Here is a 230686-nt window from a genome sequence, read left to right on the forward strand (position 1 = left end):
TCGTCGGCATCGGATTCATCGTGCTGCTGGTCGCGGTCAACGCCTGACCGCACGGCCGAGAACCGGGCCCGGGGCGCCGCCCCGGGCCCGCGCGCCGGTCAGGCCGGCTGCGCCGCGAGCCGCCGCCGCGCCTCCATGAGCGCGAACCCCAGCAGGTTCGGCCCGCGCCAGGTGCGCGGATCCTGCGCCGCCGCGTCGTCCGCGGCCAGCCCGATGCCCCAGATCCGGTCCACCGGACTCGCCTCCACCAGCACGCGCTCGCCCGTGCCCAGCAGAAAGTCCCGCAGGGCCGGGTCCGCGGCGAACTTGTGGACGCTGCCCGCCACGACGATCCGGAACCGCTCCCGCTGCCACACCGCGTCGTCGAAGCCCCGCACCAGGCGGCCCGCCTTCTTCGCCTCGGACGGATGCCCCGCGGCCACCGCGCGCCGCTCGGCGTCCCGGTCACCGAACAGCCGGGCCTTCGCCGCCATCATCCAGTGCTCCGCCGTCGCGTACTCCACGCCGTCCACGGTGAACGGCGAAGGCCACCACTGACTCAGGCAACTCGCCCCCAGCTCACCGTCCTTGCGCGGTGCGTGCCCCCAGAAGTGCAGATACTTCACCCGTGCTCCCGCGGCCAGGGCCGCCACCAGCGATTCCCTGCTGTCGATCTCCATCTCGTCCCCCATGATCTCCATGCACGCGAGTCTGGCACGCACCACGGACACTCCGTCCTGGGTTTTCCAGGGGGACTCGACACCTGGTCGACAGATTCCGTCGCGTAACCAAAAGGCAACAACGGAATCACTTGTTGACGTACTACAGCTCTGTCAGGATCGGCACTCAAATCGAGCTGGAGCCACGCCGGCCCCTGCGGGACGGGCCGCCGGCGCAGGAGAGCGAGAGCGAGCACTCATGCACAACCCCACCCCGGCCGACCCCATCCGGGCCGAAGCCGTCGCCGCCGCCGCGCAGGAGCGCTTCGCCGACGGGGCGAACTTCATCGCAGGACGTCTGGTCAAGGGCACCTCGGGCCGGACCCACTCCGTCGTCGACCCGGCCACCGGCAAGGACGTGTACACGTACGAGCTCGCGGGCACGCAGGACGTGGACGCCGCCGTCGCCGCCGCCCGCGACGCCTTCCCCGGCTGGGCCGGGGCGACCCCCGGCGAGCGGTCCGACGCGATGCACCGGTTCGCGGGCGTGCTGGACGAGCGGGCCGAGGAGTTCGCGCGGCTCGAGTCGCTGCAGTGCGGCAAGCCCATCAAGCTGAGCCGCGAGTTCGACGTCCCGGGCACCGTCGACAACACCGCCTTCTTCGCGGGCGCCGCCCGGCATCTGCAGGGCCAGTCTGCGGGCGAGTACAGCGGGGACCACACCTCGTACGTACGCCGTGAGCCCATCGGCGTCGTCGGCTCCATCGCCCCCTGGAACTACCCGCTCCAGATGGCCGCCTGGAAGGTGCTGCCGGCCATCGCCGCCGGGAACACCATCGTCCTCAAGCCCGCCGAACTGACCCCGTTCACCTCGCTGCTCTTCGCGCAGTGCGCCACCGAGGCCGGACTCCCCGACGGCGTGGTCAACGTCGTCTCCGGGGCGGGCCGGGACGCGGGCGAGCACCTCGTCGGACACCCGGACGTCGCCATGACCTCCTTCACCGGCTCCACCGGCGTCGGCAAGCGCGTCGCCGAGGTCGCCACCGCCACCGTGAAGCGGCTGCACCTGGAGCTCGGCGGCAAGGCCCCGTTCGTCGTGTTCGACGACGCCGACCTGGAGGCCGCGGTGCACGGCGCCGTCGCGGGCGCCCTCATCAACACCGGGCAGGACTGCACCGCCGCCACGCGCGCGTACGTGCAGCGCCCCCTCTACGACGCCTTCGTGTCGGGCGTCGCGGACCTGATGGGGACGATCCGCCTCGGTGACCCGTTCGCCGAGGACACCGACCTCGGCCCGCTCATCTCGCACGCCCAGCGCGACCGCGTCGCCGGCTTCGTGGACCGCGCCCGCGGCTACGCGCGCGTGGTCACCGGCGGCGAGGCCCCCGGCGGCGCCCTCGCCGACGGCGCCTACTACCGGCCCACCCTCATCGCCGACGCCGCGCAGGACAGCGAGATCGTGCAGTCCGAGATCTTCGGGCCCGTCCTGGTGGTGCTGCCCTTCGACAGCGACGACGAGGGCATCCGGCTCGCCAACGACACCCCCTACGGCCTCGCCGCCTCGGCCTGGTCGACCAACGTGTTCCGGGCGAACCGCGCCACCCGCGAGATCAAGGCGGGCTGCGTCTGGATCAACGACCACATCCCGATCCTCAGCGAGATGCCGCACGGCGGCTACAAGGCGTCCGGCTTCGGCAAGGACATGTCCGCCTACTCCTTCGAGGAGTACACGCAGATCAAGCACGTCATGTTCGACAACACCGCGGTCGCCAGGAAGGACTGGCACCGCACGATCTTCGGGGACCGATAGAAACCAGGCCGCCCGACCAGCGGCCGCCCCACCTCCCGTAAGGGCCTCCCGAAAGGGCACCACGCGCATGGAGCAGTACGAGCCCGACCGCCTGTCCCCGGCCCAAGTGGCGGCTGTGCGGCGGAGTTTCCGGAATGGCAGGGCCGCCCTGTCCCGCCGTTCGCTGCTGCGCGCCTCGGCGGGCGGCGCGCTCGCCGTCGGCGGCCTCGGGGCGCTGAGCGGCTGCGGCATCCCGGCCGCGAGCACGTCGCAGGGCGGCATCTCGTCCGAGGACCACTCGGCCAAGGAGAAGACGATCAACTTCTCCAACTGGACCGAGTACATCGACATGAGCGACGACGAGAAGCACCGGCCCACCCTGGACGCGTTCACCAAGCGCACCGGGATCCGGGTCAAGTACACCGAGGACATCAACGACAACGTCGAGTTCTTCGGCAAGGTCAAGCCGCAGCTCGCCGCGGGCCAGGACACCGGCCGCGACATCATGGTCCTCACCGACTGGCTGGCCGCCCGCCTCATCCGCTACGGCTGGGTGCAGAAGCTCGACCCGGCCAACCTGCCGCACGCGTACACCAACCTGTCCGCCCAGTTCCGCAACCCCGACTGGGACCCGGGCCGCGCCTACTCCTACCCCTGGACGGGCATCTCGACGGTCATCGCGTACAACACGAAGGCCACCGGCGGCAAAGAGATCACCTCGGTCTCGCAGCTCCTCGACGACCCCCAGCTCAAGGGCCGGGTCGGCCTGCTCTCGGAGATGCGCGACACCATCGGCATGACGCTGATCGACATGGGCAAGGACCCGCGCGACTTCAAGGCCGACGACTTCGACGCGGCGATCGCCCGCGTCCAGAAGGCCGTCGACAAGAAGCAGGTGCGCCGCTTCACCGGCAACGACTACATAGCCGACCTCAGCAAGGGCGACCTGGCGGCCTGTCTCGCCTGGGCCGGTGACGTGGTCCAGCTCCAGGCGGACAACCCGCACGTCAAGTTCGCGATCCCGGACGCCGGTTACATCTCGTCGACCGACAACCTGCTGGTCCCGAACAAGGCGCGGCACAAGACGAACGCCGAGAAGCTCATCGACTACTACTACGAGCCCGCCGTCGGCGCCGAACTCGCCGCCTGGATCAACTACGTCACCCCGCTCGACACCGGCGTCGTCAAGCCGGAACTCGCGAAGATCGACAAGGACGTCGCGAACGACCCCCTCATCGTCCCCGACAAGGCGATGGCGGCCAAGGCGCACGGCTTCCGCTCGCTGACCGCCAAGGAAGAGACCTCGTTCGAGGAGAAGTTCGCCCAGCTCACCGGCGGCTGAGCCGGTCCCGGCCCGCGCCCCCAACTGCCCCTGCCCTCAGACTCCTTGGACTCACCATGACGACCGACCACGGCGGCGACGTCCGTCTCACCGGGATCAGCAAGACGTACGACAACGGGTTCACGGCCGTACAGCCGCTGGACCTCACCGTGCCCCAGGGCTCGTTCTTCGCACTGCTCGGCGCCTCCGGCTGCGGCAAGACGACCACGCTGCGCATGATCGCGGGCCTGGAGGAACCGACGACAGGAACGGTTCACCTGGGGGAGCAGGACGTCACCGCGCTGCCGCCCTACAAGCGGCCGGTGAACACCGTCTTCCAGTCCTACGCGCTCTTCCCGCACCTCGACATCTTCGAGAACGTCGCCTTCGGCCTGCGCCGCCGCGGCATCAAGTCGGTGAAGAAGCAGGTCGAGGAGATGCTCGACCTGGTGCAGCTCGGCGAGCACAAGCGCAAGAAGCCGCACCAGCTCTCCGGCGGCCAGCAGCAGCGCGTCGCCGTGGCCCGCGCCCTGATCAACCACCCCAAGGTGCTCCTGCTCGACGAGCCGCTCGGCGCCCTCGACCTCAAGCTGCGCCGCCAGATGCAGCTGGAGCTCAAGCGCATCCAGACCGAGGTCGGCATCACCTTCATCCACGTCACGCACGACCAGGAGGAGGCCATGACCATGGCCGACACCGTCGCCGTGATGAACCAGGGCCGCGTCGAACAGCTCGGCGCCCCCACCGACCTGTACGAGAACCCGGGCTCCACCTTCGTCGCCAACTTCCTCGGCACCTCGAACTTCATCGAGGCCGAGATCGCGGGCCGCGCCGGGGAGGACCTGACGCTGAAGGCCGGCGACGGCAAGCTCGTGCTGCCCACCGCGCGATGTTCCGCCGCCACCGCCACGGGCGGCAAGGTCCTGCTCGGCGTACGCCCCGAGAAGATCTCGCTCACCCACGCCGACGACGCGGGCACCATCCCCGACGGCCGCAACCGGATCACCGGCCGCATCGCCGACAGCAGCTTCATCGGCGTCTCCACGCAGTACGTCATCGACAGCCCGCTCTGCGACGAGTTCGAGGTCTACGCCCAGAACATCGAGCGCGACAGCCGCCTCGCGCCCGGCGCCGAGGTCGTCCTGCACTGGAACCCGGCGCACACCTTCGGCCTCGACGCCGCGCAGGACGCCGAGGCGGGCGTGGAGAAGGTCTCGGAGAACGCAGAGGGCGCCGCCGCATGAGCACTGTCACCGACGCGCCCCCGGCGGCGCCCGCTCCGGCACAGCAGCCCCGCAAGGTCCGCAGCCGCGGCCGCCTCGTCCCGTACTGGCTGCTGCTGCCCGGCATCCTGTGGCTGGTCGTCTTCTTCGCCCTGCCGATGATCTACCAGGCGTCGACCTCGGTGCAGCAGGGATCGCTGGAGGACGGCTTCAAGGTCACCTGGCACTTCGCGACGTACTGGGACGCGCTGTCGGACTACTACCCGCAGTTCCTGCGCTCCGTCCTGTACGCGGGCTGCGCCACGATCCTGTGCCTGCTGCTCGGCTATCCGCTCGCCTACCTGATCGCGTTCCGCGCGGGCCGCTGGCGCAATGTCGTGCTGATCCTGGTCATCGCGCCGTTCTTCACCAGCTTCCTGATCCGCACGCTCGCCTGGAAGACGATCCTCGCGGACGGCGGGCCCGTCGTCGGCGCCCTCAACACCCTGCACGTCCTCGACGTCACGACCTGGCTCGGCATGACCGAGGGCGACCGCGTCCTCGCCACACCCCTCGCGGTGGTGTGCGGCCTCACGTACAACTTCCTGCCGTTCATGATCCTGCCGCTCTACACGTCACTGGAGCGCATCGACAGCCGGCTGCACGAGGCGGCCGGCGACCTGTACGCGTCCCCGGCGACCACCTTCCGCAAGGTGACCTTCCCGCTGTCGATGCCCGGCGTCGTCTCCGGCACCCTGCTCACCTTCATCCCGGCGGCCGGCGACTACGTGAACGCGGACCTGCTCGGCTCCACCGACACCCGCATGGTCGGCAACGTCATCCAGACGCAGTTCCTGCGCATTCTCGACTATCCGACGGCGGCGGCCCTCTCCTTCATCCTCATGGCGGCCATTCTCGTCATGGTCACCGTCTACATTCGCCGTGCCGGAACGGAGGACCTCGTCTGATGCGCTGGCTGCGGAAGAATTTCGTGGTGATAGCGGGCCTGCTCACGCTCGCCTATCTGCTCCTCCCGAACGTCATTGTCACGGTCTTCTCCTTCAACAAGCCCAAGGGCCGCTTCAATTACGAGTGGCAGCAGTTCTCGCTGGACGCCTGGAAGAATCCGTGCGGCGTCGCCGACATGTGCGGCTCGCTGTCGCTGAGCCTGCAGATCGCGCTGTGGGCGACGATCGGCGCGACCGTCCTCGGCACGATGATCGCCTTCGCGCTGGTGCGCTACCGGTTCCGGGCGCGCGGCGCGGTCAACTCGCTGATCTTCCTGCCGATGGCGATGCCGGAGGTCGTGATGGCGGCCTCGCTGCTCACGCTCTTCCTCAACATGGGCGCTCAGCTGGGCTTCTGGACGATCCTCATCGCCCACATCATGTTCTGCCTGAGCTTCGTGGTGACGGCCGTGAAGGCGCGCGTGATGTCGATGGACCCGCGCCTCGAGCAGGCCGCCCAGGACCTGTACGCAGGCCCCGCGCAGACCTTCCTGCGGGTCACGCTGCCGATCGCGGCGCCCGGCATCGCGGCGGGCGCGCTGCTCGCCTTCGCGCTCTCCTTCGACGACTTCATCATCACGAATTTCAACGCGGGTTCGACCGTGACGTTCCCCATGTTCGTGTGGGGATCGGCGCAGCGCGGTACGCCCGTTCAGATCAATGTCATCGGTACGGCCATGTTCCTGGTCGCCGTACTGTGCGTGCTTGCCGGAATGATGGTCGGCAAGCGCAAGAACAAGACGGCCGCGTAGAGCACACGGCCGTCCCTGAAAAGCAGTTCCTGAGGGAGTTGAAATCATGGCCGCTGGAGCCATGAACCGCTGGACCGCGTCGCTGGCCGACGCCAAGCCCGTCTCGTACTGGCTGGACGACCCCGGCAGGCCCGAGCCCCGCCCCGCCCTCACCGGCGACGAGCACTGCGATCTGCTCGTCGTCGGCGGCGGCTACAGCGGGCTGTGGACGGCGCTCATCGCCAAGGAGCGCGACCCCGGCCGGGACGTCGTCCTCGTCGAGGGCCGCGAGATCGGCTGGGCCGCCTCCGGGCGCAACGGCGGGTTCTGCGCCGCCTCCCTCACGCACGGCACGGCCAACGGGCTCTCCCGCTGGCCGGGGGAGATCAAGAAGCTGGAGGAGCTGGGCGCCGCCAACCTCGACGCCATCGAGGACGCGGTGGCCCGCTACTCCATCGACTGCGACTTCGAGCGCACCGGCGAGCTGGACGTGGCGACGCAGCCGCACCAGGTCGCCGAACTCCGCGAGTTCTACGCGGAGCTGAGCGAGGCCGGCCTTGCCGACGGCCTGGAGATGCTGGACGCGGACGAGGTCCGCGAGCAGGTCGACTCGCCCACCTTCCTCGGCGCCCTGTACGACCGGCGAGGCGTCGCCATGCTGCACCCGGCGAAGCTGGCCTGGAGCCTCAAGCAGGCCTGCCTCGACCTCGGCGTACGCATCTACGAGCACACGCCGGCCACCGAACTCGCCTCCCGCAGCACCGCAGTGGCGGTCCGCACCCCGTACGGACGGGTCTTCGCGCAGCACGCCGCGCTCGGGACGAACGTGTTCCCGTCCCTGGTCAAGCGGGTCCGCTCGTACACGGTCCCGGTGTACGACTACGCGCTGATGACGGAGCCGCTGAGCGAGGGGCAGCTGGCCTCGATCGGCTGGAAGAACCGGCAGGGCCTCGGCGACTCGGCCAACCAGTTCCACTACTTCCGGCTCTCCGCCGACAACCGCATCCTGTGGGGCGGCTACGACGCGATCTACCCGTACGGCGGCCGCGTCCGCGAGGAGCTCGACCACCGCCCGGAGACGTACGCGAAGCTCGCGGGCCACTTCTTCACCTGCTTCCCTCAGCTGGAGGGCCTGCGCTTCACCCACGCGTGGGGCGGCGCCATCGACACCTGCTCCCGCTTCTCGGCGTTCTTCGGCACCGCCCACGGCGGCCGGGTCGCCTACGCCGCCGGGTACACCGGCCTGGGCGTCGGCGCGACCCGCTTCGGCGCGGACGTGATGCTCGACCTGCTGTCGGGCGAGCGCACGGAACGCACCGAGCTGGAGATGGTCCGCACGAAGCCGCTGCCGTTCCCGCCGGAGCCCTTCGCGTCCACCGGCATCGCGCTCACCAAGTGGTCGCTGGCCCGCGCCGACGACAACGGCGGCCGGCGCAACCTGTGGCTGAAGGCGATGGACGGCCTGGGCCTCGGCTTCGACAGCTGACCCGGGTCGCTCGTCCGTCGGCGTCCCCTGAGGGAAGTACAGCCGCCACCCGGCCTCCGGGCGGCGGCGCCACAGGGAGCTGGACCGACTCCCGGTGCCGGCGCCGCCCCGCACCCCGCCCTCGATCCACCGGCGTACGCCCTGGTGGGGCGGTGTGACCCGGTTCACCACCAAGAAGTCGCCCGAACTCGCGTAATGCCCGCGCCGCGGCCCGCTCTCGCTCGTGACCAACTGTGTCGGAGCGAAGAGGGAGGTCCCGCCATGACTGGTTCGGGGGACAGGTCGGCGGTCGAGTGGCTGGTGGCGGTGGCGCCGGATCCGGAGGCCTGCCGCTGGGAATGGGAGCGCAATCCGCTCGGGGTGGCGCTGCTGCCCGCGGGCAAGCAGTGGGACGTGCTGATCCTGCCGGGCGAGCTGGGCTACCCCACGCTGGACGTCCTCACCCGCGTCATCGACCGCCCGGGACCGGTCCTCGCGGACTTCGGGGACGCCCGTATGGGCTTCTTCGTGCCCGCGGGCACCGTGGCCCGCTGGCTCGGCACGGGCGTGCGCGGCGCGGGGCCCGGCACGTGGATCGTGGTGCCGTATCCGGGCCGCGCCACCGGTGGTGTCCGCTGGCTGGTGCCGCCGGACGGCTCCGGCACCCTCACGGATCCCGGCCTGCTGGAGCTCGCGATGCACGAGGCGGCGGCCCAACTGGCGCGGGACGCGGGGGAATAGAGGCGACGGAACCCTTGACAACCGAATTGGTCTGGACCAAGTTTGGCGCACTCCACCGTGCTCGTCCCCCCGCCCTGCCCGGAGGCACCCATGGCCCGTCCCAGACCCGCTGTCCGCTCACGGAGCAGACTCCTCACGAGTCTCACGGCCGCCGCGCTCGCCGCGACCGGCCTCACCGCCCTGTCCACCACCGCCCACGCGGCCGACACCGATCTGGCCCGCAACGGCGGCTTCGAGTCGTCCCTCGACGGCTGGACCTGTACGGCGAACACCGGCAGGACGGTGAACTCGCCCGTCCACAGCGGCACTTCCGCCCTGCAGGCCACCCCGACCGCGGCCGACAACGCCCAGTGCACGCAGACCGTGACGGTCAAACCCGACTCGGCCTACACCCTGTCCGGCTATGTCCGCGGCAGCTACGTCTACCTCGGCGCGAGCGGCACCGGCACCACCGACGTGTCGACCTGGACCCAGTCGGCGCCCGACTGGCAGAAGCTGACGACGACGTTCCGCACGGGCCCGTCCACGACCAAGGTCACGCTCTACACCCATGGCTGGTACGGCACCCCGGCCTACAACGCCGACGACATCACCCTGCTCGGCCCCGGCGCGCAGGCGCCCGTCCCGCCCGCGGCCCCGACGGGCCTGACGGCCGGCTCGGTCACCTCGTCCAGCGTGGCCCTGTCCTGGGGCGCGGTCTCCGGCGCGACGAGCTACGCGATCTACACGAACGGCACCAAGTCCCGCACGGTGACCGGCACGTCGGCCACCCTCTCCGGTCTCACCCCGGCCACGGCGTACAGCTTCCAGGTCGCGGCCGTGAACGACGCGGGCGAGTCCGCCAAGTCCGCGGTGGTCACGGCGACGACGGCCCAGGGGTCGAGCGGCGGAGGCGGCTCGACGGGCCTCCCGACCCGCGCCCTGGTCGGCTATCTGCACGCGAGCTTCGCCAACGGCGCGGGCTACACCCGCCTCGCCGACGTCCCCGACAGCTGGGACGTCATCGACCTCGCCTTCGGCGAACCCACCTCCACCACCTCGGGCGACATCCGCTTCAACCGCTGCCCGGCGACCGAGTGCCCGACGGTCGAGTCGGACGCCGACTTCAAGGCGGCCATCAAGGCCAAGCAGGCGGCCGGCAAGAAGGTCCTGATCTCCATCGGCGGCCAGAACGGCCAGGTCCAGCTCACGACGACGGCGGCCCGCGACACCTTCGTCTCGTCCGTCTCGAAGATCATCGACGAGTACGGACTGGACGGCCTCGACATCGACTTCGAGGGTCACAGCCTGTCCCTGAACGCGAACGACACGGACTTCAAGAACCCCACGACCCCCGTGATCGTCAACCTGATCTCGGCGCTGAAGACCCTCAAGGCCAAGTACGGCGACAAGTTCGTCCTGTCGATGGCCCCCGAGACCTTCTTCGTCCAGAACGGCTACCAGTTCTACGGCACCGGCAAGTGGGGCGGCCAGGACCCGCGCTGCGGCGCCTACCTCCCGGTCATCCACGCGATGCGCGACGACCTGACCCTGCTGCATGTCCAGGACTACAACTCGGGGCCGATCATGGGCCTCGACAACCAGTACCACTCCATGGGCGGCGCCGACTTCCACATCGCCATGACCGACATGCTCCTGACGGGCTTCCCGGTCGCGGGCGACGCGAACAACGTCTTCCCGCCGCTGCGCCCCGACCAGATCGCCATCGGCATGCCGGCCTCCACGAACGCGGGCAACGGCTACGTCTCCCCGGCCGAGACGAACAAGGCCCTGAACTGCCTCACCAAGAAGACCGACTGCGGCTCGTACACCACCCACGGCACCTGGCCGGGCCTGCGGGGCCTGATGACGTGGTCGGTGAACTGGGACCGCTTCAACAACTGGGAGTTCCAGAAGAACTTCGACGCGTACTTCGGCTGAGCACCCGGGCCGCCGCGTAGAACTGTAGGTGCACATTCCCCCTGTCCTTGTCTCGTCAGCGAGGGCCCCTGTCCGGCCTGTGAGTCGGGAGCGTCGGTGCATCTCGTAGATGTCAGCAACGGTCGGAAGGCTTGTGATCCATCCCAAATGACTGTGGGAACCCCAAGCCTGTGACCTGCAGCGCCCTCAGTCCTTGGAGACGTCAGGCAAAGCGACGTCTCCAAGGACTGAGGGCACGTCGCTGAGCGGACGGGACTGTGCGCACACGGCCTGGGGCCTGTCCTCGAAGTGGCCGTGACCGGAGGGGTGAGTCTGCACGCCTCGGCGCTGGTCAAGTGGGAGCAAAAACTTACTGGGCGGCAGCAGGGTGCAGCAGGGCATGTGTCTCGTGCGGGAGTGTCCTGCGGTCGTTCATGCGGCGTTGATCGTCACGTTGTGTACGCCTGCTGAACGCGTGGAGCTGAGGGAGCTGTGGAGCGACCGCGCAGGATGGAGTCATTGGTCGGTTTCGTGCTTGCAATCGCTCGTGATGACGCTGGGTGCAGCTTGACTGCGCGTCACGAACGCCTGGTAGAAGCGGTTGTGGGCGCCGCGTTCCGCAAGACGCTCTACGGATCTGCCGTGATATAGGTCACTCTTGACCATTGGATTAGACCACCACATCATCCTCACAGTTTCTTCGGTTTCTTACCAAGTTCTTAGGGATGGGGTGGGGGCGTGCCCGCACGCAGAGGGTTGGGCTGGCGCCGAACGGTGTGGCGAGGCGCCATCACGGTTGCGCTGTTGGGCGGCGCGGTGCCGGGCATCGGCGCAGGTCTGGCCTCGGCCGTACCAGGCGGCAGTGCGGGGGACGCTGTCGCGAGGAGTGCCGCCACGGAGTCGGCGGCGAGTGCGCTGGCGGCTCGGAGCGGTGAACGCGTCGCTGTGGAGAGCGCGACGACGGAGTCGTCCCAGGCGTTCGCCAACCCCGACGGCACGTTCACGCAAGAGATGAATGCGGCTCCGGTGCGCGCGCGTGGCGACGATGGTGCGTGGGCGCCTCTCGACACGACCTTGGCGCGCGGTGCCGACGGCGCGGTCCGGGCGAAGAACACCACTGCCGGCGTCGAGTTCTCGGGCGGAGGCAGCGGTGCGGGTCTGGTCATCCTGAACGACGGTGGCCGTGAGCTGAAGCTCGGCTGGCCTACCGCCCTGCCCGAGCCCAAGCTGGACGGCGCAACCGCCACCTACCCGTCCGTTCTCCCGGACGTGGATCTGAAGTTGACGGCGCTGAGTACCGGCTACACCTCGGTTCTGGTGGTCAAGACGGCCGAGGCGGCGCAGAACCCGGCGCTCGAGTCCATCCGGTTGTCCGTCGCGGGCAAGGGCCTGGACGTTGCCGCGACCGCCGACGGCGGCTTCGTCGCACGGGACGGCGACGGTTCGCCGGTGTTCGAGAGCCCGGCGGGGCGCATGTGGGACTCGGCCGGCGACACCCCGGCCCCCAGCGCACAAAAGGTGACGCGCTCGACGTCGTCCGTGGATGCGGCCGATGAGCCGACGGACGAGACGCCGGTTCCCGCTGCCAAGGGCGAGCCGGCTCCGGCCGAGGGGCCCAGTAGTGGTGATGCCGCGGCCGAGGTCCCGCTGAAGGTCACGGACACGACGCTGCAGATCCAGCCCGATCTCGACCTGCTGCACGGCAAGGACACCGTCTTCCCCCTGTACATCGATCCGCCCACCAAGGGCATCGCGCTGGGTGACTGGACGGCCCTGTCCTCGGACGGCGACAAGTTCTGGGAGTTCGACGGGGACAAGGGCGTGGGGCGCTGCTCGAACTACGGCGGCTACCTCTGTTCGAACAGCCCCTACACCCAGCGCCTGTACTTCGAGTACCCGCTCTCCTCGATCCATGGAAAGAAGATTCTCGACGCCACGATGGAGGTGTACCAGGAGTGGACCTTCACATGTGATCCGCAGTGGTACGACCTGAGCCGCGTGGACAAGGGCATCTCTTCCAGCACCACCTGGTCCTCCCGCCCCACCGCGGTGGACCTGATGGGCGACAGGAAGGTCGCCTACGGACGGGGCAGCCTGTGCAGCCCCTCGCAGCCTGCGAACTGGGTCCGCTTCAGCGACAACGTGGACGAGGAGACCAACGAGAACCTGACGACGACCCTCGCCTCCTATGCGGCGAACAAGACCTCGCAGATCACCTTCTCGCTGACCGCGCACGACGAGTCGAACGCCGCCGCCTGGGCCCGCTTCCGTGACGACGCGAAGCTGTCGGTCACCTATGTCTCCTACCCCGACAAGCCGACCTCCTACGGCGTCCAGGACGGCACCACGGGCCGGGCCTGCAACGCATCCACGATCCCGTACGCCACCAGCGACACCACACCCAAGTCGCTCGCCACGGTCCAGTCCGCGGACGGCTCCAACGCACAGTTGCGCGCCGCGTTCGAGGTGTGGAAGGCCGACGGATCGAGCCGGACCTGGTCCGGGTACTCGCCCGACGGCACCTGGGTCGCCGACAACGCTCCCCGCACAGGGACAACCTCCACGGCCCTGACCCCGCAGACGGACTACCGCATGCGCGTCAAGACCCAGGCGTACTACAAGACGGACCGGGGGGCCACAGGTGTCTTGGACTCGGCCTGGTCGTCGTGGTGTTACTTCCGCGTCGACACCGACTCACCGCCCAAACCCGTGGTGACGAGCGCGGACGGCGTTTACAAGCCGTCCGAGACCGCCCCGGCGGCCGGCGGCGTGGGTACACCCGGCAAGTTCACCTTCACGCCCGGCGACACCAACCCCACCACTGCCGGCATCCAATCGGACGTCACCAGCTTCAAGTGGAAGCTCAACAGCGGAGCGATCTCCAGCCCCATCCCGGTCGCCAAGGGCACCGCCACCACGCAGACCATCACCCCCAACCAGGCTGGTGAGAACACCATCCAGGTCTGGGGCTATGACGCGGCCCAGCACAGTTCGCTCACGGCCACCTACAGCTTCCTGGTCAAGGGAGCTGAACAGCCGTCGGGGATCTGGCATCTCGACAACACGCTCACCGACTCCACCACGGCCACGCAGCACCCGCTGACCTCGTCTGGCGCGGCATGGGACGTGCTGTCCCGCAGCGGGACGGGAGCGGCGAAGTTGAACGGCACGACCTCGTACCTGTCCACGTCAGGAGCCGTGCTCGACACCACCAAGTCGTTCACCGTGTCGGCCTGGGCACGACTCACGAAGAACGATGTCAACTACAGCGTTGTGTCGCAGGCGGGGACGAACGCCTCCGGGTTCCAGCTGTACTACTCCAGCAGCTACAACGCCTGGATCTTCAACCGTCACCAGAGCGACGTGACGGATCCGGTCATCGTCCGTTCCCTGAGCGCCAGGCCGCCGGTGCTGAACGTTTGGACCCACCTGGCCGGCGTGTACGACGCTGCTTCCCAGACCGTCCAGCTCTACGTCAACGGCGTCCCTCAGGGCAGCCCGGTCGCCTTCAGCACCCCGTGGAAGGCATCGGGGGGTCTGCAGGTCGGACGGCTCTGGTACACCGGCGCGGGCAAAGAGAATTTCTCCGGAACGATCGATGAGGTGAAGGTCTGGTCTCGCGCCCTAGCGGACACCGAAGTCGCTCACGATGCCTGGCTGGAGGACGAGGACCTCAGCGACGGCACCGCCGGAGATCCGGTCCCCGCCCTGGTGTCCAAGTGGGACGCCACTGACACGGCCAACGCGACCGGTACCACGGTCAAGGACACCAGCGGCTTCGCCCGAAACCTGACCCTCAACGGCGCGGCACTGGCCACGATCACCCACGGTGACCCGGACATCGGTGAGGAGGTCACCACCACCCAGACCATGAACCTCAACGGCACCAGCGCCTACGCCACTGCCACCGGCCCGGTCGTTGACGACACCGGCTCGTTCACCGCCACCGCCTGGGTGACCCTGGACCCGGCCAAGCTCGCCGACACCAGCAAGGCGTACGCGGTGCAGGTCATGGGCCAGTCCGGCACCAGCCAGTCCGCGTGGGGAGTCTGGTACGAACAACCCACAGGCAGCACCCAGGGACGCTGGACCTTCGGCCGTCCCAACAAGGACGGCACCGGCGCCACCTGGACCACCAGCACCGCGACGGCGGCCACCACGGCACAGCTCGGCGTTCCCACGATGCTGACGATCGTGTACGACGCCCAGGCTCCTGCCGACCCCGACGACACGTCCAAGCTCGGCGCGCTCAAGCTCTACGTCGACAACGCCCTGATGGGCGATGGGGACGGCATCCCCTACACCGCGCCGTGGCAGGGCAGCGGAGCCTTCGAGATCGGCCGAGCGAAGATCAACGGCGCCGCCGCGCGCTACTTCCCCGGCTCTCTCGACAGCGTCCGTGTGTGGGCCGGAACCACCTCCACCGACACGATCGCCAATCGCTTCAACACCGAACAGCAGCAGTAAACACCCAGGTTGTGCGGGGCGAGAACCTCAGCTCGCCCCGCACAACCCTTGGTTGCCACATGCGCGCGATCCGCGCCCACAAGCCGGCGCCGCGGCATCAGTTGCCGTGCGCTTCCCACCCAATTCCAGAACCAGGACACCAGCATGTCTAGAGCACCCGTCCCCAGACGTGTGCCAAGGGCGGTCCTCCGCCATTGGCTCACTCGCGGAGCACTTGTCGCCTCCCTGGCCCTCCTCCCACAGGTCACGGTCCCGTCGGGCTACGACTTTGTAGCCCAGGCCCAGTCCACGACAGCGAGCAAGAATCTGGAGGACCGGCCCGACGCGAAGATCGACAAGGTGGGCGGATTCAAGGCGGGCACGTCCAAGGCCCCGAAGGACAAGGCCGCTCCCGCCTCGCGGGAGACCCGTGAGCGGCTGAAGCAGGCCACGTGGCCCGAGCCGGGCAAGGTCACCACCGAGGTGGCGACGACCGGTGAGGCCAAGACCACCGTCGGCGGGCTCGGGGTGAAGCTCGCCCAGGAGCCGCCTGCGGTGTCCCGGTCCCAGAAGACGAAGGTGCCGAAGAGCAGGGCCAAGGCAACCGGCCCTGCCGAGAAGTTCACCCTCGACGTGCGGGCCCAGGTAGCGGCGAAGAGGGCGGGCGTCAACGGTGTCCTGATGACCGTCGCTCCGGCCGGCGAGGGAGAAGACGCCACCGACACCGACGGCCTCCGCGTCTCTCTGGACTACTCTTCGTTCGGCGATGCCTACGGTGGCAACTTCGGCCCTCGCCTTCGCCTCGTCACCCTGCCCGCGTGTGCGCTGACCACGCCGGACAAGAGGTCCTGCCGTACACAAACACCGGTGACGGGCGCGGACAATGACGCGAAGACCCAGACTCTGACCGGCGCCCTCTCCGCCCGAACGCTGTCCGCGGGTACCGCGGTCGTGCTCGCCGCGGCGGCCGACTCCTCCGGCGGCGGGGACTACAGCGCCACCTCGCTGTCGCCGAGCGCGACGTGGGAGGCCGGTGGCAGCACCGGTGACTTCAACTGGAGTTACCCGCTGCGCGTGCCACCGGCGACCGCCGGCCCGGCGCCGAACCTGTCGATCTCCTACAGCTCCGGTTCAGTGGACGGCCGTACCGCGGGAGAAAACAACCAGACCTCGGTCGTCGGTGAAGGGTTCTCCATGACGGAGTCCTACATCGAGCGCAAATACGCCTCCTGCAAGAGCGACGGGCAGGCCGGCAAGGGTGACCTGTGCTGGAAGTACGCGAACGCCACCCTCGTGCTCAACGGCAAAGCGGTCGAGCTCGTCAACGCCTGTGCGGACAAAGCGGCATGCGACACCGCCGCCAACTCCGAGGCCGCCGGCGGCGCCTGGAAACTGAAGAACGAGGACGGCACGCGAGTCGAGCACCTGACCGGTGCCACCGACAACGGCGACAACAACACCGAGTACTGGAAGGTCACGGACGCCTCCGGCATCCAGTACTTCTTCGGTAAGAGCCGCATGCCCGGGTGGAGCGACAAGGGCACGACCGACACCGCCGACGACGACCCGGTCACCAACTCCGTGTGGACAGTCCCGGTCGCCGGCGACGACGCCGGAGAGCCCTGCTACAAGTCCGGCGGCTTCGCCGACACTCTGTGCACTCAGGCATGGCGCTGGAACCTGGATTACGTCGTCGACCCGCACGGCAACGCCTCCACCTACTGGTACGGCAAGGAGACGAACTACTACTCCAAGAATGCCGACACCAGCGTCAACGGCACCGCCTACACCCGCGGCGGCTACCTCAACCATATCGACTACGGCCTGCGCAGCGGCATGATCTACGCCAAGCCCGCCGCCCAGCAGGTCTCGTTCACGTACGCCGAGCGCTGCGTCACCTCCGGCGGCTGCGACAGCCTCACCAAGGACACCAAGGCCAACTGGCCCGACGTGCCCTTCGACATGATCTGCGCCTCCGGAACCAAGTGCACCACCCAGATCGGCCCGGCCTTCTTCACCCGTAAGCGCCTCACCGACATCACCACCTCCGTGTGGACCGGCACCGGCACCACACGGCGCAGTGTGGACACGTGGCACCTGGAGCAGGATTTCCCCAACACCGGCGATGCCTCCTCACCGAGCCTGTGGCTGAAGTCCATCCAGAACACCGGCAAGGCCAACACGAGCACAGCCGCCATGCCACCCGTCATCTTCGGCGGGGTCCAGATGGCCAACCACGTGGAAGGCAGCGGCCCTGACACCCTGCGCTACATCAAGTGGCGCGTACGCACCATCAAGTCGGAGACCGGCTCGACCCTCACCGTCAACTACTCCGATCCTGACTGCATCTGGGGCTCCAGCATGCCCTCGGCAGTCGACAAGAACACCCGACGCTGCTTCCCCGTCAAATGGTCGCAGTCCGGGGCGGAGCCGGTCCTCGACTGGTTCCACAAGTACGTCGTCTCCTCCGTCCTCCAGGACGACCTCTACGGCCACAACGACGCCCTTGAGACGTACTACACCTACGAGGACGCCGGTTGGGGCTACGCCGACGACGACGGCCTGACCAAACCCGCCAACCGCACCTGGTCCCAGTGGCGCGGCTACGCCAAGGTGACGCAGAGCGCGGGGAGTTCTGAGGACACCCGCAGCAAGCAGACGACGCTCTACATGCGCGGTCTCGACGGCGAGAAGGAACTCGACGGCAGCCCGCGCGTTGCGAAGGTCACCGACTCCACCGGCACCTCCATCGACGACTCCCGCCAGTACGCCGGCTTCGTCCGCGAGACGATCGCATACAACGGCGCCGAGGAGAACAAGGGCACGATCAACACTCCTTGGTCCCACAAGACCGGAAGCCATACCTACAGTTGGGGCACCACCGACTCCTGGATCGTCCAGCCGGGTGAGACCGCCACCCGCACCAAGACCTCTACCGGCACGCGCACGGTCAAGCAGAAGAACACGTACGACACCACGTACGGGCTGCCGATGACCGTGGAGGACGGCGGTGATGCAGCCAAGAACGGCGACGAGACCTGCACGCGCACGTCGTACGCCCGCAGTGCCGCGTCCTCGATCGTGAACGCGGTCTCACGGGCGGAGACCTACGCAACCACGTGCGACGCCACCCCGAAGGTCCCGGACGACACCATCTCCGACACGACCACGGCCTACGACAATCAGGCGGTCGGGACGGCACCCACCAAGGGCGAGATCACCGCCTCCTCCCGCGTTTCCAGCTACGGCACCGACGGCAAGCCCGTCTACCAGCAGGTATCGGGCGCCACCTATGACGATCTGGGGCGGCCGGAGAGCGAAACCGACGCACTGGGCCGTACGACCCGGACTGCCTACGTGCCGGACGACAGCGGATACGGTCCGCTCACATCCGAGACGACCACCGACCCCAAGCTCTTCACCTCCACCACCGAGGTCGACCCGGCCTGGGGTACAGCCACCAAGGTCACCGACGCCAACAGCAACGTCACCGAGGAGTCCTTCGACGCACTCGGCCGGTTGCTATCCGTCTGGAAACCCGACCGCTCCCGCTCACTCGGCGACGCGGCCAGCATCGTCTACGGCTACAGCATCAACAACGACAAGGAGACCTGGGTCCGCACCGGCGCCCTCAAGGCCGACGGCAAGACCTACAACAGCTCCTACGAGATCTTCGACAGCCTCCTGCGTTCCCGCCAGAAGCAGGTCCCGGCGCCCGGCGGGGGCCGCGTGATCTCGGAGACCCTCTACGACAGCCGTGGCCTCGCCTACCTCACCAACGACCAGATTCACGACAACAGCGCGCCCTCGGGAGGCCTGGCCAACACCTACCCCGGCTCCGTGCCCGCCTCCACCGAGACGGTCTTCGACGCCGTCGGTCGCGCCACCGACTCGATCTTCCGGGGCTACGGACAGGAGAAGTGGCGTACCAAGACGGACGAGCAGGGAGACCGTACCGCCGTCACCGCGGCCGCCGGAGGCACCGGCACCCTCACGATCCTCGACGCCCGCGGCCGTCTCACCGAGCGCCGCGAGTACGCAGGACCGGCACCGACGGGCAGCGACTACACCCGCACCCTGTACGAGTACACGCCCGGCGGACAGGTCAAGAAGATGACCGGCCCGGACGGATCTGTCTGGGCCTACGGGTACGACCTGCGGGGTCGTAAGACCCATTCCGCGGATCCCGACAAGGCGAGCGTGGACACCACGTACAACGACGTGGACCAGCCACTGACGGCGACCACCACTCTCAACGGTGCCTCCCGCACGCTGATCACGGCCTATGACGAGTTGGGCCGCAAGTCGGGTACCTGGGACGGCATCCAGGACAGCGCCCACCAGCTGACCAAGTTCACCTACGACACACTGGCCAAGGGAGAGCCGACCGCGGCGATCCGCTATGTCGGCGGCACGACGGGCAAGATCTATTCCCAGGTCGTCACCGGCTACGACGCACTCGGACGTTCCAAGGGCACCAAGGTTGTCATCGCTGCGACCGACCCCCTGGTCACCGCCGGCGCGCCGCAGACCTACACCACGTCCACTACCTACAACCTGGACGGGACCGTCCAGTCCACCTCGGTTCCAGCTGTGGCCGGGCTGGCCGCTGAGACGGTCACCAACAGCTACAACGACCTCGGCCTACTCACCGGCACCGACGGTATGACCGACTACGTCCAGAACATCGGCTACTCCCCCTACGGAGAGGTCGAGGAGACCCGCCTGGGCACGTCCACCGATGCCAAGCAGTTCCAGATCCTCAACCAGTACGAGGACGGCACCCGCCGTCTGGTCAACACGCACACGGTCGACCAGACGAACACCGGACACACCAGCGACGTCGACTACGCCTACGACGTCACCGGCAACGTCAAGTCGGTCACGGACAAGGCCAACGGCAAGGACACCCAGTGCTTCGCCTACGACGGCCACCGCCGTCTGACCGAGGCCTGGACCCCCTCATCCAACGACTGCGCCACCACCCGCTCGGCGAGTGCTCTCGGCGGCCCGGCACCGTACTGGACCAGCTGGACCTACAAGACGGGAGGCCTGCGCGACACCCAGACCGAGCACAAGTCCGCTGGTGTCACCACGACCGCCTATGGCTATCCGGCAGTCAACTCCACTGGCACCGGGCAGCCCCACACGATGACCTCGGTCACGGTCAACGGCGGCACCGCCAAGACGTATTCCTACGACGAGCAGGGCAACACCACCAAGCGCTACGGCCCCACCGGCACCGCGCAGAGCCTTGTCTGGGACATTGAAGGAGCACTCGCCCAGCTCACCGAGGGCGGCAAGACCACCGACTACCTGTACGACGCCGACGGCGATCTCCTGATCCGTCGCGGTCCGGTCGAGTCCGTCCTCTACCTGGACGGCCAGGAACTCCACTACGACAAGAACTCCAAGAAGTTCACCGCCCAGCGCTACTACGCGGCTGGGGACGCCACGGCACTCCGCACCGAGCAGGGCCTTTACTGGATGGTCGACGACCACCACGGCACCGCGTCCATGACGGTGAACGCCAGCACTCAGGCTGTCACCCGCCGCTACACCAAGCCCTTCGGTGAATCACGCGGCACGGCACCGTCCGCCTGGCCCGACGACAAGGGCTTCCTCGGCAAGACCGCGGATACTGAGACCGGGCTCACCCACGTCGGGGCCCGGGAGTACGACCCGGTCACGGGACGCTTCCTTTCGGTCGACCAGGTGCTCGCGCCTGACGATCACGAGTCGCTCAACGGGTACGCCTACGCCAACAACACACCCGTTACCGAGTCCGACCCGAGCGGCCTGCGCCCGATCACGGACTGCGAGAGGGGATGCTCCGACGGGCACGGCGGCTCCTATGTGAGTTGGATGTCACCGAGCCGCAACGGCTGGGTCTACAACTCGACCCAGACGTACAGCACGACCATCACGGCGGACGACGGAAGTACCGGCGTTCTGACGATCACGGTACGCACCAAGGGGAATTCCTCCGCGGGGCACATCACGTTCAAGAAGGGTCCCAACCCGGCACCGAAACGTAAGGAAGGACGTCCGCAGAAGTACGTCCATGAGGTGAACGGCGTGTGCGTTTACGCCGTGGCAAGTAGTTGTGAGGAGGTTTCTGCCCCCGCCGACACAGAAATTCCTGACCTGCCCTGCTACGACGGAGAATCTGAGACGCATTGCTCGATTCGCAATTCGTACAACAAGACGGCCCAGACGCTCGGTCCCCTCGTCGGCATGGTGGCGGGCGCACGCTCATGGGCCAAGCGTGGAGAGGTGACTGTCTACCGTGTGGAAGGGGCGAAGAATCAGAGGGTCAAGATCCTCGGCGGCGGTTTCGTCACACTCAAGAACGCGAAGAAGCCGGTATTCCTGAATTTCGGCGTAAAGGCTCGCGCCGATAATTTCTTGGAGAAGCGGATATCGCAGGGATTCTCGGACAGCAAGGTGAAGGCTTTCGAGGTCGACGCCCAGTTCCTTGAATGGCTCCGCGCCAACGCGGTACCGGAGTCGATGGCCAAGGATAATCCGGGAATGCCTCTCAAGGTTGACACGACGAAGGCTGCGGATCAGTACATGCTGCGCCCCGAGCACATGAGCGCTTTCTTCGATAGTATGATCCAGGGTTCCGGCCGAGAATACGGGCCGAAGTAGTAGAGAAGTCGATACAAAGAATGCGCGGCGGGGCATCTCCATACATGGGGTGCCCCGCCGCAAAATATGTAACTCCAGAAAGGCAAGCAGCTTGCTCACCGAATTGCGCGTCGAGGGTGCCGCACGCGGCATCGAGAAATTCTCCGAGGCGTTGCTCCCTGCTCTTCGCTGCGAGGACGGCGCGGAGTGCGAAGCGCCCGCATGGCTGTCGGAGCAGTTCTCCTCGCCACTCACGAAGGAGCAGCGCGACCGCTGGCTCGACGAATGGCGGCGCGCGTCGGACGCGGGGAAGGCGCAGATGGAGAAGAGTGCGGGTTGGGAGAAGGGGGACTGGTTCCACTGGGTGACTGGAGAGAGCGGGTTCTGGACGATTCAGCGCATCGTCCCACGTGACGCAATCTCCCTGACGGTCGTGCTGGATGCCGTCGACTGGCCGGTGCCCATCGCCGCGCTCGAATGGCTCGCCGAAAAATCAGGCGTGCGGATCCGTCACGAATGATGTGGATCCGCCGCTGCCGATGCGGACCAGAGGGAGATGCCCGCGACGTGGAGTCCGGCCAGGCAGATGGCCGAGGCACCGCTCGATGATGTTGCGGTGCTTGTACGCCTTACGGTCGGAGGCCGCCGGTCTGCCACCGGTCCGTCCGCGCCGTATGCGGGTGGCCCGCCGGTCGGCACGTCCCTGTCATCGTCCACGTACGGGACGGAGCAGAAGCGGAAACGACAAGAGCAGCATCGCCGAGAGGCACCAGCTGCCGATCACGTCCACCGGCCAGTGGTACCCCTGCCGCACCAGCCCCAGGCCTACGGCCGCGTTCAGTACGACGCAGCCGTAGGCCGCTTCACGTCTGCGGAACACCTGGTGCAGCAGCAGTGCGCACAGCCCGTACCCCACCGCCGCCGTCGTCGCGTGCCCCGACGGGTAGAAGCCCGTCTCCGGGGACATGGGCGGCGGACCCGGGCGGGACAGCGCCGATTGGAGGGGGCCGACCAGGGCCGGGACCAGGGCCATGGTGAGGATCGCGGTGAGTGCGGGGAGCCAGTGGCGGGTGCGCCAGGTGACGTACGCGAGGGCCGCCGCGAGGACGGGCAGGGCCACCTGGAGGTTGCCGAGGTCCGCGAAGAATTCGGCCGGGGCCGCGGGGATCGCGCTGGTGCGGATCGCGTTCCCGAGGCGTTCGTCGGGGGCGAGGAGCGGGCCGTCGGACGCCACCTGCCAGGTGAGCGCCGTGAAGACGAGCGTCGCGAGAAGGGTGAGAAAAGTGGTCGGCCGGCCCGGAACAGGGGGGGTGGTTCCGAGCCGGCCGAACTGACCGGCGTGCCGCACGCCCCGGGGGGTTTGGGGCGGGCGACCGTCCGATCGGTGAGGAGTTCCGGAGCCGGAAGCTCCGGGTGTGTGCGCGAGGGCACGACCAGGGCGGGGCTGGGGAGGCTCCGACCCGGTGTCGCCCACAGTCCCCTGTGGGCGGGGTGTTTCTCTCATCTGCAGAAACCGTACGTCAGGGGGTGGGGGTGCGACAGTCGCTTCGGCAACATGCCATCGGCCCCCCACACCTTCTTCACACGGCCCGACCGTCACCGCAGGTCACGGAATGATTACCGGTCCCACGGGTGTCGATCGGCGGTCCGTGGTCAGAGTGCCGCGAAGGCGTTCTCGATGATGTCGAGACCCTCGTTCAGCAGGTCCTGGCCGATCACCAGCGGGGGCAGGAAGCGCAGGACGTTGCCGTAGGTGCCGCAGGTCAGGACGAGGAGGCCCTCGGCGTGGCAGGCCTTGGCGAGGGCGGCGGTGGCCTCCGGGTTCGGCTCCTTGGTGGCCGGGTCCTTGACCAGCTCGACGGCGATCATCGCGCCGCGGCCGCGCACGTCGCCGATGACGGAGAACTTCTCCTGCATCGCCGTCAGGCGGGCCTTCATCGTCGACTCGATCTCCTTCGCCTTCGCGTTGAGGTCGAGCTCCTTCATCGTCTCGATGGCACCGAGCGCACCGGCGCAGGCCACCGGGTTGCCGCCGTAGGTGCCGCCGAGGCCGCCCGCGTGCGCGGCGTCCATGATCTCGGCGCGGCCGGTCACGGCGGCGAGCGGCAGACCGCCCGCGATGCCCTTGGCGGTGGTGATCAGGTCGGGGATGATGCCCTCGTCCTCGCAGGCGAACCACTGGCCGGTGCGGCAGAAGCCGGACTGGATCTCGTCCGCGACGAAGACGATGCCGTTGTCGTTGGCGAACTTCACGATCTCCGGCAGGAAGCCCTTGGCCGGCTCGATGAAGCCGCCCTCGCCGAGCACCGGCTCGATGATGATCGCGGCGACGTTGTCCGCGCCGACCTGCTTGGTGATCTGGTCGATGGCCTGGGCGGCGGCCTCCGGGCCGGCGTTCTCGGCGCCGGTCGGCCAGCGGTAGCCGTACGCCACCGGGACGCGGTAGACCTCGGGCGCGAACGGGCCGAAGCCGTGCTTGTACGGCATGTTCTTGGCCGTCAGCGCCATCGTCAGGTTCGTGCGGCCGTGGTAGCCGTGGTCGAAGACGACGACCGCCTGGCGCTTGGTGTAGGCGCGGGCGATCTTGACGGCGTTCTCGACGGCCTCGGCGCCCGAGTTGAACAGGGCCGACTTCTTGGCGTGGTCACCCGGCGTCAGCTCGGCCAGCGCCTCGGCGACGGCGACGTAGCCCTCGTACGGCGTGACCATGAAACAGGTGTGGGTGAAGTCCTGGAGCTGGGCGCTCGCACGGCGCACCACGGCCTCGGCGGAGGCGCCGACCGAGGTGACGGCGATGCCGGAGCCGAAGTCGATCAGGCGGTTGCCGTCGACGTCCTCGATGATGCCGCGGTCCACCCGGGCGGTGAACACGGGCAGCGTGGAGCCCACGCCGGCCGCGACCGCGGCGAGGCGGCGTTCCTGCAGCTCCTGCGACTTCGGGCCGGGGATGGCGGTGACGACGCGGCGCTCCTGCGGGATGTCGCTCATGCGGGGCTCCTGGTTCTTCGGTCCCGGTTTCGCCGGGTTGGTTCGGGGGGTTTCCTCGCAGGTTAGGGCCGGGATCCGCGGGCGGTCATGCTCCATCCGGGTGGGGTCGCCCGGCCGTGTTGTCCGTCGTGGACACATGGGTACGACGCCACGGAGAGGGCGACGAGGCGCGTAAGCGGTGAACTCCCTTGGTCCGGGCACTAGATTGAGCCCGGATCGACGCGCTGAGAACGACGGACCGGCAGGTCAGGGGGCAAGGCCATGAGCAGCGAGGGCATGCAGGGCACGGGCGGTTCCGCCGGGGAGCGCAGCATTCCCTCCGGCGGGGCGGTGCCGCCACCGCGTCCCGCCCACGCACCGGGCGAGCAGAGCGTCTCCGCGGGCACCACGTTCCTGACCTGGCTGCGCACACCGCGGCCCGCCGCCGCGCCCGGCGTATGGCGGTTCGGGCACCGGCCGCGGGCCGAGCAGGAACCCGAGCGCACCCCGACCCGGCAGCTGCTCAGCGGCGCGGTCATCGCGTTCCTGGTGGGCTGGCTCGTCTGGTCGCTGCTGTGGAACGGCTACCTGGGCGGCTGGTGGCTGCTGCCGCTGTACGCGATGGTCCCGGAGTCCTGGGCGTCCCCGCACTCGTTCGCCTCGGTCGTCGTCTCCTACCTCTACTACGGGATCTTCGCCGTCGGAATCATGATCGCCGTCGGCCGGCTCGGCCGGTGGGGCGAGGTCTGGCGCCGCTTCGGCTACCCCGCCTGGCGCACGGCCGTCCCCACGCAGCCCGAGCGCCCGCCCGCGCCCGAGCGGGACCCCGCCCAGTGGCCCCAGCTGCGCGAGGCCGGGGCCGTCGACGCCGCCGAGCGGCTCGGGGCCGACGCCCGCGCCGGGCTGATGCGCGACGTCGACCACGCCCGCATCGTCCGCGCCTGGCAGGGCGTCAAGCGCGGCCGGCACACCCTCGCCGCGTTCACCGCCGCCGTCGTCCGGGACGGCGCCGCCGCCTGCCCACACCCCTCCGGCGCCCGCGACCTGCCCGCCCGCGCCGCCCGCCACGACCTCGCCACCGCGCAGGTCAGGATCGGCACGGCCGCCGACGACACCCGCAACCCGTACGCGTACCGGGGCGTCGGCCTCGCCCTCGGCCCCGACCTGCTCGGCACGTCCCTGCTCGCCGTCGGCCCGCCCGGCGCGGGCAAGACCGGCAGCCTCGTGTGGCCGCTCGCGGAGTCGCTGTGCCTGGGCGCGCTCGCCGGACGGGCCGCTGTGGTCGTCGTCGGCGCGGCCGGCGCCGGGCTCGGCGCGCAGGACGCCTACGACGTCGTCGTCCGCGTCGGACAGCCCGACTCCGTCTACGACCTCGATCTGTACGGCGGCAGCAAGGACCCGGACGAGGCCGCCGCGGTGCTCGCCGAGGCGCTCGTCGGAGACCTCGCCGACCCGCACCCGGGCGGCGACAGCCGGCGCTCCACCACCGTCCTCGCCCAGCTCCTCGGCCCCTACTTCACCGTCCACCGGCGCTTCCCCTCCGTGCCCGAGCTGCGGCAGCTGCTCGACGGGGTGCCCGCGGCGCTCGACGCGCTGCGCAAGGCGCTCACCGAGGCGGGGCACGACGCGATGCTGCGCGAACTCGACGCCCGCGAACGGCAGCTGGGCCATCCGGGCGATGTCGGAGCGGTGCTCGCCGACCGGATCGCGCTGCTCGACCGGCCCGCGTTCGCCTCGTTCTTCGACACCTCGGGCGCCACCCGGCCGTTCTCGCTGCGCGCCCTCGACCATCCCGTGCGGGTACGGATCGACCTCCCCGAGCGGGGACACGCGGACGCCTCCCGGATCCTGGCGCGGCTCGTGCTCGCGCAGTTCATGACGAGCGTGGCCGTGCGCGAGGACCGCTCGCTGTTCGCGTGCCTGGTGTTCGACGACGCCACCGGGGTCGTCACGCCGCATGCCGTCCGCGGCATCCAGCGACTGCGCTCCGCGAACGCCGGAACCGTACTGACCCTGCGCACCCTCGACGACCTGCCGCGCCCGCTGCGCGGACCGCTGCTCGGCTCCGTCGGCTGCCGGATGGCCCTGTCCGGGCTCACCCCGTGGGACGGGCAGGACTTCGCCGAGGTGTGGGGCAAGGAGTGGACCGAGGCCCGTGACGTCACCGACCGGCAGATCATCGCCGAGACCCCGGCCGGCAAGGCGCTGCACGCCGTACGCCGGGTGATCACCGGGCGGGCGCCGACCGCCCGCGCGGTCACCGTCCGCCAGGTCGAACGCGAACGCTGGTCCGCCTCCGACCTCGCCCACGCCGTCCCGCCCGGCCACGCCGTCCTCTCCCTCACCACCGTGCGCGGGGAGCACGCGCCCCCGCTGCTGGTGCAGCTGCGGGGCTGACGGCGCACCGGGAATCGTGGGGGCGGCCTTCCGGGGTACGTACGGTGAGGCAGAATCGGCACTGGTCGTTCATACGGACCGGCCAAAAGCTTCACATCTCCTGTGCCCGCCCCACGCGTACCTCCAGCTCACCTGAAGGCCCCATGCCGCCCACGCTCGCCTCCCTCGTCCACCACTCGGCACTCAAACTCGCCGTGCGCGCGGGCGAGGACCATCTGGACACCCCGGTCCGCTGGGCCCACGTGAGCGAGCTCGCCGACCCCGTCCCCTACATGGAGGGCGGCGAGCTCCTGCTGATCACCGCCCTCAAGCTGGACGCCGACGACCCCGAGGCGATGCGGCGGTACGTGAAGCGGCTGGCCGGCGCGGGCGTGGTCGGGCTCGGCTTCGCCGTCGGCGTCAACTACGACGACGTACCCGAAGCGCTCGTGAAGGCCGCCAGGGACGAGGGACTCCCGCTCCTCGCGGTGCCTCCCCGCACGCCCTTCATCGCCATCAGCAAGGCGGTCTCCGCGGCCATCGCCGCCGACCAGTACCGCGCCGTCACCTCAGGATTCGCCGCGCAGCGCGAGCTGACCAAGCAGGCCCTGAACGAAGGGCCCGAGGGGCTGCTCGCGGTGCTCGCCGCGCAGGTCGACGGATGGGCCGCGCTCTACGACGCGTCCGGCGCCGTCGTCGCCACCGCCCCGGACTGGGCCGGCCGCCGGGCCGCCCGGCTGACCCCCGATGTCGAGCGGCTGCGGGAGCGGCCCGCGCCCGCCAGCGCCGTGGTGGCGGGCGGCGCCGACGACCGGGTCGAACTGCACTCCATCGGCACCGGGCGACGGGCCCGCGCCGCGCTCGCCGTGGGGACGGCGACGGCGCTCGGCACGGCCGAGCGGTACGCGCTGCACTCCGCGATCGCCCTCCTGACGCTGACCACCGAGCGGTCGCGCGCGCTGTACGCCGCCGAGCAGCGGATCGGCGCGGCCGTGCTGCGGATGCTGCTCGCGGGGGAGCCCGACCATGCGCGGGCCGTCGCCGGCGACCTGTACGGGGCGCTCCTGGACGCGCCGTTCCGGATGGTCGTCGCGGAGGCCGTGGCGCCGCCGCCGACCGGCGTCGTGGCCGCGGCGGGCGTCGCGGCCGGGCCCGGCACGGCCTCGCTCCTCGCGGAGGCGGTGACCGGCGGCGGCCCGGACGCCGACCCGATGTCCGTCCTCGCGGACGTCGTCGAGTCCGCCGCCGCCCGGGCCGGCGAGGCCGTCCTGGTCGTCCCGGACGGGGAGCGGCTGGTGCTGCTCACGGTCGACGGGGGCGCGGCCGCGGAGGCCTGCGTGCAGTACGCCGAGGCGCTGGAGGCGACCCGGGCGAGCGGGTCCGCCGGGGACGAGCTCGTCGTCGGGTTCTCGGCACCGGCCGGGCCGATCGCCGCCGCGACCGCCTTCAAGCAGGCCGAGCAGGCCCTGTCCGTCGCACGCCGGCGCGGACGGATCCTCGTCGAGCACGAGGACGTCGTGGCCGGGTCGGTGCTGCCGCTGCTCGGCGACGACGCGGTGCGGGCGTTCGCGGACGGGTTGCTGCGGGCGCTGCGCGATCACGACGCGACGGGGCGGGGGGACCTGGTCGCCTCGCTGCGGGCGTGGCTGTCGCGGCACGGGCAGTGGGACGCCGCCGCCGCGGATCTGGGGGTGCATCGGCATACGTTGCGGTACCGGATGCGCCGGGTCGAGGAGATCCTGGGCCGGTCGCTGGACGATCCGGATGTGCGGATGGAGTTGTGGCTGGCGCTGAAGGCGACCGGGACGTGATCCAGGGCTGCGCGCCGTCGGGGCTTGCTGGTGCGTTGCCGGGTACGGGGTTCGTCGTGGCTTCTCGCGCGGTTCCCCGCGCCCCTGAGATGCGCACTTCGTGCGGCATCTCCCGATGGAGGCGCGGGGAACCGCGCGACGCCTAGGCCAAACCGGCGCACCGGTCGGCCCCGATCACTCCACCCCGGCCAAAACGTCCGCGCCCCCGCCCCGCCTAACGTGGGGCAAGGAACAAGCCCACGTACACGGAGAGGCCGGTAGACACACATGACCGCCACCCACGCCTTCTGGCTCGCCGGCCGCCAGGCCACCGGGGACGCGACCTTCGACGTCCACAACTCCTACGACGGCCGTCTCGTCGGCACCGTCGCCGTGCCGACCGAGGCCCAGGTCGAGGAGGCCGTCGCCGCCGCGCACGCCGTGCGCGAGGAGTTCGCCGCGACCCCGGCGCACGTACGGGCCAAGGCCCTGAACCACGTCGCCGACCGCCTCACCGAGCGCACCGAGGAGATCGCCCTGCTGATCTCCGCCGAGAACGGCAAGCCGATCAAGTGGGCCCGCGGCGAGGTGGGCCGCGCGGTCTCCGTGTTCCGGTTCGCCGCCGAGGAGGCCCGCCGCTGGAACAGCGGTGACGCCCAGCGCCTCGACACCGACGCGGGCGGCACCGGCCGTCTCGCCCTGACCCGCCGCATCCCCAAGGGCGTCGTCCTCGGTATCGCGCCGTTCAACTTCCCGCTGAACCTGAGCGCCCACAAGGTCGCCCCGGCCATCGCGGTCGGCGCCCCGATCATCCTCAAGCCGGCGCCCGCGACCCCGATCTCCTCCCTGATCCTGGGCGAGCTGCTCGCGGAGACGGACCTCCCGGCCGGTTCGTGGTCGGTCCTCACCGTCCCGAACGACCGGATGCCCGCCCTCGTCCAGGACGAGCGCCTCCCGGTCATCTCCTTCACCGGGTCCGGCCCGGTCGGCTACGCGATCATGGACAGCGTCCCGCGCAAGCACTGCACGCTGGAGCTCGGCGGCAACGGCGCGGCCGTGGTCCTCGCCGACTACGCCTCCGAGGCCGACCTGGACTGGGCCGCGGGCCGCATCGCCACCTTCTCCAACTACCAGGGCGGCCAGTCCTGCATCTCGGTGCAGCGCGTCATCGCCGACGCCGCCGTGTACGACCGGCTGCTCCCCAAGATCGTCGCCGCCGTCGAGGCGCAGGTCACCGGCGACCCGGCCGACGACGCCACCGACGTGGGCCCGCTGGTCAGCGAGGACGCGGCCAAGCGCGTCGAGGCGTGGGTGACCGAGGCCGTAGACGCCGGCGCCTCGCTCCTCGCGGGCGGCAAGCGCGACGGCGCCACGTACGCGCCGACCGTCCTCGCCGACGTGCCGGCCGACGTCACGATCTCCTGCGAGGAGGTCTTCGGCCCGGTCCTCACGGTCAAGAAGGTCGACGGGGAGACCGAGGCCTTCGCGGCGGTCAACGACTCCAAGTACGGCCTCCAGGCAGGCGTGTTCACGCACGACCTGCAGACCGCCTTCCGCGCCCACCGCGCCCTGGAGGTCGGCGGCGTCGTGGTCGGCGACGTGCCGTCCTACCGCGCCGACCAGATGCCGTACGGCGGCGCGAAGCAGTCCGGCGTCGGCCGCGAGGGCGTGCGCTACGCGATGGACGACTACACGTACGAGCGCGTCCTCGTCCTGACCGGCCTCGCCCTGTAAGCGACCCGGCAAACCCCGGCGCGCGCCTGTCCCGCGCGCCGGCGACGGCGGCCCGAACCCACTGTGCGGGGGTTCGGGCCGTCGGCTTTTGCATGCCCGCCGACCTGCCCGAACGGCATGCTCCTGGCTGAATCGGATCAAGTCCGAGGGGCGGGTTCAGGGGAATGTCGTCGCCGCATTCTCCAGCTTCGAGCAGTCCACATAGTTCTGCGGAATGTGGTCGTCCAGCGAGACGGGCAGGGAGAGCTTGCGTCCCGCCGGCAGCTGTCGGAGCACGAAGGCGAGGATGCCGATGGGGAACGCCACGGTCGCTGCGAGCACTTGCCGGGCCGTGAATTTCCGCTCTTCCCAGGCGCTGTTCCGGGTGCCGAACATTTCCCTGCCGAAGTGCCTGAAGGAGCCCGCCGTGCGGGGCGGGAAGCGCGGCACGAGATCGTACTGATACACGTGCCGGAACGTCATCGCGCCGAAAATTTCCTGGAAGTGATCCGCGAAGGCCTGGTCCCCGACCATGGGCTGGCCGAAGGTGTAGAGACCGCGGAAAGCGTGCTGCAGTTCTTCCCTCAGATCCTTGGTGAGCTGCTTCAGTCCGTTGTCGAAGAGTTCGCACGCCGCGAATACGGCCAGCGCGCCACCCAGGCTGTGCCCGGTGATGTACAGCTCACCGATCTCGTTCTTGGATTTGCCGCGTCCCCCGAGATGGCCGACGATTTCCGGCCATGCGTACTTGAAGCCGCGGAGGAAGCCGGCGTGGACCATGGAGCCGACCGTGTCCGGGTACGGGACGGTCTCGGTGACGATATCTGTGTAGATATCGGTGAGCGATACGCCCCCGAACTCCGTCCCGCGGAAGATGAGGATGCTGAGCGGCCTCCCGGCACTCCCACCCTCCCGATCGGGCAGCGTGCCCTGCACGAGGAACGCCTGTGTATCGACGAGGAGCGCCCCGTTCTTCACGTCGAATGCGGTGCATTCGGCGTCGCTGATGCCGAAACTCGTCTTCAGCATCTGGCACAGCGTTTGCTCGGTCTCCGAGTAGGCCCACGCGGACGCTGCCGAGAGGAGGAGCGCCATTCCGCGGTCGTAGCCTGTGTAGCTCACTCCGCCGCCGCTTCCGCCTCGCGTTGTGATCGACGCGTTGCGGGCGGACGTCCTCAACACCAGGCTGGTCAGCCCGTCAGGGCCCACCGGCACCGGCGGCGGGACATCCGGTTGAAGGCTGGTCGATGATCCCTGCCCCGATTTCCTGCCTGCCGACTCGCTGTCCACCATGTCATCTCCGAGTGGCTCTGCGGCGGGCCGGTCGGAGCGGTCTTTCGCCGCCCCTGTAAGACGTCGGCCCGCCGCTGTTCAGGCTTGCAGGCATACGGCGACACGGGCGGCGCTTCGTGGTGGAATGTCCGATTCCGTCAGGCTTGGGGGCCGAGAACCGTGATCCGCTCCGGGCCGAGGGGCCGCAGGCGGGTCCGGTCCCGTTGTCAGTGCCGTGCTCTACGTTTCCCGCATGGCCACCTTCACCGACCTGAACCTCAAGCTCGTCGTCATCGAGCGGCTCATGTACACCGACGGGACGCTGGCGCCGCCCTTCCGGCTCGCCGACGTACTGAAGGAGCGGGGGCTGGGCGACGACCCCTGGGACTACGCCTACGCGCACGACCTGGCGTACAAGGTGGTGCCCGAGGCCCGCGCCTACTTCGAGGCGCTGGAGATAAGTGACGAACTCCTGGCCTCGGTCGAGGAGTTGGTGATGGACGGCGGCCTCGCGGTCTACCAGGAGTGCGCGCCCGTGTGGGACGGGGAGGACGACCTGTTCGACATCGCCACGCTCGACGACCTCGCGCTGCTGCCGAACCTGCGGCGCGTCATCGGCTCGGAGTTCCTCGGCCCCGAGCTGCAGGCCGCCCTCGGAGCCCGGGGCGTCACGGCGGACTAGCAGCTGCCGCGAGGGCTGGCCGACATGCCCGTTATCGGGTACATACGATCGAGTAGCACCGGTCGGTAGTGAGCCGGGCCGGTGGACCCGACGCGCGGCGAGGTGAACCTCATGTCCGCAACACCCCAACATCAGGCGAAGGTCTCCGAGCGGGAGGCCAGGCAGGTCGCCGAGGCCGCCCGTGAGCAGGACTGGCGCAAGCCCAGCTTCGCCAAGGAGCTGTTCCTCGGCCGGTTCCGGCTCGATCTCATCCATCCGCACCCGCTGCCCGCCGACGCGGACGCGCAGCGCGGCGAGGAGTTCCTCGCCAAGCTGCGCGACTTCTGCGAGACGGAGATCGACGCGGCCCGCATCGAGCGCGAGGCGCGGATCCCCGACGAGACGGTCAACGGGCTCAAGGAGCTCGGCGCGCTCGGCATGAAGATCGACACGAAGTACGGCGGCCTCGGCCTGACGCAGGTGTACTACAACAAGTCCCTCGCGCTGATCGGTTCGGCCAGCCCCGCCCTCGGCGCGCTGCTCTCCGCCCATCAATCCATCGGCGTACCGCAGCCGTTGAAGCTGTTCGGTACCCAGGAGCAGAAGGAAGCCTTCCTGCCGCGGTGCGCGCGCACCGACATCAGCGCGTTCCTGCTGACCGAGCCCGACGTGGGCTCCGACCCCGCGCGCCTGGCCACGACGGCCGTCCCGGACGGCGACGACTACGTCCTCGACGGGGTGAAGCTGTGGACGACGAACGGGGTCGTCGCGGACCTCCTCGTCGTCATGGCGCGCGTACCGAGGTCCGAGGGGCACAAGGGCGGCATCACCGCGTTCGTCGTGGAGGCCGCCGCGGACGGCATCACCGTCGAGAACCGCAACGGCTTCATGGGCCTGCGCGGCCTGGAGAACGGGGTCACGCGCTTCCACCAGGTCCGGGTGCCCGCGGCGAACCGGATCGGGCCGGAGGGCGCCGGCCTCAAGATCGCCCTCACCACGCTCAACACCGGCCGCCTCTCCCTGCCCGCGATGTGCGTGGGCGCGGGCAAGTGGTGCCTGAAGATCGCCCGCGAGTGGTCGGCGGCGCGCGAGCAGTGGGGCAAGCCGGTCGCGTTCCACGAGGCGGTCGGCGCGAAGATCAGCTTCATCGCGGCCACCACGTTCGCCCTGGAGGCCGTCGTCGACCTGTCCTCGCAGATGGCCGACGAGGACCGCAACGACATCCGCATCGAGGCCGCCCTCGCCAAGCTGTACGGCTCCGAGATGGGCTGCCTGATGGCCGACGAACTCGTCCAGATCCGCGGCGGCCGCGGCTTCGAGACCGCCGAGTCCCTGGCCGCGCGCGGCGAGCGCGCCGTGCCCGCCGAGCAGATCCTGCGCGACCTGCGGATCAACCGCATCTTCGAGGGCTCGACCGAGATCATGCACCTGCTGATCGCCCGGGAGGCCGTGGACGCCCACCTGTCGGTCGCGGGAGACCTGATCGACCCGGACAAGTCCCTGTCGGACAAGGCGAAGGCGGGCGCCAAGGCAGGCGGCTTCTACGCCAAGTGGCTGCCGAAGCTGGTCGCCGGCCCCGGTCAGCTCCCGCGCTCGTACGCCGAGTTCCACCCGGCCGGACACCCGGACCTGTCGGGTCACCTGAGGTACGTCGAGCGGTCCGCGCGCAAGCTCGCCCGCTCCACCTTCTACGCCATGTCCCGCTGGCAGGGCCGCATGGAGACCAAACAGGGCTTCCTCGGCCGCATCGTCGACATCGGCGCCGAACTGTTCGCCATGAGCGCGGCGTGCGTCCGCGCCGAACTCCTGCGCACCACCGAAGGGTACGGCCGCGAGGCCTATCAACTCGCCGACGTGTTCTGCCGCCAGGCCCGGATCCGCGCCGACGAGCTCTTCGACCGGCTCTGGACCAACACCGACGACCTGGACCACAAGGTCGTCAAGGGCGTCCTCGGCGGTACGTACACCTGGCTGGAGCAGGGCGTCGTCGACCCGAGCGGCGAAGGCCCCTGGATCGCCGACGCGTCGCCGGGCCCGTCCAAGAGGGAGAACGTGCACCGGCCGATCCGCTGAGCCGCCGACCGGACCCGGCCGTCGCTGGCCTGACGGAGGGCGCCGACGGATCCGCCGGTAGAGTCCGGCGGATCCGTCACGACGTCAGGGGGCTCGGATGCGCGATGAGACGAAGTACCGCAACGACCTGGAACGCCACTTCCTCGCCGAGACCCAGCGCATGCGCGGCCGCGGCCTGGCCCTGCTGTGGACCGGCGGCCTGCTCTGGCTGTACGTCGCCCTGCGGCTCGTCCTGCCGTGGTCGGTCCTCGGCGCCGACCCGGACTGCGGCGCCCCGCTCTTCGAACGCCTCGACTTCGACTACGAAGGCGCCGTCGTCAACGCCTGCTCGGTCAGCCCCTGGCCCACCCTGCTCGCCGTCCTCGCGGTCTCCGTCCCGGTGCTGGTCACGGGCGCGGCCCTGTACGTACGCGGCGTGGTGAGCGCCAACCTCAGCCACTACGTGCGGTCGATGACCCGCTGAGGCCAGATCTTCCGGACCCGTACGGGGGCACCCTGTCGGCCTCACAGCAAGGCCACGCAACAATAGGGGAATGACCGACAGCCCAGCGCCGCTCGCCGACCCGCATCTCGTCTTCGACCCCGCCCCCGGTGACGCCCCCAGGGACATCGCCGTCCTGGGCGCGACGGGCTCGATCGGCACCCAGGCCATCGACCTCGTGCTGCGCAACCCCGACCGGTTCCGGGTCACCGCCCTGAGCGCGGCCGGCGGCCGGGTCGAGCTCCTCGCGGAGCAGGCGCACCGCCTGCGCGTCCGCACGGTCGCCGTCGCCCGCGAGGACGCCGTACCGGCGCTGCGCGAGGCACTCACGGCCCAGTACGGCGCGGGGGAGCAGCTCCCCGAGATCCTCGCCGGGCCCGACGCCGCCACCGAGATCGCCGGACGCGGCGACTGCCACACCGTGCTCAACGGCATCACCGGCTCCATCGGCCTGGCCCCCACGCTGGCCGCCCTCGAAGCGGGCCGCACCCTCGCCCTCGCCAACAAGGAGTCGCTGATCGTCGGCGGCCCGCTGGTGAAGGCCCTCGCCAAGCCCGGCCAGATCATCCCGGTCGACTCCGAGCACGCCGCCCTCTTCCAGGCCCTGGCCGCCGGCACCCGCGCCGACGTGCGCAAGCTGGTCGTCACCGCGTCCGGCGGCCCGTTCCGCGGACGCACCAAGGCGGACCTCGCGAACGTCACGGTCGAGGACGCGCTCGCGCACCCGACCTGGGCGATGGGCCCGGTCATCACCGTCAACTCGGCGACCCTGGTCAACAAGGGACTGGAGGTCATCGAGGCGCACCTGCTCTACGACATCCCCTTCGACCGCATCGAAGTGGTCGTGCACCCGCAGTCCTACGTGCACTCCATGGTCGAGTACGTCGACGGGTCCTCGATCCTCCAGGCGACCCCGCCCGACATGCGCGGCCCGATCGCGATCGGCCTCGGCTGGCCCGAGCGGATCCCGGACGCGGCGCCCGCGTTCGACTGGACGAAGGCGTCGAGCTGGGAGTTCTTCCCGCTCGACAACGACGCGTTCCCGTCGGTGGGCCTCGCCCGGCACGTGGGGGAGCTCGCGGGCACGGCCCCGGCGGTGTTCAATGCCGCCAACGAGGAGTGCGTGGACGCCTTCCTGAAGGGCGCCCTGCCGTTCAACGGGATCATGGAGACCGTCACCCGGGTCGTCGAGGAACACGGCACACCGGGAACGGGAACTTCCCTGACGGTCGCGGACGTCCTCGAAGCGGAGACCTGGGCACGCGCCCGGGCCCGTGAACTGACAGCACAGGACAAGGCAGCCGCGGAGGCTCGTGCATGACGACCTTGATGATGATCCTCGGCGTAGTCATCTTCGTGGTGGGCCTGCTCATCTCCATCGCCTGGCACGAACTGGGCCACCTGTCGACGGCGAAGCTCTTCGGCATCCGCGTCCCGCAGTACATGGTCGGCTTCGGGCCCACCATCTTCTCGCGGAAGAAGGGCGAGACCGAGTACGGCATCAAGGCGATCCCGCTCGGCGGCTACATCCGCATGATCGGCATGTTCCCGCCCGGCGCCGACGGCCGGATCGAGGCCCGCTCGACCTCGCCGTTCCGCTCCATGGTGGAGGACGCCCGCGCGGCCGCCTTCGAGGAGCTCAAGCCCGGCGACGAGACCCGCCTCTTCTACACACGCAAGCCGTGGAAGCGCGTCATCGTGATGTTCGCGGGCCCCTTCATGAACCTGGTCCTGGCGATCGGGCTGTTCTTCGTGGTCCTGATGGGCTTCGGCGTCACCCAGCAGACCAACGTCGTCTCGTCCGTCTCGCCCTGCGTCATCGAGGCCAGTGCCCAGCGCGACAGCTGCAAGGCGTCCGACCCCGAGTCCCCGGCGAAGGCGGCCGGCCTCCAGCCGAAGGACAAGATCGTGTCCTTCAACGGGGTCACGACGGACAAGTGGAACACCCTGTCCGACGAGATCCGGGAGAGCGCCGGCAAGACGGTCCCGATCGTCGTCGAGCGCGACGGGCAGCAGAAGACGCTGAACGCGAAGATCGCCACGAACCTGGTCGCGAAGAAGGACTCCAGCGGCCAGATCGTCGACGGGTACGTCCGGGCCGGCTTCCTCGGCTTCACCGCCGCCACCGGCGTCGTCCACCAGGACTTCGGCGACTCCGTGTCCTGGATGACCGACCGGGTGGGCGACGCCGTCGACTCGATCGTCGCGCTCCCGGGGAAGATCCCCGCGCTGTGGGACGCCGCCTTCGGCGACGGCCCGCGCGAGCAGGACTCCCCGATGGGCGTGGTCGGCGCGGCCCGGGTCGGCGGCGAGATCTTCACCATGGACATCCCGGCGACCCAGCAGCTCGCGATGGCCCTGATGCTGGTCGCGGGCTTCAACCTCTCCCTGTTCCTGTTCAACATGCTGCCGCTGCTCCCGCTCGACGGCGGCCACATCGCGGGCGCCCTGTGGGAGTCGCTGCGGCGCAATCTGGCGCGGGTGTTCCGGCGCCCCGACCCGGGCCCGTTCGACGTGGCGAAGCTCATGCCGGTGGCGTACGTCGTGGCGGGAATCTTCGTCTGCTTCACCATCCTGGTGCTCATCGCGGACGTGGTGAACCCAGTGAAGATTTCCTGATCGCAGGGCATTTACGGCGGCCGGGCACACTGTGTGTCCGGCCGCCCACCTTTGAGTGGAGTTGCGGGGCGCGGTGTGCTGGGGCGTGCGCCGGTGACGTAATCTCGGAAGCCTTGGGACTCGATCCATACCTTGGGGTTGCACAGCAGATGACTGCGATTTCACTCGGCATGCCGGACGTACCGATCAAGCTCGCCGAGCGGCGCAAGAGCCGGCAGATCCAGGTCGGCACGGTGGCCGTCGGCGGCGACGCTCCGGTCTCGGTGCAGTCCATGACGACGACGCGCACGTCCGACATCGGCGCCACGCTCCAGCAGATCGCCGAGCTGACCGCGTCCGGCTGCCAGATCGTGCGGGTGGCCTGCCCCACGCAGGACGACGCCGACGCGCTGCCCGTCATCGCCAAGAAGTCGCAGATCCCGGTGATCGCGGACATCCACTTCCAGCCGAAGTACGTCTTCGCGGCCATCGAGGCGGGCTGCGCCGCGGTCCGCGTGAACCCGGGCAACATCAAGCAGTTCGACGACAAGGTCAAGGAGATCGCCAAGGCGGCCCGTGACCACGGCACCCCGATCCGTATCGGCGTGAACGCGGGCTCGCTCGACCGGCGCCTGCTCCAGAAGTACGGCAAGGCGACCCCCGAGGCCCTCGCCGAGTCCGCGCTGTGGGAGGCGTCCCTCTTCGAGGAGCACGACTTCCGCGACATCAAGATCTCGGTCAAGCACAACGACCCGGTCGTGATGGTCAACGCGTACCGGCTGCTCGCCGAGAAGTGCGACTACCCGCTGCACCTCGGCGTGACCGAGGCGGGTCCCGCCTTCCAGGGCACCATCAAGTCCGCGGTCGCCTTCGGCGCGCTGCTCTCCGAGGGCATCGGCGACACCATCCGCGTCTCCCTCTCGGCCCCGCCGGTCGAGGAGATCAAGGTCGGCAACCAGATCCTGGAGTCGCTGGGCCTCAAGCCCCGCCGCCTGGAGATCGTGTCCTGCCCGTCCTGCGGCCGCGCCCAGGTCGACGTCTACAAGCTCGCCGAGGAGGTCACCGCCGGCCTCGACGGCATGGAGGTGCCGCTCCGCGTCGCCGTCATGGGCTGCGTCGTGAACGGCCCGGGCGAGGCCCGCGAGGCCGACCTCGGTGTCGCGTCCGGCAACGGCAAGGGCCAGATCTTCGTCAAGGGCGAGGTCATCAAGACCGTCCCCGAGTCGAAGATCGTGGAGACCCTCATCGAGGAAGCGATGAAGATCGCCGAGCAGATGGAGAAGGACGGGGTGGCCTCCGGCGAGCCCTCCGTGGCCGTCGCGGGCTGACACCGGCTCGGGCCTCCTCGGCCTTTTTGCGCGCGCTCGTCTGCCGGGTCCTTCCGGTGGGCGGGCGCGCCTCTCGTGGTGGCTGGTCGCGCCGTTCCCCGCGCCCCTGAGATGCGCGCTTCGTGCGGCATCTCATCGATGAGGCAGCGGCGGAGCCGCATGCCTCAGGGGCGCGGGGAACGGCGCGAGAAGCCCCACCGGGCCGCACCCGCCCGACAGCGACAACCCGGCAGACGAGTCCGCGCGCAAAGGGACCCCGCCCACGACAGAGGCGGCCCACACCACCGGCAGGTACAGTGCGGAGATCAGCAGCCCAGCCAAAAAGGCCCCGCACGTGTTGACTCAGACCACCACCCGGGTCCTCGAACCGAGTGACCTCGACGCCGCACTCGCCGTGCTCGACCGCGAGCCGGTCGCCAATGCCTTCGTGACGGCCCGCGTCCGCATCGCAGGCCTGGATCCGTGGCGGCTCGGCGGCGAGATGTGGGGCTGGTACGAGGACGGCATGCTGCAGTCGCTCTGCTACGCGGGCGCCAACCTCGTGCCGATCTGCGCGACCGACCGCGCCGTCCGCGGCTTCGCCGACCGGGCGCGACGGGCCGGCCGCCGCTGCTCCTCGATCGTGGGGCCCGCCGAGCCGACGGCCCAGCTGTGGCGGCTGCTCGAGGCGAGCTGGGGCCCGGCCCGCGAGGTCCGTCCCCACCAGCCGCTGATGGTGACCGACCGGATGTCCGCCGACGTCACCCCGGACCCGTACGTGCGCCGCATCCGCAAGGACGAGATGGACGCGATCATGCCGGCGTGCGTGGCGATGTTCACCGAGGAGGTCGGCGTCTCCCCGCTGGCCGGCGACGGCGGCCTGCTCTACCAGGCGCGGGTGGCCGAGCTGGTCGGCTCCGGACGCTCCTTCGCCCGGCTCGACGAGCACGGCAAGGTGGTCTTCAAGGCGGAGATCGGCGCCGCCACCGAACAGGCCTGCCAGATCCAGGGCGTCTGGGTCGCGCCCGAGTACCGCGGCCGCGGCCTCGCCGCCCCCGGCATGGCCGCCGTACTGCGCTACGCCCTCGCCGACGTCGCCCCCGTCGTCAGCCTCTACGTCAACGACTTCAACACCCCGGCCCGCGCCGCGTACCGCCGCGTGGGCTTCGAAGAGGTCGGGGCGTTCATGAGCGTCCTGTTCTAGGACGCTCACCCCGACGCTCGCGCGTTTCCTGTGGCTCCCGTCTCATCTCTTTGACGCCGTTTGACATTAGTGAGTCTTATGAACCATAAAGGGAGAGCTTTGGTTTAAGTTTCACTGACTGTAGGTGCCACGCGATGTCTGTTTCCGGTCCGGCCGCTCCGTCCGACGACCCCCAGGGGGACTGGGAGGCATGGCGTGCCGAGCGGCACCGCTCCCTCACCGGCCCCACCGGGAACCTCTCCCTCGTCGAGACGCGCTGGCTCCCCGCGGGCGAGCTGCCCGACCTCGATGCCGCCCGCGCCGGACAGCCGGACACCGTGACCGTCACCGCCCTCGAGCGCACGGACCTGGTCACCGGAGAGCCCGAGCACGGACTGCGCTTCTGGGACGCGAACTCCCCGGCCGTACAGGACTTCGAGCGCGTCGACGCCTTCCCGTACGACCCGGACTGGGTCCTCGACGCCACGTACACGCCCGTCGAGGGCGCCCGCCGCGTCGCCTTCGAGCACCTCCGTGACAACGGCGGCACCCGCGAGAAGGTCGTCCCCGGCGACATCGCCCTCACCGTCGACGGCACCGCCTACACGCTCTCCGCCTTCGACGACGACGGCACCCTGCTGCTCGTCTTCGGCGACCCGACGAACGGCGACTCCACGTACGGCGCCGGCCGCTTCCTCTTCGTCGAGCACCTCGGCGCAGAGGAAGCAGCCGGCGAGGGCCGCGTCCGCCTCGACTTCAACCGCGCCTTCGTGCCCCCGTGCGGCTTCTCCGATCAGTACAACTGTCCGATGCCGCCGCGGCAGAACCGCTTCCACCTGCCCGTCGAGGCGGGCGAGAAGCTCCCCCTCTTCCGCGACGGCGCCGCCGGCACCGCCCACTGATCGACCTCCCGCAGCACTTCGCACGAAAGCACCCTCATGAACCTGCACCTGCGCAAGAAGCCCCTCTCCGCCGGCGTGCTCACCGTCGCCCTCGCCGTCACGCTCGCCGCCTGCGGCGGTGGTGGCGCCAACTCCGCCTCGGGCAGCGGAAGTTACGACAAGAACGCCACCGTGAACATAGGCTCGCTCTACGAGCCCCAGAACCTCGACAACACCGGAGGCGGTGGCCAGGGCGTCACCGAGGCCCTCAACGGCAACGTCTACGAGGGACTGTTCCGGCTCACCGACGCCGGCAAGGTCGAGAAGCTCCTCGCCCAGGACTACAAGGTCAGCGGCGACGGTCTCACCTACACCTTCACCCTGCGCGACGGCGTCAAGTTCCATAGCGGCAAGGCCCTGACCAGCAAGGACGTCAAGTACAGCCTCGAGAAGGTGATCGCGAAGGACTCGCAGTCCGCGCGCAAGTCCAACCTGGAGGTCATGAAGGACATCACCACCCCCGACGCGAAGACCGTCAAGGTCACGCTGTCGCAGAAGTCGATCTCCTTCGTCTACAACCTCTCCTACGTCTGGATCATCAACTCCGACGCGAAGAACCTGAAGACGACGGAGGACGGCACCGGCCCGTACACGCTGGACAAGTGGACGCGCGGCTCGGCACTGAGTCTCGACCGCTTCGCCGGGTACTGGGGCCCCGCCGCCAAGAACAAGCAGGTCGTCCTCCACTACTACAAGGACGCGACCGCCCTCAACAACGCGCTGCGGACCAACGCCGTCGACGTCGTCACCAGCGAGCAGTCGCCGGACGCCCTCGACCAGTTCAAGTCCGACCAGAACTACAAGGTCAACGACGGCGACTCCACCACCAAGCTGCTGCTCGCCTTCAACGACAAGGCCAAGCCGTTCACCGACGTCAAGGTGCGCCAGGCCGTCTCCGCCGCCATCGACGACAAGAAGCTCCTCGCATCCGTCTGGGGCGGTTACGGCAAGGAGATCGGGTCGATGGTGCCGCCCACCGACCCCTGGTACGAGGACCTGACCAAGGTCAACGCGTACGACGTGACGAAGGCGAAGAAGCTGCTCAAGGAGGCCGGGTACGCCAAGGGCTTCAGCTTCACGCTGGACACCCCGAACTACGACCCGCACCCCACCGCCGCCACCTTCATCAAGTCGCAGCTCGCCAAGGTCGGCGTCACCGTCAAGATCAACACGATCACGCCCGACGAGTGGTACACGAAGGTCTACAAGAACCACGACTTCTCGGCCACGCTCCAGGAGCACGTCAACGACCGCGACCTCGTCTGGTACGGCAACCCCGACTTCTACTGGGGCTATGACGACAAGCAGGTCCAGGACTGGGTGAAGCAGGCCGAGGAGGCCTCCAGCACCGCAGCGCAGACCGAGCTGCTGAAGAAGGTCAACCGCAAGACCGCCGAGGACGCGGCCAGCGACTGGCTGTACCTGTACCCGCAGATCGTCGTCGCCAGCACGAAGCTGTCGGGCTACCCGCTCAACGTCCTCAACTCGCAGTTCTTCGCGTACGACATCAAGAAGAGCAGCTGACACCCCGGCCATGCTGAGATACCTCCTGCGGAGGCTGGTGTTCCTGCTGGTCTCCCTCGTCCTCGCGAGCATCGTGCTGTTCGTGCTGCTGCGGATGCTGCCCGGCGACCCGGCGAACGCGCTCACCTCGGTGGGCGCCTCGCCCGAGCAGATCGCCGCGGCCCGGCACTCCATCGGCTCCGACCAGCCGCTGCCCGAGCAGTTCGTCCACTGGATCGGCCAGCTGGCGAGCGGTGACCTCGGCACGTCGTTCGTCAGCTCGCTGCCGGTCGGACCCGAGGTGAGCCAGCGCCTGAACGTGACGGTGCCGCTCACCCTCGCCGCGTTCGTGCTCGCCGTGCTCGTCGCGATACCGGCCGGCTTCGTGGCCGCGTACAAGAAGAACACCTGGTACGGGGCGCTGCTCAGCGGCGTCTCCCAACTGGGCATCGCCGTCCCGGTGTTCTGGCTCGGCATGATCCTCATCGCGGTCTTCGCGCTGAACGCGGGCTGGCTGCCGTCCGGCGGCTTCCCGCAGGACGGCTGGGACACCCCGGCCGACGCCGTCCGCTCGCTCGTCCTGCCGGTGGTGACGGTGGCGCTGGTGATGTCGGCGTCCCTGATCCGGTACGTGCGCTCGGCCACCCTCGACGTCCTCGACAGCGAATACCTGCGCACGGCACGCGCGCTGGGCTCGTCGTTCGGCCGCGCCATGTGGCGGCACGGACTGCGCAACGCCTCCGTGCCGGTCATCTCCGTGCTCGGCATCGAGCTGGCGTCGACGCTGCTCGGCGCCGTCGTCGTCGAGTCCGTGTACGCGCTGCCGGGCCTCGGCTCGATGCTCGCGACCGGCATCGCACAGCACGACTACCCGGTGATCCAGGGCGTGCTGTTCCTCTCGACGTTCGGCGTGCTGATCATCGGGTTCGTCGCGGACCTCGTGCAGCGGATCGTCGACCCGCGGCTGCGCGGACGGCTGTCGGGAGGCGGGGTGCGATGAAGCGCCGGTCCTCCCTCACCCTGTGGACGGGCGGGGTGCTCGCGGGCCTCGTGGTCCTGCTCGCCCTCGTCTCCCTTTTCTGGCTGCCCTACGACAGCGACGACACCTCCGGCGGACGGCTCGCCGGGCCCGGCGGCGGGCATCTGCTCGGCACCGACAAGCTCGGACGCGACCTGTTCACCCAGCTCATGACCGGATCGCGGATCGCCCTGGAATCCGGGCTCGGGGCCGTGGCCGTCGCCACGCTGCTCGGCGTCACGCTGGGCGTCCTCGCGGCGTTCGCGCAGGGCTGGTTCGACGACACGGTCTCCGCGCTGCTCGACATCCTCATCGCGTTCCCGACACTGCTGCTCGCCATGCTGATCGTCGCCGCGCGCTCGGCGACGCTCGGCTCCGCGATCCTCGCCATCGGCCTCGCGCAGAGCGCCGTGGTGGCCCGGCTGACCCGGATCCTGGTCAAGCGCGTCCTGGCGCAGGACTACATCACCGCGTCCCGCACCTCGGGCACCTCCTGGGCGCGGGTCGTCGCCGGGCACGTGCTGCCCAACATCTGGCCGACGCTCGTGGTCAACCTCGCGCTGCAGTTCGGCCTGGCCGTGCTGGCCGAGGCCGGCCTGTCCTACCTGGGCCTGGGCGCACCGCCGCCGAACGCCTCGTGGGGCCGGATGCTCCAGGAGGCACAGGCGACGTTCACCACCGCTCCCGCGGGCGCGCTCGCCCCGGGCATCCTGCTCGTCGTCCTGGTCATCGGCGTGAACCTCATCGCGGACGGACTGCGCGACGTCCTCGACCCGACCGCGCGGAAGGGAAGGGCGGCGCTGTGACCGACGCACTGCTCGCGGTGAACGACCTGACGATCCGTACCGCCGAGGGGCGGGCCCTCGTCTCGGAGCTGAGCTTCGAGATCGGCCGTGGTGAACGGCTCGGCCTCATCGGCGAGTCCGGCTCGGGCAAGTCCCTGACCACACTGGCCGTGCTCGGCCTGCTGCCCGCGGGCATGACGGTCACCGGCGGCATCGAGCTGGACGGCACGCCGATCGTCGGGGCGAGCGAGCGCACCCTCGTCGGCGTACGCGGCCGCAGCGCGGCCGTCGTCTTCCAGGAGCCGCTCACCGCCCTGGACCCGTTGATGCGGGTGGGCCGGCAGATCGCCGAACCCCTGCGCAGACGCCAGGGGCTCAAGGGCGCCGCGCTGCGGGCCGCCGTGGCCGCACTCCTCGACCAGGTGCGGCTGCCCGAACCGGACCGCATCGCCCGCGCCTTCCCGCACGAGATCTCCGGCGGCCAGCGCCAGCGCGTCGCCCTCGCCATGGCACTGGCCTGCGACCCGGCGCTGCTCATCGCCGACGAACCCACGACCGCCCTCGACGTGACCGTGCAGGCCGACATGCTCGACCTGATCGACGGACTCGTGCGCGAGCGCGGCACCGCCGTGCTGTTCGTCAGCCACGACCTGGCCGTCGTCGCGCGGGTCACGGACCGGGTCCTGGTCATGAAGGACGGCCGCGCGGTCGAGACGGGCGCCGTCGCCGACGTCGTACGGGCTCCCCGCGAGGCCTACACCAAGACGCTGGTGGACAGCGCACGCCAGCTGGAATCGGCCCTTGACCTGGGAGGTGCGCGATGACCTCGCCCGTGCTGGAACTCGACGCGGTGTCCTACGCGTACCGGGGGAGCGCGGCACCCGTCGTCACCGACGTGTCCGTGGCCGTCGAGGCCGGGCAGAGCCTGGCCCTCGTCGGCGAATCGGGGGCGGGCAAGACGACCCTGCTGCGGATGCTGCTCGGCCTCGCCCGGCCCACCGCGGGGACGGTGCGCTTCGACGGCGACGAGCTGCGGCTGCGCGACCGGACACAGATGAAGGCGTTCCGGCGCAGCGTGCAGTGCGTCTTCCAGGACCCCTACGCGTCGTTGGACCCGCGCCGGCGCGTGCGCCGCATCGTCGCCGAGCCGCTCAGGTCCCTCGGCGTCGCCTCCGGGGACGATGCCGGGCGGCGCGTCGCCGAGGCGCTCGAACGGGTGGGACTCCCGGCCGACGCCGCGGAGCGCTACCCGCACGAGTTCTCCGGCGGCCAGCGCCAGCGCATCGCCATCGCGCGGGCCACCGTCTGCGACCCGCGCGTCCTCCTCGCCGACGAACCGGTCTCGGCGCTCGACGTCACGACCCGCGTGAAGGTCGTCGACCTGCTCGCGGAGCTGAAGGAGACGGCCGGACTGACGGTCGTCATGGTCTCCCACGACCTGTCGGCGGTGGCCGCCCTGTGCGAGCGCACCGCCGTGCTGGAGCGGGGCCGGGTGGTCGAGTCGGGCGCCACGTCCGCGGTCCTCGGCGCGCCCGAACACGCCTACACCCGCCGCCTGCTGGCGAGCGTGCCGCGGCTGCCGGCGCGGGCCTGACCCGGGCCGAGGCGGGCCACCCGTACGGCATGCCCGGCCCCCCGGGGTACCCTCCGGGCATGCCGCACCGGAACCGCACGGACGACACCGCCGTCGCCATCGGCCCCCTCGATCTGCGCGCCCGGGTCGACGAGGCCCTCGCCGTCCAGGCGTACGCCTTCGGGCTGAGCGACGACGAGATCGCCGTGCGCCGGCAGATCGTGCTGCGGCACATGACGTACCCGGGAGCCCGCGCCCTCGGCGCCACCACCGACACCGGCCGCCTCGTCGGCTTCGTCTACGGCATGCCGAACGACCGCACCCACTGGTGGTCCACGGTCGTCGAGCCGTACCTGCGCGCCCGCGGCCACGACCACTGGCTCGACGACTCCTTCGTCATCACCGAGCTGCACGTCCACCCCGGCTACCAGAACCGCGGCATCGGCCGCACCCTCATCACCACGATCACCGACGCCGCGTCGCAGCCCCGCTCGATCCTCTCCGCGATCGACTTCGACAGCCCGGCCCGTGGCCTGTACCACTCCCTCGGCTACGACGACCTGGCCCGACAGGTCCTCTTCCCCAGCGCCCCGAAGCCGTACGCGGTGATGGGCGCGCCCCTGCCGCTGCTGCGCTGACCCGGAACCGATTTCCGGCCGCGCCCACCGCCCGGCTAACCTCCTGCCCATAACCCTTTCGTCGCAGGAGTCGAGAATCATGGCCAAGGTCCAGGTCCAGCGCATGTCCCGCTTGATGGTGAAGACGCTGCGCGACGACCCGGCGGACGCCGAGGTGCTCAGCCACAAGCTGCTGGTCCGCGCCGGTTTCGTGCGCCGCACCGCCGCCGGCATCTGGTCCTGGCTGCCGCTCGGCAAGAAGGTCCTCGCCAACGTCGAGCGCGTGGTGCGCGAGGAGATGGACGCCATCGGCGCCCAGGAGGTCACCCTCCCCGCCCTGCTGCCCAAGGAGCCCTACGAGGCGACCGGCCGCTGGACGGAGTACGGCGCCGAGCTGTTCCGCCTGAACGACCGCAAGGGCGGCGACTACCTCCTCGGCCCGACCCACGAGGAGATCTTCACGCTCCTCGTCAAGGACCAGTGCACGTCCTACAAGGACCTGCCGGTGATCCTCTACCAGATCCAGTCGAAGTACCGCGACGAGGCCCGCCCCCGCGCCGGCATCCTGCGCGGCCGCGAGTTCCTGATGAAGGACTCCTACTCCTTCGACACGGCCGACGAGGGCCTCGCCGAGTCCTACGCCCTGCACCGCGCCGCCTACCAGCGGATCTTCGAGCGCCTCGGCCTCGACCACCGCATCTGCGCCGCCACCGCCGGCGCCATGGGCGGCTCGAAGTCGGAGGAGTTCCTGGCCCCGGCCGCCGCCGGCGAGGACACCTTCGCCGACTGCCCGAACTGCGACTACGCGGCGAACACCGAGGCGGTCTCGTACACCCTCAAGCCGGTCGACGCCGCGGGCGTCGCCGCTCTGGAGGAGATCCCCACCCCCGACACCCCGACCATCGAGACGCTCGCCGCCTACCTCGACGTCCCGGCGTCGGCCACGCTCAAGAACCTCCTGGTGAAGGTCGACGGCGAGATCGTCGCCCTCGGCGTCCCCGGCGACCGCGAGGTCGACATGGACAAGGTCGAGGCCCACTTCGCCCCGGCCGCCGTCGAGCTCGTCACGGCCGAGGACTTCGAGGGCCGCGACGACCTCGTCCGCGGCTACGTCGGACCGCAGGGCCTGGAGAAGGTCACCTACCTCGCCGACCCCCGCATCGCCCCCGGCACCGCCTGGATCACCGGCGCCAACAAGGACGGCGTGCACGCCAGGAACGTCGTCGCGGGCCGCGACTTCGAGGTCGACACCCACGTCGACATCGTCGTCGTCCAGGAAGGCGACCCGTGCCCGAACTGCGGCACCGGCCTCAAGCTGGACCGCGCCATCGAGATCGGCCACATCTTCCAGCTCGGCCGCAAGTACGCCGACGCCTTCCAGCTCGACGTGCTCGGCCAGAACGGCAAGCCGGTCCGCGTGACCATGGGCTCCTACGGCATCGGCGTCTCCCGCGCCGTCGCCGCGCTCGCCGAGCAGCACGCCGACGACAAGGGCCTCGTCTGGCCCGAGGAGATCGCCCCGGCCGACGTGCACGTCGTCGCCGCCGGCAAGGCCCTCCAGACGGAGCTGGCCCTGGAGGTCTCCGACAAGCTGGCCGCGGCCGGTGTCCGCGTCCTGGTCGACGACCGTCCGGGCATCTCGCCCGGCGTGAAGTTCACCGACTCCGAGCTGATCGGCGTGCCGAAGATCCTGGTCGCCGGCCGCCGCAGCGGCGACGGCATCGTCGAGCTGAAGGACCGCCGCACCGGCGAGCGCGAGGAGCTCACGGTCGAGGAGGCCGTGGCCCGCCTCACCGCCTGAGCACCGCCCAAGACGCCGATGGCGCCGGAACCTCGGTTCCGGCGCCATCGGCGTCTTGGTGTCTCAGCGTGCTCTCAGAGCCAGCCCGCGAACTCCAGCAGGTTCTCCGCGTCCCGCTCCCGCCCCACGCGCAGCGCCCGCACCCCGGACTCCACCGCGCGGAACAGCGTCCAGCCGCGCAGCCGCGCCTGGTCCACCTCCAGGGACTCGGCCAGACGCTTCACCCGGCGGCGCGTGATGGCCGGCCCCGACGGCGAGCCGATCAGGTCCTCGACCCGGTCGCGCACGAGCCGCGCCAGATCGAAGGCGCACTCGCCGACGACCGGGTCGGGCCCGACCGCCAGCCACGGCGTCCGCTCCCCGGACAGCACCTTGGACTGCCGGAACGTGCCGTGCAGCAGCCGCAGTTCGGGCGGCGCGGCGACCAGCTCCTCGCGGGCCTCCAGCGCCGCGTCGACCAGCGGGGCCACCTCGGGGAAGGCGTCCACGCTGGCCCGCATCGCCGTCGCCTGCCGGCCCGTGCGCTCGGGCACCGTCTCGCAGTTGCGCCCGGCGGGCGGCTCCGTCCACAGCCGGCGCAGTGTCCCCGCCGCCTCCAGGAGAGCCTTCGCCTCCGGCAGCGTCCGCACGGAGACCTCGGGGTGCAGCCGCTCCAGGAGCAGCGCCCCGTCGTTGGTCCCGGGATCCAGCAGGCGCACGGCCCCGAACCCGTCCCAGTGCGTCAGCGCGGCCCGCTCCGCCTCCGGACGGAACCGCTCCGGCGCCAGCTTCAGGACGGCGGGCGCACCGTCCGCCGTCCGGACATGGGCGACCAGGCTGCTGCGCCCGCCGGGCACGTGCACCCGCTCCACGGTCACCCCGCGCCGGGCCGCGGCCTCGGCGAGCAGGACATCGATCTGGCCGAGCCACGCCGACGCCCCGTCGTCGCGCACCTCGCCGAGCGCGTTCACCAGCCGCTGCGGCGGTTCAAAAGCCATGCGCGAGAGATTCCCTTCAGAACTACAGGACTGCTTGTGTACGCGTCACTCACGTACGCGGGGTCGCCGACGGCGACGCGGACGGCACCGCGGCCCGTTCGGCGAGCCCAGGGAAGGCTACGCTCCCGCCGCGCCAGCGCACCGCACGGACCGCCGCCTCCCGCAGCGCGTCCGCCGCGGCCCGGCGCCGCTCGCCGCTCGCCGCCCGGACGAGGTCCGAGTACACCCCGGCGACCTTGTCCTCGATGTCGGCCGCGAGCCGGGCCGCGGCGGCCGAGTCCGGCACCGGGAACGGCAGCGCGTACGCCCCCGCCGACTCCTCGGGGCTGCCGCCCAGGTCCCGCACGGTGCGCCGCAGTTCGTCCCGGCGGGCGCGGTGCGCGTCGTACGCGGCCTTCGCCTCGTCGCGGCGGCCCGCGCGGACCCGGCCGCCGACCACCCCGTACCCGTACACCGCCGCGTGCTCGGCGCGCAGCGCCGCCTGCACCGTCGCGAGCAGGTCGCTCTCGCTCATCCCCGTCAGCCCTCCGTCAGCAGATACGCGTGCCCGGCCCCGGCCGCCGCCACTGAGGCGAGCAGCCGCGCCTGTTCGGCGGGAGCGTCCACGAGCGCCGCCAGCCGCCGGTCCGACAGGGCCCGCTCGGCCGCCGCCAGCGCCTTCAGTACGTCCTTCTCGGCCACCGGCGACGTCGTCGGCGACGGGGCGAGCGCCGACGGCCGGGCCGCCCCGCCGAACGCCTTCACATGCCGCTCGACCTCCGAGCGCAGCGGTCCGAGCCGGGACGCGAGCGAGGGGTGGGCGGCGAGCGCCTGGTCGTACTGCCCCAGCAGATCGGCGCTCTCCCGGGCCGCCTGCGCCCGCAGCCGCTTCTCCTGCGAGACGGCGGGCGCCCCCCGGCCGCCCTCGGTCCCTTCGTCGCCGCTGCCCGAACATCCGGTCAGCAGCGCGGCCCCGGCCAGCGAGGCGAGCAGACTCCTACGGCGTGGCCCCGGTCGGGCCTGAGTGGTGAGCGGCACGGCGGTCGTCCTCGGCATGAAGGTGCGGCGGAAAGCAGCGGGACACAGAAGGCTCAGAAAGGTTTCGGCACGACCGAAGACGGAGCGGCCGGTGATCACCGTACCGTCGCCCCCTCCCCGGTGGACGGCAACACCCCCCTGGACCGGATACCCTTTGACCTGACGCGCATGGAATGCCGGCAAACCACAACAGCACACGCGGCCGAGGAGTCACCCGGATGAGCACCACCCAGAACGAGAGGCTGCGGGAACTACTGGAACCGCTCGTCAGCTCACAGGGGCTCGATCTCGAAGAGATCGAAGTGGCCTCGGTAGGACGCAAGCGGGTGCTGCGCGTCGTCGTCGACTCCGACGAAGGAGCCGATCTCGACCGGGTCGCCGATGTGAGCCGCGCGCTCTCGGCGACGCTCGACGAGCCCGGTAACAGCACCGTCATGGGCGACGGGGAGTACGAGCTCGAGGTCGGGACCCCGGGCGCCGAGCGCCCGCTCACCGAGCACCGTCACTACGTCCGCGCGACGGACCGCCTCGTGAAGTTCCAGCTGACGGACGACACCGAGCTGGTCGCGCGCATCCTCGAGGTCGACGACGAGGGCCTCGACCTCGAAGTACCGGGCGTGAAGGGCCGCAAGGCGACCGCCCGACGGCTCGACTTCACGGACATCGCCAAGGCGCGTGTCCAGGTCGAGTTCAACCGCAAGAACAAGAACGAAGAGGAGGCGTAGCCGTGGACATCGACATGAGTGCCCTGCGGGGTCTGGTCCGGGAGAAGGAGATCTCCTTCGATCTGCTGGTCGAGGCGATCGAGTCGGCCCTCCTCATCGCCTACCACCGCACCGACGGGAGCTTCCGTCGCGCCCGCGTGAAGCTCGACCGCGAGAGCGGCCACGTGACGGTGTGGGCGACTGAGGACCCGGCGGACCTCGAAGAGGGCCAGGAGCCCAAGGAGTTCGACGACACCCCCTCCGACTTCGGCCGCATCGCCGCGACCACCGCGAAGCAGGTCATCCTGCAGCGGCTGCGCGACGCCGAGGACGACGCGACGCTCGGCGAGTACGCGGGCCGCGAGGGCGACATCGTCATGGGCGTGGTCCAGCAGGGCCGCGACCCGAAGAACGTGCTGGTCGACATCGGCAAGCTCGAGGCGATCCTGCCGGTGCAGGAGCAGGTGCCGGGCGAGGAGTACCCGCACGGCCAGCGGCTGCGCTCGTACGTCGTCCGCGTCGCGAAGGGTGTGCGCGGCCCGTCCGTGACCCTGTCGCGCACCCACCCGAGCCTGGTGAAGAAGCTCTTCGCGCTCGAGGTGCCGGAGATCGCCGACGGGTCCGTCGAGATCTCGGCCATCGCCCGTGAGGCCGGCCACCGTACGAAGATCGCCGTGCGCTCCACGCGCAGCGGGCTCAACGCCAAGGGCGCCTGCATCGGCCCGATGGGCGGCCGGGTGCGCAACGTGATGGGCGAGCTGAACGGCGAGAAGATCGACATCGTCGACTGGTCGGACGACCCGGCGGAGATGGTGGCCAACGCGCTGTCCCCGGCCCGTGTCTCCAAGGTCGAGATCGTCGACCTCGCGGCCCGTTCGGCCCGGGTGACCGTCCCGGACTACCAGCTCTCCCTCGCCATCGGCAAGGAGGGGCAGAACGCCCGGCTCGCGGCCCGGCTCACCGGCTGGCGCATCGACATCCGCCCGGACACCGAGCAGACCGGTCCCGAGGGCGGCGCCCGGGACACCCGGGGCGGGGAATAAATCCAGGCGCTGTGCGTTTGGACCACGACAGTATGTGACGAGAAACAGCCGTTCGATTTTTACCCCGAATGGGTGAGGTCGGTACGGGGAGGTAGACTTAAGCGTGTCTGGCCGGACGCATGCCCGCGCATGCCCAGAGCGAACCTGTGTGGGATGCCGGGAGCGAGCGGCCAAGAGCGAACTGCTGCGGATCGTGGTGACCGAGGGCCGATGCGTCCCCGATGATCGCGGTACGCTGCCCGGCCGGGGTGCCTACGTGCACCCCGCCCTGGTCTGTCTCGACCTGGCGGTCCGCCGCCGGGCGTTCCAGCGGGCGTTCAAAGCCCCTGGACCGTTCGACACGGAGGCGCTGCGCCACCGAGTCGAGCAGGCAACACCGTAAGACGTGCCGTACGGGGCCCCCGTGCGGTCCTGGTACCCCGCGAGTTGGAAGTAGGTCGAGATTGCGATGAGCACTCGATGAGCACGCGATGAGTACGCCCATGAAGTAGCGACGGTCCGGCGTAACCCGGACCTAAAAGGAGCGAAGTGGCTAAGGTCCGGGTATACGAACTCGCCAAGGAGTTCGGCGTAGAGAGCAAGGTCGTCATGGCCAAGCTCCAAGAACTCGGTGAATTCGTACGTTCGGCGTCCTCGACGATCGAGGCGCCCGTTGTACGCAAATTGACTGACGCCCTCCAGCAGGGCAACGGGTCCGGCAAGCCTGCCGCGGCCCGCAAGGCCGCGCCCGCGAAGCCCGCGGCGCCGCGTCCCACCCCTTCCCCCGCGCAGGCCGCGAAGCCTGCCGCGCCGCGCCCGCCGGCCCCGAAGCCGGCCGCCGCGGAGAAGCCCGCCGCCCCGGCCGCGACGCCGGGTCCGCGTCCCACCCCCGCCCCGAAGCCGGCTCCCAAGCCCGCTTCGCCGGCTCCGGCCGCGCCCGAGTTCACGGCGCCGCCCGCTGCCCCGGCCGCCCCGTCGGCCCCGGCCGCGAGCGGCCAGAGCGGTCAGAGCGGTCCGAGGCCCGGCGCCCGTCCCGGTGCCCCGAAGCCCGGTGCCCGTCCGGCTCCCGGCCAGGACCGGGGCCAGGGCCAGCGTGGCGACCGCGGTGACCGTCAGGGCGCCCCGCGTCCCGGCGGCCAGGGCGCCCGTCCCGGTGGTGCCCGTCCCGCGGGTCCCCGTCCGGGCAACAACCCCTTCACCTCTGGTGGCTCCACCGGCATGGCGCGCCCGCAGGCGCCCCGTCCGGGCGGCGCCCCGCGTCCCGGCGGCCAGGGTGCCCCGGGCGGTCCCCGCCCGCAGGGCGGCGGCCAGGGTGGTCCCCGTCCGCAGGGTCAGGGCGGCGCCCGTCCGACCCCGGGCGGCATGCCTCGTCCGCAGGGCGGCGCGGCCGGTCCGCGTCCCGGCGGCGGCCCCGGTGGCAACCGTCCGAACCCGGGCATGATGCCGCAGCGTCCCGCCGCGGGCCCGCGTCCCGGTGGTGGCCCCGGCGGTGGCCGTGGTCCCGGCGGCGGCGGTCGCCCGGGTGGCGGCGGCGGTCGTCCCGGTGGCGGCGGCTTCGCCGGTCGTCCCGGTGGCGGCGGCGGTGGCGGTTTCGCCGGCCGTCCCGGTGGTCCCGGTGGCGGTGGCGGCGGCTTCGCCGGCCGTCCCGGCGGTGGCGGCGGTGGCCGTCCCGGCTTCGGCGGTCGTCCCGGTGGTCCGGGTGGCCGTGGTGGCACGCAGGGTGCGTTCGGCCGTCCCGGCGGGCCCGCCCGTCGTGGTCGCAAGTCGAAGCGTCAGAGGCGCCAGGAGTACGAGGCCATGCAGGCCCCGTCGGTCGGCGGCGTCATGCTGCCTCGCGGCAACGGACAGTCCGTCCGCCTGTCGCGCGGTGCTTCCCTGACCGACTTCGCGGAGAAGATCAACGCCAACCCGGCGTCGCTCGTCGCCGTGATGATGAACCTCGGCGAGATGGTCACCGCCACGCAGTCCGTCTCCGACGAGACGCTGAAGCTTCTCGCGGACGAGATGAACTACCTCCTCGAGATCGTCAGCCCCGAGGAGGAGGACCGCGAGCTGCTCGAGTCCTTCGACATCGAGTTCGGTGAGGACGAGGGTGGCGAGGAGCTCCTCGTCGCGCGTCCGCCGGTCGTGACCGTCATGGGTCACGTCGACCACGGTAAGACCCGCCTGCTCGACACCATCCGCAAGACGAACGTCATCGCGGGTGAGGCCGGCGGCATCACGCAGCACATCGGTGCGTACCAGGTCACGACCGAGGTGAACGACGAGGATCGCAAGATCACCTTCATCGACACCCCCGGTCACGAGGCCTTCACCGCCATGCGTGCCCGTGGTGCGAAGTCGACCGACATCGCGATCCTCGTGGTCGCGGCCAACGACGGTGTCATGCCGCAGACGGTCGAGGCGCTCAACCACGCCAAGGCCGCCGAGGTCCCGATCGTCGTCGCGGTCAACAAGATCGACGTCGAGGGTGCCGACCCGACCAAGGTGCGCGGTCAGCTGACCGAGTACGGCCTGGTGGCCGAGGAGTACGGCGGCGACACCATGTTCGTCGACATCTCCGCCAAGCAGGGTCTGAACATCGACTCCCTGCTCGAGGCCGTGGTCCTGACCGCGGACGCCTCGCTCGACCTGCGGGCCAACCCGGAGCAGGACGCGCAGGGTATTGCGATCGAGTCCCACCTCGACAAGGGCCGCGGTGCCGTCTCGACGGTCCTGGTCCAGCGCGGCACGCTGCGCATCGGCGACACGATGGTGGTCGGCGACGCGTACGGCCGTGTCCGGGCGATGCTCGACGACAACGGGAACAACGTCGAGGAAGCGGGTCCCTCGACCCCCGTCCTCGTGCTCGGTCTCACCAACGTCCCGGGTGCCGGCGACAACTTCCTGGTGGTCGACGAGGACCGTACGGCCCGTCAGATCGCCGAGAAGCGTGCCGCTCGCGAGCGCAACGCCAACTTCGCGCGCCGCGGCGTCCGGTTCTCCCTGGAGAACCTGGACGAGGCCCTCAAGGCCGGTCTGGTGCAGGAACTCAACCTCATCATCAAGGGCGACGCGTCCGGTTCGGTGGAGGCTCTCGAGTCCTCGCTGCTCCAGCTCGACGTCGGCGAAGAGGTCGACATCCGCGTCCTGCACCGCGGTGTGGGTGCGGTCACCGAGTCCGACATCAACCTGGCGACCGGCTCCGACGCCATCGTCATCGGCTTCAACGTCCGGGCAGCCGGCCGTGCGCAGCAGATGGCGGAGCGCGAGGGCGTCGACGTCCGGTACTACTCGGTGATCTACCAGGCCATCGAGGAGATCGAGGCGGCCCTCAAGGGCATGCTCAAGCCGGAGTACGAAGAGGTCGAGCTCGGCACGGCGGAGATCCGCGAGGTCTTCAAGTCGTCCAAGCTGGGCAACATCGCCGGTGTGCTCGTCCGGTCCGGAGAGGTCAAGCGCAACACCAAGGCGCGCCTGCTGCGCGATGGCAAGGTCATCGCGGAGAACCTCAACATCTCCGGTCTGCGTCGCTTCAAGGACGACGTCACCGAGATCCGCGAAGGGTTCGAGGGCGGTATCAACCTCGGCAACTTCAACGACATCAAGGTCGACGACGTCATCGCGACGTACGAGATGCGCGAGAAGCCGCGCGCCTGACCTGAGCGTCAATGATCGGGGCCGGTCGGCGGGACTTATTTCCGTCGATCGGCCCCGGCCGTTGCGTGTACGGTTCCCGTATCGGCGTACAAGCGTTGCGCCCATACGAACCCGAACCGGCGGGCATCCGGACACACATGTATGTGGGGACTCTGTCCTTCGATCTGCTCCTCGGCGACGTCCACTCGCTGAAGGAGAAGCGCTCTCTCGTCCGTCCGATCGTGGCCGAACTCCAGCGCAAGTACGCGGTGAGCGCGGCGGAGACGGGCAATCAGGACCTCCACCGCAGGGCCGAGATCGGGCTCGCGGTGGTCTCCGGGGACACGGGACACCTCACCGACGTACTGGACCGCTGCGAGCGGCTGGTCGCCGGGCGGCCCGAGGTGGAACTGCTCTCGGTTCGACGCAGGCTCCACAGCGACGAAGACTGAAGCAACAACGCAAGACAGTTACTAAGGAGACGGCAGTGGCCGACAACGCGCGCGCCAAGAGGCTGGCGGACCTCATCCGAGAGGTGGTGGCCCAGAAGCTGCAGCGCGGGATCAAGGACCCGCGGCTCGGCACCCACGTCACCATCACGGACACCCGCGTCACGGGTGACCTGCGGGAGGCGACCGTCTTCTACACCGTGTACGGGGACGACGAGGAGCGGGCCGAGGCGGCCGCCGGGCTGGAGAGCGCCAAGGGCATCCTGCGCTCCGCGGTCGGCGCAGCGGCGGGCGTGAAGTTCACGCCGACCCTGACCTTCGTGGCGGACGCCCTGCCCGACAACGCCAAGACGATCGAGGACCTCCTCGACAAGGCGCGGGCCTCCGACGCCCAGGTGCGGGAGGCGTCCGCGGGCGCCACGTTCGCCGGTGACGCCGACCCGTACAAGAAGCCCGAGGACGACGAGGACGAGACGGACGGCGACGCCTGAGCATGTCCGACCGCACCCCTGTGCCCGACGGCCTTGTCATCGTCGACAAGCCGTCGGGCTTCACTTCGCACGACGTCGTGGCCAAGATGCGCGGGATCGCCAAGACCCGCCGCGTCGGCCACGCGGGCACCCTCGACCCGATGGCGACGGGCGTCCTCGTGCTCGGCGTCGAGCGTGCCACCAAGCTCCTCGGCCACCTCGCGCTGACCGAGAAGGAGTACCTGGGCACCATCCGCCTGGGCCAGAACACCCTGACCGACGACGCCGAGGGCGAGATCACCTCGTCCGCCGACGCGTCCGGGGTCCGGCGCGAGGCCGTCGACGCGGGCATCGCCAAGCTGACCGGCGACATCATGCAGGTGCCGTCCAAGGTCAGCGCCATCAAGATCAAGGGCGTGCGCTCGTACAAGCGGGCCCGGGACGGCGAGGACTTCGAGATCCCCGCCCGCCCCGTCACCGTCTCGTCCTTCGCGGTGTACGACATCCGGGACGCGGTCGCCGAGGACGGCACCCCGGTGCTCGACCTCGTCGTGTCCGTGGTCTGCTCGTCGGGCACGTACATCCGGGCACTGGCCCGGGACCTGGGCGCCGACCTCGGGGTCGGCGGCCACCTGACCGCGCTGCGCCGCACCCGCGTCGGCCCCTACAAGCTGGACTCGGCGCGCACCCTGGACCAGCTCCAGCAGGAGCTGACCGTGATGCCGGTGGCCGACGCCGCGGCCGCCGCGTTCACCCGCTGGGACGTGGACGAGCGCCGCGCGAAGCTGCTCCTGAACGGCGTACGCCTGGAGATGCCCGGGGAGTACGCCGGGCGCGGTCCGGTCGCCGTGTTCGGCGCGGACGGGCGTTTCCTCGCGCTGGTCGAGGAGTCGAAGGGCAAGGCGAAGAGCCTGGCCGTCTTCGCCTGACGATCCCGGTTCCTCCGGTGGAGCGGCGGCCGCCCGGTCAGGGGCGGCCGCCGCTCCACGTTCCCCCCTCCCAAGGGTCTGTCCGCCACGCGCGTCGACTTCACCCCATCGAGCAGGCGCTCGGAGTGAACCGGGGGAGCGGAAGGGGGCGCGTTCGCCTCGCGTCCTGTCCAGCTGATCACCGCGCGCCTACCGTCGGGAAGACGGGGTGTGGCGGGAGGTTCGAGGCATGGTGGATCCGCCGCTGGTACGGATCTGTGATCTGGCCGGGCGGCCGCGTGGGACGGGGTTCGTCGCGGACGACCGCGGGACCGTCGTCACCAGTCATGAGGCGGTGGACGGGCTCGGGCGCGTGGTCCTGCACGCGCCGGGCGGTGCCACCTGTGTGGTGGGACGCGAGGCGGTGGTCGAACTGCCCGCGGTGGACCTCGCGCTGGTGCGCACCGACGGGCTCGGCGCGGCGCCGCTGCCCGTCGGGGCCGGGCGGGCCAAGGAGGCGGGGGCCTATGTACGGATCCCGGCCGGCGGCTGGCGCGAGGCCCGGGTGCTCGGGCACACCGACGTGACGTACACGGCCACCGACCGCTTCCATCTGCTGGAGAACGCGATGGAGCTGGCCGTCGGGACGGCAGGCGCCGACGCGCTGCGGCTCGGCGGCGGCGCCGCGGGCGGTCCCGTCCTCGACGCGACGACGGGCGCCGTGGTCGCCGTCCTCGGCACCGCGCTGCAGGCCGGGCACCGGGCGGCCGGATTCGCGGTGCCGCTGCACGCGGCGGCCGGCGGGGACCCGCGCCTCGCCGACGTGCTGGCGCGCAACGCCGTGACCGTGCCCGCGTACGGCTCCGATCTGAACCTCGCCGGGGTGCTGCACCTGACCGCCGTCTCGGTGGGCAGCGACGGCCCGGGCGACGCCGCCGTGACACCGGTCGAACGGCCGGATGTGGCAAGTGAGTTGGCGGACTTCACGGCGGGCGGGGCGTCCGTGCTGGCGCTCGTCGGGGAGCCGGGCAGCGGCCGTACGACGGAACTGGCGGCGCTCGCCGCACGGCGGGCCGGCGGGGAGAGCGCCGCGCCGACACTGTGGCTGCGCGGCGCGGACCTGCGCGGCGACGACACCTCCGTGACCGACGCCGCGGGGCGCGCCCTGGAGCGGGCCGGCCGGATCGTCGCGGCGTCCCGGGGCAGTGAGCCCGGCGCGCTGGGGGACATCTCGCCGGAGCACGTCGCCGCGGTCGCGCGCGCGGCGGGGCAGCCGCTCGTGCTGCTGCTCGACGGGCCCGAGGAGATGCCGCCCGTGCTCGCGCTCCGGCTCGCCGCGTGGTCCCGGGAGACCGAGCGGCGGCTGGCGGGCCCGGAGATGCGGCTCGTCGTGGCGTGCCGAGCGGAGTACTGGGAGCAGGCCGGGGCGCTGTTCGGCGGCGACGTGCTGCACGGGCGGCCGGGGCGGCTGCCCGCGTGCGTCCGCATCGGGGATCTGCCGGCGGAGCAGGCGCGGCGGGCGCGCGAGCGGTTCGGGATCGCCGAGGACGCGCTCGCGCCGAGGGACGCGGGACATCCGCTCGCGCTGCGGCTGCTGGGCGAGGTGCGGGCGGCGCTGTCCGGGGAGGTGGCCGGGTGCCCCGACCGCGACGAGGTGTTCGCGGCCTACCTGGATCTGATGTGCCTGCGGGTGGCGGTGCGGCTGGCGGCCGCCGCAGGTGTGCGGGGCACCGGGGTGCGGCGGCTCGCGGCACGCGTGTCCGGGCAGGTGCATGAGGCGGCCCGGCGCTGCCTGGGGCCCGGGCAGGGGGAGCTGGACCGGAAGACGTTCGAGGAACTGTTCCCGTGGGGTGCGTGGGGCGGGGTGAGCGGGTGGGCGTCGGCGGTGCTCGCGGAGGGGGTGCTGGTGCCCGCCGGGAGCGGATACCGGTTCGGGCACGAGGAGGTGGCCGACTGGGTCCAGGGAATGCATCTGGATCTGGACGCGGCGCTGGACGCGCTGGTGTTCCGGCGGCGCAGCGGGGCGTCGGTGCCGGTTCCCCGGCATCGGGCCGGGCCTGTGGTGCGGGCCCTCTTGCTGGTGGAGCGGCAGCGGGACGCCGGTGCGCTCGAGCTCACGTTGCGGGAGCTGGGCGTTCGGCTCGCGGGGCTTTCGCGGGGGCCCGGTGCATCCGCGCCCGGCGCCGGGGAGCCGCCTCGCCCACCCTGCCGCCCCGGGCGGCGGACTGCCCAGGACGACCGAGCCGCGTCGATGGACACCGAGGCCGACTGGTGGGCAGGTCACTTGCTCAGTGAAGTGTTGCTGCGCGTACCGGACGCCACCGCCTATCTGTCCCTGCTCGAAGAACTCGCCGACGCGGGCGTGTTCGGGAGCTGGTTCTGGATGGCCCTGCCCGTGGACGACGACACCCGGTTCGAGCTGCTGCGGCGACTCGTCGTGCACGACGCGCGGGAGCCGGGCGGGCGCTGCCTCGACGCCGTCGCCGCGTCCCTGGAGGCCGAACCGGGGCGGGTGCAGCGGCGCCTCACCCGGTGGTTCGACGACGAGCGGCCGCTGCCCGCGCTGCCCGACGCCACCGTGGCGACCGCCGCGCAGGCCCTGCTGCACACCCATCGGCGCCGTGCCGTCGACGACCTGATCGAGGCGCTCGTCGACTGCGCGCACCCGCGGGCCGACGAACTGCTCGCCACCCTCGCCGACGAGGAGCCGTCCGCGCTGTGCCGGGCCGTCGACCGGTGGGCGCACGACGAGCGGCCCGCACGGCACGTGGCGGCCGTGGCGTACGGGCCCCGGGCGGCGGCCCGGGTGACGACCGAGGCCGACCGGGGTCTGCTGCGGTACGCCGCGCTGGCCCTGCTGGCCCGCCCCTCCGACTGCACGCTGCACGGCGCCGCGCTCGCCCTGCTCGTACGGGATCCGCAGTCCCGGCCCGCATACCTGGCGCCGGCGCTGAAGCGGTTCGAGGCCGGGGACCCGCAACTGCCCGCGGCCGCGCTGGCCGCGGCCCTCGGCACGCACCCGGACCCGGTGTTCGCGGCGTTCCGGACCCGGCTCCGGGAACCGGGTCCGGGCGCCGGGGACGTGCTGCGCACCCTCGCCGATGTCACGACGCCCGTTCTCGCGCGGCGGGCCGCCACGCTCGTCGCGGAGCTGGCGCAGTCCGGCCCCGAGGAGACGGCGGGGCAGGTGGCGGTCTTCGTCGACCGGCGCCTGGAGCACGGGGTGTCCGCGCGCGCCGTGCTGCTCCCGCTCGTCGTGGGCGTGCTGCACCGCGGGCCCGTCGCCGTCCGGGCCGCGCTCGCGCCCGTCCTCACCGCGCCCGGCACGGCCGCCTCGCGCGAGCTGCGGGCCGAGCTGCTCGACATCCTGCTCGGGCAGGAGCGCGAGCCGGCCGTCCTGGACGCCGTGCTGCGCGCCGCGGCGTGGGGCGCCGCTCGGCGCGGGCAGCCGCGGACGCGGGAGCTGGTGCACCGGACGGGGGCGCTGCTCGTCCGCACCCCGGAGGGCGCCGCGTGCTTCGACCGGCGGCTCGTGGAGCTGGCGCGGACCGTGCCGGGGTTCGCGAGCCTCGTGTCCCGCTGGCTGGGTGCGGCGCAGCAGGAGTGGGCGGCGCTGGTCGGTCCCAGCGCCCGGCGCATGATCGAGAACCTCGCCGGGGTGCGGGTCCCCGCCTGACCCGGCGCCCGGCCCTACCCTGCCCGATGAGAGGCGTGGGCGGTCGGCATGGCACTCTTAGACCTGCGTATTCGGCAAGAGACGCAGAGACAGCAGAGACCGCACAGACGGAACCGTCGTACACAGGTTTGCGAGGAGCAATCACCGTGCAGCGCTGGCGTGGCTTGGAGGACATCCCCCAGGACTGGGGGCGCAGCGTCGTCACCATCGGTTCCTACGACGGCGTGCACCGCGGGCATCAGTTGATCATCGGCCGTGCCGTGGAGCGGGCCCGTGAGCTGGGCGTCCCCGCGGTCGTCGTCACCTTCGACCCGCACCCCAGCGAGGTCGTGCGCCCCGGCTCGCACCCGCCGCTGCTCGCCCCGCACCACCGGCGCGCCGAGCTGATGGCCGACCTCGGTGTCGATGCCGTGCTGATCCTCCCCTTCACCACCGAGTTCTCGAAGCTGTCGCCCGCCGACTTCGTGGCGAAGGTGCTCGTCGACAAGCTGCACGCGCGCGTCGTCGTCGAGGGCCCCAACTTCCGCTTCGGGCACAAGGCCGCGGGCAATGTCGCCTTCCTCGCCGAGCAGGGCGAGACCTTCGACTTCGAGGTCGAGGTCATCGACCTGTACGTGAGCGGATCCGCCGGGGGCGGCCGGCCGTTCTCCTCCACGCTCACCCGGCGGCTCGTCGCCGAGGGCGATGTCGAGGGGGCCCGCGAGATCCTCGGCCGGCCGCACCGTGTCGAGGGCGTGGTCGTCCGGGGCGCTCAGCGCGGCCGTGAGCTGGGCTTTCCCACGGCCAACGTGGAGACCCTGCCGCACACCGCGATCCCCGCGGACGGCGTCTACGCCGGGTGGCTGCACGTGAACGGCGAGGCGATGCCGGCCGCGATCTCCGTCGGGACGAACCCTCAGTTCGACGGCACCGAGCGCACCGTCGAGGCGTACGCCATCGACCGGGTGGGACTCGACCTGTACGGGCTGCACGTGGCCGTGGACTTCCTGGCGTTCGTGCGCGGCATGTCGAAGTTCGACTCGCTCGACCAGCTCGTCGAGGCCATCGCGAACGATGTGAAGCGGTCCCGTGAGCTCGTCGAGGAGTATGAGGCGTAGGTCACATCCAGGGCATGTCACAGACGGGCCCGCCCGTTCCGTCCCGTAGGTGGAAGCAGCACTCACCACGGCACAGGGAGCCCGTCATGGAAGCTCGTCTGAACATGTTCGCCAGCAAGTCCGCCACGGGGTTCGTCAAGCGTCTCGTCGCCGCGCACATGCCGGTCATGGAGTCGGGGCTGCCGGCCGCGACGCAGGAACTGGTGAAGATCCGCGCCAGCCAGATCAACGGCTGCTCGGGGTGCCTCGACATGCACACCAAGGAGGCCGCTGCCGCCGGTGAGACCGCGCAGCGGCTCAACCTGATCGCGGCCTGGCGGGAGGCCAAGGTGTTCACCGAGGCCGAGCGCGCCGCCCTTGAGGTGACGGAGCAGGGCACCCGGCTCGCGGACGGGGCCGGCGGCGTCACGGACGAGGCGTGGGCCGATGCCGCGAAGCACTACGACGAGGACCAGCTCGGCGCGCTGGTCTGCCTGATCGCCGGCATCAACGCCTTCAACCGGCTGAACGTCATCGTCCAGCAGCCGGCCGGCGACTACGAGGCCGGCCAGGCGGCGGCGTTCCACCGGGATTGAGCGGTGGATGGCCGGGTGCGGGAGCGTAGGGGCTCGTCGCGCAGTTCCCCGCGCCCCGGGGAACTGCGCGATCGGCCACGACGGACCCGCACCCGCCGACGATCCCTCACCGGCAGACGCTACGGCGCACCCTCAGCCACCCGGGCCCGCGCCCAGTGACAGGCCACCTGCGCCTCGGCCCCGCCGGACAGCACCGGCAGATCCTCGTTCCGGCACGCGTCGGAGACACCCGCCCGCTCGGCCTCCCCTCCGGCGAGGACCTGGCACCGCGCATGGAACCGGCAGCCACCAGGAATCCGCGACGGGTCCGGCGGCTCGCCGGTCAGCACCACCGGATCGCCGGGCGCCTCCGGCAGCACCGACAACAGGGCCTGGGTGTAAGGGTGCTGGGGTGAGGTCAGCACCTCCTCCACCGCGCCCGTCTCCACGATCCGGCCCAGATACATCACCGCCACCCGGTCCGCGATGTTCCAGGCCAGGCCGAGGTCGTGCGTGACGACCAGCGCCGACAGCCCCAGTTCGTCGCGGAGTTTCAGCAGCAGCGCGAGGATCTCACCCCGCACGGACGCGTCGAGCGACGCCACCGGCTCGTCCGCCACGATGAGTTCGGGCTCCAGGACCAGCGCTCCCGCGATCACGACACGCTGGCGCTGCCCGCCGGACAGCTCGTGCGGGTAGCGCAGGAAGAACCGCTCGGGCGGCCGCAGCCCGGCGCGGGACAGGGCGTTCGACACCGCCTCGCGCTCGTCCCCCGCGTACCCGTGGATCCGCAGGCCCTCCGCCACCGCGTCGTACACCGTGTGCCGCGGGTTGAGCGAGCCGCTCGGGTCCTGCAGCACCAGCTGCACCCGCTTGCGGTACGCCTTGAGCGCCCGGGAACCGTAGTTCAGCGGCTCACCGGCGAAGCTGACCCGCCCCGACGTCGGCCGCTCCAGTCCGAGCAGCGTGCGCGCCAGACTGGTCTTGCCGCAGCCGGACTCGCCGACCAGGGCCACGATCTCGCCCGGCGCGATGTCCAGGTCCACCCCGTCCACGGCCCGCGCCTCGGGTGCGCCGCGCCGGCCCGGGAACGTCACCTGCAACCGGTCGGCGGACAGCAGGGGTTCGGTGTCCGTCATGCCGTCGTGCTCCTTGCCTCGACGGCCGGCGCCCCGGCCTCGTCCGATACGTGCACACAGGCCGCGCGGCGCCCGGCCCCCGCGTCCCGCAGCGCCTGGTCCTCGCTCGCGCAGACGTCGAGCGCCACGGGACAGCGCGGGTGGAACGTGCAGCCGGGCGGCAGCGCCGACGGGTCCGGCGGATCGCCGGGCAGGCCGCGCGGCGCGAACCGGGACGCCGGGTCGCCGATCGTCGGGAACGCCGCCGACAGGGCCTTGCCGTACGGGTGCAGCGCGTTCTCGTACACCTGCAGGGCCGGGCCCTCCTCGACGACACGGCCCGCGTACATCACCGCGAGCCGGTCACACGTGTCGGAGAGGACCGCCAGATCGTGGCTGATCATGATGAGCCCGAGGTCCTGCTCCGTCACCAACTGCTCGATCAGGCGCAGGATCTGGGCCTGGATCATCACGTCCAGGGCGGTCGTCGGCTCGTCCGCGATGATCAGCTCCGGGTCGCAGGCGAGCGCCATCGCGATCATCACGCGCTGCCGTTGGCCGCCGGAGAGCTCGTGCGGGTAGGCGCTCGCGCGCGCCGCCGGAAGACCCACGTGCTCCAGCAGCTCGGCGACCTTCTTCTTGGCGCCCGCCGGTGTCGCCTTCTTGTGCAGCAGGATCGGCTCGGCGATCTGGTCGCCGATGCGGTGCACGGCGTTGAGCGAGTGCATCGCGCCCTGGAAGACGACCGAGGCACCGGCCCAGCGCACCGCGCGGACCCGGCCCCACTTCATCGTCAGCACGTCCTCGCCGTTGAGCAGGATCTCGCCCGAGACCTTCGTACCGGCGGGCAGCAGCCGCAGCAGCGCCAGCGCCAGCGTCGACTTGCCGCAGCCCGACTCGCCCGCGATGCCGAGCTTCTGGCCGGCCTCGACGGACAGGTTCACCCCGCGGACGGCCTCGGCCCCGCCGGCGTACGTCACCGTCAGGTCGTGCACCTGAAGCAGCGTCATGACCGCACCCCCAGCTTCGGGTTGAGGACGGACTCGATCGCGCGGCCGCACAGCGTGAACGCCAGGGCGACGACGGCGATGGCGATGCCGGGCGGCGCCAGGTACCACCAGTCACCCGCGCTGACCGCGCCCGCCTCCCGCGCGTCCTGGAGCATGCCGCCCCACGAGGTGATCGTCGGGTCGGACAGGCCGAGGAAGGCGAGCGTCGCCTCCGTCAGGATCGCGGACGAGATGATCATGGTGGTCTGGGCGAGGACCAGCGGCATCACGTTCGGCAGCACGTGCCGGGTCATGATGTGGCCGTGGCCGCCGCCCAGCGCGCGGGAGCGCTCGATGTACGGGCGGGACTCCACCGCGAGGGTCTGCGCGCGCACCAGCCGGGCCGTCGTCGGCCAGGTCGTCACGCCGATCGCGATGATCACCGTCCACATGGAGCGGTCCATCACCGTGGCCAGCGCGATGGCGAGCACCAGGGTCGGCATCACCAGGAACCAGTCCGTGACCCGCATCAGGACCGTCGAGTACCAGCCACGGAAGTGCCCGGCGACGATCCCGATGACCGTGCCGATCGCCACGCACAGGAACGCCGCGAGCAGGCCCACGGTGAGCGAGACCCGGGCCCCGTACACCAGCAGCGCCAGCACGCTGCGGCCGAACTGGTCGGTGCCGAGCGGGAACTCACCGCTCGGGCCCTCCAGCGGTCCGCCGGGCGCGTCGGTGACGCTCTGCGAGTCCGCGCCGACCAGGGCCGGGGCGAACACGGCGATGAGCGCGATCAGGATCAGCAGGCCGAGGCCCCACAGGCCCCCCTTGTGCGCCCGGTACGAGCGCCAGAAGCGGGCCAGGGACTGGCGCTTGCGGGCCCGCGCCAGGGCCCGCGGATTGCCCGTCTTCGTGACAGGAGCGGTCTCGGTCGTCATCGGCCCACCCTCGGGTCGAGCAGCGGATAGAGGATGTCGGCGAGGGTGTTCGCCAGGATCACCGCGGTGGCGAAGACGAAGAACAGGCCCTGGACCAGGGGGAGATCGGGCACGGACAGGGCCGAGTAGAAGAGCCCGCCGAGGCCCGGCCAGGAGAACACCGTCTCGACCAGGATCTGCCCGGCGACCACGTGCCCGAGGTTCACGAACATCAGCGTGAACGTGGGCAGCATGGCGTTCGGCACGGCGTGCTTGCGGCGCACCACGTCGTCCCGCAGGCCCTTGGCGCGCGCGGTCGTCAGATAGTCGCTGCCCATCTCGTCGAGCAGCGAGGAGCGCATGACGAGCAGCGTCTGCGCATAGCCGACCGCGACGAGAGTGATGACGGGGAGGACCAGATGGTGCGCGACGTCGATGACGTACGCGAATCCGGTCTCGCCGCCCGATTCGAGACCGCCCGTCGGGAACATGCCGGGGATCGGGCCGATGCCGACGGAGAAGACGATGATGAGGAGCAGGCCCAGCCAGAACGACGGGACCGAGTAGAGGGTCAGCGCGAACGCGGTGTTGAAGCGGTCGCTCCTCGACCCGTTGCGCCAGGCCGTGCGAGTGCCCAGCCAGATGCCGAGCGCCGAGTACAGCACGTACGCCGTGCCGGTCAGCAGCAGCGTCGCCGGCAGCGCGTCGGTGATCTTGTCGATGACCGGGGTGTGGAACTGGTACGAGGTGCCGAAGTCGCCGGTCAGCGCGTCCCCGATGTACGACGTGAACTGCTTCCACATCGGCTGGTCGAGGCCGAACTGGTGGCGCAGGTTCTCCAGTTGCTGCTCGGAGACCCGCTTGCCGCCGGTCATCTGCTTGACCGGGTCGCTCGGGATGAGCCGGAAGAGGAAGAAGCTCGTGACGAGGACGGCGAAGAGCGAGACGACCGCGCCCGCGATCTTCGCCGCGGCGTACTGGAGGTACGCCTTGGTGTTGCGGGCCCGTGGGCCGCGGGCGCCCGTCGACGGCCCGGCCGGGGAGGCCGGGTCGCCGACGGGCGCGTCCGCGGACCGCACGAGCGCCGGAGTGCTGTCAGCTGTCATGGTCCACGCGATTCGTGCTCGAAGTGCTTGGCATGCGAACTCTCGTTGCTCGTGCGGGTGTTGACCGAACCTGTGGCGTGCCTACTCGCGGTCGTCCGCCGTGGTCCGGCGCCGCTTCGCGAAGAGGACACCGCCGCCGATGACGACGAGCGCGGCGACCACGATCCCGATCACGATGCCGGTGGAGCCCGACGAGTCCGAGTCGCCGCTGGAGGCGGTCGCCGGCTCGGCCGACCACCAGCTCCAGTAGCCGTCCTGGCCGTAGATGTTGCCGGCCGCCGTGGGCATGGTCTCGATGGACTTGATCTGGTCCGTGCGGTAGGCCTCCACCGCGTTCGGGTACGCCATGACGTTCATGTACCCGGAGTCGTACAGCCACGACTCCATCTGCTTGACGTAACCCGCCCGCTTGGCCGGGTCGTACTCGGCGAGCTGCTTGTTGTACAGGTCGTCGTACGTCTTGTCGCAGATGCCGTTGTCGGTCGCCGCGGTCTCCCGGGCCTTGGTGGGCAGGGCGGCGCAGGTGTGGATGCCGAGCACGAAGTCCGGGTCCGGGTTCACCGACCAGCCGTCGAAGGCGAGGTCGTACTCACCCGCGTACCAGGGCACGGAGACGTCGTCGACGCAGTTGAGCTTGAGGCCGACACCGATCTTCCCGTACCACTCCTTCAGGTACTTGCCGACGGCCTTGTCGTTCGGGTCGGTGGCGTGGCACAGCATGCGCAGGTCGAGCGGCTTGCCGTCCTTGCCGACGCGCTTGCCGTCCTTGAGCGGGTAGCCCGCCTCGTCGAGCATCTTGCCCGCGGCCGTGGCGTCGTAGGACAGCTTCTGGCTGTCCGAGGGCTTCCAGAAGTAGTCACCGAAGCGCGGCGGGATGTAGCCCTCGCCCTGCACGGCGTGGCCCTGGAAGACCTTGTCGACGATGGTCTTGGTGTCGACCGCGCGGAACAGCGCCTGGCGCACCTTCTGGTCGAGCAGCGCCTTGTTGCCGTCGCCGAACTTCTTGCCGTCCTTGGTCTGCCAGCCCGGATTCACCGCGATCGCGTAGAAGCGGCGGCCCGGACCCTCGTTGACCTTGATGTTCTTCTCGCCCTTGAGGGACGCCGCCTGAGCGGGCGTCAGGGCGGGGGAACCGGCGACGAAGGAGACCTCGCCCTTGCGCAGGGCGGCGACCGCGGCGTCCTGGTCCTTGTACGTCTTGAAGACGATCTCGTCGAACTGGGGCGTCTTCGATTTGCGCCAGAAGTCCTTGTTGACCTCGAGCTTCACGTACTGGTCGGTCTTGTACGCGGTCAGCTTGAACGGGCCGTTGCCGACGATCGGGAACTTCTCGTCGTTGTTGAACTTCGCGTAGTCCTTGACGTCCTTCCAGATGTGCTCGGGCACGATCGGGACGTCCAGAGCCGTCATCGTCGCCTGCGGCTTCTTCAGCTCGATGACGAGCTTGGTGTCACTGGGCGCCGTGACCTTCTTGAAGTTGCCGACGAACGAGCCGTTCGCGGTGGCCGCGCCCTCGTCCGTCATCATCTTGTTGAAGGTGAAGGCCGCATCCTTGGCGGTGGCCTTCTGGCCGTCCGTCCACTTCGAGTTCGACCGAATGGTGTACGTCCACGTCAACTTGTCGGCCGAGGACTCCCACTTGGTGGCGAAGCCCGGGACGACGTGGTTGTCCTTCGGGTCGTAGTTGGTCAGGAACTCGTTCGTCAGGCGGAGGATGCTCGTGCTGAGCAGGCGCTGCGCCAGGAACGGGCTCAGCGAGTCGACGCTCTGGGCGACCGCCACGGTGAGCGTCTTCTTGCCGCTGTCGGCCTTGGCCTGAGCCTGCTCGGGGGCCGGGTTGAGCGGCGTGGCCAGGCCCGCCGTCAGGGTGAAGGCGGCGGCACCGGCCGCCAGGAGGAGACGCACGCCGCGCTGTGCGGGGCGTGCTGTTCTGTGGTGCCGGTCTAGCTGAGCCTGTGTATCCATCGGTCGTGGACCTCGCGCATCGCTCGCACAGCATGGCTGGATCTGGGTTTCAGGTGGAATGAAGTGTTGGTTTATCAGCGGCAGTTGACGCACGTCAACGGCGTATGAACCCCATGTGGCCTGCGGAAATAACGAGTTGACCCGCATTTCACGCACATTGGTCGAGACCTCTGACGCTTTGCAGGCCAGGGCGTGGCGCCCGCAACGCGACGATATGCGCGGTACACGCGAAAGGCCCGCACCGTCCAACGGTGCGGGCCTTTCGGGGAGTTGCTACTGCTGAGGCGGCTGCGGCTGCTGCCACCCCGGGGGCGGACCGGCCTGCGGCTGCTGCTGCGGGGCGGGCTGCTGGCCCTGGGCCTGCTGCGGCGGAGGCGGCGGGACCTGCCAGCCGGGCTGCGGCCCCGGCTGCTGCGCCTGACCGGGCTGCTGCGGGGGCGGCCCCTGCGGCGGCATGCCCTGCGGTGGCGGCCCCTGGGGCGGCATGCCCTGCTGCGGCGGATACGGGGCGGGCGGCTGCTGACCCGGGTACGGCTGCTGACCGGGGTAGGGCTGCTGCCCCGGGTACGGCTGCTGCTGGCCGGGCATCGGCGGGGCCATGGTGGGCGGCTGCTGGCCGTCCGCCTGGGTCCACAGGCCCTGCTGCTGCTGGGCACGCACGAAGTCCTCGGCGACCATCGCGGAGAGGTTGAAGTACGCCTCCCGGACCTTCGGCCGCATCATGTCGAGGTCGACCTCGGCGCCGGCCGCCAGGTGCTCGTCGAACGGGACCACGACGACGCCGCGGCAGCGCGTCTCGAAGTGGCTGACGATGTCCTCCACCTTGATCATCTTGCCGGTCTCGCGGACCCCCGAGATGACCGTGATCGAGCGTGAGACGAGGTCCGCGTACCCGTGCGCGGACAGCCAGTCGAGCGTGGTGCTCGCGCTGGAGGCGCCGTCGACGGACGGGGTCGAGATGATGATCAACTGGTCGGCGAGGTCCAGTACTCCGCGCATCGCGGAGTACAGCAGACCCGTACCGGAGTCGGTCAGGATGATCGGGTACTGCTTGCCGAGCACGTCGATCGCGCTGCGGTAGTCCTCGTCGTTGAACGTCGTCGAGACCGCGGGGTCCACGTCGTTCGCGATGATCTCCAGACCGGACGGCGCCTGCGAGGTGAACCGCCGGATGTCCATGTACGAGTGCAGGTGCGGGATCGACTGCACCAGGTCACGGATGGTCGCGCCGGTCTCGCGGCGCACGCGGCGGCCGAGCGTGCCCGCGTCCGGGTTGGCGTCGATCGCGAGGATCTTGTCCTGCCGCTCGGTGGCGAGCGTCGAGCCCAGCGCGGTGGTGGTCGTCGTCTTGCCGACGCCGCCCTTGAGGCTGATCACGGCGATCCGGTAGCAGGAGAGCACCGGGGTGCGGATCAGCTCCAGCTTCCGCTGCCGCTCGGCCTCCTCCTTCTTGCCGCCGAGCTTGAAGCGCGCGTTGCCGCCGCCGGGGCGGGTGCTCTTCGCCTTCTGCCGCTTGTTGTTGAGCAGCCGGTCGGCCGACAGCTCCACGGCCGCCGTGTAACCGAGCGGGGCGCCGCCGACGTTCGTGGGCTGGCGCTGGTCGTGCTGCACGGGCTGCGGCCAGGCGGCACCGGTGCGCGGGTCCGCCGGGGCGGGCGGCTGCGGAGCGGCGTGCTGGGGCTGCGGCGCCGGTGGCTGCGCTCCCGGGTGGGGCTGCTGCGGCGGGAAGCCGTAACCGGTGCCCGGCTGCTGCGGAGGCTGCGGCTGAGCCGGCTGCTGCGGGTGCCCCTGCGGCGGCTGCTGCACCGGCGGCTGGGGCTGAGGCTGGGGGAAGCCGTAACCGGGCTGCGGGGCAGGGGCGTTGGGCGCGGGCATCGGCGCGGCCTGACCCGCGGCGGGGGGCTGCGGCTGGGCCTGGGGCTGCGGGAAGCCGTAGCCGTTCCCGGGTTGGGCCTGTGGCTGGGGCTGCGCCTGAGGCTGGGGGAAGCCGTAGCCGCTCTCCGGCGGGGCCTGCTGGGGCACGGGCGCGGCCGGTGGCGCGGGCTGCTGGGGCGCCGCGGCAGCGGGCTGCGCGGGCCAGCCGGGCGGCGCGACGGGCGGCTGCTGCGCCGGGTCGGGCCCGGTCCACTGGGGCGCGGCGGGCGGCGCGGCCGGCTGGAAGGCCGGCGGCAGCGGCGGCACCCCGCCTTCCGGCGCGGGCGGCGGAGTCCAGGCCTCGGCCGGAGCGTTCGGCACGTCAGCGGCAGGCGCCGGGACCGCTTCGGGCGCCGCGGCGGCGGGCTCGGCAGCGCCGTCCGTGCCGGTGCCGGTGTCCGTGTCCTCGGCGGTGGCGGCTTCCGGGGCGTCCCCGGGCGTCTCCTTCTCGGCGTCCTCACCCGCGGCGGTGTCGGCGGGGGCGAGCGCGAAGCCCGGGTCGGCCGGAGCCTCGGCGGGCTCGGCGGCGGTGTCGGCCGAGGGCTCGGCGGTGGCATCGGGGTTGTCGTGGGCGCTCACCCAGGCACGCGGCGACTCGGTGTCGTCGCCGGCCGGGTCCGTGGCGTCCGGGGTCTGCGCGTCGGGGGCGTCGGGGGCGGCGGGGGTGTCCGGGCGGTCGCCGAGGGCGGCCAGCTCCGCGAACTCCCGCTTCAGCGCGGACGCGGAGAACTTCATGGTCGCGCCGCTCTCCAGGTCCCCGTTCCCGGAACCGGACTCCGGCTCGGCGGGCGCGGCGGCGGCCGGAGTCGGAGCGGGAGCCGCCGGAGCGGGGGCGGGCACGGGAGCCGGCGGGGCCGGGGGCGCGGGCGGCTCGGGCGCGGCGCCGGACGCCGCCGCGTTCTGCGTGTACCAGGCCGGAGGGGCGTAGTCGATGGTGAACTCGCCCGTCATCTCGACACTGGACTCCGCGTCGGACTGATCATCGACGGGTGAATCCCAGCCCCCGCGGATACCGTCCCGATCGCTGTTCACAATGCCTCCTGGTGTGGTCGAGCACCCTCGTGCCGTGCTGGGGGCGACCGCTTCTGTCGATCCGCCGGGCTGACCCCCTGGCCCCCTGACGCCCGCGGCACCCGCACACGGGTACGCACAACACGTCCTGCCCCAGCCTAATCACGAAAACCACGTGCACGGCAGGCCCGTCCACCCCGTCGCGGATGTCCGCTGCGTCACGTAGGGCCCGAGAGCGGCCGGGTCCACGGCAGACGTACACCAAAACGTGACGAACAAGCGCCGCACAGGGCTGAAAAATGTCCGAATCATGCGTAAAACGGCTGGAGTTCACCGGTGAGATGGCCGCGTCGCAGGGGGACCGATGACGCGCGCCCCGACTCAGTCCATCCGGCGTGCGGTTCCCAACAATCCGGTCTCGGCGTCCGTCGCCTGCGTCATCACGTACTGCCGGTCGCGGTCGGTGCACCACAGGGTCACGCCGTCGGCGAGCGTCGGCAGCGACTCGAACTCGCCGCGCGGCAGCCCTATCACCCGCCCGATCTCGGCCGCCTCGTCCGGGGACACCCGCTGCACACCCACGAGCCGGGCCTGCCGCATCAGGCGCGGCGCGACCGGGCTCAGATAGGGGAGCAGAGTGAGGACCGACTGCCAGGGCGCCGAGGCCACGCGTCCGCGCGGCGGCCGCATGCCGCAGTCACGGATCACGAGCACGGGCCCGCCGGCCGACGCACCCTGCGGCGGCACGCGCCCCACGTCGTGCACGGTCATCCCGGACTGTCCGCCGCCGACGGCCTGCACGAGCTGCGCCCACTGCTGCGCACGGCCCGTCTCCACGGCCACCCGCGCACCGGTCGCGGCCGCCCGCAACGCGAGCACCTGCGCCGTCCACAGACCGCCGATGAGCACGATGTCGTACGGCGTCGGGCGGTTGATGCCCATCACGGCGGGCTGTCCCTCGGCGTCGACGCCGACGACCACGCCGTCGTCCCCGATGGGCAGCGACAGCGAGTCGAGCTGCTCGGGGGACAGGGAGTGCCGCTGGTGGCGCGGCCCGAGCAGCCCGAAGCCGGTCCGCAGCCGCTCGCCGAGGTCAGGGATCTGGCTGGTCATGGCCATCAGCGGGCTCCTCCGAGCGGCAAGGTGGCGAGAACGCCGGGCAGTTGCTCACGGTCGAGCCGGACGAGCCCGGTGCGCACCTGGCGCGCGGCCCGCTCCAGATCACGCCGGGCGGTGGTCAGCTCGCTGTCGCTGCGGCCGGTGATCCGCATGTGCCCGGTCAGCGTGACGTCCTGCTGGTCGCCCTTGGCCAGCGTCAGACTGAACGTCGTCGCGAGCGCGGGCACCGTCGTCAGCTGGGCGACGAGCTGCGGCAGGGTGGCGCCGCCGCTGCCCAGTTGGGGCCAGCGCCGCACCCAGTACGTGGTGTGCCGGCGGTTGTCGCAGCGCCAGCTGCGCCCGGACTCCTCGGTGCGCCGCTGCGGCGCCTCGCTGCGGCCGGCCTGGGCGGTCACCATCGGGTTGGCGCAGGCGGACGTGGCGACCGCGGAGATCAGCTCCTCCTCGGTGAGCACGCTCGCCCGGAACCCGGCGCCGCTCAGCCGGCTCGACAGATGCTCGGCGACCCGCGCGAGGCACTTCTGCGCGCCGACCACGCCACCGCCACGGGCGGACACGGCCTCCGGGCACAGCTCGGGGTCGAGCTTCAGCGCGATCCACGTGATGCGCACCGCGGGCGATCCGGTCTGCGCCTGCAGCGGCGCGTAATTGCTCACGGCCACGGACTGCTGCGGCAGGTGCAGCGCGGGGGCGGGCTGCGTGTGCAGCACGATCTGCGCCGACTCCAGGCGGATCCCGTCCACCTCCAGGGCGTCCCGCACCAGAGCCACCGGCAGCGGGCGGCGGCTGCGCTCGGCCCGCAGCGCGGTGGCGTCGGACTCGACCTGGAGCACGGCGGTCAGGAACCCGCCGTCCCCGACCATGCCCACCGGGCGCTGGTCCCGGTCGTCGCCGCGGTTGTGGCTGTACGTCCGCAGGCTCGGGTCGCACTCGACGGCGGGCGCGAGCCCCGGCTCGGTGCCCGGCGGCACCGGCGAGCCCGCCGCGCTGCGCCGACGGGCCCGCATCGCGAGCACCGTGCCCAGCCACTCCGGCAGGGAGCGCCCCCGGCGGCGTACGAGAGCGAGCAGCAGCAGGACGGCGGCGACGGCGCCCGTCGCGATCAACGCGACCATGCCGGCCACCCAGCCGCACACCACGAGGGCGGCGGCCAGCTCGATCATCACGAGCCGCTGCGCGCGGAACGAACCGCCCCGGCCGGAACGCGATTTCAAATGCGGCGTCACGGCTCCGCGATAAGGCGCCGCGGAATGCGGGCCCGTACCGGAATCACGCGAATTCTGTGCAGGCGTGTGTGTCATTTGTGAAGGAGAAGGGGATCCCGGCCCCGAACGGTCACCCGATCGTGACCTCGATTGCGACCGCGATCGAGCCCGCGTTGCGGAAGCCATCACTCAAAACCCCCCGAACTCTCCCGAAATCCCATGCGCAAAGGCTCCTTGAAAGGGCCCCACAGGCCCTTTGGAAGGCCTCAGCACCCTACCCGTGCCACACGCACAACGTCGCAACAGGCATAGTAGGGGCCTGGTCTGACAGCCACGGCGGTCGCACGAGAGCCGCCCGGTGGACCGAGGCACGTACGTCGACACCGGTCGACCGAGGACGGGGGGACGCGCCCCCACGGCTCCGCACGGGGAGAGAGCGGACACAGATGGCATCACGGCGGGACGAACTCAACGCCTATACCTTCGCGAAGCGCCGCACCTTGGCGTCCTTCCTGCAGCCCTCACCGTCGGGCTCGGAGGAGGGCGCCCCCAAGCCGCTGCGCGCGGTGGTGCCCGGCACGATCGTGGGTGTGGTGGTCCTTGCGGTCTTCGGCGCGATCGGGATGTTCAAGCCCACGGCGCCGAAGGGCTGGGACACGACCCAGGCGAACGTCATCGTGGCGAGCGACTCGACGACGCGCTACGTGGTCCTGAAGACCGACGGGCAGAAGCAGCTGCACCCGGTCCTGAACACGGCATCGGCCAAGCTGCTGCTCAAGGACTACACCGACAAGGTCGTCACCGTCGACGAGAACGTCCTCGACAGCGGCGAGCCCCCGCACGGCGCCACCCTCGGCATCCCGTACGCCCCCGACCGCCTCCCCTCCAGCTCGCAGGCCGAGGAGGCGAAGCGCTGGATGGTGTGCGAGCGCCCCAGCGACGGCGGGCGCGCCATCCAGAAGGCCGCGTTCGTCCTCGCCAAGAAGGAGTGGAAGAAGTCGGAGGGGCGCAACAAGCTCTCCGGCGGCGAGCTGATGTACGTGGCCGACTCGGCCACCAAGAAGCAGTACGTCGTCGATGCGCGCGGTACCTCCTACGAGATCACCGACCCGGCCCAGGAAGGCGTGCTCAGCGCGCTCGACACGCAGGGGCGCACCCCGCAGCGCGTCTCCTCCGACTGGCTGCGCACGCTGCACCCCGGCACCCCGGTCTCCATCCCGCAGGTCCCCGGCAACGCCGGCGAGACCGCGAACGCGGTCGCGGGCACCGGTAACGCCGAGTACGACAAGGTCGGCACGGTCCTCAAGTCCATCGACGGCACCCGCATGCAGTACTACGTGGTGCTGCCCGGCAAGGTGGCCCGCATCTCCGAGTTCACCTCCAAACTCCTGCTCCACAGCAAGCAGTTGGTGAACGTCAACTCGACGGGTGCGGCGGTACAGGTGAACCCGGCCGCCGTCGCCGAGAACGAGCCGTTCGAGGGCGAGGGCGCCAACTGGCCCACCCAGGGCGCGAAGACCGTCAACAACGGCGCCAGCGCGACCAGCGGCCGCAACACCGTCTGCAACACCCTGCACTCGGTCAAGAGCAGCGGCACCACCCTGTCGACCTGGGCCGGCACGGACTTCCCCGCCGACCTGCCCACCGGTTCGTCCAGCGCGTACGTCACCCCGGGCTCGGGCCAGATCTTCCGGCAGATCCAGGGCACGGAGACCAAGGCGGGCGGGATCTTCCTGGTCACCGACACCGGTCTGCGCTACGCCCTGCAGTCCAACGCCGACAGCGCCACCGACGACCAGGGCATCGGCACGACCGCCAAGGAGCGCAAGGCGGAGCAGGCCGAGGCACAGATCGCGCAGAAGCTCCTCGGCTACGACAAGACGAACCCGTCGCCGATCCCGATCACCTGGTCGACCTTCCTGCCCACCGGCCCGCGACTCTCCCAGGCGGCCGCACGTCAGCCGCAGGGCTCGTAGCGGACCGGCGGGACAAGAGCACGAGGGGAAGGGGCCAACTCATGGCGATCACCAGCAACTTCGCGCCCGGCGCCCGGCGACTGGCCGCCGTGTCCGCGGCCACGGCGCTCACCGCGTCCGCGGCGGTACTGGCCCTGCCGGCCGCTCCGGCGGCGGCGGACAGCGGCCAGTGCACGTTCGGCGGCAAGAAGTACGCGGGCCGCCCCTGGGCCCTGCAGCGCGTCAACCTCGACGAGCTGTGGGGGAGCGCGACGGGCAAGGGGGTGCGGGTCGCGGTCATCGACACGGGCGTGGACGTCAAGAACCCGCAGCTGACGAAGGCCGTGGACGTGGGAGCGGGCGCCAACTTCCTTCCCAAAAAGGACGACAAGGGCGAGGCGATCCCGGACCGCGGCAACGCGCACGGCACGACGGACACCGTCGGCCACGGCACGCGCGTGGCCGGCATCATCGCGGCCCGCAAGGCGAGCGGCACCGGGTTCGTGGGCCTGGCCCCCGACGCCACGATCATCCCGATCAAGCAGAACGACGCCGAGGGCCACGGCGACTCCAACGACCTGGCGCTGGCGATCAACCACGCGGTCACCGAGAAGGCCGACGTCATCAACATCTCCCAGGACACGGAGAAGGCCCTGGCCCCCGGCTCCAGGCTGGAGAACGCGGTCAACAACGCGCTGGCGCACGACATCGTGGTCGTGGCCTCCGCCGGCAACGACGGCCTCGGCGGCAACGTCAAGGACACCTACCCCGCCTCGTACAAGGGCGTCCTCGCCGTCGCGGCCTCCGACCGCAACAACGAACGCGCCGCGTTCTCGCAGTCCAACGACTCCGTCGGCGTGGCCGCCCCCGGCGTCGACATGATCTCCACGGTCCCCAAGGGCGGCCACTGCTCCGACAACGGAACGAGCTTCTCGGCCCCCTACGTGGCGGCGGTGGCCGCCCTGCTCAAGGAGCACCACAAGGACTGGACGGCCCAGGAGGTCGTGGCCCAGATCGAGCAGACCGCGGAACGCTCCATCACCGGCCGGGACCGCCTCGTCGGCTGGGGCGTGGTCGACCCGGTGCGAGCCGTCACCGAGATCAGCGACCCGAAGAACCCCATCCAGACCCCGAAGCCGGAAGAGGCCGGTGTACACGCCGAGCCGCCCGAGGTCGCCCCGGTCCACTTCGGCGAGACGGCGGAAGAGCGCAACGCGCGCCTGGGCACGTATGTACTGATCGGCGGTCTGGTCGCGGTGGCAGGGCTGGGTGGAGCGGCGGTGGCGGTGCGGGATGCGCGGCGCAGGAAGGGGCGCGTGGAGCGCGGGGTGTGACAGCGCCGCCGGAGACATGTCGCCGGAGCCCCTTACCCGCCGCTCATCTTCGCCCGGCGCAACGGGCACTCCGTATTCTCAGGCTGCCGTCCAGACCCGTCATTCTCAGGCTGCCGTCCAGACCCGTCATTCTCAGGCTGCCGTCCAGACCCGTCATTCTCAGGCTGCCGTCCTGACCCGTCCAGACCTGAGCGGGAATCCGGTCGAGCACGTAGCACAGGTAGTTCAGCCGCTCTTCGAGGGACTGCGGCGACGGCGTGCCGGTGCGGTCAGGTTCGGCAGTGACTCTACGGCCCGGATTGTCGCGGACGCTGTGTGCTCCTGTGAATCGAGGCCGGCTCGGGGCGGTGACGGTGAAGATCGTTTGTCGTTGCGGCGAAGACTCCATGGAGCTCGGGGAGTTGTCGGCTAAGCAACTAAATGCCCCAAGTGCGAGCCCGGTATGCGCCCTATGCTGAGCGCGCCGAAGGCCGCGATGCGAGCCTGCGCGCCTCGTCATCTCCGTCTGCCCTGACCGCCTGGAACGGAACACCATGATCAAGTCCCGCTTGGCCGCCGCAACTTTGGCCCTCTCGGCCGTGGCCGCGGGCGCCCTGCTCGTCGGCTGCTCGGGCTCGGTCAGCGTCGGCAGCACCGACCCCAAGGTGTCCAAGGGCAAGCTGTCCGACATGGTCGCGGAGCAGCTCGCCAAGACGACAGGGCAGCCGAAGCCGGACGTCACCTGCCCCAAGGACCTCGTGGGCAAGGTCGGCAACGCGACGCGCTGCACGCTCACGGCGAGCGACGGCAGCACCCTCGGCGTGACGGTCACGGTCTCCAAGGTCGACGGCAAGAACGTCAACTTCGACATCAAGGCGGACGACACGCCTTCGCCGGCGCCGAGCAACTGACGGTCTGCGACCGGGAGAACAGAAAGAAAGAGGGGCTGTGGCAACCGACCTTGGAGTAGGGCCGGGGACGCTGAAGAAAGGCGCGGGGGACATTCTCGAGATCCTCACGCCGGTCAAGAAAGTGGACCTGGAGGATTCGTCCAAGGCGGGGGACGACCTCGGCGACGACGATGCGGCCAAGGCGCTCACCGTGTTCTGCGCGACGTGGGAGATGGGCGCCGGATTCCTGAACGACTGCGCGGCGACGCTGGCCGAGGGGCTGAACTCCGCCAACAAGGATCTCGACGCGACGGACCAGGCGATCCGTGACGCGGTCGATTCGGTGAAGACGGACCTGGGTTAGAGGCGAGGAACACGGATCCATGGGCGGAAACAGGCTGGGGTGGACGGACGACCCCAAGGACCTCGTCCCGGGTGACGCCGGCAAGCTGGGCGGGATCGTCACCACCTTCAACGGCTGGTCGACCAAGTTCGAGAGGGTCGGGGACGACCTGCGCGACCTGAAGATCCCGGGGTGGACCGGGCAGGCCAGCGAGTCCTTCTGGCCCACGATGGCCAAGGAGAAGAAGAACTGGTACCTCGCCGCGGACGCGATGTCGGGCGCCGCGAAGGCCATCACCTCGTACTCCTCCACGCTGAGCTGGGCCCAGCAGCAGGCGCAGACGGCGATCCACAAGTGGGACGCGGGGGATCACGACGGAGCGGAAGAGGTTCTGGAAGCCGCGAAGAAGCAGCTCAAGACCGCGGCCGAGACGCTGACCAAGAAGCTCGGCAATCTGGCGGGGGACGCGAAGGACAGCCCCAAGTGGCTTGCGGAGGCCAAGGATTACGTCGACGCGAGGCAATGGGCTGCTGAGCATGGGGCGCTCAAGACTTCGCAGACTCGGTGGACCTGGGCGAGCGAGAACTGGCGGACCAGGGCAGACGGCACGGAGCAGAACACGCGAAAGGTCTGGGGTAAGGACGAGAACGGCAACTGGTTCATCAAGGACCAGACCGTGGACCCGAATGCCCCGCAGCAGGCCAACAAGCCGGGCGTGAACGTCAAGCTCGCCGAATGGCAGGGCGGCGCCGACGTCTGGTCGGTGGGAACTTCTGGCGACGGCAAGGTCGGCGTCTTCGACCTCAAGGGCAACGCGGGTATCTCCACGCTCGGAGTGAGCGCGGGCGCCGGCGCGGGTTTCGTCGATGGGCAACTCCAGGCCAACGCCTCGGGCAGCGCGTATCTGGCGCAGGCCTCCGCCACCGGCAGTGCGGAGTGGGGCGTCGCCGCCGGCCAGGCCGAGGGCAAGGCCTTCGTGGGCGCTGACGCCTCGGCGAACCTCGGAGTCGGCAAGGACGGACTGCACGCCGGAGCGGAGGCGTTCGCAGGGGCCAAGGCCACCGGGTCGGTCTCCGCCGACGTCGGTGGTGTCGGCGCCGGTGCCACCGGCGAGGCATGGGCGGGCGTGGGTGCGTCCGCCAGCGCCGACCTCGGCATGAAGGACGGCAAGTTCACCATCGGCGGCGAGCTCGGCGTCGGCCTCGGTGTCGGCGGCAAGGTCTCGGTCGACATCACTGTCGATCCCGGCAAGGTGGTCGACACGGCCGAAGACGCGGCCGACGCCGTGGGCGATGCCTGGGACAGCACGGTCGGCAGCTGGTTCTAGCCTGAGTCGACGTTCATCGAAGGATGGGATCCACCATGGCGACCACGTTGCCGATCAAGATTTCCTTTTCGCTGCCCGACGGGTGGCAGGCGGCACCGCCGGACGAGGTGGGCGCGCCGGGCGTCGCGTTCGTCGCGCTCCACCCCGCTTCCGTGGACGGCGGCTTCACGGCGAACATCACCATCGCCGGCGAGATGCGCAACGACGGCGCCAGCCTGTCGCAGATCGCCGACGAATCAGTACCCCGGCTGTCGCAGGCCGGGACCGTGCGGGTCCTGAAGAAGACCGAAGTCGGTACGCCCGACATCCCCGGGCTGACCGATTCGCCCGGAATTGTCCAAAACTTGATTCTCTCCACGACGCTGCGAGGCGAGCCGGTGGAACTGTGCCAGAGCCAGGTGTACCTCGGTATGGAGGACGTGAAGAACCCTGCGAAGCGCGCCCTCATCGAACTCGTCCTGACCGCGAAGAAGGAGCAGCTCGATGAGGTGATCGAGGACTTCAAGGTGTTCCTGCGGACCGTGCGCCCGGCCGAGGAGACGTCGGACTGAGGTATGAGAAGTGCCCCCTGCCGTCATTGCCGGCAGGGGGCACTTCGCTGCGGTCCGCTCAGGCAGCGCTCCACGCCTGTGCCGGAACCTGGTCCAGTGCATCGCACAGAAAGTTCAGCTTCTCGTCGGCGACTTCCGGAGACAGGGTGCCCCGATACCACGTGCACAGCTCGTTCTTGCGGAACTGGAGCGGCGACGACGAGGCTCGCGAGTCCGTCAGCAGGAGGGGCACGATGGTGTCGCCGAGGACGTTCCGTACGAACTCTTCGTCGTCGGTGACGACCCGGAACTTCTCGTCGAATTCCGGTACGCCGAGTTCCGTCCTGGCCCGCCGGTCGAGTACGACGTCGAGCTTGCTCGGCAGGAGAATGTCCACGGTCGGCGCGATTCCGGGCGTGGTGACGACGAAGACCGAGTCGACGATGAGTGACTTTGCGTCTCCGGGTTGACTCGTCGCGGAACCGTCGACTTGACGGTGTTCGAAGAATACGAAGGAACGCCCTCGAAACTCACCGTTTGTGTAGTGAAAGGCGCCCAGATTCGACCCGGACCCAGGCATCGGCCTGGAGCCGCAGTACTGGTCGATTCGCCCGTATACATGCGGTGTGTACGACCACCCGTTTTCCGGGGCGATCCTGGCCAGTCGCGAGTATCCCTCGTTGATCTGTTTGTTCTTCTTGCGTCCGTGCCTGGACAGCATGAAGACCAGGACGAAGATCCCCGCGATGAAGGCGAAGATCAGCACATTCACCAGGATCTCAACCAGTTGATTCATGCCACCAGACTATGGGGCCCATCGCTACAGCGTGAACTCGGTCCGGAATGACGGCCTCCGCTGATGCCTCGGATCTCCGGCCGGTGCGCTCTGTCACTCCTGTCGTGTGGAGGTTTGATGGAGATCGCGGGTGGCCGCCTCGTGGTCGGGCTCGCGATCGCGTGACGGTGATTCGCCAGCAGGGACAACTCCGGCGAAACGGCGCTGCAGATGCAGTCTCGTAACTGAGTTAACACACAGCGCGGTTGGAGTAGATGTACAGGGTGACTACAGTGGTAAACGCGTTGTAAGACGCGACTGACTTTGCGGTCGCCCGCCAGCCAGACAGGCTGCGGCGACCGGGTTGGACCACGGGGAAACGGGGAGGAAGGCGTCGTGCTTCCAGCAGACATGGTGGGCGGGCCGTCGAAGGCCAGGGCCGCGAACCTGGAGGTCACCAACGAGGCGCTGACCACGTTCCAGAAGCGGGTCGACGCGGTACTCAAGGACCTGGACGCCTCGGCGGGAAGTCCCACGAAGGTCAGTGCCCAGAGCATCAGCAAGTCGTCCCTGCACAATGCGGGAGTACGCGCATTCCCTGAGGCCGACGACCTGTTCACGGCGTACAACGCGGTGCACACGAACCTTGTCACGCTCTCCAAGACGCTGAGTCTGCAGATCGAGGCGATCAGCATCGCCGTGCAGGGTGCCCACCGGGGCTTCGGCAACCTCGAAGAGGATCAACGGCAGCGGTTCTGGGCGATCCAGACCGAGATCACCGAGCTCCAGGACAAGGGCACCGGGAAGAAGCACACCAACGAGGCGACGAAGGACGCGGGGCTCTGACCATGACTGGACACAATCACGACGCGGACCGGGATCGCGTCTCACAGCAGAACCAGTTCACGGACTTCGCCCACGGTGTCGAGGACAACAACACGGGCGGCGGCTGGATCAATGGCATGCTGCGTGCCGTCGTCGGAGTCACTCCGACGGGCCAGGCGCTCGGTACCCGCGAGTCCCATTTCGAGGATCCGAGCCTCGATCTCAACACGATGCTCGACATGGTCGCGCAGACCAACCCGGCCGACCTCGAGTCCTCCGGCACGGCCCTGTGGAACGCGCGCGACGCGATCAAGAAGGCCGCCTCCGAACTCGACGGGCACATCACGAGAGTCCACTGGGTCGGCGAGTCCGGTGACAGCTTCCGTGACTTCGGCAAGGACCTGGTCACTTACGGAGAGCAGCTCAGCACGTTCGCCGGCAGCGCCGGTGACCAGCTGTCCGCGGCCTCCATGGGGCTGGCTTCCGTGCGGGGCGCGATGCCGGAGCGTGACACCCGCCCGGCGGACCAGCGCAAGATGCAGCCCAAGGACTACCCGGCCCACAAGCAGATGGACAGCAACGCCGAATACGCGGCTGCGGTGAAGGTTGAGAAGAACCGCCAAGAGGCGATCAACCAGATGAACCGCCTGTCGTCCTACTACGCCGTGTCCACAGAGCAGTTGAACGCTCTGAACAGCGAGCCGCCGAAGCTTCGGTCCATGCCGGATGTGGGGGTGCCCAGGCCCAAGGTCAGCCGTATCAACGACTCCGGCGGAACCGATGGGGGCACCTCGGGCGGAGCCACAGGGGCGCCGCATGCTTCGAACGGAGCGATCGCGCCCTCGCCGCGCGTCGACGGCATCAGCGCGAACACGCCGCCGGCGGACCACGTGGTGGGGAGCATCACCACCCCGGATCGTCCGGTGGGCACGGAGATCAACAGCGTCGACACCATGCCGTCTCCGACTGCGACGTCACCGACGACCGGTCCTGGCCCCGTGTCGGGCGGGCCGAACCCGACCGGCCCTTCTTCCGGCGGGTTCAGCAACGGCTATGTGGCACCCCCGACCTTGGGAACCAATACTCGAGGCCCCGGCCCGACGGGGTCACGCGCTCCGTTCTCGGCGCAGAGTCGAGGGGCGGACACATCCAAGCCGACCGGTTCGAACGCGCCACGTTCCATGGGGCGCGGAGGCGCCGGTGAGATGGGCCGGGCAACGTCGACCGCCCGTGGCGGTATGGGCGGCGGGAACACCTCACAGGTGGCAGGCCGCGGTATCACGGGGGGTACTCCGCGAGCTGCCGGCAGCCCCGCCTCGCGTCAGGCGGGGGGCCCGACGACCGGTGCAGGCCGGTCCAATGGCGTGACGGGTGGTCGGCCCAGCGCATCACGTACGGGCGCTGCTGGGCAGAGCGGATCGCGTATGCCCCGTGGCTCTGTCATCGGCGCCGAAGGTGCGGCGGGGAACTCCCGCTCGGGAACGGGGCGCGTGGGGCAGCGCGGGGTCTTCGGAGCGCAGGGCGCGGCCGGCAAGCAGGCGGACGCGAATGCGGGCACATCCAGGAGCGGTGCCGGTGCCCGTGAGGCAGTCACTGGTAGGCCGACCGGGCGGAACTCCGAAATGCGTGCCGAGCGAAACGGGATGACGCGTGGGGGCGCGGGCCTTGTCCGAGGACCCGGTCGAAAAGGCGAGTCTCGCGAGGAAGAGACCGAAACGTCGGAGCGGCCCGACTATGTGGTCGAAGACGTCAACACGCACCTGCCCGCAAACCGGCGCGATGTGCCGCCGGTCGTCAACTGAACCCGAACGAGGACAGAAAGCACCATGAAGCCAGGGACCAGCCGACGCTCTGATCACTCCACACTGCTCAAGTTGTGCGGTAGTAGGCGCCTGCGCGCGGTCGGCGCGGCCGTCGGTGCCCTGGTCGTAGGGAGTGTCGGGTTCGCACCGAGCGCCGCCGCGTATGACGCCCAGTCCCAGCAGTGGTACTTGGGGCCGATGCAGACTGAGCAGATGTGGAAGGTCAGCACGGGCAAGGGCGTCAAGGTCGCTGTGATCGACTCGGGCGTGAACGCGAGCACTTCGTCATTGAAGGGGCAGGTTCTGACGGGCGATGTGCCCAAGTCGCTCTCTTACCACGCGACGCAGGACTTCAGCGGCCACGGCACGACGATTTCGGAATTGATCGCGGGCACAGGTGCTGGCGGCGGACTCAAGGGGCTCGCGCCCGGCGCGAAGATCGTCCCCTACCGAGTTCAGATGGAAGACCTCAAGAGCAAGGCGGAGCTGGCGAAAACGCCGGAGCCCGCGGAGGCGATCAAGGCAGCTGCCGACTCGGACGCCAAGATCATTAACATGTCGTTCAGCTCGGACACGATCAATCCTGACCTGGAGGTCGCACTCAAGTACGCGGCGTCCAAGGGCAAGCTGTTGATGGTGGGTGTGGGTAACGAAGGTAGGTCCTCCGGGCACATCGGCTACCCGGCGCAGTATCCCTACGCGGTTGGTGTGACCGCAGTCGACGCCACGGGCACGGTGGCGAAGTTCTCCTCGAACGGCAACTATGTGGACCTGGCAGCCCCTGGACAGAACATTCCCAGGTGGTGTGACGCGAGTTTCCGGTCGTACTGCGACGGGGGGCAAGGCACCAGCCAGGCAACCGCCATCGCCTCCGGAGCCGCCGCCCTCATTTGGTCCGCCCACCCCGACTGGACGGCGAACCAGGTCCTGCGTTCGCTGATCGACACGGCCAGCCGCACCTGGAAGAAGGACGACCCCAGCAAGTACCTCGGCTACGGAACCGTCCGTCCCCGCAAGGTACTTGAGGACCCCAACTACGACGCCGGACCGGCGCAGTCGGACCCGCTCGCCGAGGAGAACGGCGGCCCGGCGAAGACCGAGAACGGAACCGTCACCAAGCCCTCCGCCTCTGCATCAGCCTCGTCACAGCCCTCGCAGAAGGCTTCAGAAGTCCCGGCCGAAGCGGCAGGATCGGAAGCGAAGTCCTCAAGTGACAGCAACACGTTGTGGATTGTGCTCGGTGCTGTTGCCGCGGTGATCGTCATCGGGGGCGGGGGATTCGCTGTGATGAGGGCGCGGCGCAGCCAGTGAGACTTTCAACCGTGGGATTTCCTGCGCTTCTTGGGCGGGCCACGGGGGAGCGGTTCGGCCTCAAGCGGGGCATGGACCAGAGCAGTTGGAACTAGAGGCAGACCAAGGAAAGGCAGGAGCGCCATGGCCGGCGGACGGCAGAAGCTCGAAGACCAGCAAGTAATCCAGCTCGAGAAGCAGATGTCGGAGAAGTACGACGGCATCCGCAAGCGCGTCCACAACCTGCAGGGCGTCATCGACGGCCTCGAGGGCCAGTGGGCGGGTATCGGTAAGAGCGCCTTCGACAAGAAGCAGCTCGAGATCAATGAGTCTCTGCAGAACATCGGCAAGATTCTCGCGGACGTCATCGACGCGATGAACAAGACGCGCAACATCAAGGACAGCTCGGAAGACGACGTGCGTGCGTCGGTGGACAAGATTGACGTGAGGGACGGTGCCTCTTCGGTGCCCTCTTCCTCGCTGAGCTCGTACTAGAGCAGTCGCATCACCAACGACATCACGGATACAGACGAGCGAGACGAGGTAGACAGAAATGGTCAGTAACGGTGACGGGCTGCTCGTAACTTATGACGGCCTCGACCAGGCGGCGACCCAGATCGGTAACGAGGCCAAGGCTCTCGAGCAGGATCTGCAGGAGCTTCGGCAGATGGTCGTGAAGAGCCAGGAGTACTGGGCCGGTGAGGCTCAGGGCACCTTCGGCGAGAAGCTGCAGAAGTGGGACAAGGAAGCCGCTGACATCCACACGGCGCTGACCGGCATCGGGCATGTCGTGGGCCAGTCCGGTGGAACGTACATGGACGGCGACAAGAAGGCATCCAGCTACTTCCAGTAAACGGAAGAGCTTTCTGTCTCAGGGTGGGCACGCGCGGGAGGTGCCCACCCTTCTTGTTGTCCAATAGCCCCGCTCTTTTTCTGACGTCAGCACTTCGAAGGGTTGGCCCCGTCATGAGTTTCGGCCCGCCGCCTTCCCCGTTCACGCAGTCATTGCGTGCAGCGGACGAACGTGCCAAGCGACGGCGCACCAAGGTGTGGGGTGCTGTCGCGTTGGTGCTGGTGGCCATTGCCTGTGGAGTCGGCTGGTACCTAGGGCATGGAGGAAGCGGCGGCAACGATTCCCTGGACGCGAAGGCTGCCCATCAGCCCGCTGCCGATGAGGTGCGAGAGACGGTCGAAGACCCTCCTTCGGGAGGCGCCGGACGCCTTGTCGCTGCAATCGGGGACAGCAAATTGAAGCCAGTACAATCTCAGGTCACCCCCGGGACTTGGGCGACGGACAAGGTATTGGCCAAGGGGGAAGGGGGCGTTCTCCAAGGCATCAAGATTGACGCCGACGACGAAGTCGTATGGAACCGCCAACTGTCCGGCGAAATCTGCGGATGGACTCAAGACGTAACAGTCGGCGGAAGTACGGGCGTCTTGTTCAAGGACAAGCACGGCGGATCATGCACCAAGCTGATGTTCTTCCAGGTGGACACGGGCGCGAAAGTTTGGGAAGCCACAATTCCCTGGAAGCTCGCTGCCGACGACCGCTACCCGAATGTGAGTCTCACCAAGGGAGTCGTGGCTGTTGCGTACGGGACCGGGTCTGCCGGTTACGACGGGGATACGGGGAAGAAGCTGTGGACCCGGCAGGGGACGACGACATGTCGTGAGGGCGGGTTCACCGGTGGGCGCGCCTTGCTGTTGAGGAAGGACTGCCATACCAAGGACTGGAAGTCCTACTATGAGGTTCAGAAAATTGACCCTCGGTCGGGAAAGGCTGAGTGGACTTACGAGGCGAATCGGCATCTGAACTTTGTCTATCTCGTCTCTTCGGATCCGGTGGTCCTTGCTGTGTCGGCGGGAGAAGCAGGGCTGTCGGACCTGATCTCCCTTGATGGCCAGGGGAAATATCAAACCACTATTCGGTTCTCTGGCGATCACTATCAAGTCAAGTGCGCAGATGGCCTCGAGGGGAGTTCGGAAGACGCCCTCATGTTCTCGGCTGTGGATCAATGCACGCAGATCGTGGTCTCCGACGGTAAGGCCTTCTTGACCACGGGTGAAGTAATCGAGGGTGTCTCACACGAGACCAACTCGATCGTGGCCTTCGATCTGAAGACCGGGAACACCGGTATCAAGTTCGACGCAGGCCAGGATCAGGAAATCTTCCCTTTGCGGATGAGCGGAGATCGGCTTCTGGCCCTCAAGGTGGGGACCGACAATGTCGCCCCGACTCAACTGGTCAGCCTCGATCCGGCGACGGGTAAAGAGGCCGCATACTTCTCCTTCGAGGCGTTCCGGGAAGTCCGTGCGTTGGTCACCGCGTCCGAGAGCGATGTTGTCGTCGAGCACGGGAGAATTTTCTTCGGGAGTCGGGCAGTGCAAGGCGGAGGAACCAAAGGCAAGCCCGCCTATATTTGGCGTGCTTTTGGCGTCGGCAGGGCGAAGTAGCTCGTGTATCGGTACGACTTTGAAAGCGTAGGGAACCCCTAGTTCCTCGAACGTCGGTGTTGTGGAGCGGGTACGTGAAGCTGATGCGAGAAGATGGAAGATCCAGCCCGAAGTAGGCCCCCGACGGCCCTCCTTGTAGGATCTCCGCGCTGCGTTGTGAATGGGGGAGTTGTCGCACGTGGAGAATGCCGCTGGAACGGGAGCGGAGGCGTACGCGCGAATGGGTGGTAGGAAACGCACCCCACGCTTCGGGCCGTACACAGCCCTCACACGCCTCGACGGGCCCACCGGTCCTCCGACCCCGACCATCCGCCACATCGCCCGAACCCCCGACGGCAACCGCACCGTCCTCCTCACCACCCCCCACCCCAGCACCGACCCCACCCGCTTCATGGCCGAGGCCGACGCCTCCCGGTACCTGGTGGGAAACCGGGTACTGGCCGCCACCGAGCTCGCCGGGCCGGGGCAAGGGGCATGGCACGCCGGCCCCTTGCCGGAGCGGACCGTGCGGGCGCTCGGGGTCGCCCTCGCCGAGACGCTGGCCGTGATCCATGGGCAGAACCTCACCCACGCCGGGGTCTCGCCGGCCGCCGTGCTCATCGCCCATGACGGGCCGCGGCTCAGCGGCTTCGGTGCCGTACGCGCCGCCGCTCCCGAGGGTGTCGTACGGCGCGGTCTGCCCGGGATCGACGCGAGCGTGCTCGCGCCGGAGCAGGCCGCCGGTGGGATGCCCCGGCCGCTCGGGGACGTGTACGCGCTGGGCGCGACCCTCGCGTACGCCGCCACCGGCAGCACGGCGCCCGAGCGGGACGAGTTGCCGCCCTGGCTGCGGTCCGTCGTCGGCCGGTGCCTGTCGCGCGATCCCGCCCACCGGCCGCAACTGGCCGACGTGGTCCGCGAGTTGGCGTCAGCCGGCGATCTGGACGCGCAGCCCCAGGGCTTCGGCGCCCCGGACCGGGCCTCCGCCCTCCTCGGCCCCGGCTGGCTGCCCGCCCGTGTCGTCGCCGCGCTCGCGCACCAGGCCGCCACCGTCCTCGCGGCGGAGACGGCCGTCGAGCCGGAACCGGAGCCGACGCCGCACCCGCCCGGTGCGGCGTACGCGGCCCACTCCCATCCCTACGCCCCCTGAACCGACGGACCCGACGGACGCGACCCCCTCATGCCGACCCCTCATTGCCCCGGCAGTGCGCACACCCCAGCAGCTGCTCGACAAGACCGTCGAAGGGCCGTCGATCCTCCCCGGTGACGGCACCCCATCCGCTCTCTGGTCCCTCGACGCCGCGGTGGACGTCTGCTCGCCACAGCTGCTTCTTGTGCGTGACGTGATCCTCTCCGGCTCGGCGGGCGGCGGCATCGTCGCGTACGGCGTCAAGGACGGCAAGGAGCGCTGGCGCGCGCCCGGGATCCGGCCCACAGTCGGCTATCTGCCGCTGCCCGACCGGCTGGTGGCCGCGATCGACGAGAAGGGGACCTTGCGTACGTACGTGGCCTCGGCCGGCGTCGCCAAGTGGACGTGACAGGAAGCCGCGGCCGCGGCGCTGCCGGCGGCCGACGAGGAGGCCGTCTACCTCCTGGCCGAGAGCAGCAGACTGCGCAGCGTCGGGCGCTCCGACGGGAAGGTGCGCTGGACCGTCAGGGCACCGGCTGAGTTCCGGGGGCAGAAGGTGATGAAGACCGCGACCGCGGCCGGGTGCGACTGCTCACGCCGACGACCGACGGCAGAGTGCTCGTGCTCGACACCCGCAACGGTGAGCGCACCTGGAGGTACGACCTGACGCCGTCCGACTACCAGGAGATAGCTAGCTGCGGACGGAAACCGCGTCTTCGTCATGAGCGGTAGCACGCCGACGGTGTTGGGAGCGTTCTGAGGCGATGCCGCTCGGTGCTGCCGCGCCCGTTCAAGTCATCGGTACACGGCGCTACATGGCGCTGAGTGCCACTACGCGTCACTACGTGGCGATCAACTGACGGGTGCGGGGACGCTACTGCTCGGCCGCAACTCCTCCGTTGTGCGGCGCCGGCTCCAGATCGAACTCCCCGTCCCGCGCGCCCAGTACGAACGCCGTCCACTCCGCCTCGGTGTACCGCAGCACCGTCTCCGGCTCCAGCGACGACCGCATCGCCACCGCGCCGGCCGGCAGATACGCGATCTCGACCCGCTCCTCGTGCTGCTCAGTGCCGGGCGCGCTGACCCACTCGACGTCCGAGATGTCCAGCGCGTACAGCTCGTTCTTCTCGCGCTCCTTGCGGGCCTTGATCTCCTCCGGCGTCTCGGTCGCCGGCTCCCCGGTGTGCTGCTTCTGAGGTTCGGCCATGCTGGGCGGCCCCTTCCCGATGTGCCAACGAACTGTGCGGTCAGCCTACTTGGCCGACCGCGACGGGCGGGTCGGAATACGGCCGATGACCGGCGGGAGCGACGCAACTCCCCCGGAAGTGTCACGGCACATCGACGATCATGCGCCGCGGGTGCCGCCTCCGCACCCCCGTCATTACTGTCGTGGTCATGACTTTCCAGGCTCTCCACGACGTGCACGCGCGGGTCGTCGCCGGACGCGGCTACCACCACCACTACAGCTCGGGCCACAGCGGCGGGGGCGGTGGCTCCGATCCGTGGTGGTTCTGGCCGCTCATGATCGCGCTGGTCGTTCTCGTCATCTGGCTCGTCGTGTGGGACCGCCGGCGGCAGAGCCGCGGCTGACACCAGGCGAGGCCGGACGTGACCGGCACGACCGGCACGACCGGCACGGTTGGGATGCCCGGCACGGTCGGCACGTGAGGCATCGTCGGCACGGTCGGCTCGTCGCTACGCGAAAGGGGCCGGGGTGGTCACAAGCCACCCCGGCCCCTTTCGCATGCTTCCCGCCTCCCCGGGCGAGCCCGGTGTCAGCCCTGGTCCTCCAGACCGATCTGGACCAACGGCTTGCCCCGCTTGCGCGACACGAACACGCCACGCCCCGGCGGCATCGGCCGCGGCCGGACCCCGCCCAGCAGATCGCCCTCGGCCGGGTCACCGGCCAGCACCACGCCCTGCGCGCCGAGCTCCTTGATGCGCTGCATGAAGCCCTCGTACCCGGCGCGGCCCGAACCGGCTGTGGAGCGGGCGATGATGAAGCGCACGCCGACGTCCCGCGCGAACGGCAGCAGCTCGGTCAGGCCCGACAGCGGGTTACCGCTCGACGTCGACACCAGGTCGTAGTCGTCGATGACCACGTAGACCGTCGGGCCGCGCCACCAACTGCGGTCGCGCAGCTGCTGAGCCGTCACGTCCGCGGTCGGCGTACGGCGCTGCATCAGGTCGGCCAGCGCGTCCATGTGGTGCGCCATCTGGTTCGACATCGGGATGTACTCGGCCAGGTGCGAGGCCGGGGTGACATCGAGCAGGGAGCGACGGTTGTCGACCACGAACAGCTTGCAGGTGTCGCCGCTGTAGCGCTGCGTGAGCTGCCGGATGAGCAGCCTCAGCAGGTTCGACTTGCCGGACTCGCTCTCGCCGAAGATCAGGAAGAACGGGTCCTGGTCGAAGTCCACGAACAGCGGCTCGAGGTTGTCCTCGTCGAGCGCGAAGGAGATGCCGCGCTCCGGGAACCGGTCGCCCGGCGGCAGCTGGCGCGCGGAGAACTCCCGCGGCAGGAGCCGGACTTCGGGGGCGCCGGGCTGCGTCCAGTGCCGAGTCACCTCGGTGGCGAGCGCCGACGTGGCCTCGGCCAGGTCGGTGTCCGACGACAGACCGTCGATCCGCGGGACCGCCGCCATGAAGTGCTGCTTCTGCGGGGTCTGGCCACGACCGGGCACACCCGTCGGCACATTGGCCGCGACCTTGCGGTCGAACTCGGAGTCCATCGTGTCGCCGAGCCGCAGCTCCAGGCGGTTCATGAGGTGGTCCTTCATGTTCGCCCGGACCTCCATGGACCGCGACGCCGTCAGGATCACGTGGATGCCGTAACCGAGACCGCGCGCCGCCATGTCCAGGACGAGCGGCTCCAACGCCTCATAGTCGCTGCGGAAGTTGCCCCAGCCGTCGATGACCAGGAACACGTCGCCCCACGGCTGGTCGGTCATCGAGATGTCGCCCCGCGCGCGACGCGCGCGGAAGTCGGCGATCGAGGCGATGCCCGCCGTACGGAAGTACTCCTCGCGACGCGTCAGCACGCCGTAGACCTCGGCCGTCGTACGGCGCACCTTCTCGGGGTCGAGACGCGAGGCCACGCCACCCACATGCGGCAGGGTCTGGACGGCGGCCATACCGCCACCACCGAAGTCGAGGCCGTAGAACTGCACTTCCTGCGGCGTGTGCGTCAGCGCGAACGAGGCGATGAGCGAGCGCAGCAGCGTCGACTTGCCGGACTGCGGACCACCCAGGATCTGCATATGGCCCGCCGCGCCGCCGAAGTCGATCCACAGCGGGTCACGCCGCTGCTCGTACGGCTTGTCGACGAGACCGACCGGCACGACCAGGCGTCCGGCGCCCTCGTAACCGGGCTGTGTGAGACCACGGCCCTGTACGGGAGTGAGCCCCGGCAGCAGCGAGTCGAGCGACGGCGGGCTGTCCAGCGGCGGCAGCCACACCTGGTGCGCCGCGGGCCCCTGCGCCTCCAGACGCCGCACGATCACGTCGAGGACGGTGTCGGCGAGCGCGTCGTCCTTCTCGTCGCGCGGCGCCTCCTCCTCGCGCTGCTGCGGCACGGGCACGTACTGCACGGGGACCTCGGCCGCCGTGAACAGCGCCGGCCGCCGGTCCACCGGAAGCGGCCCACCGGGCGTCGCGACCTGCGCCGAACCGGTGCGGTACACCCCGGACACGTACGCCGCCTTGAAGCGCACCATTTCGTCGGTGCCGAACTTCAGGAAGCCGGAACCCGGCACGTTCGGCAGCTCGTACGCGTCCGGGACACCCAGCGCGGCACGCGACTCGGCGGCCGAGAAGGTCCGCAGACCGATGCGGTACGACAGGTAGGTCTCCAGGCCGCGCAGGCGGCCCTCTTCCAGGCGCTGCGAGGCGAGCAGCAGGTGCACGCCCAGCGATCGGCCGATGCGGCCGATCTGCACGAACATCTCGATGAAGTCCGGCTTCGCCGTCAACAGCTCACTGAACTCGTCGATCACCAGGACGAGTGAGGGGATCGGCTGCAGCGGCGCACCGGCCGCGCGTGCCTTCTCGTAGTCGTGGATGTTCGCGTAGTTGCCCGCGTCGCGGAGCATCTCCTGGCGGCGGTTGAGCTCACCACGGATCGAGTCGCCCATGCGGTCGACGAGCGTGAGGTCGTCCGCGAGGTTGGTGATCACGGCCGCGACGTGCGGCATCTGGGCCATGCCGGCGAACGTGGCACCACCCTTGAAGTCCGCGAGTACGAAGTTCAGCGTCTCGGAGGAGTGCGTCACCGCGAGACCGAGCACCAGCGTGCGCAGCAGCTCCGACTTACCGGAACCGGTGGCGCCGACGCACAGGCCGTGCGGGCCCATGCCCTCCTGGGCGGCTTCCTTCAGGTCGAGCATCACGGGCCGGCCGTCGTCGCCGACACCGATGGGCACCCGCAGCCGCTCGGCCTGCGAGCGCGGGCGCCAGGTGCGCTTGGTGTCGACGGTCGCCGCGTCGCCCAGGTTCATCAGGTCCGTGAACTCGAGGTTGGCGAGCAGCGGCTCGTCGTCGCTGTCGCCGCCCGACGCCATGCGCAGCGGCGCGAGCTGCCGGGCGAGCGCCTCGGCGGCGGCGTACGAGAGCACGTCCGGGGTGCCTTCGTAGACCATGCCGTGCGCCGATTCGAGGCGCAGCAGCTTCGGGTGAACGACGACGGAGAGGTCGCCGCGGCCGGCCGCGAGGTCGCCGGGGACGACCTCCAGGACCGTCACGCCCTGCAGACCCTCGGGGCTCGCCAGGATCGACGTGGGAGGCAGGGAGACACCGTCGAGGACGACCACCAGATGCGGCTGCTCGGGCACGGGGGCGCCGCCGGGGTGGAAGCGCGGCCGGCCGTCGAGGCGGCTGCCGAGCAGGTCCTCCAGCTCGACGGGGTCGGTGGTGATCAGGCGACGGCTGCCCGCGCCGTCCGTGAGCCCGGGCACCTGGTTGTGCGGGAGCCACTTCGCCCACTCCCACTCCGGGGCGGTCTGGCGTCCGGCGGCGACGGCGACGACGAGGTCCTCGGGGGAGTGCATCGAGGCGAGGGACGCCACCAGGGCGCGGGCGGAGCCGCGCACGGTCGCCGGCTCACCGCTCACGGACACGTGGTAGAAGGCCCGCAGCGACACGGCCATCGGCAGGTCCTCGAGCGTGCTGTGCGTGGCGAGGAAGCGCTGCATCGCGCCCGCCGTCAGCGGCTCCAGCTCGTCGACCGGGGCGGTCTGCGGCGGCACCAGGGGAGTGGCCAGCCCTTGCGGGCCGAGGCCCACCCGTACCTGCCCGAAGTCCTCGTCGCCGGTGCGCCGCTCCCATACGCGGCTGCCCTCGGCGACCAGCGCCCACAGTTGCTCGGGCGAAGGGTGCAGGTAGTACTGCGCGTCGCGCTGCTTGCGTGCCGTACCCAGGGCGTCCTTGCGCGTCTGTGACAGATAGCGCAGGTAGTCGCGGCGCATGTCCGCCATCTGCCCCTGGTTGCCCTTGCGATAGCGGGCGAGCATCGCGATGCCCATCGCGATCGTGGACGCCACCATCACCATGCCCATGATCTTCATGAAGGGCTGGGCCTGCGGATTGAAGAAGAACACAACCGAGCCGCCCATGCCGAGCATGGGCAGAATCTGCATCAGCGCGCCTTCTTGCTGCCCGCGCGGAAGCTCCGGCGGAGGCTGCAGCACCACCTCTTCCGTGGGCACCTCGGACGGCAGTGCCCGAGGTGGGCGCTTGACGACGATGTGGCTCACTCTGCACCAATTCCCTTGCCGGACCGAGCTGTTCCGTCCGCCGCCCCGTGTCAGGCGGACGTCGATCGCGGTTCGCGATCCTACTGACAACCACTGACAACAGCGGGCGGTAGGGTGCCGGTGGTACGCGTGAGCAGTTGCGAATCCGCCCGGGAAAATCGGGCAATCCGCACGGTTCGGAACGTGCGCCTCTCCCGGAATCCTGGCGGGACAGCGTATGTGACCGGCCTCGCGGGCCGCAGAGCGCAACGTACACAGGATCTTTACAGGCGGATGTGCGCGGTACACCACTGCGCCCGTCCCCGCACCAACCGATTCTTCGGAAAAAGGGGGAACAGCAGGTGAGCATGACGGCCTCCGCGCCGGCCGGCCGAGCCGGCGGAACGGGCACCGGAGCCCCTGCAGGGGCGGGCACGGGCCTCGGCTTCTGCCGCGTCACCATCGTGGCGCCCGACAGCCGCATCGACGTGGCCCTGCCCGACGACGTACCGGTCGCCGACCTGTACCCCGAGATCCTGCGGCTCTCCCAGCAGAGCCCGGCCGAGGGCGCCCCTGTCGGCTACCACCTCGTACGCCGCGACGGCACGGTCCTCGACAGCGCGCGCTCGTTCGCCGCGCTGCGCATCCTGGACGGCGAGCTGCTCACGCTGCGCCCCTTCTCCGAGTCCCTGCCGCCCGCGGTCTTCGACGACGTCTCCGAGGCCGTGGCCTCCGCCGTCACCAAGGACCGCACCCTGTGGAGCGGCGACCTCACGCGCGCGGCGGGCCTCGTGGCCGGCGGCATCCTGCCCGCGCTGATCGCCTTCGTGGCCTGGAACTCCCAGATCCGCCACGACATGCACAGCCTCCAGGGCATCCTCGCCGGCGTCGCGGGCCTTCTTCTTGTCACCCTGGCGTGCGTTCGCGCCCGGATCTACGCCGACCGTGGCTCGGCGGTCGCGCTCGGCCTCGGCGCCCTGCCGAACATCGCCGTGGCGGGCTCCGGCCTGCTGCCGCTCTCTTCGGGCCAGGGCATCGGCCGCCTCCAGTTCCTGCTCGCCTGCGCGGCGGTCCTGGTCGTCTCCGTCGTGCTCACCTTGGTGTCTCCCGGTGGTGACGGCCCCTTCGTGGCGTTCGTCTTCGCCTCCCTGATCGGCCTGCTGACCACCTTCATCGCGATCCTCACGGACCTGCGGCCCATCGAGACGGCCGCCATCGGCGCCCCGCTCTCCGTGAGCGCACTGGCCTTCCTGCCCGGCCTGTCCATGCGGTTCGCGCGTCTGCCCATCGGCTTCGAACCGCCCAACCCCGGGCGCGCGGGCTACGAGACCGCGGCGGACCCGGCCGACCCGCACGAGGCCGTGGACGCCGATCGCGTCGCCGCCCAGGCCCGCCGCGGCCACGAGCTGCTCGTCGGTCTCGTCGGCGGCTGCGCTCTCGTCTCCGTAGGCGCGTCGATCGTCCTCGGCTTCTCCAGCAACGTATGGGGACAGCTGCTGGCCCTGGCCACCGGCATCGCGATGCTGATGCGCGCCCACCTGTTCCGCTACACCGCACAAGTAGGCGCCACCCTGGCGGCCGGCCTCGCCGCGCTCGTCTTCCTGGGCCTCGGTCTCGCGCTGCACCCTCCGATGGACTACCTGCGCGACGCCGTGCTCAAGCACGACACCACGGCGCTCGACATCCGTACGGTGTGGATCGCCGCGGCCATCGGAGCGGCCGCCGCCCTGGTCACCGCGATCGGCCTGATCACTCCGCGTCGCGGCATCACCCCCTTCTGGGGCCGCTTCCTGGAGATCGCCGAGACGTTCGTCCTGCTCACCCTGATCCCGCTGGCCCTCGCGGTCTTCGACGTGTACGCGTCGGCGCGGGCCATGACCAGCTGAGACGGGCTGGTCAAGGGCAGGGTCGGGGGCGCTCCCGGCGGCTGGTACGCTGTGTGACGGCCGTTTGTGTACGCGCCCCCACCTGCATCCCGGGGGCAGCGCCGGACGGATCCCCGCCTCCGAGTTACGGAAGCTCTCCTGAGATGTAGACCAGGGGCACTCGGTGGCCACGAAGAACACCAAGAGGAGTACGCGTGTCGCTCGACGCCGCTACGAAGAAGCAGATCATCGCCGAGTTCGGCCAGAAGGAGGGCGACACCGGCTCCCCCGAGGTCCAGGTCGCCATGCTTTCGCGCCGCATCTCGGACCTGACCGAGCACCTCAAGACGCACAAGCACGACCACCACTCGCGTCGTGGTCTGCTCATCCTGGTCGGCCAGCGTCGCCGCCTTCTGCAGTACCTGGCCAAGAAGGACATCCAGCGCTTCCGTGTGCTGGTCGAGCGCCTCGGCATCCGCCGCGGTGCGGCCGGCGCCCGCTAAGACGCCGTGAAGGGAGCGGTTCCCAATTGAGGGGGCCGCTCCCTTTGCTGTACGTGCGCACTGTCACAGACGCTTTGTAGTCTGGTGACGTACGAATGAGGAGAAGCGCACCCTCGCCGCCGCCGGTCCTCGGTAGTGGCCCCCGGAGACGCAAGAGGATCCCCGGGTGCTTCGATCGAAGACCGGCCCGCACCCAAGGCGCGCTTCTCCGTTCCGTCCCACTGCCACACGGGCAGATGCGGACAAAAGACGAAACAGACGAAAGTAACGGAGAAAACGCTAGTGGAGAACGAGACCCACTACGCCGAGGCCGTCATCGACAACGGCTCCTTCGGCACCCGCACCATCCGCTTCGAGACGGGCCGGCTGGCCCGCCAGGCCGCCGGTTCCGCCGTCGCCTACCTCGACGACGACACCATGGTGCTCTCGGCCACCTCGGCCTCGAAGAACCCCAAGGACCAGCTCGACTTCTTCCCCCTCACGGTGGACGTCGAGGAGCGGCAGTACGCCGCCGGCAAGATCCCCGGCAGCTTCTTCCGCCGTGAAGGCCGTCCCTCCGAGGACGCCATCCTCACCTGCCGCCTGATCGACCGCCCGCTGCGCCCGTCCTTCAAGAAGGGCCTGCGCAACGAGATCCAGGTCGTCGCCACGATCATGGCGCTCAACCCCGACCACCTGTACGACGTCGTGGCGATCAACGCCGCGTCCGCGTCCACGCAGCTGGCCGGTCTGCCCTTCTCCGGCCCGGTCGGCGGCGTCCGCGTCGCGCTGATCAACGGCCAGTGGGTCGCGTTCCCGACGCACACCGAGCTCGAGGACGCCGTCTTCGACATGGTCGTCGCCGGTCGCGTCCTCGAGGACGGCGACGTCGCGATCATGATGGTCGAGGCCGAGGCCACCGACAAGACCATCAAGCTCGTCGAGGGCGGCGCCGAGGCTCCCACCGAGGAGGTCGTCGCCGCCGGTCTCGAGGCCGCGAAGCCCTTCATCAAGGTCCTCTGCAAGGCCCAGTCGGACCTCGCCGCCAAGGCCGCGAAGCCGACCGCCGAGTTCCCGATCTTCCTGGACTACCAGGACGACGTGCTCGAGGCCCTGACCGCCGCGGTCAAGTCCGAGCTCTCCGCCGCCCTCACCATCCCGGGCAAGCAGGACCGCGAGGCCGAGCTGGACCGCGTCAAGGGTCTGGCCGCCGAGAAGCTGCTCCCGCAGTTCGAGGGCCGCGAGAAGGAGATCTCCGCCGCGTACCGCTCCCTGACCAAGTCCCTGGTCCGTGAGCGCGTCATCAAGGAGAAGAAGCGCATCGACGGCCGCGGTGTCACCGACATCCGCACCCTGGCCGCCGAGGTCGAGGCCATCCCGCGCGTGCACGGCTCGGCCCTGTTCGAGCGCGGCGAGACCCAGATCCTGGGTGTCACCACGCTGAACATGCTGCGCATGGAGCAGCAGCTGGACACCCTCTCCCCGGTGACCCGCAAGCGCTACATGCACAACTACAACTTCCCGCCGTACTCCGTCGGCGAGACGGGCCGCGTCGGCTCCCCGAAGCGCCGCGAGATCGGCCACGGCGCGCTCGCCGAGCGCGCGATCGTGCCGGTCCTGCCGACGCGCGAGGAGTTCCCCTACGCGATCCGTCAGGTCTCCGAGGCCCTCGGTTCCAACGGCTCGACGTCCATGGGCTCGGTCTGCGCCTCCACCATGTCGCTGCTGAACGCCGGTGTGCCGCTGAAGGCCCCCGTCGCCGGTATCGCCATGGGTCTGATCTCGCAGGAGATCAAGGGCGAGACGCACTACGTCGCCCTCACCGACATCCTCGGTGCGGAGGACGCCTTCGGTGACATGGACTTCAAGGTCGCCGGCACCAAGGAGTTCGTGACGGCCCTCCAGCTCGACACGAAGCTCGACGGCATCCCGGCCTCCGTCCTGGCCGCCGCCCTCAAGCAGGCCCGTGACGCCCGCCTCCACATCCTCGACGTGATGATGGAAGCGATCGACGTCCCGGACGAGATGTCCCCGAACGCCCCGCGGATCATCACCGTCAAGATCCCCGTGGACAAGATCGGTGAGGTCATCGGCCCCAAGGGCAAGATGATCAACCAGATCCAGGAGGACACCGGCGCCGACATCACGATCGAGGACGACGGCACGATCTACATCGGTGCCGCCGACGGTCCGGCCGCCGAGGCCGCCCGCGCCACGATCAACGGCATCGCGAACCCGACCATGCCGGAGGTCGGCGAGCGCTACCTGGGCACCGTCGTGAAGACGACGACCTTCGGTGCGTTCGTCTCGCTGCTCCCGGGCAAGGACGGTCTGCTGCACATCTCGCAGATCCGCAAGCTCGCCGGCGGCAAGCGCGTGGAGAACGTCGAGGACGTCCTCGGTGTGGGCCAGAAGGTCCAGGTCGAGATCGCCGAGATCGACTCCCGCGGCAAGCTCTCCCTGATCCCCGTGATCGAGGGCGAGGACGGCGACGAGAACAAGAAGGACGACGCCGACAAGTGACGTCCCGTAGCACCAAGGCGACGGCCCGCACCTCCTCGGAGGCGCGGGCCGTCGCCCGTACCCAAACCCTGATCAAGGGCGAGAACGGCATCGGTACGGTCCGCAGGACCACGCTCCCGAGCGGTCTGCGCATCGTCACCGAGACCCTGCCCTCCGTCCGCTCGGCCACCTTCGGCATCTGGGCCCACGTCGGTTCCCGCGACGAGACGCCCACACTGAACGGTGCGACGCACTACCTGGAGCACCTCCTCTTCAAGGGCACGCGCAAACGCAGCGCCCTGGACATCTCCGCCGCGATCGACGCGGTCGGCGGCGAGATGAACGCCTTCACGGCGAAGGAGTACACGTGCTACTACGCGCGCGTACTCGACACCGATCTGCCGCTCGCCATAGACGTGGTCTGCGACATGCTGACCGGCTCCCTCATCGACGAGGAGGACGTCGACGCGGAGCGCGGCGTGATCCTCGAAGAGATCGCGATGACCGAGGACGACCCGGGCGACTGCGTGCACGACCTGTTCGCGCACACCATGCTCGGCGACACCCCGCTCGGCCGCCCCGTCCTCGGCACGGTCGACACGATCAACGCGCTCAACCGCGGTCAGATCAGCCGCTTCTACAAGAAGCACTACGACCCGACGCACCTGGTCGTCGCCGCTGCGGGCAACGTCGACCACAACAAGGTCGTCCGCCAGGTCCGCGCCGCCTTCGAGAAGGCGGGCGCGCTGAACGGCGCGGCCGCGGCCCCCATCGGCCCCCGCGCGGGCCACAAGACGCTGCGCGCGGCCGGCCGCATGGAACTCCTCGGCCGCAAGACCGAGCAGGCCCACGTCATCCTCGGCATGCCGGGGCTGGCCCGCACCGACGACCGCCGCTGGGCCATGGGCGTCCTGAACACGGCACTGGGCGGCGGCATGTCGTCCCGCCTCTTCCAGGAGGTCCGCGAGAAGCGGGGCCTTGCGTACAGCGTGTACTCGTACACGTCTGGCTTCGCGGACTGCGGACTGTTCGGCGTGTACGCGGGCTGCCGCCCCAGTCAGGTGCACGACGTCCTGAAGATCTGCCGCGACGAGCTCGACCAGGTCGCGCAGCACGGTCTGAGCGACGACGAGATCAGCCGCGCCATCGGCCAGCTCTCCGGCTCCACGGTCCTGGGCCTGGAGGACACGGGCGCGCTGATGAACCGTATCGGCAAGAGCGAGCTGTGCTGGGGCGAGCAGATGTCGGTCGACGACATGCTGGAGCGCATCGCGGCCGTGACCCCGGACGAGGTGCGCGAGGTCGCACGCGACATCCTGGGACAGCGCCCGTCCCTGTCGGTCATCGGCCCGCTCAAGGACAAGCAGGCCGCGCGCCTGCACGAAGCGGTCGCGTAACAGCCACCTACGTAAGGATCAGGGAAGACATGAGCAAGCTGCGCGTGGCGGTCCTCGGAGCCCGGGGCCGCATCGGCTCCGAGGCGGTACGAGCCGTCGAGGCCGCCGAGGACATGGAGCTGGTCGCGGCCCTCGGCCGTGGCGACAAGCTGGATGCCCTCGTCGAGTCGGGCGCCCAGGTCGCGGTCGAGCTGACCACGCCCGACTCGGTGATGGAGAACCTGGACTTCTGTGTGCGCCACGGAATCCACGGAGTCGTCGGGACGACGGGCTGGACGGAAGACCGTCTCGCGCAGCTTCGGCAGTGGCTGGCCGCCTCTCCGGAGACGGGCGTGCTCATCGCGCCGAACTTCTCCATCGGCGCGGTCCTGACCATGAAGTTCGCCGAGGTGGCGGCCCCGTACTTCGAGTCCGTCGAGGTCATCGAGCTGCACCACCCGAGGAAGGTCGACGCGCCCTCCGGTACGGCGTCCCGCACGGCCCAGCTGATCGCCGCCGCGCGGCAGAAGGCGGGCAGCGCGCCCCAGCCCGACGCGACGGCGACGGCGCTCGACGGGGCGCGCGGCGCGGACGTCGACGGCGTTCCGGTGCACTCGGTACGTCTGCGCGGCCTCCTGGCCCACCAGGAGGTCCTCCTGGGCGGCGAGGGCGAGACGCTGACCATCCGCCACGACTCGCTGCACCACAGCAGCTTCATGCCGGGCATCCTGCTGGGCGCCCGCAAGGTCGTGACGACCCCCGGCCTCACCTTCGGCCTGGAACACTTCCTCGATCTGAACGGCTGACCTGCAGCGATGCGCGCGAAAATCACCTACGCCGTCACGGCCGCCGTCCTGGTCGTCTACTTCGTCCTGGCCGGCGACCGCGGGGTCATGCTCATCCAGCAGGGCACGGTGCTGACGGTCACCTTCGGCATCGCGGTGCTGATCCTGCCCGTGATCGGCGTGTGGTTCCTGTGGGCGAACACCCAGTTCGTCCGTAAGGCCAACCGCCTCGCCGAACTCCTCGAGGCCGAGGGCGGACTGCCCGTCGACGAGCTCCGCCGCGACCAGTACGGCCGCATCGACCGTGACTCCGCCGACGAGGTCTTCGCCCGGCGCAGGGCCGAGACGGAGGACACTCCGGGCGACTGGCGCTGCTGGTTCCGGCTGGCCGTCGCCTACAAGGACGCGCGCGACACCCCGCGCGCGCGGAAGGCGATGCAGCGCGCGATCGCCCTCCAGGAGGGCCGCTCCGTAAGCGCCTGACATCACAGAAAGGGGCCCGCACCGTCTTCCCGGTGCGGGCCCTTTCGCATGTTGTGCGACTCAGCTGTGCGGCCGGTACTCCTCGGCCCACACCTCGATACTGTCCGCGGCTCGGTCGAACGCGGTGGCCCGGCCGAGGAAGTCTCCGTTGTGACTGGTCAGCAGCGCCGTCTGCTCACCCGACAGATCCCGCCGTACGAGGACCAGGGCCTGGCCCTGCACGGTCCGAGGCAGCCCGAGCCAGCGCACCGGCTGCTGCACCGTGCGCGCGGTCACGACCTTTCCCCACGGCACCGTCTGCGTCTTGAAGAAGGCGACATGGCGCAGCCCGCGCGCGCTCACCCAGGCACCCATCCTCAGCATCCGCAGGGCGGCCACGATGATCAGCAGGGCGAGCACGCCGCAGATCCCGGCCGCGGCCGTGTCCCCGGCCACCGCGATGATCACGGCGGCGAACAGCACGTACGACGCCAGGAGCAGCAGCAGCGCGGACGCCCCCACCCGGTACGGGCCCGGGCGGTAGGGACGGCGCCACTGGTCGCGGTCGTCGAAGGGCAGCGCGGTGTCCGCGGCTTCGTCAAAAGCACGGTCGGCCGTCAGGAAGGGCAGGGGCACGACGGGTCCTCACTCGATCCACGCTGGATGGGGGCTGTGCCCGGTGAGGCTACCCAGGCGCGCTCCGGCCTTCCACCTCAGGGGGTCCGGACGAGTCAGCTCCCGGTCAGCGCCCGTCGGACGCTTCGGACTGCTGAACGTGCTGGGAGGACGGGCCGGCCGACAGAGCGGGCATCCCGAACAACAGAGAGCCCACGAGCCCGGCCACGACGGTCAGCCCCACGAGGGTGCGGCCGGCGATCTGACCTGCGGAGGGACGCTCGCGCGCGGGCGGCGTGACGTTACTGCGGAACTTGTCGGCTTCGGCGATGAAGGCGAACGGTACGGGCTCGCGCCGACGAAACATGGGCGGTGCTTCTCCTCAAGAGGTTCGAACGAAGTGTGTTCATCTACACAGACGCTCGAACGCCCCAAATGGTGCCCACTTTCGCCAAATTCACTGAAGTTCGCTCTCGTTCGCCGGAGATCGTCGTGAGAAGCGAGCGAATGCCCCGTTGTCAGTGGCGGCCCGTAGAGTGGGCGCCGCCCGAGTGAAGTACTGGGAAGGACCCCTCAAGTCGTGACCGAAACCCCTGCTGAAGACCTCAAGCCGACGTTCCGAGGCGACGTCACCGTCGAGCTCGTGAAGCACACCGCGAGCGACGCCGACGTGCTGTTCGCGGCGCGTGTGTCCACGGTAGGCGAGCAGTCTTTGGACGAGCTGTCGAAGGACCCCGCCCGATCCAAGGGCCTCATCAACTACTTGATGCGCGACCGCCACGGCAGCCCGTTCGAGCACAACTCGATGACCTTCCTCATCAGCGCCCCGATCTTCGTCTTCCGCGAGTTCATGCGGCACCGCGTGGGCTGGTCGTACAACGAGGAGTCGGGCCGCTACCGGGAGCTCCAGCCGGTCTTCTACGTCCCGGACGCCGACCGCAAGCTCGTGCAGGAGGGCCGCCCCGGCAAGTACGTGTTCGTCGAGGGCACGCAGGCCCAGCAGGAGCTGACGGGCCGCGTCATGGAGGACTCGTACCGCCAGGCGTACGAGGCGTACCAGGAGATGCTGGCGGCGGGTGTCGCCCGCGAGGTGGCCCGTGCGGTGCTCCCGGTCGGCCTGTTCTCGTCGATGTACGCGACGTGCAACGCGCGCTCGCTGATGCACTTCATCGGCCTGCGTACCCAGCACGAGCTGGCCAAGGTCCCGTCCTTCCCGCAGCGGGAGATCGAGATGGTCGGCGAGAAGATGGAGGCGGAATGGGCCAAGCTCATGCCGCTCACGTACGCGGCCTTCAATGCCAACGGCCGCGTGGCGCCGTAGTCCTGGACGCGGACGTCTCTTGATCGTCGTGTCGCGCCGCGGCACAGATGTGCGGATCAGCCGACCGAAGTGTCCGTATTGCGGCATTTCGTAAAGTTCATCTAGCCTGATCAAACGGACCCGGCACTGCTTGAACCCCCGAGCAGGCAGTGCCGGGCTCCTTCTTTGTCGTGACTTGTCGCATCCCCCGAGGGGGGACCCGGCGCTGAGCAGCGAGTAGCGTGTTACCCATGGCTCCGACCTCGACTCCGCAGACCCCCTTCGGGAGGGTCCTCACCGCCATGGTCACGCCCTTCGCGGCGGACGGCGCACTTGACCTCGACGGCGCGCAGCGACTCGCCGCCCACCTGGTGGACGCAGGCAACGACGGCCTGATCGTCAACGGCACCACGGGCGAGTCCCCGACCACCGGCAACGCGGAGAAAGCGGATCTCGTACGGGCCGTCGTGGAAGCGGTCGGCGACCGCGCGCACGTCGTCGCCGGCGTCGGCACGAACGACACGCGGCACAGCATCGAGCTGGCCCGCGACGCCCAGCAGGCCGGCGCCCACGGTCTGCTCACGGTGACGCCGTACTACAACAAGCCCCCGCAGGAGGGTCTGCTCCGCCACTTCACGGCGATCGCGGACTCGACCGAACTGCCCGTGATGCTGTACGACATCCCGGGCCGCAGCGGCGTACCGATCAACACGGACACGATCGTCCGGCTCGCCGAGCACCCGCGCATCGTCGCCAACAAGGACGCCAAGGGCGACCTCGGCCGCGCCAGCTGGGCCATCGCCCGCTCCGGCCTCGCCTGGTACTCCGGCGACGACATGCTCAACCTGCCGCTGCTCTCGGTCGGCGCATGCGGCTTCGTCTCGGTCGTCGGCCATGTGGTCGCACCCGAACTGCGCGCGATGCTCGACGCGTACGTCTCCGGTGACGTCCACAAGGCCACGGAGATCCACCAGAAGCTGCTCCCCGTCTTCACCGGCATGTTCCGCACGCAGGGCGTCATCACCACGAAGGCCGCGCTCGCCCTCCAGGGCCTGCCGGCCGGACCGCTGCGCCTGCCCCTCGTGGAACTCACCCCCGCCGAAACGGCGCAGCTCAAGATCGATCTTGCCGCCGGTGGGGTACAGCTCTAATCACAGACTTCGAAAAGCTCCACAACTGAATCAACAGAACACGAGCAACACCCAAGAACCACCAACAACTGCTACTGCACGAACGTCACGCGCGCCACGTGCCTACAGGTACGTGGCGCGCGTGCTTAAGGGAGAGTCTTTTGAGTCATCCGCATCCTGAACTCGGCGCCCCGCCGAAGCTCCCGAAGGGCGGCCTGCGCGTCACCCCGCTCGGCGGCCTCGGTGAGATCGGGCGCAACATGACCGTCTTCGAGTTTGACGGCCGTCTGCTGATCGTCGACTGCGGAGTGCTCTTCCCCGAGGAGGAGCAGCCCGGAATCGACCTGATCCTTCCGGACTTCACGTCCATCCGGGACCGCCTCGACGACATCGAGGGCATCGTCCTGACGCACGGCCACGAGGACCACATCGGTGGCGTCCCGTACCTCCTGCGCGAGAAGCCGGACATCCCGCTGATCGGCTCCAAGCTGACGCTCGCCCTCATCGAGGCGAAGCTCCAGGAGCACCGCATCCGCCCCTACACCCTTGAGGTGGCCGAGGGCGACCGTGAGCGGCTCGGTCCCTTCGACTGCGAGTTCGTCGCGGTCAACCACTCCATCCCGGACGCGCTGGCCGTCGCCATCCGTACGCCCGCGGGCATGGTGGTCCACACCGGCGACTTCAAGATGGACCAGCTCCCGCTGGACCGTCGCCTGACGGACCTTCCCACCTTCGCGCGACTCGGCGAGGAGGGCATGGACCTGCTCCTCTCCGACTCGACGAACGCCGAGGTCCCGGGCTTCGTCCCGCCCGAGCGCGACATCTCGAACGTGATCCGCGGCGTCTTCGCCGGCGCCCAGAAGCGGATCATCGTCGCGTCGTTCGCCAGCCATGTGCACCGCATCCAGCAGATCCTGGACGCCGCGCACGAGTACGGCCGCCGGGTCGCGTTCGTGGGCCGCTCGATGGTCCGCAACATGGGCATCGCCCGGGATCTCGGCTACCTGAAGGTCCCGCCGGGCCTGGTCGTGGACGTCAAGACGCTCGACGATCTCCCGGACAGCGAGGTCGTCCTGGTCTGCACGGGCTCCCAGGGCGAACCGATGGCGGCCCTGTCCCGCATGGCCAACCGTGACCACCAGATCCGCATCGTCTCCGGCGACACGGTGATCCTGGCCTCGTCGCTGATCCCCGGCAACGAGAACGCGGTCTACCGCGTCATCAACGGCCTGACCCGCTGGGGCGCCAACGTCGTCCACAAGGGCAACGCCAAGGTGCACGTCTCGGGCCACGCGTCCGCGGGCGAGCTCCTGTACTTCTACAACATCTGCAAGCCGAAGAACCTGATGCCGGTCCACGGCGAATGGCGTCACCTGCGCGCCAACGCCGAGCTCGGCGCTCTCACCGGCGTTCCGCACGACCGCATCGTCATCGCCGAGGACGGCGTCGTGGTCGACCTCGTCGGAGGCAAGGCGAAGATCGTCGGCAAGGTTCAGGCCGGTTACGTCTACGTCGACGGCCTCTCGGTCGGCGATGTCGGCGAGCCCGCGCTCAAGGACCGCAAGATCCTCGGGGACGAGGGCATCATCTCGGTCTTCGTGGTGGTGGACTCGAGCACCGGCAAGATCACCAGCGGCCCGAACATCCAGGCCCGCGGCTCCGGTATCGAGGACTCCGCGTTCAGCGCCGTCGTCCCGAAGATCCAGGAGGTCCTGGAGAAGTCGGCCCAGGACGGCGTCGTCGAGCCCCACCAGCTGCAGCAGCTCATCCGCCGCACGCTGGGCAAGTGGGTGTCGGACACCTACCGCCGGCGCCCGATGATCCTCCCGGTCGTCGTCGAGGTCTGAGGCCACGCCGGAAGCACCTGAGGAGCGGGGCGCCTCGATTTGCATCGAGGCGCCCCGCTCCAGTAGGTTTACGGCTCCGCCCGAGGGGAACCCGCAGTGCTCACGCGCTGGGACCACGTCCCCGAGAGGGGCGGGAATTCCGACTCAGAATCTCTGATAAAGTCGGGAGCGCCGGAAAGGAAACCGCCAAAGCGGAATTCCTGGAAAGCGAAGCAAGACCCCGAGGAAGTCGGCCGGTGAAACGGTCTGATAGAGTCGGAAACACGAAATACCGAAGGGAAGCGCCCGGAGGAAAGCCCGAGAGGGTGAGTACAAAGGAAGCGTCCGTTCCTTGAGAACTCAACAGCGTGCCAAAAATCAACGCCAGATATGTTGATACCCCGACTCACTTCGGTGAGTTGAGGTTCCTTTGAAAAAGTCCTGCCGGTCACTGACCGGTAGGCGCACAGCGAGGACGCTGTGAACAAGGGGATTATTCCTCTCCTTGTTCCGCTCTCGTGGTGTCACCCCGATCACGGGGAAACATTCACGGAGAGTTTGATCCTGGCTCAGGACGAACGCTGGCGGCGTGCTTAACACATGCAAGTCGAACGATGAAGCCCTTCGGGGTGGATTAGTGGCGAACGGGTGAGTAACACGTGGGCAATCTGCCCTGCACTCTGGGACAAGCCCTGGAAACGGGGTCTAATACCGGATGACACTCCTTCAGGCATCTGAGGGGGTTGAAAGCTCCGGCGGTGCAGGATGAGCCCGCGGCCTATCAGCTTGTTGGTGAGGTAGTGGCTCACCAAGGCGACGACGGGTAGCCGGCCTGAGAGGGCGACCGGCCACACTGGGACTGAGACACGGCCCAGACTCCTACGGGAGGCAGCAGTGGGGAATATTGCACAATGGGCGAAAGCCTGATGCAGCGACGCCGCGTGAGGGATGACGGCCTTCGGGTTGTAAACCTCTTTCAGCAGGGAAGAAGCGAAAGTGACGGTACCTGCAGAAGAAGCGCCGGCTAACTACGTGCCAGCAGCCGCGGTAATACGTAGGGCGCAAGCGTTGTCCGGAATTATTGGGCGTAAAGAGCTCGTAGGCGGCTTGTCGCGTCGGTTGTGAAAGCCCGGGGCTTAACCCCGGGTCTGCAGTCGATACGGGCAGGCTAGAGTTCGGTAGGGGAGATCGGAATTCCTGGTGTAGCGGTGAAATGCGCAGATATCAGGAGGAACACCGGTGGCGAAGGCGGATCTCTGGGCCGATACTGACGCTGAGGAGCGAAAGCGTGGGGAGCGAACAGGATTAGATACCCTGGTAGTCCACGCCGTAAACGGTGGGCACTAGGTGTGGGCAACATTCCACGTTGTCCGTGCCGCAGCTAACGCATTAAGTGCCCCGCCTGGGGAGTACGGCCGCAAGGCTAAAACTCAAAGGAATTGACGGGGGCCCGCACAAGCAGCGGAGCATGTGGCTTAATTCGACGCAACGCGAAGAACCTTACCAAGGCTTGACATACACCGGAAAGCATTAGAGATAGTGCCCCCCTTGTGGTCGGTGTACAGGTGGTGCATGGCTGTCGTCAGCTCGTGTCGTGAGATGTTGGGTTAAGTCCCGCAACGAGCGCAACCCTTGTTCTGTGTTGCCAGCATGCCCTTCGGGGTGATGGGGACTCACAGGAGACCGCCGGGGTCAACTCGGAGGAAGGTGGGGACGACGTCAAGTCATCATGCCCCTTATGTCTTGGGCTGCACACGTGCTACAATGGCAGGTACAATGAGCTGCGATACCGCGAGGTGGAGCGAATCTCAAAAAGCCTGTCTCAGTTCGGATTGGGGTCTGCAACTCGACCCCATGAAGTTGGAGTTGCTAGTAATCGCAGATCAGCATTGCTGCGGTGAATACGTTCCCGGGCCTTGTACACACCGCCCGTCACGTCACGAAAGTCGGTAACACCCGAAGCCGGTGGCCCAACCCCTTGTGGGAGGGAGCTGTCGAAGGTGGGACTGGCGATTGGGACGAAGTCGTAACAAGGTAGCCGTACCGGAAGGTGCGGCTGGATCACCTCCTTTCTAAGGAGCATCTAGGCCGCCGGGCTTGCTCGGTGGTCCAGGGCCATTACGTCGGCAAACGTTCGACGGTGGTTGCTCATGGGTGGAACGTTGATTATTCGATCTGGTTCACGGGTCGGAGGCTGTGAGTACTGCTCTTCGGAGCGTGGAAAACATGATCTCCGGACGGGACCGGGTCGGGCACGCTGTTGGGTATCTGAGGGTACGGACTTGTTCCCGACCTCAATGCCGGCCCCAGTGCACTCGGACTACTGGTTCGGGGTGATGGGTGGTTGGTCGTTGTTTGAGAACTGCACAGTGGACGCGAGCATCTGTGGCCAAGTTTTTAAGGGCGCACGGTGGATGCCTTGGCACCAGGAACCGATGAAGGACGTGGGAGGCCACGATAGTCCCCGGGGAGTCGTCAACCAGGCTTTGATCCGGGGGTTTCCGAATGGGGAAACCCGGCAGTCGTCATGGGCTGTCACCCGCTGCTGAACACATAGGCAGTGTGGAGGGAACGCGGGGAAGTGAAACATCTCAGTACCCGCAGGAAGAGAAAACAACCGTGATTCCGGGAGTAGTGGCGAGCGAAACTGGATGAGGCCAAACCTACGACGTGTGAGACCCGGCAGGGGTTGCGTCGTGGGGGTTGTGGGATCTCTTTTCTACGGTCTGCCGGCCGTGGGACGAGTCAGAAACCGTTGATGTAGGCGAAGGACATGCGAAAGGTCCGGCGTAGAGGGTAAGACCCCCGTAGTCGAAACGTCAGCGGCTCGTTTAAGAGACACCCAAGTAGCACGGGGCCCGAGAAATCCCGTGTGAATCTGGCGGGACCACCCGTTAAGCCTAAATATTCCCTGGTGACCGATAGCGGATAGTACCGTGAGGGAATGGTGAAAAGTACCGCGGGAGCGGAGTGAAATAGTACCTGAAACCGTGTGCCTACAAGCCGTGGGAGCGTCGGATATGTGCTTGCACATATCTCGTGACTGCGTGCCTTTTGAAGAATGAGCCTGCGAGTTTGCGGTGTGTTGCGAGGTTAACCCGTGTGGGGAAGCCGTAGCGAAAGCGAGTCCGAATAGGGCGATTCAGTAGCGCGCTCAAGACCCGAAGCGGAGTGATCTAGCCATGGGCAGGTTGAAGCGGAGGTAAGACTTCGTGGAGGACCGAACCCACCAGGGTTGAAAACCTGGGGGATGACCTGTGGTTAGGGGTGAAAGGCCAATCAAACTCCGTGATAGCTGGTTCTCCCCGAAATGCATTTAGGTGCAGCGTCGTGTGTTTCTTGCCGGAGGTAGAGCACTGGATAGGCGATGGGCCCTACCGGGTTACTGACCTTAGCCAAACTCCGAATGCCGGTAAGTGAGAGCGCGGCAGTGAGACTGTGGGGGATAAGCTCCATGGTCGAGAGGGAAACAGCCCAGAGCATCGACTAAGGCCCCTAAGCGTACGCTAAGTGGGAAAGGATGTGGAGTCGCAGAGACAACCAGGAGGTTGGCTTAGAAGCAGCCACCCTTGAAAGAGTGCGTAATAGCTCACTGGTCTAGTGATTCCGCGCCGACAATGTAGCGGGGCTCAAGCGTACCGCCGAAGTCGTGTCATTGCAGCAAGAGGGCCAACGCCTGCTGTGATGGGTAGGGGAGCGTCGTGTGCCGGGTGAAGCTGCAGCGGAAGCTAGTGGTGGACGGTTCACGAGTGAGAATGCAGGCATGAGTAGCGATACACACGTGAGAAACGTGTGCGCCGATTGACTAAGGGTTCCTGGGTCAAGCTGATCTGCCCAGGGTAAGTCGGGACCTAAGGCGAGGCCGACAGGCGTAGTCGATGGATAACCGGTTGATATTCCGGTACCCGCTGTGAAGCGTCAAACATCGAATCCAGTGATGCTAAGGCCGTGAAGCCGTTCCGGACCCTTCGGGGAATGGAAAGTGGTGGAGCCGCCGGCCCAAGTTGGTAGTAGGTGAGTGATGGGGTGACGCAGGAAGGTAGTCCAGCCCGGGCGGTGGTTGTCCCGGGGTAAGGGTGTAGGACGTGATCCAGGTAAATCCGGTTCACATGAGTCTGAGACCTGATGCCGAGCCGATTGTGGTGAAGTGGATGATCCTATGCTGTCGAGAAAAGCCTCTAGCGAGTTTCATGGCGGCCCGTACCCTAAACCGACTCAGGTGGTCAGGTAGAGAATACCGAGGCGTTCGGGTGAACTATGGTTAAGGAACTCGGCAAAATGCCCCCGTAACTTCGGGAGAAGGGGGGCCATTCCTGGTGATGAGTCTTGCACTCTGAGCTGGGGGTGGCCGCAGAGACCAGCGAGAAGCGACTGTTTACTAAAAACACAGGTCCGTGCGAAGCCGTAAGGCGATGTATACGGACTGACGCCTGCCCGGTGCTGGAACGTTAAGGGGACCGGTTAGTCAAGATTCGTCTTGGCGAAGCTGAGAACTTAAGCGCCAGTAAACGGCGGTGGTAACTATAACCATCCTAAGGTAGCGAAATTCCTTGTCGGGTAAGTTCCGACCTGCACGAATGGCGTAACGACTTCTCGACTGTCTCAACCATAGGCCCGGTGAAATTGCACTACGAGTAAAGATGCTCGTTTCGCGCAGCAGGACGGAAAGACCCCGGGACCTTTACTACAGTTTGATATTGGTGTTCGGTTCGGCTTGTGTAGGATAGGTGGGAGACTGTGAACTCTGGACGCCAGTTCAGGGGGAGTCGTCGTTGAAATACCACTCTGGTCGTGCTGGATGTCTAACCTGGGTCCGTGATCCGGATCAGGGACAGTGTCTGATGGGTAGTTTAACTGGGGCGGTTGCCTCCCAAAGGGTAACGGAGGCGCCCAAAGGTTCCCTCAGCCTGGTTGGTAATCAGGTGTTGAGTGTAAGTGCACAAGGGAGCTTGACTGTGAGACCGACGGGTCGAGCAGGGACGAAAGTCGGGACTAGTGATCCGGCGGTGGCTTGTGGAAGCGCCGTCGCTCAACGGATAAAAGGTACCCCGGGGATAACAGGCTGATCTTCCCCAAGAGTCCATATCGACGGGATGGTTTGGCACCTCGATGTCGGCTCGTCGCATCCTGGGGCTGGAGTCGGTCCCAAGGGTTGGGCTGTTCGCCCATTAAAGCGGTACGCGAGCTGGGTTTAGAACGTCGTGAGACAGTTCGGTCCCTATCCGCTGTGCGCGTAGGAGTCTTGAGAAGGGCTGTCCCTAGTACGAGAGGACCGGGACGGACGAACCTCTGGTGTGCCAGTTGTCCTGCCAAGGGCATGGCTGGTTGGCTACGTTCGGAAAGGATAACCGCTGAAAGCATCTAAGCGGGAAGCCTGCTTCAAGATGAGGACTCCCACCCCCTTTGAGGGGTTAAGGCTCCCAGTAGACGACTGGGTTGATAGGCCAGATCTGGAAGCACCGTAAGGTGTGGAGGTGACTGGTACTAATAGGCCGAGGGCTTGTCCTCAGTTGCTCGCGTCCACTGTGTTGGTTCTGAAACCACGAACAACCGTCGAAGCCGATTGGCTACGGCTCCGGTTGACAGTTTCATAGTGTTTCGGTGGTCATAGCGTGAGGGAAACGCCCGGTTACATTCCGAACCCGGAAGCTAAGCCTTACAGCGCCGATGGTACTGCAGGGGGGACCCTGTGGGAGAGTAGGACGCCGCCGAACTAATTTTGAATAAAGCCTCAACCCCCGAGTATTCACTCGGGGGTTGAGGCTTTTTTGTTGTGCGTCACTTCTTGTTCACGTTCTGCGACCACCATCCAGGTCATGGGCACACTTGCAATGCTGCAGGCCGCAGGCGTCGGCGCCGGTGATGAAGTGATCGTGCCGGCCTTCGGCAACCCCGAGGTCGCCGAAGCCGTCGTGCGGGCCGGTGCAGCCCCTGTCTTCGCGGACATCGACCCGGACACGTACTGCATCGATCCCTCGTACGTCGCCAGCCGCCTGACTGAGCGGACCGCGGCCGTCGTCGCCGTCCACCGCTTCGGACAGAGAGCCGATGTCGCACGGCTGCGAGAACTCAGCCGCGGGCACGGGCTCCTCGTACTGGAGCAGGGCGAGTCCGAGAAGCCGTACGACGAAGTGGCTCAACGACGGAGCCACGCCGCCTACTTGAGCGGGCGGCTGAGCGGAGTACGGACGCCCTTCGGGCACGAAGGACACACCTATCAGCAGTACGTCGTGCGGGTGCCCGGGAACGGGCGGCCCGACCGGGACGCCTTCGCACGATTCCTACGGGGCAAGGGAGTCGAGTGCAGTGTGCCGGTGAAGACGCCTGTGCACCGCTTGTCGGCGTTCCGTCGCGATGTGGCGCTGCCCGAGACCGAGCGGGCCGCTGACGAGACGCTGGCGCTGCCCGTCGACGGAATGATGTCGCAGAGACAGCTGCAGCGAGTGGTGTCGGCCTGCAACGCACTCGGAGGACTGCTGCAACCGGCCTTCTAGACCGGCGGTTTTAGAGGGCCTGAACTTCAGGTATGATCTATTTCGTTGCCGAGCGGGAAACCGCAAAGAGCAACAGGCCCCTATAGCTCAGTCGGTAGAGCGTCTCCATGGTAAGGAGAAGGTCAGCGGTTCGATTCCGCTTGGGGGCTCAGGAATTGAGGCTCTCGCCCTGATCGGGCGGGGGCCTTTTTCCGTTGCCCCCGCCCCCGCCCGGGCTGAACCCGCGCCGTCAGTCGTGCTGGATACCGGGCACACGCATGGCGAGGATCGCCATGTCGTCCGACGGGGCATCCGCGGCGAAGCGCTCCACCGCGCGCATGATGCGGGCGGCGACCGCGCCGGCCGTCAGACCCGTACACGTCGACAGGACCTCGGCCAGGCCGTCGTCGCCGAGCATGCGGGTGCCCTCACGGCGCTCCGTGATGCCGTCGGTGACACAGAGCAGGACGTCGCCCGGGTCGAGCGTCATCGTCTGCTCGTACAGCTCCAGGTCGTCCATGACGCCGAGCAGCGGCTGCGGCTCCGCGTACGCCTCGACCGTGCCGTCCTGGCGCAGACGGAGCGGGAGCGGGTGGCCGGCGCAGACCATCTTGAGGACCGCCGAGCCGTCCTCCTGCGGCCACAGCTCGCCGTAAAGCAGCGTCAGGAAGCGGCTGCGGGCGCCCTCGTCCAGGATCGCCGCGTTCAGGCGCTCCAGGACGGCAGGGCCGCCGAAGCCCTCGCGGGCCAGCAGGCGCAAGGCGTGCCGGGCGAGGCCGGTGACGGCCGCGGCCTCCGGGCCCGTGCCGCAGACATCGCCGATCGCGAAGCCGTACGCGCCGTCGCGGATCGGGAAGAGATCGTAGAAGTCACCGCCGACCTCGTTGCCCTCGCCGGCCGCGCGGTAGATGACCTCCACCTCGACGCCCGGGACGTGCGGGAGCTCCGGCGGGAGGAGGCTGCGCTGGAGGGACTGGCTGATGGCCATGCGCTCCGAGTACAGCCGCGCGTTGTCCAGAGCGAGGGCGGCCCTGCGGCTCAAGTCCTCGGCCAGCTCCAGGATTTCCTGGCGGAAGTGCTCGTCCGTGGGCTTGCCCAGCGTCAGCATGCCGATCACGCGGTTGCGGGCGACCAGGGGGAGGACCACCGTCTCGCCGCCCACCGCGGAAGCCGTGGCGAGCGTGGTGCCGATGCCCGAGCTGACGCTGGCCGGTTCGCCGAGGCCGAGGCTGCGCATGGAGGTGCGGAGCGCCGCCTGGTGCGCCGCCTCCGCCGGAGCCGCCCACACGCGGGCACCCGGGGTCGGCACGGGTTCAGGCGGGGAGATCTTGGAGAGCAGCGCCTTGAGGCCGTCGATGCGGTCCTCGTCCTCGTGCAGGACATAGGAGAGGTGCGGCTCCGAGGCCTGGTCGGCGATCATGTAGACCGCGCACCAGGTGGCGAGGGTGGGGACCGTCATCTGCGCCATGAGGGCCAGGGTCTGGTCCCGGTCGAGGGTGCCGGCCAGCAGGTCGGAGGCCTCGACGAGGAAGCTGAGGGAGCCACGGCGCAGCTTCTCGAGTTCGCCCAGGCGGGCCGACTCGACCGCCATGGCGATGCGGTCGGCAGCGAACTGGAGACGCAGGGCCTCCTCGTTCGAGTAGCGGTCGGGGGACTCCGCCGCGACACCGAGCGAGCCGGTCAGACGGCCCTCCACCTTCAGCGGAACGGTGACGACCGAACGCATGCCCGTGCCGTTCAACAGCGGGACCGCGCCCGGTACTTGGGACAGGTCCTCGTGGACGGCCGGCATCCGCGCCGAACCGTAGCGGCCCGGGCCGACCTCGACCGGGACCCGGGCGAAGCGCTGGCGGGCCGAGGGCAGTCCGGTGGAGGCGCGGACCTCCAGCTCCGTCTCGTCGTCCGTGGCCAGCAGCAGGAACGCGGAGTCGCCGTCGAGCATGTCCCGAGCGCGCTCCACCGTGCGCTGGAGAAGTCCGTCCAGGTCGTCGGGTGCCGGGGACCCGATGAAGACCTCGAAGGCGTCCGGGCCCTGACTCTCGGAGTGGGCGGAACTGTCGGCTGCCGGGAGGCGCAGCGGCGTCTGCAGCACGGCGCGCTCGTGGTCGCGTACGAGGAGACAGACCGTCGACGGTTCGCCGTCGGTGTCGCGGACACGCAAGTGAGACGCGTACACGGGAGCCACACGGCCGCTGGCGCTGCGGATGCCGTAGCTGCCCTCCCAGCGGGAGAGCTGGAGCGCGTCGGCGATGCCCGTGCTGGTGCCAGGGGTGTGCGGCCACGCGGCGAGATCGGTGAGGGGCTTGCCGATGACCTGCTCCGCCACATATCCGAAGAGGTGCTCCGCGTCCTCGTTCCACGCCGTGATCGCACCGGACTTCTCGATCTGTACGACGGCGACACGGACGCGCTCGTCGGCGAGGGGCAGCAGGTCCGTGGGGAGCACGGGGCCCGCGGCGCGCGTGCCGACCGAGCGCTCGGGCAGGTCCAGTTGGAACCAGACCTGCTTGTGCGTGGCCGAATAGTCGACGCCCCAGCGGCCCGCCAGAGCCGCGCAGAGCTGGAGACCGCGGCCGCCCTCGCGGTCGGGGCTGCCCATGTTGATCGCGGAGGACTGAAGCGGGATCTCGCGCTCCGGATAGCGGTCGGAGACCTCGATACGGATGTGGTCGTCACTGCGCAGGCACAGAACCTCCGCGGACGTGCCCGCGTGAACGACGGCATTTGTCACGAGTTCGCTGGTCAGGACCACGGCGTCGTCGATGATGTCGGCGTAGCCCCACCCCTGCAGGGTGTCGCGTACAAAGGAGCGGGCCGTGGCGACGGACCGTCCGACCGGTTCGAAGGTGGCAGCCGCGCGCGCGGTGATCACAGAACTCCCTGTACGAGTCGTACTCGCTGTTCGAGTGTCGAGGCCCAGGTCTCCCGTACCCATGTCTCGGCCGCCCCTCCGATGCCCGCTCGTTTTCCGCCACCACCCAGGCCGGGCGGACCGGGGTGGGTGGACAGCCGCATGCAAGGTTACTTACCTTCGCCGTCCATGCGGATGCCGGTCGTCAGTGTTTCCGTCCGGAGGGTGTGCGGACGGTGTGCGAAGCTGCCGAACTGTTATGGCCTGGTTCAGCCATGGTGAAACACTGGGCAAGCTTCCGGAGAGAACGCATTGGAAAGCCGATGCGACGGTAGAAGCGAACCCGAGCAAGCCGAGCAGTTCAGGTCGACCCCTGCGGGAGGGACACAGTGGAGTCTGGCGCAGCGACGCGGGGCAGGAAAACGCGCGCAGAAGGCGGACAGTCCCTGAGTAAACAGCACAAGTCGCGTAATGGGACCACAACAGTGGACACCGCGGCGCTGAACAGACTGCTGGCCGGTCTCGTCGCCATGCGGGACGGCAACTTCCGCAAGCGGCTCACCGTCAACGGCGACGGCGTGATGTCGGAGATCGCTGCCGTCTTCAACGAGGTGGCCGACCGGAATCTGCATCTGACCGGTGAGCTGTCCCGGGTCAGGCGAACGGTCGGGCGGGAGGGCAAGCTCACCGAGCGCCTGGAGGCGGGCGCCTGCGAGGGCTCCTGGGCCGCCGCGATCAACGCGTCGAACGCGCTCGTCGACGACCTCGTACGACCTGTCTCCGAGGTCGGCAGGGTGCTCACGGCGGTCGCGGAGGGCGATCTGTCGCCGCGCATGGAGCTGCGTGCGCAGGTGCCGGAGGGGGCGGGGCACCCGCTGCGCGGCGAGTTCCTGAAGGTCGGGCGGACCGTCAACAACCTGGTCGACCAGCTCTCCACCTTCACGGACGAGGTCACGCGCGTGGCCAGTGAGGTGGGTACCGAGGGCAAGCTCGGTGGACAGGCACGCGTTCGTGGGATGTCCGGTTCGTGGAAAGATCTCACGGATTCGGTCAATACGATGGCGTACCGGCTCACCGCTCAGGTGCGTGACATTGCTCTCGTCACGACCGCGGTGGCCAAGGGTGACTTGTCGCGAAAGGTCACGGTTCACGTCGCGGGCGAAATGCTCGAGCTGAAGAACACCGTGAACACGATGGTCGATCAGCTGTCGTCGTTCTCCTCCGAGGTCACACGGGTGGCTCGGGAGGTGGGCACCGAGGGCGAGCTGGGCGGGCAGGCGCAGGTGCCCGGTGTGGCCGGTGTGTGGAAGGACCTCACCGATTCGGTGAACCTTATGGCCGGCAATCTGACCGCCCAGGTGCGAGGGATCGCTCAGGTCACTACAGCTGTAGCGAACGGTGACCTGTCGCAGAAGGTGACGGTGTCGGCGCGCGGCGAGGTCGCCCAGCTCGCCGAGACGATCAACCAGATGACCGAGACGCTGCGTACGTTCGCAGACGAGGTCACCCGGGTCGCCAACGAGGTCGGTGCCGAGGGCCAGCTCGGCGGCCAGGCCAATGTGCCGGGCGCCGCCGGTACGTGGAAGGACCTCACCGACTCCGTCAACACGGTCTTCCGGAACCTCACCACGCAGGTGCGTGACATTGCCACTGTCACGACGGCGGTGGCGAGCGGTGACCTCTCGCAGAAGGTCACCGTCGACGTCGCCGGTGAAATGCTGGAGCTGAAGAACACCGTCAACACGATGGTCGACCAGCTGTCGGCCTTCGGCTCCGAAGTCACGCGCGTGGCGCGCGAGGTCGGCGTCGAGGGTGAACTGGGCGGCCAGGCGCTGGTGCCGGGTGCGGCCGGCACCTGGAAGGACCTCACCGACTCCGTCAACACGGCTTTCCGCAACCTGACCGGTCAGGTGCGCAACATCGCCCAGGTGACGACGGCGGTGGCCAACGGTGACCTGTCGCAGAAGGTCACCGTCGACGTCTCCGGCGAGATGCTCCAGCTGAAGAACACCGTGAACACGATGGTGGACCAGCTCTCCAGCTTCGCCGACCAGGTGACCCGTATGGCGCGCGACGTGGGCACGGAGGGCCGCCTCGGCGGTCAGGCCCGTGTGGACGGTGTGAGCGGTACGTGGAAGGAACTCACCGACTCCGTCAACTTCATGGCGGGGAACCTGACTTCACAGGTGCGGCAGATCGCCCAGGTCACTACAGCTGTAGCGCGCGGTGACCTCTCCCAGAAGATCGATGTCGACGCGCGGGGCGAGATCCTCGAACTGAAGAACACCATCAACACGATGGTGGACCAGCTCTCCGCGTTCGCGGACCAGGTGACCCGCGTGGCCCGCGAGGTGGGCACCGAGGGGCGCCTGGGCGGACAGGCGCAGGTGCCCGGCGTCGCCGGTGTGTGGCGCGACCTGACGGACTCCGTGAACGGCATGGCCGGCAACCTCACGGCCCAGGTGCGCAACATCGCGCAGGTCGCCACGGCGGTGGCGCGCGGTGACCTGTCGCAGAAGATCGACGTGGACGCGCGGGGCGAGATCCTTGAGCTGAAGAACACCCTCAACACGATGGTGGATCAGCTGTCGGCCTTCGCCGAGCAGGTGACGCGGGTGTCCCGTGAGGTGGGTACGGACGGCATCCTCGGCGGACAGGCCGAGGTGCAGGGTGTGTCGGGTACGTGGAAGGACCTGACGCAGTCCGTGAACGGCATGGCGAACAACCTGACCCTTCAGGTGCGCAACATCGCCGAGGTCACTACAGCTGTAGCGCGCGGAGACCTCTCCAAGAAGATCACCGTCGACGCCAAGGGCGAGATCCTCGAACTCGTCACCACGGTCAACACGATGGTGGACCAGCTGTCGTCGTTCGCCGAGCAGGTGACCCGGGTGGCCCGCGAAGTGGGCACCGAGGGCCAACTCGGCGGCCAGGCACGGGTTCCGGGCGTCACCGGTATCTGGAAGGACCTGAGCGACAACGTCAACCTGATGGCCAACAACCTGACCATGCAGGTGCGCAACATCTCCCAGGTCGCCAACGCCGTGGCCAACGGCGACCTGACCCGTACGGTCACCATCGAGGCCCGCGGCGAGGTCGCGCAGCTCGCCGACACGTTCAACACGATGGTGAAGACGCTGAGTTCGTTCGCCGACCAGGTCACCAAGGTGGCCCGCGAGGTGGGCACGGACGGCATCCTCGGCGGCCAGGCCCGCGTCCCCGGCGTGGCCGGCACGTGGAAGGACCTCACCGAGTCCGTGAACGGCATGGCCTCGAACCTCACCGGTCAGGTGCGCAACATCGCCATGGTCACGACCGCCATCGCCAAGGGCGACCTGACCAAGAAGATCGACATCGACGCGCGCGGCGAGATCCTCGAACTGAAGACGACGATCAACACGATGGTCGACCAGCTGTCGTCGTTCGCCGAGCAGGTCACCAGGGTGGCCCGCGAAGTGGGCACGGAGGGCCAGCTGGGCGGCCAGGCGCGGGTGCGCGACGTGGACGGCACGTGGCGCGACCTGACCGAGTCCGTGAACGAGATGGCCGGGAACCTGACCCGTCAGGTGCGTGCCATCGCGGCCGTCGCCACCGCGGTGACCCGCGGCGACCTCAATCTGAAGATCGACGTCGACGCGGCGGGCGAGATCCAGGTCCTGCAGGACAACATCAACAAGATGATCTCGAACCTGCGCGACACCACGATCGCCAACGAGGAGCAGGACTGGCTCAAGGGCAACCTGGCCCGCATCTCCGGCCTGATGCAGGGCCGCCGAGACCTCGACGACGTGGCCTCGCTCATCATGAGCGAGCTGACGCCGGTCGTCTCCGCGCAGCACGGCGCGTTCTTCCTGGCGCTGCCCCTGGACGACGTCGCCGACCCGACGACGGCGCCCGAGGACGCGTACGAACTGCGCATGCTCGGCAGCTACGGCTACTCCATGGGCTCCATGCCGACGTCCTTCCGCCCCGGTGAGACGCTCATCGGGACCGCCGCGCAGGAGCGGCGCACGATCCTCGTGGACAACGCGCCCAGCGGCTACCTGAAGATCGCCTCGGGGCTCGGTGAGGCGCCACCGGCGCAGGTCATCGTGATCCCCGTGCTCTTCGAGGGCACGGTGCTCGGCGTGATCGAGCTGGCGTCGTTCACGCCGTTCACGCAGATCCAGAAGGACTTCCTGGGGCAGATCGCCGAGATGATCGCGACGAGCGTCAACACGATCTCCGTCAATACGAAGACGGAGGTGCTGCTGAAGCAGTCGCAGGAGCTCACCGAGCAACTCCGGGAGCGCTCGGCCGAGTTGGAGAACCGGCAGAAGGCCCTCCAGGCGTCCAACGCCGAACTGGAGGAGAAGGCCGAACTGCTCGCCCAGCAGAACCGCGACATCGAAGTGAAGAACACCGAGATCGAAGAGGCGCGGCAGGTCCTGGAGGAGCGCGCCGAGCAGCTCGCGGTGTCGATGCGCTACAAGAGCGAGTTCCTCGCCAACATGTCGCACGAGCTGCGCACTCCGCTCAACTCCCTCTTGATCCTCGCCAAGTTGCTCGCCGACAACGCCGACTCGAACCTCACCCCGAAGCAGGTCGAGTTCGCCGAGACGATCCACGGAGCGGGCTCCGACCTGCTCCAGCTGATCAACGACATCCTGGACCTGTCGAAGGTCGAGGCGGGCAAGATGGACGTCTCGCCGACACGCATCGCCCTGGTGCAACTCGTCGACTACGTAGAGGCCACGTTCCGTCCGCTGACCGCGGAGAAGCAACTCGACTTCTCCGTAAGGGTCTCGCCGGAACTGCCCACCACCTTGCACACCGACGAACAGCGTCTCCTTCAGGTGCTGCGCAACCTGCTCTCCAATGCGGTGAAGTTCACCGACTCGGGCGCCGTGGAGCTCGTCATCAGGCCGGCAGGGGCCGATGTGCCGAACGCCATTCGTGAACAGCTCCTGGAAGCGGGCTCGTTGAGGGAGGCGGACGCCGACCTGATCGCCTTCTCGGTGACGGACACCGGCATCGGCATCGCGGCCAGCAAGATGCGGGTCATCTTCGAGGCGTTCAAGCAGGCCGACGGCACGACCAGCCGCAAGTACGGCGGTACGGGCCTCGGGCTGTCCATCAGCCGGGAGATCGCCCGCCTGCTGGGCGGTGAGATCCACGCGGCGAGCGAGCCCGGCCGCGGCTCCACGTTCACGCTGTACCTGCCGCTGCACCCGAGCGAGCTCCCGCCCCAGGGGTACACGCAGCTCGCCCCGGCCGTCGAACCGGGCCGGCCACTGGCCCTGGACGCCGCGCCGGAGCCGGCCCAGGTGGAGACCCCGGCCGAGGTGAAGTCGTACCAGGAGACCCAGAACGGTGCCGCCGCGCTCTTCAGGCGCCGTCGCAAGACCGCGCCGCCGTCCGAGCCGCGCCAGGCGCTCCCGGAGCAGGCGGCGCCCGCTCAGGAGCACTGGGAGAACGGGGAGGCGCAGGGCGCACCCAAGGTGAGGCGTGCCTTCCACTTCGGTGGGGAGAAGGTGCTCATCGTCGACGACGACATCCGCAATGTCTTCGCACTCACGAGCGTGCTGGAGCAGCACGGGCTGTCGGTCCTGTACGCGGAGAACGGGCGTGAGGGCATCGAAGTGCTGGAGCAGCACGACGATGTGACCGTGGTGCTGATGGACATCATGATGCCGGAGATGGACGGCTACGCGACGACGACGGCGATCCGCAGGATGCCGCAGTTCGCCGGGCTGCCGATCATCGCGCTCACCGCGAAGGCCATGAAGGGCGACCGGGAGAAGGCCATCGAGTCGGGTGCGTCCGACTACGTCACGAAGCCGGTCGATCCCGACCATCTGCTGTCTGTGATGGAGCAGTGGATGCGCGGTGACTGACCGGAATCCGAAACATTCACGCGGAGTTGCTGACTGAGTGTGGCCGTGGCCGTGTAGAAGTGCGGTAACCGGGGAACCTTCTGGTCTCCCGCTGCGTTTCTGCTACGTGCACAGTGACATCTCGGTGACAGGGTGTGGCGACAGGCGGGGTACGGCTACGATGACCGGCACAAGGACGGGCGACGCAAGGGAGTCGTCCCCTGGGGCGGCGACAGGAGTCTCCCCGAATCCTGCGGACAGGGGCGGCCCCATGCCGGGGCGAGGAGGGCGGGCCATGGTGCAGAAGGCCAAGATCCTCCTGGTCGATGACCGGCCGGAGAATCTGCTGGCGCTGGAGGCCATCCTCTCCGCGCTCGATCAGACGCTGGTGCGGGCATCGTCCGGGGAGGAAGCGCTCAAAGCGCTGCTCACGGACGATTTCGCGGTCATTCTGCTGGACGTTCAGATGCCGGGAATGGACGGTTTCGAAACCGCGGCGCACATCAAGCGTCGAGAGCGGACACGGGACATCCCGATCATCTTCCTCACCGCGATCAACCACGGCCCGCACCACACGTTCCGTGGCTACGCGGCGGGTGCGGTCGACTACATCTCCAAGCCGTTCGACCCGTGGGTACTGCGCGCGAAGGTCTCGGTCTTCGTGGAGCTGTACATGAAGAACTGCCAACTCCGGGAGCAGGCGGCTCTGCTGCGGCTTCAGCTGGAGGGCGGCGGCAGGTCCGTCGGCGACGCGAAGGAGCCCGCGGGGCTGCTCGCCGAGCTGTCGGCGCGCCTCGCCGCGGTCGAGGAGCAGGCCGAGGCGCTGTCCAAGCAGCTCGACGACGACTCGGCGGACGCGGCGGCCGTCGCCACGGCCGCGCACCTGGAGCGCAAACTCACCGGTCTGCGCAGGGCCCTTGACGCTCTGGAGCCCGGCGCGGGCAGCGGCACGCCCTCCCTGCCGTCCCAGAACTGAGCCGCGGTGCGGGCTTTGAGCCCGCGTCAGCTCAAGCGCCGTCCATTCGCGACACAAAAGGGTGAAGCACCGGGCACACGTGTCCGCGGACGCCTCCCCCGGTAACCTCACAGCTATGGCCTCACGTCCCGCAGCCAAGAAGACGCCCGCGAAGAAGGCGGCCGCGCCGACCAAGGCTCCGGCGAAGAAGGCCCCTGCGAAAAAAGCTCCCGCCAAGAAGGCGCCCGCGAAGAAGGCAGCGGCGAAGAAGCCCGCCCCCAAGCCGGCGCCCAGTCCCACAGGGGGCCTGTACAAGGTCGTACGCGCCCTGTGGCTCGGCGTCGCGCACAGCGTAGGAGCGATGTTCCGCGGCATAGGGCGCGGCGCGAAGGGGCTCGACCCGGCGCACCGCAAGGACGGCCTGGCGCTGCTCCTGCTCGGCATCGCCCTGATCTGCGCAGCCGGCACATGGTCCAATCTGCAAGGACCTGTCGGCGACCTTGTCGAGGTCCTGGTGACCGGCGCGTTCGGCCGGCTCGACCTGCTGGTGCCGATACTGCTCGGCCTCATCGCCGTACGCCTCATCCGGCACCCGGAGAAGCCCGAGGCCAACGGGCGCATCGTCATCGGCCTGTCCGCGCTCGTCGTCGGCGTGCTCGGCCAGGTCCACATCGCGTGCGGCTCGCCCGCGCGCGACGACGGCATGCAGGCCATAAGGGACGCGGGCGGGCTCATCGGCTGGGCCGCCGCGACCCCGCTGAGCTTCACGATGACCGAGGTCCTCGCGGTCCCTATGCTCGTGCTGCTCACCGTCTTCGGTCTGCTCGTGGTCACCGCGACGCCCGTCAACGCGATCCCGCAGCGGCTCCGGCTGCTCGGGGTGAAGCTCGGCATCGTGCACGACGACACGGCCCTACAGGAGCCCGGCGCCGACGAGTACGACGAGGAGTGGCGCGAGGCCGCCCCCGCGCGCGCGAGGCGGCGCTCCACGGCCCCGGAGGCGTACGACCCCGACCGCATAGAGGAAGACGCGCTCTCCAAGCGGCGCAGGCCCCGGCGCACGTCCGTGCAGCCCGCCATGGAGCGGCCCATGGACGCCGTCGACGTGGCCGCCGCTGCCGCCGCCGCGCTCGACGGTGCCGTGCTGCACGGGATGCCGCCGTCGCCCCTGGTCGCCGACCTGACGCAGGGCGTCGGCAGCGAACGCGGGCAGCGCACGGGGGAGGCGCCCGAGCCGGAGCGCTCGGTGCCCGTGCCCACGGCCCGCGGCAAGAAGGCCGAGCAGGCCGCCGAGGAGCCCGAGGCGACACCGTCGAAGCTCGCCGTGCCCGACCTGACCAAGTCCTCGCCCGAGCAGATGCGCGACCTGCCGCCGCGTGCCGAGCAGCTCCAGCTCGCCGGCGACATCACGTACGCGCTGCCGTCGCTCGACCTCCTGACGCGCGGGGGGCCCGGAAAGTCGCGCAGCGCGGCCAACGACGCCGTCGTCGACTCGCTGTCGAACGTCTTCACCGAGTTCAAGGTCGACGCCGCCGTCACGGGCTTCACGCGCGGCCCGACGGTCACGCGGTACGAGGTCGAGCTCGGCCCGGCCGTGAAGGTCGAGAAGATCACGGCCCTCGCCAAGAACATCGCGTACGCCGTGGCGTCGCCGGACGTCCGGATCATCAGCCCCATTCCCGGCAAGTCCGCGGTCGGCATCGAGATCCCGAACACCGACCGCGAGATGGTGAACGTCGGCGACGTGCTGCGCCTCGCGGACGCCGCCGAGGACGACCACCCGATGCTCGTCGCGCTCGGCAAGGACGTCGAGGGCGGCTACGTGATGTCGAATCTCGCGAAGATGCCGCACGTCCTGGTCGCCGGCGCCACCGGCTCCGGCAAGTCCTCGTGCATCAACTGCCTGATCACCTCGATCATGATGCGGGCGACCCCCGAGGACGTACGCATGGTCCTCGTCGACCCCAAGCGCGTGGAGCTGACGGCGTACGAGGGGATCCCGCACCTCATCACGCCGATCATCACCAACCCGAAGAAGGCCGCCGAGGCGCTCCAGTGGGTCGTACGTGAGATGGATCTGCGCTACGACGACCTCGCGGCGTTCGGCTACCGGCACATCGACGACTTCAATCAGGCCATCCGCGACGGCAAGCTCAAGACTCCCGAGGGCAGCGAGCGGGAGCTGAAGACGTACCCGTATCTGCTGGTGATCGTCGACGAGCTCGCCGACCTGATGATGGTCGCGCCGCGCGACGTCGAGGACGCCATCGTGCGGATCACCCAGCTCGCGCGCGCGGCGGGCATTCACCTGGTGCTCGCCACGCAGCGCCCGTCCGTCGACGTGGTCACCGGCCTCATCAAAGCGAACGTGCCCTCGCGCCTCGCCTTCGCCACCTCTTCGCTCGCCGACAGCCGCGTCATCCTCGACCAGCCCGGTGCCGAGAAGCTCATCGGCAAGGGCGACGGCCTGTACCTCCCCATGGGCGCGAACAAGCCGACCCGTATGCAGGGTGCTTTCGTCACCGAGGACGAGATCCACGCCGTCGTACAGCACTGCAAGGACCAGATGGCGCCCGTCTTCCGGGACGACGTCACCGTGGGTACGAAGCAGAAGAAGGAGATCGACGAGGACATCGGCGACGACCTCGAGCTGCTCTGTGCCGCCGCCGAGCTGGTCGTGTCCACCCAGTTCGGGTCCACATCCATGCTGCAGCGCAAGCTCCGCGTGGGCTTCGCCAAGGCCGGGCGCCTGATGGACCTGATGGAGTCGCGCAACATCGTGGGGCCGAGTGAGGGGTCGAAGGCCCGGGACGTCCTCGTGAAGCCGGACGAACTGGATGGAGTGCTCGCGGTGATCCGCGGGGAGGCTCAATCCTGAGGATCTTTCGATTTTGATGTCACTCGGACGAGGATCCGGGGCAACCGTTTCCCCAACGAGTACGTCAAGTTGAGGGAGGGGGCAGCGAGCTGTCCCGCCATCAGGACGTCCGGCCATTCTGATGGCGTACAAAGTCCGACCGCCCGGTTGCCCCACCCTTTCGTACCCCCCCTAGACTGAACCTCCAGCAGGTGGCTACACGCTCGAAAGGCGCCCCCGTGTCCATCGGCAACTCCCCTGAAGACGACCGTCCTTCGGAAGACCGCACCCCGCACGCGGACGACTGGCCCTCCATCGGCCGTGCCCTTCAGCAGGCACGTATCGACGCGGGGCTGACCGTCGACGAGATCAGCCAGTCGACCCGAGTCCGCATCCCGATCGTGCACGCCATCGAACAGGACGACTTCTCCCGGTGCGGCGGCGACGTGTATGCGCGCGGCCACATCAGGACGCTCGCGCGCGCCGTGGGCCTCGACCCTGAGCCCCTTCTGGCCCAGTACGGCGACGCGCACGGCGGGCAGCCCGCTCCCACCCCGGCCACCCCGCTGTTCGAGGCCGAGCGCATCCGCTCCGAGCCGCGCCGGCCCAACTGGACCGCCGCCATGGTCGCCGCGATCGTCGCGGTGATCGCCTTCGTGGGCTACACCGCGGTCAACGGCGGCGACGACGGCGGTGACAAGCAGCAGGCCGCCGAGGGGGCCACGCCCGCGACCAGCAAGCCCGCCCCCAAGCCGAGCCCGTCGACCAAGAAGCCCGTCGATCCGAAGCCGGACCCCTCCGACAGCGCGATCGCGGCCGCCCCGCCGAACAAGGTCACCGTGAAGATGACCGCGGCGGAGGGGCGCAGCTGGATCTCGGCCAAGGACCACAACGGGCGGATCCTGTTCGACGGGCTGCTCGAAAAGGGCCAGTCGAAGACGTTCCAGGACAACCAGAAGATCGATCTCGTGCTCGGTGACGCGGGCGCGATCCAGCTGTTCGTGAACGGCAAGCAGATCGACGACGAATTCCAGCCCGGGCAGGTCGAGCGCCTCACCTACACCAAGGGTGACCCCGAGGTCGGATGACCTGGGCGATCCTTCGGTAACCCTCGCGGCGAGGGCTGTCAGTGGAACAAAGTAGTCTTGAGTCCATGCCCGAACGCCGTACCGTCGCACTTGTCACTCTCGGCTGCGCCCGTAACGAGGTGGACTCGGAGGAGCTCGCAGGCCGCTTGGAGGCGGACGGCTGGGAGCTCGTCGAGGACGCCGAGTCCGCCGATGTCGCCGTCGTCAACACCTGTGGCTTCGTCGAGGCCGCCAAGAAGGACTCGGTCGACGCCCTGCTGGAAGCCAATGACCTGAAGGGCCACGGCAGAACCCAGGCCGTCGTGGCCGTCGGCTGCATGGCCGAGCGCTACGGCAAGGAGCTCGCCGAGGCGCTCCCCGAGGCCGACGGTGTGCTCGGGTTCGACGACTACGAGGACATCTCCGGCCGCCTCCAGACCATCCTCGCCGGCGGCAACGTGGAGGCGCACGCCCCGCGCGACCGGCGCCAGCTGCTGCCGATCAGCCCTGCCGAGCGGCAGGAGGCGGGGGCCGGTGTCGCGCTTCCGGGCCACGCTCCGGCGGACCTGCCCGAGGGGCTCGCTCCCGCGTCCGGGCCGCGCGCGCCGCTGCGGCGCAGGCTCGACGGCTCGCCCGTCGCCTCCGTCAAGCTGGCCTCCGGCTGTGACCGACGCTGTACGTTCTGCGCGATCCCGTCGTTCCGCGGCTCCTTCATCTCGCGCCGCCCCAGCGACGTGCTGAACGAGGCGCGGTGGCTGGGCGAGCAGGGCGTCAAGGAGATCATGCTGGTCTCCGAGAACAACACGTCGTACGGCAAGGACCTCGGCGACATCCGCCTCCTGGAGTCGCTGCTGCCCGAGCTCGCGGCCGTCGACGGGATCGAGCGGGTGCGCGTCAGCTATCTGCAGCCCGCCGAGATGCGGCCCGGGCTCATCGACGTACTAACCGGGACCGACAAGGTCGTCCCGTACTTCGACCTCTCCTTCCAGCACTCGGCGCCCGGCGTGCTCCGCGCGATGCGGCGCTTCGGTGACACCGACCGGTTCCTGGAGCTCCTCGACACCATTCGGAGCAAGGCGCCGCAGGCCGGTGTCCGGTCGAACTTCATCGTGGGCTTCCCCGGCGAGTCCGAGTCCGACTTCGCCGAGCTGGAGCGCTTCCTGAACGGTGCGCGGCTGGACGCCATCGGCGTGTTCGGCTACTCCGACGAGGAGGGCACGGAAGCGGCGACCTACGAGAACAAGCTCGACGAGGACGTCGTCGCCGAGCGCCTCGCGCGCGTGTCGCGCCTCGCCGAGCAGCTGGTGTCACAGCGGGCCGAGGACCGCCTCGGCGAGACCGTGGAGGTGCTCGTCGAGTCCGTGGACGCCGAGGACGGCGTCATCGGGCGCGGTGCGCACCAGGCGCCCGAGACGGACGGCCAGGTGCGGCTCACGGGCGGCGCGGACCTGCGCGTCGGCCGTATGGTCGAGGCAAAGGTGGTCGGAACCGAGGGCGTGGACCTCGTCGCGGAGCCGCTCGACAGTGCTGAGGAGGCGCGCAGATGACCGGAGTCCCGGCATCCGCCACGGGCGGCACCGGTACGCCGGCGCCCGGCGGCAAGCTGGGCGCTGCGGCCGTCAACCAGGCCAGCCTGTGGAACATCGCCAACATCCTGACCATGGTGCGGCTGCTGCTCGTGCCCGGGTTCGTGATGCTCATGCTGGCCGACGGCGGGTACGACCCCGTGTGGCGCGCCTGGGCCTGGGCGGCGTTCGCCGTCGCGATGATCACGGATGTCTTCGACGGGCACCTGGCGCGTACGTACAACCTGGTCACCGACTTCGGGAAGATCGCCGACCCGATCGCCGACAAGGCGATCATGGGTGCGGCGCTGATCTGTCTGTCGTCCCTCGGGGATCTGCCGTGGTGGGTCACCGGCGTCATCCTCGGGCGTGAGCTCGGGATCACCCTGCTGCGGTTCCTGGTGATCCGCTACGGGGTCATCCCGGCCAGCCGCGGCGGCAAGATGAAGACGCTCGCGCAGGGCACGGCCGTCGGCATGTACGTGCTGGCGCTGACCGGGCCGCTCGCCACCTTCCGGTTCTGGGTGATGGCGGTGGCCGTCGCGCTGACCGTGCTGACCGGGCTCGACTACGTGCGGCAGGCGGTCGTGCTGCGCCGCGCGGGCCTGGCGGAGGCGCAGGCCGCCGCCGCGGCGTCCCAGGCGGCCGCCGCGCAGGCGTCGTCCTCGGAGGCGGCCGAGAAGTGACGGACGAGGCTGCCGAGGCGCTGCGGCTGTTGACCGGGCGAGGGGAGACCCTTGCCGTCGCCGAGTCGCTCACCGGCGGTCTGGTGGCCGCGGAGCTGGTGGCGGTGCCCGGAGCCTCGAAGGCCCTACGCGGATCCGTCACGGCGTACGCCACGGAGCTCAAGCACCGGCTGCTCGGCGTCGACGCCGAGCTGCTGGCCGAGCACGGGCCCGTCCACCCCGAGGTCGCGCTGCAGATGGCGGCCGGAGTGCGCGAGGCGCTCGGCGCGGACTGGGGGATCGCCACGACCGGCGTCGCAGGCCCCGAGCCGCAGGACGGGCAGCCCGTGGGCACCGTCTTCGTGGCCGCCGTCGGGCCGGGGAACGGTGTTTCGAAGACCACACGGAATTTCGCTGGTAGCCGCAAAGTGCTCGAGCTGCGGTTGAACGGCGACCGTACGGAAATCCGTATGGAGAGTGTACGGAGTGTGCTCGGCCTGCTCACGGAAGAGCTGGTCGGAGGGCATTCCGGCGAACGTACTGAGAATGCGCGGGCACAGGATACGGAACAGAACGGGGGGTTTTGATGTTTGCAGCCCTGAGTGAACACGACATCGCTCCCCGCACGGCCGCGGCACGAGGCGGTACGGTGGGGCGTGAAGGATGCGGCTACGCGGTCCGAGGAGGGAGCCACCGATGATTCTGCTCCGTCGCCTGCTGGGTGACGTGCTGCGTCGGCAGCGCCAGCGCCAGGGCCGTACTCTGCGCGAAGTCTCCTCGTCCGCCCGAGTCTCGCTCGGCTATCTCTCCGAGGTGGAGCGGGGGCAGAAGGAGGCTTCCTCCGAGCTGCTTTCCGCGATCTGCGACGCGCTTGACGTACGGATGTCCGAGCTGATGCGCGAGGTGAGCGACGAGCTCGCTCTCGCGGAGCTGGCCGAGTCGGCAGCAGCGGTCCCGTCGGAGCCGGTGCGCGCACCGGTTCGTCCGATGCTCAATGCGGTATCCGTGACCGGCGTCCCGCCGGAACGGGTGACGATCAAGGCGCCTGCGGAGGCGGTCGACGTCGTAGCGGCGTAGCGTCTGCGGGCACTGTGAAGTGTGGGAGAGCCCCGATCGGGAAACCGGTCGGGGCTTTCTGCTGTGCGCTTGAGGTCGAAGGTCCCAGATTCTGGCTCCGCGTGTCCGTAATAGTGCATGTGTGCCATCGTTGTTGGTGATTTCCTATGGAGGTGACGGATGTACGTCGTGAAGAGCCCGCTGTCCGATGCTGATCTGAAGGTCGTGGCCGAGGCGCTGCAGGGCGCCCTGGTGGACCTGGTCGACCTCTCTCTCGTGGCGAAGCAGGTCCACTGGAACGTGGTCGGGCCTCGGTTCCGGTCGGTGCATCTTCAGCTCGACGAGGTCGTGGACACCGCGCGCCAGCACTCCGACACCGTCGCGGAGCGGGCCTCGACGCTGGGTGTCCCGCCGGACGGCCGGGCCAAGACCGTGGCCGCCACGACCGGTATCGGCCTGGTGCCCGACGGCTGGGTGAAGGACACGGACGCGGTGGGGACGCTGGTGGAGGCCCTCGGCGCGGTGATCACTCGGATGCGTGAGCGGATCGAGGCGACCGGCGAGGCGGACCCGGTGAGCCAGGACATCTTCATCGGCATCACGGCCGACCTGGAGAAGCACCACTGGATGTTCCAGGCCGAGAATCGCGGCTGACCCGCCCGTTCCGCAGGCGGACGGTGCGGGGGCGCGTCACAGGGTTCGTGGCGCGCCCCCGGTGCGTTCCGCCGGGCACGACAGTGGGCAACTCAGCGTCGAGGAGACAAGCCGGTGACGGGTGGAGGTGAGCGGTCGGTGGCAAGACGGCTGCTGCGCTGGATACCGGCCGTGGTGCTCGGCGCGCTGTGGTGGTGGGGTGTGCTGCGCCTGGCCTTCGCGCCGGATGCCGGGGCGTTCGAGGGGGCGGTCGCGGCCGGCGGCTGGGGGCTCAGCCTGCTTCCGGTGCACGCGCTGCCGAAGGCGCGAGCGGCGGGTGTGGCCGGGGCGTCGGGGCACCAGGGGGCGCGGCGGGTGCGGGCGCGGGCGGTGCGCGCGGGGCGGGAGATCGGGGTCGGGGCGCGGGGGCAGGTCACCAGGGCATGGCGACGCCGCCGTTCGGACGGAGGATCTGGCCCGTCGTGAACGACGCGGCGTCCGAGGCGAGGTGCAGGACCGCATGTGCGATCTCCTCGGGGGCGCCGACCCGGCCGAGCGGGGCCATGCGCACCATCAGGGACTCCGTGTGGGCCTGGACGGCGTCGTCGTGGCGGGTCGTCATCGGCGTCCGGATCCAGCCCGGCGCGACCGCGTTGACACGGATGCCGTGCGGGCCGACCTCCGTGGCGAGTGTCTTGGTGAGCTGTACGACGGCGGCCTTGGCCACGCCGTAGCAGAGCAGGCCAGGGCCGCCGGTGTCGATCGCGCCCGAGGCCATGGTGACGATGCTGCCGTGGGTGCCCGCCGCGATCATCGTGCGGGCCGCTTCCTGGCACGCGTACAGAACGCCCTTGAAATTGATGGCGAGCACCCGGTCGAGGTCCTCGTCGCGGGTCTCCAGGACGGGGCTGCTGTGCATGATGCCGGCGACGGCGGCCATGATGTCCAGCGTGCCGGTGGGGCCGGCAGCGGCGGCGACGGCTTCGGCGACCTGGGCGCGGTCCGACACGTCCAGGGTGTGGGTGTGGGCGATGCCGCCGGTCTCCTTGATGAAGGCCGCCGTCTCGTGCAGGCCCTGCGCGTCGCGGTCCGCGCAGTGCACGGTGGCTCCCGCCTCGGCGAGGAGCGCGGCCGAGGCGCGCCCGATGCCGCTGGCGGCGCCGGTGACGAATGCGATGCGTCCGGTGAGGTCGTACGCCTTGACGGGCATGAGGGGACCGTACGAGCTCCTCTGACGGACCGTCAATTGGCGTGCGGGGATTACCTGATGGGGGACGGACCCGACTGGCATGCGGGGCACCAGTAGGTGGGGCGTTCGCGAGAGCCGTCACCCTGGTCGGCCACGCGGATCGAGGTGCGGCAGCGCAGGCAGGGGCGGGGTGACCTGCCGTAGACGTACAGGCGCTCGTCGGGGCGGGCGCGGCCGGTGGTGACGCGGGTCGGGCGGTCGCGGTTGGCTTCGAGGAGCTTCTTGGCGAGCAAGGGGAGACGCTCGGCGGTCCCGGGCGACAGCTCGCCGACGGGGAGCCAGGGCGTGGTCCGGAGGAGGAAGCACAGCTCGGACTTGTAGACGTTGCCGATGCCGGCGAGATTGCGCTGGTCGAGGAGTGCCTCGCCGAGGGGGCGGGCGGGATCCCGCAGCAGGTTGCGCAGGGCCGTGTCGGGGTCCCAGTCCGGGCCGAGCAGGTCGGGGCCGAGATGGCCGACGGCCTTGGACTCCTCGGCGGTGCGCAGCAGTTCGAGCACGGGGAGGCGGTAGCCCACGGCCGCGTGCGACTCGTTGGCGAGGATGGCCCGGATCTGATGGGCGGGGCCGCCGCGCCAGCGCTCGCCCGGGGCGTAGATCTTCCAGGCGCCGTCCATCCGCAGGTGCGAGTGCAGGGTCAGGCCGCCCTCGATGCGGGTCAGCAGATGCTTGCCGCGCGGGGTGACGTCCAGGACCGTGCGGCCGGTGAGGTCCGCGGTGGCGAACCGGGGGACGCGCAGGTCGGAGCGGATGAGCACCTGGCCCGCGAGTGCGGTGTGCAGCCGCTTCGCGGCGTGCAGGACGGTGTCTCCTTCGGGCATGGATCCAGGGTAGGCGGCGTGCTGTCGATGGGCTGGCCCGCAGGGCGCGGTCCGGTGCAGTCGGCGGCGTCACGCCCGCAGACGCAGGCCGCGGGGCGTCGCGTGGAAACCGGCTCCTTCCAGGAGAGGGGCGTACGGGGAGGTGAGCGCGGCCTCGCCGTTGATCCGCTCGACCGTGATCGTGCCCAGGGCGCCGGAGCGGGCCGCCTCGGCCAGGGACTGGGCGGCGGCGGGCAGGCGAGGATCCTCCGTGAGGTGGGCGGCGGTCGGCGGCGCGGAGCCGGCCTCGGCGGCGGGCCAGGCGAGGAGCGTCTTCCCGCCGCGCTCCATGTAGAGCGACAGCTCACCGTCGACGAGGACCACCAGGGAGCCTGCCTTGCGGCCCGGCTTGTGGCCCGCGCCGGTGGGCGGCTCGGGCCAGGGGAGGGCCGCGCCGTACGCACTGGCCGGGTCGGCGGCCGCGAGGACCAGGGCGCGGGGAGCCGTGGTCCGGGCCGCGGGGGCCTCGGCCTGGGCGTACGGGTCGGGCGGGGGCGCGCCGCGCTCCCGCGCGTTGGCCGCCGCGCGCAGGCGGTCCACCGCGCCGTCCATCGCGAACTGGGCGGCGCCGAGCCCCTCCACCACATATCCGCGCCGGGCCTGCCCGCTCTCCTCGAAGACGGACAGGACCCGGTACGTCGCCGAGAAGCCGCCCTCGACGCCTTCCGCGGCGACCGCGCCGCGGGTCACCACACCGTGCCGGTCCAGGAGGGTGCGGGCCAGGGCATGGGCGCGCACGGTCGGGTCGGGCTCCTGGGCGGGCAGCAGCGACCAGCGCCCGGCGACGGTGGGCGGGCCCGTGCGCGAGGTGGCCCGGGCGGCAGCCGTCAGACCTCCGTAGCGGCCGCGCGGAACGGCTCTGCGGGCGCGGTGGGCGGTGGAGCCCGCGGTGCGGCCCGAGCCGAGGAGGGCGCGCATCGGGGCGAGCGTGTCGTTCGTGAGCCGGCCCGACCAGGCCAGCTCCCAGAGAGCGTCGGCCAGCTGGGGATCGGTCGACTCGGGATGGGTGGTGGCGCGGACCTGGTCGGCGATCTGCCGGAAGAACAGGCCATAGCCTCCCGAGAGGCTGTCCAGGACCGACTGGTGGAGCGCCGTGAGCTCCAGGGGGTGCGGGGGCGGGAGCAGGAGCGGGGCGGCGTCGGCGAGGTAGAGGGAGACCCAGCCGTCCTTGCCGGGGAGCGAGCCCGCGCCGGCCCACAGCACTTCGCCGGACGCCGTGAGCTCGTCGAGCATCGCCGGTACGTAGCCGGAGACACGGGAGGGCAGAACCAGCTTCTCCAGGGCCGAGGCGGGTACGGAGGCGCCCTGGAGCTGCTCGACGGCGCGGACCAGACCGTCGATGCCGCGCAGGCCGTGGCCGCCCAGGTGCTGCCACTGGGGCAGGAACTGGGCCAGCGCGGCGGGTGGCACCGGCTCGAGCTCGTGCCGCAGCGCGGCGAGGGAACGGCGGCGCAGGCGGCGCAGCACGGCGGCGTCGCACCACTCCTGACCGATGCCGGCGGGATGGAACTCGCCCTGCACGACCCTGCCGTTCGCGGCGAGGCGCTGGAGGGCGCCCTCCGTGACCGCGGTGCCGAGCCCGAACCGGGTGGCTGCCTGGGGGGAGGTGAACGGCCCGTGAGTGCGGGCATAGCGGGCCAGGAGGTCGCCGAGAGGGTCTTTGACCGGCTCGGTGAAGGCCTCCGGGACCCCGACCGGGAGCGCCGTGCCGAGGGCGTCGCGCAGGCGGCCCGCGTCCTCGATCGCCGCCCAGTGGTCCGTCCCCGCGATACGGACCCGGATCGCTCGCCGGGCCGAAGCGAGGTCCTCGGCCCAGCCCGGCTCCGCGCCGCGCTCGGTGAGCTCGGCGTCCGTCAGCGGCCCCAGGAGGCGCAGCAGGTCCGCGACTCCCTCGGCGTCCTTGATACGCCGGTCCTCGGTACGCCACTGCAGTTCCTGCTCGAGCTCCGCCAGGACGTCCGCGTCGAGCAGCTCGCGCAGCTCGGCCTGGCCAAGGAGCTCGGCCAGCAACCGGGAGTCCAGGGACAGGGCCGCCGCGCGGCGCTCGGCGAGCGGGGAGTCGCCCTCGTAGAGGAACTGCGCGACGTAACCGAACAGGAGCGAACGCGCGAAGGGGGACGCCTCCGGGGTGGTGACCTCGACCAGGCGCACCTTGCGGGACTCGATGTCGCCCATCAGCTCGGCGAGGCCCGGGACGTCGAAGACGTCCTGGAGGCACTCCCGCACCGCCTCCAGGACGATCGGGAAGGAGCCGAACTCGCTCGCCACCTGCAGCAGTTGGGAGGCGCGCTGACGCTGCTGCCACAGAGGCGTGCGCTTGCCCGGGTTGCGCTTGGGGAGCAGCAGCGCGCGGGCGGCGCACTCGCGGAAGCGGGAGGCGAACAGGGCCGAGCCGCCCACCTGGTCGGTGACGAGCTGGTCGACGTCCCCCTTGTCGAAGGCGACGTCCGCCGCGCCGATGGGGGCCTGCTCGGCGTCGTACTCGAGGCCCGGCTTCGTGGGTTCCTGGTCGAGGAGGTCCAGGCCCATCACATCGGCGTCAGGCAGGCGCAGCACGATGCCGTCGTCGGCGTGCATGACCTGGGCGTCCATGCCGTACTTCTCGCTGAGCCGGGCGCCGAGGGCGAGCGCCCACGGGGCGTGCACCTGGGCACCGAAGGGGGAGTGGACGACGACTCGCCAGTCGCCCAGCTCGTCCCGGAAGCGCTCGACCACGATGGTGCGGTCGTCCGGGATGTGGCCGCACGCCTCGCGCTGCTCGGCCAGGTACGACAGCACATTGTCCGCGGCCCACTGGTCGAGCCCCGCCGCGCTGAGGCGCACGCGCGCGTCGTCGGGCTTCAGTGAGCCGACCTCGCGGAGGAACGCGCCCACCGCCCGCCCCAGTTCGAGCGGGCGGCCCAGCTGGTCGCCCTTCCAGAAGGGGAGCCGGCCGGGAACCCCGGGGGCCGGGGAGACGAGCACGCGGTCGCGCGTGATGTCCTCGATGCGCCAGGAGCTGGTGCCCAGCGTGAAGACGTCGCCGACGCGGGACTCGTAGACCATCTCCTCGTCGAGCTCGCCGACGCGGCCGCCGCCCTTCTTGGGGTCGGCGCCCGCGAGGAAGACGCCGAAGAGACCGCGATCGGGGATCGTGCCTCCGGAGGTGACGGCCAGACGCTGTGCCCCGGGACGGCCTGTGACGGTGCCGGTGACGCGGTCCCAGACGACGCGCGGGCGCAGCTCCGCGAAGGCGTCGGAGGGATAGCGGCCCGCGAGCATGTCGAGGACACCGGTGAACGCCGATTCGGGGAGCGAGGCGAAGGGGGCCGCTCGGCGGACGAGGGCCAGCAGGTCGTCGACCTGCCAGGCGTCCAGGGCCGTCATCGCGACCAACTGCTGGGCCAGCACGTCCAGCGGGTTGGCCGGGACCCGGAGGGACTCGATGGCGCCGGACCGCATCCGCTCGGTCACGACCGCCGACTGCACCAGGTCGCCGCGGTACTTCGGGAACACGACGCCGGTGGAGACCGCGCCCACTTGGTGGCCCGCACGTCCGACGCGCTGCAGGCCGGACGCCACGGACGGCGGGGACTCCACTTGGACGACGAGATCGACCGCACCCATGTCGATGCCCAGTTCGAGGCTGGACGTGGCGACGACAGCGGGCAGTCGGCCCGCCTTCAGGTCCTCCTCGACGAGCGCGCGCTGCTCCTTGGAGACCGAACCGTGGTGCGCGCGGGCGATGACCTGGGGCGCGCCCGTCGCCGCGCCGGAACCGCCCATCAGCTCGGCGGGGGAGTGGGCCTCGGGAAGGGATTCTCCGGTGGCGCGCTCGTACGCGATCTCGTTCAGCCTGTTGCACAAGCGCTCCGCCAGGCGGCGGGAGTTGGCGAAGACGATGGTCGAACGGTGGGCCTCGATGAGGTCCGCGATCCGCTCCTCCACCGAGGGCCAGATCGACGGGCGCTCGGCTCCCTGGTCGGAGTCGGCGACCGGGGAGCCGCCGAGCTCGCCCAGGTCCTCCACCGGGACGACCACCGACAGGTCGAACTCCTTGCCGGACGGCGGCTGGACGATCTCCACCCTGCGCTGCGGCGACAGATAGCGCGCCACCTCGTCGACCGGACGGACCGTCGCGGACAGGCCGATGCGGCGGGCCGGCCGCGGCAGCAACTCGTCCAGGCGCTCCAGCGAGAGCGCCAGGTGGGCGCCGCGCTTGGTGCCGGCCACCGCGTGCACCTCGTCCAGGATCACCGTCTCGATGCCGGTCAGCGCGTCCCGCGTGGCCGACGTCAGCATCAGGAACAGCGACTCCGGGGTCGTGATCAGGATGTCCGGCGGACGTGTGGCCAGCGCGCGGCGCTCGGCGGGCGGGGTGTCACCCGAGCGGATGCCGACCTTCACCTCGGGCTCGGGCAGACCCAGACGCACGGCTTCCTGGCGGATCCCGGTGAGCGGGCTGCGCAGATTGCGCTCCACGTCCACCGCGAGCGCCTTCAACGGCGACACGTACAGGACGCGACAGCGCTTCTTGGGGTCGGCGGGCGGCGGATCGGAGGCCAGCTGGTCGAGGGCGGCGAGGAAGGCGGCGAGCGTCTTGCCCGAACCCGTCGGCGCGACGACCAGCACGTCCGAGCCCTCGCCGATCGCCTGCCACGCCCCGGCCTGCGCGGACGTGGGCGCGGAGAAGGCCCCCGTGAACCAACCGCGGGTCGCGGGGGAGAACCCGTCAAGGGCACTGCGGGCGCTGTGGGCGCCGTCGGCCCCCTGCCTGGACCTGACCATGCCTCCATCCTGCACCCCACCACTGACAATGGGCATGACCTGCGGAAACGGCTGGTTCGCGGAGAGTGACGTGGCGCAGAATGGGGCCATGGCGGGCAAGGGCGAATGGGCACGGCACTGGCGGTACGAGCAGCTGCCCGGGCTGGACCTGCTGCGGGCCCGCTACCTCCGCCACACCTTCCCGCGCCACAGCCACGACGGCTATGTGTTCGGCGCGGTCACGCACGGTGTCGAGGAAGTCGGACTGCCCCATGGCACCGTGCACGCCGGGCCGGGCAGCGTCGTCATGATCAATCCCGAGGTGGCGCACACCGCGCGGGCGGGCGGCCCGGACGGCTGGTCGTACTTCACGCTCTACCCGTCGGCGGAGGTCGTCGCCGAGGTCGCCGCGGAGACCACCACCGTCCGCGGCACGGCCGGCTTCGGCGAGACCATCGTCACCGACCCGCGGGCCGCGCAGCTCATCAGGGAGGTCCACCGGGCCGCCGAACAGGGCAACGCACTGGCCGCCGACAGCCTGCTGCGGGTCGTGCTCGCCCGGCTGCTGCGCGACCACGGCACGGCGCTCGCCCAGCGGCCGCACCGGTCCGCGGGAGCCGAGGCCGCGGCACGCGCGCGTGACGTCCTTGAGGAGGGCATGGCCGACCCGCCGTCCCTGGAGGCGCTCGCGGCGGACCTCGGCACCAGCCCCTTCGCCCTCCTGCGGGCCTTTCGCGACGCCTATGGGATGCCGCCGCACACCTGGCTCACCAACGCCCGGGTGCGCACCGCGCGCAGGCTCCTCGAGAAGGGCACCGCCCCCGCCGATGCCGCCGTGGCCGTCGGATTCACCGACCAGCCGCACCTGAACCGGCACTTCACCCGGATCGTCGGGGTGCCTCCGGGCGCCTACCAGCGGGAGCGCAAGAACGTACAAGACCCTGACCGGCTACTCCCCGTACTGTCCGGGACGTGGCAGAACAGACAACACCCACCGACATACGAACAGCGGACGGTCCCCGTCCCGAGCACATCGAAGAGGCCGGCAAGCCCGACGCCGCCGTCGTCCGTGACGCGCTCGGCGTCGGCGTCGCCGTCGGACTGTCCGGATTCGCCTTCGGGGTGACCTCGGCGGGCAGCGGCCTCAGCGTGCTGCAGACCTGCGTGCTCAGCCTTCTTGTGTTCACCGGGGCCTCGCAGTTCGCGCTCGTCGGTGCGCTCGCGGCCGGCGGCAACCCGTTCACCGCCGCCGCGGGTGCGTTCTTCCTGGGGGTGCGCAACGCGTTCTACGGGCTGCGCCTCTCCCAGCTGCTGGCCCTCCCGCGCGCGGTGCGGCCGTTCGCCGCGCACTGGGTCATCGACGAGACGTCTGCGGTCGCCCTGGCCCAGCCGACGCGGCGCAGCGTGCGCCTCGGCTTCACCGTCACCGGGCTGACCCTGTATGTCCTGTGGAATCTGACCACGCTCCTCGGCGCCCTGGGAGCCGAGGCCATCGGCGACACCGACGCCTGGGGGATCGACGCGGCCGGGCCGGCCGTCTTCCTCGCGCTGCTGGCACCGATGCTGAAGACCACTACGGAGCGAGTCGTCGCGGGTCTCGCCGTCGTGCTCGGGCTCGGGCTGCTTCCTGTGCTGCCCGCAGGCGTTCCGGTCCTCGTGGCCGCGCTCGCCGCGCCGGCCGTGCTCTACGTAGAGGGGCGTCGCCGCCCCGCCGCTTCCGATGCCGCGCAAGGAGGAGACCGTTGAACATCTGGATCGCCATCGGCGTCACCGCTGTGGGCTGCTACGCCGTCAAGCTGATCGGCCTGCTCGTGCCCGCCGGAGCCCTGGAACGGCCCACGGTGAAGCGGCTCGCGGCGCTGCTGCCGGTCGCGCTGCTCGCCGCGCTCACGGCGCAGCAGGTGTTCGCGGACGGGCGCACCCTGGTTCTCGACGCCAAGGCCGCGGGGCTCGCCGCGGCTGCCGTCGCCCTGGTGCTGCGCGCACCGTTCCTTGTGATCGTCGGTGTCGCCGTGGTGGTCACGGCAGGAGTGCGGGCGCTCACCGGGTGACAGGATCCGTGCGGCGTCACATGGAACGCGCCTCATCGCACCTCTAGGCCGTCTGGGTAATGTGACGCGTCACAACCGAGCCGCCGAGTGCAGAACCGCGTACAGCACCGAGGGAGGGCCGTGCCTCTGTCACCCGAAGCGCGCTCCCTCGCTGCGCGCTGCGAGCCGCGCGTCAACGCGTTGGCCCGGCGCATGGCCCGCGACTCCTTCGAGGAGCTGCCCGGGTACGCGGATCTGCCCGACGACGTGAAGGACGTGGAGATCGCCGCGACCGCCCGGCACGGCGTACGGCTGTTCCTGCGCCGGGTCGGCGACCTCGACCCCGAGGTGTCCGACAGCCACCGGCTGTTCCGCGAGAGGGCCGCCCAGCGCGCCGAGGAGGGCATGCCGCTGCATCTCCTGCTGCGCACCCACGCGCTCGGCGTCTACGTCCTGTGGCAGGCGCTGCGCGACGTGGCACGCCCCGGTGAGGAGGCCGCCCTCGTCGAGCTGGTCGACGTCCTGCTGGAGAGCCACCCCGGCGTCGTGGGCGCGGTCGCCGAGACGTACCTGGACGAACGCTCCGCGCTGGAGGCCGAACAGCGCGCCCAGCAGCGGTCGCTGCTGCGCGGACTGCTCGACGGCATGCTCCCTTCCGGCCATGAGCTGCTCGACCAGCTCCACATCGAGGGCCCCGCCCTCGTCCTCGCCCTCGGCCTGGACACACCGTCCCCGGAGAGCCCCGTCGCGGTACGCCGCCGTCTGCGGCGTCTCCAGACCGTCCTGGACCACGCCTTCCGTGTGGACGTGCTGGCGCTCCTGGACGGCGACGGCGGCCGCGTCGTCGTTCCCGAGGACTGCGACCCGCCCGACGACCTGCCGCGGCAGCTGAGCAGGGCGAGCGGTCTGCGCGTGCGGGTGGCCGCGGTGCGGGCGGACGGACCCGAGCACATCACCGACGCGGCCCGCACCGCGACCGAGATCCTGCGCATCACGCGCGTGTGCGGCATGCCACCCGGTCTGCACCGCCTCGACGACGTCCTGCTCGAGTACCACCTCTCGCGGCGCAACGAGAGCAGCCACCGCATCGCCGCGCTCCTCGACCCGGTCGCCGGGCGGCCCGAACTCCTGGAGACACTGCGCACCCATCTGGCCCACCAACAGGACCGCAGGGCCACCGCCGCCGCGCTCGCGCTGCACCCGAACACCGTCGACAACCGGCTCGCGAAGATCGCCGAGCAGACCGGCATCGACCTGCCGTCGCCGCGCGGAACGGCCCTCGCGATCGCGGCGCTGCTGCTGCGCGACTCCGAGGACTGAGCGCGGAGGACCGCTCACCAAGGACGCGCTCCAGAGACGCGCTTACAAGGGACGTCCGTAGGCACGCAGTGTGCGCAGCGCCTCGATCGTCACCATGGGGCGCGCCTCCAGGGCGGTACTCGGCGCCCACTGGCGCCAGTTGACCGGCCAGCCGCCGTCCTCCTGCTGCTCGCTCTCCAGGTGGTCGAGCGCGCGCCCCATCTCCTCGTCGGTGAACCAGGAACGGGCCAGCGACTCGGGCGCCCTCGCGTAGTCGTACGGGAAGTGGTGCTCGCCCGGCGCGTAGCCGGGCGCGACCGGATAGTCGTCCCTGCTGTCCGGATCGAGCACCGCGAGGCGCTGCTCGCGTACGAGGCGGCCGAGCCGGTCGGCGGCGGCCCGCGCGCGTGGGCGGTCCGGCGCGCCGTCCAGGAAGGCGACGGCCGCCTCGATCTCGTACGGATGCGAGGTCTTCAGGGACTCGACGGCCGACCAGCAGAAGTCGGTGGCCCGGAACAGCCAGGCGTGCCACACCTCGTTGCGGTGCAGCAGGCCGACCACCGGACCGGTGGCCAGCAGTTCGCTCGGCGGGTCGTCCACCACGGGCACGAACGGCGCGTGCGGATAGTCGCGCTGGCTGGGATGCACCGCCGGAAGGGCGCCTTCCGGGGTGGAGACGGCGGTCAAGTAGCGGCACATACGTTCGATGCGCTGTCCTGAGCATCGCCCGATCGAGTCCAGGACGCGCAGCGCGTGACCGGTGTGCAGGGGCTGGCTGACCGGGCCGCGCAGATCGGGTTCGAGGCCGTGCCCGTAGCCGTCGTCCTCGTTGCGGTAGGCGGTCAGGGCGGTCTCGACGGCATCGGCCGCGGCGGGCGAGCCTTCCAGGAAGTGGTAGGCGAACCGGCGCTGCTCCAGGACGCGCGCGGTCAGCCAGACGAACGGTTCGGCACGGGAGAGCGGGGAGCGTGCCGGCGGCGATGAGGGGAGTGGGGAAGCTCCGGTTTCGGCCATGCTCCGACCGTAGGACGGAAAGCGTTCTCAGCAAGCCACCCCGGCGGGGGCCCACTCTCAGGAGCGGGATACTGGAGGTATGCGGTTGACGGTCTTCTGGCAGCGGATGGCGGATCACTTCGGGTCCGGGTACGCCGACACCTTCGCGCGCGATCACGTGATGGCGGGCCTGGGCGGGCGTACGGTCCACGAGGCGCTCGACTCCGGCTGGGAGGCGAAGGACGTCTGGCGTGTGGTGTGCACCACGATGGACGTGCCCTCGGAGAAGCGCTGACCGCGGTGAAGATCCCCGGGTGGTAACCGATTGTCGGTGACGTGGGCGAGACTTGCTCCGTGGCAGCGACAGACGAGACCCTCCAGGTGACGGCCGATGCCGTACCGCCCGGCACGACGCCTCCTGAGCAACCGCCGGGCCAGGCGGCGATCCCGCGGCCCGGAATGCCGCGCTGGCTGCCGCGCGCCATGGTGCTGGCCCTGGCCCTCATCGCCTGCTTCCAGCTGGGCAGTTGGGCCTTCCACCAGATCACCGGACTGCTGATCAACGTACTGATCGCGTTCTTCCTGGCCCTCGCCGTCGAGCCGGCGGTCAGCTGGATGAGCGCCCGCGGACTGCGCCGCGGCCTGGCCACGGGCATCGTCTTCCTCGGCGTGATGATCGTGAGCGCGGGCTTCGTCGTGCTGCTCGGATCGATGCTCGCGGGCCAGATCGTGGACATGGTCGAGGACTTTCCGAAGTACCTCGACCAGGTCATCAGCTGGGTCAACGAGACGTTCCACACCGAGCTCAACCGCGTCGAGGTCCAGGACAGCCTGCTGCACTCGGACTGGCTCCAGAAGTACGTCCAGAACAGCGCGAGCGGCGTTCTCGACGTGTCCGCGCAGGTGCTCGGTGGGCTCTTCCAGCTCCTGACGATCGCCTTGTTCTCGTTCTACTTCGCCGCCGACGGGCCGCGGCTGCGGCGCGCGCTGTGCTCGGTGCTGCCGCCCGCCAAGCAGGCCGAGGTGCTGCGCGCCTGGGAGATCGCCGTCGACAAGACGGGCGGCTACTTGTACTCGCGCGGCCTGATGGCGCTGATCTCCGGCATCGCGCACTACATCCTGCTGCAGGCGCTCGGCGTGCCGTACGCGCCGGTGCTCGCCGTGTGGGTGGGCCTCGTCTCGCAGTTCATCCCGACGATCGGCACCTACCTGGCGGGCGCGCTGCCCATGCTGATCGCCTTCACCGTGGACCCCTGGTACGCGCTGTGGGTGCTCATCTTCGTAGTCGTGTACCAGCAGTTCGAGAACTACATGCTGCAGCCGAAGCTGACCGCGAAGACGGTGGACATCCATCCCGCGGTCGCGTTCGGGTCGGTCATCGTGGGCACGGCCCTGCTCGGTGCCGTGGGCGCGCTGATCGCGATCCCCGCCGTCGCGACGCTGCAGGCGTTCCTGGGCGCGTACGTGAAGCGGTACGACGTGACCGACGATCCGCGCGTGCACGGACACCGCAGACGCAGCGGAGCATCGGTCCTTGCACGTATGCGACGTGCCATGCGAGGTCCCAACGAGCCGAACTCCGAGGATTCGTAAGCGGGTTCACCCGGTCACTACGTGAGAGCGGCCCAGGCGCCGGCGCCGAGGACCGCGGCCACATAGCAGCCGACCGCCGCATACATGACGCGGTTCTTGGCGCGGTCGCTCCATGCGGTGCGGGACATCAGCCGGGCCAGGACCGGCAGCACGAGTACGGCATGCAGGCTCACCCCGTGCAGCGGCTTCAAGGCGGCCGTCGAGTGGTACGCCGCTTCCTGGTGCCCGGTCCTCGTGAGGGTGACGCCACGCGCGATCATCGCCGCGCCGGAGGCGAGCGCGACCAGGAGGACGGCGAAGCCCGCGCGCACGGCGAGAGGCATTCCTGTAGGTCCGCCCGGACGGTTCCTGAAGGAAGCGACGGCGAAGACCGTCAGCACCACCACCAGAATGCCGCCGCCCACGGCGAGCGACATGGAGACGGCTGTGTCGAAGCCGGTCTCCATGTTGAGGTGCGACGGAACCCTGCGCCACGCCTGAAGAGTGATGCCGCCGACCTCCACGACGCAGTCGGCCGCGAACACGGCGAGCAGCACGGACCTGAGCCGCACACCGATCCGCACGTACGAGGTCACCCACGTGAGGGCGATCAGCGTCAGGCCGAAGGAGAGCCCGAAGGTGACGGGCTTGCGCCAGGACACGGGCCCGTCCCACGGGCCGCCGTCGACCCCGAGGACCACGAGGTGGACGAGGCCTGACGCGACCAGAGCGACACCGGTCGCGTAACAGAGCCGCTCTGCCGGACGGGCGGTGTGCCACAGAGCGCCGAGAACTCCAAAGGCCCTGTTGAGCGAAGCCGCCGGGGCAGTGGACGTCGGCGCCGCGCCTTCAGGGACCAGCTCTCGATGCTCATGGTTCGCCATGCCTCGAGCCTCCCTGCGCGGGGCGGCGCCGTCGTCGTCCGGCCGAAGGCATGCCGCATACGTCCGCGGGAGTACGGTCCCGCGCCGGCCCGGGCTTGACCCTGACGTGCGCGTCAGGGGTTAGCGTCACCGCACCTCGGCGGCCTCCGGGCCGCCGCCCAGCGTCCACCCGGAGGCCGACCATGACCGCAGCGCTGCCCGGTACCACCCGCCTGATACGGCTCGCGGCCGTCCCCGAGGGACTGCCCGCGCCGGAACACTTCAGCGTCGTCGAGGAGCCGCTCGCCGCACCCGGAGCGGATCAAGTGCTGGTCAGGAACCGGCACTTCCTGGTCTTCCCCGGACTGCGCACCCTGATGGGCGGTGAGGCCGACGGGATGCCGCTGCCTCGACTGCGCCGTGGGGACGCGTTGGTCGGCCCCGCTGTCGGCGAGGTCGTGGCCGCACCTGCGGGCGGACCGCTGAGCCCCGGCGACCTGGTGACCCACATGTCCGGCTGGCGGGAGTACGCCCTGGTGGGCGCCGCCGAGTGCGCTCCTGTGGACAGCGCGCTGCCCGATCCGGTCGCCTGCCTGTCCCCGGGGCCGGCCGCCTACGGAGCACTGACCCGCCTCGTCGGCGTACGGCCGGGCGATGTCGTCCTCGTCACCGGTGCGGCGGGCGCGGTGGGGTCCCTCGCCGGCCAGATCGCCCGGCTGCTGGGCGCGAAGCGGGTCATCGGCAGCACCGGATCGCGGACGAAGGCCGAGCGACTGGTCACCGAACTCGGCTACGACGCGGCCGTGCTGCGCGGCGAGGGACCGTTCGCCGACCGGCTCGCCGAGGCGGCACCCGAAGGCATCGACGTCCTGGTGGACAACGTCGCGGGGGAACAGCTCGTCGCCGCACTCGGCGCGGCGCGGCAGGGAGCGCGGTTCGCGCTGATCGGCGCCCTGTCGGGGCAGCTGGCAGCCGACCGGGCCGGGGGCAGCGCGCCGGTGGAGATCGACGCCTACCGCCTCGTGGTCAAGGGCGTCTCACTGCGCGGGTACACCGGCGCGGAGCACCCCGGTGTCGAGAAGGAGTGGAACGGCCGCTTCGGGGACTGGCTGCGCTCCGGCGAGATCGTCTTCCCTCACGTACGGATCACGGGTATCGACCGCGCTCCGCAGGCATTGCGGGACATGATGGAGGGCAGGCATTTCGGGGCCGTCGTCGTCGACGTGTAGCCATCGCGTCGCGGGAGAGTGGGGCGGGATGCGGATCGGCGAGGCGGCGGCAGCGGCCGGGACCACCCCTCGGGCGCTGCGGTTCTACGAGCAGCGAGGGCTGCTGTCCCCACCCGTGCGCACCGCCTCCGGCCAGCGCGAGTACGGCTCCGGCGAGGTGGCCCAGGTCCGTGCCATCCGCGAGCTGCTGGCCCTCGGGCTCACCATCGAGGACCTGCGCGGCTTCGCGGACCGCCTGCCGCTGCTGGCCCAGGATCCGCCGCCGCCGTGCACCTCTTCCGGGGCCGGCGTCGTCGGTTCCGCGGTCGTCACCCGGCGGCTCGCGGCCCTCGACGCCGAGATCGGCCGGCTGACCGAGCTGCGCGAAAACCTCGCGCGACGGACCCGCGGCGACGCGTGATCCTGATCGCTCCGTCCCCGCGTGGTGCGCTTGACACCAAAATCGAACATCCATTCTTATGGAGTGTCCAGGAGCTCCCGCCCCAGGAATCCCAAGGGATTCGGAGTGAGCGACTGGGCGAGAAGCCTCGAGTTATCCACAGGCGGACGGGCGTCGAGGCCGATTGTCAGTGGCAGGCGTTAGCGTCTTTGACGTGAAGCGATCGACACAAGCAAATCGGGTGGAACCCATGGCAGGAACCGACCGCGAGAAGGCGCTCGACGCCGCGCTCGCACAGATTGAACGGCAATTCGGCAAGGGCGCGGTCATGCGCATGGGCGAGCGGCCGAATGAGCCCATCGAGGTCATCCCCACAGGGTCGACCGCGCTCGACGTCGCCCTCGGCGTCGGCGGCATCCCCCGCGGCCGCGTGGTGGAGGTGTACGGCCCGGAGTCCTCCGGTAAGACGACCCTGACCCTGCACGCCGTGGCCAACGCCCAGCGGGCGGGCGGCGCGGTGGCCTTCGTGGACGCCGAGCACGCCCTCGACCCCGAGTACGCGAAGAAGCTCGGCGTCGACATCGACAACCTGATCCTGTCCCAGCCGGACAACGGTGAGCAGGCTCTGGAGATCGTCGACATGCTGGTCCGCTCCGGCGCCCTCGACCTGATCGTCATCGACTCCGTCGCCGCGCTCGTGCCGCGCGCGGAGATCGAGGGCGAGATGGGTGACTCGCACGTGGGTCTCCAGGCCCGTCTGATGAGCCAGGCCCTGCGGAAGATCACCAGCGCGCTCAACCAGTCGAAGACCACCGCGATCTTCATCAACCAGCTCCGCGAGAAGATCGGCGTGATGTTCGGCTCCCCGGAGACCACGACCGGTGGCCGGGCGCTCAAGTTCTACGCCTCGGTGCGCATGGACATCCGCCGTATCGAGACCCTGAAGGACGGCACGGACGCGGTGGGCAACCGCACCCGCGTCAAGGTCGTCAAGAACAAGGTCGCGCCGCCCTTCAAGCAGGCCGAGTTCGACATCCTCTACGGCCAGGGCATCTCCCGCGAGGGCGGCCTGATCGACATGGGCGTCGAGCACGGCTTCGTCCGCAAGGCCGGTGCCTGGTACACGTACGAGGGCGACCAGCTCGGTCAGGGCAAGGAGAACGCGCGCAACTTCCTGAAGGACAACCCCGACCTGGCCAACGAGATCGAGAAGAAGATCAAGGAGAAGCTCGGCGTCGGTGTCCGCCCGGAGGAGCCGGCCGCCGAGCCGGTCGCGGACGCGGTGGCCGGTGCTCCCGCCGAGGACGCGGCCAAGACGGTGCCCGCTCCCAAGGCCGCCAAGTCCAAGGCCGCGGCGGCCAAGAGCTAGTCCGTGACACGACGAACCGACTGGGCCGAGTACGACGCCTGGCCCGCCGTCCCTGAGGGCCGGGGACGCGGGAGCGACGAGGCGTACGACGATGCCGCGTACGGGGAGACGGGGCACGACGCCGACGCGGGGGACGGTGCGGCGGGCGGGCCGCGCCGCGGGGGCCGCGCGCGCGGCGGCGCCGGGCCGCGCGGCCGTCGACGCAGGGGCGGATTCGGGGATCCGTCCGGCGGCGCACAGGACGACGGCCCCCCTGACTCGTCGAGGGCCGAGCGAGGGGAGCCGTCAGGGGACCCGGCGGAGCGGGCGCGGAACATCTGCTTGCGTCTGCTCACCGGGACCCCGCGCACGCGCAAGCAGCTGGCCGACGCTCTCCACAAGCGGGAGATCCCGGACGACGTGGCGGAGGAGGTGCTGTCCCGGTTCGAGGAGGTCGGGCTGATCAACGACAGCGCCTTCGCGGACGCCTGGGTGGAGTCCCGGCACCACGGCCGGGGGCTGGCCCGTCGGGCGCTCGCCCGTGAGCTGCGCACCAAGGGGGTGGACTCGACGGTGATCGACGAGGCGGTCGGGCAGCTCGACGCCGAGCGGGAGGAGGAGACCGCGCGCGAACTGGTCGCTCGCAAGCTCCGTTCCACGCGCGGCCTAGACCGGGACAAGAGACTGCGCCGCCTCGCGGGCATGCTCGCGCGCAAGGGCTACTCCGAGGGCATGGCGCTGCGTGTGGTGCGTCAGGCGCTGGAGGAGGAGGGGGAGGAGACCGAGGACCTGGGGTTCGGGGAGTAGGGGCTGTCGCCCGGCAGACGTCCTGGCGGTCGCCGTGTCCCTCCTCGGACCGCTCCTCGTCAAGGCCGCCATGGTCTTCCTCGGGCGGCCGTTGCGACTGACCGGCCCGGCGCCCGGCTCGCCGCCGCCAACCTCCGGGGCCATGCCGCACGCTTGGCCGCTGTGGTCACCCAGCTCACCCTGCTGGTCGGCATGACGTGCACCGTCCTGTTCGCCCAGCCCACCCTCGGCGACGCCGCCCTGCCCAGGTCCGCGACGGGCTCCGCGCCGACCGGGTGCTCGCGGCACAGGGGTCGGGTGTGCCCGAGGCCGCTGTCCGGACGCTGCGGAGAGATCGGGGGCGCCACTGTCACCGAAGTCGTCCGCTCCACTGTCCGCGTCGGCCTCGACAAGTACCCGGCGCAAGGCCTCACGTCGACCGGACCCACCCGCACCTGGGACTCGGACGTCACCGCCGGATCACTCGGCGGATTCGGTGCCGGCTCGGTCGCCGGGAGCGAACTCGCTGCCGATCAGCAGCACTTGAATCCCGCATCCCCTCTGAAGGTGGCGCTCGGCGACGGCATGCCCGTCATGCTCACCATCGCCGAAGCAGTAAGCAGTAAGCAGTAAGCAGTAAGGGGCAGTTCGCAATAGTGGGTGGCCCTTACGGCCCTTACGGCCCTTACGGCCCCTACGGCTGCTTACGGCCAGGGGCACCCGTACTCACGCCTCGGTGACCGGCAGACCCGCCGCTCGCCACGCCTGGAACCCGCCCACCAGGTCCGTCGCCCGGTGCAGCCCCAACTGCCGCAGCGACGCGGCCGCGAGGCTGGAGGCGTAGCCCTCGTTGCAGACGACCACGACGCGCAGATCATGACCGGTCGCCTCGGGCGCGCGGTGGCTGCCCTGCGGGTCGAGACGCCACTCCAGTTCGTTGCGCTCGACCACCAGGGCGCCGGGGATCAGCCCGTCGCGCTCGCGCAGCGCCGCGTACCGGATGTCGACCAAGAGGGCCTCACCTGCGGAGGCCGCGTCGAACGCCTCCCGTGCCTCGATCCGGTCGAGCCCGGACCGCACCTGTTCCAGCAGCGTGTCGATGCCCACCGGGCCGTGGGCCGCGGCGCTCACTGCCAGTCCTCCGGGCGCTCCACCGACTCCAGGCGCAGCACCGGACCGGTGCGGCTGTAGCGGCGGATCTGCGGCAGCGGCGGGTAGTAGGCGTGCACCGACACGGCGTGCTCGGTGCGGGATTCGTTCAGCACCTCGTGCACGTGGTGGCGGCCGAAGGCGCGGCCCTGGCCGGCCTTCAACTGCCGCTCCCTGTCGACCCCTTCGGACAGTTCCAGGGTGCGCCAGCCGTCGGCGGGCAGTCGGGCGGCCAGGGAGTTCTCCGTCAGCTCGCCCGACGCCGTGAGGAAGGCGCCGACGGACTCGGCGTGGTCGTGCCAGCCGGTGCCTGTGCCGGGCGGCCAGCCGATCAGCCAGGCCTCGCTGCCGCCGGGGCCTTCGAGCCGTACCCAGGTACGGCCCTCCGGATCCAGCGGCAGGGAGGCGATGAGATCACGGTCCGCGGCGGTGCGGCGGACGAAGTCGAGCAGGTCGGCCTGGGTGGGCGCCGCCTCGGGCGCGGCGCCCCCGGCGGACACGGGGGAAGACGTGGGCAGAGACACGGGTACCGTCCTGGAGTTCGCGAAGGACGCGCGCCGCGGATGCCGACGACAGGGCATCACAGGGCAGGCACGCGGAAGGGAAGAGAAGGCGAATTCAGCAGGACGGGCGACACACGCAGCCCGCGTAGCGGACGAGGTCCATATGGACCCTCCGCCACAGGCGTACATCGCTGTCGATCGTCACGCTCCGGAGTACACCATGGCGGTGGGAGCCGGTCAACTCACATCCCTGGAGGCCCGCTCGAGCCCGTCGCGGCCCGCGCACGATCAGGCGCGCCCGCCCTTCGCGGCGCTCTCCACCGGTTCGCCGTCGGGCACGGGGCCGCCGAGCGCGGTCTGCGCCGCTTCGTACAGCTCCGCCGGGCGCACTCCGCTCAGCGCCGTCACCAGATGCCCGTCGGGCCGGATCAGCAGCACCGTGTGGGCCGCGGCGCCCGGATAGCTCTCCGCGACGAGCAACTCGGCCTCGTGCGGCAGCGCCGCGACGGCCGCGGCGAGCCGTGGCATCAGGCCCGCCGACATCCAGTGCTTGCGCTCCCACACACCGGTGCCGGGCGCGACGAGGACGACGAGCAGGTGCCCGAGGCCCAGCCGGTCCCGCAGCCGGACGAACGAGCCGTCGGGCGCCGTCACGCGGACATCGGAGATCGGGGCGCCGGGCGCCGTGCCGACCTCCACCTGCGACTCGGAGCGGGGCGGCGCGAGGGGCGAATCGGCGTACGTCCCCGGCGCGCCGAGCGGGCCGTGCCCCAGGTGACCGTCCGTGAGCAGCGCGTCGTGACCGCGGGCGGACCCGGGGACGTACGAACGCAGTCCGCCGCCGCCCCGCAGTATCGGCAGCGCCTGGTCCGCGGCGCGCAGCCGCCCCGCGACGACGGCGCGGCGCTCGACCTGGTAGCTGTCGAGCAGCGCGTCGTCCGGGGCCGCGCGCGGCCCGTCGTGCCAGGCCAGGGCCAGCTTCCACGCGAGGTTGTCCGCGTCGCGCAGGCCTTCGTCCAGGCCCTGGGTGCCCAGGGCGCCCAGCAGGTGCGCGGCGTCGCCGGCGAGGAAGGCGCGGCCGACGCGCCAGCGGCGGGCGAGGCGGTGGTGGACCGTGTGGACGCCGGTGTCCAGCAGCTCGTAGGGCGGGGTGGAGCCTCCGCACCAGCCCGCGAGCGTCTCCCGGATGCGTGCCACCAGCACATCCGGGGTGACCAGGTCGCTGCGGGGCGGCAGCAGCCAGTCCAGGCGCCAGACGCCGTCGGCGAGGGGGCGGCCGACGATTTCCGCGCCCGAAGGACCCGAGGTCCGCCACGGAGGGCTCCGATGGAGCAACGCCTGGCCGGGCCAGGGAAGTTCCGTGCGCAGCGCGGCGACCGCGTGCCGTTCGACGGCGGTGCGGCCCGGGAAGCGGATGTCGAGGAGCTTGCGCACGGTGGAGCGGGGGCCGTCGCAGCCCACCAGGTAACTGCCCCGCCACCACGTGCCCTTGGGGCCGCGGGTGTGCGCGGTCAGGCCGGACTTCTCCTCCTCGATCGAGTCGAGGCGGCTGTCGACGGAGATCTTGACGAGCCGTTCCCGGGCGACGGCCTCGCGCAGCGCGCCGGTCAGTTCGTGCTGGGCGATGTGCAGCGGGGCGGGCAGTTGCTCACCGAAGGTGAGCGTACGCATCTCCTGTTTGCGGCGCAGGGAGCGCCACCCCGCCCAACGGGAGCCGGCCCCGTCGAACGACGTACCCGACAGGCGCTCGACGAGCGCGGCGGTGTCCTCGCGCAGGACGACCGTGCGCGCCGGGCGCTGCTCGTCCTTGCCCGGACCCTCGTCCAGCACCACGGACGGCACGCCGTGCCGGGCGAGCGCGAGGGACAGCGTGAGCCCGACCGGGCCGGCGCCGACGACGATCACCGGATCCACGGCGCGGCCCCTCCTGCCCCGAGAAGCCCGCCGGTGGGAGCCCCGCGCAGGGGCGCGGGCGGCGTACTGGACGTACAAGGACGGGCAGTTGGAGCGGGGTGCGCGTTCACAGAGCGTATGCAACCCATTGCCGGTGCTTGCGTCAAGTGACGGAGGCAGTGGCGATCATGCCACTGCCTCCTTGATACCGGAACGGTCGAGCGACCGCGCGCCGACCCCCTACATGGTGCCGCCGGCTCCCGCGGACTCCGCGCCGCCGACGGCCGCAGCCGGGAGCACCGCGCCGGTCGACTTCTTCCTGCGGCGCAGCCGTCCCTCCAGCCAGGAGGCGAAGGTCGTCAGGGCGAAGTTGATCGCGATGAAGATGAGGGCCACGATCGTGAAGCACGCGATGGTGTTGGCGCCGTACGCGGCGCTCATCGGACGCACGGACGCCAGCAGTTCGGGGAACGTGAGGAGCGCGCCGCCCAGGGCGGTGTCCTTCACGATGACGACGAGCTGGCTGACGATCGCCGGCAGCATCGCGGTCACCGACTGCGGCAGCAGGATCGCGCGCATCGTCTGGCCCTTGCGCAGACCGATGGCGTACGCGGCCTCCGTCTGGCCCTTGGGGAGGGCCTGGATGCCCGCGCGGACGACCTCGGCGAGGACCGATGCGTTGTAGAGCACCAGGCCCGTCACGACGGCGTACAGCGGCCGGTCGTCCGAGGAGACGTTCGTGAACTCGGAGTACGCCGCGTTCGCGAAGATCATCAGAATGAGGACCGGGATGGCGCGGAAGAACTCGACGACCGCGCCGGAGGGGATGCGCACCGACAGATGGTCGGAGAGACGCGCGATGCCGAAGAGGGCGCCGAGCGGCAGTGCGATGACCATCGCGAACGCGGCTGCCGTGAGGGTGTTCTCCAGGCCCGGCCAGATGTAGGTCTCCCACGGACGGCTGTCCGTGAAGAACGGCTTCCACTTGAGCCAGTCGAGCTGGTTCTTCTCGTCGAGCTTGGCGATCACCCACCAGGCGACGAGAGCGAAGACGACGAGGAACGCTATGGAGTAAAGGACGTTGCGCCGCTTGGCCCGGGAGCCCGGGGCGTCGTAGAGGACCGAGGTCATCGCTTTACCGCCACCTTCTTGCTCACCCAGCCGAAGAACAGGCCGGTCGGCAGCGTCAGGCAGATGAAGCCGAACGCGAAGACGGCGGAGATGAGAATGAGCTGGGCCTCGTTCTCGATCATTTCCTTCATGAGGAGCGCGGCCTCGGCGACACCGATGGCCGAGGCCACCGTGGTGTTCTTGGTGAGCGCGATCAGCACGTTGGCGAGCGGGGCCACCACCGAGCGGAAGGCCTGCGGCAGGATGATCAGGGTCAGAACCTGATTGAAGCTGAGCCCGAGCGCACGGGCCGCCTCCGCCTGGCCGAGAGGCACCGTGTTGATACCGGAGCGGAGCGCTTCACAGACGAACGCCGAGGTGTACGCGATCAGGCCGAGCACCGACAGCCGGAAGTTGATGGTGTCGAACTGAGTGGAACCCATGCTCATGCCCAGCGTCTGGAAGAGGCCGAGCGAGGTGAACACGATGATGACGGTCAGCGGAATGTTCCGCACGATGTTGACGTACGCGGTGCCGAAGCCGCGCATCACGGGGACCGGGCCGACTCGCATACCGGCCAGGACGGTTCCCCATATGAGGGAGCCGACGGCTGAGAGAGCGGTGAGTTTCACCGTCACCCAGAACGCTCCCAGCAGGTCGTAACCTTCAAGAAAGTCGAACACGATCTCCCGCGCTTCCGCGTGTCTGGAGGGCTGCCAGGTATGGGGAGGGCGCGGCGGTCCGTCCGGCCGGAGGGATCGCCGCGCCCTGCCTCACCACGTCACTTGACGATGTTGCCGATCTTCGGGGCGGGCTCGTTCTTGTAGTTCGCGGGACCGAAGTTGGCCGTCACGGCCTTCTCCCAGGAACCGTCCGAGACCATCTTCTCCAGGGCCTTGTTGATCTTGGCCTTGAGGTCGCTGCCCTTCTTGACGCCGATGCCGTAGTTCTCGTTGGTCATCTTGAAGCCGCCGAGCTTGAACTTGCCCTTGAACTGGGACTGCGCGGCGTAACCGGCGAGGATCGAGTCGTCCGTGGTCAGCGCGTCGATCGCCTTGTTCTCGACGCCGGTCAGGCACTCCGAGTAGCCGCCGTAGTTCTGCAGCTGGGCCTTCGGAGCGAGCTTGTCCTTGATGTTCTGCGCCGACGTCGAACCCGTCACCGAACACAGCTTCTTGCTGTTCAGGTCCTTCGGGTCCTTGATCGAGTTGTCGTCCGCGCGGATCAGGACGTCCTGGTGGGCCAGGAGGTACGGGCCGGCGAAGTCCACCTTGGCGGCGCGCTCGTCGTTGATCGAGTACGAGGCGGCGATGAAGTCCACGTCGCCGCGCTGCAGCATCGTCTCGCGGTCGGCGCTCTTGGCTTCCTTCCACTCGATGTTGTCCGCGCTGTAGCCGAGCTCCTTGGCCACATACGTGGCGACGTCGACGTCGAAGCCCTCGTACTTGCCGTCCGGGGTCTTCTGGCCGATGCCCGGCTGGTCGAACTTGATACCGATGGTGATCTTCTTGCCGCCACCGGAACCCTTGTCGTCGTCGCTGCCGCCGCACGCGGTGGCGGTGACGGCGAGCGAGAGGGCGATGGTGGCCGCCGCGGTGACCTTGCGGAGCTTCATGGGGAACATCCTTCGTGTCGGCAGATTCGGCAGAGGGAAAAACTCAACACGCGCGCGCGGGGGTCCCGTTGGGGCGACGCACGCGTCGACGCGCGTCTAGTGGTGCAGGATCTTCGACAGGAAGTCCTTGGCCCGGTCACTGCGCGGGTTGCTGAAGAACTGGTCGGGGGCGGACTCCTCGACGATCCGGCCGTCCGCCATGAAGACGACGCGGTTGGCGGCCGAGCGGGCGAAGCCCATCTCGTGCGTGACCACCACCATCGTCATGCCGTCCCGGGCGAGCTGCTGCATCACCTCGAGGACCTCGTTGATCATCTCCGGGTCGAGCGCCGAGGTGGGCTCGTCGAAGAGCATCACCTTCGGGTCCATCGCCAACGCCCGCGCGATGGCCACACGCTGCTGCTGGCCACCGGAGAGCTGTGCGGGGTACTTGTCCGCCTGCGCGCCGACGCCGACCCGGTCGAGGAGCGCCCTGGCCTTCTCCTCGGCCGTCTTCTTGTCCGCCTTGCGGACCTTGATCTGGCCCAGCGTCACGTTCTCGAGCACGGTCTTGTGCGCGAAGAGGTTGAAGGACTGGAACACCATGCCCACGTCCGCGCGCAGCCTGGCCAGTTCCCTGCCCTCCTGGGGCAGCGGCTTGCCGTCGATCGTGATGCTGCCGGAGTCGATCGTCTCCAGGCGGTTGATCGTGCGGCACAGGGTCGACTTGCCGGAGCCGGACGGGCCGATGACGACGACGACCTCACCTCGCGCGACGGTCAGGTCGATGTCCTGGAGCACGTGCAGCGCACCGAAGTGCTTATTGACTTCGCTCAGCGCGACCAGTGCATCGCCCGCAGGGGGAGTGGCGTCCTTGGTCACCGAAACTTCGGTCATCGGGGTCTTGCTCCATCCTCCTCGGTTGGGAGGACATTAGTAACGCCGTACGACCAGCGTCATTACATCTGAGGGGAAATTGAGCATAACGATCCGGCCGCAACCGGACACTATGCGTGAAGAGGGCGTGGTCCCGCGTACCGGCTGCATAACGGAACACGGACGTAACCGGCAGGCTCTTGACGCCGTCCTTATGTATCGGCGTGGATGCCTTGGTGAACGTGAAGAGACCGGGGCGGGTGAGGGGGCCGGAATGAGACTGCTGCTCGTCGAGGACGACGACCATGTGGCCGCGGCCCTGTCCGCCGTGCTCGCCCGGCACGGTTTCTCGGTGCGGCACGCCCGCAACGGCGAGGAGGCGCTGCAGGCGCTCGTCCCCGAGCCCGACGCGTTCGGCGTCGTCCTGCTCGATCTGGGGCTGCCCGACCAGGACGGCTACGAGGTCTGCGGCAAGATCCGCAAGCGCACCTCGACCCCCGTCATCATGGTCACCGCGCGCGCGGACGTGCGCTCGCGCATCCATGGGCTCAATCTCGGCGCGGACGACTACGTGGTGAAGCCGTACGACACCGGGGAACTGCTGGCCCGCATCCATGCCGTCAGCCGGCGCAACACGGGCGGGGAGACCGCGCCCGTCGCCGAGGCCGAGCCCGGACTGCGGCTCGGTGCCGTACGCATCGAACTGCCCACGCGGCAGGTCACGGTGGACGGGACCGCCGTCCAGCTCACCCGCAAGGAGTTCGACCTGCTGGCACTGCTCGCGCAGCGTCCGGGGGTCGTGTTCCGGCGGGAGCAGATCATCAGCGAGGTGTGGCGCACCAGTTGGGAGGGGACGGGGCGCACCCTGGAGGTGCATGTCGCCTCCCTGCGGTCCAAGCTGCGGATGCCCGCCCTCATCGAGACCGTGCGCGGCGTCGGGTACCGGCTCGTCGCGCCGGCCGCATAGCGGAAGCCGTAGAGTCCCCGGGTGCGCGCCCGTCTGCTTCCGCTGCTCATCGTCCTCATGGCGGGCGTGCTGCTCGCGCTCGGTTTCCCGCTCGCGGTGAGCGTGGCCTCCGCGCAGCAGCAGAAGGTCGTGATCGACCGCATCGACGACACCGCACGGTTCGCCTCGCTCGCGCAGTTCGTCACGACCCACCCGGAAGAGGGCGGGCGGAGCGTGACGGACGAGCGGCAGCAGACCCTGCAGAAGGAACTCGCCCGCTATCACGACGTGTACGGCATAAAGGCCGGCGTCTTCTACCGCGGCCGGGAGCCGATGGGCCGGGCCCCCGGCGACTTCTCCGTGCCCCGGCGAACCGGCGCCGTGTACGCGGCGTTCGAAGAGGCGCTGTACTCGCGCGGCAGCCACGATCCGGCCCAGGTGTGGCCGTGGCAGGAGGGCCGGCTCGTCGTCGCCTCGCCGGTCATCCGGGACGGTGACGTCGTCGCGGTCGTCGTCACCGACTCGCCCACCGACGCGATGCGCGCCGCGACGCTGCGCGGCTGGCTCGTCATCGTGGCGGGCGAGGTCGCCGCGATGCTCCTCGCGGTGGGCGCGGCGCTCCGCCTGACCGGCTGGGTGCTGCGTCCGGTACGGGTGCTGGACGCGACCACCCACGACATCGCCACCGGGCGCCTGAAATCGCGGGTCGCGGCCGCCGGCGGTCCGCCGGAACTCCGGCGCCTGGCCCGGTCGTTCAACGAGATGGCGGACAACGTCGAGGACGTGCTGGAGCAGCAGCGCGCCTTCGTCGCCGACGCCTCGCACCAACTGCGCAATCCGCTCGCCGCCCTGCTGTTGCGCATCGAGGTCCTGTCGTACGAGCTACCGGAGGGGAACGAGGAGATCGCGTCCGTGCAGACCGAGGGCAAGCGCCTGGCCCGCGTCCTCGACGACCTGCTCGATCTGGCCCTGGCCGAGCACGCCGCCGCCGACCTGCAGCTGACCGACATCGGCGCGCTGGCCGCCGAGCGCGTCGAGGCCTGGCGCCTCACGGCCGACGGCAAGGGCGTACGGCTGGTCGCCGAGTGTCCCGCGGTGACCGGCTGGGCCGACCCGGTCGCGCTGTCCAGTGCCCTGGACGCGGTGGTCGACAACGCCCTGAAGTTCACGCCCGAGGGCGAGCGGGTCACGGTCACGGTCCGGGCGAACGGGGAGACGAGCGCCATCGAGGTCGCCGACGGCGGCCCCGGCCTGCGCGAGGAGGAGCTCGCCCGGATCGGCGACCGGTTCTGGCGCAGCGGACAGCACCAGAACATCAAGGGCTCGGGCCTCGGCCTGTCCATCTCCCGGGCGCTGCTGGCCGCGGGCGGCGGCTCCATCGCGTACACCCCGCACGAACCGCGCGGGCTGAAGGTCACGATGCGCGTGCCCAGGACCGCGCCGGTGCCGCAGTCCCGGGACGCCGGTCAGGGCTTGACGGAGCGGTAGTAGCGGCGCGCGCCCTCGTGCAGGGACAGCGGGTCCGTGTAGACGGCGGTCCTGAGGTCGACGAGCTGCGCCGCGTGCACCTCGTTGCCGATGTGGTCGCGGCTGTCGATGACGGTACGCGTCATCGCCTCGGTCAGTGCCGCGTCCGTGCGGTCGGTGGTCACCAGCAGGTTCGCCACGGCCAGCGTGCTGACGGCCTTGCCCCGCTGGGCGGCCGGGTAGGCGTCGGCGGGCATCACGGCCGCCCGGTAGTAGCGGGACGACTCACCCTGCTTGTGCAGTTTGTCGACGAGACTGCCGAGTTCGACCAGGCGGATCGGGAACCTCTCCGACAGCTTGCCGACGTGGGTGGTGGGCAGGCCGCCCGACCAGAAGAACGCGTCGATCTCTCCGGACTCGAGGGCCGCGGGCATGGTGTCTATGCCGATGCCCACGGGCGTGACGTCCGTCTCGATGTCCAGGCCCGCCGCGCGCAGCACCCGGTCGGCGATCAGGCGCACGCCCGAGCGGGCCCCGCCCACGGCGACCTTCTTGCCCTTGAGGTCCTTCACCGACTTCACGGAGGACGAGCGGGGCACGATGAGCTGCATGTAGTCGTCGTAGAGGCGGGCGCAGCCGCGCAGCTCGGTCGCGCCCTGACGGCCCTCCTGCTGGTACTTGGCGACCGCGTCGGCCGCGGCGATGGTGAAGTCCGCCTTGCCGGTGGCCACCCGCTCGACGTTGTCCCACGAGCCCTCGCTGCTGGTGAGCCGCACGTCGAGCCGGGGGATGTCCTCGCCCAGGGCCGTCTTGAGCAGGTTGCCGTACTTCTCGTAGACGCCGGTGCGGGCGCCCGTGCTGATCGTGACCTTCCCGCTCTGTTCGGGTTCGCCCCACGGGGCCAGCCACCACAGCAGCAGCCCGAACACCACGAGCCCGGCCGCGGCGCCGGTGAGCGCGCGGCGACGGGTGACACGGGTGAACAGTTCGGGCATGCGCGCGATCCTGCCAGCTCGGGCCGGGCGCTGACCAGGCCTTGCGGAGGCAGCGGGCATCACACCTCGGCGACGATCCACGACGGCGAAGCGGATCGTCGCCGGTGGCGCCTTCGGCCGGCTACGGGCTGCAGCGGCCGACTTCGGGCTTCAGCGGCGTACGAGATCGCGGGCCGCGCTCTCCCAGCGCTCGTGCGTGAAGGAGAACCCCGCCTCCAGGAGCCGGCCCGGCACCACGCGGCGGCTCTTGAGGAGCAGTTCCGTGTCGGAGCGCAGGGCGAAGGCGCCCAGCTCGGCCATCCCGCGGGTGGCGGGCAGGCCCACCGGGACGCGCCGGGCGCGGCGCAGGGCGCGCATGAACTCCCGTTGGGGGAGCGGGTGCGGTGCGGCGAGGTTCACCGGCCCCGTGAGGTCCTCGCGGCCGATCAGGAACTCGACCGCGCGCACGAAGTCCCGGTCGTGGATCCACGACACGTACTGCCTGCCACCGGCGACGGGACCGCCCAGGCCCAGGCGGGTCAGCCAGGACAGCACGTCGAAGACGCCGCCGCGGTCCGGGCTCATGACCATCGCCGCGCGCAGGGCGACCTTGCGGGTGTCCGGAGTGGTGGCGGCCTCCTGCGCCCGCTCCCACTGCCGGGCGATGTTCACGCTGTACGCCCAGTAGCCGGGGACGCCCGGCTCGGTGCCTCCGAGGACGCCGTTCGTCTCGTCGTGGGCGGCGCCGAAGGTGTGCGCGTAGATCGTGGCCGTGCTCATCTGCAGCCACAGCGCGGGCGGCCGGCCCGCGGAGGCGATGGCCTCGCCGACCGCACGGGCCGAGTCGACCCGCGAATCCATCATGGCCCGGAGGTTCTCGGGCGTGTAGCGGCAACTCACGCTGCGCCCGGCCAGGTTGACGACGACGTCACTGCCGTCGATCTCCTTCGTCCAGGCGCCCGGGGTCCGACCGTCCCAGGCCACCTCGCCCGCGCGCGTGGGGCGCCTGCTCAGGACGACGACCTCGTGCCCCGCCGCGCTCAGCGCACGCCGCAGGACGCCGCCCACCTGGCCGGTGCCGCCCGGAATCACGATCTTCATGGCTCTGCCTCCACCCCTAGGAACCCTCGGACCCAGGATAGTTGAACGCGTTCAAAACATCTGGAAGGGGGAGGTGAAGCTGTGAGATCCCGTATCCGCGGACAGGATGTGAGCGAAATTGCTGACAATTTTGTAGGCGATCCATATCCTGGCGGCGCTGCACCCGCTGACCCGTTCCCCGTGCCCGAACCGGGCCCGGAGGAGCGGCAGTTGCCCGCAGAGCCGCGACGACAGGAGACGTACGTGAAGCGCAGGACAGCGGTCATGGGACTCGCCGCGAGCGCCGCCGCACCGGCGGCCGGACTCGCCTCGGCCGCGGTGTCGAGAGCGTCCACGCCCTCCTCCCTGGTCTTCGACCCGGACGCGTACACGGAGCTCACGGTCACCATCAAGGACACCGAGGGCACGGCCCACGAGGTCGTCTACCGCTTCACCAAGGTCGCCTCGTACGTGGCGCGCCCGGTGGACGCCGCGTACCAGTCCCTGAACGTCAGCGTCCCGGTGCGCATCGACGGCAGGCCCGTCGACGCCCGGCGGGCCCCCGTCCTGCTGGCCAACCAGATCGGCGGATACATGCCGTCCTCGGTGGCGGGCGCCACCGGGATCAGCGCCTCCGGGATGGGCGGCGGCACCAGCCGCCAGGGCCTCGCCCTCGCCGCCGGGTACGTGGTCGTGGAGCCCGGCGCGCGTGGCCGCACCCTCGTCGACGCCAGTGGTACGTATTACGGCACGGCGCCCGCCGCGATCGTCGACCTCAAGGCGGCCGTCCGGTACCTGAGATTCAACAAGGGGCGCGTCCCCGGCGACGTGGACCGCATCGTCTCCTCCGGCGTCAGCGCGGGCGGCGCCCTGTCGTCCCTGCTCGGAGCCTCCGGTGACAGCCCGCTCTACCGCCCCTACCTGGAGGAGATCGGCGCGGCGACGCGATCTTCGCCACGGGGGCCTGGTGCCCGATCACGGACCTGGAGCACGCCGACATGGCGTACGAGTGGTGCTGGGGCAGCAACCCCCTCATTGACGGCTCCCAGGTCGACCGCACCGTATCCAAGGAACTCGCCACCTCATATGTCGACTACGTGGCCTCGCTCCACTTGAAGGCGAAGGGTTTCGGCTCCCTGACCGCACGCAACATGGATGCGTACCTCCTGAAGACCTACATGGAGCCGTCGGCCACCAAGTACCTCGCGTCCCTGTCCGACGCGGACCGCGCCGCATACCTCGCCGCCAACCCGTTCATCACCTGGGCCCAAGGCCGGGCCACCTTCACATGGAGCGACTTCCTCACCCATGTCGGCCCCCGGAAGAAGAACGCGCCGTCCTTCGACGACTTCGCCATGACCACCCCCGAGACCAACCTCTTCGGCACGGGAACGACCAGGGCCCGCCACTTCACCCTCTACAGCCTCCGCCACGAGAACGGCGCCGGAGCCCGCCTGGAACCCGACGTCCCCGCCAAGCTCCACCTGATGAACCCGATGCACCACTTGGCCGGCCAGGCCGACGCGAACCGCTCCCGGCACTGGTGGATCCGCCTCGGCACCAAGGACACCGACACCTCGCACACGATCGCCGGCAACCTCTCCGCCCGCCTCACCGCCCTCGGCGACCACGTGAACACGTCGTACTACTGGGACGCCGGGCACGGCGCCGACCAGGACCCCGGTGACTTCATCCGCTGGATCGCCGCCGTCGCGGACCGCCGCAAGTAGCGCAGAGCGGCACGGGGGCGGAACGGGGCCACTCCGGGCACCCCATACCCTTGTTGTTATGAGCAGCAGCGACCCGCGTCCGGCCGTGGACGACCGTTCACCCAAGACCTATGAAGTACGCACCTACGGGTGCCAGATGAACGTCCACGATTCCGAGCGCCTGTCGGGCCTCCTCGAAGGCGCGGGGTACGTCCGCGCCCCCGAGGGCTCCGACGGCGACGCCGACGTCGTGGTCTTCAACACGTGCGCGGTGCGTGAGAACGCTGACAACAAGCTCTACGGCAACCTCGGCCGACTCGCTCCGCGGAAGACCCAGCGCCCCGGCATGCAGATCGCCGTGGGTGGCTGCCTCGCTCAGAAGGACCGCGACACGATCGTGAAGAAGGCGCCCTGGGTGGACGTCGTCTTCGGCACGCACAACATCGGCAAGCTGCCCGTCCTCCTGGAGCGCGCCCGCGTCCAGGAGGAGGCGCAGGTCGAGATCGCCGAGTCGCTGGAGGCCTTCCCGTCCACGCTGCCCACCCGCCGCGAGAGCGCGTACGCGGCCTGGGTGTCCATCTCGGTCGGCTGCAACAACACCTGCACCTTCTGTATCGTCCCCGCGCTGCGCGGCAAGGAGAAGGACCGCAGGACCGGCGACATCCTCGCCGAGATCGAGGCCCTGGTCGCCGAGGGCGTCTCCGAGATCACCCTGCTCGGCCAGAACGTGAACGCGTACGGCAGCGACATCGGCGACCGTGAGGCGTTCAGCAAGCTGCTGCGCGCCTGCGGGACCATCGAGGGCCTGGAGCGGGTCCGCTTCACCTCCCCGCACCCCCGCGACTTCACGGACGACGTGATCGCCGCGATGGCGGAGACCCCGAACGTCATGCCGCAGCTCCACATGCCGCTGCAGTCCGGTTCGGACACGGTCCTCAAGGCGATGCGCCGCTCCTACCGCCAGGAGCGCTTCCTCGGAATCATCGAGAAGGTCCGCGCCGCCATGCCGGACGCGGCGATCTCGACCGACATCATCGTGGGCTTCCCGGGCGAGACCGAGGAGGACTTCGAGCAGACCATGCACGTGGTCCGCGAGGCCCGCTTCACCAACGCCTTCACCTTCCAGTACTCCAAGCGCCCCGGAACGCCCGCCGCGACCATGGAGAACCAGGTCCCCAAGGAGGTCGTGCAGGCGCGCTACGAGCGTCTGGTCGCCCTTCAGGAGGAGATCTCCTGGGAGGAGAACAAGAAGCAGGTCGGCCGCACGCTCGACCTCATGGTCGCCGAGGGCGAGGGCCGCAAGGACGGCGCCACCCGCCGCCTCTCCGGCCGCGCCCCCGACAACCGCCTGGTCCACTTCACCGCGCCGGACCAAGAGGTCCGCCCCGGCGACGTGGTCACGGTCGAGATCACCTACGCCGCCCCGCACCACCTGCTCGCCGAGGGCGCCGTCCTGAACGTGCGTCCCACGCGCGCGGGCGACGCCTGGGAGAGGCGCACCAAGGAAACGCAGGACAAGAAGCAGGGCGTCCTGCTCGGCCTGCCCAAGGTGGGCGTACCGGAGCCCCTGCCGGCGGTCACCGGGGGCTGCGCGGTCGACTGACCGACAAGGGCCGACTCATAGAGGGCGGACTCATAGAGGGCCGACTTATGGGGGCACATGGTCACTGCATGGTTGATCATGCGTGAGCTGGGCCACCCGTGAGGAGGCCCGCCGCAGGCGGTACGAGGTCTGGAGCACTCCCGCGCCCGGGCCCGGCCATTCCTCCGCGGGCGCTACGGATGTCGGGGACGCCGTCCCCGACTTCTGGCGGGCCCCCGACCAGTAAGCTGCCGATCATGCTTGTCGCCGCCGCCGTCTGCCCCTGTCCTCCCCTGCTCGTGCCGGAGGTCGCGGCCGGTGCCGCCCCCGAGCTGGACACCGCGCGCGCCGCCTGCGACGAGGCGATCGGTGCGGTCCTCGCCGCCGAACCGGACCTGCTGTGGGTGATCGGCGAGGGCCCGCGCCAGGGTGTCCACGGGCCGGGCTCCCGAGGCTCCTTCCGCCCCTTCGGCGTCGACCTCGACGTCCACTTCGGAGCGCCGGACGAGTCCGCCGGGGCCACGCTCCCGCCGTCCCTCTCCGTAGGCGCGTGGCTCCTCGCGCGCGCGGGCTGGACGGGCGAGACGCGCGGCTACGAGGTGGAGTCCGGCGGCACGGCGTTCGACACCGCGGACGGCGCCTGGCGCCTCGCGGACGGCCGCACGGGCACGGAGCGCGTGGGCTTCCTCGTCATGGGCGACGGCACCGCCTGCCGCACCGTGAAGGCACCCGGCTACCTGGACGAGCGCGCCGAAGCGGTGGACGCACGGATCGCCGAGGCCCTGGGCACCCTGGACCAGGACGGCTACCTGGCCCAGCTGGACGCCGGCCTCGCCCGCGAACTGAAGATCTCCGGCCGCGCGCCCTGGCAACTGCTCAACGGCGCGTGGGACAAGAAGGACGGCAAGAGCCGCCTCCTGTACGAGGGCGCGCCCTACGGAGTCGGCTATTTCGTGGCCTCCTGGACGTAGCGAGCAGCCCGCAAGGAACACGGCGACGGCCGCGAAGTCCTCGGGCTTCGCGGCCGTCCGCCATGTGCGTGGCTGCGGCGTCAGGACGCCGCCGGGGGTGACGGCGGAGTGCCGCCGTCCTTGCCACCCGGTCCGGAGAGACGGTCCAGAGCGTCCTTCGCCTTGTCCGTGCCCTGCTGGATCTTGTCGCTGTACTTGCCCTTGGTCTTCTCGTCGACCGTCCTGGCGGCCTTCTCGAGACCCTGGTCGATCTTGTCCCCGTGCTGCTGCGCGAGGTCGGCGACCTTGTCCTTTGCGGGGCTGAGCTTGGCTTTCAAGTTGTCCAGGAAGCCCATGGACCCACCTTCCCTCGCGGAAGCTACTTGCGGGCGCCCTCGCCGGCCGTCTCATTGTCGGCGGCCTGCTCGGCGGACTGCTGCTTCGGGATCTCCACGCTCTCCGTCGCGGCGGCCTCGACAACCTCGCCGGCCTCCGTCTCCTCGGCCCGCTGCTCGGCCGTGGCGGCTCCGGCGGCCTCGGACGGGGACTCGGCGCCCTCCACGCTCTCCGACTCCGGCTCGGCCGTCACAGCGGCGGCCTGCTCCTCGACGGCCGACACCTCGCCGCTGTCCTTGGCCTTCCGGCGAAACATGGCAAAAACGCCCATTTCAACTCCATACGTTACTCGTGTGGGCGAAATCCCGCCCTGCCCGGTGCGTCCCATTGCGTCGCCCGGGTCACCGGCCCCTCGAAACCGGCGGCTGGAACCTCGCAACAGGCAACGACCTCGGACCTGTGGCGTCACGCAGCTCGTTCGAGAAGCGGCCCCGGGGTTTGCGAGACTGGGGCGGTGAGTAGTGCAGCTCCCGCCCCGCGGGTCATCGCCGTCGTCGGTCCCACCGCGGCCGGAAAGTCAGATCTCGGTGTCTTCCTCGCCAAGGAACTCGGCGGCGAAGTCGTCAACGCCGACTCCATGCAGTTGTACCGGGGGATGGACATCGGCACCGCGAAGCTGACGCCCGAGGAGCGCGCCGGGATCCCGCACCACCTCCTGGACATCTGGGACGTCACGGTCACCGCGAGCGTCGCCGAGTACCAGAAGCTCGCCCGCGCCGAGATCGACCGCCTCCTCGCCGAGGGCCGCTGGCCGATTCTCGTCGGCGGCTCCGGGCTCTACGTACGCGGCGCCGTCGACAAGATGGAGTTCCCCGGCACCGACCCCGAGGTCCGCGCCCGCCTGGAGGAGGAACTCGCGCTGCGCGGCTCCGGCGCCCTGCACGCCCGCCTCGCCGCCGCCGACCCGGAGGCCGCCGCCGCGATCCTGCCGAGCAACGGCCGCCGCATCGTGCGCGCCCTCGAAGTCATCGAGATCACCGGAAAGCCGTTCACGGCCAACCTGCCGGGGCATGACTCCGTCTACGACACCGTCCAGATCGGCGTCGACGTCGAGCGCCCCGAACTCGACGAACGCATCGCCACACGTGTGGACCGAATGTGGGAGGCGGGTCTCGTCGACGAGGTACGCACGCTGGAGGCCCAGGGCCTGCGCGAAGGACGTACGGCATCGCGTGCACTCGGCTACCAGCAGGTCCTCGCCGCCCTCGCGGGCGAGTGCACCGAGGAGGAGGCGCGCGCGGAGACCATCCGCGCCACCAAGCGCTTCGCGCGCCGCCAGGACTCATGGTTCCGGCGCGACCCGCGCGTGCATTGGCTCAATGGGACCGTTGCCGAGCGCGGGGAACTCCCGGCCCGGGCAATGGCGTTGGTCGAACGACCGGTTACAGCCTGATCACGTGATGGCATCGGGACGCTCGGGCGGTCATCCCGGCCTCCCGGAGCGTGCCATCATCGACCATCGATCGACCAATGGAGTCCGGAGTGGGAGGGCGCGTGGCGATGGAGGCCGGCCCTCGTGACACCGCACCAGGCGGGGAGCAGTTGAGCCCAGACGGTCCAGAGGCGATCCCGGACGGCGTGATCGCCGACGGGCCCACCGCCGAGGAGATCACCGCCCAGGACGAGGCGGCGGAGGTCGAGGTCGAGCTGCGCCCGCAGCGCAGACTCCGCATCTGGCAGCTCGCCCCCATCGTGATCCTGGCCACCATCGGCTCGCTGATGTTCGCCTTCCCGCTGTTCTTCGAGTTCGGCGACGGCGGCGCCGTGGTCGCGATGCTCGGCCTGCTGATCAGCTCGTGCGCGGCCGGCTGGGGCATGATGGCGGCCCGCCGCGTGGGCTACGCGCTGCCCGGCTTCCCGCCGCGCGGGTCCGGCAGACTGCCGGACTGGCGGGTCGTGTGCGCGTACGTCGTCGTGGTGGCGGCGGTGGCGGTCCTCGCCGTCTGGCGGGTCGCACGACTCCGCTGACCGCGTTGTCGGACCCATCTCGTACGATCGAAAAATGACCAGCTTCCTCAAGGGCCACGGAACGCAGAACGACTTCGTGATCATCCCGGACGCGGAGAACGCCATCGCGCTCTCCCCGGCCGTGGTGGCCGCGCTGTGCGACCGTCGCGCCGGAATCGGCGGCGACGGCGTTCTCCACGTCGTGCGCTCCGCCGCCCACCCCGAGGCGCGGCACCTGGCCGCCGAGGCCGAGTGGTTCATGGACTACCGCAACGGGGACGGCTCGATCGCCGAGATGTGCGGCAACGGCGTGCGGGTCTTCGCCCGCTATCTCCAGCACGCCGGGCACGTCACCGAGGGCGATGTCGCCGTGGCCACCCGAGGCGGCGTCAAGACGGTCCACATCGACAAGGAAGGCCTGATCACGGTCGGTATGGGCAAGGCGGCTCTGCCCGCGGGCGACGTCACCGTGTCCGTCGACGACCGCACCTGGCCGGCGACGAACGTGAACATGGGCAACCCGCACGCCGTCGCCTTCGTGGACGACCTCGCGCACGCGGGCACCCTGTACGACCCGCCCCCCTTCGCTCCGGCGAACGCCTACCCGGACGGGGTGAACGTCGAGTTCGTCGTCGACCGCGGCCCCCGCCACGTCGCCATGCGCGTGCACGAGCGCGGCTCCGGCGAGACCCGGTCCTGCGGCACCGGCGCCTGCGCGGTGGCCGTCGCCACGGCCCGCAGGGACGGCCTCGACCCGGCCCTGACCGGCGCCCCCGTGACGTACGAGATCGATCTGCCCGGCGGCCGGCTCAGCATCACCGAGCGGCCCGACGGTGAGATCGAGATGACCGGGCCCGCCGTGATCGTGGCCGAGGGCATGATCGACACGGACTGGTTCGCGGCGCTCGAAACCGTAAACCCGTAAACCTTCGCTCGAATGGGTGATCCGTTTCACGCTGGGCGAGAGCGGGACTGCGCCACGTGATGGGCTCGGTAGCATCAAGCACCGGTCCGGACGGGTGCCGCCGCCAGCCCGCCGCCGGTCGACAAAGCCGGAGGTGCTCATGAGTGCGGAGGCGACGAACCCCGCCAGCCCGGGGCCGATCACGCCCGGAGCACATCGCAGGCGCGGTCGCCCACGGATCGATCTGCGCCGTCTGGGCCGTGCCGCGCTGCTGGGACCCACCGCCCGCGGCCGGTTCCCCGACGCCATCGGCCATGTGGTCGAGGCGCACCGCGCGCACTACCCGGACACCGAGATCGACCCGCTGCGCCGCGCCTACGTGCTGGCCGAGTCCTCGCACCGCGGTCAGATGCGCAAGAGCGGCGAGCCCTACATCACGCACCCGCTCGCGGTGACGCTGATCCTGGCCGAACTGGGCGCGGAGACCACGACGTTGACCGCCTCCCTGCTCCACGACACCGTCGAGGACACGGAGGTGACGCTCGACCAGGTGCGCACGGAGTTCGGCGAAGAGGTCGCCTATCTCGTCGACGGCGTCACCAAACTCGAGAAGGTCGACTACGGCGCGGCCGCCGAGCCCGAGACTTTCCGCAAGATGCTCGTCGCCACCGGCAACGACGTACGTGTCATGTCGATCAAACTCGCCGACCGCCTGCACAACATGCGCACCCTCGGCGTCATGCGCCAGGAGAAGCAGGAACGGATCGCCAAGGTCACCCGCGACGTCCTCATCCCGCTCGCCGAGCGCCTCGGCGTCCAGGCCCTGAAGACCGAGCTCGAGGACCTCGTCTTCGCGATCCTCCACCCCGAGGAGTACGCGCAGACCCGCACCCTCATGGCGGCCAACGCGGCCCGCGAGGACGACCCCCTCGCCGCGATCGCCGAAGAGGTGCGCGGCGTGCTGCGCGAGGCGGGCCTGAGCGCCGAAGTCCTCATCCGGCCCCGGCACTTCGTGTCCGTCCACCGGGTCCGCCGCAAGCGCGGCGAGCTGCGCGGCGCCGACTTCGGGCGCCTCCTCGTCCTCGTCTCCGAGGACGCGGACTGCTACGGCGTCCTCGGTGAGCTGCACACCTGTTTCACGCCGGTGGTCTCGGAGTTCAAGGACTTCATCGCCGTACCGAAGTTCAACCTGTACCAGTCGCTCCACACGGCCGTCGCCCGCGGCGACGGCGAGGTCGCCGAAGTCCTCATCCGTACGCACCAGATGCACAAGGTGGCGGAGGCGGGCGTCGTCGCCCTCGGCAATCCCTATACGCCGTCCGGCGAAGAGCACCTGGACACCCTCGGAGAGCGCTCCGACCCCACCCGCCCCGGCTGGCTCTCCCGCCTCCTCGACTGGCAGCAGTCCGCCCCTGACGCCGACATGTTCTGGTCGACCCTGCGCGAGGACCTCGCCCAAGACCGCGAGATCACCGTCTTCCGGCCCGACGGCGGCACCATCGGCCTGCCCGCGGGCGCCAGTTGTGTCGACGCCGCGTACGCCCAGTACGGCGAGGACGCCCACGCCTGCATCGGCGCACGCGTCAACGGCCGCCTGGCGACGCTGGGCACGGTCCTCAGCGACGGCGACACCGTGCAGCTGCTGATGGACCGGATGGAGGGCGCCGCCGCCTCCGAGCCGTCCCGCGACTGGCTCGACCACGCCCGGACGCCCGCCGCGCGCATCGCCATCCGGCGCTGGCTCGCCGCCCACCCGGAGGGCCCGAGCGCCACCGAGCCGGCGCCCCGCGCGCCCTACAACGGCCCCTCCGTACGGCCCGCCGCGGCGAATGCCGTGGTCGACCAGCCCGGCGCGACCGTGCGCCTCGCCGGATGCTGTACGCCCGTACCGCCCGACGAGGTCACCGCCTTCGCCGTGCGCGGCGGCGTCGTCACCGTGCACCGCGTCGAATGCTCCGGGGTGGCGCGGATGAAGAGCGCCGGCCGCTCGGAGGTCGGCGTGCGCTGGGCCGACGCCGAGACGGACGCCGAGTACCGGGTGACGCTCGTCGCCGAGTCGTTCAGCCGCCCGCACCTGCTGGCCGACCTCACGGAAGCCATAGCGCTGGAGGGCGTCGCCATCATGTCGGCGACCGTCGAACCACCCGTCCAAGGCCGCGTCCGACACACGTACACGCTCCAACTCCCCGACGCCGCCCAGCTCCAGGCGCTCATGCGGGCGATGCGCAACGTGCCGGGGGTGTACGACGTGGGGCGCGCCCAGCACGCGGCGGCCGGAGCACTCTGAGGTCCGGGTGGGTCTCGTTCGGGTGGGTGCGGCGTGTACCGCCCGGTGCGCGGGGCGGCACGCTGATAGCCGTAGTTCATGCTGCTCAGCTCCCGACTCCGCACCCGAACGCCCCGCACCGCCGCGCTCCTCGCCGCCGGCGCCTCCGTCGCCCTCCTCGCCGCGGCCGCGCCCCAGCCGGCACCGCTCGGCATCGGGGACCGCCTCTTCCCGCACCTGGGCAATCCCGGGTACGACGTGCAGTCGTACGACGTCGCCTTCGCCTACCGCGGCGACAACAGCAAGCCGCTCGACGCCGTCACCAAGATCGACGCGCGGACCACGTCCCCGCTCGACCGGATCAACCTCGACTTCTCGCACGGCACGGTGCGCTCGGTCGAGGTGAACGGCACTCCCGCGCGCTTCGCCACCAGCGACGAGGACCTGATCGTCACTCCCGCACAGCCCGTCCCGGCGGGACTGCCGCTGCACATCACCGTGCGGCACACCAGCGACCCCAGGCCCGGCAAGCAGGAGATCGGGTGGGTGCGCACCAAGGACGGGCTCGCCATGGCGAACCAGGCCGACGCCGCGCACCGGGTGTTCCCGTGCAACGACCACCCCGCCGACAAGGCCTACTTCACCTTCCGCGTCACCGCACCCAAGAACCTCACCGCCGTCGCCAACGGCCGGCCCGTCGCGACGGCGCGCGTCGGGAACACCACGAGCTGGGTCTACCGCACCCGCCACCCCATGGCCACCGAACTGGCGCAGGTCTCCATCGGCCGCTCCGCGGTGCTCCACCAGGAGGGCCCGCACGGCCTTCCCGTACGCGACGTCGTCCCCGCCAAGGACGTCAAGGCGCTGCGGCCCTGGCTCAAGAAGACGCCCGCACAGATCGCCTGGATGGAGGGGAAGGTCGGCCGCTACCCCTTCGAGAACTATGGCCTGCTCATCGCGGAGGCGAGCACCGGCTTCGAACTCGAGACGCAGACGCTCTCCCTCTTCGAGCGGGACCTCTTCACGCGCCCCGAGTACCCGAAGTGGTACGTCGACTCGATCATGGTCCACGAGCTGGCCCACCAGTGGTTCGGCGACAGCGTCAGCCCGCGCACCTGGTCCGACCTGTGGCTCAACGAAGGACACGCCACCTGGTACGAGGCCCTGTACGCGCAGGAGAAGGCGGACCAGCCCATGGAGAAGCGGATGCGCGCCGCCTACCAGAACTCCGACACCTGGCGCGCCGCCGGCGGGCCGCCCGCCGCGCCCAAGGGGCCCGAGTCCGGCGAGAAGATCAGCATCTTCCGGCCCGTCGTCTACGACGGCAGCGCCCTCGTCCTCTACGCGCTGCGCCAGGAGATCGGCAAGAACGCCTTCGAGAGCCTGGAGCGGGAGTGGGTGCAGACGCACCGTGACGACACCGCCACCACGGCGGACTTCACGGATCTCGCCTCGAAGGTCGCGGGGCGTGACCTGAGCGGCTTCTTCCATGCGTGGCTCTACGGCGCGAAGACGCCGCCGATGCCCGGGCACCCGGACTGGAAGACCCAGCCGGCCCGGAAATAGCGCCGAAATCCGGGCTTCGGCCCGCTGACCGCGGGAAATAACCCGGATGACGAGACGCCCCGTTCCGTGCGAACATCTTCAGGTCGACGGCGCGGGCCGTCGGATCGGCTCCGACCGGCCCTCCCGGGAATCCCGGGGCGGGGTCGCGCGTTGTCACAGATGACGGACGAGGCGTTCGTCACCCTTTCCCGAATCCCAGCTACGTAAGGATCCAATGACCTCCTCTTCTTCCCCTTCCCAGGACGCGCAGAGCCTCGCGCAGAACTACCCCGAAGGTCTTCGGGCCGATGCCCTGATGGAAGAGGACGTCGCCTGGAGCCACGAGATCGACGGAGCGCGGGACGGTGAGCAGTACGACCGCTCCGAGCGCGCGGCCCTGCGCCGTGTGGCCGGCCTGTCCACCGAGCTCGAGGACGTCACCGAGGTCGAGTACCGGCAGCTCCGCCTGGAGCGCGTGGTCCTCGTCGGCGTCTGGACGTCGGGCACGGTGGACGACGCGGAGAACTCCCTCGCGGAGCTCGCCGCGCTCGCCGAGACCGCGGGCGCCATGGTGCTCGACGGCGTCATCCAGCGCCGGGACAAGCCTGACGCGGCGACGTACATCGGCTCGGGCAAGGCCCAGGAACTGCGTGACATCGTCCTCGAGACCGGAGCCGACACCGTCGTGTGCGACGGTGAGCTCAGCCCCGGCCAGCTCATCCACCTCGAAGACGTCGTCAAGGTCAAGGTGGTCGACCGGACCGCTCTGATCCTCGACATCTTCGCCCAGCACGCCAAGTCCCGAGAGGGCAAGGCGCAGGTCGCGCTCGCGCAGATGCAGTACATGCTGCCGCGACTGCGCGGCTGGGGTCAGTCGCTGTCCCGGCAGATGGGTGGCGGCGGCGGTGGCGGCATGGCCACGCGTGGTCCCGGTGAGACCAAGATCGAGACGGACCGCCGTCGGATCCGCGAGAAGATGGCGAAGATGCGTCGTGAGATCGCGGACATGAAGACGGGCCGCGAGATCAAGCGCCAGGAGCGCCGACGCAACAAGGTGCCCTCGGTCGCCATCGCCGGATACACCAACGCGGGCAAGTCGTCCCTGCTCAACCGCCTCACCGGCGCGGGCGTCCTGGTGGAGAACGCACTGTTCGCCACCCTCGACCCGACCGTGCGCCGGGCCGAGACCCCGAGCGGCCGGCTGTACACGCTGGCCGACACGGTCGGTTTTGTACGACACCTGCCGCACCACCTCGTCGAGGCGTTCCGCTCCACGATGGAGGAGGTCGGCGACTCCGACCTGATCCTGCACGTGGTCGACGGCTCGCACCCGGCGCCCGAGGAGCAGCTCGCTTCCGTACGCGAGGTCATCCGCGACGTCGGGGCCACCAAGGTCCCCGAGATCGTGGTGATCAACAAGGCGGACGCGGCCGACCCGGTGGTGCTGCAGCGGCTGATGCGCCAGGAGAAGCACTCGATCGCCGTCTCGGCCCGCACGGGCGCCGGCATCGAGGAGCTGCTCGCGCTCATCGACGCCGAACTGCCGCGGCCCGAGGTCGAGATCGAGGCCCTCGTGCCGTACACGCACGGCAAGCTGGTCGCGCGGGCGCACACCGACGGCGAGGTGATCTCCGAGGAGCACACCCCGGAGGGCACCCTGCTGAAGGCCCGCGTCCACGAGGAACTCGCGGCGGAACTCGCGCCGTACGTTCCGACGGCCACCGCGAGCTGACCCGCACCATGTGAAGGAGCCCCGCCCGGGACCACCCGGGCGGGGCTCCTTCACGTACAACTGCCCTACTTGCTGCCGTACTTCTCACTCATCATGTCGAAGACGCCCTGGGCCTCCTGGCCCAGCTGCGGTCCGGCCAGCCAGGTGTTGGAGGCAGGACCGATCGACGTGTTCGACACCAGGACGGTCTTCCCGCCGCGGACACGGAACCAGCCGCCGCCCGACGAACCACCCGTCATCGTGCAGCCGATCCGGTACATCGTCGGCTGCTCGGGGCTCAGCGAAAGCCGGCCGGGCCGGTCGACGCACTTGTTCATCAACAGACCGTCGAACGGCGGCGCGGCCGGGTACCCCCACGCGCCCATCGAACCGACCGACTGGACCGACGGCGTCGAGAAGTCCACGTCCAGCGCGTTGCCGACCGTCTCCTCGAGCGACTTGGTGCCCTGCTCCGGCTTCACGTGCAGCACCGCGAAGTCGTACGGCGCACCGGCGCCGCCCGACTCGGCGCCCTGGTTCATCCACTCGTTCGACGTCGATGCCCAGTCCGCCCAGAACGTGCCGTACGGCGCGATCTCCTGCTGCGTCGCATTGCGCAGCGCGTCCGCGGACTTGCCCAGGTCGTTGTACGACGGCACGAAGGCGATGTTGCGGTACCAACCGCCGGCCGCGCCCGCGTGCACACAGTGGCCCGCGGTCCACACCAGGTTCGACCTGCCCGGGTTGCGCGGATCCTTCACGACGGTGCCGGAGCAGACCATCGAACCCTCGGGGGAGTCGAAGAAGACCTTGCCGACCGGTGCCGCGTTCTGGTGGTACGGCGTCTTCTCGGCCTGCGCCCGGACGGGGACGGGCTCCGGGTCGGAGACCCCCTGGTCGTCCGCGTAGTCCTGCGCGGCGATCGTCTTGTCCGGGTCCTTGGCGGACTTCATCCGCTCGGGCTTCCACAGCCCCTCGATGACCGGATTGACGAAGTCCTTCGCCTCACGCAGCCAGTCGTCCTTGTTCCAGTTCTTCCAGGCCCCGTTCTTCCACTTGTCGGGGTCGATGCCGTGCTTCTTCAGCTGGTCGGCGATGTCCCCCGGCACCTTGGCGCCGCTGTCGGAACCCTGCGACGCGGCGGCAGCCGGCTTGTTCCCGGCCGTGTCGTCACTGTCGTTGCACGCGGTGGCGGTGAGCGCCAGGGCCGCGACGATTCCGGTAGCGGCGAGGACAGTGCGCTGTCTCCGGCCGCGGCCGACGGACGGACGTATAGAACGCATGGTGCGAGTACCCCCGAAGGAAAAGCGGCGCGCGGCAGGCCTGTGGCGGCATGACCACGGCATCGGCGCGCGGTGTCTGTCATGAGCGTGTCATTCGTGAGCCGGGCGCCTGCGCACCCGCCACGACACAGCACCCCACTATGCCTGTGGGGATGGGGACGAACAGCGGCGGGGTGGTGAAGGTTTCGACACCCTGCCGCCGACGACCTGGTCCACATCGGCGTCCTGACCGGACCGTTGTCCCGCCGGTCCGGCGGACCGCTCCCGCCGGGCTACTGCCCGGCGAACTTCTTGCTCACGGCGTCATAGATCCCCTTGGCCTCCTTGCCCAGCCGCGGACCGGCCAGCCAGCCCGCCGTCACCGGGCCGATCGAGGTGTTGGACACCAGCGCCGGCTTGCCGTCCGAGCCCTGCCCGACCCAGCCGCCACCGGACGAACCGCCGGTCATCGTGCAGCCGATCCGGTACATCGTCGGGTCCGTCGAGTTCAGCGACAGACGCCCCGGCCTGTCCGCACACTGGTACAGCTTCTGCCCGTCGAACGGCGGAGCCGCCGGGTACCCCTTCGCCGTCAACTGGGAGATCTTCGGCACCGCAGGCGCGTTGAAGTTCACCGGGAGCGACGAACCGACCGTCTCCTCCAGGGACTTGTCCGTGCTGCCCTTCTCCGGCGTCACGTGAATGACGGCGAAGTCGTACGGCGCGCCCGCACCGCCGGTCGGGCCGCCCTGCTCGATCCACTGGTCGGACGTCTGCGCCCAGTCGCCCCACCACACACCGTACGGAGCGACCTCTTCCTTGGGTGCTCCCTGCAACTCCTCGGCCGACTTGCCGCTGTCGTTGTACGAGGGCACGAAGGCGATGTTGCGGTACCAGCCGCCCTTCTTGCCCGCGTGCACGCAGTGGCCGGCCGTCCAGATCATGTCGGACTTACCCGGGTGAGCAGGGTCGGAGACCACGGTCGCCGAGCACACCATCGACCCCTCCGGCCCGTCGAAGAACAACTTGCCCGCGTACGGCGCGCTGCCGTGGTACGGACTCGCGACGGCCGCCGCCTTCACCGGCTGCGGCGTCGGGTCCGTCACCCCCTGGTCCCCGGAGATGTCGTTCTCGTCGACCTCGTTGTCCGGGTTCTTGTCGGCGTCGCGCATCCGGTCCGAGTCCCACAGACCGTCGATGATCGGGTTGACGAAGTCCTGCGCTTCACGCAGCCACTTGTCCCTGTCCCAGTTCTTCCACTCGCCGTTCTTCCACTTGTCCAGATCGATCCCGCGTTCCTTGAGCTTGTCCTTGATGTCGTCCGGGATCTTGATCGTGTCGTCACCGCCCGCGGCCGCGGAGGACGTCGGCTTGTCGCTCGCGTCGTCCTCGCTCGGGCCGCACGCGGTGGCGGTCAGGGCGAGGACCGCGCCGAGCGCAACCGCCGCCGCCACGGGGGACGTTCTGCCCCGCACGCTCCTCGCGCGGCGGGCGGCGAACGGTGGGCGTATGGGTCGCATGTCGTGAATCCCCCTGGGCTTCGAGATCGTTGCACTGCCGAACAGGTGTGGTGGATGAGCCGCCGTGGCCCCTCCCCGAACGGCACCCCACACTATGCCGGTGCCGTCGGGGACGGCCGACGGAACCGCAACGGTTCCGTCACGGAGGGATCTTGGCGCCGCCCCCTGACCCGTCGTCCGCGCGAGGAGCGAGAGCGAGAGCGGGGTGCCGGAACAGGCGCCCGAGCGGTCTTCTCAGCGGGGCAGTGAAGAGCTCGGAGGCCCGCCCGTGTTCCCGCGGAACCTCGTCGGTCATGCGTACGCACGATCCGTTGCCGTTGTTCAGTTGCCGGTGTTCGGTTGCCGGTGTTCGGTGGTCGGATTGCAGGCGTTGGCGTTCAGGTGTCGGAGTTCAGGTGTCGGAGTTCAGTCCCCGAACCGCTTCGCTGTCCTACTGGGACGGCCCTCGCGCTGTCCGGTTGTCGCGGGTCGGCCGGCTGGATGGCGACGCGCAGCGCTGATGATCTGTGGCGTAGATCTCGTCGTAAGTCTTCGGGTGACCCGTGTTCCTCCCGTCCTCCCGTCGTTAGTGCGTACGGGGGATCCGTAGGCGGTGCTCAGTCCTCGGACCGTCCTGGCATGATGCCAGGACGGTCATTCGGTGCTGTGTCTGCCAACTCGCCCCGCCCACCGGTGAGTCGACGAGACCAGCCGGCCGTACTTCCAGCGGGAGGACCAGCAGCTGTGGCCGTGACCGATCCTTCGCCCGTGCCGGTGCCCGCCCCGTGCGACGGGGAGGCACGCGGCACAGCCGCACACGACAGCGCCGTGCACGAAGGGATTCTGCGCCGCCAGTCCGCGCGGGAATCGGCGGCGCGCACCTATGCGCGGGCCTTGCCGATCGTTCCCGTCCGGGCCCGGGGACTCACCATCGAAGGCGCCGACGGCCGCCGCTATCTGGACTGCCTCTCCGGCGCGGGCACGCTCGCCCTCGGCCACAACCACCCCGTGGTACTCGAAGCCATTCGCAAGGTCCTCGACTCGGGCGCGCCCCTCCATGTCCTCGACCTGGCCACCCCCGTGAAGGACGCCTTCACCACCGAACTGTTCCGCACACTGCCGCGCGCCCTCGCCGACCGGGCACGTATCCAGTTCTGCGGACCGGCCGGCACCGACGCCGTCGAGGCCGCCCTGAAACTCGTCCGCACCGCCACCGGCCGCGCCGGCCTCCTTACCTTCACCGGCGCCTACCACGGGATGACCGCCGGAGCTCTCGAAGCATCGGGCGGGGCGCAGGACGTCCGGGTCGCGCGCCTGCCCTATCCGCAGGACTACCGCTGCCCCTTCGGTATCGGCGGGCCCCGCGGGGCCGAACTCGCCGCCCGCTGGACCGAGTCGCTCCTCGACGACACCAAGTCGGGAGTGCCACACCCGGCGGGCATGATCGTCGAGCCGGTACAGGGCGAGGGCGGTGTCATTCCGGCCCCCGATCCCTGGCTGCGCCGCATGCGGGCGATCACGGAGGACCGCTCGATCCCGCTGATCGCCGACGAGGTGCAGACCGGAGTCGGCCGGACCGGTGCCTTCTGGGCCGTCGACCACAGCGGCGTCGTACCGGATGTGATGGTTCTGTCCAAGGCGATCGGCGGCAGCCTCCCACTCGCGGTGATCGTCTACCGCGACGACCTCGACATCTGGGGCCCCGGCGCTCACGCCGGCACCTTCCGCGGCAACCAGCTCGCGATGGCCGCGGGCGCCGCGACCCTTGCCTACGTCCGTGAGAACCGCCTCGCCGAGCGTGCCGCGGACCTCGGCGCCCGCATGATCGGCCAGCTCCAGTCCCTCGCCAAGGAGTTCCCCTGCATCGGGGACGTACGAGGCCGGGGCCTGATGATCGGCGTGGAACTCGTCGACCCGGAAGGCGCCCCCCCGGCGGCCACGGGCGGCCCCGACAACCCCGACCTCTCGACCGACCCGCTCCTCGGCTGGCCGACGGCCGCGCCGCTCCCGGCCGCCCCGGACCTTGCCGCGGCCGTGCGCGACGCCTGCCTGGACCGGGGCCTGATCGTCGAACTCGGCGGCCGTCACTCCAGCGTCGTACGCCTTCTGCCTCCCCTCACGATCACCGACGAACAGGCCGCGGCCGTCGTCGACCGGCTCGCGGACGCCCTCGCCGCCGTGGCCCGGACCTCTCACTCCTAGCAGCGCCCGTACACGGCGGCCCGCCCTGCACCAGCGACAGCCGCGGCAACCGGACCAGCCGGACCACCGCCCCACGGAGCCCACCACCCCACGCAAGGAAGCACTCTTGAACGCCACTCCCGCATCCGATGGCCGTCCCCGCCCCCCTGTCGGCGGAGCCTGCGACACGCAGACCCCGCACGGGTCGGAGCGTGACACGGTTCCCCGGCAGATGGGCGGCGGCCAAGAGGCCGAGCGTCTGCACACCTCTCCAGGCGACCCTGCCGTCGACCTCCTGGAACACCCCGATCCCGCAACATCCGCCCAGCTCGCCGCAGTTGAGAACCTGCTGCGCTGCTGGGTACGCGAGAACGACATCGCCCCTCCTTCCGTGGGTGCCCTTCGCGTGGCTCTGCCCGCGAGCGGCACCGCTCTCCTCGTCCCCGTCCACTACTGGTCACGCACCGGCTGGCACCGCTTCGGCCTGCCCTATCTGGAGGACGGCCCCCGGGGCGCCCCCTGCGTCGACGCGGTGACCCTCGCCGCCCTCCTGAGCCGCGAATCGGCCCCGGGCGACGCGGCACCGACGCCGAACGAGACCGCCGAAGCCGGTGTCGAAGCCGCGGCTGGTGCCGGTGCAGGCGCGAACGCCGTACGGCATACACCGAGCACCGACGCCCGCGTCTCACCGGATATGCAGGATGCCGATGCCGATAACCAGCCCCTGCCAGGCTCGGACTCGGTGGCAGACGCCACCCGAACCACCGCCCTCACCGCCTCCGTCGTCCCCACCGGTGACGGCGGCGACCTGGTCGGCCGGGTCGCCGACTCCGTACGCCGCACGGCCGAGTTCATCGCAGACCGCCGCCGACGACGCGCCGACGCCCCCGACCGCTTCCTCGCCGGCGAACAGGCCCTGCTCCTCGGCCACCCGCTCCACCCCACTCCGAAGAGCCGCGAAGGACTCTCCGAAGCCGAAGCCCGCCGCTACTCACCAGAACTGCGCGGCTCTTTCCCGCTGCACTGGATCGCCGTCGCACCCGATGTCCTCGCCCACGACTCGGCCTGGACCGAACGCGGCCGTGCCGTCTCCGCCGCCGATCTCACCTCCCAACTCGCCGGCCCCGGCCTCCCATTGCCCGACGGCTACGCAGCTCTGCCCGTCCACCCTTGGCAGATCCGCGAACTCCAGCACCGCCCCAGCACCGCATCCCTCCTGAACGCAGGCCTCCTGCGCGACCTCGGCCCGCACGGCGAGCCCTGGTTCCCCACCTCTTCTGTCCGCACCCTGTACCGCCCCGGCACGCCGGCCATGCTGAAGCTGTCTCTCGGCCTGCGGATCACCAACTCCCGCCGCGAGAACCTCCGCAAGGAACTCCACCGAGGCGTCGAGGTCCACCGGCTCCTGCGCAACGGCCTCGCCGCGCAGTGGCATGCCGCCCACCCGGGCTTCGACATCGTCCGCGACCCGGCCTGGCTGGCGGTCGACGACCCGGCCGGTGAACCCGTGCCCGGCCTCGACGTCATGATCCGCAACAACCCCTTCGGTCCCGGCGACGACGCCTCCTGCATCGCCGGGTTCGTCTCCCCTCGGCCCTCGCACGACCCATCGGGCCACCCGGACCGCGCCCCGATGGGCTCACGGCTCGCCGACACCATCGACAACCTCGCGGCACGCACCGGACGACCCCGTGGAGCCGTCGCCACCGAGTGGTTCCTGCGCTACCTCGAGCAGGTCGTGCGCCCCGTGCTCTGGCTCGACAGCGAAGCCGGCATCGCCCTCGAGGCCCATCAGCAGAACACCCTCCTCCTCCTCGACGCCGACGGATGGCCCACCGGTGGGCGCTACCGCGACAACCAGGGCTACTACTTCCGTGAGTCCCGCCGTGCCGAACTCGACACGAGGCTCCCCGGCATCGGCATGCGCAGCGACACCTTTGTCTCCGACGAGGTCACCGACGAACGCTTCGCCTACTACCTCGCCGTCAACAACGTCCTCGGCCTCATCGGCGCCTTCGGCTCCCAACACCTCGCCGACGAACGCCTTCTGCTCGCGGCCTTCCGTCGCTTCCTGAACGAAGCCGCCGCCGGGCCCACCCGACTGCGCAGCCCCCTGCCCGGACAACTGCTGGACTCGCCCACGCTCCGTTGCAAGGCCAACCTCCTCACCCGGCTGCACGGCCTCGACGAACTCGTCGGCCCCGTCGACACCCAATCCGTCTACGTCACCATCACCAACCCCCTTCATCCCTGACGGCCCAGAGGACCCCGCGAACCCAAGGACCACGCCCCGCACCACTTCCTGAGAGGAGCGTCGCCGTGCCCCCCACCGATGCGAGCACCGACGCGGACACCACCCCCGTCGCCGACCCGAGCGAAACCACCGCCGGTCCGGAGAACACGGACTGCCAGGACACCCTGGACCTGCGCCTGCCCGATGAACTCATCGCGCTCATCGCCGAGCAGGACGGACCGAAACACGTCTCCGGGACGGACAGCGAGCACCGGAGCACGGCCGCCCTCATCGACCCCACCGAGCACGATCTGCTCGACAACGTGGGGGAGTGGGGGCCCGCCACCACTCCGGCAGGCGTGTTCCACCTCGTCCCGGTCCGCCTCGAGCGCGACCTCACGCTCATCAGCCGCTGGATGAACGACCCCGCCGTGGCCGCCTTCTGGGAACTCGCGGGTCCAGAGACCGTCACCGCGGACCACCTTCGCCCTCAACTCGACGGCGACGGTCGCAGTGTCCCCTGCCTCGGCGTACTCGACGGCACACCCATGAGCTACTGGGAGATCTACCGCGCCGACCTGGACCCGCTGGCCCGTCACTACCCCGCCCGCCCGCACGACACCGGCATCCACCTCCTCATCGGTGGCGTCGCCAACCGCGGACGAGGGCTCGGAACCACGCTGCTCAAAGCCGTCGCCGACCTCGTACTCGACCACCGCCCGCCGTGCGCGCGCGTCGTCGCAGAACCCGACCTTCGCAACACCCCCTCCGTCTCCGCCTTCTTGAGCGCCGGCTTCCGCTTCTCCGCCGAGGTGGACCTCCCCGACAAGCGAGCCGCGCTCATGGTCCGTGACCGCACCCTGCGCACTGTGCTGTGAGCCAGTCACTCTTAGTACACCGCTCGACCCGATCCGGTTCCCTCGCGAGGAGTCCCTGTGCCGAATCCGCCCGTCGCCCCGATTTCCGCAGAGCCGCCCGTGCTGTACGACCCGCCCGAGCTCACGCGTGAGAACTGGGACAGGGCAGGAGCTCGTCTGCTGGCCAAGCTGATCGGTGAATTCGCGTACGAGGAGATCTTCCAGCCGCTGCCCGCCGACCCGGACGCTGCCGCTCCCCCCGGCCGCCACCTCTACACCCTGACCGTCCCGAGCCACGAAGAATCGAATGGCGGACTGGTCCGATTCCGCGCCCGCCGTGGTGCGTACGGCAGTTGGCAGGTCGATCCAGACAACATCGAGTGGACGGCCGAACCGAGCGCAGCGGACGCCGAATCCCCTGCTCCGCACGATTCCGGGCCACTCACTGACCCGCTCACCTTCCTCCTGCGCACCAAGCACCTCATCGGCCTCGACGGCACCACCCTCGGCCACCTCATCCGCGAGCTCACCGTCACCCTCGCCGCCGACGCCCGCCTCGACCACACCGCGGTGACCGCGGCGCGGCTCGCCGACCTCGGATACGCCGATCTCGAAGGCCACCAGACCGGCCACCCCTGGATCGTCCTCAACAAGGGCCGCCTCGGATTCTCGGCAACCGACACATCCCGCTGGGCCCCAGAGGCCCGCCGTCACACCAGCCTCCCCTGGATCGCTGTGCACACCGGCCTCGCCAGCTACCGGGGCGCCTCAGGACTGGAGTCCGCCGACTCCCTCTACTCCCGCGAACTGGACATGTCGACACGGCAGCTGTTCGCCGAGAGCCTGCGCGCACGAGGCCTGGACCCGGCCGCGTACCTCTACCTCCCCGTGCACCCCTGGCAGTGGGACGACATCGTGCTCCCGCTCTTCGCGCCGTCCATCGCCCGGCACGAGATCGTCCCCCTCCCCACCGACGGCGACCTGCGCCTGCCCCAGCAGTCGATCCGCACGTTCCTGAACACCACCCACCCGGAACGGCACACCGTCAAACTGCCGCTGTCCGTTCTCAACACCCTTGTATGGCGCGGCCTCCCGACGGAGCGCACCCTGGCCGCTCCCGCCGTGACCACATGGATGCTCGCACTGCGCGACTCCGACCCCTTCCTCAAGGACGAGTGCGGAGTCATCCTGCTGGGCGAAGTCGCCTCAGTGGCCGTTCAGCACCCCTTGTACGACGGGCTCGACGAGGTCCCCTACCAGTACAAGGAGCTGCTCGGAGCGATCTGGCGCGAGCCTGTGACGCGACACCTCGCTCCTGGGGAGCGGGCGCGTACCCTCGCCTCCTTGTCGCACGTCGACCCCCACGGACGTGCGTTCGTGGCAGAACTCGTCGAGCGATCGGGACTCGACCCGAAGGTCTGGCTGCGCAGGCTCTTCGCCGCTCTGCTTCCGCCCCTGCTGTGCTTTCTGTACCGCTACGGAACCGTGTTCTCGCCCCACGGCGAGAACGCCATCGTCGTCTTCGACGACCAGGACGTACCCGTCCGCCTGGCGGTCAAGGACTTCGTGGATGACGTCAATGTCAGCGCCGAACCGCTTCCGGAGCACGCCTCCATGCCCGAGGACGTCCGTGACGTCCTGCTCACCGAGAGTCCCGCGTTCCTGACCCAGTTCATCCACTCCGGGCTCTTCGTCGGCGTCTTCCGGTACCTGGCGCCGCTGTGCGAGGAACAACTGGGAGTGCCGGAAGCGGAGTTCTGGTCGCTGGTGCGCGCGGAGATCGTGCGGCACCACGCCCTCTTCCCGGAGCTGAAGGAGCGGTACGAGATGTTCGACCTGCTCACGCCGGAGATCGAACGTCTGTGTCTCAACCGCAACCGGCTCCACCTCGACGGCTACCGCGACCGCTCCCACCGCCCGCACGCCGCCGTGCACGGCACCGTCGCCAACCCCTTGCACCAGCCTTGATCGCGGGATTGTCAGTGGTGCCCCTTAGGGTGGTCGAGCTATGACGAAGCCCTCACTCCCCGAGCTCCTGCACGCCGCGGTCACTGCGGTCGGCGGCACCGAGCGCCCTGGCCAGGTGACCATGGCCGAGACCGTCGCCGAGGCGATCGACGACGGCTCCCATCTGCTCGTCCAGGCGGGCACCGGCACCGGAAAGTCACTCGGATACCTGGTGCCGGCCCTGGCCCACGGGGAGCGCGTCGTGGTGGCGACGGCCACGCTCGCCCTCCAGCGCCAGCTCGTCGAGCGGGACCTGCCGCGCACGGTCGACGCCCTGCATCCGCTGCTGCGCCGCCGCCCCGAGTTCGCCATGCTGAAGGGCCGGTCGAACTACTTGTGCCTGCACCGTCTCCACGAGGGCGTGCCGCAGGACGAGGAAGACGGGCTCTTCGACCAGTTCGAGGCGGCCGCGCCGACCAGCAAGCTCGGACAGGACCTGCTGCGCATGCGGGACTGGGCCGACGAGACCGAGACGGGCGACCGGGACGACCTCACGCCCGGCGTCTCGGACCGAGCCTGGTCCCAGGTGTCGGTGTCGTCCAGGGAATGCCTGGGCGCGTCGAAGTGCGCGTACGGACAGGAGTGCTTCGCGGAGATGTCGCGTGAGCGCGCCAAGCTCGCCGACGTCATCGTCACGAACCACGCACTGCTCGCGATCGACGCCATCGAGGGCGCGCCGGTCCTGCCGCAGCACGAGGTCCTGATCGTGGACGAGGCTCACGAGCTGGTGTCCCGGGTGACCGGCGTGGCCACCGGCGAGCTCACGTCCGGCCAGGTCAATCGTGCCGTGCGCCGCGCAGCCAAGCTCGTGAACGAGAAGGCCGCCGATCAGCTCCAGACCGCCGCCGAGGGCTTCGAGCGACTCATGGAGCTGGCCCTGCCCGGCCGCCTCGAGGAGATTCCGGAAGACCTCGGCTATGCGCTGATGGCGCTTCGCGACGCCGCACGCACCGTCATCACCGCCATCGGATCGACGCGGGACAAGTCCGTTCAGGACGAGGACGCCGTACGAAAGCAGGCTCTCGCCTCAGTGGAGACGATCCACGGCGTCGCGGAGCGGATCACGAACGGATCGGAGTGGGACGTCGTCTGGTACGAGCGCCATGACCGGTTCGGGGCGTCGCTGCGCGTGGCGCCCATGTCCGTCTCGGGACTGCTGCGAGAGAAACTCTTCTCCGACCGCTCCGTCACCCTGACATCGGCGACCTTGAAGCTCGGCGGTGACTTCAATGGAGTGGGCGCCTCTCTGGGCCTCGCTCCCGAGGGCACGAAGGGCGACGACCTGCCCGAGTGGAGGGGCATCGACGTCGGCTCGCCGTTCGACTACCCGAAGCAGGGCATCCTCTACGTCGCCAAGCACCTGGCCCGTCCCGCACGCGAAGGCACGCGGAGCGACATGATGGACGAGCTGGCCGAACTGATGCAGGCGGCCGGCGGCAGAACGCTGGGCCTGTTCTCGTCGATGCGCGCCGCCCAGGCGGCGGCTGAGGAACTGCGGACGAGGATTCCCGAGTACCCGATCCTGCTGCAGGGCGAGGACACCCTCGGCGAGCTGATCAAGGGCTTCGCCGCGGACCCGAAGACCTGCTTGTTCGGCACGCTGTCCCTGTGGCAGGGCGTGGACGTACCGGGAGCCGGCTGCCAGCTGGTCGTCATGGACAAAATCCCGTTCCCACGCCCCGACGATCCGCTGATGAGCGCCCGGCAGAAGGCCGTCGAGGACGCCGGCGGCAACGGCTTCATGGCGGTGGCGGCGACGCATGCGGCGCTGCTCATGGCGCAGGGGGCAGGCCGTCTCGTACGCGCCACGGGAGATCGTGGCGTCGTCGCCGTCCTCGACCCCCGCCTGGCGACGGCCCGCTATGGCAGCTATCTGCGCGCCTCGATGCCGGACTTCTGGTACACGACGGACCGGAATCAGGTGCGGCGCTCGCTTGCCGCGATCGACGCGACAGCGAAGGCCGACGACAAGTAGCTTTTCAGCCCTGCGCAGCGATTCGGCTGACCACGGGGCCTGGCGTGGACAGCGCTGGGCCCCGGAACCGGCGCAGTTGGTTCCGGGGCCCGGTCAGGGAGGAGTCACACCCGGCGCAGTACCGCCACCACCTTGCCGAGGATCGTCGCCTCGTCACCGGGGATGGGCTGGTACGCGGCATTGTGGGGGAGCAGCCACACGTGGCCGTCCTCGCGCTTGAAGCGCTTGACGGTCGCCTCGCCGTCGAGCATCGCCGCGACGATGTCACCGTTCTCCGCGACGGGCTGGCGACGGACCGTGACCCAGTCGCCGTCGCAGATCGCGGCTTCGATCATCGAGTCACCGACGACCTTCAGTACGAACAGCTCACCGTCACCGACCAGCTGCCGGGGGAGCGGGAAGACATCCTCGACCGACTCCTCGGCGAGGATCGGACCACCTGCGGCGATACGGCCGACCAAGGGCACATACGAAGCGGCCGGCTTGCCCGTCGTGTCCGTGGGCTGCGCGCTCGGCTGATCCGAGCCGCGAACCTCGTACGCGCGAGGACGGTGCGGGTCGCGGCGCAGGAAACCCTTGCGCTCGAGGGCCATCAGCTGGTGCGCCACCGACGAGGTGCTGGACAGGCCCACCGCCTGACCGATCTCCCGCATCGACGGCGGGTATCCACGGCGCTGCACCGAGTCCCTGATGACCTCGATCACCCGACGCTGGCGGTCGGTGAGCCCCGAGCTGTCCGCGCGGATGCCTGGAGGTCGGCCGGGCAGCGAGCGCCCGGGCTTGGGCCCCTCCTGGCTCATGGCTGCGTCATTCATGGCATGCACCGGCTCGAGTCGGCCCTGGGCGCGGCCCTGGGCAGTGATGGTGGCACTGTCTGCGGTGGTGGTCACGTCGATGGGCCCCTCTCGAGAATGTCTCCCTAGCTAGCCAACGGTAGTTCCTTTCGAAAGGTTGCGCCAAACACACGTTCGAGTGAAAAACCGTAGATTGCTTGTCGTGATCATGTGCCTAGGTGTATGGCCAGCACTCGTACGGAGTGACGATTCGGTTCAATCCGGTACGCTTCACCGCCGGGACTGAGACCCGCTCTGAGGGCTCTCCCAGTCTGCCATCCGCCGCCTCGTCAACCGGGCACCGCCCCCTTTCGCGTGCGTCGTGCCGGTCGAGGGGTGTGGCTCATGAGGTTTCCTTGCCTCGCGCGGCGAACCTGGCCCTGCGACACGCTCTAGGGCTCAAAAAGCGGCCAAACCCCAGATGTAGTGGTTGGATTGCATCAGCAGCCCAGAAGTTGTGGTCCCCGGTCCTTCATGGCCGTGGTCATCGCCTATGCTGGGGGCTGCTTCGAGGGGCGGGATCAGCCTCTCGGGGCTATCGAGTCGTGCCGTGAAGGAGGGTTGGGAGTTCATGCACTGCCCCTTCTGCAGGCATCCCGACAGTCGTGTCGTCGACAGCCGCACCACCGACGACGGCACGTCGATCCGCCGGCGCCGTCAGTGTCCGGACTGCTCCCGTCGTTTCACGACGGTGGAGACATGCTCACTGATGGTGGTCAAGCGGAGCGGGGTGACCGAACCCTTCAGTCGCACCAAGGTCATCAACGGCGTACGCAAGGCGTGCCAGGGGCGCCCGGTGACCGAGGACGCGCTCGCTCTCCTCGGTCAGCGGGTCGAGGAAGCGGTGCGTGCCACCGGGAGCGCCGAATTGACCACCCATGACGTGGGCCTGGCCATACTCGGCCCGCTTCAGGAGCTGGATCTCGTTGCCTACTTGCGGTTCGCGTCCGTGTACCGGGCGTTCGACTCGCTGGAGGACTTCGAGTCCGCGATCGCGGAACTGAGGGAACAAGCGCCCGGCGCGGAGGCGGACGACGCGGGCGCGGAGCGCGTAGAGAGTGACAGCGGGCCCGGAGGGACTGTGGAAGTCCCCGTGCCCGCCCACGCCGCCGACTGACCGGCCAGGGGCCGGGCGGCGGCGATCCACAGACCTGTTGCGGGCGGCAAGAGCGGCGCCCGCAACACAAGACACACACCGTGCCACGGGAAGAACCAGGCACTTTTGGGCGTTTTAGCCCGGTATATGGGAGGCGGCATGACAGAGACGGCGAGCGGCCCGGCACGAGGTTCCCGAGCGAAGGGTTCCAAGGCCACCAAGGGTCTGCGTATCGAGCGCATCCACACCACCCCCGGCGTGCATCCGTACGACGAGGTGGAATGGGCGCGTCGTGACGTCGTCATGACCAACTGGCGCGACGGCTCGGTCAATTTCGAGCAGCGTGGCGTCGAGTTCCCCGAGTTCTGGTCGGTGAACGCGGTCAACATCGTCACCAGCAAGTACTTCCGGGGCGCCGTGGGCACCCCGCAGCGAGAGGTGAGCCTGAAGCAGCTCATCGACCGCATTGTGAAGACGTACCGGAAGGCCGGCGAGGACTACAAGTACTTCGCTTCGCCCGCCGACGCCGAGATCTTCGAGCACGAACTGGCGTACGCCCTCCTGCACCAGATCTTCAGCTTCAACTCGCCGGTGTGGTTCAACGTCGGCACCCCGCAGCCCCAGCAGGTCTCCGCCTGCTTCATCCTTGCCGTCGACGACTCCATGGAGTCGATCCTCGACTGGTACAAGGAAGAGGGCATGATCTTCAAGGGCGGCTCCGGCGCCGGCCTGAACCTCTCCCGGATCCGCTCCTCCAAGGAGCTGCTCTCCTCCGGTGGCAACGCCTCGGGCCCCGTCTCCTTCATGCGCGGTGCCGACGCCTCTGCAGGAACGATCAAGTCGGGTGGCGCCACGCGCCGCGCGGCCAAGATGGTCATCCTCGACGTCGACCACCCCGACATCGAGGACTTCATCGAGACCAAGGTGAAGGAAGAGGAGAAGATCCGCGCCCTGCGCGACGCGGGCTTCGACATGGACCTGGGCGGCGACGACATCACGTCCGTCCAGTACCAGAACGCCAACAACTCGGTCCGTGTGAACGACACGTTCATGAAGGCGGTCGAGGAGGGCGGCAAGTTCGGTCTGACGTCCCGTATGACCGGTGACGTCATCGAGGAGGTCGACGCCAAGTCGCTCTTCCGCAAGATGGCCGAGGCCGCCTGGGCCTGTGCCGACCCCGGCATCCAGTACGACGACACCATCAACCAGTGGCACACGTGCCCGGAGTCCGGCCGGATCAACGGCTCGAACCCGTGCAGCGAGTACATGCACCTGGACAACACGTCCTGCAACCTCGCCTCGCTGAACCTGATGAAGTTCCTGAAGGACGACGGCAAGGGCCACCAGTCCTTCGACGTCGAGCGCTTCTCGAAGGTCGTCGAGCTGGTCATCACCGCGATGGACATCTCGATCTGCTTCGCGGACTTCCCGACCCAGAAGATCGGCGAGAACACCCGCGCCTTCCGTCAGCTCGGCATCGGCTACGCGAACCTGGGCGCCCTGCTCATGGCGACCGGCCACGCCTACGACTCCGACGGCGGCCGCGCTCTCGCCGGCGCCGTCACGTCGCTGATGACGGGTACGTCCTACAAGCGCTCCGCGGAGCTCGCGGCGGTCGTCGGCCCGTACGACGGCTACGCCAAGAACGCCACCCCGCACCAGCGCGTCATGAAGCAGCACGCCGACGCCAACTCCGTGGCCGTCCGTGTCGACGACCTGGACACGCCGATCTGGGCCGCCGCCACGGAGGCCTGGCAGGACGTGATCCGCCTCGGGGAGAAGAACGGTTTCCGTAACTCCCAGGCGTCCGTCATCGCGCCGACCGGCACCATCGGTCTCGCGATGTCCTGCGACACCACCGGCCTCGAGCCCGACCTCGCCCTGGTCAAGTTCAAGAAGCTGGTCGGCGGCGGCTCGATGCAGATCGTCAACGGCACCGTGCCGCAGGCCCTGCGCCGCCTGGGTTACCAGGAGGAGCAGATCGAGGCGATCGTCGCCCACATCGCCGACAACGGCAACGTGGTCGACGCCCCGGGCCTGAAGACCGAGCACTACGAGGTCTTCGACTGCGCCATGGGCGAGCGCTCCATCTCCGCGATGGGCCACGTCCGCATGATGGCCGCGATCCAGCCCTGGATCTCCGGCGCCCTCTCCAAGACCGTCAACCTGCCGGAGACGGCGACGGTCGAGGACGTCGAGGAGGTCTACTTCGAGGCCTGGAAGATGGGCGTCAAGGCGCTCGCCATCTACCGCGACAACTGCAAGGTCGGCCAGCCCCTCTCCGCCAAGACCAAGGAGAAGGAGAAGGCCGAGGTCACGGAGAAGGCCGAGGCGGAGATCCGCAAGGCGGTCGAGAAGGTCGTCGAGTACCGCCCGGTCCGCAAGCGTCTCCCCAAGGGCCGTCCCGGCATCACCACCTCCTTCACGGTGGGCGGCGCTGAGGGCTACATGACCGCCAACTCCTACCCGGACGACGGTCTCGGTGAGGTCTTCCTGAAGATGTCCAAGCAGGGCTCCACCCTCGCGGGCATGATGGACGCCTTCTCCATCGCAGTCTCCGTGGGTCTGCAGTACGGCGTGCCGCTCGAGACGTACGTCTCGAAGTTCACGAACATGCGCTTCGAGCCGGCCGGTATGACGGACGACCCGGACGTGCGGATGGCGCAGTCGATCGTCGACTACATCTTCCGTCGCCTGGCGCTCGACTTCCTGCCGTTCGAGACGCGCTCCGCGCTCGGCATCCACTCCGCCGAGGAGCGTCAGCGTCACCTGGAGACGGGCTCCTACGAGCCCTCCGAGGACGAGGTCGACGTCGAGGGGCTGGCGCAGTCGGCGCCCGTCCAGACGCTGCAGGCCGAGTCCCTGAAGGCCGTCGAGACGCCGAAGGCCGAGGCCGCCACCGCGCAGCCCGCCCCGAAGCAGGCGCACACCAGCGCCGAGCTCGTCGAGATGCAGCTGGGCATCCAGGCCGACGCCCCGCTCTGCTTCTCCTGCGGTACGAAGATGCAGCGCGCCGGCTCCTGCTACATCTGCGAGGGCTGCGGCTCGACCAGCGGTTGCAGCTGATCGCCTGATCCGAAGGGGCGGCGGGACCACTACGGTTCCGCCGCCCCTTCGGCGTCGGCGGGCTAGAGGCTGCCCATCGCGACGGCGAACGAGGCGAGGTCGCCGTCGAAGCCGCGGACGACTTCCTGGAACGACCACTCGCCGTCGGCGTCCCGGGTGAACTCGGCGATCGTGGTCGCCGAACTGCCGCCCACCGCGGAGAGGTCGTGCTGCGACAGGTCGGTGTAGCCCTCCCGTATCCGTACGGCCGTGTTCGCCACGTCCCGGAACACCGTGGTCTGCCCGGCCGGCTGTTGTTCGCTCTGCTGTATGGCGACGCCCACGACCACGCGTGCGTACCGGTCCGCCAGCCGATCCAGCTCGAGCGTCATCACCTCGTCGAAACCGAGTCCCATCCCGGTTCTGCTGTCCCGGTTGAGGGTGATGGTCCCGTCGGGGGAGCGGCTGTCGAAGTGGACGACATAGGCGGGGCTGCCGTGCGGGTCGTCACCCGTGTACGTCGCGGCGATGAGGTCCAGGTCGTGGGGAAGCGAGCCCAACGGGCTCGGGTCCCACTTCAGGCCGACTTCGATCTTCTCGATCCCCTTGCGGAGGCTGCTCACCGAACTCCCCCTTCTCGGTGCAATGTTGAGTGCTACAGACACGCTACGTGGTCCCACTGACACCGCGCGGCCGTACCCGTCAGTGCGGGATGCGGCGGGGCGGCCGGGTGGATGTCTCCTCACGGAAGGACTCGATGGCACTGCTCACCTGCCGGATGAGGTGGGTGTCCTCGATGCGGTCCAGATACTGGCAGTGCCGTGCCACCCCCTCGAGTTCGAACGCGAAGTAGAGCGCCATCAGAGGATTGATGAACAGCTCACTGCCGCGGGTGCGCGCCGTGAACTGCACGTCTCCGAAAGCGCCTTGGACCGCGGCCGCGATCGATCCGTTGACGATGCTCGGATGGGCAGGCGTGTGTTCCTGCGCATGGGCGACAGCGTCCACGAACAGGGCGCCCTCCTTTGATGCGCGGGACAGCGAAAAGGCACCCAAGTAGTCGCCCGACCGCTCCAGAGCTGCGATGTTCTCCAGGACCAGTCCGTGACTGACCCCGTGGTACGCGTCGACTCCGAACCCGAGGGAGAGGACGAGTCGTGCGGGACCTTCGATACGCGCGAGCGCGGCCACGCTCGTGAGGTCCTCCTCGGGTGTGCCGAGACCTGATTCGTCACCCCGCATCAGGATGTCCGTGCCCCCGTCCACCAGGACCACCGCGTCGATGTCGTACTGCTCGATCAGCGACTTGTAGGCGGCGCGCAGCGGCTGCACGCCCACGCGCGCGAGGGCGTGCACCGTGTCGGGATAGCCGTGCAGGCGCAGCCATTGAGCGAGGGTGCGCTCGGGGAAGTAGGTCTGGTGAGGCGCCGAGTCCGGCGTCACCCGTGCCACGTCCGGGGCTGTCCAGGCGTCCGACGGCAGCCCCTCGACCGCGCTGAACGTCAGATTGGCCAGTTGGACTTCCTTGCCTTCATGGAGGAGGGAGAGGGCTATGGGCAGGCCCGCGTAGATGTCGAAACCACCGCCCGCGCCCGCGACGAGGACACGCTGTGCGTCGGCCAGTCGTGCCGAAACCGGGTTGGTGAAGAGCGCCGTCATGTCGATCATTGTGGAATGACCTGGAGCGCGGAAGTACTGGATATTGAGGCCCAGTTGCCGCGGATCGGCTTCAAGGGAGACCTGGAGGCGGATGGGGAGACGCTCCGAGGCTTGCGCCGTGCCCTTGTAGCCCATGCAGTGGCGATTCCGTTCGAGAATCCGGAAATGCTGCTGAGCAGGCCGACACCCCTTGATCTGGCTTTTCTGTAGAACAAGTCGGTGCAAAAGCGCCGTGGCGGCCACGGCTATGAGCGCGACCTGTTGTTCGCAGCCGTACTGGAGCAAATGGACTTTCCTGCGTGCGAGCGAGGAGTTGCTCTGCGATGTCGGATTAGGTGCGGCCGGGGCTGCGAGAGCTGATTCTCGGTCGACGGGGCGAACGGAACGTTCAGGCGAGCGAGTTGAGGACGTTTCTCGATCGTTAGTTCGGGTTCGAGTTGAGCGTCGGGATCCCGCCGAGTTGCTGCGCGTGCACTACACCGGAGAGTGGCCCCGCTTCATGCGCCGCGCCGTACGATGGCGCGGTGCTGGTCAAGTGGATTCGCTGCACTGTGGTGGACCGTCGGGGGTTCGAGCGGGGGCAGCGGAAATGGGCGGGGCTCCTTGGGGAGCCGGGGTTCCGGGGGCAGGGCGGTGGCTGGAGCAGAAAACGGCCCGACGTGGCCCATGTCTTCGGTTTCTGGGAGAGCCGTGCCTTTTACGACTCCTTCATGGCGCGGTCCCACGACCGGCTCGCGGCGGCGCAGTCGGGGACGTACAAGGGCATTCAAACGAAGCTGTTCGACCACCGCTTCGATGTGAAGACCGGCTTCGAGCCGCGGTTCACGGACGCGGATGTCGTACGGGTCGCGCACTGCCAGGTGAATGCCGAGCGGGCGGAGCACTTCACGTTGATGCAGCAGAAGGTCTGGAACCCGGCCATGGCCGGCTCGCCCGGGATGGTCCGTGGCCTCTTCGGGGAGGCCCCGGGCGACGAGTTCCTGGTCCTCTCGATGTGGCAGTCGGCCGCCGAGCACGGTAAGTACCAGGTCGACCGGGTGGAGCGGCTGTCCCTGAGAGCCCAGATCGAGGCCGACGTGGCCGCCATCACCGGTGACATCGTGAAGCTGGAGCCGACCTGGACCGTGTGAGGCCCCGACCACGCGCGCGTGCCATCGTGCGCTGCCATGCCATGTCTACGCCGGATGGAGCCCGTACGGGTGCTCGAACCCGGCCGATTCGATCTAGGGTCGTGGCATGGCACGACCGCGGCGCATCGTTCTTGTCCGACACGGCGAATCCGAGGGAAACGCCGATGACACCGTGTACGAGCGTGAGCCCGACCATGCCCTGGCGCTGACCGAGACGGGGTGGAGGCAGGCCGATGAGACGGGTCAAGAGCTGCGGGAGCTGTTCGGCCGCGAGCGGGTGAGCGTCTACGTCTCGCCGTACCGGCGTACCCATGAGACGTTCCGGGCGTTCCGTCTCGACCCCGAGCTCGTCCGGGTGCGGGAGGAGCCTCGCCTCAGGGAGCAGGACTGGGGGAACTGGCAGGACCGCGACGACGTACGGCTCCAGAAGGCCTACCGCGACGCCTACGGGCACTTCTTCTACCGCTTCGCGCAGGGAGAATCCGGGGCGGATGTGTACGACCGGGTGGGGGCGTTCCTGGAGAGCCTGTACCGCAGCTTCGAAGAGCCCGACCATCCGCCGAACGTGCTGCTCGTGACCCACGGCCTGACCATGCGGCTGTTCTGTATGCGCTGGTTCCACTGGAGCGTCGCGGATTTCGAATCACTGTCGAATCCCGGGAACGCCGAGACGCGGGCGCTCGTTCTCGGGGAGAACGGCAAATACGAACTGAACCGGCCATTCGAACGATGGTGCGACCCTAGGCCCTATGGGGTCACCGGATAGAGTGGCAGGGCGATGACCGCTGATTCCTCTCCCGACGGGCGCTTGGACCGCGCCCTGTCCAGCCTGCGCGGACTTTCCGTGGGCGATGCGCTGGGGTCGCAGTTCTTCGTCCCGGCGAACTATCCGCTGCTCAAGCGCCGCGCCGTTCCGGACGGCACCTGGCAGTGGACCGACGACACCGAGATGGCATGCTCCGTGGTGGCCGTCCTCGCTGCTCACGACCGTATCGACCAGGACGAACTCGCGCGTTCGTTCGCCGAGCGCCACGACTTCGACCGTGGGTACGGCCCCGCTGTGAACCGGCTGCTGCGGCAGATCCGGGAAGGCGGCGACTGGCGGATGCTCGCGTCCGCGCTGTTCAAGGGGCAGGGCTCGTGGGGCAACGGCGCGGCGATGCGCATCGCGCCGCTCGGCGCCTACTACGCCGACGACCCCGAGCAGGCCACGCACCAGGCCGAGATCTCCGCGTATCCCACGCATCAGCACCGTGAGGCCGTCGTCGGCGCGATGGCCGTGGCCGCCGCCGCGGCGCTGGTGGCCGATCCTGCGGGGCCGCCGAGCCCGCGGGACCTGCTGGACGGCGTGATCGCCCTCGTGCCGCGCAGCGCGGTGGGAGCGGGCCTGCGTCGGGCCAAGGACATGCTCGACTACGGCGACCCGGCCACTGTGGCCGCGGTGCTCGGGTGCGGTCGGCGGACGTCCGCGCATGACACCGTGCCGTTCGCCCTGTGGTCCGCGGCGCGCGGGCTCGGAGACTTCGAGCGGGCCTTCTGGAGCACCGCCCAGGTGGGCGGCGACATGGACACGACCTGCGCGATCGTGGGCGGAGTCGTCGCTTCGGGCAAGGATGGAGGGCCGCCGGCCGACTGGCTGGAGCGGACCGAGGCGCTTCCGGAGTGGGCGCCGACCTCGTCGGTCTGACGCGCCGCACCCTTCTGCCTTTGATGAGCGACCGGCATCGTGGATGCCGGGCCGTGCCTCGCTGTGCACAGTGACCCGGCATCCACGTACTCGGCAGGGCCCTCAGCCCCCGGACGGCCCTGCAGCGCTCGCTGTGCCGGAGAGCGCCTCGAGGTCGCTTTTGCGGACCTTGATCACCAGCAAGGCGACCACCACGGCGAGGACGGCCATGGCCGCCGCTGGGATGAACGCCGTGGAGATGCCGTGTGCCAAGATCTCGTGGCTCCACGGCGCTGGCAGCTCGTGGGTCCTGGCGAACTCGGCCTTCTGTTCGGGCGATGCGTTGGCCATGAAGTCGGCCGCCTGGGTCTTGGCCTCGTCACGGCTCGCCGTACCGAAGACGGTCGTCAGAATGGACAACCCCAGCGAACCGCCCACCTGCTGCGTCGTGTTCAGCAGCCCCGAAGCCGCCCCCGCCTCGTGCGGGGCCACTCCGGAGACCGCGGTGAGAGTCACCGTCACGAAGTTCAGACCCATACCGAAGGCGAAGATCAGCATCGGGCCGAGGATCCCGCCCACGTAGGAGCTGTCAGGGCTGATCAGCGCCTGCCAGGCGAGCCCGACGGCCACCAGGGCCGAACCGCCCACCAGGAAGGGCTTCGGTCCCAGGACCGGTAGGAACCGCTGCGACAGACCGGCGCCGACCGCGATCGCAGCCGTCACCGGCAGGAAGGCGAGACCTGCCTCGATCGGCGAGTAGCCCAGCACGTTCTGTACGAACAGGACGATGAAGAAGAACATGCCGAGCATGGCCGCGGCGAGACTCAACATGATCACGTACGTGCCCGACCGGTTGCGGTCGGCGAACATCTTCAGCGGGGTGATCGGTTCCTTGGCCCGGCTCTCGATGGCCACGAACGCCACCAGAAGCGCGACGGCGGCGCCGAACGATCCGAGGGTCAGGTTGTCCCGCCAGCCCTCCTCGGACGCACGGATGAAGCCGTACACGAGGGCCGCCATGCCGAGCGTGGACGTCAGCGCCCCGGAGATGTCGAAACGTCCCGGGTGACGCTCCGACTCGTTGATGTACCTCGGTGCGAGGACCGCGATCAGAATGCCGATGGGTACGTTCACGAACAGCACCCAGCGCCAGTCCAGCCACTCCGTCAGCATGCCGCCGGCCAGGAGGCCGACGGCGCCGCCGCCCGCCGAGACCGCGGCGAAGACCCCGAACGCGCGGTTCCGTTCCGGTCCTTCGGGGAACGTGGTGGTGATGAGTGCCAGTGAAGTGGGCGACGCGATCGCGCCACCGACGCCCTGAAGGGCGCGCGCTGTCAGCAACTGCCACGGTTCCTGGGCGAGTCCGCCGAGGAGGGAGGCGAAGGTGAACAGCAGGATGCCGGTCATGAAGACCCGGCGACGGCCGAGGATGTCACCGGCGCGGCCGCCGAGAAGCAGCAGGCCGCCGAAGGTGAGGGTGTAGGCGCTGACCACCCAAGTGAGGTCGGTGGTCGAGAATTTGAGAGCGTCCTGAATGTGCGGGAGTGCGATGTTCACAATCGTCGCGTCGAGGACCACCATGAGTTGGCAGGCGGCGATGACGGTCAGGGCGATGCCGGGGTGCCCCTCCCGGCGGGCCGCTCCCGGTTTCTGATCTTGCGTTAACTGAGAGGTTGTCACTATGGATCCCCCACGGGCGTATTAGTGAACGATCCCGTTCACTGTCGCGTCAACGGTAGTGAGTCCCCTTCAGTGAACGCAACCGTTCACTGAACTTGTTGCCGTGCGTTGTTCACCGCTCGACCTGCTCAACGGAGAGATGACGATGGTTACTTCGCGCTGGACGGCCGCCTCCGCTCAGTCGGCCGCCTCCATGCGCAGGCGTGGTCCCGTGCTCGAACGGGCCATCCTGGACGCCGCGCTGGATCAGCTCAGTACGGTCGGCTGGAACGGTCTCACCATGGAAGGTGTCGCCGCGGGCGCACAGACGGGCAAGGCCGCGGTGTACCGGCGCTGGCCCTCCAAGGAGGACCTCGTGGTCGACGCCCTCCAGGCCGGACTGCCCAAACTGGACTCCGCTCCGGATCTCGGGGGAGTACGCGAGGACCTGTTGGAGCTGTGCCGGCAGATGCGGGCGGCCATGTACTCGCGGCCCGGTTTTGCGGTGCGCTCCGTGCTTCACGAGTGCGACACCTTGACGGCCGAGCGCTTTCACGGCGTGATCATCGAGGGTGTCGTCGAGCCCAGTGTGCAGCTGATCAAGGAAGTCGTACGTCGTGGGATCGAGCGCGGTGAGGTGCGCCCTGACGCCGCGGACGCCGCGGTGTGCGACGTCATTCCCGCACTGATGATGTACCGCTCCAAGGTGTGCGGAAGCGAATGGGAAGAGGTGGATCTGGTGGAGATGGTCGACCAGGTGATGGTGCCCCTGCTGCGGCGGCACGCGGGCTGAGCCCGGCCGGGTGTCGCGGCGGGGCGTCGGCGGCGTACGCTGTGTGCCGCCATGCCGTACGAACCACCCACCCACGCCGTCGAGCGCTCACTGCGCGCCACCACCGGAGCCAAGATCGTCGCCGGTGTCGACGAGGTCGGCCGCGGCGCCTGGGCGGGCCCGGTCACCGTCTGTGCCGCTGTCACGGGCCTGCGCCGCCCGCCCGAGGGGCTCACCGACTCCAAGCTGATCAGCCCCAAGCGTCGCGAGACGCTCGCGGAGGAGCTGGAGAGCTGGGTCACCGCGCACGCCCTCGGTCACGCCTCGCACGAGGAGATCGATGATCTGGGGATGACGGCGGCGCTCCGTCTCGCCGCCGTGCGTGCCCTGGAAGGGCTGCCGGTGCGGCCGGACGCCGTCATTCTCGACGGGAAGCACGACTATTTGGGTGCCCCCTGGCAGGTCCGTACGGTGATCAAGGGGGACCGTTCCTGCATCGCCGTCGCCGCGGCCTCGGTGATCGCCAAGGTCCGCCGCGACAAAATGATGGCCGAACTGGGTATCGACCATGCAGACTTCGGGTTTGCGGCCAACGCCGGATACCCGTCGCCGGTGCATCGCGCCGCGTTGGAGGAGCGGGGGCCCACCCCGCACCACCGGCTTTCGTGGGCGTATCTTGATGCGCTGCCCCAGTGGCGGCACCTCAAGAAGGCCCGCAGCTGGGCGGACGCAAGCGTTCCGGAGATCGAGGGCCAGCTCGGCTTCGACTTCTGACCGCTGTGCTCGCACCTATGTGCCACCCGCCGACGCGAGTCGCACCTGCGTTTGATAAATATCAGCTCATGCCTCTCATTCCCGAGGAGCCTCAGATTCACGAGAGTGCCCAGGGTCCCCGCGCCACGCCGGCCAGTGGCCGTACCGCGCCGACCCCTCGTCCCGTACCCGGCCCGCGTCCCGCGGCGCCGCCGCGACCCGGCCGCCCGGGTCCCGCAAGGCCCGCGCCGCCCGCGCAGCGCACCCCGCGCGAGTCGGCTCCCGCCGCCAAGCCGGGGCCGAAGGCCCCTGCCGTCCCGTCGACTTCGGCGTCTCAGCCGCAGCTCCAGCTCATCCCGGCCTCGGCCGAGGGCGCGCTGGACGCCGCGGAGGAAGCCGTCGATCTGCTGCTCGACTCCGGTCGTGCGCCCGGCGACATCCTGGTGATCACCACGGGTGAGCCGCACCCGTGGGCCGCTCACGAGCTGTCGTTCGGCGAGAACGCCTACTGGACGCAGCACGATGCGGGCGACGACGTCTTCTACGCCGACGCTTCCGCCCTGGACCGTGCCGCGTCGCGCCCGGTGGTCGTCGTCGCCGTGAACGGCGGCGCCGACCAGACGGCCACGACGGCGCTGCCGCTGGCACTCGGCAGGGCCGGTGCCCTGCTGATCGTGTGCGGCGACCCGCAGCGCGTCAACACGCTGCTCGGCGCCGGGGTCTGACGTACCGCTTGCCGGCTGCCCGCACCGCTCGTCGGTGTCCGGGGAGTCCGGCAGGCCGGTGCGCGACCGCGGCGGTGCGGTTCAGCGGGCCGCCGCCCGGCGGAGCATCTCCGTCGCGGCACCACTGGTCCGTGGCTCCCGCTGCTCGTCGCCGCCGAGCACTCCGGCCACGGAGCCCACACTCGGGCGCCGTCCACCCCGGCCCTCGCCGAGCACCTGCCAGCCGTCACGCGTCATCGTGATGTATGCCCCGCAGCGCAGGCCGTGCAGGGTGCAGGCGTCCCGCAGCCCCCACATCCAGGCCCCGTCCTCCTCCGTCCAACGAGCGTCTCCCTCACGGCAGTACAGCAGGACAGCGGTACGGACCGGAGTGCGGCGACGCAGGTCGTGCGGGATGACCCGGCGCAGCTGGGAGAGCAGCGCGTTGCGGAACGTCCAGCCGTCGGTGGCGCTCTCACGGCGGGTGAACGAGGCGCTGGCGTTCAGCCGTTCCTCCGGGTCGAGTACGGCCACCACGGCGGTCCGGGGCATCGGCCGGTGGCGGGTGTGCAGGCCGCTGACGACCTCGCGAGGATTGCGCAGCAGCGGAATTCCGGCTGCCGCCCACTCCGCGGGTTCCAGCAGCCTGGTCGGTCGGTTGACGGAATCGGCGGACCTCTCGGAGCGCATCGATGACGCGGACATCGACGCGGCCGAGGACGGAGCGAATCCGAAGGTCACGGTCCTCCCTTCGGCTACACGCCCACAGCGAGGGCGGGGTCTGACTGGGGGAGCGCACCGCGGCACAGCCCTTCCGGACCACTGGGGAGCCGCGCGGGGAGCTGTGCCAATTCTTCCTGTCGTACAGGCGCAGGGCAACGAGCAATCACGACCCGGGACCGGTATCCGGCGATGCGTCGCCAATATCCCTGCCCAAAGGTTGGGTCCTCGACGCGCGAATCAGCCCTGTACCGCCAGGACCAGCGGCAACACCCCTTCCGCGCCGGCCCGACGGAGCAGCCGAGCGGCCATGGCCAACGTCCATCCGGTCTCCGTGTAGTCGTCGACGAGCAGAACCGGGCCGCCCGCGCGCGCGAGTGCCTCGGTCAGCTCGTGCGGCAACGTCAACGTGCCCTCCAGGGCCCGAAGACGCTGTGCGCTGTTGCTGCGGGGGATGTGCGCGGTGTCGCTGCCCGGCGCGTATTGGATGGTGCCGAGGAGCGGCATACGGCCGACCTGGGCGATACCGGCCCCCAGCGACTGGATGAGCTGCGGCCGGGTGTGGGACGCCAGAGTGACCACGCCTACAGGGCGCGGCTGCGCGTCGGAGCCGGCACTCGCCCAGCCGCCGGGCCCCTTGGCCCAGTCGGCGAGAACCTCCACGACGGCCCGGGCGACGTCGTCCGGCACCGGGCCGTCCGGTGCCTGTGGGGTGAGCATGGGCCGCAGCCGATTGCCCCAGCCGATGTCCGAGAGGCGGCCGAGCGCTCGTCCCGCGCCCGCCTGTTCGCCCGCCGGAATGCGTCCCTTCAGATCGATGCCCACGGCCGCGAGGCCGGTGGGCCACATCTTCCTCGGTTCCACCTCGACTCCGGGGCGCCCGAGTTCGCCTCGCGCCGAGGTCAGCGCGTCCGGTGAGACAGAGGCCTCGAACCGCGCCCCCGCGCAGTTGTCGCAGCGCCCGCACGGCGCTGCCGCCTCGTCGTCCAACTGACGGCGCAGGAACTCCATGCGGCAGTCGGTCGTCGTGACGTAGTCGCGCATCGCCTGCTGCTCGGCCTCCCGCTGTTTGGCGACCCACGCATAACGCTCGGTGTCGTACGTCCACGGCTGTCCGGTGGCGATCCAGCCGCCCTTCACCCGGTGCACCGCGCCGTCCACGTCCAGGACCTTGAGCATGATTTCCAGGCGCGAACGACGCAGCTCCACAAGAGGTTCGAGAGCCGGGAGCGAGAGCGGCCTCTCGGACTGCGCGAGCACGTCCAGGGTGCGCCGCACCTGCTCCTCCGGAGGGAACGCGAGCGAGGCGAAGTAGCGCCAGATCGCCTCGTCCTCCTTGCCGGGGAGCAGCAGCACCTCCGCGTGCTCGACGCCACGTCCCGCACGCCCCACCTGCTGGTAGTACGCGATCGGGGAGGAAGGGGAGCCGAGGTGGACGACGAACCCGAGGTCGGGTTTGTCGAAACCCATGCCGAGCGCGGAGGTGGCCACCAGAGCCTTCACCCGGTTCGCCAGGAGATCCTCCTCGGCCTGCTGCCGGTCCGCGTTCTCCGTCTTTCCCGTGTACGACGTCACGGTGTGGCCGCACTGACGCAGATACGCCGTGACCTCCTCGGCGGCGGCGACCGTGAGCGTGTAGATGATCCCCGAGCCCGGCAGCTCGTCGAGGTGGTCGGCCAGCCAGGCCAAACGGTGTGCGGCGTCGGGAAGTTGCAGCACACCGAGGCTCAGGCTCTCGCGATCGAGCGGCCCGCGCAGCACGAGGGCGTCCGAGCCGCCGCCGGTGCCGAGCTGGTCGGCGACGTCGGCCGTCACCCGCGCGTTGGCCGTCGCCGTCGTGGCCAGGACCGGCACGCCTTGGGGCAGATCGGCAAGCATGGTGCGCAGGCGTCGGTAGTCGGGGCGGAAGTCGTGACCCCAGTCCGAGATGCAGTGCGCTTCGTCGACGACGAGCAGGCCTGTGGCGGCGGCCAGTTGAGGCAGGACGTCGTCCTGGAAGTCGGGGTTGTTCAGGCGCTCGGGGCTGACCAGCAGCACGTCGACGTCGCCCGCCGCGACCTCGGCCCGGACGGCGTCCCACTCCTCCGTGTTCGACGAGTTGATGGTGCGGGCGCGGATGCCGGCGCGCTCGGCTGCCTCCACCTGGTTGCGCATCAGCGCGAGGAGCGGGGAGACGATGACGGTCGGGCCGCTGCCCCGCTCCCGCAGGAGTGCGGTCGCGACGAAGTACACCGCGGACTTTCCCCAGCCGGTGCGCTGCACGACGAGGGCACGTCTGTGCTCGGCGACCAGGGCCTCGATCGCACGCCACTGGTCCTCGCGCAGGCGGGCCGTGCCGCTCGGGTCGGACACCAGGCGGGCGAGTACGGCGTCGGCGGCCGTCCGGAGGTCTTCGTTGCTCATGCCCCCATGCAACCCGATGGGACTGACATCGCGCGAACGAAGGCTTCTGCCTGTGGACAACTCCTGTCGTGTCCCTGATCGGGGTTATCCACAGCCCAAAACGGAGTGTGCCGATCCGCGGCATGGTCCTCCCATGACGAATCACAGCAAGCCCGCCGGTGCGACCGGCGAGGCAAAGATCACCCTGCGCACGGCCGGTGAACTCGCCGAGGCGCTTCCGTATTTGCTCGGGTTCCGTCCGGACGACAGCGTCGTCCTGGTCGCCCTGCACAAGGGGCGATTCGGCGGCCGGGTGCGCATCGGCATCCCCGGGCGCGCCGAGGACTGGCCGTCGGTGGCGCAGCAGATGGCCCGCTGCCTGATCGGCGAGTGCGAGCTCAGGGACGGCCGGCCGGACAGCGTCGTCGCTTTCCTCTGCCAGGACGCGGCGGTCTCGGGCGCGGAACCCGCGCGGCGGGTGATGGAGCGGCTGCGCCCCCTCGCCCAGCTCCTGCGCACGGCGTGCGGCAGTTTGGACGTGCCGGTGACGGAAGCACTGTGCCTCTCGGACGGCAGGTACTGGTCCTACTGCTGCCCGCGCGCGGAGTGCTGCCCGCCGGAGGGCAACGTGATCGTCACCGACGGCACCTCCGTGATGGCGGCCACGGCGGCGTACGCGGGGATTCATGTACGCGCGTCTGCCCAGGAGGTGCGGGCACGACTGGCCCCGCTGGAGACGCGACTCGTCGTCGACCAGACCCGAGCCCTGGACGCGGCGGCCATGGACCTCGTGCCGAGGATCTTCGCCGGTGTCTCGCGCGAGGAGGTGGAGGGCGAGACCCTCGACCTGGCGCGCCGCGTCCTGCGCCGTCTCGCGGACGCCCCGTCGGAGGACGGAGTGCTGGATGCCGATCTCCGGGACGACGAGCTGTTGGCCCACGACGAGGCCGCGACGTTGATTCTCGGCCTCCAGGACCGGCTGACCAGGGACCGGGCGGCGGAGTGGATGGAAGGTGCGGAGGCCTCCTGCGCGCTTCGTCTGTGGAGGGCGCTGGCGCGTCGCTGCGTCGGCCCTTACGGAGAGCATGCCGCGGCGCCGTTGTCCCTCGCCGGCTGGGTCGCATGGTCGCTCGGTGACACCGCCGAGGCGGACCAGGCACTCGAGATGGCGCTCACTGCCGATCCGCGCTACGTGTTCGCCCAGCTCCTCAACGCGGCACGTGCCGACGGACTCGACCCGGAACCGGTACGTCGCTCACTGCGCGGAAAGCGGACCGAGCGGGAGACGGAGCCGACCGAGGTGAATGAAGAAGCTGCCGAGGGCGCGGAGGACGCCGGGAAGCTCGGGCCCTCGGGGCCGGCGCCCGTCGTGGATCCGGGGGTGTCCCGGGCGGCCCGCGGTCTGGAGGCCGCGCTGCGCCGCCGGGGCGAGCGCCGAGATCGGGCGGGGACCCGGCCGGCCCGAGCGGGAGCGCGAGCGCCACGGCGGCCTTCGGGACGGCGTCGCGTCGGAAGGCAGCGCACCAGGGACGACGGATGAGCAGGGCCGCGACGGCTTGTCGGTGGGGGAGTCGGTGGTTCGCCGCGCTGTGGCGTTACTTGGGACCGGGCGGCTCCGTTCACCTGAGAGGCGGTAGCGGCGGCCGGGCCGTGCCGTCGGCGCGTCCACCAGCCCGGCAGGATGCCGGCGCCTCGCGCGACCGTGCGCGAAAGGAGCCGCCCCATGCGGGAGTTCGAGCTGAGGCCGATCGTGGACCGGAGGCGTGGCCACCGGCCGGCCGACGCGGGCGGGCGCCGTCCCGGGCGCTCCGACCGGACGCATCGCCCCTGTGCGGCGTGGACTTCACGCGGAGCGCGGACCGCAGGCGGCCGAGGAGTGTCGGCGGTGCGCAGGCCGGTCGGCGTACGCCCGGCGTCCACGGGGAGGGGGCGGCGTTGACGGCGAACGCCCCACGGCGGCCCGTGTCGCCGCGCGACGGCGAGCTCGGTGCCCTCAGGGACACAAGCCCGCCGGAGCCCTCACGCCACCGGCCCCACCCGCTGCCGGGCCGCCCGAGCGCCTCGTCGCCTTCGACGGGACCGGCCGCGATGCCCAGACGCTCCTTTGAACTCCCGCCCACCCACCGGTCATTGATCTGCGTGGCTCTGCCGGGACTCGCGATCTCCTCCGAGCACGGTCAACTGACGGCCGAGGGACTCGAAGGCTTCTATCGCGGCGGCAGACGGCTTCTGTCGCGTTGCCGGATCCGTGTGGCGGGACGAGAGCCGCTCGCCGTGCAGGCGCGCATGGTCTCGGCCGACCGCGCCCGCTTCGTGGGGACCGTGCGGGCGGCCCCCGACGCCGGACCGGACCCGGATGTTGTCGTGGAGCGGATCAGGCATGCCGACGGTACGGAACGCATCACGTTGCACAGTTCCGCGGCACGGCCCCTGCGGCTGCCCCTGGAAGTGGCACTCGGCACGGACCTGGCCGAACTCGGCGCGGTGGCGGCCGGCGACCCGGGCCGCGAACTGCCCGCGACGGTCCACGACTCCGGCATGCGGTGGTCGTCCCCGACGGGCAACACCGTGGTCACGGCGACGCCACCGCCCACGGATGCCCTGGCCTCCGCCGGCCTGCTGCGCTGGGAGTTCGACCTGCCACCCGGTGGGACGCGCACGGTGGAGCTGAGAGTTCGGGGGGACGGCACGGGGATCGGCAGAACCGCGGGACACACCGCGGTCCGCCCCCTCGCCGCGGCCCGGGCGCAAGGGGACGACCCGCGTGTGGGGCCCCTGCTGCGGACCTGCATCGATGACCTGCAGGCGCTCTTGGTGCGCGACCCCACGCATCCTTCGGACGTCTACCTGGCGGCGGGCGCGCCCTGGCGCTGCGGTCCGGCCCCCGCCGAGGCGCTGGCGGCCGCCAGGATGGCCCTGCCGCTGGGAACTCGCCTCGCGGGCAGCACGCTGCGAGCCTTGAGCCGTACACAAGTGACGCAACCAGGAAGGGATTTCGGGAGTCTGCCGGGGCCCATGCGGCACATGGGCGCGGGACTGCCCCCGAGCTCCACAGGCATCGAGGCCACCCTCCTGTTCCCCGTCCTGCTGGCGGAGGCGAGACGCTGGGGTCTCGCCGAGCCGGAGGTGACAGAGCTGCTTCCTGCCGCGGAGCGATGCCTGCGCTGGTTGCGCGCCGCCACCTATGAGGGTCCGTACGTTCCCGACCCCGGCCCGGGAGGGCCGCTGCGCTGCGAAACCCAGGCCCACGCGCATCGGGCAGCGGTCCTCGGCGCCGATCTGCTCGACGCGTACGGCAGACCCGGGGGCGCGGAGTTGCGGCAGTGGGCGGAGGAGCTGCGGCACCGGTTCCGGGAGGACTTCTGGGTCGACGACCGGGGCGGCGGCCGGCCGGCGGCGGCACGCACCGCGGACGGACGCCCGATCCCTCACCTGGGCAGCGGCGTCGCCCATCTGCTCGACACTGGTCTGCTCGGAGCGGGCTCGTGCGCGCCGGGCCTGCTGGACAAGGTGCAGACCGAGCAGCTCGCGCGCCTGCTCGGCGGCCCGGGCCTGGACTCGGGCTGGGGGCTGCGCACCCTGGGGGTGAAGGAGGTGTCGTACAACCCGTTCGGTCACCGCGCGGGTGCGGTGCGCGTGCAGGAGACAGCGGTGGCCGTCGCGGGTCTGGCCGTCGCAGGGTACGAGAAGGAGGCAGCGTCCCTGCTCGGCGGTGTCCTGGCCGCCGCAGAAGCCTTCGGGTACCGGCTGCCGGAGATGTACGCGGGGGAGCAGCGGGTCGAGGGAGGCGCCCCGCTGCCGCATCCCGCCGCCTGCAGGCCGGCTGCCGTCGCGGCAGCAGCGGGCGTGCACCTGCTGGCCACCCTCGCGGGCATCCGCCCGGACGTGCCCGCCGGGACGGTCACCTTGTCCCCGGTACGGGGCGCCCCGCTCGGTGAGATCGGGCTGACGGGGCTCCGAGTGGCCGAGCACACCTTTTCCGTACGGGTCAGCCGACTCGGCCTCGCCATGGTCGAGGAGGCCGCGGACGTCCTGCAGTTGGGGGTGTGACCGGCTTGGCAGGAGCCGGACCTGAGCCTGGGCGAGCCACTGCACGAAGAGGGGAAGCAACGAGCGAAGGGACTGTTTATCGTCAGGCAGACGACTATGATCGTTCCATGTCGCCCTACGACCCGTCGGCCTTCCCGCCCTTCGCTGTCACCGTCGACCTGGTCGTGCTGACCGTGCGCCGTCACGCGCTGTGTGCGTTGGCGGTGCGTCGCGGTGAACCGCCTTTTCAGGGGCGTTGGGCACTGCCCGGCGGGTTCGTGCGGGACGACGAGGATCTGACGGCGGCAGCCGCGCGGGAGCTGGCCGAGGAGACGGGGCTGTGCGCCCACGATCCGGCTGCGCCCGCGCAGGACAACGGCGCGCACCTGGAACAGCTGGGGACCTATGGCGACCCGAAGCGGGATCCTCGGATGCGTGTGGTGAGCGTCGCTCATCTGGCGCTTGCGCCCGACCTGCCCGCACCGCGCGCGGGCGGCGACGCGCACAGTGCCCGCTGGGCCCCGGTCGAGGCACTGCTCAACCAGAGCGGGTACGGGCGGGAGGGCGAGCAGGCCGCACCGCTCGCCTTCGACCACGCGCAGATCCTGGCGGACGGTGTCGAGCGGGCCCGATCGAAGATCGAGTACTCGTCGCTGGCCACGGCGTTCTGCCCGCCGGAGTTCACCGTCGGCGAGCTGCGCCGCGTCTACGAGGCGGTCTGGGGCGTCGCCCTCGACCCGCGCAACTTCCATCGCAAGGTGACCGGGACGCCGGGGTTCCTGGTGCCCACCGGGGGCACCACCACCCGCCAGGGCGGCCGGCCCGCCCAGCTCTTCCGCGCGGGCGGCGCCACACTGCTCAACCCGCCGATGCTGCGACCGGAAGTCTGACCAACTCACCTACGAGACCGGGCTGTTCCGGAACAGCCCGGAACGCGCAGGTCGTCGTCCGGCCGTTTCGACTCCGCTTTTGCGGATATCCACGCCCACACCCTGCCCGAAAAGCCGGAAATATCGCGTTATCTTGCTGAAGTACCCACGGGGGTCGGCCGCTGCCCGAGCGGCGGCCGGACCCCGGCCGCCGGGCGGTCGCCCATCCTGCGAGAGAAGCGATGATCCAGGCCATCGGACTGACCAGCAACGCCCGCAAGGGGAGCCCGCCCGCGGTCGACGACGTGTCCTTCGAGGCGCACGCGGGCCGTGTCACGGCACTGCTCGGTGCCCGAGGGGCCGGAAAGACGACCGCGGTCAGGCTCATGCTCGAACTCCAACAGGGGCGCGGCATCACCTGCTTCAGGGGCCGCCCCCTGCACCGCATCGCCCATCCCGCGCGTGAAGTGGGCGTCCTGCTGGGCGACGTACCGGGCCACCCGGGCCGAACGGTCCGTGGACAGCTGCGCATGCTCTGCACGGCGGCCGGAGTGCCCGTCCAGCGCGCCGACGAAGTACTGGAGGTCGTCGGGCTGGTGAGCCTGCGCGACGAGCGCCTGGGCACCCTGTCCCGCGGCATGGACCGCCGGCTCGGCCTCGCCTGCGCGCTGCTCGCGGACCCGCACACGCTGGTGCTCGACGGTCCCGCGGACGGACTGTCGACCCGCGAGAGCAAGTGGCTGCACGGCATTCTGCGCGCGCACGCGGGCCTCGGCGGCACGATCCTTTTCACCACGGACGACCCCAAGGAGGCGGCGCGGACCGCGGACCGCGTCGTCACTCTCGACGAGGGAAAGCTGATTGCGGACCAAGGGGTCGCCGACTTCGCGCGCACCCGACTGCGGCCCCGGGTCGCCGTGCGCAGCCCGCACGCCACGCGCCTCGGCGTCCTGCTGGCCAAGGAGGCCCGCACGGCCAAGCGCACCGTCGAAGTGGTACCGGAGGACGGCAGCCACCTCTCGGTGTACGGCAGCACCTGCGCGGACGTGGGGGAGACAGCGTTCCGGCACGGCATCCTCGTCCACCAACTCGCCGACGAGGTCGGGGACGCGGGACCCGCAGTGGCGCAGATCCTGCCCCCGGGCGACGGCATGGATGTTCCGGAAGCCCCACGCACCGGCGATTCCGCCACCGACGCGCAGGCACACGACTCCCAGGACGCCGACCTCCTCAATACCAAGGGTGCGACCAGCACGTTCGTGCCCCTCGCCGACACCACCCCCATGCCCACAGCCTCCGCGCACGTCACCGAGCGCACCGGGCGCGAGGGGAACGAGGCGTCCCGGCCTCCGGCTGCCGCCCTGCCCCCGCTGCCGCCCCCCATCACCGTCCGTCCCGCCCTCGGTCCGCTGCGCCCCCTGCGCTACGAACTGCGCCGCGCGACCGGCATCGCCACCGGATACATCACCGTCGCGCTCGTCCTCGCCGCCTCCGTGCTCCTCTCCGTACTGCTCGCACGCGCCGGACACACACCGCAGCCCCGCCTGCTCGCCGCCTGGCCGCGAGAACTGCCCCTGCCGCCCGCCGCCCTCGGCGCGGGACTGCTCGGGGCCTTCGCCTTCGGTGACGAGTTCCGTCACCCCGCCCTCGCCGCCGACCGTGGCACCGTCCCCCGACGCCTGGGACTTCTCGCCGCCAAACTGCTGGTCGGCGCGGCGACCGCCGTCCTCATGGCCGTCCTCGTCGTCGGCTGCGACGCCGCCCTGCTCCACCTCGTATACGGATCAGAGCTCACCCAAGTTCCCACCGACTGGCTGTCGCTGACGGCAAGTTGGTTCACGCTCGTCATCGCGTGCGCCTGGGCCGGCGTCCTCGCGTCCGGAGTGTTCCGGTCGACCGCGGCCGGCCTCGCGGCCGTCGTGGCCGTCCCCATCGTCATCGTTCCCCTCGTACAGAAGGCCGTCGAGGGTCCATCTGTGCGAACGGCCGCGGGGCTTCCCGTCAGGCTGCGCGATCTCGCTCTGGTGCACTGGCCGTTCGGCGCGGAGCGGTTCGTCGCGGCCGCAGTGCGGATGATCGCCCAACCTGTGGGCGGTGCGCTGATGTTGTCGCTCAGCGCTCTGCTCTGCACATATCTGTTCATGGTGCTGCGCCCCAGGGTGCGATGACGACCGTCCGGCGTCTTCTGGACCCCCGCTGTACGCAACTCCCCCTGGAACGCCCATTTCTTTCCGATAAGGCGTCAATTGCAGTGAGGGAGGAGATCACCCTTTCGTGTGCTTTTCACCAAAGACCTCAAGGGAGTTGGGAGCGGCGCCGACAACACATTCCGTGAGTACCCTTGCGCACACCATGATGACCGCCGCCCGCTCCGCCGACTCAGGCCTCGCCGGACCGGGCGAACTCGACCGCTACCCCTACGGGGAGTCGGCCGCCGATCGCATCGGCGCCCCCGTCTGGGACAGCACGGACCAGGACCTCGGCCGGGTGGGCCGACGCGCCGCGGGCAGCCGGGGGCGCGGACTGCACGGTCAACTCGTCCAGCAGTTGGGGCAGATGATCGTCTCCGGCGACCTGGGCGCCGACCGCCCCTTGGTGCCCGAGGAGATCGGCCAGCGTTTCGAGGTGTCCCGGACCGTCGTCCGTGAGTCCCTCCGCGTCCTGGAGGCCAAGGGCCTGGTCAGCGCCCGCCCGAACGTGGGCACGCGCGTGCGTCCGGTCAGCGACTGGAACCTGTTGGACCCCGACATCATCGAGTGGCGTGCCTTCGGGCCGCAGCGTGACGATCAGCGCCGGGAGCTGAGCGAGCTGCGCTGGACGATCGAGCCGCTCGCCGCGCGCCTCGCCGCCGGCCATGGCCGTGAGGACGTACAGCAGCGTCTTGCCGACATGGTCGAGATCATGGGGCACGCGCTCGCCCAGGGGGACTCGATCACGTTCTCCCGTGCCGACGCCGAATTCCACTCGCTGCTGATCCAGCTCGCCGGCAACCGCATGCTCGAGCACCTCTCCGGCATCGTCTCCGCGGCCCTTCAGGTCTCCGGTGGCCCCGTCACCGGTTGCGACCGGCCGAACGAGACGGCCGTCGCGCACCACGCGCGCATCGTCGACGCTCTCGCCGCCGGGGACAGCTCCGGCGCCGAGGCCGCCATGCGACAGCTGCTCGTGGTCCACCCCGAGGTGGAGCGCGTCGTGCCGGCGCCGCGCGAGCACTGATCGCGCCGAGGCCGTAGCGGAGCGAGGGAGTACGGACCTGATGTCGCCGGGAGGCGCCGCCATGTGCCCTGTGCATGTGGAGACGGGCGCCTTTCGGCGACTCGGCCGTGCGGGTGCGGTCCGTTGCTCGTACGCGGCTGTCACTAGCGCGGGCGGCCACTGCCCGACGGGGTGACGTCATGGCATGACCGGCTCTGCCCGTATCCGTCAGTTTTTGACCGCTTACGGGGTGTGACTCGGGCCACGCGGATTGGGCGTAACGCTCCTCGGGGCAACGCGATGACCTAAGAGGTGACACCCGAGGAGGGAATACAGCAGCCGTTCGTGGCGCTGTCCATCTCCCCGGCCCCCGCCCGCGCCGTCGGCCCATCCCCAAGTCGGCGGTCGTCGGCTCCGGTCCACACAGGACGGGGCCGGAAGCCGTTTTCCAACGTTCCGAGAGGTTGTTCGTGTCGGCCAGCACATCCCGTACGCTCCCGCCGGAGATCGCCGAGTCCGTCTCTGTCATGGCGCTCATTGAGCGGGGAAAGGCTGATGGCCAGATCGCCGGCGATGACGTGCGCCGTGCGTTCGAAGCCGACCAGATTCCGGCCACTCAGTGGAAGAACGTTCTGCGCAGCCTCAACCAGATCCTCGAGGAAGAGGGTGTGACGCTGATGGTCAGTGCCGCTGAGCCCAAGCGTCCCCGAAAGAGCGTTGCAGCCAAGAGTCCGGTCAAGCGCACCGCCACCAAGACTGTTGCGGCGAAGACGGTCACCGCCAAGAAGGTCGCCGCCACGACCGCTCCCGAGCCGACGGCCGCCGAGGCCGCCTCCGAGGAAGCCGCGCCGGCCAAGAAGGCGGCCGCCAAGAAGACAGTCGCCAAGAAGGCCACCGCCAAGAAGACGGTCGCCAAGAAGGCCACCGCCAAGAAGGCGGGCGGCAAGAAGGACGACGAGCTCCTCGAGGACGAGGCGACCGAGGAGACCCCCGCCACCGGCAAGGCCGGCGAGGAAGAGCCGACCGAGGGCCAGGGCTTCGTCCTGTCGGACGACGACGAGGACGACGCGCCCGCGCAGCAGGTCGCCGCCGCCGGTGCCACGGCCGACCCGGTCAAGGACTACCTCAAGCAGATCGGCAAGGTCCCGCTGCTCAACGCCGAGCAGGAGGTCGAGCTCGCCAAGCGCATCGAGGCCGGCCTGTTCGCCGAGGACAAGCTGGCCAACGCCGACAAGCTCGCCCCCAAGCTCAAGCGCGAGCTGGAGATCATCGCCGAGGATGGCCGCCGCGCCAAGAACCACCTCCTGGAGGCCAACCTCCGTCTGGTGGTCTCGCTGGCCAAGCGCTACACCGGCCGCGGCATGCTCTTCCTGGACCTCATCCAGGAGGGCAACCTCGGTCTGATCCGCGCGGTCGAGAAGTTCGACTACACCAAGGGCTACAAGTTCTCGACGTACGCCACCTGGTGGATCCGTCAGGCGATCACCCGCGCGATGGCCGACCAGGCCCGCACCATCCGTATTCCGGTGCACATGGTCGAGGTCATCAACAAGCTCGCGCGCGTGCAGCGCCAGATGCTCCAGGACCTGGGCCGCGAGCCCACCCCGGAGGAGCTGGCCAAGGAGCTCGACATGACCCCCGAGAAGGTCATCGAGGTCCAGAAGTACGGCCGTGAGCCCATCTCCCTGCACACCCCGCTGGGCGAGGACGGCGACAGCGAGTTCGGTGACCTCATCGAGGACTCCGAGGCCGTGGTCCCGGCCGACGCCGTCAGCTTCACGCTCCTCCAGGAGCAGCTGCACTCCGTGCTCGACACCCTGTCCGAGCGCGAGGCGGGCGTCGTCTCCATGCGGTTCGGTCTCACCGACGGTCAGCCGAAGACCCTCGACGAGATCGGCAAGGTGTACGGCGTGACGCGTGAGCGCATCCGCCAGATCGAGTCCAAGACGATGTCGAAGCTGCGCCACCCGTCGCGCTCGCAGGTCCTGCGCGACTACCTCGACTAGTCACTGCCGCTGTACGGCTCTCTGAAGGCCCGGCACGGCCCCGTTCGCGGGGCAGGCCGGGCCTTCGGCGTACGCGGCCGTGGGTGGATCCTCGCGGTGCACGGAGCGAACCGCTGAAACACTCTGGGTGTGCCTTAGCAACCCAGAGTGAGGAGACCGCATGCGACGTCCCTTCGCGAGAGCGCTGACCGCGCCGCTGGCCGCGCTGGCCACGGCAGCCGCGCTGCCCCTGGCCTCGTCCGCGCCCGCGGCCGCCGATGACGGCATCGTCGGCGGCAGTCAGGTCCACGTGTCCGACAGCCCATGGACGGTGGCGCTCGCCAGTCGTGACCGGTTCGGAGGTACGCGTGCCGGACAGTTCTGCGGGGGAGTGGTCGTCGCACGGTCGACGGTCGTCACCGCGGCGCACTGCCTGAGTGAGGACGTACTCGGAGCGCCGCGCGACGAAGTGCGCGACCTCAAGGTGATCGCCGGCAGAAACGACCTCCGCGCGGACGAGGGCGCCGAGATCCCGGTCCGGGGCGCGTGGGTCAACCCGGACTACGACGGCCGTACCAACTCGGGCGATGTGGCGGTCATCACACTGTCCACACCGCTGCCCGGGGGATACGTGATCCCGATGGCCGACGAGGGCGACCCCGCCTACCGGCCGGGGACGGGAGCCGCCGTCTACGGGTGGGGCGACACGACCGGTGCGGGGGACTACGCACGCACACTGCGCGCGGCACGGGTGCAGGTGCTCGCCGACTCCGTCTGTGAACAGGCCTACCCGGGCAGTTCGGACGGGAGGTATCTGCCGTCGTCGATGCTGTGCGCCGGTGAGCCGGACGGCGGCAAGGACGCCTGCCAGGGGGACAGCGGCGGCCCGCTGGTCGCCCAGGGGCGGCTCATCGGCCTCGTGTCGTGGGGCAGCGGCTGTGGACGTGCGGGGAGCCCCGGTGTCTACACCAGGGTCTCGGATGTCCTCAGGGTGCTGCGCCAGCACGGCTGACGGATACGAGGACGGGCGGCCCTCCCTGGGTGCAGGGAGGGCCGCCCGATGACCGGCCTGATGCCGGAGCTGGCTCGTCGTGGGTGCGAGGCGTCAGCGTTCCTCGGTCTCGGCGCTTGCCGGAACGGCGGTGAGCCGCTCCGTCTCGTCCTGTATCTCAGCGGCGATCTTCTTGAGTTCCGGCTCGAACTTGCGACCGTGGTGGGCGCAGAAGAGCAGTTCACCACCGCTGATCAGAACGACGCGCAGGTAAGCCTGGGCGCCGCAACGGTCACAGCGGTCAGCGGCCGTCAGCGGGCTCGCGGGGGTCAGAACAGTAGTCACGTCGCCTCTTCTCTAGCTCGACGAGCTGTCGTACCAGGGTCAACATCCAACCAGGCCGAAAACGTTCCCGCTCGCGGCTTTTCCTCGAAAAATTTCTTCGAGACCGGCTGTCTGCTGCCGGGTGGCGGCGAATGTGCCGTATTGCGTCTCTTACGTGTCTTACGGGTTCGCGCGTTCCGTCAGGTCGGTCCTCCCCGGCTGGGTTGCCGGTTGTTCATGAGGACGTGCCCGGAGCCTAAATGGTTCATGCCTGGAAGGGAACGTGATGTGTGCTTCACTCAATCGAGGGATCGAACACTCATGCGACCTTGGACTAGTCTGGGCTGAGGTGAGGGTGGCGTTACAACGGCTCTACCAGGCCTCGGTACCCTCTGACGGGCGACCGACGCCGGCCCTTTACCCACAAGGGCCCCATCTGAAATTCAGCGAGGAGCGAACCGCGTGACCGCCGAAACGTCCGTGCCGTCCACAGCGCTGCTGACCGGAGCAGACCGGGACGGTTCCAACTACACCGCGCGGCACCTTCTCGTCCTCGAGGGGCTCGAAGCCGTACGCAAGCGTCCGGGCATGTACATCGGCTCGACCGACAGCCGCGGTCTGATGCACTGCCTCTGGGAGATCATCGACAACGCCGTCGACGAGGCCCTCGGTGGTTTCTGTGACCACATCGAGGTGATCCTGCACGACGACGCCTCCGTGGAGGTGCGGGACAACGGCCGCGGCATCCCCGTGGACGTGGAGCCCAAGACCGGCCTCTCCGGGGTCGAGGTCGTCATGACCAAGCTCCACGCGGGCGGCAAGTTCGGAGGCGGCTCCTACGCCGCTTCCGGCGGTCTGCACGGCGTGGGCGCCTCGGTGGTGAACGCGCTGTCGTCGCGTCTCGATGTCGAGGTGGACCGCGGCGGACACACGCACGCCATCAGCTTCCGGCGTGGTGTCCCCGGTGCCTTCTCCAAGCCCGGTCCCGACGCACCCTTCGACCCCTCGGCGCGACTGAGCAAGGTCAAGAAGGTCCCGAAGAACCGAGTCGGTACGCGTATCCGCTACTGGGCGGACCGGCAGATCTTCCTGAAGGACGCCAAGCTCTCCCTGGAGAACCTGCACCAGCGGGCCCGCCAGACCGCCTTCCTGGTGCCGGGGCTGACCATCGTCGTGCGCGACGAGTTCGGCCTCGGTGACGGGGGCAGCAAGGGCGAGGAATCCTTCCGCTTCGACGGTGGCATCAGCGAGTTCTGCGAGTACCTGGCCCAGGACAAGCCGGTCTGCGACGTCCTCCGCCTGACCGGGCAGGGCACCTTCAAGGAGACCGTCCCCGTGCTCGACGAGCACGGCCAGATGACGCCGACCGAGGTCACCCGCGAGCTCGGTGTCGACATCGCGATGCGCTGGGGCACCGGGTACGACACGACCATCAAGTCGTTCGTCAACATCATCGCCACCCCCAAGGGCGGCACCCACGTGAGCGGCTTCGAGCGCTCGCTCACGAAGACGATGAACGAGGTGCTGCGCACCCAGAAGCTGCTGCGCGTCGCCGAGGACGACATCGTCAAGGACGACGCACTGGAGGGCCTCACGGCCGTCGTCACGGTGCGCCTGGCGGAGCCGCAGTTCGAAGGCCAGACCAAGGAGGTCCTGGGCACCTCGGCGGCCAACAGGATCGTCGCCAACGTCCTGGCCAAGGAGCTCAAGGCGTTCCTGACGTCCACCAAGCGGGACGCCAAGGGGCAGGCCCGGGCCGTCATGGAGAAGGCCGTCGCCGCCGCCCGTACGCGTATCGCGGCCCGTCAGCACAAGGACGCGCAGCGCCGCAAGACGGCTCTGGAGTCGTCCTCCCTGCCCGCGAAGCTCGCGGACTGCCGCAGCGACGACGTGGAGCGCAGCGAGCTCTTCATCGTCGAGGGAGACTCCGCGCTCGGCACCGCCAAGCTCGCCCGGAACTCGGAGTTCCAGGCGCTCCTGCCGATCCGCGGCAAGATCCTCAACGTTCAGAAGTCGTCCGTCTCCGACATGCTGAAGAACGCCGAGTGCGGCGCGATCATCCAGGTCATAGGAGCCGGGTCCGGCCGGACCTTCGACATCGACGCGGCGCGCTACGGAAAGATCATCCTGCTCGTCGACGCCGACGTCGACGGCGCGCACATCCGCTGCCTGCTGCTGACACTGTTCCAGCGCTACATGCGGCCCATGGTCGAGGCCGGCCGCGTCTTCGCCGCCGTGCCGCCGCTGCACCGCATCGAACTGGTCCAGCCGAAGAAGGGCCAGGACAAGTACGTCTACACGTACTCGGACCGCGAGCTGCGGGAGACGATCCTGGAACTGCAGCGCAAGGGCGTGCGGTACAAGGACTCGATCCAGCGCTACAAGGGTCTGGGCGAGATGGACGCCGACCAGCTGGCCGAGACCACGATGGACCCGCGGTACCGCACGCTGCGCCGGATCAACATCGGTGAGCTGGACGCCGCGGAGCAGGTCTTCGATCTGCTGATGGGCAACGACGTGGCGCCGCGCAAGGAGTTCATCAGCAGCTCCGCGGCGACGCTCGACCGCTCGCGCATCGACGCGTAGTACGGGCCGCGCAGTTCGGCGCGGCCCCGCACCGGGCGGCTCCACCCACGGGTGGAGCCGCATGATCCACCCGCGATCCACCCCGGCTCCGATCTGTTGACCTGCCATTTTCCGTAGCGTCGAAGGCGTTGAACCACTCCGCTCCCGACCGCTCCACGGAGGCCGTCATGTCCGGGTTCACCGATGTCCTGGTGATCGTCGCTGCCGTCGCACTGGTCCTCGTACGCCAGTTCAGGACCGAGCGCCTGTCCATGGACCGCAAGTGGTGGCTGCTCCCCGCGATCCTCGGATTCGTCGCGCTGCGCAACGGCTCGCTCGCCGACCCGCACCACATGACGGGCTCGGTGGTCCTGCTCGCTGTCGAGCTGCTGGTCAGCATCGGCATCGGCATCGGCTGGGCGTTCACGACACGCGTCTGGACCGACGAGCAGGGCGACGTGTGGACCAAGGGCACGATGGCGACGGCCGGCACCTGGTTCGGCGGTGTCGCGGCCCGCGGTGCCCTGGTCGGCATCGGCCTGCTGATGGGCGTCCATCTCGGCAGCTCCGCGCTCATGCTGGGCTTCGCCCTCTCTCTCCTGATCCGTTCCGGCCTCCTGATGTGGCGGGCCGGCGGTCTGCGGTCGGCGTACGTTGGGCCTCTCGCGCAGCCGGCCTGGGAGGACCGCAGGTGAGGCAGAGCCACTGGACGACGTGGCCCTCACGGGAGGCACTCTCCCGTGAGGGGCTGACGCGCGCCCGCCGACTGCTGGCCGGGACGGTCCGGCTGGTGGCGATCGCGATCCTGGTGTGGACCGCGGTCACCCAGCGGGACGTCACCGATGGGGCGCTCGCCGCAGCGCTGGTGGGGCTGGCCGGCGCCGTGGCCGCGGCGTGGGCCTTCTTCCGCACCACCCTCGATCACCGGCTGTGGCCCTCGCTCGGACTCCTCGCCGCCCTCCTGCTGATCGCGCTGGGCGCTCAGCAGGTCGGATTCCCGGGGCCGGCCGTCGTGCTGTGGTGCGGCTGCGCCGTCACCGCACTCGAGCGCATGCCGCTCGCCGCCGCCGTGCCCGCCACCGCGGTCTCGCTCACCGGCTTTGTGCTCATCAACGACGACGCGTGGCTGACCACCACCGTCGTCGCGGTGGGGCTCTGCCTCTCCGGGTACGTGCTGCGCCTCGACGCCGAAGCCAGGGGCAGTGCCCAGCGGCTGCTGGTGCAGGAGCGGGCGGCCCGGGCCGCGGAGGCCGAGTCGGCGGCGCTCGCCGAGCGGTCCCGCATCGCCCGGGAGATCCACGACGTCCTCGCCCACAGCCTCTCCGCCCAGCTCGTGCACCTGGAGGCGGCCCGGCTGCTCATCGAGCGCGGCGCCGACCGGGACCAGATCCTGGACCGGGTCGTGGCGGCACGCGGCATGGCCCGCGACGGGCTGGCCGAGACCCGGCACGCGCTGTCCGCGCTGCGCGGCGACATGACGCCGCTGGAGGACTTCCTGCAGGAGCTGGTCGCGTCCTCGGACGGTGCCTCGCTCGCCGTGTCCGGCACGCGCAGGCCGCTGCCCGCGGAGGCATCCCAGGCCGTGCGCAGAGTCGCTCAGGAGGCCCTGACGAACGTACGCAAGCATGCTCCGGGTGCGACGGCGCGCATGCGGCTGGAGTACGGCGTGGGTGAAGTGGCCCTGGAAATACGGGACTCGGGAGCGTCCCGACCGCAGGGGGAGCTCACTGTCAGTGGCTCCGGTTACGGTCTGTTGGGGATGAGGGAGCGTGCCGAGCTGCTGGGCGGGACGCTGGAGGCAGGGCCGTACGAGGAGGGGTTTGTGGTCACGTTGAAGGTTCCCCTGTGAGCGGGGCGGAGGCGCAGGCCGGCGCGGGGCGGCCCCCGGCCCGCGTGGTGGTGGTCGACGACCAGACGGTGGTGCGCGAGGGCATCGTGATGCTGCTCGGGCTGCTGCCCGGGATCGAGGTGGTCGGCGCCGGGGGAGACGGGGAGCAGGCGCTCGAGCTCGTGGCCGAGCTGGACCCGGACGTCGTCCTGATGGACCTGCGCATGCCGCGCTGCGACGGGGTCGAGGCGACCCGACGCATCCGCGCGGAGCATCCCAGGACCCAGGTGGTCATCCTGACCACGTACGCCGACGACGATTCGCTCTTTCCGGCGCTCAGGGCGGGAGCGCGCGGCTACTTGACGAAGGACGCCGACGGGGACGAGATCGTCCGGGCCGTCGAGGGAGTGCTGTCCGGTGATGCGGGACTCTCGCCGAAGATCCAGCGACGGCTCCTGGAGAGACTGTCGCAGCCCGAGGCCGCCCCGCCCGGGCCCGCGGAGGCGCCGGACGGCCTCACCGCCAGGGAGGCGGAGGTCCTGGTGCTGATCGCCGACGGGCTGACCAATCAGGAGATCGCCCGGGTGCTGCATGTCTCGACGGCCACGGTGAAGACCCACATCAACAATCTGTTCGCGAAGACCGGGCTCAAGGACCGGGCCCAGGCGGTCCGTTACGCGTACCGGCACGGACTCGCGAAGCCGCCGGGAAGGTCCATCACCTAATGGGGTGAAGGGCTTGCGAGGAGAGTCCGGGATCTTCCCATTCTGTCCATCCTTGGGCACGCGGCCGAAGTGGGCCGCGGACAAGGAGAGTTCGGTGGAGAAGCAGGACGGGCGCGAGACGGCGCAGCCCCGGGCCGGTGATCGCGGTGGCATGGGCGATCCCTGGTACGACGCGCTGGCCTCAGGGTGGGGCGAGTGGGACGGCACGGGCGGACCGACGCCCGCCGTGCCCGCCCAGCCCGCGCACCGGGAGCGGAGCGCGGCGGGGGTCTACCTGGAGGTGCAGCGCAGCGCCGCCTTCCAGGAAGTGCGCGGGCGCTACCGGAGGTTCGTCGTCCCGGCGGTCGCGATCTTCTTCGCCTGGTACGTCGCGTACATCGTGGCCGCCACGAGTGCGCCCGCGCTGATGGCCCGGCCGGTGGCGGGGGCCGTGAACGTGGCGATGGTGGCGGGCCTCGGTCAGTTCGCCAGCACGTTCCTGCTGACGTGGCTGTACGCGCGCCACGCCCGGCTGCGCCGTGACCGGCTCGCGCTCGAACTGCGGTGGGACACGCAGGAGATGACTCGTGGGATCAACGACCTCGGTCGCATGAACGGTTCCGCGCGGACGAACGGGACGGCACGTGCACAAGGGGCCGGCCATGAGAACGGTTCGGCGCAGCGCGAAGGAGACCGTCGGTGACCGGCACACATCAGACCTTGGCGCTGGTTCTGTTCAGCGCGTTCGTGGCGGTCACGCTCGGCATCACGACCTGGGTGGGCCGCAACCGGCAGGGTTCGGCGGAAGAGTTCTATGCGGGCGGACGACTCTTCTCACCGATGGAGAACGGTTTCGCCATCGCCGGTGACTACATGTCGGCCGCTTCCTTCCTCGGCATTTCCGGGCTGATCGCGCTCTTCGGGTACGACGGCCTGCTCTACTCGGTGGGCTTCCTCGTCGCCTGGCTCGTCGTGCTCTTCGTGGTCGCCGAACTGGTGCGCAACTGCGGCCGGTTCACGTTGGCCGACGTCGTGGCGGCCCGGATGCGGGAGCGTCCGGTGCGCATCGCGTCGGGAACTTCCTCGGTCACCGTGTCCGTTCTCTATCTGGTGGCGCAGATGGTGGGGGCGGGCAGCCTGGTGGCGCTGCTGCTGGGCGGGAAGAGCGGGAACGCACAGGCGTGGACCGTCGTCGGTGTGGGCGCGCTCATGGTCATCTATGTGTCGTTGGGAGGGATGCGGGCCACCACGTGGATCCAGATCGTGAAGGCCGTCCTGCTCATGGGCGGGACGATCGCCCTGACGGTGCTCGTCCTGGCGCGCTTCCACGGTGACTTCAACCAGCTGTTGCGCACGGCCGCGGCGCGCAGCGGGCACGGCTCCGACTTCCTCGTGCCCGGTCTGAAGTACGGCGGGAGCTGGACCGCGCGCTTCGACTTCATCAGCCTGGGCCTCGCGCTCGTGCTCGGCACAGCGGGCCTTCCGCACATCCTGTCGCGCTTCTACACCGTGCCGACCGCGCGGGCCGCCCGCCGCTCGGTCGTGTGGTCCATCGGGCTCATCGGCAGCTTCTACCTGATGACGATCGTGCTGGGCTTCGGCGCGGCCGCCATCGTGGGCTCCGCCGCCGTCCGGGGTTCGAACGCCGCGGGGAACACGGCCGTCCCGCTCCTCGCCCTCGACCTCGGCGGCGGCCCGGACTCCACGGGTGGCACGGTGCTGTTCGCGATCGTCGCCGCGATCGCCTTCGCCACGATCCTCGCGGTCGTCGCCGGGATCACCCTCGCCTCCTCGGCATCCGTGGCGCACGACCTGTACGCGTCACTGCGCCGGCGTGGCGGGAAGCAGCACAGCGAGGTCGCGGTGGCCCGTGTCGCCGCGGCCGGGATCGGCGCGCTCGCGATCGGGCTCGGACTGCTCGCGCGCGATCTGAACGTCGCGTTCCTCGTGGGCCTGGCGTTCGCCGTCGCCGCGTCCGCCAACCTGCCCGTCCTGCTGTACTCGCTGTTCTGGCGGAACTTCACCACGCGTGGGGCCGTGTGGTCCGTGTACGGCGGACTGGTGCCGGCGCTCGCGCTCGTCCTGCTGTCGCCGGTGGTCTCCGGGAGCCCCACGTCCTTGTTCCCCGGAGTGGACTTCCAGTTCTTCCCGCTGGAGAACCCGGGGCTCGTCTCCATCCCGCTCGGCTTCCTGGCCGGCTGGCTGGGCACGGTGACCTCCGCCGAGCCGCCGGACGAGGCCAAGCACGCAGAGACCGAGGTGCGGGCGCTGACCGGCGCGGGAGCCGTCTGAGCCGACGTATCCAGGCCCTCAGAGGCTGGCGGCCGCCCACTCGTACCGGTGCTCGGGCCGCCCCGTGTCGCCGTACTTCAGGCTCAGCCGCACCCGCCCCGTGCGCTCCAGAAGCTTCAGGTAGCGCTGGGCGGTCTGGCGGCTGAGCCGGGTCCGGTCGGCCAACTCCTGCGCGGAGAGCGGGCCTTCGGCACCCATCATGGCTCTGCGTACGAGTTCGGCCGTCGTCGGGGAATGCCCCTTGGGCAGATCCGGCGCCGGTGTGGCGGACAGTGCGCCGAAGATCCGGTCGACCTCCGCCTGCTCGGCCTCGCCCCCGCCGTCGAGGGTGCGGCGTAGCGTCGCGTAGGCCTCCAGCTTGCCGCGCAGCCCTGCGAACGAGAACGGTTTGACCAGGTACTGCAGGGCCCCGTGCCGCATCGCGGCCTGCACGGTCGCCACGTCGCGCGCCGCGGTCACCATGATCACGTCGATCTGGTGGCCGCGCTCGCGGACCGTACGGGCGACGTCGAGGCCCGTCTCGTCCGGCAGGTAGTGGTCCAGGAGGACCAGATCGACCCGGAGGTCCTCGATCCGTTCCAGGGCCTCGGCAGCGCTGTGTGCCGTGGCGGCCACACGGAAACCGGGCACCTTCGCCACATAGGCGGCGTTCACGTCGGCGACGCGGGTGTCGTCGTCCACGACCAGGACCTCGATCATCGGACCTCCTGGGCCGCGCTCGGAACGGTTTCGGTGAAGGCTTCCGGCAGCACGACGACGAACTCGGCGCCCCCGGTGGGCGACGCCGACACCTCGGCCGTGCCGCCCTGCCGCTCGGCGAACCGCCGTACCAGGGCGAGCCCGATGCCGCGCTTCCCGTGCGCGGGCGGCTCCTTCGTGGACCAGCCTTCCACGAAGACGGACTCCCGCTGATCGGCGGGGACCCCCGGTCCGGTGTCGCGCACCCGCAGGACAGCGGTACGGCCCTCCGCCCGCAAAGTCACTTCCACGCGCGCGTGCCGCCCCGAACCCGCGGCGGCGTCCGTGGCGTTGTCCACCAGGTTGCCGACGATCGTGACCAGTCCGCGCGGATCGACGAGCCGGTCCGGCAGTTCGGTGTCGGCCGAGATCCCCAGGGCGACGCCGCGCTCCGCGGCGACGGTCGCCTTGCCCACCAACAGCGCGGCCAGCAGCGGATCCTGGATCTTCTCGGTGATCTGCTCCGCGGTGACCCGGTGCGCGTCCGCCACCTCACCGACGAACTCCGCGGCCTCCTCGTACATCTCCAGCTCCAGCAGCCCCAGCAAGGTGTGCATGCGGTTGGCGTGTTCGTGGTCCTGGGCGCGCAGGGCGTCGATGAGGCCGCGTGTGGAGTCGAGTTCGCGGCCCAGCTGCTCCAGCTCCGTACGGTCGCGCAGGGTCGCGACGGCGCCGCCGTCGTCGGTGGGCATCCGGTTGGCGACCAGGACGCGCTGGCCGCGCACCGTCAACAGGTCGGTACCGGTGACGTGGCCCGCGAGGACGTCCGCCGTCCGACCGGGGCCCAGTGCGTCGTCCAGGGACCGCCCGATCGCCTCGGCGTCGAGGCCGAGCAGGCGCTGGGCCTCGTCGTTCAGCAGCCGTATCCGCCCGGCCCGGTCCAGCGCGACGACGCCCTCCCGGATGCCGTGCAGCATCGCCTCCCGCTCGGCCAGCAGCGCGGAGATGTCCGAGAACGCCAGGTCGCGCGTCTGCCGCTGCACGCGCCGCGCGATCAGATACGCGGCGAGCGCGCCCACCGCCAGCGCCCCGCCCGCGTAGGCGAACAGGCCCGGGATCGCGTGGATGAGGCGTGCGCGGACGCTGTCGTACTCGATGCCGACCGACACCGCGCCCACGATGGCCCCGTCAGCGCCCCTCAGCGCCACTTTCCCGCGCGCGGAGCGGCCGAGGGTACCGTCGTCGATCTCCATCACCTCGCGGCCCGCCAGCGCGTCGCTGGGGTCCGTCGAGACGACCTCGCCGATCTGGTCGCGGTCGGTGTGCGACCAGCGCACCCCATCCTTGTTCATGATCACGACGTACTCGGCGCCGCTGGCCCGCCGGATCCGCTCCGCCTCGGCCTGTACGGGACCCCGGGCGGACGGACGTGAGGACTGCAGGTCGGCGGCTATCTGCGGCTGCGCCGCCGTGGTCTGCGCGATGGCGAGGGCGCGCCGCATCGCCTGATCGTCCAGCTGGTCGCTCAGCGGCGCCAGGAACAGTCCGGTCGCCAGCACGGCCACCCCCGCGGCGATCGCCACCTGCATCAGCAGCACCTGCGCGAACATGCGCCTCGGCAGACCGAAGCGTCGGCGGCGGGCGGGCGAGATCGGGCTCATGGTGACGAACGGTACGGGCCCTTCCGCCCCCGATCGAGGCCCTTGTGGCGCGGATCTCCTGCGCTGCCTGCCGCGTCAGCCGAGCGCCGCGGAAACCTCACGCACAGCCACGACATCCATACGGGCCGGTGACCCGAGAGCACCGCCGCAGCTCTCCGGGCGCGGAGGCAGCGACGCACCCTGGGCGACCGTCACGCACCAATGGCGTCCGTCCGTGTGCGCGACGGTCACCTCCCAGCGCGACACGTCGTTCCCCGTGGCCTCTGCTCCTGCGACGCCCTCCGCAGGCGCGAGGACATCCGTGCGTACGACATCCAGGGCGTCGGCGCCGTACTCGTGGGCCGCGCGGCGCACCGCCAGTTCCGCGGCCTGGCCCGGGCGGTCCCAGGCGGAGCTGCCGCGGCAGTCGTCGGTGACGATCCGCTTGGCGCGCACTCCCTCCAGGATCTCCTTCACGTCGGCTGCCGTGACCCTTCCGTAGGCGTAGCCGTACGGCAGCACCAGAAGGGTGGGGGAGAAGCGATGTCCGCCGAGGTGGGTGACCTCCCAGACGCCTTCCTCTCCGGAGAGGGCCAGTTCCGAAGCCAAGGGCCGCCCCAGGAGAGCGCAGCAGCGGTCCCGCTTTCCATTGGTGCAGACGAGCGCGAGCGGAGCGCCCTCGTAGAGGTCACCGAAGCCGCTGTGCTCACCGGCCCCCAGCGCGGCGAAGTCGAGCCGCAACAAGTCTTCGGGCGCTTCGACGATGGCGCTGCGCAGCCATGCGTTTCCGGGAGCGGTGTGGGCGACATACACGCGGCGACGGGCCGCGTGGTGACAGTCGGCGTGCCGTCCGGGACGCCGGACGAGTGCGACGCGCACCCCGGTGCCGTCGGCCGCGGTCTCCAGGGCGCGGCCCACTTCAGGATCGAGATGGCTGGAGGTCAGGGCCTTCGCTCCCCAGGGGCCCGGCTGCTCGATGAGCAGCCAGGTCCGGGCGGTGGCCGCGGTCCCCGCGAGTGGTTCGTCAAGATCCAGGGAGGCGGTCGCGCACGTACTCACGCAGGCGAGCCTAACCTGTCGGCGATGTCACTCCTCATCCAGCGCCGGCGGCAGGGGCTGCGGTGGAAGCGGGCCTACATAGTGGCCCGTGGGCCGCATACGTAGGGGGCGCTCTCCGTACTCCTCCAAGGCATGGGCGATCCAACCGGTCGTGCGTGCCACCGCGAAGATCGTCTCGCCCGCCTCGGCGGCCATGCCGTGCGAGGCGGTGAGCACGGCGAGGGCCAGGTCCACGTTGGCGTGCAGGTCCGTGTGGCGGGCGGTCGTCGCCACGACGTCGCGGGCGGCGGCCAGCGCCGGCCGGGCGGCGGGCAGCTCCTCCAGAACGGCGAACAGTGCCTGCGCGCGGGGATCCTCGCCCTTGTAGAGACGATGGCCGAGCCCCGGGACGCGGCGGCCGGCGCGCAGCTCGTCGGCCACCACGGGCCCGGCGCTGCCCCGGTCGAGCACTTCCAGGAGCATCCGGTGCGCCAGGCCGCTGGCCGCACCGTGCAGCGGCCCTTCCAGGACCCCCAGGCCCGCGGACACGGCCGCGTACGCGTGCGCCCGGGCCGACGCGGCGACGCGGACGGCGAGAGTGGAAGCCGCCAGGTCGTGGTCGGCCAAGAGGCCGAGGGCCATGTCCAGAGCGCGCAGTGACGCCTCGTCAGGATCCTGATAGGACAGGCGGCCCCACAGGCGCTGGGCGATCGGTTCGCCGTCCGTGTAGGTGGGCGATTGCAGGGGCAGCGCGGCCGCGAGCGTAGGGATGAGGGAACGTGCGGCGCCGAGGACCGACTCCTCGGACAGGTCGTACCGCAGGGGATCGGAGGTCGCGGCCGCGACCGCTGCCACCCGCAACCGGTCCACGGGGCTGCTGTGTTCGGGCAGGGCGCCCACGGCACGGCGGGCGGCGGCGAGGGACTCCTTGGGGGCGACGAACCGGGCGCCGGGGCGCAGCGTGCCCGTCCACAGCCACTCCGCGACCTCCTCGTACGAGTGACGGGCCGCCAGCTGTGCCGCGTCGACCCCTCGGAAGAAGTACCGGTCCTCGTCGATGAGCGTGATCCGGGTGCGCACCGACAGCTCGTCGGGGCCCGAACTCGGTGCGCTCTCACGCCTGTTGCGGCGGGCGAGGGCCTCCACCTCGGCGGCGTCGAAGGTGCTGCCGCGCCTGCCCTGGCCGCGCCGGCTGGTCAGCTGCCCACGGCTGACGTACGCGTAGACGGTCTCGGGCTTCACCCCGAGCAGCTCGGCGGTCTCCTTGGTGGTCAGTCGACGGGCCTGTTGTGCCGGTGCCGGTTCGTGATCCCTCATGCGCGTCACCGTATCCGCTCAGTTCAGTATTGATTCAATCAATATTGACAGAGATCGAGTCAAGCATGGACAGTCAGATCAAGTTCAGGGAGGAAACATGCCGATCAACGGGACCACGACCGCCTCTGTCGTCGACGTACCGCGAGGGCTCGCGGGTGTCGTCGTCACCGACACCGCGCTCGGTGACGTCAGAGGGCGCGAGGGCTTCTACCACTACCGCCAGTACTCCGCCGTGGAGCTCGCGCAGACCCGCAGCTTCGAGGACGTGTGGCACTTGATGATCCACGGCGAGCTGCCCGATGCGGCACAGTCGACGGCCTTCGCGCATCGGACCGCGGGGCTGCGCGCACTGCCCGACGAGGTGCGGGCGGCGCTGCCCGCCATCGCCCGCGCCGGATCCGTGTCCGGGCCGCTCGCCGGGCTGCGCACGGCCCTCTCGCTGTTCGGCGCCTCACGCGGTTTCGGGCCCGTCTACGACATCGACGCCGACCGGCGCCGGGAGGACACGATCGCCGCCACCGCGGTGGTCCCCACGATGCTCACCGCACTGCACCGGCTCGGCGAAGGGCTCGACCCGGTGGAGCCGCGCGCGGATCTCTCGTACGCGGCCAACTACCTGTACATGCTGACGGGCTCGGAGCCGGACCCCGCGCACGCCCGGGCCATCGAGCAGTACCTCATCTCAACCATTGATCATGGCTTCAATGCGTCAACCTTCACGGCGCGCGTGATCGCGTCGACCGGTGCGGATGTTGCCGCCTGTCTGGTCGGTGCCGTCGGCGCTCTGTCGGGGCCCCTGCACGGCGGGGCGCCCAGTCGTGCCCTGGACACTCTAGATGCGATCGGTACGCCTGACCGCATTGACTCCTGGGTCCGTGAGCGGGTCCTGGCCGGCGACCGGATCATGGGCTTCGGGCACCCGGTCTACCGCACGGAGGACCCGCGCTCGCGGATGCTGCGCGGCATCGCCAAGCGGTTCGGAGGGCCCCTTGTGGAGTTCGCCGTCGAGGTCGAGCACCAGGTGGAGGCGATCCTGGCCGACCTCAAGCCGGGGCGGGAACTGCACACGAACGTGGAGTTCTACGCGGGCGTCGTCATGGAGCTGTGCGGGTTGCCGCGGACGATGTTCACGCCGACGTTCGCCGCGGCGCGCGCGGTCGGCTGGAGTGCCAACATCCTGGAGCAGGGTCAGGATTCGAAGATCATCCGTCCGGCGGCGCGGTATGTGGGGGTGGAGCCGACGGTGGCGGTGCCGGTGCTCGGCTGACGCGCGGGCGGCCGCCGTCGGGTGGTCCGGGCGGCGGCCGCAGTGCGTGGCTGAGAGGTCAGGAGTCGGGGATGTCGGCCTTGGCGCGCAGCAACGTCTCCCGGTTCACGATGACGATGCGCTCGTAGTCGGCGACCCCCGCGTCCGCTGGAAGCTCGTGCTTGAGTTCAGCGGTGGCTTCCGTGCCGATCACGGCGAAGCTCCCGTCGCTGAGTTCGAATACATCGGGGCAGGTGGCGCCGGAGGCGCTGCCGCGAGCGCTCGGGGGCACCCCGATGCGACGTACGATCTTCAAGGGGACTGATTCCTTCTGGAGACGGCGAGTGATGGCGACACATTAGTGCGCTCGGCGCAGTGGCAGCGCACTGAAAGCCGCCATTCCAGGGGGAGTTGACCCGGATGTCACCGGGATGGGGGACTGTGGGACCTCGCGTGCGCGTGTTACCGCAGCGGATGCCGGTGACCGAGGCGTCACACCTCAGGGGGCACTCCTACCACCCACCACTGGTCCGTCTCCGCCTCGTCCAGTTCCCGGAAGAGCGCCTCGGCGATGCGGCCGATCTCGGCCTCCGTGGATGACGGGTCGAGTGCGGCGCGATGGGGCCGGGTGATCTCCCAGTACTCGCGGATGTAGGCGCTCTGGAAGAGCTCGCGAAGGTGGCCGAAGAGCTCGCGCTGGTTGAGCAGGCCGGATTCGTAGAGGTGGAACGCGTTGATGTACCAGAGATTCGCGTACAGGAGTTGCCGTCGCTTCTCCGGGTCCAGGTTCATGCCGAAGGTGTCGATCACGACAGCGAGTGCCGGGTCGTCGATGGCCTTGCTCAACAACTCCCAGTGCATGCGCTGTTGATGTGCGCGAGCCAGTCGTCGCCGCTCCGTGGCGACCGATTCGGCGCCTCTGCCGTGTCGCTGCCACAGATGGAGGGCCCCGGCGCCTGCCAGTCCCCCCGTCAATGTCGCGATTACCACACGCCATGTCCCGTAACTTTGAGTGGCCATGTCAACCCCCGATTCAGGCGACCGTCCGCCGGTCGGTCGGGTGCGGGTCGACGGGCGTGGAGACCGGCGAGCGGTGGGCGGCGCGCTTGCCGTCTCCCAGGATGCCGAGCGGCTCTGATCGGCTGGGAGGCGGAGAGGAGGCGCACGGAAGCATGGGTCGCGCAAACCGGCGCCACGTCCAACGTCTGCCCCGCGATCGGCGCTAACAATCGTTCACTTCGCGGCGTTTCTACGCGCACTTATTCTGGGGCGAGATTCATTCTTCGTACGAGAGCCGGAGCCCGAGCCGGTGCACGCTTCGGTGTGAGAGAGGTCGCGTGTTGAGCAAGGCGAGCCCGCAGCAGATCCCTGTCGTCGTCCTCGCGGGCTTCCTCGGTTCCGGGAAGACCACCCTGCTGAATCACCTGTTGCACCGCAGTGGCGGCACGCGCATCGGTGCGATCGTCAATGACTTCGGGGCGATCGAGATCGACGCGATGGCCGTGGCCGGGCAGCTGGGCGATTCGACGGTCTCCCTCGGCAACGGCTGCCTGTGCTGTGCCGTGGACGCCAGTGAACTTGACGTCTATCTGGACAAGTTGACTCGCCCGATCAATGACAGTCATCGCATGGACGTCATCGTCATCGAGGCGAGCGGCATCGCGGAACCGCAGGAACTGGTGCGGATGGTGCTGGCCAGTGAGAATCCGCGGATCGTGTACGGAGGGCTGATCGAGGTCGTCGACGCCGCCGAGTTCGACGCCACTCGGGAGAAGCATCCCGAGGTGGACCGGCACCTGGGGATCGCCGACCTCGTCGTGGTGAACAAGGGCGATCGGGTCCCCGACACCGAGCGGCAGCGCGTCCTGGGCGTGGTGCGGGCGGCGGCAGAACGCGCCGCCGTCGTCTCCGCGTCGTACGGCCGTATCGACCCGGAGCTGCTCTTCGACTGCCGTCCCACGGAGGAGCGGATCGGGCAGCTGTCCTTCGACGACCTGCACCGGCACGGCGCGGGCGAGGCGCACGACGAGCACCTGCACTCCGCCTATGAAAGCGTCGCGTTCACATCCGAAGTTCCCTTGGAGCCGCGCCGGTTGATGGCCTTCTTCGACAGCAGGCCCGACGGTCTCTACCGCCTCAAGGGGTACGTCGACTTCGGCCCGGGCGACCCCGCGAACCGGTACGCGGTGCACGCCGTCGGGCGATTCCTGCGGTTCTACCCCGAGCCCTGGCCGGGCGGAGAGCCGCGCCTCACGCAGCTTGTCCTCATCGGGGCGGGCATCGACACGGAGGCGCTGCGCGAGGAACTCGACGCCTGTAGGAGCGAGAACAAGAGCGACGCCCCGCACACCGTCGACGAGCACGGCATGTGGGGCGTCCTCCGCTACGTACAGGACAAGGGCGAGACCGAGGAAGTCCAGGATCTCGCCGACGTCCCCTAGAGCGGAACGGGCCGGCCCGGGAGGCCTATACCGGGCCCGCCACCACCGCCACCGTCTTCGGCAGTGAGACGCCCGAGCCGTCGCGGCGCGGGTCCATCTCGGTCAGCTCGGCCGGTGTGCCGTTCTTCTGCGCCGCGCGTGCGGGCACCGGGCCCGCCCAGGCGAGGCTCAGGCAGTCCTCGCCCTTCAGGAACCTCTGGCAGCGCACGCCACCGGTCGCGCGGCCCTTGCGCGGGTACTGGTCGAACGGCGTCAGCTTGGCCGTCGTCTGGACCGAGTCGTCGAGCGTGCCGCGCGAGCCCGCCACCGTGAAGACCACCGCGTCGACCGCCGGGTCGACCGCGGTGAACGAGATGACCTTCGCTCCGGTCGCCAGCTTGATGCCGGCCATGCCGCCCGCGGGACGGCCCTGCGGACGCACCATGGAGGCCTGGTAGCGCAGCAGCTGGGCGTCGTCCGTGATGAAGACCAGGTCCTCTTCGCCGGTGCGCAGCTCGACGGCGCCCACGATCCGGTCGCCGTCCTTGAGGGTGATGACCTCCAGCTCCTCCTTGTTCGACGGATAGTCGGGCACCACACGCTTCACGACGCCCTGCTCGGTACCGATGGCGATACCCGGCGACGACTCGTCCAGCGTCGTCAGGCAGATCACCTTCTCGTCCGCCTCCAAGGAGGAGAGGAACTCGGAGATCGGCGCGCCACCGGAGAGGTTCGGCGCGGACGCCGTGTCCGGGAGCTGCGGCAGGTCCACGACGTTCAGCCGCAGCAGCCTGCCCTCGGAGGTGACCACACCGATCTCGCCGCGCGTCGTCGCCGGCACCGCGGAGACGATCACGTCGTGCTTGGCGCGCCTGCCGTCCTCGTCGGCGGCGAACGGCTCACCGTTCGCCGTACGGGCCAGCAGGCCGGTCGAGGAGAGCAGCACCCGGCACGGGTCGTCGGCCACCTGCAGCGGAACGGCGGCCACCGGGGCGCCCGCCGACTCCAGCAGCACCGTACGCCGGTCCGTGCCGAACTTCTTCGCCACGGCGGCCAGTTCCGTCGAGACGAGCTTGCGCAGCTCCGTGTCGGAATCGAGGATGCCGGTCAGCTCGTCGATCTCGCCGTTGAGCTTGTCGCGCTCCGACTCCAGCTCGATCCGGTCGAACTTGGTGAGGCGACGCAGCGGCGTGTCCAGGATGTACTGCGTCTGGGTCTCGCTCAGGGAGAAGCGCTCCATCAGGCGCTCCTTGGCCTGCGCGCTGTTCTCACTGGAGCGGATGAGGCGGATGACCTCGTCGATGTCCAGCAGCGCGACGAGGAGACCCTCGACCAGGTGCAGCCGGTCCCGCTTCTTGGTGCGACGGAACTCGCTGCGGCGGCGCACCACCTCGAAGCGGTGGTCGAGGTAGACCTCGAGCAGCTCCTTGAGACCCAGGGTGAGCGGCTGGCCGTCCACCAGGGCCACATTGTTGATACCGAAGGACTCCTCCATCGGCGTCAGCTTGTACAGCTGCTCCAGGATCGCCTCCGGCACGAAACCGTTCTTGATCTCGATGACCAGGCGCAGGCCGTGCTCGCGGTCGGTGAGGTCCTTCACGTCCGCGATGCCCTGGAGCTTCTTCGAACCGACGAGCTCCTTGATCTTCGCGATGACCTTCTCGGGACCGACCGCGAAGGGCAGTTCGGTGACGACGAGCCCCTTGCGGCGCGCCGTCACGGTGTCCACGGAGACCGTCGCACGGATCTTGAACGTGCCGCGCCCGGACTCGTAGGCGTCCTTGATGCCGGACAGGCCGACGATCCGGCCGCCGGTGGGCAGGTCGGGCCCCGGCACGAACTTCATGAGCGTCTCGAGGTCGGCCCCCGGGTGCTTGATCAAATGCCGCGCGGCGGCGATCACTTCCCCCAGGTTGTGCGGCGCCATGTTGGTCGCCATGCCGACCGCGATGCCCGACGCGCCGTTGACCAGAAGGTTCGGGTACGCCGCCGGGAGAACGAGGGGCTCCTGCTCCTGCCCGTCGTAGTTCGGTGCGAAGTCGACCGTGTTCTCTTCGATCGACTCCGTCATCAGACCGGCTGCCGGGTCCATGCGGCACTCGGTGTACCGCATGGCGGCCGGGCGGTCGTCGTTGCCCAGCGAACCGA

Annotated in this window: 180 protein-coding genes, 1 tRNA gene, 3 rRNA genes and 1 pseudogene (2 of these 185 cut by a window edge); 130 read left to right on the plus strand and 55 right to left on the minus strand. The window is 69.8% G+C overall.

Annotation, left to right across the window (positions count from 1 at the left end):
* Positions 1–47, plus strand: partial view of a DUF4190 domain-containing protein gene (locus ACVHNB_RS08670; RefSeq protein ID WP_456227746.1) — the end only. 589 nt of this gene lie to the left of the window's left edge; only the last 47 of its 636 coding nucleotides appear in the window; the start codon falls outside the window, past its left edge; the stop codon is at positions 45–47.
* 51 nt (positions 48–98) lie between these two features.
* Here ACVHNB_RS08670 and ACVHNB_RS08675 read toward each other — a convergent pair whose 3' ends face one another.
* On the minus strand, positions 99–680 hold the full coding sequence (locus tag ACVHNB_RS08675; protein ID WP_428951986.1) for an NADAR family protein: 582 nt from the start codon (positions 678–680) through the stop codon (positions 99–101).
* Between the two features lie 217 nt (positions 681–897).
* Between ACVHNB_RS08675 and ACVHNB_RS08680 the strand changes: the two genes are divergently transcribed.
* From ACVHNB_RS08680 to ACVHNB_RS08730, 11 genes are all read left to right on the plus strand, one after another.
* Complete coding sequence (locus tag ACVHNB_RS08680) at positions 898–2448, plus strand: gamma-aminobutyraldehyde dehydrogenase (RefSeq protein ID WP_456227747.1); 1551 nt, start codon at positions 898–900, stop codon at positions 2446–2448.
* Positions 2449–2515: 67 nt separating this feature from the next.
* Complete coding sequence (locus ACVHNB_RS08685; protein ID WP_428951984.1) at positions 2516–3769, plus strand: polyamine ABC transporter substrate-binding protein; 1254 nt, start codon at positions 2516–2518, stop codon at positions 3767–3769.
* Positions 3770–3825: 56 nt separating this feature from the next.
* Positions 3826–4992: an ABC transporter ATP-binding protein gene (locus ACVHNB_RS08690; RefSeq protein ID WP_428951983.1), complete on the plus strand. Its 1167-nt coding sequence runs from the start codon at positions 3826–3828 to the stop codon at positions 4990–4992.
* Entirely contained in the window at positions 4989–5918 is a 930-nt protein-coding gene (locus ACVHNB_RS08695) for an ABC transporter permease (protein ID WP_428951982.1), read from the plus strand. Before ACVHNB_RS08690 ends, ACVHNB_RS08695 begins: the two co-directional genes overlap by 4 nt.
* Positions 5918–6709 (plus strand): ABC transporter permease, encoded by a 792-nt coding sequence (locus tag ACVHNB_RS08700; RefSeq protein ID WP_428951981.1) that lies wholly within the window; start codon positions 5918–5920, stop codon positions 6707–6709. Before ACVHNB_RS08695 ends, ACVHNB_RS08700 begins: the two co-directional genes overlap by 1 nt.
* Before the next feature lie 46 nt (positions 6710–6755).
* Positions 6756–8174 carry an NAD(P)/FAD-dependent oxidoreductase gene (locus ACVHNB_RS08705; RefSeq protein ID WP_456227748.1) on the plus strand — a complete coding sequence of 473 codons (1419 nt, stop codon included), beginning with the start codon at positions 6756–6758 and terminating at the stop codon, positions 8172–8174.
* Positions 8175–8435: 261 nt separating this feature from the next.
* A complete protein-coding gene (locus ACVHNB_RS08710) occupies positions 8436–8894 on the plus strand; it encodes a hypothetical protein (RefSeq protein WP_428951979.1) in 459 nt (152 codons plus the stop codon).
* Positions 8895–8984: 90 nt separating this feature from the next.
* Complete coding sequence (locus ACVHNB_RS08715; RefSeq protein WP_456227749.1) at positions 8985–10814, plus strand: chitinase; 1830 nt, start codon at positions 8985–8987, stop codon at positions 10812–10814.
* Positions 10815–11738: 924 nt separating this feature from the next.
* Complete coding sequence (locus tag ACVHNB_RS08720) at positions 11739–15260, plus strand: LamG-like jellyroll fold domain-containing protein (protein WP_428951977.1); 3522 nt, start codon at positions 11739–11741, stop codon at positions 15258–15260.
* Positions 15261–15404: 144 nt separating this feature from the next.
* Positions 15405–21893 (plus strand): RHS repeat domain-containing protein, encoded by a 6489-nt coding sequence (locus ACVHNB_RS08725; protein WP_456227750.1) that lies wholly within the window; start codon positions 15405–15407, stop codon positions 21891–21893.
* A 91-nt stretch (positions 21894–21984) separates the two neighbouring features.
* On the plus strand, positions 21985–22392 hold the full coding sequence (locus ACVHNB_RS08730; RefSeq protein ID WP_428951975.1) for a hypothetical protein: 408 nt from the start codon (positions 21985–21987) through the stop codon (positions 22390–22392).
* A 186-nt stretch (positions 22393–22578) separates the two neighbouring features.
* Here the strand turns inward: ACVHNB_RS08730 and ACVHNB_RS08735 are convergent, their stop codons facing one another.
* Positions 22579–23220: a phosphatase PAP2 family protein gene (locus tag ACVHNB_RS08735; protein WP_456227751.1), complete on the minus strand. Its 642-nt coding sequence runs from the start codon at positions 23218–23220 to the stop codon at positions 22579–22581.
* Positions 23221–23525: 305 nt separating this feature from the next.
* Positions 23526–24860, minus strand: a complete 1335-nt coding sequence (gene gabT, locus ACVHNB_RS08740) for a 4-aminobutyrate--2-oxoglutarate transaminase (RefSeq protein ID WP_456227752.1) — start codon at positions 24858–24860, stop codon at positions 23526–23528.
* A 261-nt stretch (positions 24861–25121) separates the two neighbouring features.
* Here gabT and ACVHNB_RS08745 point away from each other — a divergent pair, with 261 nt between their 5' ends.
* The 3 genes from ACVHNB_RS08745 to ACVHNB_RS08755 all read left to right on the plus strand — a co-directional run bounded on the left by ACVHNB_RS08745 (position 25122) and on the right by ACVHNB_RS08755 (position 30739).
* On the plus strand, positions 25122–27236 hold the full coding sequence (locus ACVHNB_RS08745) for an ATP-binding protein (protein ID WP_428951972.1): 2115 nt from the start codon (positions 25122–25124) through the stop codon (positions 27234–27236).
* 143 nt (positions 27237–27379) lie between these two features.
* Positions 27380–29026 carry a PucR family transcriptional regulator gene (locus ACVHNB_RS08750; RefSeq protein ID WP_428951971.1) on the plus strand — a complete coding sequence of 549 codons (1647 nt, stop codon included), beginning with the start codon at positions 27380–27382 and terminating at the stop codon, positions 29024–29026.
* A 267-nt stretch (positions 29027–29293) separates the two neighbouring features.
* On the plus strand, positions 29294–30739 hold the full coding sequence (locus ACVHNB_RS08755; protein ID WP_428951970.1) for an aldehyde dehydrogenase family protein: 1446 nt from the start codon (positions 29294–29296) through the stop codon (positions 30737–30739).
* 156 nt (positions 30740–30895) lie between these two features.
* Here ACVHNB_RS08755 and ACVHNB_RS08760 read toward each other — a convergent pair whose 3' ends face one another.
* Positions 30896–32011 (minus strand): lipase family protein, encoded by a 1116-nt coding sequence (locus ACVHNB_RS08760; protein WP_428951969.1) that lies wholly within the window; start codon positions 32009–32011, stop codon positions 30896–30898.
* 232 nt (positions 32012–32243) lie between these two features.
* On the opposite strand from ACVHNB_RS08760, the gene ACVHNB_RS08765 reads away from it, so the two are divergent.
* The 15 genes from ACVHNB_RS08765 to ACVHNB_RS08835 all read left to right on the plus strand — a co-directional run bounded on the left by ACVHNB_RS08765 (position 32244) and on the right by ACVHNB_RS08835 (position 48531).
* Complete coding sequence (locus ACVHNB_RS08765) at positions 32244–32672, plus strand: DUF6892 domain-containing protein (protein WP_456227753.1); 429 nt, start codon at positions 32244–32246, stop codon at positions 32670–32672.
* 111 nt (positions 32673–32783) lie between these two features.
* Positions 32784–34724 (plus strand): acyl-CoA dehydrogenase family protein, encoded by a 1941-nt coding sequence (locus ACVHNB_RS08770; protein ID WP_428951967.1) that lies wholly within the window; start codon positions 32784–32786, stop codon positions 34722–34724.
* 97 nt (positions 34725–34821) lie between these two features.
* Complete coding sequence (locus tag ACVHNB_RS08775) at positions 34822–35187, plus strand: hypothetical protein (RefSeq protein WP_456227754.1); 366 nt, start codon at positions 34822–34824, stop codon at positions 35185–35187.
* Between the two features lie 70 nt (positions 35188–35257).
* Positions 35258–36526, plus strand: coding sequence for a 1-deoxy-D-xylulose-5-phosphate reductoisomerase (gene dxr / locus ACVHNB_RS08780; protein WP_428951965.1), 1269 nt, complete (start codon positions 35258–35260; stop codon positions 36524–36526).
* Entirely contained in the window at positions 36523–37824 is a 1302-nt protein-coding gene (locus ACVHNB_RS08785) for a M50 family metallopeptidase (protein WP_428951964.1), read from the plus strand. Before dxr ends, ACVHNB_RS08785 begins: the two co-directional genes overlap by 4 nt.
* A 149-nt stretch (positions 37825–37973) precedes the next feature.
* Entirely contained in the window at positions 37974–39131 is a 1158-nt protein-coding gene (gene ispG / locus ACVHNB_RS08790; protein ID WP_428951963.1) for a flavodoxin-dependent (E)-4-hydroxy-3-methylbut-2-enyl-diphosphate synthase, read from the plus strand.
* A gap of 334 nt (positions 39132–39465) precedes the next feature.
* A complete protein-coding gene (locus tag ACVHNB_RS08795; protein ID WP_456227755.1) occupies positions 39466–40314 on the plus strand; it encodes a GNAT family N-acetyltransferase in 849 nt (282 codons plus the stop codon).
* A 134-nt stretch (positions 40315–40448) separates the two neighbouring features.
* Complete coding sequence (locus ACVHNB_RS08800) at positions 40449–41195, plus strand: DUF1684 domain-containing protein (protein ID WP_456227756.1); 747 nt, start codon at positions 40449–40451, stop codon at positions 41193–41195.
* Between the two features lie 36 nt (positions 41196–41231).
* Positions 41232–42758: an ABC transporter substrate-binding protein gene (locus ACVHNB_RS08805; RefSeq protein WP_456227757.1), complete on the plus strand. Its 1527-nt coding sequence runs from the start codon at positions 41232–41234 to the stop codon at positions 42756–42758.
* A 10-nt stretch (positions 42759–42768) separates the two neighbouring features.
* Positions 42769–43737 carry an ABC transporter permease gene (locus ACVHNB_RS08810; protein ID WP_428951959.1) on the plus strand — a complete coding sequence of 323 codons (969 nt, stop codon included), beginning with the start codon at positions 42769–42771 and terminating at the stop codon, positions 43735–43737.
* Entirely contained in the window at positions 43734–44561 is an 828-nt protein-coding gene (locus ACVHNB_RS08815) for an ABC transporter permease (RefSeq protein ID WP_456227758.1), read from the plus strand. Before ACVHNB_RS08810 ends, ACVHNB_RS08815 begins: the two co-directional genes overlap by 4 nt.
* Positions 44558–45364 (plus strand): ATP-binding cassette domain-containing protein, encoded by an 807-nt coding sequence (locus ACVHNB_RS08820; protein WP_428951957.1) that lies wholly within the window; start codon positions 44558–44560, stop codon positions 45362–45364. Before ACVHNB_RS08815 ends, ACVHNB_RS08820 begins: the two co-directional genes overlap by 4 nt.
* On the plus strand, positions 45361–46134 hold the full coding sequence (locus ACVHNB_RS08825) for an ABC transporter ATP-binding protein (RefSeq protein WP_428951956.1): 774 nt from the start codon (positions 45361–45363) through the stop codon (positions 46132–46134). The genes ACVHNB_RS08820 and ACVHNB_RS08825 overlap by 4 nt, the downstream gene beginning before the upstream one ends.
* Positions 46135–46193: 59 nt before the next feature.
* Positions 46194–46751: a GNAT family N-acetyltransferase gene (locus ACVHNB_RS08830; RefSeq protein WP_428951955.1), complete on the plus strand. Its 558-nt coding sequence runs from the start codon at positions 46194–46196 to the stop codon at positions 46749–46751.
* 79 nt (positions 46752–46830) lie between these two features.
* Positions 46831–48531 carry a proline--tRNA ligase gene (locus ACVHNB_RS08835; RefSeq protein ID WP_428951954.1) on the plus strand — a complete coding sequence of 567 codons (1701 nt, stop codon included), beginning with the start codon at positions 46831–46833 and terminating at the stop codon, positions 48529–48531.
* A 74-nt stretch (positions 48532–48605) separates the two neighbouring features.
* On the opposite strand, the gene ACVHNB_RS08840 is transcribed toward ACVHNB_RS08835, so the two are convergent.
* From ACVHNB_RS08840 to ACVHNB_RS08850, 3 genes are read right to left on the minus strand one after another with little or no spacing between them, the layout of a single operon-like run.
* Positions 48606–49508: an aminoglycoside phosphotransferase family protein gene (locus ACVHNB_RS08840; RefSeq protein ID WP_456227759.1), complete on the minus strand. Its 903-nt coding sequence runs from the start codon at positions 49506–49508 to the stop codon at positions 48606–48608.
* 49 nt (positions 49509–49557) lie between these two features.
* The gene (locus tag ACVHNB_RS08845; protein ID WP_428951952.1) at positions 49558–50022 is read right to left on the minus strand and encodes a ferritin-like domain-containing protein; all 465 of its coding nucleotides are present in this window, start codon (positions 50020–50022) and stop codon (positions 49558–49560) included.
* Positions 50023–50027: 5 nt separating this feature from the next.
* The gene (locus ACVHNB_RS08850; RefSeq protein WP_428951951.1) at positions 50028–50525 is read right to left on the minus strand and encodes a hypothetical protein; all 498 of its coding nucleotides are present in this window, start codon (positions 50523–50525) and stop codon (positions 50028–50030) included.
* 218 nt (positions 50526–50743) lie between these two features.
* Between ACVHNB_RS08850 and rimP the strand changes: the two genes are divergently transcribed.
* The 10 genes from rimP (at position 50744) to ACVHNB_RS08900 (ending at position 63044) form a co-directional block, all read left to right on the plus strand.
* A complete protein-coding gene (rimP, locus tag ACVHNB_RS08855; protein WP_428951950.1) occupies positions 50744–51250 on the plus strand; it encodes a ribosome maturation factor RimP in 507 nt (168 codons plus the stop codon).
* A gap of 2 nt (positions 51251–51252) precedes the next feature.
* Entirely contained in the window at positions 51253–52272 is a 1020-nt protein-coding gene (gene nusA, locus ACVHNB_RS08860) for a transcription termination factor NusA (protein WP_428951949.1), read from the plus strand.
* A 103-nt stretch (positions 52273–52375) separates the two neighbouring features.
* Positions 52376–52654, plus strand: a complete 279-nt coding sequence (locus ACVHNB_RS08865; protein WP_456227760.1) for a YlxR family protein — start codon at positions 52376–52378, stop codon at positions 52652–52654.
* Between the two features lie 146 nt (positions 52655–52800).
* Positions 52801–55890, plus strand: coding sequence for a translation initiation factor IF-2 (infB, locus tag ACVHNB_RS08870; RefSeq protein ID WP_428951947.1), 3090 nt, complete (start codon positions 52801–52803; stop codon positions 55888–55890).
* A gap of 137 nt (positions 55891–56027) precedes the next feature.
* Positions 56028–56321 (plus strand): DUF503 domain-containing protein, encoded by a 294-nt coding sequence (locus ACVHNB_RS08875; RefSeq protein WP_018531172.1) that lies wholly within the window; start codon positions 56028–56030, stop codon positions 56319–56321.
* 35 nt (positions 56322–56356) lie between these two features.
* Positions 56357–56809 carry a 30S ribosome-binding factor RbfA gene (gene rbfA / locus ACVHNB_RS08880; RefSeq protein ID WP_428951945.1) on the plus strand — a complete coding sequence of 151 codons (453 nt, stop codon included), beginning with the start codon at positions 56357–56359 and terminating at the stop codon, positions 56807–56809.
* Positions 56810–56811: 2 nt separating this feature from the next.
* Positions 56812–57717, plus strand: a complete 906-nt coding sequence (truB, locus tag ACVHNB_RS08885) for a tRNA pseudouridine(55) synthase TruB (protein ID WP_428951944.1) — start codon at positions 56812–56814, stop codon at positions 57715–57717.
* 229 nt (positions 57718–57946) lie between these two features.
* Positions 57947–61372, plus strand: a complete 3426-nt coding sequence (locus ACVHNB_RS08890) for a trypsin-like peptidase domain-containing protein (RefSeq protein WP_456227761.1) — start codon at positions 57947–57949, stop codon at positions 61370–61372.
* Positions 61373–61518: 146 nt separating this feature from the next.
* The gene (locus ACVHNB_RS08895; RefSeq protein WP_428951942.1) at positions 61519–62469 is read left to right on the plus strand and encodes a bifunctional riboflavin kinase/FAD synthetase; all 951 of its coding nucleotides are present in this window, start codon (positions 61519–61521) and stop codon (positions 62467–62469) included.
* An 86-nt stretch (positions 62470–62555) separates the two neighbouring features.
* A complete protein-coding gene (locus ACVHNB_RS08900; protein ID WP_428951941.1) occupies positions 62556–63044 on the plus strand; it encodes a carboxymuconolactone decarboxylase family protein in 489 nt (162 codons plus the stop codon).
* Between the two features lie 119 nt (positions 63045–63163).
* Here the strand turns inward: ACVHNB_RS08900 and ACVHNB_RS08905 are convergent, their stop codons facing one another.
* The 8 genes from ACVHNB_RS08905 to eccE all read right to left on the minus strand — a co-directional run bounded on the left by ACVHNB_RS08905 (position 63164) and on the right by eccE (position 74556).
* Positions 63164–64162, minus strand: a complete 999-nt coding sequence (locus ACVHNB_RS08905) for an oligopeptide/dipeptide ABC transporter ATP-binding protein (RefSeq protein WP_428951940.1) — start codon at positions 64160–64162, stop codon at positions 63164–63166.
* A complete protein-coding gene (locus ACVHNB_RS08910; RefSeq protein WP_456227762.1) occupies positions 64159–65151 on the minus strand; it encodes an ABC transporter ATP-binding protein in 993 nt (330 codons plus the stop codon). The genes ACVHNB_RS08905 and ACVHNB_RS08910 overlap by 4 nt, the downstream gene beginning before the upstream one ends.
* Entirely contained in the window at positions 65148–66071 is a 924-nt protein-coding gene (locus ACVHNB_RS08915) for an ABC transporter permease (RefSeq protein ID WP_428951938.1), read from the minus strand. The genes ACVHNB_RS08910 and ACVHNB_RS08915 overlap by 4 nt, the downstream gene beginning before the upstream one ends.
* Complete coding sequence (locus ACVHNB_RS08920) at positions 66068–67156, minus strand: ABC transporter permease (RefSeq protein WP_428951937.1); 1089 nt, start codon at positions 67154–67156, stop codon at positions 66068–66070. Before ACVHNB_RS08920 ends, ACVHNB_RS08915 begins: the two co-directional genes overlap by 4 nt.
* An 81-nt stretch (positions 67157–67237) precedes the next feature.
* Positions 67238–69121: an ABC transporter substrate-binding protein gene (locus ACVHNB_RS08925; RefSeq protein ID WP_428951936.1), complete on the minus strand. Its 1884-nt coding sequence runs from the start codon at positions 69119–69121 to the stop codon at positions 67238–67240.
* Between the two features lie 273 nt (positions 69122–69394).
* Positions 69395–72067, minus strand: coding sequence for an SCO5717 family growth-regulating ATPase (locus tag ACVHNB_RS08930; RefSeq protein WP_456227763.1), 2673 nt, complete (start codon positions 72065–72067; stop codon positions 69395–69397).
* A gap of 360 nt (positions 72068–72427) precedes the next feature.
* Positions 72428–73165 (minus strand): hypothetical protein, encoded by a 738-nt coding sequence (locus tag ACVHNB_RS08935; RefSeq protein ID WP_428951934.1) that lies wholly within the window; start codon positions 73163–73165, stop codon positions 72428–72430.
* Positions 73165–74556, minus strand: a complete 1392-nt coding sequence (eccE, locus tag ACVHNB_RS08940) for a type VII secretion protein EccE (RefSeq protein ID WP_456227764.1) — start codon at positions 74554–74556, stop codon at positions 73165–73167. Before eccE ends, ACVHNB_RS08935 begins: the two co-directional genes overlap by 1 nt.
* 260 nt (positions 74557–74816) lie before the next feature.
* On the opposite strand from eccE, the gene eccB reads away from it, so the two are divergent.
* Together eccB and mycP are read left to right on the plus strand one after the other, a co-directional pair.
* On the plus strand, positions 74817–76346 hold the full coding sequence (gene eccB, locus ACVHNB_RS08945; RefSeq protein ID WP_456227765.1) for a type VII secretion protein EccB: 1530 nt from the start codon (positions 74817–74819) through the stop codon (positions 76344–76346).
* A gap of 41 nt (positions 76347–76387) precedes the next feature.
* Positions 76388–77659, plus strand: a complete 1272-nt coding sequence (gene mycP, locus ACVHNB_RS08950) for a type VII secretion-associated serine protease mycosin (RefSeq protein ID WP_456227766.1) — start codon at positions 76388–76390, stop codon at positions 77657–77659.
* A gap of 43 nt (positions 77660–77702) precedes the next feature.
* On the opposite strand, the gene ACVHNB_RS08955 is transcribed toward mycP, so the two are convergent.
* The gene (locus tag ACVHNB_RS08955) at positions 77703–78047 is read right to left on the minus strand and encodes a hypothetical protein (RefSeq protein WP_456227767.1); all 345 of its coding nucleotides are present in this window, start codon (positions 78045–78047) and stop codon (positions 77703–77705) included.
* 145 nt (positions 78048–78192) lie between these two features.
* Between ACVHNB_RS08955 and ACVHNB_RS08960 the strand changes: the two genes are divergently transcribed.
* The 4 genes from ACVHNB_RS08960 to ACVHNB_RS08975 are packed head-to-tail and all read left to right on the plus strand — an operon-like array spanning position 78193 to position 80749.
* On the plus strand, positions 78193–78549 hold the full coding sequence (locus ACVHNB_RS08960; protein WP_456227768.1) for a DUF4333 domain-containing protein: 357 nt from the start codon (positions 78193–78195) through the stop codon (positions 78547–78549).
* A 37-nt stretch (positions 78550–78586) separates the two neighbouring features.
* Entirely contained in the window at positions 78587–78892 is a 306-nt protein-coding gene (locus ACVHNB_RS08965) for a hypothetical protein (RefSeq protein ID WP_428951929.1), read from the plus strand.
* A 19-nt stretch (positions 78893–78911) separates the two neighbouring features.
* Entirely contained in the window at positions 78912–80198 is a 1287-nt protein-coding gene (locus ACVHNB_RS08970; protein ID WP_456227769.1) for a putative T7SS-secreted protein, read from the plus strand.
* A 35-nt stretch (positions 80199–80233) separates the two neighbouring features.
* Positions 80234–80749: a hypothetical protein gene (locus ACVHNB_RS08975; protein WP_456227770.1), complete on the plus strand. Its 516-nt coding sequence runs from the start codon at positions 80234–80236 to the stop codon at positions 80747–80749.
* Positions 80750–80807: 58 nt separating this feature from the next.
* Here the strand turns inward: ACVHNB_RS08975 and ACVHNB_RS08980 are convergent, their stop codons facing one another.
* Positions 80808–81524, minus strand: a complete 717-nt coding sequence (locus tag ACVHNB_RS08980; protein ID WP_456227771.1) for a hypothetical protein — start codon at positions 81522–81524, stop codon at positions 80808–80810.
* A 375-nt stretch (positions 81525–81899) separates the two neighbouring features.
* On the opposite strand from ACVHNB_RS08980, the gene ACVHNB_RS08985 reads away from it, so the two are divergent.
* The 8 genes from ACVHNB_RS08985 to ACVHNB_RS09020 all read left to right on the plus strand — a co-directional run bounded on the left by ACVHNB_RS08985 (position 81900) and on the right by ACVHNB_RS09020 (position 89391).
* The gene (locus tag ACVHNB_RS08985; RefSeq protein WP_456227772.1) at positions 81900–82349 is read left to right on the plus strand and encodes a hypothetical protein; all 450 of its coding nucleotides are present in this window, start codon (positions 81900–81902) and stop codon (positions 82347–82349) included.
* A 2-nt stretch (positions 82350–82351) separates the two neighbouring features.
* Positions 82352–84130: a hypothetical protein gene (locus ACVHNB_RS08990; RefSeq protein ID WP_456227773.1), complete on the plus strand. Its 1779-nt coding sequence runs from the start codon at positions 82352–82354 to the stop codon at positions 84128–84130.
* A gap of 90 nt (positions 84131–84220) precedes the next feature.
* Complete coding sequence (locus tag ACVHNB_RS08995; RefSeq protein WP_456228858.1) at positions 84221–85441, plus strand: S8 family serine peptidase; 1221 nt, start codon at positions 84221–84223, stop codon at positions 85439–85441.
* A gap of 123 nt (positions 85442–85564) precedes the next feature.
* Positions 85565–85915 carry a WXG100 family type VII secretion target gene (locus tag ACVHNB_RS09000; RefSeq protein WP_456227774.1) on the plus strand — a complete coding sequence of 117 codons (351 nt, stop codon included), beginning with the start codon at positions 85565–85567 and terminating at the stop codon, positions 85913–85915.
* A gap of 58 nt (positions 85916–85973) precedes the next feature.
* A complete protein-coding gene (locus ACVHNB_RS09005) occupies positions 85974–86273 on the plus strand; it encodes a WXG100 family type VII secretion target (protein ID WP_456227775.1) in 300 nt (99 codons plus the stop codon).
* Between the two features lie 113 nt (positions 86274–86386).
* Entirely contained in the window at positions 86387–87874 is a 1488-nt protein-coding gene (locus ACVHNB_RS09010) for an outer membrane protein assembly factor BamB family protein (protein ID WP_456227776.1), read from the plus strand.
* Between the two features lie 220 nt (positions 87875–88094).
* Positions 88095–89003 (plus strand): serine/threonine protein kinase, encoded by a 909-nt coding sequence (locus ACVHNB_RS09015; protein WP_456227777.1) that lies wholly within the window; start codon positions 88095–88097, stop codon positions 89001–89003.
* Between the two features lie 55 nt (positions 89004–89058).
* Positions 89059–89391: a hypothetical protein gene (locus ACVHNB_RS09020; RefSeq protein WP_456227778.1), complete on the plus strand. Its 333-nt coding sequence runs from the start codon at positions 89059–89061 to the stop codon at positions 89389–89391.
* Positions 89392–89856: 465 nt separating this feature from the next.
* On the opposite strand, the gene ACVHNB_RS09025 is transcribed toward ACVHNB_RS09020, so the two are convergent.
* A complete protein-coding gene (locus tag ACVHNB_RS09025) occupies positions 89857–90189 on the minus strand; it encodes a DUF397 domain-containing protein (protein WP_428951919.1) in 333 nt (110 codons plus the stop codon).
* Between the two features lie 188 nt (positions 90190–90377).
* Here ACVHNB_RS09025 and ACVHNB_RS09030 point away from each other — a divergent pair, with 188 nt between their 5' ends.
* Entirely contained in the window at positions 90378–90572 is a 195-nt protein-coding gene (locus ACVHNB_RS09030) for a hypothetical protein (RefSeq protein ID WP_428951918.1), read from the plus strand.
* A gap of 185 nt (positions 90573–90757) precedes the next feature.
* On the opposite strand, the gene eccCa is transcribed toward ACVHNB_RS09030, so the two are convergent.
* A complete protein-coding gene (gene eccCa / locus ACVHNB_RS09035; protein ID WP_428951917.1) occupies positions 90758–94732 on the minus strand; it encodes a type VII secretion protein EccCa in 3975 nt (1324 codons plus the stop codon).
* Positions 94733–95079: 347 nt separating this feature from the next.
* On the opposite strand from eccCa, the gene eccD reads away from it, so the two are divergent.
* The 6 genes from eccD (at position 95080) to ACVHNB_RS09065 (ending at position 102204) form a co-directional block, all read left to right on the plus strand.
* A complete protein-coding gene (eccD, locus tag ACVHNB_RS09040; RefSeq protein ID WP_456227779.1) occupies positions 95080–96597 on the plus strand; it encodes a type VII secretion integral membrane protein EccD in 1518 nt (505 codons plus the stop codon).
* A gap of 194 nt (positions 96598–96791) precedes the next feature.
* Entirely contained in the window at positions 96792–97079 is a 288-nt protein-coding gene (gene rpsO, locus ACVHNB_RS09045) for a 30S ribosomal protein S15 (protein ID WP_428951915.1), read from the plus strand.
* Between the two features lie 282 nt (positions 97080–97361).
* Positions 97362–99581, plus strand: coding sequence for a polyribonucleotide nucleotidyltransferase (locus tag ACVHNB_RS09050; protein ID WP_428951914.1), 2220 nt, complete (start codon positions 97362–97364; stop codon positions 99579–99581).
* Positions 99578–100957, plus strand: coding sequence for a M16 family metallopeptidase (locus tag ACVHNB_RS09055; RefSeq protein ID WP_428951913.1), 1380 nt, complete (start codon positions 99578–99580; stop codon positions 100955–100957). Before ACVHNB_RS09050 ends, ACVHNB_RS09055 begins: the two co-directional genes overlap by 4 nt.
* Before the next feature lie 29 nt (positions 100958–100986).
* A complete protein-coding gene (gene dapB / locus ACVHNB_RS09060; protein ID WP_428951912.1) occupies positions 100987–101742 on the plus strand; it encodes a 4-hydroxy-tetrahydrodipicolinate reductase in 756 nt (251 codons plus the stop codon).
* 9 nt (positions 101743–101751) lie between these two features.
* Positions 101752–102204: a hypothetical protein gene (locus ACVHNB_RS09065; RefSeq protein WP_428951911.1), complete on the plus strand. Its 453-nt coding sequence runs from the start codon at positions 101752–101754 to the stop codon at positions 102202–102204.
* Positions 102205–102264: 60 nt separating this feature from the next.
* Here ACVHNB_RS09065 and ACVHNB_RS09070 read toward each other — a convergent pair whose 3' ends face one another.
* Together ACVHNB_RS09070 and ACVHNB_RS09075 are read right to left on the minus strand one after the other, a co-directional pair.
* Positions 102265–102819 (minus strand): hypothetical protein, encoded by a 555-nt coding sequence (locus ACVHNB_RS09070; RefSeq protein WP_428951910.1) that lies wholly within the window; start codon positions 102817–102819, stop codon positions 102265–102267.
* A 106-nt stretch (positions 102820–102925) separates the two neighbouring features.
* Positions 102926–103165: a hypothetical protein gene (locus ACVHNB_RS09075; protein ID WP_428951909.1), complete on the minus strand. Its 240-nt coding sequence runs from the start codon at positions 103163–103165 to the stop codon at positions 102926–102928.
* 213 nt (positions 103166–103378) lie between these two features.
* Here ACVHNB_RS09075 and thyX point away from each other — a divergent pair, with 213 nt between their 5' ends.
* From thyX to ACVHNB_RS09115, 8 genes are all read left to right on the plus strand, one after another.
* On the plus strand, positions 103379–104119 hold the full coding sequence (gene thyX, locus ACVHNB_RS09080; RefSeq protein WP_428951908.1) for an FAD-dependent thymidylate synthase: 741 nt from the start codon (positions 103379–103381) through the stop codon (positions 104117–104119).
* Positions 104120–104349: 230 nt separating this feature from the next.
* Positions 104350–105249, plus strand: coding sequence for a 4-hydroxy-tetrahydrodipicolinate synthase (gene dapA / locus ACVHNB_RS09085; RefSeq protein WP_428951907.1), 900 nt, complete (start codon positions 104350–104352; stop codon positions 105247–105249).
* A gap of 140 nt (positions 105250–105389) precedes the next feature.
* Positions 105390–107075: a ribonuclease J gene (locus tag ACVHNB_RS09090; protein WP_428951906.1), complete on the plus strand. Its 1686-nt coding sequence runs from the start codon at positions 105390–105392 to the stop codon at positions 107073–107075.
* Between the two features lie 525 nt (positions 107076–107600).
* A 16S ribosomal RNA gene (locus tag ACVHNB_RS09095) occupies positions 107601–109126 on the plus strand.
* Between the two features lie 315 nt (positions 109127–109441).
* Positions 109442–112562, plus strand: a 23S ribosomal RNA gene (locus ACVHNB_RS09100).
* Positions 112563–112651: 89 nt separating this feature from the next.
* Positions 112652–112768: ribosomal RNA gene (gene rrf, locus ACVHNB_RS09105) — 5S ribosomal RNA — on the plus strand.
* The 16S, 23S and 5S rRNA genes sit together here, the layout of an rRNA operon.
* Positions 112769–112885: 117 nt before the next feature.
* Positions 112886–113548 carry a DegT/DnrJ/EryC1/StrS family aminotransferase gene (locus ACVHNB_RS09110; protein WP_428957522.1) on the plus strand — a complete coding sequence of 221 codons (663 nt, stop codon included), beginning with the start codon at positions 112886–112888 and terminating at the stop codon, positions 113546–113548.
* 76 nt (positions 113549–113624) lie between these two features.
* Positions 113625–113697, plus strand: a tRNA-Thr gene (locus ACVHNB_RS09115).
* An 80-nt stretch (positions 113698–113777) separates the two neighbouring features.
* Here ACVHNB_RS09115 and ACVHNB_RS09120 read toward each other — a convergent pair.
* Positions 113778–116399 (minus strand): SpoIIE family protein phosphatase, encoded by a 2622-nt coding sequence (locus tag ACVHNB_RS09120; RefSeq protein WP_428951905.1) that lies wholly within the window; start codon positions 116397–116399, stop codon positions 113778–113780.
* Between the two features lie 368 nt (positions 116400–116767).
* Between ACVHNB_RS09120 and ACVHNB_RS09125 the strand changes: the two genes are divergently transcribed.
* From ACVHNB_RS09125 to ACVHNB_RS09170, 10 genes are all read left to right on the plus strand, one after another.
* A complete protein-coding gene (locus tag ACVHNB_RS09125) occupies positions 116768–122254 on the plus strand; it encodes a HAMP domain-containing protein (protein ID WP_428951904.1) in 5487 nt (1828 codons plus the stop codon).
* A 274-nt stretch (positions 122255–122528) separates the two neighbouring features.
* Positions 122529–123209: a response regulator gene (locus ACVHNB_RS09130; RefSeq protein ID WP_428951903.1), complete on the plus strand. Its 681-nt coding sequence runs from the start codon at positions 122529–122531 to the stop codon at positions 123207–123209.
* Between the two features lie 115 nt (positions 123210–123324).
* Positions 123325–126066 (plus strand): DNA translocase FtsK, encoded by a 2742-nt coding sequence (locus ACVHNB_RS09135; RefSeq protein ID WP_428951902.1) that lies wholly within the window; start codon positions 123325–123327, stop codon positions 126064–126066.
* A gap of 218 nt (positions 126067–126284) precedes the next feature.
* Positions 126285–127133 carry a helix-turn-helix domain-containing protein gene (locus ACVHNB_RS09140; RefSeq protein ID WP_456227780.1) on the plus strand — a complete coding sequence of 283 codons (849 nt, stop codon included), beginning with the start codon at positions 126285–126287 and terminating at the stop codon, positions 127131–127133.
* 65 nt (positions 127134–127198) lie between these two features.
* Entirely contained in the window at positions 127199–128659 is a 1461-nt protein-coding gene (rimO, locus tag ACVHNB_RS09145) for a 30S ribosomal protein S12 methylthiotransferase RimO (protein WP_428951900.1), read from the plus strand.
* Positions 128656–129363, plus strand: a complete 708-nt coding sequence (gene pgsA, locus ACVHNB_RS09150) for a CDP-diacylglycerol--glycerol-3-phosphate 3-phosphatidyltransferase (RefSeq protein WP_456227781.1) — start codon at positions 128656–128658, stop codon at positions 129361–129363. The genes rimO and pgsA overlap by 4 nt, the downstream gene beginning before the upstream one ends.
* A complete protein-coding gene (locus ACVHNB_RS09155) occupies positions 129360–129929 on the plus strand; it encodes a CinA family protein (protein ID WP_428951898.1) in 570 nt (189 codons plus the stop codon). The genes pgsA and ACVHNB_RS09155 overlap by 4 nt, the downstream gene beginning before the upstream one ends.
* A gap of 109 nt (positions 129930–130038) precedes the next feature.
* Positions 130039–130419 carry a helix-turn-helix domain-containing protein gene (locus ACVHNB_RS09160; protein ID WP_324769056.1) on the plus strand — a complete coding sequence of 127 codons (381 nt, stop codon included), beginning with the start codon at positions 130039–130041 and terminating at the stop codon, positions 130417–130419.
* A gap of 159 nt (positions 130420–130578) precedes the next feature.
* Positions 130579–131052, plus strand: a complete 474-nt coding sequence (locus tag ACVHNB_RS09165) for a Dps family protein (protein WP_428951897.1) — start codon at positions 130579–130581, stop codon at positions 131050–131052.
* Between the two features lie 138 nt (positions 131053–131190).
* Positions 131191–131517: a hypothetical protein gene (locus ACVHNB_RS09170; RefSeq protein ID WP_456227782.1), complete on the plus strand. Its 327-nt coding sequence runs from the start codon at positions 131191–131193 to the stop codon at positions 131515–131517.
* Here ACVHNB_RS09170 and ACVHNB_RS09175 read toward each other — a convergent pair.
* The 3 genes from ACVHNB_RS09175 to ACVHNB_RS09185 all read right to left on the minus strand — a co-directional run bounded on the left by ACVHNB_RS09175 (position 131465) and on the right by ACVHNB_RS09185 (position 137904).
* Positions 131465–132241, minus strand: coding sequence for an SDR family NAD(P)-dependent oxidoreductase (locus tag ACVHNB_RS09175; RefSeq protein WP_428951895.1), 777 nt, complete (start codon positions 132239–132241; stop codon positions 131465–131467). The genes ACVHNB_RS09170 and ACVHNB_RS09175 overlap by 53 nt on opposite strands.
* A gap of 50 nt (positions 132242–132291) precedes the next feature.
* Complete coding sequence (locus ACVHNB_RS09180; RefSeq protein WP_428951894.1) at positions 132292–133098, minus strand: Fpg/Nei family DNA glycosylase; 807 nt, start codon at positions 133096–133098, stop codon at positions 132292–132294.
* Between the two features lie 69 nt (positions 133099–133167).
* Complete coding sequence (locus ACVHNB_RS09185; protein ID WP_456227783.1) at positions 133168–137904, minus strand: ATP-dependent helicase; 4737 nt, start codon at positions 137902–137904, stop codon at positions 133168–133170.
* 88 nt (positions 137905–137992) lie between these two features.
* Between ACVHNB_RS09185 and ACVHNB_RS09190 the strand changes: the two genes are divergently transcribed.
* The 4 genes from ACVHNB_RS09190 (at position 137993) to ACVHNB_RS09205 (ending at position 141233) form a co-directional block, all read left to right on the plus strand.
* Positions 137993–139009, plus strand: coding sequence for a helix-turn-helix transcriptional regulator (locus tag ACVHNB_RS09190; RefSeq protein ID WP_428957521.1), 1017 nt, complete (start codon positions 137993–137995; stop codon positions 139007–139009).
* Positions 138916–139629: an AzlC family ABC transporter permease gene (locus tag ACVHNB_RS09195; protein ID WP_428957520.1), complete on the plus strand. Its 714-nt coding sequence runs from the start codon at positions 138916–138918 to the stop codon at positions 139627–139629. The genes ACVHNB_RS09190 and ACVHNB_RS09195 overlap by 94 nt, the downstream gene beginning before the upstream one ends.
* On the plus strand, positions 139626–139934 hold the full coding sequence (locus tag ACVHNB_RS09200; RefSeq protein ID WP_456227784.1) for an AzlD domain-containing protein: 309 nt from the start codon (positions 139626–139628) through the stop codon (positions 139932–139934). Before ACVHNB_RS09195 ends, ACVHNB_RS09200 begins: the two co-directional genes overlap by 4 nt.
* Before the next feature lie 120 nt (positions 139935–140054).
* A complete protein-coding gene (locus ACVHNB_RS09205; RefSeq protein WP_428951891.1) occupies positions 140055–141233 on the plus strand; it encodes a PucR family transcriptional regulator in 1179 nt (392 codons plus the stop codon).
* 42 nt (positions 141234–141275) lie between these two features.
* Here ACVHNB_RS09205 and ACVHNB_RS09210 read toward each other — a convergent pair whose 3' ends face one another.
* Complete coding sequence (locus tag ACVHNB_RS09210) at positions 141276–142226, minus strand: hypothetical protein (protein WP_456227785.1); 951 nt, start codon at positions 142224–142226, stop codon at positions 141276–141278.
* A 79-nt stretch (positions 142227–142305) separates the two neighbouring features.
* Here ACVHNB_RS09210 and ACVHNB_RS09215 point away from each other — a divergent pair, with 79 nt between their 5' ends.
* Both ACVHNB_RS09215 and ACVHNB_RS09220 read left to right on the plus strand, forming a co-directional pair.
* The gene (locus tag ACVHNB_RS09215) at positions 142306–142500 is read left to right on the plus strand and encodes a DUF3046 domain-containing protein (RefSeq protein WP_428951889.1); all 195 of its coding nucleotides are present in this window, start codon (positions 142306–142308) and stop codon (positions 142498–142500) included.
* A gap of 59 nt (positions 142501–142559) precedes the next feature.
* On the plus strand, positions 142560–143798 hold the full coding sequence (locus tag ACVHNB_RS09220; protein ID WP_428951888.1) for an AI-2E family transporter: 1239 nt from the start codon (positions 142560–142562) through the stop codon (positions 143796–143798).
* Between the two features lie 17 nt (positions 143799–143815).
* Here the strand turns inward: ACVHNB_RS09220 and ACVHNB_RS09225 are convergent, their stop codons facing one another.
* Positions 143816–144661, minus strand: a complete 846-nt coding sequence (locus ACVHNB_RS09225) for a hypothetical protein (RefSeq protein WP_456227786.1) — start codon at positions 144659–144661, stop codon at positions 143816–143818.
* A 182-nt stretch (positions 144662–144843) separates the two neighbouring features.
* On the opposite strand from ACVHNB_RS09225, the gene ACVHNB_RS09230 reads away from it, so the two are divergent.
* The 5 genes from ACVHNB_RS09230 to ACVHNB_RS09250 all read left to right on the plus strand — a co-directional run bounded on the left by ACVHNB_RS09230 (position 144844) and on the right by ACVHNB_RS09250 (position 149015).
* Positions 144844–145869, plus strand: coding sequence for an MDR family NADP-dependent oxidoreductase (locus tag ACVHNB_RS09230; RefSeq protein WP_428951886.1), 1026 nt, complete (start codon positions 144844–144846; stop codon positions 145867–145869).
* Positions 145870–145897: 28 nt separating this feature from the next.
* A complete protein-coding gene (locus ACVHNB_RS09235; protein ID WP_456227787.1) occupies positions 145898–146269 on the plus strand; it encodes a MerR family transcriptional regulator in 372 nt (123 codons plus the stop codon).
* A 229-nt stretch (positions 146270–146498) separates the two neighbouring features.
* Entirely contained in the window at positions 146499–147617 is a 1119-nt protein-coding gene (gene recA / locus ACVHNB_RS09240) for a recombinase RecA (protein WP_428951884.1), read from the plus strand.
* A 3-nt stretch (positions 147618–147620) separates the two neighbouring features.
* The gene (gene recX, locus ACVHNB_RS09245) at positions 147621–148403 is read left to right on the plus strand and encodes a recombination regulator RecX (protein WP_428951883.1); all 783 of its coding nucleotides are present in this window, start codon (positions 147621–147623) and stop codon (positions 148401–148403) included.
* 153 nt (positions 148404–148556) lie between these two features.
* Entirely contained in the window at positions 148557–149015 is a 459-nt protein-coding gene (locus ACVHNB_RS09250) for a hypothetical protein (RefSeq protein ID WP_456227788.1), read from the plus strand.
* Between the two features lie 93 nt (positions 149016–149108).
* On the opposite strand, the gene ACVHNB_RS09255 is transcribed toward ACVHNB_RS09250, so the two are convergent.
* The 8 genes from ACVHNB_RS09255 to ACVHNB_RS09290 form a co-directional block, all read right to left on the minus strand.
* A complete protein-coding gene (locus ACVHNB_RS09255) occupies positions 149109–149519 on the minus strand; it encodes a rhodanese-like domain-containing protein (protein ID WP_456228859.1) in 411 nt (136 codons plus the stop codon).
* The gene (locus ACVHNB_RS09260; RefSeq protein ID WP_428951881.1) at positions 149510–150055 is read right to left on the minus strand and encodes a cupin domain-containing protein; all 546 of its coding nucleotides are present in this window, start codon (positions 150053–150055) and stop codon (positions 149510–149512) included. The genes ACVHNB_RS09255 and ACVHNB_RS09260 overlap by 10 nt, the downstream gene beginning before the upstream one ends.
* A gap of 94 nt (positions 150056–150149) precedes the next feature.
* Positions 150150–150197 carry a hypothetical protein gene (locus tag ACVHNB_RS09265; RefSeq protein WP_309506048.1) on the minus strand — a complete coding sequence of 16 codons (48 nt, stop codon included), beginning with the start codon at positions 150195–150197 and terminating at the stop codon, positions 150150–150152.
* Positions 150198–150322: 125 nt separating this feature from the next.
* A complete protein-coding gene (locus ACVHNB_RS09270) occupies positions 150323–151948 on the minus strand; it encodes an FAD-dependent monooxygenase (RefSeq protein WP_456227789.1) in 1626 nt (541 codons plus the stop codon).
* 219 nt (positions 151949–152167) lie between these two features.
* Entirely contained in the window at positions 152168–153058 is an 891-nt protein-coding gene (locus ACVHNB_RS09275; protein ID WP_428951878.1) for an amino acid ABC transporter permease, read from the minus strand.
* Positions 153055–153720: an amino acid ABC transporter permease gene (locus tag ACVHNB_RS09280; RefSeq protein ID WP_428951877.1), complete on the minus strand. Its 666-nt coding sequence runs from the start codon at positions 153718–153720 to the stop codon at positions 153055–153057. Before ACVHNB_RS09280 ends, ACVHNB_RS09275 begins: the two co-directional genes overlap by 4 nt.
* A gap of 98 nt (positions 153721–153818) precedes the next feature.
* Positions 153819–154652 carry a glutamate ABC transporter substrate-binding protein gene (locus ACVHNB_RS09285; protein ID WP_428951876.1) on the minus strand — a complete coding sequence of 278 codons (834 nt, stop codon included), beginning with the start codon at positions 154650–154652 and terminating at the stop codon, positions 153819–153821.
* Positions 154653–154748: 96 nt separating this feature from the next.
* Positions 154749–155528, minus strand: a complete 780-nt coding sequence (locus tag ACVHNB_RS09290; protein WP_428951875.1) for an amino acid ABC transporter ATP-binding protein — start codon at positions 155526–155528, stop codon at positions 154749–154751.
* Between the two features lie 253 nt (positions 155529–155781).
* On the opposite strand from ACVHNB_RS09290, the gene ACVHNB_RS09295 reads away from it, so the two are divergent.
* On the plus strand, positions 155782–156474 hold the full coding sequence (locus tag ACVHNB_RS09295; protein WP_456227790.1) for a response regulator transcription factor: 693 nt from the start codon (positions 155782–155784) through the stop codon (positions 156472–156474).
* A gap of 21 nt (positions 156475–156495) precedes the next feature.
* On the plus strand, positions 156496–157941 hold the full coding sequence (locus tag ACVHNB_RS09300; protein WP_428951873.1) for a sensor histidine kinase: 1446 nt from the start codon (positions 156496–156498) through the stop codon (positions 157939–157941).
* Here ACVHNB_RS09300 and ACVHNB_RS09305 read toward each other — a convergent pair.
* On the minus strand, positions 157920–158915 hold the full coding sequence (locus ACVHNB_RS09305) for a TAXI family TRAP transporter solute-binding subunit (protein WP_428951872.1): 996 nt from the start codon (positions 158913–158915) through the stop codon (positions 157920–157922). The genes ACVHNB_RS09300 and ACVHNB_RS09305 overlap by 22 nt on opposite strands.
* A 150-nt stretch (positions 158916–159065) precedes the next feature.
* Complete coding sequence (locus ACVHNB_RS09310; protein WP_428951871.1) at positions 159066–159995, minus strand: TIGR01777 family oxidoreductase; 930 nt, start codon at positions 159993–159995, stop codon at positions 159066–159068.
* 264 nt (positions 159996–160259) lie between these two features.
* Between ACVHNB_RS09310 and ACVHNB_RS09315 the strand changes: the two are divergent.
* From ACVHNB_RS09315 to ACVHNB_RS09330, 4 genes and pseudogenes are all read left to right on the plus strand, one after another.
* A pseudogene (locus ACVHNB_RS09315) lies at positions 160260–161704 on the plus strand (subtype B tannase).
* Between the two features lie 58 nt (positions 161705–161762).
* Positions 161763–163286 (plus strand): tRNA (N6-isopentenyl adenosine(37)-C2)-methylthiotransferase MiaB, encoded by a 1524-nt coding sequence (gene miaB, locus ACVHNB_RS09320; protein WP_456227791.1) that lies wholly within the window; start codon positions 161763–161765, stop codon positions 163284–163286.
* A gap of 82 nt (positions 163287–163368) precedes the next feature.
* The gene (locus tag ACVHNB_RS09325) at positions 163369–163512 is read left to right on the plus strand and encodes a hypothetical protein (protein ID WP_456227792.1); all 144 of its coding nucleotides are present in this window, start codon (positions 163369–163371) and stop codon (positions 163510–163512) included.
* Between the two features lie 10 nt (positions 163513–163522).
* On the plus strand, positions 163523–164236 hold the full coding sequence (locus tag ACVHNB_RS09330; protein ID WP_428951868.1) for a class III extradiol dioxygenase subunit B-like domain-containing protein: 714 nt from the start codon (positions 163523–163525) through the stop codon (positions 164234–164236).
* Between the two features lie 80 nt (positions 164237–164316).
* On the opposite strand, the gene ACVHNB_RS09335 is transcribed toward ACVHNB_RS09330, so the two are convergent.
* Together ACVHNB_RS09335 and ACVHNB_RS09340 are read right to left on the minus strand one after the other, a co-directional pair.
* Positions 164317–164571, minus strand: coding sequence for an antitoxin (locus tag ACVHNB_RS09335; protein ID WP_428951867.1), 255 nt, complete (start codon positions 164569–164571; stop codon positions 164317–164319).
* A 23-nt stretch (positions 164572–164594) separates the two neighbouring features.
* Positions 164595–164867: a hypothetical protein gene (locus tag ACVHNB_RS09340; RefSeq protein ID WP_456227793.1), complete on the minus strand. Its 273-nt coding sequence runs from the start codon at positions 164865–164867 to the stop codon at positions 164595–164597.
* Between the two features lie 198 nt (positions 164868–165065).
* Between ACVHNB_RS09340 and miaA the strand changes: the two genes are divergently transcribed.
* The 6 genes from miaA to hflX all read left to right on the plus strand — a co-directional run bounded on the left by miaA (position 165066) and on the right by hflX (position 173005).
* Complete coding sequence (gene miaA / locus ACVHNB_RS09345; protein ID WP_428951865.1) at positions 165066–166004, plus strand: tRNA (adenosine(37)-N6)-dimethylallyltransferase MiaA; 939 nt, start codon at positions 165066–165068, stop codon at positions 166002–166004.
* A gap of 107 nt (positions 166005–166111) precedes the next feature.
* Positions 166112–166579: a hypothetical protein gene (locus ACVHNB_RS09350; RefSeq protein ID WP_428957517.1), complete on the plus strand. Its 468-nt coding sequence runs from the start codon at positions 166112–166114 to the stop codon at positions 166577–166579.
* Between the two features lie 34 nt (positions 166580–166613).
* Complete coding sequence (gene dapF / locus ACVHNB_RS09355; RefSeq protein ID WP_456227794.1) at positions 166614–167483, plus strand: diaminopimelate epimerase; 870 nt, start codon at positions 166614–166616, stop codon at positions 167481–167483.
* A 139-nt stretch (positions 167484–167622) separates the two neighbouring features.
* The gene (locus ACVHNB_RS09360) at positions 167623–169749 is read left to right on the plus strand and encodes a RelA/SpoT family protein (RefSeq protein ID WP_428951863.1); all 2127 of its coding nucleotides are present in this window, start codon (positions 167623–167625) and stop codon (positions 169747–169749) included.
* A 78-nt stretch (positions 169750–169827) separates the two neighbouring features.
* The gene (locus tag ACVHNB_RS09365; protein ID WP_456227795.1) at positions 169828–171294 is read left to right on the plus strand and encodes a M1 family metallopeptidase; all 1467 of its coding nucleotides are present in this window, start codon (positions 169828–169830) and stop codon (positions 171292–171294) included.
* A gap of 214 nt (positions 171295–171508) precedes the next feature.
* Positions 171509–173005 (plus strand): GTPase HflX, encoded by a 1497-nt coding sequence (hflX, locus tag ACVHNB_RS09370; RefSeq protein WP_428951861.1) that lies wholly within the window; start codon positions 171509–171511, stop codon positions 173003–173005.
* Positions 173006–173070: 65 nt separating this feature from the next.
* Here hflX and ACVHNB_RS09375 read toward each other — a convergent pair whose 3' ends face one another.
* Both ACVHNB_RS09375 and ACVHNB_RS09380 read right to left on the minus strand, forming a co-directional pair.
* Positions 173071–174267 (minus strand): trypsin-like serine peptidase, encoded by a 1197-nt coding sequence (locus tag ACVHNB_RS09375; protein WP_456227796.1) that lies wholly within the window; start codon positions 174265–174267, stop codon positions 173071–173073.
* A 272-nt stretch (positions 174268–174539) separates the two neighbouring features.
* The gene (locus ACVHNB_RS09380; RefSeq protein ID WP_428951859.1) at positions 174540–175766 is read right to left on the minus strand and encodes a trypsin-like serine peptidase; all 1227 of its coding nucleotides are present in this window, start codon (positions 175764–175766) and stop codon (positions 174540–174542) included.
* 723 nt (positions 175767–176489) lie between these two features.
* Here ACVHNB_RS09380 and ACVHNB_RS09385 point away from each other — a divergent pair.
* The 5 genes from ACVHNB_RS09385 (at position 176490) to ACVHNB_RS09405 (ending at position 184998) form a co-directional block, all read left to right on the plus strand.
* Positions 176490–177947 (plus strand): diaminobutyrate--2-oxoglutarate transaminase family protein, encoded by a 1458-nt coding sequence (locus ACVHNB_RS09385; protein WP_456227797.1) that lies wholly within the window; start codon positions 176490–176492, stop codon positions 177945–177947.
* Between the two features lie 211 nt (positions 177948–178158).
* Entirely contained in the window at positions 178159–180180 is a 2022-nt protein-coding gene (locus ACVHNB_RS09390; protein ID WP_456227798.1) for an IucA/IucC family protein, read from the plus strand.
* A gap of 65 nt (positions 180181–180245) precedes the next feature.
* Positions 180246–181037, plus strand: coding sequence for a GNAT family N-acetyltransferase (locus tag ACVHNB_RS09395; protein WP_456227799.1), 792 nt, complete (start codon positions 180246–180248; stop codon positions 181035–181037).
* Between the two features lie 57 nt (positions 181038–181094).
* Positions 181095–182984, plus strand: a complete 1890-nt coding sequence (locus ACVHNB_RS09400) for an IucA/IucC family protein (protein WP_456227800.1) — start codon at positions 181095–181097, stop codon at positions 182982–182984.
* Positions 182985–183024: 40 nt separating this feature from the next.
* Positions 183025–184998: an ATP-dependent DNA helicase gene (locus tag ACVHNB_RS09405; protein ID WP_428951854.1), complete on the plus strand. Its 1974-nt coding sequence runs from the start codon at positions 183025–183027 to the stop codon at positions 184996–184998.
* 104 nt (positions 184999–185102) lie between these two features.
* Here ACVHNB_RS09405 and lexA read toward each other — a convergent pair whose 3' ends face one another.
* Positions 185103–185888 (minus strand): transcriptional repressor LexA, encoded by a 786-nt coding sequence (gene lexA / locus ACVHNB_RS09410; RefSeq protein ID WP_428951853.1) that lies wholly within the window; start codon positions 185886–185888, stop codon positions 185103–185105.
* A gap of 514 nt (positions 185889–186402) precedes the next feature.
* Here lexA and nrdR point away from each other — a divergent pair.
* Both nrdR and ACVHNB_RS09420 read left to right on the plus strand, forming a co-directional pair.
* The gene (gene nrdR / locus ACVHNB_RS09415) at positions 186403–186948 is read left to right on the plus strand and encodes a transcriptional regulator NrdR (RefSeq protein WP_456227801.1); all 546 of its coding nucleotides are present in this window, start codon (positions 186403–186405) and stop codon (positions 186946–186948) included.
* A gap of 138 nt (positions 186949–187086) precedes the next feature.
* Positions 187087–189993, plus strand: a complete 2907-nt coding sequence (locus ACVHNB_RS09420; RefSeq protein WP_456227802.1) for a vitamin B12-dependent ribonucleotide reductase — start codon at positions 187087–187089, stop codon at positions 189991–189993.
* A gap of 62 nt (positions 189994–190055) precedes the next feature.
* On the opposite strand, the gene ACVHNB_RS09425 is transcribed toward ACVHNB_RS09420, so the two are convergent.
* Positions 190056–190595, minus strand: a complete 540-nt coding sequence (locus ACVHNB_RS09425) for a TerD family protein (protein ID WP_428951850.1) — start codon at positions 190593–190595, stop codon at positions 190056–190058.
* Positions 190596–190674: 79 nt separating this feature from the next.
* On the minus strand, positions 190675–191631 hold the full coding sequence (locus tag ACVHNB_RS09430; protein WP_428957516.1) for a DUF1152 domain-containing protein: 957 nt from the start codon (positions 191629–191631) through the stop codon (positions 190675–190677).
* A gap of 524 nt (positions 191632–192155) precedes the next feature.
* Between ACVHNB_RS09430 and ACVHNB_RS09435 the strand changes: the two genes are divergently transcribed.
* The 3 genes from ACVHNB_RS09435 (at position 192156) to ACVHNB_RS09445 (ending at position 194448) form a co-directional block, all read left to right on the plus strand.
* The gene (locus tag ACVHNB_RS09435; RefSeq protein ID WP_428951848.1) at positions 192156–192761 is read left to right on the plus strand and encodes a YdbC family protein; all 606 of its coding nucleotides are present in this window, start codon (positions 192156–192158) and stop codon (positions 192759–192761) included.
* Positions 192762–192867: 106 nt separating this feature from the next.
* The gene (locus tag ACVHNB_RS09440) at positions 192868–193527 is read left to right on the plus strand and encodes a histidine phosphatase family protein (protein WP_428951847.1); all 660 of its coding nucleotides are present in this window, start codon (positions 192868–192870) and stop codon (positions 193525–193527) included.
* Between the two features lie 12 nt (positions 193528–193539).
* Positions 193540–194448 (plus strand): ADP-ribosylglycohydrolase family protein, encoded by a 909-nt coding sequence (locus tag ACVHNB_RS09445; protein ID WP_428951846.1) that lies wholly within the window; start codon positions 193540–193542, stop codon positions 194446–194448.
* 102 nt (positions 194449–194550) lie between these two features.
* Here ACVHNB_RS09445 and ACVHNB_RS09450 read toward each other — a convergent pair whose 3' ends face one another.
* Positions 194551–196107 (minus strand): MFS transporter, encoded by a 1557-nt coding sequence (locus ACVHNB_RS09450; protein WP_428951845.1) that lies wholly within the window; start codon positions 196105–196107, stop codon positions 194551–194553.
* 145 nt (positions 196108–196252) lie between these two features.
* On the opposite strand from ACVHNB_RS09450, the gene ACVHNB_RS09455 reads away from it, so the two are divergent.
* From ACVHNB_RS09455 to ACVHNB_RS09465, 3 genes are all read left to right on the plus strand, one after another.
* Positions 196253–196879 (plus strand): TetR/AcrR family transcriptional regulator, encoded by a 627-nt coding sequence (locus ACVHNB_RS09455; RefSeq protein ID WP_428957515.1) that lies wholly within the window; start codon positions 196253–196255, stop codon positions 196877–196879.
* Positions 196880–196930: 51 nt separating this feature from the next.
* Positions 196931–197632, plus strand: a complete 702-nt coding sequence (locus tag ACVHNB_RS09460) for a ribonuclease HII (protein ID WP_428951844.1) — start codon at positions 196931–196933, stop codon at positions 197630–197632.
* A 68-nt stretch (positions 197633–197700) separates the two neighbouring features.
* Entirely contained in the window at positions 197701–198336 is a 636-nt protein-coding gene (locus tag ACVHNB_RS09465) for a hypothetical protein (RefSeq protein ID WP_456227803.1), read from the plus strand.
* 81 nt (positions 198337–198417) lie between these two features.
* Here ACVHNB_RS09465 and ACVHNB_RS09470 read toward each other — a convergent pair whose 3' ends face one another.
* The gene (locus ACVHNB_RS09470; RefSeq protein WP_428951842.1) at positions 198418–199056 is read right to left on the minus strand and encodes a hypothetical protein; all 639 of its coding nucleotides are present in this window, start codon (positions 199054–199056) and stop codon (positions 198418–198420) included.
* Between the two features lie 219 nt (positions 199057–199275).
* A complete protein-coding gene (locus ACVHNB_RS09475; RefSeq protein WP_456227804.1) occupies positions 199276–201438 on the minus strand; it encodes a RecQ family ATP-dependent DNA helicase in 2163 nt (720 codons plus the stop codon).
* Between the two features lie 133 nt (positions 201439–201571).
* On the opposite strand from ACVHNB_RS09475, the gene ACVHNB_RS09480 reads away from it, so the two are divergent.
* The 7 genes from ACVHNB_RS09480 (at position 201572) to ACVHNB_RS09510 (ending at position 212507) form a co-directional block, all read left to right on the plus strand.
* Entirely contained in the window at positions 201572–202957 is a 1386-nt protein-coding gene (locus tag ACVHNB_RS09480) for a DUF4192 domain-containing protein (protein WP_456227805.1), read from the plus strand.
* Between the two features lie 548 nt (positions 202958–203505).
* Positions 203506–205467, plus strand: coding sequence for a glycogen debranching N-terminal domain-containing protein (locus tag ACVHNB_RS09485; protein WP_456227806.1), 1962 nt, complete (start codon positions 203506–203508; stop codon positions 205465–205467).
* A 107-nt stretch (positions 205468–205574) separates the two neighbouring features.
* Positions 205575–206336 (plus strand): NUDIX hydrolase, encoded by a 762-nt coding sequence (locus tag ACVHNB_RS09490; RefSeq protein WP_428951838.1) that lies wholly within the window; start codon positions 205575–205577, stop codon positions 206334–206336.
* Positions 206337–206557: 221 nt separating this feature from the next.
* Entirely contained in the window at positions 206558–208483 is a 1926-nt protein-coding gene (locus ACVHNB_RS09495) for an ABC transporter ATP-binding protein (RefSeq protein WP_456227807.1), read from the plus strand.
* 163 nt (positions 208484–208646) lie between these two features.
* The gene (locus ACVHNB_RS09500) at positions 208647–209531 is read left to right on the plus strand and encodes a FadR/GntR family transcriptional regulator (RefSeq protein ID WP_456227808.1); all 885 of its coding nucleotides are present in this window, start codon (positions 208647–208649) and stop codon (positions 209529–209531) included.
* Positions 209532–209980: 449 nt separating this feature from the next.
* Entirely contained in the window at positions 209981–211516 is a 1536-nt protein-coding gene (locus ACVHNB_RS09505) for an RNA polymerase sigma factor (protein ID WP_428951835.1), read from the plus strand.
* A gap of 160 nt (positions 211517–211676) precedes the next feature.
* Positions 211677–212507, plus strand: a complete 831-nt coding sequence (locus ACVHNB_RS09510; protein WP_428951834.1) for a S1 family peptidase — start codon at positions 211677–211679, stop codon at positions 212505–212507.
* Between the two features lie 93 nt (positions 212508–212600).
* Here ACVHNB_RS09510 and ACVHNB_RS09515 read toward each other — a convergent pair whose 3' ends face one another.
* Positions 212601–212831 (minus strand): DUF7455 domain-containing protein, encoded by a 231-nt coding sequence (locus ACVHNB_RS09515; protein WP_207826496.1) that lies wholly within the window; start codon positions 212829–212831, stop codon positions 212601–212603.
* Positions 212832–213272: 441 nt separating this feature from the next.
* Between ACVHNB_RS09515 and ACVHNB_RS09520 the strand changes: the two genes are divergently transcribed.
* From ACVHNB_RS09520 to ACVHNB_RS09545, 6 genes are all read left to right on the plus strand, one after another.
* A complete protein-coding gene (locus ACVHNB_RS09520; protein ID WP_428951833.1) occupies positions 213273–215396 on the plus strand; it encodes a DNA gyrase/topoisomerase IV subunit B in 2124 nt (707 codons plus the stop codon).
* Between the two features lie 128 nt (positions 215397–215524).
* The gene (locus tag ACVHNB_RS09525; protein ID WP_428951832.1) at positions 215525–216070 is read left to right on the plus strand and encodes a DUF1453 domain-containing protein; all 546 of its coding nucleotides are present in this window, start codon (positions 215525–215527) and stop codon (positions 216068–216070) included.
* Complete coding sequence (locus ACVHNB_RS09530; protein ID WP_456227809.1) at positions 216067–217224, plus strand: sensor histidine kinase; 1158 nt, start codon at positions 216067–216069, stop codon at positions 217222–217224. The genes ACVHNB_RS09525 and ACVHNB_RS09530 overlap by 4 nt, the downstream gene beginning before the upstream one ends.
* The gene (locus tag ACVHNB_RS09535) at positions 217221–217928 is read left to right on the plus strand and encodes a response regulator (RefSeq protein ID WP_456227810.1); all 708 of its coding nucleotides are present in this window, start codon (positions 217221–217223) and stop codon (positions 217926–217928) included. Before ACVHNB_RS09530 ends, ACVHNB_RS09535 begins: the two co-directional genes overlap by 4 nt.
* A 94-nt stretch (positions 217929–218022) precedes the next feature.
* Positions 218023–218610 (plus strand): DUF485 domain-containing protein, encoded by a 588-nt coding sequence (locus ACVHNB_RS09540; RefSeq protein WP_428951829.1) that lies wholly within the window; start codon positions 218023–218025, stop codon positions 218608–218610.
* Positions 218607–220199, plus strand: a complete 1593-nt coding sequence (locus ACVHNB_RS09545; protein WP_428951828.1) for a solute symporter family protein — start codon at positions 218607–218609, stop codon at positions 220197–220199. The genes ACVHNB_RS09540 and ACVHNB_RS09545 overlap by 4 nt, the downstream gene beginning before the upstream one ends.
* Positions 220200–220217: 18 nt before the next feature.
* Here the strand turns inward: ACVHNB_RS09545 and ACVHNB_RS09550 are convergent, their stop codons facing one another.
* From ACVHNB_RS09550 to ACVHNB_RS09565, 4 genes are all read right to left on the minus strand, one after another.
* A complete protein-coding gene (locus tag ACVHNB_RS09550; RefSeq protein ID WP_456227811.1) occupies positions 220218–220898 on the minus strand; it encodes a response regulator in 681 nt (226 codons plus the stop codon).
* The gene (locus ACVHNB_RS09555) at positions 220895–222538 is read right to left on the minus strand and encodes a sensor histidine kinase (RefSeq protein ID WP_428951826.1); all 1644 of its coding nucleotides are present in this window, start codon (positions 222536–222538) and stop codon (positions 220895–220897) included. The genes ACVHNB_RS09550 and ACVHNB_RS09555 overlap by 4 nt, the downstream gene beginning before the upstream one ends.
* Before the next feature lie 75 nt (positions 222539–222613).
* Positions 222614–223576, minus strand: a complete 963-nt coding sequence (locus ACVHNB_RS09560) for a sucrase ferredoxin (RefSeq protein ID WP_456227812.1) — start codon at positions 223574–223576, stop codon at positions 222614–222616.
* 27 nt (positions 223577–223603) lie between these two features.
* On the minus strand, positions 223604–224872 hold the full coding sequence (locus tag ACVHNB_RS09565) for a citrate synthase (RefSeq protein WP_456227813.1): 1269 nt from the start codon (positions 224870–224872) through the stop codon (positions 223604–223606).
* Positions 224873–224969: 97 nt separating this feature from the next.
* Between ACVHNB_RS09565 and ACVHNB_RS09570 the strand changes: the two genes are divergently transcribed.
* Positions 224970–226139: a citrate synthase gene (locus tag ACVHNB_RS09570; RefSeq protein ID WP_428951823.1), complete on the plus strand. Its 1170-nt coding sequence runs from the start codon at positions 224970–224972 to the stop codon at positions 226137–226139.
* A gap of 58 nt (positions 226140–226197) precedes the next feature.
* Here ACVHNB_RS09570 and ACVHNB_RS09575 read toward each other — a convergent pair whose 3' ends face one another.
* A complete protein-coding gene (locus tag ACVHNB_RS09575) occupies positions 226198–226434 on the minus strand; it encodes a hypothetical protein (RefSeq protein ID WP_428951822.1) in 237 nt (78 codons plus the stop codon).
* A gap of 176 nt (positions 226435–226610) precedes the next feature.
* The gene (locus ACVHNB_RS09580; RefSeq protein WP_456227814.1) at positions 226611–227138 is read right to left on the minus strand and encodes a DUF6082 family protein; all 528 of its coding nucleotides are present in this window, start codon (positions 227136–227138) and stop codon (positions 226611–226613) included.
* A gap of 317 nt (positions 227139–227455) precedes the next feature.
* Here ACVHNB_RS09580 and ACVHNB_RS09585 point away from each other — a divergent pair, with 317 nt between their 5' ends.
* Positions 227456–228559: a CobW family GTP-binding protein gene (locus ACVHNB_RS09585; protein ID WP_456227815.1), complete on the plus strand. Its 1104-nt coding sequence runs from the start codon at positions 227456–227458 to the stop codon at positions 228557–228559.
* A gap of 25 nt (positions 228560–228584) precedes the next feature.
* Here the strand turns inward: ACVHNB_RS09585 and ACVHNB_RS09590 are convergent, their stop codons facing one another.
* Positions 228585–230686, minus strand: partial view of a DNA gyrase/topoisomerase IV subunit A gene (locus ACVHNB_RS09590; protein WP_456227816.1) — the 3' portion only. The gene runs 355 nt beyond the window's last position; 2102 of the gene's 2457 nt are visible here — the last part of the coding sequence; the start codon falls outside the window, past its right edge — the gene reads right to left on this strand; it ends in the stop codon at positions 228585–228587.

The organism is Streptomyces sp. YJ-C3 (assembly GCF_053891275.1).

What these genes read in the sequence shown, in the direction of transcription:
- ACVHNB_RS08675 (WP_428951986.1), bottom strand. Translation starts at nt 680, where the DNA reads ATGGAGATCATGGGGGACGAGATGGAGATCGACAGCAGGGAATCGCTG.
- ACVHNB_RS08680 (WP_456227747.1), top strand. Translation starts at nt 898, where the DNA reads ATGCACAACCCCACCCCGGCCGACCCCATCCGGGCCGAAGCCGTCGCC.
- ACVHNB_RS08685 (WP_428951984.1), top strand. Translation starts at nt 2,516, where the DNA reads ATGGAGCAGTACGAGCCCGACCGCCTGTCCCCGGCCCAAGTGGCGGCT.
- ACVHNB_RS08690 (WP_428951983.1), top strand. Translation starts at nt 3,826, where the DNA reads ATGACGACCGACCACGGCGGCGACGTCCGTCTCACCGGGATCAGCAAG.
- ACVHNB_RS08695 (WP_428951982.1), top strand. Translation starts at nt 4,989, where the DNA reads ATGAGCACTGTCACCGACGCGCCCCCGGCGGCGCCCGCTCCGGCACAG.
- ACVHNB_RS08700 (WP_428951981.1), top strand. Translation starts at nt 5,918, where the DNA reads ATGCGCTGGCTGCGGAAGAATTTCGTGGTGATAGCGGGCCTGCTCACG.
- ACVHNB_RS08705 (WP_456227748.1), top strand. Translation starts at nt 6,756, where the DNA reads ATGGCCGCTGGAGCCATGAACCGCTGGACCGCGTCGCTGGCCGACGCC.
- ACVHNB_RS08710 (WP_428951979.1), top strand. Translation starts at nt 8,436, where the DNA reads ATGACTGGTTCGGGGGACAGGTCGGCGGTCGAGTGGCTGGTGGCGGTG.
- ACVHNB_RS08715 (WP_456227749.1), top strand. Translation starts at nt 8,985, where the DNA reads ATGGCCCGTCCCAGACCCGCTGTCCGCTCACGGAGCAGACTCCTCACG.
- ACVHNB_RS08725 (WP_456227750.1), top strand. Translation starts at nt 15,405, where the DNA reads ATGTCTAGAGCACCCGTCCCCAGACGTGTGCCAAGGGCGGTCCTCCGC.
- gabT (WP_456227752.1), bottom strand. Translation starts at nt 24,860, where the DNA reads ATGAGCGACATCCCGCAGGAGCGCCGCGTCGTCACCGCCATCCCCGGC.
- ACVHNB_RS08745 (WP_428951972.1), top strand. Translation starts at nt 25,122, where the DNA reads ATGAGCAGCGAGGGCATGCAGGGCACGGGCGGTTCCGCCGGGGAGCGC.
- ACVHNB_RS08750 (WP_428951971.1), top strand. Translation starts at nt 27,380, where the DNA reads ATGCCGCCCACGCTCGCCTCCCTCGTCCACCACTCGGCACTCAAACTC.
- ACVHNB_RS08755 (WP_428951970.1), top strand. Translation starts at nt 29,294, where the DNA reads ATGACCGCCACCCACGCCTTCTGGCTCGCCGGCCGCCAGGCCACCGGG.
- ACVHNB_RS08760 (WP_428951969.1), bottom strand. Translation starts at nt 32,011, where the DNA reads ATGGTGGACAGCGAGTCGGCAGGCAGGAAATCGGGGCAGGGATCATCG.
- ACVHNB_RS08765 (WP_456227753.1), top strand. Translation starts at nt 32,244, where the DNA reads ATGGCCACCTTCACCGACCTGAACCTCAAGCTCGTCGTCATCGAGCGG.
- ACVHNB_RS08770 (WP_428951967.1), top strand. Translation starts at nt 32,784, where the DNA reads ATGTCCGCAACACCCCAACATCAGGCGAAGGTCTCCGAGCGGGAGGCC.
- ACVHNB_RS08775 (WP_456227754.1), top strand. Translation starts at nt 34,822, where the DNA reads ATGCGCGATGAGACGAAGTACCGCAACGACCTGGAACGCCACTTCCTC.
- dxr (WP_428951965.1), top strand. Translation starts at nt 35,258, where the DNA reads ATGACCGACAGCCCAGCGCCGCTCGCCGACCCGCATCTCGTCTTCGAC.
- ACVHNB_RS08785 (WP_428951964.1), top strand. Translation starts at nt 36,523, where the DNA reads ATGACGACCTTGATGATGATCCTCGGCGTAGTCATCTTCGTGGTGGGC.
- ispG (WP_428951963.1), top strand. Translation starts at nt 37,974, where the DNA reads ATGACTGCGATTTCACTCGGCATGCCGGACGTACCGATCAAGCTCGCC.
- ACVHNB_RS08800 (WP_456227756.1), top strand. Translation starts at nt 40,449, where the DNA reads ATGTCTGTTTCCGGTCCGGCCGCTCCGTCCGACGACCCCCAGGGGGAC.
- ACVHNB_RS08805 (WP_456227757.1), top strand. Translation starts at nt 41,232, where the DNA reads ATGAACCTGCACCTGCGCAAGAAGCCCCTCTCCGCCGGCGTGCTCACC.
- ACVHNB_RS08810 (WP_428951959.1), top strand. Translation starts at nt 42,769, where the DNA reads ATGCTGAGATACCTCCTGCGGAGGCTGGTGTTCCTGCTGGTCTCCCTC.
- ACVHNB_RS08815 (WP_456227758.1), top strand. Translation starts at nt 43,734, where the DNA reads ATGAAGCGCCGGTCCTCCCTCACCCTGTGGACGGGCGGGGTGCTCGCG.
- ACVHNB_RS08825 (WP_428951956.1), top strand. Translation starts at nt 45,361, where the DNA reads ATGACCTCGCCCGTGCTGGAACTCGACGCGGTGTCCTACGCGTACCGG.
- ACVHNB_RS08830 (WP_428951955.1), top strand. Translation starts at nt 46,194, where the DNA reads ATGCCGCACCGGAACCGCACGGACGACACCGCCGTCGCCATCGGCCCC.
- ACVHNB_RS08835 (WP_428951954.1), top strand. Translation starts at nt 46,831, where the DNA reads ATGGCCAAGGTCCAGGTCCAGCGCATGTCCCGCTTGATGGTGAAGACG.
- ACVHNB_RS08840 (WP_456227759.1), bottom strand. Translation starts at nt 49,508, where the DNA reads ATGGCTTTTGAACCGCCGCAGCGGCTGGTGAACGCGCTCGGCGAGGTG.
- ACVHNB_RS08845 (WP_428951952.1), bottom strand. Translation starts at nt 50,022, where the DNA reads ATGAGCGAGAGCGACCTGCTCGCGACGGTGCAGGCGGCGCTGCGCGCC.
- rimP (WP_428951950.1), top strand. Translation starts at nt 50,744, where the DNA reads ATGAGCACCACCCAGAACGAGAGGCTGCGGGAACTACTGGAACCGCTC.
- ACVHNB_RS08875 (WP_018531172.1), top strand. Translation starts at nt 56,028, where the DNA reads ATGTATGTGGGGACTCTGTCCTTCGATCTGCTCCTCGGCGACGTCCAC.
- truB (WP_428951944.1), top strand. Translation starts at nt 56,812, where the DNA reads ATGTCCGACCGCACCCCTGTGCCCGACGGCCTTGTCATCGTCGACAAG.
- ACVHNB_RS08890 (WP_456227761.1), top strand. Translation starts at nt 57,947, where the DNA reads ATGGTGGATCCGCCGCTGGTACGGATCTGTGATCTGGCCGGGCGGCCG.
- ACVHNB_RS08900 (WP_428951941.1), top strand. Translation starts at nt 62,556, where the DNA reads ATGGAAGCTCGTCTGAACATGTTCGCCAGCAAGTCCGCCACGGGGTTC.
- ACVHNB_RS08905 (WP_428951940.1), bottom strand. Translation starts at nt 64,162, where the DNA reads ATGACGGACACCGAACCCCTGCTGTCCGCCGACCGGTTGCAGGTGACG.
- ACVHNB_RS08910 (WP_456227762.1), bottom strand. Translation starts at nt 65,151, where the DNA reads ATGACGCTGCTTCAGGTGCACGACCTGACGGTGACGTACGCCGGCGGG.
- ACVHNB_RS08915 (WP_428951938.1), bottom strand. Translation starts at nt 66,071, where the DNA reads ATGACGACCGAGACCGCTCCTGTCACGAAGACGGGCAATCCGCGGGCC.
- ACVHNB_RS08920 (WP_428951937.1), bottom strand. Translation starts at nt 67,156, where the DNA reads ATGACAGCTGACAGCACTCCGGCGCTCGTGCGGTCCGCGGACGCGCCC.
- ACVHNB_RS08925 (WP_428951936.1), bottom strand. Translation starts at nt 69,121, where the DNA reads ATGGATACACAGGCTCAGCTAGACCGGCACCACAGAACAGCACGCCCC.
- ACVHNB_RS08935 (WP_428951934.1), bottom strand. Translation starts at nt 73,165, where the DNA reads ATGGCCATGACCAGCCAGATCCCTGACCTCGGCGAGCGGCTGCGGACC.
- eccE (WP_456227764.1), bottom strand. Translation starts at nt 74,556, where the DNA reads ATGGCTTCCGCAACGCGGGCTCGATCGCGGTCGCAATCGAGGTCACGA.
- eccB (WP_456227765.1), top strand. Translation starts at nt 74,817, where the DNA reads ATGGCATCACGGCGGGACGAACTCAACGCCTATACCTTCGCGAAGCGC.
- mycP (WP_456227766.1), top strand. Translation starts at nt 76,388, where the DNA reads ATGGCGATCACCAGCAACTTCGCGCCCGGCGCCCGGCGACTGGCCGCC.
- ACVHNB_RS08955 (WP_456227767.1), bottom strand. Translation starts at nt 78,047, where the DNA reads ATGGAGTCTTCGCCGCAACGACAAACGATCTTCACCGTCACCGCCCCG.
- ACVHNB_RS08960 (WP_456227768.1), top strand. Translation starts at nt 78,193, where the DNA reads ATGATCAAGTCCCGCTTGGCCGCCGCAACTTTGGCCCTCTCGGCCGTG.
- ACVHNB_RS08970 (WP_456227769.1), top strand. Translation starts at nt 78,912, where the DNA reads ATGGGCGGAAACAGGCTGGGGTGGACGGACGACCCCAAGGACCTCGTC.
- ACVHNB_RS08975 (WP_456227770.1), top strand. Translation starts at nt 80,234, where the DNA reads ATGGCGACCACGTTGCCGATCAAGATTTCCTTTTCGCTGCCCGACGGG.
- ACVHNB_RS08980 (WP_456227771.1), bottom strand. Translation starts at nt 81,524, where the DNA reads ATGAATCAACTGGTTGAGATCCTGGTGAATGTGCTGATCTTCGCCTTC.
- ACVHNB_RS08990 (WP_456227773.1), top strand. Translation starts at nt 82,352, where the DNA reads ATGACTGGACACAATCACGACGCGGACCGGGATCGCGTCTCACAGCAG.
- ACVHNB_RS09000 (WP_456227774.1), top strand. Translation starts at nt 85,565, where the DNA reads ATGGCCGGCGGACGGCAGAAGCTCGAAGACCAGCAAGTAATCCAGCTC.
- ACVHNB_RS09005 (WP_456227775.1), top strand. Translation starts at nt 85,974, where the DNA reads ATGGTCAGTAACGGTGACGGGCTGCTCGTAACTTATGACGGCCTCGAC.
- ACVHNB_RS09010 (WP_456227776.1), top strand. Translation starts at nt 86,387, where the DNA reads ATGAGTTTCGGCCCGCCGCCTTCCCCGTTCACGCAGTCATTGCGTGCA.
- ACVHNB_RS09015 (WP_456227777.1), top strand. Translation starts at nt 88,095, where the DNA reads ATGGGTGGTAGGAAACGCACCCCACGCTTCGGGCCGTACACAGCCCTC.
- ACVHNB_RS09025 (WP_428951919.1), bottom strand. Translation starts at nt 90,189, where the DNA reads ATGGCCGAACCTCAGAAGCAGCACACCGGGGAGCCGGCGACCGAGACG.
- ACVHNB_RS09030 (WP_428951918.1), top strand. Translation starts at nt 90,378, where the DNA reads ATGACTTTCCAGGCTCTCCACGACGTGCACGCGCGGGTCGTCGCCGGA.
- eccD (WP_456227779.1), top strand. Translation starts at nt 95,080, where the DNA reads ATGACGGCCTCCGCGCCGGCCGGCCGAGCCGGCGGAACGGGCACCGGA.
- dapB (WP_428951912.1), top strand. Translation starts at nt 100,987, where the DNA reads ATGAGCAAGCTGCGCGTGGCGGTCCTCGGAGCCCGGGGCCGCATCGGC.
- ACVHNB_RS09065 (WP_428951911.1), top strand. Translation starts at nt 101,752, where the DNA reads ATGCGCGCGAAAATCACCTACGCCGTCACGGCCGCCGTCCTGGTCGTC.
- ACVHNB_RS09075 (WP_428951909.1), bottom strand. Translation starts at nt 103,165, where the DNA reads ATGTTTCGTCGGCGCGAGCCCGTACCGTTCGCCTTCATCGCCGAAGCC.
- dapA (WP_428951907.1), top strand. Translation starts at nt 104,350, where the DNA reads ATGGCTCCGACCTCGACTCCGCAGACCCCCTTCGGGAGGGTCCTCACC.
- ACVHNB_RS09110 (WP_428957522.1), top strand. Translation starts at nt 112,886, where the DNA reads ATGCTGCAGGCCGCAGGCGTCGGCGCCGGTGATGAAGTGATCGTGCCG.
- ACVHNB_RS09130 (WP_428951903.1), top strand. Translation starts at nt 122,529, where the DNA reads ATGGTGCAGAAGGCCAAGATCCTCCTGGTCGATGACCGGCCGGAGAAT.
- ACVHNB_RS09135 (WP_428951902.1), top strand. Translation starts at nt 123,325, where the DNA reads ATGGCCTCACGTCCCGCAGCCAAGAAGACGCCCGCGAAGAAGGCGGCC.
- rimO (WP_428951900.1), top strand. Translation starts at nt 127,199, where the DNA reads ATGCCCGAACGCCGTACCGTCGCACTTGTCACTCTCGGCTGCGCCCGT.
- pgsA (WP_456227781.1), top strand. Translation starts at nt 128,656, where the DNA reads ATGACCGGAGTCCCGGCATCCGCCACGGGCGGCACCGGTACGCCGGCG.
- ACVHNB_RS09160 (WP_324769056.1), top strand. Translation starts at nt 130,039, where the DNA reads ATGATTCTGCTCCGTCGCCTGCTGGGTGACGTGCTGCGTCGGCAGCGC.
- ACVHNB_RS09165 (WP_428951897.1), top strand. Translation starts at nt 130,579, where the DNA reads ATGTACGTCGTGAAGAGCCCGCTGTCCGATGCTGATCTGAAGGTCGTG.
- ACVHNB_RS09175 (WP_428951895.1), bottom strand. Translation starts at nt 132,241, where the DNA reads ATGCCCGTCAAGGCGTACGACCTCACCGGACGCATCGCATTCGTCACC.
- ACVHNB_RS09180 (WP_428951894.1), bottom strand. Translation starts at nt 133,098, where the DNA reads ATGCCCGAAGGAGACACCGTCCTGCACGCCGCGAAGCGGCTGCACACC.
- ACVHNB_RS09185 (WP_456227783.1), bottom strand. Translation starts at nt 137,904, where the DNA reads ATGGTCAGGTCCAGGCAGGGGGCCGACGGCGCCCACAGCGCCCGCAGT.
- ACVHNB_RS09190 (WP_428957521.1), top strand. Translation starts at nt 137,993, where the DNA reads ATGGCGGGCAAGGGCGAATGGGCACGGCACTGGCGGTACGAGCAGCTG.
- ACVHNB_RS09210 (WP_456227785.1), bottom strand. Translation starts at nt 142,226, where the DNA reads ATGGCCGAAACCGGAGCTTCCCCACTCCCCTCATCGCCGCCGGCACGC.
- ACVHNB_RS09215 (WP_428951889.1), top strand. Translation starts at nt 142,306, where the DNA reads ATGCGGTTGACGGTCTTCTGGCAGCGGATGGCGGATCACTTCGGGTCC.
- ACVHNB_RS09225 (WP_456227786.1), bottom strand. Translation starts at nt 144,661, where the DNA reads ATGGCGAACCATGAGCATCGAGAGCTGGTCCCTGAAGGCGCGGCGCCG.
- ACVHNB_RS09230 (WP_428951886.1), top strand. Translation starts at nt 144,844, where the DNA reads ATGACCGCAGCGCTGCCCGGTACCACCCGCCTGATACGGCTCGCGGCC.
- ACVHNB_RS09235 (WP_456227787.1), top strand. Translation starts at nt 145,898, where the DNA reads ATGCGGATCGGCGAGGCGGCGGCAGCGGCCGGGACCACCCCTCGGGCG.
- recA (WP_428951884.1), top strand. Translation starts at nt 146,499, where the DNA reads ATGGCAGGAACCGACCGCGAGAAGGCGCTCGACGCCGCGCTCGCACAG.
- ACVHNB_RS09275 (WP_428951878.1), bottom strand. Translation starts at nt 153,058, where the DNA reads ATGACCTCGGTCCTCTACGACGCCCCGGGCTCCCGGGCCAAGCGGCGC.
- ACVHNB_RS09285 (WP_428951876.1), bottom strand. Translation starts at nt 154,652, where the DNA reads ATGAAGCTCCGCAAGGTCACCGCGGCGGCCACCATCGCCCTCTCGCTC.
- ACVHNB_RS09290 (WP_428951875.1), bottom strand. Translation starts at nt 155,528, where the DNA reads ATGACCGAAGTTTCGGTGACCAAGGACGCCACTCCCCCTGCGGGCGAT.
- ACVHNB_RS09295 (WP_456227790.1), top strand. Translation starts at nt 155,782, where the DNA reads ATGAGACTGCTGCTCGTCGAGGACGACGACCATGTGGCCGCGGCCCTG.
- ACVHNB_RS09305 (WP_428951872.1), bottom strand. Translation starts at nt 158,915, where the DNA reads ATGCCCGAACTGTTCACCCGTGTCACCCGTCGCCGCGCGCTCACCGGC.
- ACVHNB_RS09310 (WP_428951871.1), bottom strand. Translation starts at nt 159,995, where the DNA reads ATGAAGATCGTGATTCCGGGCGGCACCGGCCAGGTGGGCGGCGTCCTG.
- miaB (WP_456227791.1), top strand. Translation starts at nt 161,763, where the DNA reads ATGAGCAGCAGCGACCCGCGTCCGGCCGTGGACGACCGTTCACCCAAG.
- ACVHNB_RS09330 (WP_428951868.1), top strand. Translation starts at nt 163,523, where the DNA reads ATGCTTGTCGCCGCCGCCGTCTGCCCCTGTCCTCCCCTGCTCGTGCCG.
- ACVHNB_RS09335 (WP_428951867.1), bottom strand. Translation starts at nt 164,571, where the DNA reads ATGGGCTTCCTGGACAACTTGAAAGCCAAGCTCAGCCCCGCAAAGGAC.
- ACVHNB_RS09340 (WP_456227793.1), bottom strand. Translation starts at nt 164,867, where the DNA reads ATGTTTCGCCGGAAGGCCAAGGACAGCGGCGAGGTGTCGGCCGTCGAG.
- ACVHNB_RS09350 (WP_428957517.1), top strand. Translation starts at nt 166,112, where the DNA reads ATGGAGGCCGGCCCTCGTGACACCGCACCAGGCGGGGAGCAGTTGAGC.
- dapF (WP_456227794.1), top strand. Translation starts at nt 166,614, where the DNA reads ATGACCAGCTTCCTCAAGGGCCACGGAACGCAGAACGACTTCGTGATC.
- ACVHNB_RS09360 (WP_428951863.1), top strand. Translation starts at nt 167,623, where the DNA reads ATGAGTGCGGAGGCGACGAACCCCGCCAGCCCGGGGCCGATCACGCCC.
- ACVHNB_RS09365 (WP_456227795.1), top strand. Translation starts at nt 169,828, where the DNA reads ATGCTGCTCAGCTCCCGACTCCGCACCCGAACGCCCCGCACCGCCGCG.
- hflX (WP_428951861.1), top strand. Translation starts at nt 171,509, where the DNA reads ATGACCTCCTCTTCTTCCCCTTCCCAGGACGCGCAGAGCCTCGCGCAG.
- ACVHNB_RS09375 (WP_456227796.1), bottom strand. Translation starts at nt 174,267, where the DNA reads ATGCGTTCTATACGTCCGTCCGTCGGCCGCGGCCGGAGACAGCGCACT.
- ACVHNB_RS09380 (WP_428951859.1), bottom strand. Translation starts at nt 175,766, where the DNA reads ATGCGACCCATACGCCCACCGTTCGCCGCCCGCCGCGCGAGGAGCGTG.
- ACVHNB_RS09390 (WP_456227798.1), top strand. Translation starts at nt 178,159, where the DNA reads ATGGGCGGCGGCCAAGAGGCCGAGCGTCTGCACACCTCTCCAGGCGAC.
- ACVHNB_RS09405 (WP_428951854.1), top strand. Translation starts at nt 183,025, where the DNA reads ATGACGAAGCCCTCACTCCCCGAGCTCCTGCACGCCGCGGTCACTGCG.
- nrdR (WP_456227801.1), top strand. Translation starts at nt 186,403, where the DNA reads ATGCACTGCCCCTTCTGCAGGCATCCCGACAGTCGTGTCGTCGACAGC.
- ACVHNB_RS09420 (WP_456227802.1), top strand. Translation starts at nt 187,087, where the DNA reads ATGACAGAGACGGCGAGCGGCCCGGCACGAGGTTCCCGAGCGAAGGGT.
- ACVHNB_RS09430 (WP_428957516.1), bottom strand. Translation starts at nt 191,631, where the DNA reads ATGACGGCGCTCTTCACCAACCCGGTTTCGGCACGACTGGCCGACGCA.
- ACVHNB_RS09440 (WP_428951847.1), top strand. Translation starts at nt 192,868, where the DNA reads ATGGCACGACCGCGGCGCATCGTTCTTGTCCGACACGGCGAATCCGAG.
- ACVHNB_RS09445 (WP_428951846.1), top strand. Translation starts at nt 193,540, where the DNA reads ATGACCGCTGATTCCTCTCCCGACGGGCGCTTGGACCGCGCCCTGTCC.
- ACVHNB_RS09455 (WP_428957515.1), top strand. Translation starts at nt 196,253, where the DNA reads ATGGTTACTTCGCGCTGGACGGCCGCCTCCGCTCAGTCGGCCGCCTCC.
- ACVHNB_RS09460 (WP_428951844.1), top strand. Translation starts at nt 196,931, where the DNA reads ATGCCGTACGAACCACCCACCCACGCCGTCGAGCGCTCACTGCGCGCC.
- ACVHNB_RS09465 (WP_456227803.1), top strand. Translation starts at nt 197,701, where the DNA reads ATGCCTCTCATTCCCGAGGAGCCTCAGATTCACGAGAGTGCCCAGGGT.
- ACVHNB_RS09475 (WP_456227804.1), bottom strand. Translation starts at nt 201,438, where the DNA reads ATGAGCAACGAAGACCTCCGGACGGCCGCCGACGCCGTACTCGCCCGC.
- ACVHNB_RS09480 (WP_456227805.1), top strand. Translation starts at nt 201,572, where the DNA reads ATGACGAATCACAGCAAGCCCGCCGGTGCGACCGGCGAGGCAAAGATC.
- ACVHNB_RS09485 (WP_456227806.1), top strand. Translation starts at nt 203,506, where the DNA reads ATGCCCAGACGCTCCTTTGAACTCCCGCCCACCCACCGGTCATTGATC.
- ACVHNB_RS09490 (WP_428951838.1), top strand. Translation starts at nt 205,575, where the DNA reads ATGTCGCCCTACGACCCGTCGGCCTTCCCGCCCTTCGCTGTCACCGTC.
- ACVHNB_RS09495 (WP_456227807.1), top strand. Translation starts at nt 206,558, where the DNA reads ATGATCCAGGCCATCGGACTGACCAGCAACGCCCGCAAGGGGAGCCCG.
- ACVHNB_RS09510 (WP_428951834.1), top strand. Translation starts at nt 211,677, where the DNA reads ATGCGACGTCCCTTCGCGAGAGCGCTGACCGCGCCGCTGGCCGCGCTG.
- ACVHNB_RS09550 (WP_456227811.1), bottom strand. Translation starts at nt 220,898, where the DNA reads ATGATCGAGGTCCTGGTCGTGGACGACGACACCCGCGTCGCCGACGTG.
- ACVHNB_RS09555 (WP_428951826.1), bottom strand. Translation starts at nt 222,538, where the DNA reads ATGAGCCCGATCTCGCCCGCCCGCCGCCGACGCTTCGGTCTGCCGAGG.
- ACVHNB_RS09565 (WP_456227813.1), bottom strand. Translation starts at nt 224,872, where the DNA reads ATGAGGGATCACGAACCGGCACCGGCACAACAGGCCCGTCGACTGACC.
- ACVHNB_RS09570 (WP_428951823.1), top strand. Translation starts at nt 224,970, where the DNA reads ATGCCGATCAACGGGACCACGACCGCCTCTGTCGTCGACGTACCGCGA.
- ACVHNB_RS09580 (WP_456227814.1), bottom strand. Translation starts at nt 227,138, where the DNA reads ATGGCCACTCAAAGTTACGGGACATGGCGTGTGGTAATCGCGACATTG.